Origin of the sequence: Chromobacterium violaceum ATCC 12472 (assembly GCF_000007705.1) — a bacterium.
Classification (GTDB): Bacteria; Pseudomonadota; Gammaproteobacteria; order Burkholderiales; family Chromobacteriaceae; genus Chromobacterium; species Chromobacterium violaceum.
Genome location: NC_005085.1, coordinates 1,350,338 through 1,581,023, shown reverse-complemented (window position 1 = coordinate 1,581,023; position 230,686 = coordinate 1,350,338). Strand labels below are relative to the sequence as shown.

Annotated in this window: 196 protein-coding genes, 12 tRNA genes, 2 pseudogenes and 2 CRISPR repeat arrays (2 of these 212 cut by a window edge); of the genes and pseudogenes, 94 read left to right on the top strand and 116 right to left on the bottom strand. The window is 64.0% G+C overall.

Annotated elements, in window-relative coordinates; all coding sequences use genetic code 11:
• The 3 genes from CV_RS07235 to CV_RS07225 all read left to right on the top strand — a co-directional run.
• Positions 1-528, top strand: partial view of an isochorismatase gene (locus tag CV_RS07235; RefSeq protein WP_011135035.1) — the 3' portion only. The gene continues 351 nt to the left of window position 1, outside the view; 528 of the gene's 879 nt are visible here — the last part of the coding sequence; the start codon falls outside the window, past its left edge; it ends in the stop codon at positions 526-528.
• A 2-nt stretch (positions 529-530) separates the two neighbouring features.
• The gene (gene dhbA, locus CV_RS07230; RefSeq protein ID WP_011135034.1) at positions 531-1,295 is read left to right on the top strand and encodes a 2,3-dihydro-2,3-dihydroxybenzoate dehydrogenase; all 765 of its coding nucleotides are present in this window, start codon (positions 531-533) and stop codon (positions 1,293-1,295) included.
• Positions 1,296-1,447: 152 nt separating this feature from the next.
• Complete coding sequence (locus tag CV_RS07225) at positions 1,448-2,554, top strand: 3-deoxy-7-phosphoheptulonate synthase (protein ID WP_011135033.1); 1,107 nt, start codon at positions 1,448-1,450, stop codon at positions 2,552-2,554.
• 159 nt (positions 2,555-2,713) lie between these two features.
• Here CV_RS07225 and CV_RS07220 read toward each other — a convergent pair whose 3' ends face one another.
• From CV_RS07220 to CV_RS07190, 8 genes are all read right to left on the bottom strand, one after another.
• Complete coding sequence (locus tag CV_RS07220) at positions 2,714-3,280, bottom strand: hypothetical protein (protein ID WP_011135032.1); 567 nt, start codon at positions 3,278-3,280, stop codon at positions 2,714-2,716.
• A 26-nt stretch (positions 3,281-3,306) separates the two neighbouring features.
• A complete protein-coding gene (locus CV_RS23440) occupies positions 3,307-3,915 on the bottom strand; it encodes a hypothetical protein (RefSeq protein ID WP_011135031.1) in 609 nt (202 codons plus the stop codon).
• Positions 3,912-4,343 (bottom strand): Mor transcription activator family protein, encoded by a 432-nt coding sequence (locus CV_RS07215; protein WP_011135030.1) that lies wholly within the window; start codon positions 4,341-4,343, stop codon positions 3,912-3,914. Before CV_RS07215 ends, CV_RS23440 begins: the two co-directional genes overlap by 4 nt.
• Positions 4,344-4,515: 172 nt before the next feature.
• Complete coding sequence (locus CV_RS07210) at positions 4,516-5,502, bottom strand: hypothetical protein (RefSeq protein ID WP_011135029.1); 987 nt, start codon at positions 5,500-5,502, stop codon at positions 4,516-4,518.
• 131 nt (positions 5,503-5,633) lie between these two features.
• Complete coding sequence (locus CV_RS07205; protein ID WP_011135028.1) at positions 5,634-6,299, bottom strand: hypothetical protein; 666 nt, start codon at positions 6,297-6,299, stop codon at positions 5,634-5,636.
• A gap of 427 nt (positions 6,300-6,726) precedes the next feature.
• The gene (locus CV_RS07200) at positions 6,727-6,978 is read right to left on the bottom strand and encodes a hypothetical protein (protein WP_011135027.1); all 252 of its coding nucleotides are present in this window, start codon (positions 6,976-6,978) and stop codon (positions 6,727-6,729) included.
• 189 nt (positions 6,979-7,167) lie between these two features.
• On the bottom strand, positions 7,168-9,894 hold the full coding sequence (locus tag CV_RS07195) for a phage tail tape measure protein (RefSeq protein ID WP_011135026.1): 2,727 nt from the start codon (positions 9,892-9,894) through the stop codon (positions 7,168-7,170).
• Between the two features lie 191 nt (positions 9,895-10,085).
• A complete protein-coding gene (locus CV_RS07190) occupies positions 10,086-10,352 on the bottom strand; it encodes a phage tail assembly protein (RefSeq protein WP_011135025.1) in 267 nt (88 codons plus the stop codon).
• A gap of 787 nt (positions 10,353-11,139) precedes the next feature.
• Between CV_RS07190 and CV_RS23430 the strand changes: the two genes are divergently transcribed.
• The 5 genes from CV_RS23430 to CV_RS22815 all read left to right on the top strand — a co-directional run bounded on the left by CV_RS23430 (position 11,140) and on the right by CV_RS22815 (position 21,711).
• A complete protein-coding gene (locus CV_RS23430; RefSeq protein WP_147296201.1) occupies positions 11,140-11,607 on the top strand; it encodes a hypothetical protein in 468 nt (155 codons plus the stop codon).
• Positions 11,608-11,902: 295 nt separating this feature from the next.
• A complete protein-coding gene (locus tag CV_RS07180) occupies positions 11,903-15,022 on the top strand; it encodes a GLUG motif-containing protein (protein ID WP_147296202.1) in 3,120 nt (1,039 codons plus the stop codon).
• Complete coding sequence (locus CV_RS24215) at positions 14,958-16,937, top strand: YDG domain-containing protein (RefSeq protein WP_043595751.1); 1,980 nt, start codon at positions 14,958-14,960, stop codon at positions 16,935-16,937. The genes CV_RS07180 and CV_RS24215 overlap by 65 nt, the downstream gene beginning before the upstream one ends.
• Entirely contained in the window at positions 16,859-19,966 is a 3,108-nt protein-coding gene (locus tag CV_RS07170) for a beta strand repeat-containing protein (RefSeq protein ID WP_227590084.1), read from the top strand. The genes CV_RS24215 and CV_RS07170 overlap by 79 nt, the downstream gene beginning before the upstream one ends.
• 2 nt (positions 19,967-19,968) lie before the next feature.
• A complete protein-coding gene (locus tag CV_RS22815) occupies positions 19,969-21,711 on the top strand; it encodes a ShlB/FhaC/HecB family hemolysin secretion/activation protein (RefSeq protein ID WP_011135020.1) in 1,743 nt (580 codons plus the stop codon).
• A 193-nt stretch (positions 21,712-21,904) separates the two neighbouring features.
• Here the strand turns inward: CV_RS22815 and CV_RS07165 are convergent, their stop codons facing one another.
• From CV_RS07165 to rimP, 8 genes are all read right to left on the bottom strand, one after another.
• Positions 21,905-22,735 carry an NAD(+)--protein-threonine ADP-ribosyltransferase gene (locus CV_RS07165; RefSeq protein WP_011135019.1) on the bottom strand — a complete coding sequence of 277 codons (831 nt, stop codon included), beginning with the start codon at positions 22,733-22,735 and terminating at the stop codon, positions 21,905-21,907.
• A gap of 195 nt (positions 22,736-22,930) precedes the next feature.
• Positions 22,931-25,075, bottom strand: coding sequence for a polyribonucleotide nucleotidyltransferase (gene pnp / locus CV_RS07160; protein ID WP_043595748.1), 2,145 nt, complete (start codon positions 25,073-25,075; stop codon positions 22,931-22,933).
• 194 nt (positions 25,076-25,269) lie between these two features.
• Entirely contained in the window at positions 25,270-25,539 is a 270-nt protein-coding gene (gene rpsO, locus CV_RS07155) for a 30S ribosomal protein S15 (RefSeq protein ID WP_011135017.1), read from the bottom strand.
• Between the two features lie 92 nt (positions 25,540-25,631).
• Positions 25,632-26,552, bottom strand: coding sequence for a tRNA pseudouridine(55) synthase TruB (gene truB / locus CV_RS07150; RefSeq protein ID WP_011135016.1), 921 nt, complete (start codon positions 26,550-26,552; stop codon positions 25,632-25,634).
• A complete protein-coding gene (rbfA, locus tag CV_RS07145) occupies positions 26,549-26,965 on the bottom strand; it encodes a 30S ribosome-binding factor RbfA (RefSeq protein WP_011135015.1) in 417 nt (138 codons plus the stop codon). Before rbfA ends, truB begins: the two co-directional genes overlap by 4 nt.
• 170 nt (positions 26,966-27,135) lie before the next feature.
• Positions 27,136-30,030: a translation initiation factor IF-2 gene (infB, locus tag CV_RS07140; RefSeq protein WP_011135014.1), complete on the bottom strand. Its 2,895-nt coding sequence runs from the start codon at positions 30,028-30,030 to the stop codon at positions 27,136-27,138.
• Positions 30,031-30,069: 39 nt separating this feature from the next.
• On the bottom strand, positions 30,070-31,548 hold the full coding sequence (gene nusA, locus CV_RS07135; protein ID WP_011135013.1) for a transcription termination factor NusA: 1,479 nt from the start codon (positions 31,546-31,548) through the stop codon (positions 30,070-30,072).
• A gap of 52 nt (positions 31,549-31,600) precedes the next feature.
• Complete coding sequence (gene rimP / locus CV_RS07130; RefSeq protein WP_011135012.1) at positions 31,601-32,026, bottom strand: ribosome maturation factor RimP; 426 nt, start codon at positions 32,024-32,026, stop codon at positions 31,601-31,603.
• A gap of 305 nt (positions 32,027-32,331) precedes the next feature.
• On the opposite strand from rimP, the gene CV_RS07125 reads away from it, so the two are divergent.
• From CV_RS07125 to CV_RS07100, 6 genes are all read left to right on the top strand, one after another.
• Positions 32,332-34,011 (top strand): long-chain-fatty-acid--CoA ligase, encoded by a 1,680-nt coding sequence (locus CV_RS07125; RefSeq protein ID WP_011135011.1) that lies wholly within the window; start codon positions 32,332-32,334, stop codon positions 34,009-34,011.
• A gap of 120 nt (positions 34,012-34,131) precedes the next feature.
• The gene (locus tag CV_RS07120) at positions 34,132-35,262 is read left to right on the top strand and encodes a PilT/PilU family type 4a pilus ATPase (protein WP_011135010.1); all 1,131 of its coding nucleotides are present in this window, start codon (positions 34,132-34,134) and stop codon (positions 35,260-35,262) included.
• Between the two features lie 9 nt (positions 35,263-35,271).
• Positions 35,272-35,622, top strand: a complete 351-nt coding sequence (locus CV_RS07115; RefSeq protein WP_043595744.1) for an arsenate reductase — start codon at positions 35,272-35,274, stop codon at positions 35,620-35,622.
• Positions 35,619-36,752: a succinyl-diaminopimelate desuccinylase gene (gene dapE / locus CV_RS07110; RefSeq protein WP_011135008.1), complete on the top strand. Its 1,134-nt coding sequence runs from the start codon at positions 35,619-35,621 to the stop codon at positions 36,750-36,752. Before CV_RS07115 ends, dapE begins: the two co-directional genes overlap by 4 nt.
• 138 nt (positions 36,753-36,890) lie before the next feature.
• Positions 36,891-37,520, top strand: a complete 630-nt coding sequence (locus tag CV_RS07105; RefSeq protein ID WP_011135007.1) for a MarC family protein — start codon at positions 36,891-36,893, stop codon at positions 37,518-37,520.
• A 259-nt stretch (positions 37,521-37,779) separates the two neighbouring features.
• The gene (locus tag CV_RS07100; protein WP_011135006.1) at positions 37,780-39,114 is read left to right on the top strand and encodes a methyl-accepting chemotaxis protein; all 1,335 of its coding nucleotides are present in this window, start codon (positions 37,780-37,782) and stop codon (positions 39,112-39,114) included.
• A gap of 38 nt (positions 39,115-39,152) precedes the next feature.
• Here CV_RS07100 and CV_RS07095 read toward each other — a convergent pair whose 3' ends face one another.
• On the bottom strand, positions 39,153-39,791 hold the full coding sequence (locus CV_RS07095) for a LysE family translocator (RefSeq protein ID WP_043595741.1): 639 nt from the start codon (positions 39,789-39,791) through the stop codon (positions 39,153-39,155).
• 201 nt (positions 39,792-39,992) lie between these two features.
• Here CV_RS07095 and ccoG point away from each other — a divergent pair, with 201 nt between their 5' ends.
• Both ccoG and CV_RS07085 read left to right on the top strand, forming a co-directional pair.
• Entirely contained in the window at positions 39,993-41,342 is a 1,350-nt protein-coding gene (gene ccoG / locus CV_RS07090; RefSeq protein WP_043595738.1) for a cytochrome c oxidase accessory protein CcoG, read from the top strand.
• A gap of 21 nt (positions 41,343-41,363) precedes the next feature.
• Positions 41,364-42,749, top strand: coding sequence for a PLP-dependent aminotransferase family protein (locus CV_RS07085; protein WP_011135003.1), 1,386 nt, complete (start codon positions 41,364-41,366; stop codon positions 42,747-42,749).
• Between the two features lie 74 nt (positions 42,750-42,823).
• Here CV_RS07085 and CV_RS07080 read toward each other — a convergent pair whose 3' ends face one another.
• The 4 genes and pseudogenes from CV_RS07080 to CV_RS23425 form a co-directional block, all read right to left on the bottom strand.
• Complete coding sequence (locus tag CV_RS07080; RefSeq protein ID WP_011135002.1) at positions 42,824-43,210, bottom strand: VOC family protein; 387 nt, start codon at positions 43,208-43,210, stop codon at positions 42,824-42,826.
• Positions 43,211-43,290: 80 nt separating this feature from the next.
• Positions 43,291-43,485, bottom strand: a pseudogene (locus CV_RS24040) (IS5/IS1182 family transposase); the annotation flags it as partial.
• A gap of 200 nt (positions 43,486-43,685) precedes the next feature.
• Positions 43,686-45,026, bottom strand: coding sequence for a glutamine synthetase family protein (locus CV_RS07075; protein ID WP_043595736.1), 1,341 nt, complete (start codon positions 45,024-45,026; stop codon positions 43,686-43,688).
• A 10-nt stretch (positions 45,027-45,036) separates the two neighbouring features.
• Complete coding sequence (locus CV_RS23425; protein WP_147296203.1) at positions 45,037-45,264, bottom strand: hypothetical protein; 228 nt, start codon at positions 45,262-45,264, stop codon at positions 45,037-45,039.
• 120 nt (positions 45,265-45,384) lie between these two features.
• Here CV_RS23425 and CV_RS07070 point away from each other — a divergent pair, with 120 nt between their 5' ends.
• A complete protein-coding gene (locus CV_RS07070; RefSeq protein ID WP_011134999.1) occupies positions 45,385-48,678 on the top strand; it encodes a DUF748 domain-containing protein in 3,294 nt (1,097 codons plus the stop codon).
• 165 nt (positions 48,679-48,843) lie between these two features.
• Entirely contained in the window at positions 48,844-51,696 is a 2,853-nt protein-coding gene (locus CV_RS07065; protein WP_011134998.1) for an adenosylcobalamin-dependent ribonucleoside-diphosphate reductase, read from the top strand.
• A gap of 179 nt (positions 51,697-51,875) precedes the next feature.
• Here the strand turns inward: CV_RS07065 and CV_RS07060 are convergent, their stop codons facing one another.
• On the bottom strand, positions 51,876-52,469 hold the full coding sequence (locus CV_RS07060; RefSeq protein WP_158303303.1) for a porin family protein: 594 nt from the start codon (positions 52,467-52,469) through the stop codon (positions 51,876-51,878).
• Between the two features lie 75 nt (positions 52,470-52,544).
• Between CV_RS07060 and CV_RS23420 the strand changes: the two genes are divergently transcribed.
• From CV_RS23420 to CV_RS22080, 3 genes are all read left to right on the top strand, one after another.
• On the top strand, positions 52,545-52,820 hold the full coding sequence (locus CV_RS23420; RefSeq protein ID WP_139791268.1) for a hypothetical protein: 276 nt from the start codon (positions 52,545-52,547) through the stop codon (positions 52,818-52,820).
• Between the two features lie 13 nt (positions 52,821-52,833).
• Positions 52,834-53,709: a hypothetical protein gene (locus CV_RS22085; protein WP_052278785.1), complete on the top strand. Its 876-nt coding sequence runs from the start codon at positions 52,834-52,836 to the stop codon at positions 53,707-53,709.
• Between the two features lie 447 nt (positions 53,710-54,156).
• Positions 54,157-54,597, top strand: a complete 441-nt coding sequence (locus CV_RS22080; RefSeq protein ID WP_011134995.1) for a hypothetical protein — start codon at positions 54,157-54,159, stop codon at positions 54,595-54,597.
• A 72-nt stretch (positions 54,598-54,669) separates the two neighbouring features.
• Here the strand turns inward: CV_RS22080 and CV_RS07040 are convergent, their stop codons facing one another.
• Entirely contained in the window at positions 54,670-55,224 is a 555-nt protein-coding gene (locus tag CV_RS07040) for a murein L,D-transpeptidase catalytic domain-containing protein (RefSeq protein ID WP_011134994.1), read from the bottom strand.
• Between the two features lie 265 nt (positions 55,225-55,489).
• Between CV_RS07040 and CV_RS07035 the strand changes: the two genes are divergently transcribed.
• Complete coding sequence (locus CV_RS07035; protein WP_043595731.1) at positions 55,490-56,620, top strand: MBL fold metallo-hydrolase; 1,131 nt, start codon at positions 55,490-55,492, stop codon at positions 56,618-56,620.
• 253 nt (positions 56,621-56,873) lie between these two features.
• On the top strand, positions 56,874-58,226 hold the full coding sequence (locus CV_RS07030) for a chitinase (protein ID WP_011134992.1): 1,353 nt from the start codon (positions 56,874-56,876) through the stop codon (positions 58,224-58,226).
• Positions 58,227-58,287: 61 nt separating this feature from the next.
• On the opposite strand, the gene CV_RS07025 is transcribed toward CV_RS07030, so the two are convergent.
• The 4 genes from CV_RS07025 to CV_RS07010 form a co-directional block, all read right to left on the bottom strand.
• A complete protein-coding gene (locus tag CV_RS07025) occupies positions 58,288-58,731 on the bottom strand; it encodes an SRPBCC family protein (protein WP_011134991.1) in 444 nt (147 codons plus the stop codon).
• Between the two features lie 60 nt (positions 58,732-58,791).
• Positions 58,792-59,361 (bottom strand): GNAT family N-acetyltransferase, encoded by a 570-nt coding sequence (locus CV_RS07020; RefSeq protein ID WP_080508942.1) that lies wholly within the window; start codon positions 59,359-59,361, stop codon positions 58,792-58,794.
• Positions 59,362-59,445: 84 nt separating this feature from the next.
• Positions 59,446-60,939 carry a CoA-acylating methylmalonate-semialdehyde dehydrogenase gene (locus CV_RS07015; RefSeq protein WP_011134989.1) on the bottom strand — a complete coding sequence of 498 codons (1,494 nt, stop codon included), beginning with the start codon at positions 60,937-60,939 and terminating at the stop codon, positions 59,446-59,448.
• A 31-nt stretch (positions 60,940-60,970) separates the two neighbouring features.
• Positions 60,971-62,311: an aspartate aminotransferase family protein gene (locus CV_RS07010; RefSeq protein WP_011134988.1), complete on the bottom strand. Its 1,341-nt coding sequence runs from the start codon at positions 62,309-62,311 to the stop codon at positions 60,971-60,973.
• A gap of 98 nt (positions 62,312-62,409) precedes the next feature.
• Here CV_RS07010 and CV_RS07005 point away from each other — a divergent pair, with 98 nt between their 5' ends.
• Complete coding sequence (locus CV_RS07005) at positions 62,410-63,324, top strand: LysR family transcriptional regulator (RefSeq protein ID WP_011134987.1); 915 nt, start codon at positions 62,410-62,412, stop codon at positions 63,322-63,324.
• A 3-nt stretch (positions 63,325-63,327) separates the two neighbouring features.
• Here the strand turns inward: CV_RS07005 and CV_RS07000 are convergent, their stop codons facing one another.
• Complete coding sequence (locus CV_RS07000) at positions 63,328-63,684, bottom strand: DUF1304 domain-containing protein (protein ID WP_011134986.1); 357 nt, start codon at positions 63,682-63,684, stop codon at positions 63,328-63,330.
• A 130-nt stretch (positions 63,685-63,814) separates the two neighbouring features.
• Positions 63,815-65,110 (bottom strand): hypothetical protein, encoded by a 1,296-nt coding sequence (locus CV_RS06995; RefSeq protein WP_011134985.1) that lies wholly within the window; start codon positions 65,108-65,110, stop codon positions 63,815-63,817.
• Between the two features lie 457 nt (positions 65,111-65,567).
• Here CV_RS06995 and CV_RS06990 point away from each other — a divergent pair, with 457 nt between their 5' ends.
• From CV_RS06990 to CV_RS23405, 5 genes are all read left to right on the top strand, one after another.
• Positions 65,568-68,600: a type VI secretion system Vgr family protein gene (locus CV_RS06990; protein ID WP_011134984.1), complete on the top strand. Its 3,033-nt coding sequence runs from the start codon at positions 65,568-65,570 to the stop codon at positions 68,598-68,600.
• Positions 68,601-68,635: 35 nt separating this feature from the next.
• A complete protein-coding gene (locus CV_RS06985) occupies positions 68,636-73,177 on the top strand; it encodes an RHS repeat-associated core domain-containing protein (protein ID WP_011134983.1) in 4,542 nt (1,513 codons plus the stop codon).
• 11 nt (positions 73,178-73,188) lie between these two features.
• The gene (locus CV_RS23415) at positions 73,189-73,503 is read left to right on the top strand and encodes a hypothetical protein (protein ID WP_011134982.1); all 315 of its coding nucleotides are present in this window, start codon (positions 73,189-73,191) and stop codon (positions 73,501-73,503) included.
• Between the two features lie 379 nt (positions 73,504-73,882).
• Entirely contained in the window at positions 73,883-75,076 is a 1,194-nt protein-coding gene (locus CV_RS22810) for an RHS repeat domain-containing protein (protein ID WP_147296204.1), read from the top strand.
• On the top strand, positions 75,077-75,355 hold the full coding sequence (locus CV_RS23405) for a hypothetical protein (protein ID WP_115610250.1): 279 nt from the start codon (positions 75,077-75,079) through the stop codon (positions 75,353-75,355).
• Positions 75,356-75,416: 61 nt separating this feature from the next.
• On the opposite strand, the pseudogene CV_RS22805 reads toward CV_RS23405, so the two are convergent.
• Positions 75,417-76,043 (bottom strand): annotated as a pseudogene (locus CV_RS22805) (IS5 family transposase); the annotation flags it as partial.
• 270 nt (positions 76,044-76,313) lie between these two features.
• On the opposite strand from CV_RS22805, the gene CV_RS06960 reads away from it, so the two are divergent.
• From CV_RS06960 to CV_RS06925, 8 genes are all read left to right on the top strand, one after another.
• Positions 76,314-77,705 (top strand): RtcB family protein, encoded by a 1,392-nt coding sequence (locus CV_RS06960; protein WP_043595721.1) that lies wholly within the window; start codon positions 76,314-76,316, stop codon positions 77,703-77,705.
• 168 nt (positions 77,706-77,873) lie between these two features.
• Positions 77,874-78,791, top strand: coding sequence for a carbohydrate kinase family protein (locus CV_RS06955; RefSeq protein ID WP_011134976.1), 918 nt, complete (start codon positions 77,874-77,876; stop codon positions 78,789-78,791).
• 68 nt (positions 78,792-78,859) lie between these two features.
• Positions 78,860-79,369: a methylated-DNA--[protein]-cysteine S-methyltransferase gene (locus CV_RS06950; protein ID WP_011134975.1), complete on the top strand. Its 510-nt coding sequence runs from the start codon at positions 78,860-78,862 to the stop codon at positions 79,367-79,369.
• Between the two features lie 92 nt (positions 79,370-79,461).
• Positions 79,462-80,460: a DUF1176 domain-containing protein gene (locus CV_RS06945; protein ID WP_011134974.1), complete on the top strand. Its 999-nt coding sequence runs from the start codon at positions 79,462-79,464 to the stop codon at positions 80,458-80,460.
• 389 nt (positions 80,461-80,849) lie between these two features.
• Positions 80,850-82,562, top strand: a complete 1,713-nt coding sequence (locus CV_RS06940; RefSeq protein ID WP_011134973.1) for an ABC-F family ATP-binding cassette domain-containing protein — start codon at positions 80,850-80,852, stop codon at positions 82,560-82,562.
• Positions 82,563-82,750: 188 nt separating this feature from the next.
• The gene (locus CV_RS06935; RefSeq protein WP_011134972.1) at positions 82,751-83,023 is read left to right on the top strand and encodes a hypothetical protein; all 273 of its coding nucleotides are present in this window, start codon (positions 82,751-82,753) and stop codon (positions 83,021-83,023) included.
• Positions 83,016-83,924 carry a sensor histidine kinase gene (locus CV_RS06930; protein ID WP_043595718.1) on the top strand — a complete coding sequence of 303 codons (909 nt, stop codon included), beginning with the start codon at positions 83,016-83,018 and terminating at the stop codon, positions 83,922-83,924. The genes CV_RS06935 and CV_RS06930 overlap by 8 nt, the downstream gene beginning before the upstream one ends.
• A 9-nt stretch (positions 83,925-83,933) precedes the next feature.
• Positions 83,934-84,683 (top strand): LytR/AlgR family response regulator transcription factor, encoded by a 750-nt coding sequence (locus CV_RS06925; RefSeq protein WP_011134970.1) that lies wholly within the window; start codon positions 83,934-83,936, stop codon positions 84,681-84,683.
• A gap of 127 nt (positions 84,684-84,810) precedes the next feature.
• Here CV_RS06925 and CV_RS06920 read toward each other — a convergent pair whose 3' ends face one another.
• The 7 genes from CV_RS06920 to CV_RS06890 form a co-directional block, all read right to left on the bottom strand.
• Positions 84,811-86,460: a methyl-accepting chemotaxis protein gene (locus CV_RS06920; RefSeq protein WP_011134969.1), complete on the bottom strand. Its 1,650-nt coding sequence runs from the start codon at positions 86,458-86,460 to the stop codon at positions 84,811-84,813.
• A gap of 126 nt (positions 86,461-86,586) precedes the next feature.
• On the bottom strand, positions 86,587-87,012 hold the full coding sequence (locus CV_RS06915; protein WP_011134968.1) for a GNAT family N-acetyltransferase: 426 nt from the start codon (positions 87,010-87,012) through the stop codon (positions 86,587-86,589).
• 33 nt (positions 87,013-87,045) lie between these two features.
• Positions 87,046-88,710 carry a gamma-glutamyltransferase gene (gene ggt, locus CV_RS06910; RefSeq protein WP_011134967.1) on the bottom strand — a complete coding sequence of 555 codons (1,665 nt, stop codon included), beginning with the start codon at positions 88,708-88,710 and terminating at the stop codon, positions 87,046-87,048.
• 124 nt (positions 88,711-88,834) lie between these two features.
• A complete protein-coding gene (locus CV_RS06905) occupies positions 88,835-89,578 on the bottom strand; it encodes a copper homeostasis protein CutC (protein ID WP_011134966.1) in 744 nt (247 codons plus the stop codon).
• 111 nt (positions 89,579-89,689) lie between these two features.
• Positions 89,690-90,469, bottom strand: a complete 780-nt coding sequence (pflA, locus tag CV_RS06900; RefSeq protein WP_011134965.1) for a pyruvate formate-lyase-activating protein — start codon at positions 90,467-90,469, stop codon at positions 89,690-89,692.
• 84 nt (positions 90,470-90,553) lie between these two features.
• Positions 90,554-92,881, bottom strand: a complete 2,328-nt coding sequence (gene pflB, locus CV_RS06895; RefSeq protein ID WP_011134964.1) for a formate C-acetyltransferase — start codon at positions 92,879-92,881, stop codon at positions 90,554-90,556.
• A gap of 271 nt (positions 92,882-93,152) precedes the next feature.
• The gene (locus CV_RS06890; RefSeq protein ID WP_011134963.1) at positions 93,153-93,935 is read right to left on the bottom strand and encodes a formate transporter FocA; all 783 of its coding nucleotides are present in this window, start codon (positions 93,933-93,935) and stop codon (positions 93,153-93,155) included.
• Between the two features lie 42 nt (positions 93,936-93,977).
• Between CV_RS06890 and CV_RS23400 the strand changes: the two genes are divergently transcribed.
• From CV_RS23400 to CV_RS06810, 17 genes are all read left to right on the top strand, one after another.
• On the top strand, positions 93,978-94,454 hold the full coding sequence (locus CV_RS23400; protein WP_011134962.1) for a hypothetical protein: 477 nt from the start codon (positions 93,978-93,980) through the stop codon (positions 94,452-94,454).
• Between the two features lie 578 nt (positions 94,455-95,032).
• Entirely contained in the window at positions 95,033-96,331 is a 1,299-nt protein-coding gene (locus tag CV_RS06885) for an HAAAP family serine/threonine permease (RefSeq protein ID WP_011134961.1), read from the top strand.
• A gap of 210 nt (positions 96,332-96,541) precedes the next feature.
• Positions 96,542-97,942: an L-serine ammonia-lyase gene (locus CV_RS06880; protein ID WP_011134960.1), complete on the top strand. Its 1,401-nt coding sequence runs from the start codon at positions 96,542-96,544 to the stop codon at positions 97,940-97,942.
• 433 nt (positions 97,943-98,375) lie between these two features.
• Entirely contained in the window at positions 98,376-99,428 is a 1,053-nt protein-coding gene (locus tag CV_RS06875) for a Gfo/Idh/MocA family protein (RefSeq protein WP_011134959.1), read from the top strand.
• 17 nt (positions 99,429-99,445) lie between these two features.
• Entirely contained in the window at positions 99,446-100,561 is a 1,116-nt protein-coding gene (locus CV_RS06870) for a DegT/DnrJ/EryC1/StrS family aminotransferase (RefSeq protein ID WP_011134958.1), read from the top strand.
• Positions 100,558-101,073: an NUDIX hydrolase gene (locus CV_RS06865; protein ID WP_011134957.1), complete on the top strand. Its 516-nt coding sequence runs from the start codon at positions 100,558-100,560 to the stop codon at positions 101,071-101,073. The genes CV_RS06870 and CV_RS06865 overlap by 4 nt, the downstream gene beginning before the upstream one ends.
• The gene (locus CV_RS06860) at positions 101,070-102,176 is read left to right on the top strand and encodes a DegT/DnrJ/EryC1/StrS family aminotransferase (RefSeq protein WP_043595714.1); all 1,107 of its coding nucleotides are present in this window, start codon (positions 101,070-101,072) and stop codon (positions 102,174-102,176) included. Before CV_RS06865 ends, CV_RS06860 begins: the two co-directional genes overlap by 4 nt.
• The gene (locus CV_RS06855; protein WP_011134955.1) at positions 102,157-103,515 is read left to right on the top strand and encodes an NAD(P)/FAD-dependent oxidoreductase; all 1,359 of its coding nucleotides are present in this window, start codon (positions 102,157-102,159) and stop codon (positions 103,513-103,515) included. Before CV_RS06860 ends, CV_RS06855 begins: the two co-directional genes overlap by 20 nt.
• Positions 103,512-104,183, top strand: a complete 672-nt coding sequence (locus tag CV_RS06850) for an HAD family hydrolase (RefSeq protein WP_011134954.1) — start codon at positions 103,512-103,514, stop codon at positions 104,181-104,183. The genes CV_RS06855 and CV_RS06850 overlap by 4 nt, the downstream gene beginning before the upstream one ends.
• Positions 104,183-105,292 (top strand): fatty acid desaturase family protein, encoded by a 1,110-nt coding sequence (locus CV_RS06845; RefSeq protein ID WP_011134953.1) that lies wholly within the window; start codon positions 104,183-104,185, stop codon positions 105,290-105,292. Before CV_RS06850 ends, CV_RS06845 begins: the two co-directional genes overlap by 1 nt.
• Positions 105,285-106,193 (top strand): S-methyl-5'-thioadenosine phosphorylase, encoded by a 909-nt coding sequence (gene mtnP, locus CV_RS06840; RefSeq protein WP_011134952.1) that lies wholly within the window; start codon positions 105,285-105,287, stop codon positions 106,191-106,193. Before CV_RS06845 ends, mtnP begins: the two co-directional genes overlap by 8 nt.
• Entirely contained in the window at positions 106,190-106,786 is a 597-nt protein-coding gene (locus CV_RS06835; RefSeq protein ID WP_011134951.1) for an NUDIX domain-containing protein, read from the top strand. Before mtnP ends, CV_RS06835 begins: the two co-directional genes overlap by 4 nt.
• A 183-nt stretch (positions 106,787-106,969) precedes the next feature.
• Positions 106,970-108,148 (top strand): MFS transporter, encoded by a 1,179-nt coding sequence (locus tag CV_RS06830; protein ID WP_011134950.1) that lies wholly within the window; start codon positions 106,970-106,972, stop codon positions 108,146-108,148.
• Positions 108,149-108,174: 26 nt separating this feature from the next.
• Entirely contained in the window at positions 108,175-108,867 is a 693-nt protein-coding gene (locus CV_RS06825; RefSeq protein ID WP_011134949.1) for an HAD family hydrolase, read from the top strand.
• Positions 108,864-109,838: an ABC transporter substrate-binding protein gene (locus CV_RS06820; protein WP_011134948.1), complete on the top strand. Its 975-nt coding sequence runs from the start codon at positions 108,864-108,866 to the stop codon at positions 109,836-109,838. Before CV_RS06825 ends, CV_RS06820 begins: the two co-directional genes overlap by 4 nt.
• Complete coding sequence (locus CV_RS06815; RefSeq protein ID WP_043595710.1) at positions 109,835-110,908, top strand: aldose epimerase family protein; 1,074 nt, start codon at positions 109,835-109,837, stop codon at positions 110,906-110,908. Before CV_RS06820 ends, CV_RS06815 begins: the two co-directional genes overlap by 4 nt.
• 78 nt (positions 110,909-110,986) lie before the next feature.
• Positions 110,987-111,703 (top strand): HAD family hydrolase, encoded by a 717-nt coding sequence (locus CV_RS06810; RefSeq protein WP_011134946.1) that lies wholly within the window; start codon positions 110,987-110,989, stop codon positions 111,701-111,703.
• Here CV_RS06810 and CV_RS06805 read toward each other — a convergent pair.
• Together CV_RS06805 and CV_RS06800 are read right to left on the bottom strand one after the other, a co-directional pair.
• Positions 111,700-112,278, bottom strand: a complete 579-nt coding sequence (locus tag CV_RS06805) for a LysE family translocator (protein WP_011134945.1) — start codon at positions 112,276-112,278, stop codon at positions 111,700-111,702. The two genes, CV_RS06810 and CV_RS06805, sit on opposite strands and share 4 nt — an antisense overlap.
• A gap of 9 nt (positions 112,279-112,287) precedes the next feature.
• Complete coding sequence (locus CV_RS06800; protein WP_011134944.1) at positions 112,288-112,695, bottom strand: DUF2000 domain-containing protein; 408 nt, start codon at positions 112,693-112,695, stop codon at positions 112,288-112,290.
• Positions 112,696-112,796: 101 nt separating this feature from the next.
• Here CV_RS06800 and CV_RS06795 point away from each other — a divergent pair, with 101 nt between their 5' ends.
• Positions 112,797-113,684 (top strand): LysR family transcriptional regulator, encoded by an 888-nt coding sequence (locus CV_RS06795; RefSeq protein ID WP_011134943.1) that lies wholly within the window; start codon positions 112,797-112,799, stop codon positions 113,682-113,684.
• 50 nt (positions 113,685-113,734) lie between these two features.
• Positions 113,735-114,073 (top strand): DUF1992 domain-containing protein, encoded by a 339-nt coding sequence (locus CV_RS06790; protein WP_011134942.1) that lies wholly within the window; start codon positions 113,735-113,737, stop codon positions 114,071-114,073.
• Positions 114,074-114,092: 19 nt separating this feature from the next.
• On the opposite strand, the gene CV_RS06785 is transcribed toward CV_RS06790, so the two are convergent.
• The 9 genes from CV_RS06785 to CV_RS06745 form a co-directional block, all read right to left on the bottom strand.
• Positions 114,093-114,401 (bottom strand): hypothetical protein, encoded by a 309-nt coding sequence (locus CV_RS06785; RefSeq protein WP_011134941.1) that lies wholly within the window; start codon positions 114,399-114,401, stop codon positions 114,093-114,095.
• Between the two features lie 2 nt (positions 114,402-114,403).
• Entirely contained in the window at positions 114,404-114,862 is a 459-nt protein-coding gene (locus CV_RS06780) for a hypothetical protein (RefSeq protein WP_011134940.1), read from the bottom strand.
• Between the two features lie 220 nt (positions 114,863-115,082).
• Positions 115,083-115,409 carry a RebB family R body protein gene (locus CV_RS06775; RefSeq protein WP_011134939.1) on the bottom strand — a complete coding sequence of 109 codons (327 nt, stop codon included), beginning with the start codon at positions 115,407-115,409 and terminating at the stop codon, positions 115,083-115,085.
• Positions 115,410-115,648: 239 nt separating this feature from the next.
• Positions 115,649-117,127, bottom strand: coding sequence for an acyl-CoA-binding protein (locus CV_RS22800; protein ID WP_011134938.1), 1,479 nt, complete (start codon positions 117,125-117,127; stop codon positions 115,649-115,651).
• The gene (locus tag CV_RS06765) at positions 117,120-118,379 is read right to left on the bottom strand and encodes an MASE1 domain-containing protein (protein WP_043595707.1); all 1,260 of its coding nucleotides are present in this window, start codon (positions 118,377-118,379) and stop codon (positions 117,120-117,122) included. The genes CV_RS22800 and CV_RS06765 overlap by 8 nt, the downstream gene beginning before the upstream one ends.
• Before the next feature lie 206 nt (positions 118,380-118,585).
• A CRISPR array of direct repeats spans positions 118,586-119,716; the repeat unit is 29 nt; unit sequence CGGTTCATCCCCACGCACGTGGGGAACAC.
• A 179-nt stretch (positions 119,717-119,895) separates the two neighbouring features.
• Positions 119,896-122,145, bottom strand: coding sequence for a glycoside hydrolase (locus CV_RS06760; protein WP_011134936.1), 2,250 nt, complete (start codon positions 122,143-122,145; stop codon positions 119,896-119,898).
• Positions 122,146-122,220: 75 nt separating this feature from the next.
• Positions 122,221-123,033 (bottom strand): DUF2861 family protein, encoded by an 813-nt coding sequence (locus CV_RS06755; RefSeq protein ID WP_011134935.1) that lies wholly within the window; start codon positions 123,031-123,033, stop codon positions 122,221-122,223.
• Positions 123,030-123,677, bottom strand: a complete 648-nt coding sequence (locus CV_RS06750; protein WP_043595705.1) for a response regulator transcription factor — start codon at positions 123,675-123,677, stop codon at positions 123,030-123,032. The genes CV_RS06755 and CV_RS06750 overlap by 4 nt, the downstream gene beginning before the upstream one ends.
• Positions 123,658-125,031, bottom strand: coding sequence for an ATP-binding protein (locus CV_RS06745; protein WP_052278781.1), 1,374 nt, complete (start codon positions 125,029-125,031; stop codon positions 123,658-123,660). Before CV_RS06745 ends, CV_RS06750 begins: the two co-directional genes overlap by 20 nt.
• 90 nt (positions 125,032-125,121) lie before the next feature.
• Between CV_RS06745 and earP the strand changes: the two genes are divergently transcribed.
• From earP to serS, 4 genes are all read left to right on the top strand, one after another.
• A complete protein-coding gene (earP, locus tag CV_RS06740) occupies positions 125,122-126,267 on the top strand; it encodes an elongation factor P maturation arginine rhamnosyltransferase EarP (RefSeq protein WP_043595702.1) in 1,146 nt (381 codons plus the stop codon).
• A 63-nt stretch (positions 126,268-126,330) separates the two neighbouring features.
• Positions 126,331-126,894 carry an elongation factor P gene (gene efp, locus CV_RS06735; RefSeq protein ID WP_011134931.1) on the top strand — a complete coding sequence of 188 codons (564 nt, stop codon included), beginning with the start codon at positions 126,331-126,333 and terminating at the stop codon, positions 126,892-126,894.
• 166 nt (positions 126,895-127,060) lie between these two features.
• A CRISPR array of direct repeats spans positions 127,061-128,249; the repeat unit is 29 nt; unit sequence CGGTTCATCCCCACGTACGTGGGGAACAC.
• Positions 128,250-128,635: 386 nt separating this feature from the next.
• Entirely contained in the window at positions 128,636-129,967 is a 1,332-nt protein-coding gene (locus tag CV_RS06730) for a replication-associated recombination protein A (protein ID WP_011134930.1), read from the top strand.
• Between the two features lie 2 nt (positions 129,968-129,969).
• On the top strand, positions 129,970-131,253 hold the full coding sequence (serS, locus tag CV_RS06725; protein WP_011134929.1) for a serine--tRNA ligase: 1,284 nt from the start codon (positions 129,970-129,972) through the stop codon (positions 131,251-131,253).
• 45 nt (positions 131,254-131,298) lie between these two features.
• On the opposite strand, the gene CV_RS06720 is transcribed toward serS, so the two are convergent.
• The 4 genes from CV_RS06720 to CV_RS06705 form a co-directional block, all read right to left on the bottom strand.
• On the bottom strand, positions 131,299-133,806 hold the full coding sequence (locus CV_RS06720) for an EAL domain-containing protein (protein ID WP_043595699.1): 2,508 nt from the start codon (positions 133,804-133,806) through the stop codon (positions 131,299-131,301).
• Positions 133,807-133,956: 150 nt separating this feature from the next.
• Positions 133,957-135,273, bottom strand: coding sequence for a 30S ribosomal protein S12 methylthiotransferase RimO (gene rimO, locus CV_RS06715; RefSeq protein WP_011134927.1), 1,317 nt, complete (start codon positions 135,271-135,273; stop codon positions 133,957-133,959).
• A gap of 179 nt (positions 135,274-135,452) precedes the next feature.
• Complete coding sequence (locus CV_RS06710) at positions 135,453-135,863, bottom strand: hypothetical protein (protein WP_011134926.1); 411 nt, start codon at positions 135,861-135,863, stop codon at positions 135,453-135,455.
• 74 nt (positions 135,864-135,937) lie between these two features.
• Complete coding sequence (locus CV_RS06705; protein WP_011134925.1) at positions 135,938-137,185, bottom strand: DUF3472 domain-containing protein; 1,248 nt, start codon at positions 137,183-137,185, stop codon at positions 135,938-135,940.
• Positions 137,186-137,523: 338 nt separating this feature from the next.
• Between CV_RS06705 and CV_RS06700 the strand changes: the two genes are divergently transcribed.
• The gene (locus CV_RS06700) at positions 137,524-138,627 is read left to right on the top strand and encodes a TRAP transporter substrate-binding protein (protein ID WP_011134924.1); all 1,104 of its coding nucleotides are present in this window, start codon (positions 137,524-137,526) and stop codon (positions 138,625-138,627) included.
• 66 nt (positions 138,628-138,693) lie between these two features.
• Here the strand turns inward: CV_RS06700 and CV_RS06695 are convergent, their stop codons facing one another.
• From CV_RS06695 to phaR, 3 genes are all read right to left on the bottom strand, one after another.
• Positions 138,694-139,779, bottom strand: coding sequence for an RICIN domain-containing protein (locus tag CV_RS06695; protein ID WP_011134923.1), 1,086 nt, complete (start codon positions 139,777-139,779; stop codon positions 138,694-138,696).
• A 163-nt stretch (positions 139,780-139,942) separates the two neighbouring features.
• On the bottom strand, positions 139,943-141,247 hold the full coding sequence (locus tag CV_RS06690) for a tetratricopeptide repeat protein (protein ID WP_011134922.1): 1,305 nt from the start codon (positions 141,245-141,247) through the stop codon (positions 139,943-139,945).
• An 88-nt stretch (positions 141,248-141,335) separates the two neighbouring features.
• A complete protein-coding gene (gene phaR, locus CV_RS06685) occupies positions 141,336-141,896 on the bottom strand; it encodes a polyhydroxyalkanoate synthesis repressor PhaR (protein ID WP_011134921.1) in 561 nt (186 codons plus the stop codon).
• A gap of 187 nt (positions 141,897-142,083) precedes the next feature.
• Here phaR and CV_RS06680 point away from each other — a divergent pair, with 187 nt between their 5' ends.
• Positions 142,084-142,638: a phasin family protein gene (locus CV_RS06680; protein ID WP_011134920.1), complete on the top strand. Its 555-nt coding sequence runs from the start codon at positions 142,084-142,086 to the stop codon at positions 142,636-142,638.
• Between the two features lie 125 nt (positions 142,639-142,763).
• Positions 142,764-143,900, top strand: a complete 1,137-nt coding sequence (locus tag CV_RS06675; protein WP_043595693.1) for a M14 family metallopeptidase — start codon at positions 142,764-142,766, stop codon at positions 143,898-143,900.
• A gap of 52 nt (positions 143,901-143,952) precedes the next feature.
• Here the strand turns inward: CV_RS06675 and CV_RS06670 are convergent, their stop codons facing one another.
• The 3 genes from CV_RS06670 to CV_RS06660 all read right to left on the bottom strand — a co-directional run bounded on the left by CV_RS06670 (position 143,953) and on the right by CV_RS06660 (position 147,278).
• The gene (locus tag CV_RS06670) at positions 143,953-145,677 is read right to left on the bottom strand and encodes a hypothetical protein (protein ID WP_011134918.1); all 1,725 of its coding nucleotides are present in this window, start codon (positions 145,675-145,677) and stop codon (positions 143,953-143,955) included.
• 162 nt (positions 145,678-145,839) lie between these two features.
• Positions 145,840-146,145: an H-NS family nucleoid-associated regulatory protein gene (locus CV_RS06665; RefSeq protein ID WP_011134917.1), complete on the bottom strand. Its 306-nt coding sequence runs from the start codon at positions 146,143-146,145 to the stop codon at positions 145,840-145,842.
• 98 nt (positions 146,146-146,243) lie between these two features.
• Positions 146,244-147,278 carry a YgfZ/GcvT domain-containing protein gene (locus CV_RS06660; protein WP_011134916.1) on the bottom strand — a complete coding sequence of 345 codons (1,035 nt, stop codon included), beginning with the start codon at positions 147,276-147,278 and terminating at the stop codon, positions 146,244-146,246.
• Positions 147,279-147,489: 211 nt separating this feature from the next.
• Here CV_RS06660 and CV_RS06655 point away from each other — a divergent pair.
• From CV_RS06655 to CV_RS06630, 6 genes are all read left to right on the top strand, one after another.
• A tRNA-Asn gene (locus tag CV_RS06655) sits at positions 147,490-147,565 on the top strand.
• Between the two features lie 31 nt (positions 147,566-147,596).
• A tRNA-Asn gene (locus CV_RS06650) sits at positions 147,597-147,672 on the top strand.
• A gap of 32 nt (positions 147,673-147,704) precedes the next feature.
• Positions 147,705-147,780, top strand: a tRNA-Asn gene (locus CV_RS06645).
• A gap of 83 nt (positions 147,781-147,863) precedes the next feature.
• Positions 147,864-148,721, top strand: a complete 858-nt coding sequence (locus tag CV_RS06640) for a DMT family transporter (RefSeq protein ID WP_011134915.1) — start codon at positions 147,864-147,866, stop codon at positions 148,719-148,721.
• Between the two features lie 59 nt (positions 148,722-148,780).
• Positions 148,781-149,242: a large conductance mechanosensitive channel protein MscL gene (gene mscL, locus CV_RS06635; RefSeq protein ID WP_011134914.1), complete on the top strand. Its 462-nt coding sequence runs from the start codon at positions 148,781-148,783 to the stop codon at positions 149,240-149,242.
• Positions 149,243-149,466: 224 nt separating this feature from the next.
• Positions 149,467-150,036: a TMEM165/GDT1 family protein gene (locus CV_RS06630; protein ID WP_043595692.1), complete on the top strand. Its 570-nt coding sequence runs from the start codon at positions 149,467-149,469 to the stop codon at positions 150,034-150,036.
• Between the two features lie 55 nt (positions 150,037-150,091).
• Here CV_RS06630 and CV_RS06625 read toward each other — a convergent pair whose 3' ends face one another.
• The 13 genes from CV_RS06625 to CV_RS06565 form a co-directional block, all read right to left on the bottom strand.
• The gene (locus tag CV_RS06625; RefSeq protein WP_011134912.1) at positions 150,092-151,891 is read right to left on the bottom strand and encodes a methyl-accepting chemotaxis protein; all 1,800 of its coding nucleotides are present in this window, start codon (positions 151,889-151,891) and stop codon (positions 150,092-150,094) included.
• A gap of 47 nt (positions 151,892-151,938) precedes the next feature.
• Entirely contained in the window at positions 151,939-152,580 is a 642-nt protein-coding gene (locus CV_RS06620; RefSeq protein WP_011134911.1) for a methyltransferase domain-containing protein, read from the bottom strand.
• A gap of 14 nt (positions 152,581-152,594) precedes the next feature.
• Positions 152,595-152,972: a DUF1289 domain-containing protein gene (locus tag CV_RS06615; RefSeq protein ID WP_043595690.1), complete on the bottom strand. Its 378-nt coding sequence runs from the start codon at positions 152,970-152,972 to the stop codon at positions 152,595-152,597.
• Between the two features lie 204 nt (positions 152,973-153,176).
• Positions 153,177-153,253: transfer RNA gene (locus CV_RS06610), tRNA-Pro, on the bottom strand.
• Between the two features lie 30 nt (positions 153,254-153,283).
• The gene (locus CV_RS06605) at positions 153,284-153,637 is read right to left on the bottom strand and encodes a MerR family transcriptional regulator (protein ID WP_043595687.1); all 354 of its coding nucleotides are present in this window, start codon (positions 153,635-153,637) and stop codon (positions 153,284-153,286) included.
• Positions 153,618-153,920 carry an integration host factor subunit alpha gene (locus CV_RS06600; RefSeq protein WP_011134908.1) on the bottom strand — a complete coding sequence of 101 codons (303 nt, stop codon included), beginning with the start codon at positions 153,918-153,920 and terminating at the stop codon, positions 153,618-153,620. Before CV_RS06600 ends, CV_RS06605 begins: the two co-directional genes overlap by 20 nt.
• Before the next feature lie 71 nt (positions 153,921-153,991).
• Entirely contained in the window at positions 153,992-156,349 is a 2,358-nt protein-coding gene (gene pheT / locus CV_RS06595; RefSeq protein WP_011134907.1) for a phenylalanine--tRNA ligase subunit beta, read from the bottom strand.
• Between the two features lie 18 nt (positions 156,350-156,367).
• Complete coding sequence (pheS, locus tag CV_RS06590) at positions 156,368-157,354, bottom strand: phenylalanine--tRNA ligase subunit alpha (RefSeq protein WP_011134906.1); 987 nt, start codon at positions 157,352-157,354, stop codon at positions 156,368-156,370.
• A gap of 139 nt (positions 157,355-157,493) precedes the next feature.
• A complete protein-coding gene (rplT, locus tag CV_RS06585) occupies positions 157,494-157,853 on the bottom strand; it encodes a 50S ribosomal protein L20 (protein ID WP_011134905.1) in 360 nt (119 codons plus the stop codon).
• A 13-nt stretch (positions 157,854-157,866) separates the two neighbouring features.
• Complete coding sequence (rpmI, locus tag CV_RS06580; RefSeq protein WP_011134904.1) at positions 157,867-158,064, bottom strand: 50S ribosomal protein L35; 198 nt, start codon at positions 158,062-158,064, stop codon at positions 157,867-157,869.
• Positions 158,065-158,217: 153 nt separating this feature from the next.
• The gene (gene infC / locus CV_RS06575; protein WP_080508936.1) at positions 158,218-158,745 is read right to left on the bottom strand and encodes a translation initiation factor IF-3; all 528 of its coding nucleotides are present in this window, start codon (positions 158,743-158,745) and stop codon (positions 158,218-158,220) included.
• Between the two features lie 33 nt (positions 158,746-158,778).
• The gene (gene thrS / locus CV_RS06570) at positions 158,779-160,680 is read right to left on the bottom strand and encodes a threonine--tRNA ligase (protein ID WP_011134902.1); all 1,902 of its coding nucleotides are present in this window, start codon (positions 160,678-160,680) and stop codon (positions 158,779-158,781) included.
• A gap of 182 nt (positions 160,681-160,862) precedes the next feature.
• Positions 160,863-160,939 (bottom strand) — tRNA-Val (locus CV_RS06565).
• 136 nt (positions 160,940-161,075) lie between these two features.
• Between CV_RS06565 and tgt the strand changes: the two genes are divergently transcribed.
• The 9 genes from tgt to CV_RS22795 all read left to right on the top strand — a co-directional run bounded on the left by tgt (position 161,076) and on the right by CV_RS22795 (position 171,476).
• Positions 161,076-162,191 carry a tRNA guanosine(34) transglycosylase Tgt gene (tgt, locus tag CV_RS06560; protein ID WP_011134901.1) on the top strand — a complete coding sequence of 372 codons (1,116 nt, stop codon included), beginning with the start codon at positions 161,076-161,078 and terminating at the stop codon, positions 162,189-162,191.
• Between the two features lie 138 nt (positions 162,192-162,329).
• Entirely contained in the window at positions 162,330-162,656 is a 327-nt protein-coding gene (gene yajC, locus CV_RS06555; protein ID WP_011134900.1) for a preprotein translocase subunit YajC, read from the top strand.
• Positions 162,657-162,721: 65 nt separating this feature from the next.
• The gene (gene secD, locus CV_RS06550) at positions 162,722-164,569 is read left to right on the top strand and encodes a protein translocase subunit SecD (protein ID WP_011134899.1); all 1,848 of its coding nucleotides are present in this window, start codon (positions 162,722-162,724) and stop codon (positions 164,567-164,569) included.
• 3 nt (positions 164,570-164,572) lie between these two features.
• Complete coding sequence (gene secF / locus CV_RS06545; RefSeq protein ID WP_011134898.1) at positions 164,573-165,508, top strand: protein translocase subunit SecF; 936 nt, start codon at positions 164,573-164,575, stop codon at positions 165,506-165,508.
• A gap of 74 nt (positions 165,509-165,582) precedes the next feature.
• The gene (locus CV_RS06540; RefSeq protein WP_011134897.1) at positions 165,583-166,227 is read left to right on the top strand and encodes a DedA family protein; all 645 of its coding nucleotides are present in this window, start codon (positions 165,583-165,585) and stop codon (positions 166,225-166,227) included.
• A 68-nt stretch (positions 166,228-166,295) separates the two neighbouring features.
• Positions 166,296-168,191: a DNA mismatch repair endonuclease MutL gene (mutL, locus tag CV_RS06535; protein WP_011134896.1), complete on the top strand. Its 1,896-nt coding sequence runs from the start codon at positions 166,296-166,298 to the stop codon at positions 168,189-168,191.
• Between the two features lie 110 nt (positions 168,192-168,301).
• A complete protein-coding gene (locus CV_RS06530; protein WP_011134895.1) occupies positions 168,302-169,114 on the top strand; it encodes an MBL fold metallo-hydrolase in 813 nt (270 codons plus the stop codon).
• Between the two features lie 137 nt (positions 169,115-169,251).
• Entirely contained in the window at positions 169,252-170,127 is an 876-nt protein-coding gene (locus CV_RS06525; protein ID WP_048405601.1) for a trypsin-like serine protease, read from the top strand.
• A gap of 545 nt (positions 170,128-170,672) precedes the next feature.
• On the top strand, positions 170,673-171,476 hold the full coding sequence (locus CV_RS22795) for a transporter substrate-binding domain-containing protein (RefSeq protein WP_011134893.1): 804 nt from the start codon (positions 170,673-170,675) through the stop codon (positions 171,474-171,476).
• A 1,977-nt stretch (positions 171,477-173,453) separates the two neighbouring features.
• Here CV_RS22795 and CV_RS23395 read toward each other — a convergent pair.
• The 4 genes from CV_RS23395 to CV_RS06505 all read right to left on the bottom strand — a co-directional run bounded on the left by CV_RS23395 (position 173,454) and on the right by CV_RS06505 (position 178,715).
• Positions 173,454-173,774, bottom strand: a complete 321-nt coding sequence (locus CV_RS23395) for a hypothetical protein (RefSeq protein WP_011134889.1) — start codon at positions 173,772-173,774, stop codon at positions 173,454-173,456.
• Between the two features lie 174 nt (positions 173,775-173,948).
• Entirely contained in the window at positions 173,949-175,238 is a 1,290-nt protein-coding gene (locus CV_RS06515) for an NAD(P)/FAD-dependent oxidoreductase (RefSeq protein ID WP_011134888.1), read from the bottom strand.
• Positions 175,239-175,293: 55 nt separating this feature from the next.
• Entirely contained in the window at positions 175,294-176,469 is a 1,176-nt protein-coding gene (locus CV_RS06510; RefSeq protein WP_011134887.1) for an ABC transporter ATP-binding protein, read from the bottom strand.
• A 437-nt stretch (positions 176,470-176,906) separates the two neighbouring features.
• Positions 176,907-178,715, bottom strand: coding sequence for an EAL domain-containing protein (locus tag CV_RS06505; RefSeq protein WP_011134886.1), 1,809 nt, complete (start codon positions 178,713-178,715; stop codon positions 176,907-176,909).
• 160 nt (positions 178,716-178,875) lie between these two features.
• Here CV_RS06505 and CV_RS06500 point away from each other — a divergent pair, with 160 nt between their 5' ends.
• The 5 genes from CV_RS06500 to CV_RS06480 all read left to right on the top strand — a co-directional run bounded on the left by CV_RS06500 (position 178,876) and on the right by CV_RS06480 (position 184,945).
• Positions 178,876-179,664: an alpha/beta fold hydrolase gene (locus tag CV_RS06500; protein ID WP_011134885.1), complete on the top strand. Its 789-nt coding sequence runs from the start codon at positions 178,876-178,878 to the stop codon at positions 179,662-179,664.
• Positions 179,665-179,698: 34 nt separating this feature from the next.
• The gene (locus CV_RS06495) at positions 179,699-180,490 is read left to right on the top strand and encodes an enoyl-CoA hydratase-related protein (RefSeq protein ID WP_225548005.1); all 792 of its coding nucleotides are present in this window, start codon (positions 179,699-179,701) and stop codon (positions 180,488-180,490) included.
• Positions 180,491-180,773: 283 nt separating this feature from the next.
• Complete coding sequence (sbcB, locus tag CV_RS06490; protein WP_011134883.1) at positions 180,774-182,192, top strand: exodeoxyribonuclease I; 1,419 nt, start codon at positions 180,774-180,776, stop codon at positions 182,190-182,192.
• Positions 182,193-182,332: 140 nt separating this feature from the next.
• Positions 182,333-183,961, top strand: a complete 1,629-nt coding sequence (locus CV_RS06485; protein WP_043595676.1) for a methyl-accepting chemotaxis protein — start codon at positions 182,333-182,335, stop codon at positions 183,959-183,961.
• Positions 183,962-184,120: 159 nt separating this feature from the next.
• Positions 184,121-184,945: an undecaprenyl-diphosphate phosphatase gene (locus tag CV_RS06480; protein ID WP_043595674.1), complete on the top strand. Its 825-nt coding sequence runs from the start codon at positions 184,121-184,123 to the stop codon at positions 184,943-184,945.
• A gap of 60 nt (positions 184,946-185,005) precedes the next feature.
• Here CV_RS06480 and CV_RS06475 read toward each other — a convergent pair whose 3' ends face one another.
• The 5 genes from CV_RS06475 to CV_RS06455 form a co-directional block, all read right to left on the bottom strand.
• On the bottom strand, positions 185,006-185,323 hold the full coding sequence (locus tag CV_RS06475) for a MazG nucleotide pyrophosphohydrolase domain-containing protein (protein WP_011134880.1): 318 nt from the start codon (positions 185,321-185,323) through the stop codon (positions 185,006-185,008).
• A 61-nt stretch (positions 185,324-185,384) separates the two neighbouring features.
• Positions 185,385-185,852: a thioredoxin family protein gene (locus CV_RS06470; protein ID WP_011134879.1), complete on the bottom strand. Its 468-nt coding sequence runs from the start codon at positions 185,850-185,852 to the stop codon at positions 185,385-185,387.
• Between the two features lie 15 nt (positions 185,853-185,867).
• Positions 185,868-186,335 carry an OsmC family protein gene (locus CV_RS06465; protein WP_011134878.1) on the bottom strand — a complete coding sequence of 156 codons (468 nt, stop codon included), beginning with the start codon at positions 186,333-186,335 and terminating at the stop codon, positions 185,868-185,870.
• A 69-nt stretch (positions 186,336-186,404) separates the two neighbouring features.
• A complete protein-coding gene (locus CV_RS06460) occupies positions 186,405-187,214 on the bottom strand; it encodes a carbon-nitrogen hydrolase family protein (RefSeq protein WP_043597506.1) in 810 nt (269 codons plus the stop codon).
• Positions 187,211-188,059: a segregation and condensation protein A gene (locus CV_RS06455; protein WP_043595672.1), complete on the bottom strand. Its 849-nt coding sequence runs from the start codon at positions 188,057-188,059 to the stop codon at positions 187,211-187,213. The genes CV_RS06460 and CV_RS06455 overlap by 4 nt, the downstream gene beginning before the upstream one ends.
• A 95-nt stretch (positions 188,060-188,154) precedes the next feature.
• Here CV_RS06455 and CV_RS06450 point away from each other — a divergent pair, with 95 nt between their 5' ends.
• Positions 188,155-188,565 carry a hypothetical protein gene (locus CV_RS06450; RefSeq protein ID WP_131825703.1) on the top strand — a complete coding sequence of 137 codons (411 nt, stop codon included), beginning with the start codon at positions 188,155-188,157 and terminating at the stop codon, positions 188,563-188,565.
• A 19-nt stretch (positions 188,566-188,584) separates the two neighbouring features.
• On the opposite strand, the gene CV_RS06445 is transcribed toward CV_RS06450, so the two are convergent.
• The 6 genes from CV_RS06445 to CV_RS06420 all read right to left on the bottom strand — a co-directional run bounded on the left by CV_RS06445 (position 188,585) and on the right by CV_RS06420 (position 194,014).
• Positions 188,585-190,042, bottom strand: a complete 1,458-nt coding sequence (locus CV_RS06445; RefSeq protein WP_147296206.1) for a hypothetical protein — start codon at positions 190,040-190,042, stop codon at positions 188,585-188,587.
• A 59-nt stretch (positions 190,043-190,101) separates the two neighbouring features.
• Positions 190,102-190,695 carry a cysteine hydrolase family protein gene (locus CV_RS06440; RefSeq protein WP_011134874.1) on the bottom strand — a complete coding sequence of 198 codons (594 nt, stop codon included), beginning with the start codon at positions 190,693-190,695 and terminating at the stop codon, positions 190,102-190,104.
• A gap of 62 nt (positions 190,696-190,757) precedes the next feature.
• Positions 190,758-191,174 carry a VOC family protein gene (locus tag CV_RS06435; RefSeq protein ID WP_011134873.1) on the bottom strand — a complete coding sequence of 139 codons (417 nt, stop codon included), beginning with the start codon at positions 191,172-191,174 and terminating at the stop codon, positions 190,758-190,760.
• 104 nt (positions 191,175-191,278) lie between these two features.
• A complete protein-coding gene (gene htpG, locus CV_RS06430) occupies positions 191,279-193,174 on the bottom strand; it encodes a molecular chaperone HtpG (RefSeq protein ID WP_043595664.1) in 1,896 nt (631 codons plus the stop codon).
• Between the two features lie 125 nt (positions 193,175-193,299).
• Positions 193,300-193,746, bottom strand: a complete 447-nt coding sequence (locus tag CV_RS06425) for a ProQ/FINO family protein (RefSeq protein ID WP_045051331.1) — start codon at positions 193,744-193,746, stop codon at positions 193,300-193,302.
• A gap of 183 nt (positions 193,747-193,929) precedes the next feature.
• A tRNA-Leu gene (locus tag CV_RS06420) sits at positions 193,930-194,014 on the bottom strand.
• 707 nt (positions 194,015-194,721) lie between these two features.
• Between CV_RS06420 and CV_RS06415 the strand changes: the two genes are divergently transcribed.
• Both CV_RS06415 and CV_RS06410 read left to right on the top strand, forming a co-directional pair.
• Complete coding sequence (locus CV_RS06415; protein WP_011134869.1) at positions 194,722-195,516, top strand: N-acetylmuramidase domain-containing protein; 795 nt, start codon at positions 194,722-194,724, stop codon at positions 195,514-195,516.
• The gene (locus CV_RS06410; RefSeq protein WP_043595661.1) at positions 195,513-195,776 is read left to right on the top strand and encodes a hypothetical protein; all 264 of its coding nucleotides are present in this window, start codon (positions 195,513-195,515) and stop codon (positions 195,774-195,776) included. Before CV_RS06415 ends, CV_RS06410 begins: the two co-directional genes overlap by 4 nt.
• Positions 195,777-195,899: 123 nt before the next feature.
• Here the strand turns inward: CV_RS06410 and CV_RS06405 are convergent, their stop codons facing one another.
• A complete protein-coding gene (locus tag CV_RS06405) occupies positions 195,900-196,832 on the bottom strand; it encodes a GlxA family transcriptional regulator (RefSeq protein WP_011134868.1) in 933 nt (310 codons plus the stop codon).
• Positions 196,833-196,915: 83 nt separating this feature from the next.
• Here CV_RS06405 and CV_RS06400 point away from each other — a divergent pair, with 83 nt between their 5' ends.
• Both CV_RS06400 and CV_RS06395 read left to right on the top strand, forming a co-directional pair.
• Complete coding sequence (locus tag CV_RS06400; protein WP_011134867.1) at positions 196,916-197,602, top strand: DJ-1/PfpI family protein; 687 nt, start codon at positions 196,916-196,918, stop codon at positions 197,600-197,602.
• A gap of 132 nt (positions 197,603-197,734) precedes the next feature.
• A complete protein-coding gene (locus CV_RS06395) occupies positions 197,735-198,091 on the top strand; it encodes a hypothetical protein (RefSeq protein ID WP_011134866.1) in 357 nt (118 codons plus the stop codon).
• A 46-nt stretch (positions 198,092-198,137) separates the two neighbouring features.
• On the opposite strand, the gene CV_RS06390 is transcribed toward CV_RS06395, so the two are convergent.
• The 13 genes from CV_RS06390 to CV_RS06325 all read right to left on the bottom strand — a co-directional run bounded on the left by CV_RS06390 (position 198,138) and on the right by CV_RS06325 (position 206,604).
• A complete protein-coding gene (locus tag CV_RS06390) occupies positions 198,138-198,839 on the bottom strand; it encodes a hypothetical protein (protein WP_011134865.1) in 702 nt (233 codons plus the stop codon).
• A 265-nt stretch (positions 198,840-199,104) separates the two neighbouring features.
• Positions 199,105-200,292 carry a class C beta-lactamase gene (ampC, locus tag CV_RS06385; protein WP_043597503.1) on the bottom strand — a complete coding sequence of 396 codons (1,188 nt, stop codon included), beginning with the start codon at positions 200,290-200,292 and terminating at the stop codon, positions 199,105-199,107.
• A 190-nt stretch (positions 200,293-200,482) separates the two neighbouring features.
• Positions 200,483-201,382: an N-acetylmuramoyl-L-alanine amidase gene (locus tag CV_RS06380; protein ID WP_011134863.1), complete on the bottom strand. Its 900-nt coding sequence runs from the start codon at positions 201,380-201,382 to the stop codon at positions 200,483-200,485.
• 221 nt (positions 201,383-201,603) lie between these two features.
• Positions 201,604-202,329, bottom strand: coding sequence for a type III secretion system effector phosphothreonine lyase (locus CV_RS06375; RefSeq protein WP_011134862.1), 726 nt, complete (start codon positions 202,327-202,329; stop codon positions 201,604-201,606).
• A gap of 663 nt (positions 202,330-202,992) precedes the next feature.
• Positions 202,993-203,066, bottom strand: a tRNA-Cys gene (locus CV_RS06365).
• A gap of 45 nt (positions 203,067-203,111) precedes the next feature.
• Positions 203,112-203,187, bottom strand: a tRNA-Gly gene (locus CV_RS06360).
• A gap of 29 nt (positions 203,188-203,216) precedes the next feature.
• Positions 203,217-203,292 (bottom strand) — tRNA-Gly (locus CV_RS06355).
• Between the two features lie 24 nt (positions 203,293-203,316).
• A tRNA-Gly gene (locus tag CV_RS06350) sits at positions 203,317-203,392 on the bottom strand.
• 22 nt (positions 203,393-203,414) lie between these two features.
• A tRNA-Gly gene (locus CV_RS06345) sits at positions 203,415-203,490 on the bottom strand.
• A gap of 23 nt (positions 203,491-203,513) precedes the next feature.
• Positions 203,514-203,589 (bottom strand) — tRNA-Gly (locus tag CV_RS06340).
• 101 nt (positions 203,590-203,690) lie between these two features.
• The gene (pgsA, locus tag CV_RS06335) at positions 203,691-204,272 is read right to left on the bottom strand and encodes a CDP-diacylglycerol--glycerol-3-phosphate 3-phosphatidyltransferase (RefSeq protein ID WP_011134860.1); all 582 of its coding nucleotides are present in this window, start codon (positions 204,270-204,272) and stop codon (positions 203,691-203,693) included.
• A gap of 98 nt (positions 204,273-204,370) precedes the next feature.
• Positions 204,371-206,176, bottom strand: coding sequence for an excinuclease ABC subunit UvrC (gene uvrC, locus CV_RS06330; protein ID WP_011134859.1), 1,806 nt, complete (start codon positions 206,174-206,176; stop codon positions 204,371-204,373).
• Positions 206,176-206,604, bottom strand: coding sequence for a DUF4124 domain-containing protein (locus tag CV_RS06325; protein ID WP_011134858.1), 429 nt, complete (start codon positions 206,602-206,604; stop codon positions 206,176-206,178). Before CV_RS06325 ends, uvrC begins: the two co-directional genes overlap by 1 nt.
• Before the next feature lie 142 nt (positions 206,605-206,746).
• Between CV_RS06325 and guaB the strand changes: the two genes are divergently transcribed.
• A complete protein-coding gene (gene guaB / locus CV_RS06320) occupies positions 206,747-208,210 on the top strand; it encodes an IMP dehydrogenase (protein WP_011134857.1) in 1,464 nt (487 codons plus the stop codon).
• Between the two features lie 66 nt (positions 208,211-208,276).
• On the opposite strand, the gene CV_RS06315 is transcribed toward guaB, so the two are convergent.
• Positions 208,277-209,131, bottom strand: coding sequence for an AraC family transcriptional regulator (locus tag CV_RS06315; RefSeq protein ID WP_011134856.1), 855 nt, complete (start codon positions 209,129-209,131; stop codon positions 208,277-208,279).
• Between the two features lie 9 nt (positions 209,132-209,140).
• A complete protein-coding gene (locus CV_RS06310; protein WP_011134855.1) occupies positions 209,141-210,058 on the bottom strand; it encodes a LysR family transcriptional regulator in 918 nt (305 codons plus the stop codon).
• Between the two features lie 147 nt (positions 210,059-210,205).
• Between CV_RS06310 and CV_RS06305 the strand changes: the two genes are divergently transcribed.
• The 3 genes from CV_RS06305 (at position 210,206) to CV_RS06295 (ending at position 214,191) form a co-directional block, all read left to right on the top strand.
• Positions 210,206-211,876, top strand: a complete 1,671-nt coding sequence (locus CV_RS06305) for a GMC family oxidoreductase (RefSeq protein WP_043595656.1) — start codon at positions 210,206-210,208, stop codon at positions 211,874-211,876.
• Positions 211,873-213,477 (top strand): MFS transporter, encoded by a 1,605-nt coding sequence (locus CV_RS06300; protein ID WP_011134853.1) that lies wholly within the window; start codon positions 211,873-211,875, stop codon positions 213,475-213,477. The genes CV_RS06305 and CV_RS06300 overlap by 4 nt, the downstream gene beginning before the upstream one ends.
• Positions 213,478-213,888: 411 nt before the next feature.
• Positions 213,889-214,191 (top strand): hypothetical protein, encoded by a 303-nt coding sequence (locus CV_RS06295; protein ID WP_011134852.1) that lies wholly within the window; start codon positions 213,889-213,891, stop codon positions 214,189-214,191.
• A 71-nt stretch (positions 214,192-214,262) separates the two neighbouring features.
• Here CV_RS06295 and CV_RS06290 read toward each other — a convergent pair whose 3' ends face one another.
• From CV_RS06290 to CV_RS06275, 4 genes are all read right to left on the bottom strand, one after another.
• Complete coding sequence (locus CV_RS06290; RefSeq protein WP_158303302.1) at positions 214,263-215,228, bottom strand: fimbrial protein; 966 nt, start codon at positions 215,226-215,228, stop codon at positions 214,263-214,265.
• Positions 215,229-215,272: 44 nt separating this feature from the next.
• Positions 215,273-217,819, bottom strand: a complete 2,547-nt coding sequence (locus tag CV_RS06285; RefSeq protein WP_043595654.1) for a fimbria/pilus outer membrane usher protein — start codon at positions 217,817-217,819, stop codon at positions 215,273-215,275.
• A gap of 62 nt (positions 217,820-217,881) precedes the next feature.
• The gene (locus CV_RS06280) at positions 217,882-218,631 is read right to left on the bottom strand and encodes a fimbrial biogenesis chaperone (protein WP_011134849.1); all 750 of its coding nucleotides are present in this window, start codon (positions 218,629-218,631) and stop codon (positions 217,882-217,884) included.
• 72 nt (positions 218,632-218,703) lie between these two features.
• The gene (locus CV_RS06275; RefSeq protein ID WP_011134848.1) at positions 218,704-219,228 is read right to left on the bottom strand and encodes a fimbrial protein; all 525 of its coding nucleotides are present in this window, start codon (positions 219,226-219,228) and stop codon (positions 218,704-218,706) included.
• Between the two features lie 742 nt (positions 219,229-219,970).
• On the opposite strand from CV_RS06275, the gene CV_RS06270 reads away from it, so the two are divergent.
• Together CV_RS06270 and CV_RS06265 are read left to right on the top strand one after the other, a co-directional pair.
• On the top strand, positions 219,971-220,846 hold the full coding sequence (locus tag CV_RS06270; RefSeq protein WP_043595652.1) for an alpha/beta fold hydrolase: 876 nt from the start codon (positions 219,971-219,973) through the stop codon (positions 220,844-220,846).
• Between the two features lie 85 nt (positions 220,847-220,931).
• Complete coding sequence (locus CV_RS06265; protein ID WP_147296207.1) at positions 220,932-221,150, top strand: hypothetical protein; 219 nt, start codon at positions 220,932-220,934, stop codon at positions 221,148-221,150.
• On the opposite strand, the gene CV_RS06260 is transcribed toward CV_RS06265, so the two are convergent.
• From CV_RS06260 to CV_RS06215, 10 genes are all read right to left on the bottom strand, one after another.
• Positions 221,147-222,634 carry a carboxypeptidase M32 gene (locus CV_RS06260; protein ID WP_011134846.1) on the bottom strand — a complete coding sequence of 496 codons (1,488 nt, stop codon included), beginning with the start codon at positions 222,632-222,634 and terminating at the stop codon, positions 221,147-221,149. The two genes, CV_RS06265 and CV_RS06260, sit on opposite strands and share 4 nt — an antisense overlap.
• Positions 222,635-222,782: 148 nt before the next feature.
• Entirely contained in the window at positions 222,783-223,424 is a 642-nt protein-coding gene (locus CV_RS06255; RefSeq protein ID WP_011134845.1) for a hypothetical protein, read from the bottom strand.
• 97 nt (positions 223,425-223,521) lie between these two features.
• A complete protein-coding gene (gene ribD / locus CV_RS06250) occupies positions 223,522-224,628 on the bottom strand; it encodes a bifunctional diaminohydroxyphosphoribosylaminopyrimidine deaminase/5-amino-6-(5-phosphoribosylamino)uracil reductase RibD (protein ID WP_011134844.1) in 1,107 nt (368 codons plus the stop codon).
• Positions 224,625-225,158, bottom strand: a complete 534-nt coding sequence (locus tag CV_RS06245; RefSeq protein ID WP_140411145.1) for a GNAT family N-acetyltransferase — start codon at positions 225,156-225,158, stop codon at positions 224,625-224,627. The genes ribD and CV_RS06245 overlap by 4 nt, the downstream gene beginning before the upstream one ends.
• Entirely contained in the window at positions 225,155-225,703 is a 549-nt protein-coding gene (locus CV_RS06240) for a GNAT family N-acetyltransferase (RefSeq protein WP_052278774.1), read from the bottom strand. The genes CV_RS06245 and CV_RS06240 overlap by 4 nt, the downstream gene beginning before the upstream one ends.
• 57 nt (positions 225,704-225,760) lie before the next feature.
• The gene (gene nrdR / locus CV_RS06235; protein ID WP_011134841.1) at positions 225,761-226,219 is read right to left on the bottom strand and encodes a transcriptional regulator NrdR; all 459 of its coding nucleotides are present in this window, start codon (positions 226,217-226,219) and stop codon (positions 225,761-225,763) included.
• Positions 226,220-226,361: 142 nt separating this feature from the next.
• On the bottom strand, positions 226,362-227,609 hold the full coding sequence (gene glyA / locus CV_RS06230; protein WP_011134840.1) for a serine hydroxymethyltransferase: 1,248 nt from the start codon (positions 227,607-227,609) through the stop codon (positions 226,362-226,364).
• Positions 227,610-227,713: 104 nt separating this feature from the next.
• A complete protein-coding gene (locus tag CV_RS06225) occupies positions 227,714-229,594 on the bottom strand; it encodes an amidohydrolase (RefSeq protein WP_011134839.1) in 1,881 nt (626 codons plus the stop codon).
• A gap of 63 nt (positions 229,595-229,657) precedes the next feature.
• Positions 229,658-230,311, bottom strand: coding sequence for a hydrolase (locus tag CV_RS06220; RefSeq protein WP_011134838.1), 654 nt, complete (start codon positions 230,309-230,311; stop codon positions 229,658-229,660).
• Between the two features lie 84 nt (positions 230,312-230,395).
• Positions 230,396-230,686: the 3' end of a pirin family protein gene (locus CV_RS06215; protein WP_011134837.1), read on the bottom strand. The gene runs 411 nt beyond the window's last position; 291 of the gene's 702 nt are visible here — the last part of the coding sequence; its start codon lies beyond the right edge, outside the window; it ends in the stop codon at positions 230,396-230,398.

Sequence of the window (230,686 nt, the reverse complement as noted above, 5' to 3'; positions counted from 1 at the left end):
CGGGACACCGTGCTGGTCAAATGGCGCTACAGCGCCTTCCAGCGCAGCGATCTGCAGGAAAAAATGAAAGCCTGGGGCCGCGACCAGCTGGTGATCTGCGGCGTCTACGCCCACATCGGCTGCATGATGACCGCCTGCGACGCCTTCATGCGCGACATCCAGGCCTTCATGGTCGGCGACGCGGTGGCGGATTTCAGCGAGGAAGAGCACAAGATGGCGTTGCGCTACGTGGCCACCCGCTGCGGCGCGGTGATCGCGCAATCCGACCTGGCGGCGGCCGGCGGCGACGCCGCGCTGACCCGCGAATGGCTGAAGGCCCAGGTGCTGACGGTGCTGGAAGACGGCGACGACAGCCTGGCCGGCGATGACAACCTGCTGGACTACGGCCTGGACTCCATCCGCGTGATGGAGCTGGTGGCGCAATGGCAGAAGCTGGGCCTGGAAATCGGCTTCGAAGATTTGGCCCAAGACCTGACGCTGGACGGCTGGTGGACCGCCATCCAGGCCAAGCTGCCGCAGGAGGCCTGATCATGGTCGGACTGGATTTCACCGGCCAATGCGTGTGGGTGACCGGCGCGGCCCAGGGCATAGGCCAGGAAGTGGCGCGCCGCTTCGTCGAGGCCGGCGCCCGGGTGATCGCGCTGGATCTGAAATTCAACAGCCCGGCCGCCCGCGGCGGCGTGCTGCGCGAGCTGCCGCTGGACATCCGCGACGCCGACGCCGTGGCCGCGCTGTGCCGCCGGCTGGCCGAGGAGGACGCGCTGCCCGACGTGCTGGTCAACGCCGCCGGCGTGCTGCGCCTGGGCGCGTTCGACGCGCTGTCGATCGACGACTGGCAGCAATGCCTGGCCGTCAACGTCAGCGGCCCGTTCTACTTGCTGCGCGCGCTGATGCCGCACTTCAAGGCGCGCCGCGCCGGGGCCATCGTCAACGTCGCCTCCAACGCCGCCCACGTGCCGCGCATCGACATGGCCGCCTACGGCGCGTCCAAGGCGGCGATGGCCAGCCTCAGCCACAACGCCGCGCTGGAGCTGGCGCCGTACGGCGTGCGCTGCAACGTGGTGTCTCCCGGCTCCACCGACACGCCGATGCTGCGCGGCATGTGGCAGGACGAGCACGGCGCCGCCCGCACCATCGCCGGCAAGCCGGAAGCGTTCCGCCTGGGCATCCCGCTGGGCAAGCTGGCCACCCCGGCCGACGTCGCCGGCGCGGTGCTGTACCTGGCTTCCGACCTGGCCGGCCACGTCACGATGCAGGACATCGTGGTGGACGGCGGCGCCACCCTGGCCGCCTGAACATGCGGCCGCCGCGATGGGAAGAAGGCCTGCGCGCCGGCGGCGCGCGGCCGCCCTGTCGCCGACATCGGGGCCAGGCCTTGACGCCGGCCCTGCCGCAAACGACGGGCTGAATCCGCTGCTCGTTTGCGGATCATCCTGTGGAGAACATCATGACAACGCTTGCCAGGCCGGAACACGGCCTACTCGCGCCCGAACACGGCCACGCGTCGCCGCCGTCCAGCCAGGCGGACTACCGCGCGATGGCCAGCCCCGCCGAACTATTGCGCAGCCTGCCGGCCGGCCCGCGCGCCAGCGCCTCGGTCCATTCCGGCCGCGAGGCGGTGAAACGCGTACTGAGCGGAGCAGATCCGCGCTGGCTGGTGGTGGTGGGCCCCTGCTCCATCCACGACCCGCGCGCCGGCCTGGACTACGCCGCCCGGCTGGCGGACCTCGCCTCCGAGCTGGACGACACGCTGCTGATCGTGATGCGCGCCTACTTCGAAAAGCCGCGCACCAGCGTGGGCTGGAAGGGCCTGATCAACGATCCCTACATGGACGACAGCTATTGCGTGGACGAGGGCATGCACATCGCCCGCCGCTTCCTTTTGGCCGCCGCCGAACTGGGCCTGCCGCTGGCCGGCGAGGCGCTGGACCCGATGTCGCCGCTGTATCTGGCCGACCTCTATAGCTGGATGGCGATCGGCGCGCGCACCACCGAATCGCAAATCCACCGCGAGCTGGCCTCGGCGCTGGACAGCGCCGTCGGATTCAAGAACAGCACCGACGGCTCGCTGGACGCGGCGCTCAACGCCATCGTCTCCGCCAGCGCGCCGCACGCCTACCTCGGCATGGGCAAGGACGGCCGGGTGGCGGTGGTGAACAGCCGCGGCAACCCGCACTGCCACCTGGTGCTGCGCGGCGGCGGCGGCCGGCCCAATTACGACTCGGTGAGCATCGCGCTGGCCGAGCAGGCAATGAAGAAGCACGACATTCCGCCCGCCATCATGGTGGACTGCGCGCACGCCAACTCATGGAAGCAGCACACGCTGCAGCCGCGCGTGCTGGCCGACGCGGTGTCCCAGATCCGCCACGGCAACCGCAGCATCCGCGCCTTCATGCTGGAGAGCTTCATCGAAGCCGGCAACCAGTCCATCCCGGCCGATCTGTCGCAGCTGCGCTACGGCTGCTCGGTGACCGATCCCTGCGTCGACTGGCACACCACCGCCGACATCCTGCGCGACGCGCGCGCCAAGCTGCGGCCGCTGCTGGAAAGCTGAGCCGCATCCGCAAGCCATGCCCTCCCGGCATGGTGAAGCGCGGCGCGAAAACTGAGCGCCATTGTGCGCGATAATTGGTGTTCGAGATTGTTTCACAAGCTGCAAAGGAATTGCAAAAAAGGCCGCATTGCGGCCTTTTTCGTTCCAACATGCAGCGACTCAGGATGACAGCATGCCCGATATTTCATCAATCTGGGCTTCCAGCTGGAGACGCTTTTGTTCCAACTCTTCCCGTTGAGCCTCTAAGTCGGCAATGATCTTGAACCGTTCCTCAACGGAAGGGAACTCCTCGTTCCCCCAACGATTTCCAAACTTCCCCTGCGCATGCTTCAAGAAACTCTCGTAAATTTGATCCCCAAAGAAAAAGCAGACGGCCTGAATAGATAGCGCATCCCCTCCAAACATTCCATTGGGGAACATGGCCGTCCCATTTTCAAAATCAAACCGAGAAAATGGTTCCTTATTTTTGGGCGTGCTGCCCAACGATGGAGCGTTGCGAAATAGTTCAAACTCCAAATGGTCAATATGTTCTTTGGCGCAGCGATTAATGCATGCCTTTAAGTATAGACTGTAGTCTCCCAGACTTATCGGCATGGCCTTGAACTCTGCAATGCGTGCATTGATGCTACCTATCTGGCCATTTGTATCAGCCAGATCGGTCTTCAACTGTGCCAACGTGCCATTGATGGTGGATAGGGCTGCTTTGAGCTTTTGGGCGATTTCCATACCAGATACCTATTTAGAGATAGTGATTAGAAGTTCAGCACTCGCTCGGCAAGTGTGGCTGCTTCCATGTAAGACAGCGCAGGACATGTTTGCTGATAATCCAGAGTTAGCTGATGATGTACAGCTCGCCCCTGCTCGAAAGATTGACTGGAGAATTCCGCAAAAGCTGCTGTTGCTGGTTTTGATAATTCAAAACCTTCACTGAAGCACAATGAGTTTGCCATCTCGGCAAATTCTGGGTTGGCCATTCCTTTGACGGCTGGCGGCATTGCCCCCAGAAAGCCAACATGCTTTAAGCTGTAAGCTCCCGGCGTAGGGTTGTTACTCGACCAAGGAGGAAAGAACGATGCGGATATTTTCCGGTAGCGGCCCGCTTTGACCAGTGTTTCCAAAGCCGAATCAGAAATGGCTTGGGCATATAGCCCGCCATCTTTGACAAATAACCCGGTTACCTTCCCATAGACGGGCTTATCATCTTGCGGGTGGCCTATAACCAACGGCGCGGCATAGCGCTGCGGATTGTAGGCGCTGGCAGTCATCTGCAAATCACCCTCGCTGAAAGATAGGGATGTGCCACCCATGCTACCGAATGTACCCGTCTTGAATATTTGAAATAGCCGATGCTGCTTATTCATTCCGAACCCCAGTTCTCACGCTTCCATCGCGTACGCTCCTTTTCTCGCTGGGCTTGTTTTTCCTCTTCTTGCTCTTGTTGTTGTTTGACTCTGACGGTGCGGATAATGTGATAAGCCCATTGCAAGCTGATGCTATATTCTAGGGCGATCTCTTGTACTGACAATTCCCCCTTGGTGTATCGTTGATATATTTCTGCATCACGCTCAGAAATCGATTGACCTTGCTCCAGAGGAAAGTACAAGTTTTGTCCACCATAGGTGCGGCGGACTTCTTGCATAACCTCAAGGGCAATATCGTCTGAATCGTGCTCGGTCAATCCGCGTTTTTGCAGGCTCTGCCCGATCACCGCTGCCAAACTCGCCGTAATTTCTGCTCCGCTCACAGTCGATTTCCATTTGCGGCCTGCTGTGAATTCCTTCGGTCTCATCGCCCCTCCTCCTGTCTGATCAAGTTTCCAAGCCTTTCGTAATGATCGTTAGGAATAGGGGTTGAGCGATACTTAATGTACGTTAGTGATGAAAAAATCCCCCGATAAACGGGGGACTGGTGCTTGAACAGATCAGCCTGATCTGGCGGCTCATATCGCAGGTCAAACCATCTCAAGCCTCTTCACGTAAAACATTGCTGCGAGCTGCTGCAATATCTCCGCCAAATCGCTTATCCAACTCGTTGCGCACTTCGGCCACCAGCATTGCGGAGCGGTTAACCGCATCATCCAAATGCAGCACGACGGCACGTACCGCAGGTGGCAATTCCCAAGGCGCTTCCGGATCATGGTCCAGAGACTGGGTAGCTTCTGCGGTGAACCATGCATCCAGTGCTTTGACGGCTTCTAGATGCTTGGCAAGCGCGGCATCAAGCAATGCTTGCCGCTGGGTAATTTCTTGCTGGAACGGTGCTACGCGCTCATCCCATGGGAGGGTTTGCAATGGATTAGCGAGCTTGGCCACTTCCTCGGTCAACCGATCAATTTTGCTGTTCTTGTCCTGCAACACCCGCGCTCGCGCGTCCAGATCGGCCTCAGCCTCCGTTACGCGTTGCGTTAGCACGTCTTTTTCCTTGGCATGCTTGGCGATAATCTCCTCTGCCAGTTCGACGAACGCCTCTTTGTCGCCGATCTTGGCCACTTCGATCAGCGCCGCCTTACTGTCATCCGGCAGCTTGCGGAACTGGCGCAGTTCGCGGTAACCAATGCCCATGCGGGACATGCTTTCCAGGGCTTCTTCACCGAAGGATTGAAGGTTGTTGATGTCCTCGTTGACCTTCGGAGCGGACGTGCCAAGCAACTTGCAAAACTCCTCCCACGTCCCACTCAGACCGCGACCGTCGCGGTCTTTCATCCCTGACAATGCTTGATAAAGCTTATTTTCCTTAACGTAAGCCATTTTGGAAACCGCGACCGTCGCGGTCAGTTTTGCAACTGCGTCGGCCATTTGTGCCTGGCCAAGTAACTGATTCAGTAGGTCGCGGTCTTCTCCGTAGCTGGCCTGGGCAATAGCCATCACGTTCACTGGAACGACATCATCATGATGCAACTCAACGGCGGGGGCGGCTTTCGGGGCTTTGGTGCTGGCGGTGCGTGCCATGGTTTTCTCCTTGCGCAGCATGTCGAGGGGTCATGGTTCTGGCCATGATCGCGTCAGTATCTCGAAGGTTTTAAACGGCGTTGTCCAAAACAGTTTAAAAACGAACGCCCCCGATATTCGGGGGCGTGCTGTCAGTTACCGGCATCCGGTGCTGAGGACTGGGCCATTTGATCCTGTATTGCTTTGAAGTATTGATTTTGCTTGTGTTCTACTCTGCGGCGGGCCTTCAGTGTGGCCTTGGTGTGGATTTCCGGGCGCGGCAGCGTGCCGTTGCCCCAGTCGATCCATAGCAGCTGAAAACCGCGCCCGTTCACCAAGGCGCAGAACGCCTGCCAATGGCGCTCGCCGTCGATCAGCAAGGCAGCGTTGTCGTAAATGGTCGTGGCCGCCTCTCTGATCTGTTCCAGGCCTGCTCCAGGCTTCGCCGCCGACTCCATGGCATTGAGCACGGCGGTCAATGCCTGCTGCTGAAGCAGTAGCTTGCGCATAGTTTGGCGGGCGTCGGTATCGAACTGGTCAATGTTGTCGAATACCTCGGACTCATAATCGGGCAGCGCACTCATGGCCAGTTCGACCAAGGCGGTCACATCCGCTAAACGGATGCTGTCATAGCCATTTTCCAGTTGGTAATGCAGGGTACGCAGCAAGGCTTTGCTGCGGTGGCAGGCCTCGGCCAAATCATGGCTGACATGAGGCAGATCAATCGAGCTTAAGCGCGTGGCGATCTCGGAATAACCGAAAGCATCGGGTTGATGAGAAGGGCAGGCAGATGCAGAGCGGGTGGATTGAGCAGCCATGATGGCCTCCTGACAGATATTTTGAATTTACCCTTTTTGAGAGGGTGGCCGGGGGCTCAAAACCGCTGTCAGACGGCGGGCGTATTCCCCCCTTGCGGGAGTCTTGTATTAGCCTCACACCCGGCCATAGGAAATCTATGGACGCAAAAAAACCGCATATCTTTCGGGCGCGGCGACCGCTGACAGTAGGTGTTTTGAGCACCGAGTTTCAGGATACCGGAATCTGCAACACCTTTGCAACCCGTGAAAATCCCTCCCGCAACGCTACCTGTCCCATTGGTGGGTGATGCCACGGCCCTTATCCTTGCCCCGGCTTGCCGCCCGTAAAGCTTTATAAAGCGGGCTTGGCGGCTTGGACGGGACATCGCCCATCCGAGCCATGCAAGCGCGGCGACATGCGCTTGCATGGCCTGCTGCTATTTCCGGCTCATGAGTGGCCCTGTACATATCTCACCTTACGGGCATCAGAGAGTTGACCACATAGCCAGCTCAAGGTGGCGCGTGCTTCTTGGTCAATGTCCGGGTGGCGCGGCCAGCGTGTTTCTTGTAGGCGCTGTTCCATTTGCTCCAGCGAGACGCCAACATCCTTTTCTACGGCAGAGGCCAGATACAACCATGCGCGGGCCATGGCGTTCACTTGGGCTTCGAGGGTCTGAATGCGGGCTTCAGTCGTCTTCATGGCGTAGTTCCTTGGTTGGGTTCGACGCTTTCCAGCCTAGGCGCTGCGGGTGCTGTGGCATAGATGCAAAACGGCTATTTGTTTGGAGGCGGCTGGAATGCGTGAATTCCAAAACGGCGGCGAGCCTGGAGGGGCGCAAGGAATGCGAAATGGCCGCCAAGCCGGCGGCCATCTGAAGGAGTGAAACGCTTAGTTGAATGCTCGCCGCTGCTGGCGGGCGTAGACCTGCTCCATCATTTTTTCCAGCTCCCGGACTGTTAGCTGTGTTGCCTGCAGAATCTGCTCTTTGACGTTCTTGCCTCCGCCGTCGATATGGAAGGTTTGATACAAGTTAACGGTGACATTGCCCGTTGCGGCGGGGCTGGCCATCTGGCGGGACGCATTGGGCGCTGACGCGCCTGCGCCAGCTTGTACGACGGCGGCCAGCTGGGCTTGCTGCGTGATGGCCGGGCGCTTGCCAACGGAAGGCGGCGGCAATGTGGGTTTGCCCCACGCGGTGGTGGTGGCCAACGCCATACCTGCCGTGGCCGTAGCGACGACACCCGCCGTGCGGGCGACACCGATTGCCGTGCCCTGAGCAATATTGTCACCGAACCCCATAAACACCCGCGAAGGGGACTTGATGCCCAGCGCAGACTTGAATTTGCCGATGGCGCTATTCCCCAGTTCCTCCACGACTTGGACGGCGCTGCCGATCCTGGCCCGAATACCGTTGACCAGGCCATCGACTAAATCCGTTCCCAGTTTGATGAACTTGGTTGGCAAATCAATCAGTCCCTTGACGATGCCACCCAGCACCACGCCGACCTTTTGGCCCATGTTCTGCGCTTTGCCCCCTACGTCGTCCACGGGTTCGAGCAGGTTGGCAAACCAGTTCCATACGGCTTTCACGCCGTTAACCAACATAGAGAACAGCGGGGCCGCGATGGTGCTGATTGCCCGGAAGGCAAAGCCTACGCCTGGAATGGAGAGGAGCAGCCGCCCAATGGATGTTCCAAACCCGATAACCGACTGGATGAGCGACTTGATGGCCGGCCCGGCCACGCTGGACAGACCTTGCCACAGTCCGACAAAGAAGCCTTTGATCGGCTTCCAATACTTGTACACCACCAGGCCCACGGTCGAGAGCACCAGGCCGATCGGCGACAACCGCAGCAGCATCATGCCCACCCTGCCAATCCAAGGCAGGACGGCTTGGAAGCCCACCAACAAGCGGGGCGCAAGGTTGGCGATGCCGCTTGTTGCCACACGAGGGAGCGCCAAGGGCAAACGCGGCATGCCGCCCGCCAGCAGCGCGCGGAGGGTGGTGATTCTGCTGGTCAGGCTCATCCAGCGGGTGAATATCGAATTACTGGGCGCCAAAAACATCAGGTTGCCCAGTAGTTTAAGGCTGAACATGGCCGTTCGTAAAAGTGTGAGCCCGCCGACCACGCCGATAATGCCCTTTAACAAGCCTGGATTCTGTTTGGCCCAGTCTCCAAATGCTTTGACGCCGGGTTTGATGGCGTCCACCGCGCTCACAAGGCTGGGGAGCAAGGCATCACCGATGGTAATGCCGATGTCCGTCAAGCCGATCTTGAGCTGTTTGAATTGCTCGCTGGCCCCTTGCATGCGCTTGGCAAAGTCTTCGTCAATCTGCGATTGACCGCTTTTACCTTTGCCGGTTTTAACCTCCTCTTGGATTTTCTTGAGGTCGCTGCGGTTTTGCACTTCGGCGAGCAGATAGCTCATGGCCTGCATGTCCTGGAACATGCTGCTCAGCCCTGCGCGATTGCCGATGGCTTCAATCATGGTGCGTCGCCGCGCCATTTCGGCGGCGCGCTCGGTAGGGTCTTTGATAGCGGCCAGCTCCGCCGATAATTTCTCCAACTCTTTTACCGCCTGGGGCGATGATTGGCGCATTTTATCCATGATCGCGCCCACCGCGCCCTCTACTGGGTCCAGCCCTTGACGTGCCAAGCGCAACAAACTGCCTTGCAGATCGATATTTACCTTTGCAAAATCATTCAGCGTATCTGGCGATGTGAGTTTAGAAAGGAAATTCTTAAAGTTATTTGCCGCTTCATCATTATTGCCTGCCGTTCGTCTGGCAATTTGCAGGCGGCTGGCCATGTTGACCACCGCCTCATTCCCCTCTACGCCAATAGACTTCATCATGCCGCCCAAATCGGGAAACCATTTCGCCATATCCCGAATTTCAAATGAACCCTGCTTCCCCGCCTTGGTGGCTTGATTGAATGCCAGCTCTTTGTCTTTCACCCCCAATTGATCAAATGCGACATTCATGCGCGCGGCATCTGCCATGGCCGCGCGAGTGGCAGTGGTGAATTTGGCCAGCAGGCCGATTTGACTGGAGGCTTTGTCCGGGCTCATGCCTTCCGCGATCAGGATGCCGACGCCCTTGGCGATTTCGAATTGAGATTGATTGAAACGCAGGGCCGCCGCTCGCACCGATTGGCCTAACGCCGCTTCAGCGGCTGGCGCGAGGTCACCGGTAATGGCAATATCCTTGATGGCGTCTTGATAGGATGCGGACAGCTGGACCGACTTTCCAACAGGCAAGGCGACAGCGGCGGCTGTCGCAGCACTTTCCCGAAGACCGGACCAATGCTCTTGACGGCGGCCCTTCAGCGTTTCACCGCGCGCCATGCTGGAGGCGAGTTTCTCTTGTTTCAGCCGCAAACTATCAATGGCACGGCCCAGCTTTTCATAATCATGGTTCATCGCGGCAAGGGTCTTTGGAGCCAGCGTTCCCATTTGCCGTTGAATGGCGCTTCCCAGCTCATTTTGCTTTGCCTTGAGCATGGATGTGGCTTGTCCTATGCCGGCCAAGCTTTGCTTGACGTTGCCAAATGCCGCAAGCGCCGATGCCGCATGCGCGCCAATGCTGATGGATACCGCGAGGTTTTTGTCCATGGTGCCGCCTATATGAAAAATGCCGCCAGCGATTAACGATGGCGGCAAAGTTGTGCGTGAACGATTTAGCCTATTCCTGGTTGTGGGCTTTCCAGACTCGCACCGCCATATCTGCCCATTGCATGTACTCTTCCATGTCGAGAGCGTCTATTTCAGACGGCTGAATCCGCAGCCAATACAGCAGGGCTTCGTCAGCTGCTTTCAGATTCGGTGCTTCCTTCAGCCATACGGCGAAAAAAGTCGGTCAGCGCCCTGGAGTCGGCAATGTCGAGTTGGCCGATGTCTTCCATGGTCAGGCCGGACAGGCGAGCCAGCAGGAAGTCTTCTTGATCGACATCATCCTTGCTGAACTGGACGGCGGCCTTGAGGTCACTGCGCTTGAGACGGCGCATTTCTATCGTCTCGATGTGCTGGCCACCGGCATTGGTGAATGGGAATTTGAGGGTATACTTGGACATGACTGGCTCCTTCGTTGGTGATGGAGCCAGTATTGAGGAGGCGTCCGAAAACGCCCTTGAAAGCGGATTAGCGAATGCAAGACGGGCAGCTTGAGGGGTGTTTCATATGCTGCAACAGTCTTTCAGTTTTCATCCCATTACATCCCAGGACCTCCCGGCGTATCCCGCAATTATCACGCACTTCCCCTGGGATTTATCTCACCTCACCTCAGCATGGCTTGCGCCTTGCTCCTCACCCCTCCCGCCATCCCCTCCCCCAGCCGCCAGCAAGCGCTGCCTCCGCCATTCAACACATGACCCGGCGCTACGCACTGTTCCACACCATCAGAGGCGTCCCCCTCCCTGCCCGCAGCGCCCCGTTCGAGTCCCATCCTCGCCTGGAAACCGCTGGCCAGCGGCACCAATTAAAAACATTTTGATTTATCAGTTGTAACAATTATATTAAAGACCAGGCGCTGAGCGCCGATATACAGGTCAGCCAGAGCAGCCGTTCGCCTTGCGTTTCGCACGCGTTGCAACCGTGTCCATGCCGCGATGTCAGCCGCGCCGGCTCAAACATTTTCTCCGGCACCATGAAGGAGGCCTTGCAGCTCGAAACCACTGGCGGGGCTGGCCGCAGGCTTGGCGAAGCCGAGCCATGCAGAACCGCCGGAGTAGACGCAGGCAGCGTCAGCAACCGCGTCCGCAGGTCCATCCATCGCAGGCACATGCCCGCTCAGGATCGTGCGGGAGCAGGTTCGCGATCGTTTCCAGCAACGCTCGTTTTCTACAGATCGGGAGCTAGACAATGCCTCACGGCAACATCATTCGCCGTCAGGATGGTTTGATACATCCATCGACTGACAGAAAACGGTTTCGAGGCACGCCCGGCAAATCGGGCGCAGCCGCCGGATGCTGGAGCGAACGCCCGAAAAGCCGCCTGCGTGGGATTGCATCGGATTGGGATACCCATGCCTTTATGATCGTCTCGGCTCAAGACCAGACGAATGGAGATAACGCGGGTTTCGAAGGACAAAATAACGCCAGGCAACCGGCGCAATCCCTCTCCCGCTATCGATACAAGCAATCGGCCTCTCGAAATTACAGCGCCGTTATGGCGGATACGCCGAATCGGAAAATCGTATTGCCGATTTTAGGGGCTACGCCCTTCCAATTGCCCGATTTAAAGATGAATAAATTGTTTTTGATATTACGACGCGTTCTCACTCGCACACTCATGGAGATTATATTCTCTCGCGCAAACCATGCCGATTGAATAATGAAATCATACCAAGACATATCGCATTGTAAAAAGAAAAATGTGCACTTATAAAGCGTCATTGCGTCAGGAAAAACCGCTCGAAATTGGTCAAGACAGCTACCTGTATTACTGCAACCAATTTGACTCGAACCGTTTTCCGCCACTCAACGCAATAGGCGAAATTGAAATACAGACATGAGAAGCCCGCATATCCAAAGCTTTTCAATTAAAACAGGTACAGCTTTCTTGACTGAATACCAAAATATTGGGGCCTTGGAAAATCCACGCAATAAGTTGATTGGAGCTGGCGATGAATCGCATTTATCATGTCATTTGGCACTATGCAACGCAACAATGGACCGTTGTATCCGAACATACTTGCGCCAAGAAGCGTCGGTCGTCTTCCAGCCAAAAAATCTCCCCTATCGCACTGAGCCTGTTAGCCTGCCTGACCAATGGGGCCACGGCAGCACCGATCGGCGGCCAAGTCGCGAATGGATATGGAAGCATCAGACAAACAGGCAGCACCACCACAGTTGTTCAAAACTCGCAAAACCTGTCTCTGAACTGGAACAGCTTCAATGTCTCACCCAATGAGACCGTCAATTTCATCCAGCCCAATCGCACGTCGCTAGCCGTAAACAACATCCTGGGAAATTCACCCAGCCAGATAATGGGCCATTTGAATGCCAATGGACAACTATGGCTCATCAACCCCAACGGGATGATATTTGGCCGCAACGCTCAAATCAATGTCGGCAGTTTAGTCGCCTCAACTTTATCGCCAAGCAGCAACTCGAGTAATGACACGATTCAGTTCAAAGGATCTGGAAGCGGAAGCATCATCAATCAGGGACATATCAGCGCCGCACAGGGAGGCTATGTCGCGCTATTGGGCAATGCCGTCAGCAATCAAGGAACGATTGAAGCGACTGCAGGCACGGTAGCGCTAGCCGGCGGCAGCGAGATCGCCGTAGGCTTCGCCGACAACCAGCTGGTCGGCATCCAAGTCAATAAAAGCACCTTGAACAACTTCGCCGAAAATCAGCAATTGATTCAGGCCGACGGCGGCCAGGTCATCATGACCGCAGGCGCCCACGACAGCATCTTGGGCAGCGCCGTCAACAATAGCGGGATCATCGAAGCCCGCACTCTGGAAAGCCATAATGGCAAAATCACCTTATTGGCAGGCATGGCCGCTGGCACGACCAGCGTGGCGGGCACGCTGGATGCGTCGGCTCCCGACGGCGGCGACGGCGGCCATATCGACACCTCCGGGGCCCACGTCAAGATCACGCCCGACGCAAACATTTCCACCAAGGCCTCAAATGGTTCGACCGGCTCCTGGACGATAGATCCGCAGAACTACACCATCGCCGCCAGCGGCGGCGATATCACCGGCTCGCAAGTCAGCAGCCTGCTGGGCAGCAACAACATCACCATTTCCTCCACCCAGGGCGCCGTCGCGGGAAGCGGCGATCTGAACGTCAACGACGCCATCAGCTGGAGCAATGCCAACTCATTGACGCTGACCGCGGTGCGCAACGTCAGTTTCAACAGCGGCGGCACCGTCACCAACACCGGCGGCGGCACCTTGTCGGCCCGTGCGGATGCCAATGCCAGCGGCACCGGCACCGTGGTCATGAATGGCGGCAGCATCAATGTCAGCGGCGCGGGCGGCGCGGTCAATTTCTATTACAACCCGGCAGTATTCGGAACGCCTTCCACTTTCAGCAATGTCACCGTCAGCGGCGGCAGCAAATTCACGCCATACATGCTGATCAACACTGCAAGCAAGCTGCAGTCGATGTCGACGAACGCCAGCGCGAATTATGCTTTGGCCACAAACATCGATGCCTCTTCCATCAGCAATTTCACACCCGTCGCGTTCAGCGGCAATTTCGATGGCCTGAACTATGCCATCAACAATTTGACGGTCAATGCCAGCGGCAATAACGCAGGCTTGTTCAGCACGACCAGCGGCACGGCGACGGTGCAAAACCTGTCGCTGGCCAATGCCTCGGTGACTGGACACGCGACCGTGGGCGCATTGGTCGGCAACAATGCCGGCACGATTAAAAACGTCACCGTCAGCGGCACCGTCAGCGGCACCAATACCGAGATCGGCGGGGTGGCAGGCTACAACACGGGATCTCTGGATCGCGTCACATCATCAGCCACGGTGAATGGCACGGGCATCAGCGGCGCCAGCGACTATGTCGGCGGCCTGGTCGGTTATAGCACGGGCGGTTCGATCAGCAATGCGTCGGTCAGCGGGGCGGTCAACGTGGCGGCTCACAATTACTATATCGGCGGTCTGATCGGATACAGCAACAGCACCATCAGCAACTCGGCCGCCACCGGCAATGTCAATGCGGTGTTTGGCGGGTATACCGGCGGCTTCATCGGCTATGCAGCCGGCGGAACGGTATCGGCCTCCTATGCCACCGGCTCGGTTACAGCCGGCGATTATGGCTATGACGATAACGCCGGATTCATTGGCGTGAATTATGCGCCGATCACTAATTCCTATTCCACCGGCACCGTGACGCTCGCACAGTCCTGGTATAGCGGCGGCCTGGTCGGGCAGAATCACGCCAACATCGGCAACTCTTACTCCAGCAGCAATATCACCGTCAGCAGCGGCCCCGCCGCCGGTGGAGACGGGTCCGCCACCTATACCAATAGCGTCGGCGGCTTGGTTGGCTACAATGTCGCCGGCAATCTGAGCAATGTCTACGCGACAGGCAATGTCATCTCGACTGGGCAAGGCGCGAACGGCACCTATTACGGCAGCTACTATATTGGCGGTCTGGTCGGCTATGTCGGCTCGGGCAACATCACCCATTCCTACGCCACCGGCAACGTCACGGCCACTGCGCTGATTCAGGGCGCAGGCGGGCTGGTCGGCGAAGCGGTCGCCGGCACGTATACCAACGATTACGCCAGCGGCAATGTGACAGCGACGCAAGCCGGCTACAGTTCCCCCCCCTACCTATGTCGGCGGCTTGATCGGCTATCCGGGCGCGACGCTGGTCAATACCTATTCCGTCGGCAACGTCAGCGTCTCCGCCGGCACCACCAACTACGGCGGTTTGACAGGCGCGGCGACCACCATCACCGGCAGCTCGTTCTGGGACACCACGACCAGCGGGCGGGCCACCGACCCATCCACTCACGCGGTCGGGATGAATACGGCCAATATGCAAACCCAGGCCAACTTCACCTCGGCCACGACAGCCAATGGCAATACCAACCCGGCCTGGGATTTTTCCACGGTCTGGAAAATGGGCACCGGCGCTTATCTGTACCCGGTATTCCAGACAGCCAATGGACCGACCAGCACGCCGGGGCCCACCACGCCTGTGGTCGCGGCAGTTTACTATCCACTGACGCTGTCCAATTTCTCCGCCAGCAACAAGGTCTATGACGGCACCGCCGCGGCCAGCGGCATCACCGCCAACCTGGCGGGGATCCTACCCGGACAAACCGTCGGCCTCTCTTCCTTGAGCGGTAATTTTGTCGACAAAAATGTCGGCAATGGCAAAACGATAACGCTGAATTCAACCCCGACGCTGGCAGGCGCCAACGCCGGCAACTATTTGCTGGCCCCCTATGTCGTCAACGCTTTCAGCGCCAACATCACCCCGCTGGCCATCACGGTTAGCGCCACCGGGCAGAACAAGACCTATGACGGCACCGTCCACGATACCGTGACGCTGTCCAGCAGCGGCGTGCTGGCCGGCGATACCGTCAACTTCTCCGACACCAGCGCCACCTTCGCCAACAAGAACGTCGGCAACGCCAAAACCGTCTCGGTATCGGGCATCTCCGCCAGCGGCGCCGACGCCGGCAACTACACCATCAATAGCACCACCACCACCAGCGCCAACATCACGCCGCTGGCCATTACTGTTAGCGCCACCGGACAGAACAAGACCTACGACGCGACCGTCAACGACGCCGTGACGCTGTCCAGCAGCGGCGTGCTGGCCGGCGATGCCGTCAACTTCTCCGACACCAGCGCCACCTTCGCCAACAAGAACGTCGGCAACGCCAAAACCGTCTCGGTATCGGGCATATCCGCCAGCGGCGCCGACGCCGGCAACTACACGCTCAACAACAGCACCGCCACCACCAGCGCCAACATCACCCCGCTGGCCATCACCGTTAACGCCACCGGGCAGAACAAGACTTATGACGCCACCGTCAACGCCAGCGTCACGCTGAGCAGCAGCGGCGTGCTGGCCGGCGATACCGTCAACTTCGCCGATACCAGCGCCGCCTTCAACAACAAGAACGTCGGCAATGCCAAGCCGGTATCGGTGGCCGGCATCTCCGCCAGCGGCGCCGACGCCGGCAACTACACGCTCAACAACAACACCGCCACCACCAGCGCCAACATCACCCCGCTGGCCATCACCGTTAACGCCGCCGGGCAGAACAAGACCTATGACGGCACCGTCAACGATACCGTGACGCTGTCCAGTAGCGGCGTGCTGGCCGGCGATACCGTCAACTTCTCCGACACCAGCGCCACCTTCGCCAACAAGAACGTCGGCAACGCCAAAACCGTCTCGGTATCGGGCATCTCCGCCAGCGGCGCCGACGCCGGCAACTACACCATCAATAGCACCGCCACCACCAGCGCCAACATCGCCCCGCTGGCCATTACCGTCTCTGCCACCGGGCAGAACAAGACTTATGACGCCACCGTCAACGGCGCCGTGACGCTGTCCAGCAGCGGCGTGCTGGCCGGCGATGCCGTCAGCTTCTCCGACACCAGCGCCACCTTCAACAACAAGAACATCGGCACCGCCAAGCCGGTGTCGGTAACTGGCATCTCCGCCAGCGGCGCCGACGCCGGCAACTACACGCTCAACAACAGCACCGCCACCACCAGCGCCAACATCACGCCTCTGGCGCTCAGCGTCAACGGCGCGGGCGCCTTCGACAAACTGTATGACGGCACCAATGCCGCCACCTTGTATGGCAGCATCGGCACCCTCGGCAGCGACGCCGTGACGTTGAGCGGCAATGGCACATTCGCCAGCGCCCACGTCGCCCATGACGGCAGCGGCAACGTCATCGCTCAGAGCGTCGCCGCCAACTACGCCATCAGCGGCGCGGATGCCGGCAATTACACATTGACGCAGCCTACCGGGCTGGCCGCCGCCATCAGGCCGGTTACCGTCACCGCCAATATCAGCGCCGCCAATAAAACCTATGACGGCACCACCAGCGCGACCCTGACCAGTCAGGCACCATCAACGGCGAAACCCTGGCCCTCAACGCCGCCGCCGCCAACTTCGACACCAAGGACGCCGGCACCGGCAAGACCGTGACAGCCAGCGGCCTGACGCTGAGCAATGGCACGGGCCTCGCCAGCGACTACGCGCTGCAAAGCAACACCGCAGCCACCACCGCCAACATCAATCAGGCGCACCTGACCATCAGCGGCCTGGCCGCCTCCGATAAAACCTATGACGGCACAACCGGCGTCACCATCACCAACTGGGGCAATCTGAACGGCCTGGTATCAGGCGAAACGCTCACCCTGAACCATGGCAATGCCACGTTCGGCAGCGCCGCCAGCAATGCAGGCACCCTCACCGTCACCGCCTCCGGGTACAGCCTGGCCAATGGCAGCGGCAAAGCCAGCAACTATATTCTCGACACGCCCACCGCCACCACCCAGGCGGCGATCAATAAGGCTTTGCTGACCATCACGGCCAATAACGACGCCAAAATCGTGACCCAGGCCGACAATGCAGGGAGCTACAACGGCGTCAGCTATTCCGGTTTCGTCAATGGCGAAACCGCCTCCGTGCTGACCGGCTCGCTGTCCGTCTCGCGCAGCGGCATGGGGGCCGGCAACGGCGTCGGCGATCCGGCAGGCAGCTATGCCAACAGCCTGGTCGCCAGCGGCTTGAGCGCCGCCAACTACGCCATCGCCTACCAGCCCGGCAACTACACCATCGTCCCCGCCAACGTGCTGCTGGTGAAGGCCGCCAATGTCAGCCAGGCCTATGGCTCGGCATTCAACCTGGCGCCGCCGACCGCGCAATATCTCGACGGCGCCAGCAATCTGATCAAGACGCTGACCGTGACCGCCAATGGCGGCAACAACTTCTCCGCCAGCGACGGCGCCGGCGGCTCGGTGACCTTTACCCTGGCCCCAAGCGGCGGCGCGTACAGCGGCAGCAACAACCTCAGCCTCGGCAATTACAACCTAGCCAGCAGCAACGCCCACATCACCGGCAGCAACTTCAACAGCCTGGTCTACACCGGCGTGGAAACCGTCACCCCCAAGGCGCTGACGCCCTCCGCCATCAGCGGCGTCAGCAAGACCTATGACGCCACCACCGCCATGAACGGCTTGAGCCTAGCAGGCGGCTCGGGACTCATCACCGGCGATGCGGTCACTATCAGCGGCAGCGGCGCGTTCGCCAGCGCCAACGCCGGCAGTGAAGGCTACACGGTGAACAATCTGACCCTCAGCGGACATGATGCGGCCGACTACTATGTCACCAACGCCGGCACCCTCACCGGCACCGGCACCATCAATGCGCGCCACATCACGCTGAACGCGCAGAGCGATGCCAAAACCTATGACGGAACGACAAGCTCCACCCAAAACGTCGCCATCGGCGGGAGCGGACTCGTTGGTTCCGACAGCATCAGCGGTCTGGCGGAACAGTTCAACAGCAAGAATGCGCTGGGCGCCAATGGCAGCACGCTGTCAGTCAAAGCCGGCTACGCGGTCAACGATGGCAATGGCGGCAACAACTACATCGTTGATGCCTTGAACACCGCCAGCGGCACCATTAACAAAGCGGCGCTGACTTTGAGCGCGCAGAAAGACGTCAAGACCTACGATGGCACAGCAAGCTCCTCCGGAACCGTTCTGCTCACCGGCGGCCTGGTCGGCGGCGACAGCTTCTCCACGCTGAGCCAAAGCTTCGATAGCAAAAACGCCGGCAGCCGGACGCTGAACGTCAACTACGCGATCAATGACGGCAATGGCGGCAATAACTATCAGGTCGCCACCCTGGCGGCCAGCGGCGCGATTGCGCAAAAAATCCTGACGGCGCCAAGCCTGAGCATCAACAACAAGGTCTATGACGGCACCACAAGCGCAAGCATCAACGCCTCTGGCGGCGCACTCAACGGCGTGCTTGGCGGCGATAGCGTAAATATCGACACCAGCCGCGGCGTGGCAAGTTTCTCCACCAAGAACGTCGGCGCCAATCTGGCGGTCACCATCGGCTCCGTGGGGCTGAGCGGCGCGGATGCCGGCAATTACACGATCAACAACATTGCCACCGCCAGGGCCAATATCACGCCACTGGCCATCACAGTCGGCGCCACCGGGCAGAACAAGATCTACGACGGCACCGTCAACGACACCGTGACGCTGTCCAGCAGCGGCGTTCTGGCCGGCGATGCCGTCAACTTCGCCGATACCAGCGCCACTTTCGCCAACAAGAACGTCGGCAATGGCAAAACCGTCACGGTCACCGGCATCACCGCCAGCGGCAGCGACGCAGGCAACTATACCCTCAACAACGGCACGGCCATCACCAGCGCCAGCATCACGCCGCGGACCCTCACCGTCAGCGCCACCGGGCAAAACAAGATCTACGACGGCACCGTCAACGACGCCGTCACGCTGGCCAGCAGCGGCGTGCTGCCAGGCGATATCGTCACCATCTCCGCTGCCGGCGCCAGCTTCCTCGATAAAAACGTCGGCAAAGACAAAATCGTCACCGTGGCCGGCATCTCCGCCAGCGGGGCCGACGCCGGCAATTACGCGATCGCCAATAGCGTAACGACAACCGCCTCGGTTACGCCGATCACCTTGTATTACTTCTCGCAAGCGCAGGGCATCAAGCAAGGCCAGACGCCCAACGGTCTTTCCGGTGAAATCAGAGGAAACTTCGCCAGTGGCGAGAACTTGAGCAATGCGACGGATGGCACATTACGTTGGACCACCAACGGCAATGCTTATAGCGCGGTTGGCCAGTATGCGATCATGGGCAGCGGATTGAGCGCGCAAAACTATATCTTCATACAAGATCCATCCAATGCAACTGCGCTTACCATTTCCCCCAATCAAGTCCCATTCATCACGCAAACCCAGAATGACGTTACCGCACAGATTCTTGCCCTGGCCGCCAATGGACAAGCCTCCTCAACGCCATACGGCTTGACTACCAAGCCATTTGCAACCGGCAATGTCGCCGCAAACAGAAAATACCATGGCGACAACAATACTGGCCTGTCAGGTTTTGAAACCGTATTGAACCTCGATGTAATTGACGGCGGCGTTAAATTGTCAACAGACCGTAAAACTCTTGGCGGGGGTAACTAGCCATGACATCACGCTCGAAACCATATTTCTTGGCAAAAACAAAATCCAGCAATATGCATCCCAGGAAATCAGGCACACTCCATTCTGTCCACATGATAAGTTATGCTCTATTGGCAATTTGGACGGTGCAGGCGGGTGCAGCCAATCCATCTGTCAATATCGACAGCGGTCAACTCTTGCAAGAACTGAAGCGTCCCAAGCCAACCACCCCGATCAAAGACACCCCGCTCACCACTGAGCTTCCTGTTGACGTTACAAAACAGAGTGGGGGCACATTGCTAGTACAAGACATCGTACTGGAAGGAAATACGGTTTTTGATAATAAAACTCTTCTTGAATTAGTGGCGGACGCCAAGGGCAAGGAATTAAATTTAGATCAGCTAAAAGAATTAGCCACGAGAATTACGCACTATTATCAACAACATGGCTACCCAATCTCATTAGCTTATATCCCAGCGCAAACACCAAGCGATGGTACGGTAAAAATCAATATCATTGAAACTCGCTTTGGGGAAATCACGATAAACAACCAAAGCAGCGTCAAAGACAAGGCTTTACTAGCTAATCTAAAGCCATTGCAAAGTGGTGACCTGGTCCGCGAAGACCCGTTGCAACGCAGCTTATTATTACTAAGCGACACCCCTGGCATTGCAGTGCACAGCGTATTGCGCCCGGGGGCAAACCCGGGAACCTCAGACCTGCAGGTCAGCGCGCAAGCCGGAGCGAAATTCGCCGGCAGCGTACTGCTTGACAACACCGGCAATACTTACACTGGCCGTCTTCGCCTCGGAGGGACGCTGCAGATCAACAACCCGCTCAACCAAGGCGATCAATTGGTGGTGAACGGTTTGACCAGCTCTGGACTAAGCTATGGGCGCGTCGATTATCAATTCCCACTGGCAGGACAAGCGACATTACTGGGTGGAGCCGCTTCTTACCTGGACTATAAATTGCAGAACGACTTTTCCAATCTAGGCGCACATGGAAATGCCAGCGAAGCTGATTTATGGCTTTCCCATTTTTTCGTTCGAAGCGTAAATGGCTCTCTCATCGGCCGCCTGACCGTCAATCAAAAAAACCTAGATGACAATATAGATTCGAATCAATCGAATAAAAACAGGCGGACAAATAATGTCATTGTAGAGCTTTCAGGCGATCGACTCGACAGCCATGGCATCAGCAACATGCGCCTAGCCCTTACCAGCGGCGAATTGAAATTCCGCAATGAAGCCGCCAATCTATTAGATACGGAAAGCGCCAAAACGGCTGGTCATTTTTTCAAAAGCACATTAAGCTTGGCTCGCCTGCAACGCCTGACCAACAGCAGCGCGCTTTATTTATCCATCACCGGACAGCTGGCCAATAAAAACCTCGACTCCTCAGAACAATTTGTTCTAGGTGGATTTAACAATATACGCGCCTATGAATCAGGGGCTGCCGCGGGAGCGGAAGGTTATGCCGCCACGGTAGAATTACGCCAAAATTTTTCTCTGCCGGCACCTGGCACATGGCAAGGCATTGCCTTCATCGACTCCGGCCGAGTTCAGCTATACAAGAATGCATTTGCCTCCGGTGAGAATTCCGCTACGCTATCCGGGGTAGGCATTGGCCTGAATTGGAGCGGAGGGCAAGGTTGGAACCTGTCATCGATACTGGCAAAGAAAATAGGCAGTTCCCCGCCAGCATCCATCGTCAGCAATCAAAAACGGGCATTATTCTGGCTACAGTTGAACAAACAGTTTTGAATCCGGCATGACAACGCCGAGTCCCCGCTACGGGACTCGGCGTTGCGTTTGATGCTTACTTTCGCGACAAAACCGTGATCCGCTCCTTAAGGCCACACCAATCAGAATGCGCGACGGCGGCTCAGCCCCTCCCTTGCGCGGCCTGCGATGCCACCGCCGACATCCTTCTCGACGCACGCGTCAAGCTGCGGCCTCAGACCGACGCCAACTCCTGCGCCGCGCCGCCTCGATACGCGATGAACGGCAGATCGAAGCCCTGCTCCCGCATCGCTTGCTGCAACTCCCTGGCTTTGGATTGGGAAGCCGGCGAATCGACATCGACATAGATGCCGAGCACGTCTTTCGGCTGGTAGCAGATTTTGGCCTCGGTCGGCTCCACCTCCCGGCCGGCCAGCCTGGGCTGCGCCATCTTTTCCTGTATCCGATCGAAGTCGAATACCGAACGATACTCGTCGGGAATGCCCAGCTCATCCATCTGCTGCTCGCTCACCGCAGTGGCGTCCACCGAGAAAATATCCTCGTTCCAGGTGGCCTGATAGGCGCCCATCATGTCGAACTTCGGGAATTGGCCCGGGAAATACTGGCTGGGCTCCAGGCCGGAAGGCACATTGGCGGTCGCCGCATCGAAAGTCGAAAAACCGCCCAGCCGCGCATCCGCGCTGATAATCAGCCCGGTACGGTCTGCGTGCGGGTCATGGACCTTGCCGTTCAGGCCCTGCTGGATGAAGGTGGCCGAAGACCAGTACCGCTCATCGCAACCGTGTCCCAGGCAGGCATCCAGCTTCGGCATGAACGTGTTCTCGAATTCGTCGCGATGGTCCGACACTGTTCTCAGATAAAGCCCGCCGCTCTCGAACTGCCGCATCAATTGCGCCAGTTTTTCCTGCCTGTTGCCGCCAGTGATTTCATGCGGGACGCCGCCGACGGACGCCGTGGAAACGGAAGCGGCGGCCACAGCGGAGGAAAGGGAAATATTCATGGCCTTATCAATCCATATCATTTGCAGACCGGTGAAAAATAGCATCGGGCAAATTTACGGACTTTCTATTTTCGCTCCAGGCCGCGCAGCCGGAAACCGATCGCGAGCGGACTCGCATCAACGGCAAGCGGCCAGGCTATCAGTCAATTAAACAGCCTCGCGATTTAAAACAAAACCCCCTGCCATGGCAGGGGGTTCTGGCTGGCGTCCGCTCCAGGCAGGAACGGCTATCAACCGGACTTACTGGGTCTTCAGGCCGAAGGCGTCAGCGGTCGCTTGGGCGGTTTTCGCTTCTTCTTCCAGCAGCGCCTTGATGGACAGGCGGATGCGGCCGCGGTCATCCATTTCGATGGCCTTGACCTTCACAACCTGGCCTTCCTTCAGGTAGTCGGACACATTCTTGATGCGCTCGTTGGCGATCTGCGAGATGTGGACCAGACCGTCCTTGCCCGGCAGGATGGAAACGATGGCGCCGACGTTGTTGTCGAGGATCTTGACCACGGTGCCTTCGTACACCTTGCCCACTTCGACTTCGACAGTGATCTCTTCGATGCGCTTCTTGGCCGCTTCCGCGCCCTCGCTGCTTACCGAGGCGATGGTGATGGTGCCGTCTTCTTCGATGTTGATCTCGCAGCCGGTATCCTTGGTGATGGAGCGGATGGTCTCGCCGCCCTTGCCGATCACTTCGCGGATCTTCTCCGGGTTGATCTTCATCACGTACAGGCGCGGAGCGTGGGCGGACAGCTCTTGCGGGCCGTCCACGGCTTCCTTCATCAGGCCCAGGATGTGCAGACGGCCTTCCTTGGCCTGCTCCAGCGCAACCTGCATGATTTCCTTGGTGATGCCCTGGATCTTGATGTCCATCTGCAGCGCGGTCACGCCTGCGGCGGTGCCGGCCACCTTGAAGTCCATGTCGCCCAGGTGATCTTCATCGCCCAGGATGTCGGTCAGCACGGCGAAGCGGTTGCCTTCCAGGATCAGGCCCATGGCGATGCCGGCCACGTGCGCCTTCAGCGGCACGCCGGCCGACAGCAGCGACAGGCAGCCGCCGCACACGGAAGCCATCGACGAGGAGCCGTTGGATTCGGTGATCTCGGACACCACGCGCATCGAGTAGCCGAACTCGTCTTCCGGCGGCAGCACGGCCACCAGCGCGCGCTTGGCCAGGCGGCCGTGGCCGATTTCGCGGCGCTTCGGCGGGCCCATGCGGCCGGCTTCGCCGGTGGAGTACGGCGGGAAGTTGTAGTGCAGCATGAAGCGCTCGGTGTACTCGCCGGCCAGCGCGTCGATGATCTGCTCGTCCTGCTTGGTGCCCAGCGTGGCCACGACCAGCGCCTGGGTTTCGCCGCGGGTGAACAGCGCGGAGCCGTGGGTGCGCGGCAGCACGTTGTTGCGGATGCTGATCGGACGCACGGTGCGGGTGTCGCGGCCGTCGATGCGCGCTTCGCCAGCCAGGATCTGGCCGCGGACGATTTCAGCTTCCAGGCTCTTGAAGATGCCCTTGATCTCGTTGGCCTTCAGGGTGTCGGTTTCTTCGTTGATCAGGCCGGCCTTGACCGCGTCCCAAGCTTCGTTGATGGCGACGGTGCGGGCTTGCTTCTGGCGCAGGCGGAAGGCTTCGGCCAGCTTCTCGCCGGCGATGCCGCGGATCTGGGCGATCAGCGCTTCGTCCTTGGCCGGAGCGGCCCAGTCGAACATCACCGGATTCACTTCGTCGGCCAGTTCGTTGATGGCCTTGATCGCAGCCTGCATCTGTTCGTGGCCGAACACCACAGCGCCCAGCATCACGGCTTCCGGCAGTTCCTTGGCTTCAGATTCCACCATCAGCACGGCGCGCGAGGTGCCGGCGACCACCAGATCCATCTGCGAGGTTTGCAGCTCGGTCTTGGTCGGGTTCAGGATGTATTCGCCGTTGGCGTAGCCGACGCGGGCGGCGCCGATCGGGCCGGCGAACGGCAGGCCGGAAATGGCCAGCGCGGCGGAAGCGCCGATCATCGCCGGGATGTCGGAATCCACTTCCGGATTCAGCGACAACACGGTGGCGACGATCTGCACGTCATGGTAGAAGCCTTCCGGGAACAGCGGGCGGATCGGACGGTCGATCAGGCGGCTGGTCAGCACTTCCTTCTCGGACTGCTTGCCTTCGCGCTTGAAGAAGCCGCCCGGGATCTTGCCGGCGGCGTAGGTACGCTCGAGGTAGTCGACGGTCAGCGGGAAGAAGTCCTGGCCCGGCTTGACGTTTTTGCCGCCCACCACGCTGACCATGACGACGGTGTCGTCAACGGAAACGACTACGGAACCGGATGCCTGGCGAGCGATTTCGCCGGTTTCCAAGGTGACGGTCTGGCGGCCGAACTGGAAGGTTTTGGTGATCTTGTTGAACACGAGGGTTTCCCTATCTTGGTTCACTGATGAAAATGCGCGAGCGGATAAAACAACGGGAACCCCTAAAAATTCGGACCTGGACGAAAGATCGGAATTTGTAGAGGCTCCCCCCGTTGTTACGACAATTTTACTCGCACAGCTGCCGGTGTGAAAAAGTCGCAGCAAGCTGCGACTTTTTCAGAACCGTATACCGATTACTTGCGCAGGCCCAGACGGGTGATCAGCGCGCGGTAGCCTTCAGCGTCGGTGCGCTTCAGGTAGTCCAGCAGACGACGACGACGGCTGACCAGCTTCAGCAGGCCACGACGGCTGTGGTGGTCCTTGGTGTTGGCCTTGAAGTGCGGGGTCAGGTCGTTGATGCGGGCGGTCAGCAGCGCGATTTGGACTTCGGAAGAACCGGTGTCGCCTTCAGCGCGTTGGAAGCCTTTAACGATTTCTGCTTTTTGAGCGGCGGTCATTGCCATTTGGATTGCTCCGTTTCAATAGGGGTTTGAAAACCCGACAAGTGCGGCGAGCCGGAAAACCCAACCCATTCCACACTCCGGTAAGTGGCGAATCAGGCCTGGGCCTGGTTCGCCAGGAGCCGGATCGGATGCAGGCGGCCATCGCCGCGAGCCTCGCCCAGCCCCACGAATCTCCGGGAAGACTGTTGGTAAACCCGGAAACGCTGCATTTTCTCACACTTTTGTTCAAAACGCACGGGCTGGCCGTGAAGAAACTTGCCGATCTCCTCATCCGCCAGCTCCAGCTGCGGAAAATGCATCACCAGCACATCCGCCGGCATCAACAAGGCTTCGCGCGCCGGCATGTCCAGCGATTCCAGATCGGCCAGCCGGTGCGATTCGTCCAGGCTGAAACCGCCGGTGGCGGTGCGGCGCAGCGCGGTCAGATGCGCGCCGCAGCCCAGCGCCTCGCCGATGTCGCAGCCCAGCGTGCGGATATACGTCCCCTTGGTGCACAGCACGTCGATCTCGGCCGACACGCCGTCGAACGACAGCAGCTCCAGCTTGCGGATGGTGACCTGGCGCGCCTCGCGCGGCACCTCGATGCCGGCGCGCGCGTATTCGTACAGCGGCTTGCCCTGATGCTTCAGCGCCGAATACATCGGCGGCACCTGGCTGATTTCGCCGCGAAAGCGCGCCAGCGCGGCTTCCAGCTGCTCGCGGCCGAATTCGACCGGCCGCTCGGACACCACTTCGCCCTCCACGTCGCCGGTCGTCGTCACTACGCCGAACCTGACCGTGGCGCGGTACCCCTTGTCCGCGTCCAGCAGATACGAGGAGAACTTGGTGGCTTCCCCCAGGCACACCGGCAGCAGGCCGGTCGCCAGCGGGTCCAGCACGCCGGTATGGCCGGCCTTGGCGGCATTGAGCAGCCAGCGCGCCTTCTGCAGCGCATTGTTGCTGGAAATGTCGTAAGGCTTGTCGATCAGCAGCACGCCATCGATGTGGCGGCGGTTGCTGCGCGGCTTGCTCATTCGGCCTTGCCCTCGCCTTCGGCTTCGCCAGCGGCCGCCTCGCCGAACTTCTCGGCATCCTCGCGCGCCACCTGATTGATCAGGCTGGTCAGGTGCATGCCGCGCTCGACGGAGTCGTCATAGACGAAATGCAGCTGCGGCATGCTGAACATCTTGATCGCGCGGCCCAGCTCGTTGCGCAGATAGCCGGCGGAGCTGTCCAGCGCCTCCTGGGTGGCTTCGCGCGTACTGTCCACCATCACCGTGTAGTAAACCTTGGCGTGCGAATAGTCGCGGGTCACTTCCACCGCGGTGATGGTGATCCAGCCGGCGCGCGGATCCTTCAGGCCCTTTCGGGTCAGCTCGGCCAGCTCGCGCTGGATCTGCTCGGCGACGCGGTCCGAGCGGGAAAAACCTTTTTTGGCTTTGGCCATATCACTTCCAATTCTGTTGCAAACGCGGCCCATGCGGCCGCTAAGCCACGGGGCCCGTCAAAACGCACGCTGAACGGCATGCGCTTGGACGGGCGTCGTGGCGGATACGAAAAAAGGGCGAGCGCCCGCCGGCCTTCCGGCCGACGCGACACCCGCCCCTGGCGTCCCGATTACAGGGAACGCGCGACTTCCACGATCTCGAACGCTTCCAGCTGGTCGCCTTCCTGGATGTCGTTGAAGTTCTTCAGCATCAGGCCGCATTCGTAGCCTTGCTTCACTTCCTTCACGTCGTCCTTGAAGCGCTTCAGCGATTCCAGTTCGCCGGTGTGGATCACCACGTGATTGCGGATCAGACGGATCGAAGCGGAGCGCTTGATCATGCCGTCGGTCACCATGCAGCCCGCGATGTTGCCCACCTTGGAAACCGTGATCACCTGACGGATCTCGACGGTGCCCAGGATCTGTTCCTTCTTCTCCGGCGCCAGCATGCCGGACAGCGCGGCCTTCACCTCGTCCACAGCATCGTAAATGATGTTGTAGTAACGGATGTCGACGCCCTCGTTTTCCGCCAGCTTGCGCGCCGCCGCGTCGGCTCGGGTGTTGAAGCCGATCACGATGGCCTTGGAAGCGATCGCCAGGTTGACGTCGGATTCGCTGATGCCGCCCACGCCGGAGTGCAGGATGGCCACGCGGACTTCTTCGGTGGACAGCTTCTGCAGACTGCCGGCCAGCGCTTCGTACGAACCTTGCACGTCGGCCTTGATGATGATGGACAGGGTTTGCACCTCGCCTTCGGCCATCTGGGCGAACATGTTCTCCAGCTTGGCGGCCTGCTGCTTGGCCAGACGCACGTCGCGGAACTTGCCGGCGCGGAACAGGGCGATTTCGCGCGCCTTCTTCTCGTCGGCCAGCGCCATCGCGTCTTCGCCGGCTTGCGGCACGTCGGACAGACCCAGGATTTCCACCGGGATGGCCGGACCAGCAGAGTCAATTGCCTTGCCGTTTTCGTCCATCATCGCGCGGACGCGGCCGAATGCCGTGCCGGCCAGCACCACATCGCCCTTCTTCAGCGTGCCGGACTGAACCAGCAGCGTGGCGACCGGACCGCGGCCCTTGTCGAGGCGGGCCTCGACGATGATGCCCTTGGCCAGGCTGTCGACCGGAGCCTTCAGTTCCAGCACTTCGGCTTGCAGCAGGATGGCCTCCAGCAGCGCGTCGATGTTCAGGCCCATCTTGGCCGACACTTCGACGAACTGGGTATCGCCACCCCAATCTTCCGGCACCACTTCATGCGCCACCAGCTCCTGGCGGATGCGCTCGACGTTGGCGCCCTGCTTGTCGATCTTGTTGACCGCCACCACCATCGGCACCTTGGCGGCCTTGGCGTGGTGGATCGCTTCGATCGTCTGCGGCATCACGCCGTCGTCGGCCGCCACCACCAGCACCACGATGTCGGTGGCCTTGGCGCCGCGGGCACGCATCGCGGTAAACGCTTCGTGGCCCGGGGTATCCAGGAAGGTGATCATGCCGCGCGGGGTTTCCACGTGGTAGGCGCCGATGTGCTGGGTAATGCCGCCGGCTTCGCCCGCGGCGACCTTGGCGCGGCGGATGTAGTCCAGCAGCGAGGTCTTGCCGTGGTCGACGTGGCCCATCACGGTCACCACCGGAGAACGCGGCTGCTCAACCACTTCCACGGTTTCGCCATCGGTCACGTCCAGATAGGCTTCCGGATCATCCGCCTGGGCGGCCTTGCCGATGTGGCCCATTTCTTCGACCACGATCAGCGCGGTTTCCTGGTCCAGCACTTGGTTGATGGTGACCATCATGCCCATCTTCATCAGGGTCTTGATCACTTCAACCGCCTTCACCGCCATCTTGTGCGCCAGTTCGGCCACGGTGATGGTTTCCGGCACCAGAACCTCATGCACGATGGGCTCGGTCGGCGCCTGGAAGGCGTGCTGGTTGTTCTGCTTGTTCCGGCCCTTGCCGCCGCGGGACTTCCAATCGTTGCCGGCGTCGCCGCCCTTGGTCTTCAGACCGCGGCCGCCCTTCTTGTTGTCGTCCCAGCTGCGTTCGCCGCCCTTCTTGCCCTTGCCCGGACGGCTGCCGCCCGGAGCCGGAGCCGGCGGTTGAGACGGGGCCGCGGCGGCCGGAGCCGGACGCGGGCCGCGATCGCCGGCGCCTGCCGGGCGCGGGCCGCGGTTGTCGCCGCCCGGACGCGGGCCGCGATCGCCGGCGCCTGCCGGACGCGGGCCGCGGTTGTCGCCGCCCGGACGCGGGCCGCGATCGCCGGCGCCTGCCGGACGCGGGCCGCGGTTGTCGTTGCCGCGCGGACCGCGATTGTCGCCGGACGGCGCGCCGCGGCGATCGTCGCGACGCTCTTCGCGCTGCGGCTCGACCACGGGAGCCGGCTCGGGCGCCGGTTGCGAGGCGGCCAGCTTGGCAGCCTGGCGGCGCTCTTCGCGTTCGATCTTTTCGCGCATCAGCGCTTCCTGGCGAGCGCGGAAAGCAGCCTGACGCTTCTCTTCCGCTTCGCGCGCGGCGATTTCTTCCGGCGACAGGATGGAGGCCACGGTGCGCGGCGCCGGCGCGGCGGCCGGCTTCGGCTCGGGCTTCGGTTCCGGCTTGGCTTCCACTTTCGGCTCCGGCTTCGGTTCCGGTTTCGGCTCAGGCTTCGCTTCGACCTTGGGCTCCGGCTTCGGCTCGGGCTTGGCTTCCGCAGGCGCGGCGGCCGGAGCGGGAGCCGGCTCGGCCGGCTTCGGTGCCTCGGCGCGCGGCGCGTCGTCCGGACGCACCACCACGCGCTTCTTGCGGGTTTCCACTGTCACGGTGCTGCCGTCGGCCTTCTTGACCTCGGAGGTGGACTTGCGAGTCAGCGTGATGCCGCTATCCTCGCGGGCGCCATGCGAACGCTTCAGGTAGTCCAGAAGCTGGGACTTGTCTTGCGCCGACAGGCTGTCTTCCGGCGAGCGCTTGCTCACGCCCGCGGCGCGCAGCTGCTCGAGCAGGCGTTCCGGCGTGAGATTCATCTCGCTGGCAAATTGTTTTACATTCGTCAAAACCATGCGTCTTCCCAAATTCCGTAAATACTTCCCGAGAAAGCCTTACTGGTTGAACCAGTGTTCGCGCGCCTTCATGATGATTGCGCGTGCAGCTTCCGCTTCCATGCCGGTCATGTCCACCAGATCGTCAACGGCCAGGTCGGCCAGATCGTCGCGGGTGGTCACGCCGCCTGCGGCCAGCTTGCGAACCAGCTCGGCATCCAGGCCTTCAACGTCCTTCAGGTCGTCGGCTACGTTCTCGACCTGCTCTTCGGACGCGATGGCCTGCGTCAGGAGCGCATCACGGGCGCGGCTGCGAAGCTCGCCCACCAGCTCCTCGTTGAAGCCTTCGATTTCCAGCATTTCTTCCAGCGGCACGTAGGCCACTTCCTCCAGCGCGGCGAAGCCCTCTTCCACCAGTTTGGCGGCGGTGTCTTCATCCACGCTCAGCGCGCTGACGAACAGCTGGCGCAGCGCGGCGTCTTCGGCCTGATGCTTCTCTTCCGCTTCGGCCACGGTCATGATGTTCAGGTACCAGCCGGTCAGCTCGGCGGCGAGCTTGACGTTCTGCCCGCTGCGGCCGATGGCCAGCGCCAGCTGCTCTTCCTCGACGATCACGTCCATGCTGTGATTGTCTTCGTCCACCATGATGCGGCTGACTTCGGCCGGCGACAGCGCGTTGATCACGAACTGGGCCGGTTCCGGCGCCCACAGCACGATGTCGACGCGCTCGCCCGCCAGTTCCTGGGTCACCGCCTGCACGCGCGAGCCGCGCATGCCGATGCAAGTGCCCTGCGGATCGATGCGGGCGTCGTTGGCCTTGACGGCGATCTTGGCGCGCATGCCCGGATCGCGCACGGCGGCGCGGATTTCCAGCATGCCTTCCTCGATCTCCGGCACTTCCAGCTCGAACAGCTTGACCAGGAATTCCGGCGCGGTGCGCGACAGGATCAGTTGCGGGCCGCGGCCCTGGCGGTCGATGCGCAGCAGATAGGCCTTCACGCGGTCGCCCACGCGCAGGTTTTCCTTCGGAATCATCTGGTCGCGCGGCAGCACGGCTTCCAGCTTGCCGCACTCGACGATGGCGTTGCCGCGCTCGATGCGCTTGATGGTGCCGATCACCAGGTGCTCGCGGCGCTGCAGGAATTCGTTCAGCAGCTGTTCGCGCTCGGCGTCGCGGATGCGCTGCAGGATCACCTGCTTGGCGGTCTGCGCGCCGATGCGGCCGAATTCGACGGCCTCCATCGGCTCTTCGATGAAGGCGCCCAACTCGATGCGCGGATCGCGGTCGCGCGCGTCGATCAGGCCGATTTCCTTGCTTTCGGATTCCAGCAGCTCGTCCTCCACCACCAGCCAGCGGCGGAAGGTCTGGTACTGACCGGTGTGGCGGTCGATCTCGACGCGCACATCCATCTCGTCATCGGTAAACTTCTTCTTGGTGGCCGAGGCAAGCGCCATCTCAAGGGCGGAAAACACCACATCCTTGCTGACATTCTTCTCGCTCGCCAGGGCATCCACCAGCAACAAAATCTCGCGACTCATGCATTCCTCTCCGAATTTTGTCCTTTAGCGTGGGCTAAAAGCCGTCCAGACATCAAAACTCAGGCTCGAGACGAGCCTTGTCGATGTTGGCGAACGGAATCTCCACGATGCGGCCATCCACATCCAGCTTCACGGAGCCATCCTCGACCCCGGCAAGACGACCGGTAAATTTCTTCTGCTGCTCGATCGGCATCCGCGTCTTGATCTTGGCGAGCTGACCGGAGAAGCGGACAAAATCGGCCTCCTTCTTCAACGGGCGATCCAGGCCCGGAGAAGACACTTCCAAACGCTCGTAATCCACGTTTTCGACCATGAACAGCCGCGTGAAGTGATTGCTCACCAGCACGCAGTCTTCCACGGTGATGCCACCGGGCTTGTCGATAAACACGCGGAAACCGCCACCGGGGGTCATTTCGAAATCGACGAGCTCATAGCCCAGACCCGGCAGGGTGTTTTCCAGCAGCAAACGAACATCCATTGCTTTTTCCACAAATAAAAAATGGGCGAAACGCCCATCCCTAACCGCTGCGATTGTAACCTATTTCCGCAAAAAAGAAAACCGGCCCGGCCGGACCTCCCGGCACCGGAAGCCGGCCTATGCCAGACAACTTTTGCGAGACGATTTCAGTTACGGTACATTACCGCGGATCAAACCGCGGTTTGATCGCAATGGCCTGACGGCCGACAACAACAACTATTAAATAGCGACTCGCAAAACCGTTCGCCGCCGCTCCCGCCGCGACGAAGCTCGCTAAAACCCGCACGACGGAGAAACCCGGATTTATGGATAAGGTGTGGCTCAAAAACTACCAGCCCGGCGTCGCCCACGAGATCGACATCAACCAGTTCCAGTCGGTAACCGAGGTGTTCGACCGCAGCGTCAAGAAATTCAGCGGCCGGCCCGCGATGGCCTGCATGGACAAGGTGCTCAGCTACGCTGAATTGGACGCGCTCAGCGGCCGCTTCGCCTCCTTCCTGCAGCATAGGCTGGGCCTGAAAAAAGGCGACCGCGTCGCTGTGATGATGCCCAATCTGCTGCAATACCCGATCGCCGTGTTCGGCACGCTGCGCGCGGGCGGCGCGGTGGTCAACGTGAACCCGCTGTACACGCCGCGCGAGCTGGAGCATCAGCTGAAGGATTCCGGCGCGGAAACCATCGTCATCCTGGAGAACTTCGCCGGCGTGCTGGAGCAGGTGCTGCCGCGCACCCAGGTGAAGAACGTGGTGGTCGCCTCCATCGGCGAAATGCTGGGCATCCTAAAGGGAACGCTGGTCAATTTCGTGGTGCGCAAGGTGAAGAAGATGGTGCCGCCCTGGCGCATCCCCGGCCACGTACGCTTCAGCGACGCGCTGTCCATCGGCGCGGCCAAGCCTTATGACAAGGTGGCGCTGACCCACGAGGACGTCGCCTTCCTGCAGTACACCGGCGGCACCACCGGCGTGGCCAAGGGCGCCGTGCTGCTGCACAAGAACATCGTCGCCAACATGCTGCAGGCCAGCGCATGGGTGGGCACGCTGGTGCGCGAGGGGCAGGAAGTGATCGTCACCGCGCTGCCGCTATACCACATCTTCTCGCTGACCGCGAACCTGATGGTGTTCACCGAGATCGGCGCGCTGAACGTGCTGATCACCAACCCGCGCGACATACCCGGCTTCGTCAAGGAGCTGCGCAAGTATCCGATCACCTGCATCACCGGGGTCAACACGCTGTTCAACGCGCTGCTGAACCATCCGGAATTCTCCAAGCTGAATTTTTCCACCTGGCGGTTGACGCTGGGCGGCGGCATGGCGGTGCAGAAAGCGGTGGCCGACAAGTGGAAGGCCGTCACCGGCGTGCCGCTGGTGGAGGCCTACGGCCTGACCGAGACCAGCCCGGCCGCCTGCATCAACCCGATGGACCTGAAGGAATACAACGGCACCATCGGCCTGCCGGTGCCGTCCACCGAGATCGAAATCCGCGACGCCGAAGGCCGCCCGGTGGCGCCGGGCGAACAGGGCGAGCTGTGCATCCGCGGCCCACAGGTGATGCGCGGCTACTGGAACCGCCCGGACGAAACCGCCAAGGTGCTGGGCGCCGACGGCTTCCTCGCCACCGGCGACATGGCCGTACTCACGCCGGAAGGCTACGTCAAGCTGGTGGACCGCAAGAAGGACATGATCCTGGTGTCCGGCTTCAACGTCTACCCGAACGAGATCGAGGACGTGGTGGCCGGCCATCCGGACGTGCTGGAAGTCGCCTGCATCGGCGTGCCGGACGACAAGTCCGGCGAAGTGGTCAAGGTGTTCGTGGTGAAGAAGAACCCCGCCCTCACCGACAAGGACATCATCCGCTACTGCCGCGAGAACCTGACCGGCTACAAGGTGCCCAAGCTGGTCGAGTTCCGCAGCGAGCTGCCCAAGACCAACGTCGGCAAGATCCTGCGCCGCGCGCTGCGCGACCAGGAAACCGCCAAGCAGGCCTGATCGCCGCCAGCATCCACGCGACGCCGCCCCCTTGGGCGGCGTTTTGTTTTACCCGGCGCAAACGCAAGCCCGCGCGGGACGGCTAAACTGAATCGATCCTCAGCCCCTTCGGAGCGCTCCATGCTGATGTTGCCGTTTTTCAAACTGATGGCCGAAAAAAAGGCCAGCGACCTGTTTCTGACCAGCTTCTCCCCGCCGATGCTGAAGCTGGGCGGCGAACTGACGCCGGTCAACGAGAAGCCGCTGACGCCGGACATGGTCAAGCAACTGGCCTACAGCCTGATGAGCGAGGAAGAAGCCGCCGTCTTCGAGCGCGAGCGCGAGATGAATCTGGGCCATCCGGTGCCGGGCCTGGGCAGCTTCCGCGTCAACGTGTTCTGGCAGCGCGGCTCGGTCGGCATGGTGGTGCGCTACATCCTGCCCAGCATCCCGACCGTGGAAGAGCTGCAGTTGCCGCCGCTGCTGGAAGAGCTGATCAAGCTGAAGCGCGGCCTGATCCTGGTGGTCGGCTCCACCGGCTCCGGCAAAAGCTCGACGGTGGCGGCGATGCTGCAATCGCGCAACCGCAGCATGAAGGGCCACATCCTCACCATCGAGGATCCGATCGAATTCCTGTTCCGCCACGACCAGTCCATAGTCAACCAGCGCGAGATCGGCTTCGACACGCTGTCCTACGCCCGCGCGCTGAAGAACGCGATGCGCGAGGCGCCGGACGTGCTGATGATAGGCGAGATCCGCGATCCGGAAACGCTGAGCCAGGCCATCGGCTACGCCCAATCCGGCCATCTGTGCATCTCCACGCTGCACGGCAACAACAGCTACCACATGCTGAACCGGGTGATGAATTTCTTTCCGGCAGAAGCGCGCGGCGCGCTGCTGATGGACCTGTCGGCCTCGCTGCGCGCCGTGATCTCGCAGCGGCTGGTGGCCACGCTGGACGGCGGCCGGGTGCCTGCGCTGGAGCTGCTGATCAACACGCCGCACATTTCGGAGTTGATTCGGGCCGGAGAGATGGACAAAATCAAGGAGGCCATCGAAAGCAGCATGAGCGATGGCGCGCAAACCTTCGAACAGGCGCTGTTCCAGCTCTACCAGGCCGGACGGATCAGCCTGGACGAAGCGTTGAAGAACGCCGACTCGCCCACCAATCTGTACTGGCTGATCAACCAGTCCCAGGAGGCGGGCAAAGGCAAAGACAAACCTGGCCCCGCCAGCGCGGCCAGCTTCGACAGCATCAAACTGGACTTGTAAACCCACCCGATGATTACCCTGTACGGCATTCCCAACTGCAATACCGTGAAGAAGGCCCGCCAATGGCTGGCCGACAACGGCATCGACTACCTCTTCCACGACTTCAAGAAACAAGGCATAGACGCCGGGCGCCTGCAAGCCTGGGCCGCGCAAGTGCCGCTGGCTAAACTGGTGAACCGCCAGGGCACCACCTGGCGCGCGCTGCCGGACGAGGCCAAGGCCGCCGCAGACACGCTGGACGGCGCCGTCGCGCTGATGCTGGACAAGCCGTCGGTGATCAAGCGCCCGGTGCTGGAATGGGACGGCAAGGTCGGCGTCGGCTTCGCCGAAGCCGACTGGGCGGAGCGATTCGGCAAATGAGCGCGACGCTGGATCTCGCCCGCGAGCTGATCCGCCGCGATTCCGTCACCCCGCGCGATGAAGGCTGCCAGGCGCTGATGATAGAACGCCTGGAAGCGATAGGCTTCAAGGTGGAAAAGATGCGCCACGGCGACGTGGACAACTTCTGGGCGCGCCGCGGCGACGCCGGCCCGCTGTTCTGCTTCGCCGGCCATACCGACGTGGTGCCCACCGGGCCGCTGGACAAATGGGACAGCCCGCCGTTCGAGCCGACCGTGCGCAACGGCCTCTTGTACGGCCGCGGCGCCGCCGACATGAAGGCGTCTCTGGCCGCCTTCGTCACCGCCTGCGAGCGCTTCGTCGCCGAACATCCTGATCACAAGGGCTCGCTGGCGCTGCTGATCACCTCGGACGAGGAAGGCGTGGCGGTCGACGGCACGGTCAAGGTGGTCGACGCGCTGGAAGCGCGCGGCGAGACGATAGACTACTGCATCGTCGGCGAGCCGACCTCCGAACAGCGGCTGGGCGACACCGTGAAAAACGGCCGCCGCGGCTCGTTGTCCGGCCGCCTGGTCGTGCACGGCATCCAGGGCCACATCGCCTACCCGCAGCTGGCGAAAAACCCCATCCACCTGATGGCGCCGGCCTTGGCGGAACTGGCCGCCACCCGCTGGGACGAGGGCAATGCCTTTTTCCCGCCCACCAGCTGGCAGGTGTCCAACATCCAGGCCGGCACCGGCGCCACCAACGTCATCCCAGGCCACTGCGAGCTGCTGTTCAACTTCCGCTTCTCGCCGGAAAGCACCGCGGAAAGCCTGAAAGAACGGGTGTATCAGATACTGGACAAGCACGGTCTGGGCTACGAGCTGCACTGGCAGCTGTCCGGCCAGCCCTTCATCACGCCGCCGGGCGCGCTGACCGACGCGCTCAGCGCGGCCATCGCCGAGGTGTCGGGCGCCAAGGCCGAACTGTCCACCACCGGCGGCACCTCGGACGGCCGCTTCATCAAGCGCATCGCGCGCGAGCTGGTGGAATTCGGCCCCATCAACGCCACCATCCACAAGCTGAACGAATGCGTGGAAGTGGCCGACGTGGAGCCGCTGGCCGCCATCTACCGCCGCACGCTGGAGGGGCTGCTGGCCAAGGCATGAGGGCCTGCGCTCCGCTATGCTGAAACCGGCGCCCGCGCCGGTTTTTTCACATCCACGCCGCGTCCCTGGCGCAACCATGGTTTTTCGCGTCTCCACGCCGAATGTTGCGGATCGAACTAACAGGTAAGCTCCATCATCATGGAAATCGAAATCGCAAAAATCTTCATCGCGCTGCTGGTGCTGGTCAATCCGCTTGGCGCCATCCCCATCTTCATCAGCTTGACGCCCAACGCCGGCCAGGAGGAAAGGCGGAAAATCGCCAAGACCACCGCCATCGCCGTCGCCATCGTGCTCAGCCTGTTCGCGGTGGTGGGCGAGACGCTGCTGCGCTTTCTGGGCATCAGCATAGGCTCGTTCCAAGTCGGCGGCGGCATCCTGGTGATGCTGATCGCCATCGCGCTGATGAACGCCAAGCCCGGTCCGACCAAGACCACCAAGCAGGAACGCGAGGAGGCGGGCCACAAGACCAATATCGCGGTGGTGCCGATGGCCATCCCGCTGATGACCGGCCCGGGCACCATCTCCACGGTGATCATCTACGCCAGCACCGCCCACTCCTGGATACAGGTGGTCTACCTGCTGATCAGCGGCCTCCTGGTGGCCGTCACCTGCTACGGCGCGCTGGTGCTGGCCTCGCCGCTGTCCCGGCTGCTGGGCCAGACCGGGATCAATATCGTCAACCGGGTGATGGGCATGCTGCTCGCCGCGGTATCGGTGGAAATCATCGTCGACGGCGTTTACCGGCTGTTTCCGCAACTGACTCGCTGAAGGCTCGCGGCGCCGCTGCGGGCCCTCCCCGGCCGGCGCGGCCGCCATTTCACGCCTCCTCCGAACAATCTGGACTGGCCATCGCCGCCCGAGCGTCTGCGCCGTCTCGCTTTCCCATCCAGCCGCCATGCATTTGCCGCCGGAAACCAGGCGGCCTTCCAGACTCTCCTTGACTAATCTCACCCATATTTCATACACCAAATAAGCGATATCGCGCGCCTTGCATTCCCGACCATCCCTATCCCGCGAGGATGAAACGATGTTCGATCAAAAGCTGAAATCCTCCTTGAATGACGCCCTGGCTCAACTGGAAAATCAAAAAAACGTGCTGGACGCGCTGAACCAATCGACCGCCATCATAGAATTCAGCCCGGACGGCATCATCCTCTCCGCCAACGCCAATTTCGAGCAGACCCTGGGCTACAGCGCCGAGGAAATCATCGGCCAGCACCATAGCATGTTTTGCCTGCCGCAATTCACGGCCAGCCAGGAATACAAGGCCTTTTGGCATGTGTTGCGGACCGGGGGCATCATCAAGGATCAGTTCCGGCGCATCGCCAAGGATGGTCGCACCGTATGGCTGGAGGCCAGCTACAACCCGGTCCACGACAAACAGGGCCAGGTGGTCAAAGTGATGGTGTTCGCGCTGGACGTCACCCAGGAGGTCAAGCTCGCCCATGAGGCGAGAAACATCATGAAAGCCGTTGAGCGCTCAATGGCCGTCATCGAGTTCACCCCGGAAGGCGTCATCCTGACCGCCAACGCCAATTTTCTCGGCGCCACCGGCTATACCGCCGAGGAAATCATCGGCAAGCACCACCGCATCTTCTGCCCAGCCGACTTTGTGCACAGCCCCGCCTATGAGCATCTGTGGCAACAGCTGAAACAGGGCGTGTTCGTCTCCGGCAGGTTCGAACGCCTGCATAAATCGGGCCGCCCGATTTGGCTGGAGGCCAGCTACAATCCGATCTTCGACGACGATGGCGTGGTGTTCAAGGTCATCAAGTTCGCCACCGACATCACCGACCAGGAAACCGCGCGCCAGCAAGATCTCCGCCTGGTGCAGGAAGCGCATCGGCTGTCGGCGGCGTCGGACAACGCCTCCAGCAACGGCCAGCAGGTGATCCGCGACACCATCCAGGCGATGAGCGTGATCGCCGACAGCGCGGGACAGTCGGCGCGGCTGATCGAAGACCTGGAACAGAAAACCAGCCGCATCACCACCATCGTCAACACCATCCATGAAATCGCCGATCAGACCAATCTGCTGGCGTTGAACGCGGCGATCGAAGCCGCCCGCGCCGGCGAGCAGGGCCGCGGCTTCGCCGTGGTGGCCGACGAGGTGCGCAAACTGGCGGAACGCACCAGCACCTCCACCAAGGAGGTGACCGAGATGATAGACGACATCAAGAACGGCACCGGCAGCGCCACCGAAAGCATCCACGAAATGCTGGTGAAGGCGCAGAAAGGCGAGGAACACGCCAGCGAGGCCAGCAGTTCGATCGAGCAGATACGCAACAGCACCTCGCGGCTGGCCGATGTGGTCAACCACTTCTCAGCCGTTCAAGCCGGCGCCAATCCCCCCAATCCCTGAGCGCCAGCGCGCTGGCTGGCGCGTTTTTCGGCAAAGGATCACGCCCCTCCCCTCAGCATCCTGACGCCCGCGTAAGCGAAAGCCAGCGCCAGCGCGCCATGCAGCCATCGCCTCAGCCGCAGATAGGCCCGCCGCGCGGCGGCGGTGGAGAACAGCAGCGCATAGGAAGCAAACACGCAGACAGCAATCAGCGCGCAGCCCGCCACCACCCGCGCGCCATGCTCTCCCCCGCCGGAGGCGGGAGAGGCCAGCGACACCAGCGACAGCCAAACCAAGATGGCCTTGGGGTTGCCCAGATGCATCAGCAGCCCCCGCCGCAGCGCCTGTCCATGCGACAGCCCGGCCAGCCGCCGCCCTTCCCCCGCGGCATCGGCGGCGCAAGCCGCCTGCCTGGCAGACTGCCAGGCCAGATACAGCAGGTAGGCGCCGCCCAACAGCTTCAAGCACCACGCCAACGCCAGGCTGCCCCGCATCAATTCCGCGAAGCCCAAAGCGGCGAACACGCCCCAGCAGACAGAGCCCAGCGCCACGCCCGCCGCCAGCGACAAGGCTCGGCTCCTCCCCTGCTCCATCGCCACGCCCATGATGGCCAGATTGCTGGGCCCCGGGCTCGCCGTCCCAACCAGATACACCGCGAACGCCGCGGCCATGTTGGCATCCACCCACACGCCCCCCATCTTTATCTCCAGATAATCTGTATGCGGCGCCTCTCGCCGCTTTCCGGCATTCTCCAGCAATCACGGGACATTATGCCAAAACGCTATCCATTCCTGTAAATATACAGCGGCATCTGTACTGATATTTTCATCATTGTCTGTTCATTGTTTGTACTGATCCCCAGCAGTAAAAATAGCCATCTTCATAGCGTGGTGGCAGCCATGTCCAAGCCTGAAATCAAACCCGTCCCCATCAAGATCCATCCCCGGCTCACCAGCGGCCGCTTCAACAATGTCCGCGTCGGCATGGTGGTGCTGACGCAGCTGGCGTTCTTCGGCATGCCCTGGCTGCTGTGGAACGGCCGCCAGGCGGTGCATTTCAATCTGGCGGAGCATCATTTCCTGATCTTCGGCATCAGCCTGTGGCCGCAGGATTTCATCTACCTGGCGGCGCTGCTGGTGGTATCGGCGCTGGGCCTGTTCCTGTGGACCACGCTGGCCGGCCGGCTGTGGTGCGGCTACAGCTGCCCGCAAACGGTGTATACCCAGATCATGATCTGGATCGAACGGGCGATTCAGGGCGACCACAACGCCCGCCGCAAGCTGGACGCCGCGCCGATGAGCGTCGGCAAGTTCGCCAAGAAAGGCGCCACCCAGGCGATCATGGCCGCGTTCTCCTTGTGGACCGGCCTCACCTTCGTCGGCTACTTCACGCCGATGCGCGAGCTGGCCACGCTGCAGATGGGGCCATGGGATCTGTTCTGGACGCTGTTCTACGGCGGCTTCACCTGGCTGATGGCCGGCGTGCTGCGCGAGAAGGTCTGTTTGCACATGTGCCCGTACGCGCGCTTCCAGGGTTCGATGTTCGACGACCACACCCTGGTCATTTCCTATGACGCCAAGCGCGGCGAGCCGCGCGGCAAGACCCAGGCCAAGAGCGACGCCCAGACCAAGGGTTGCATAGATTGCGGCATCTGCGTGCAGGTCTGCCCCACCGGCATCGACATCCGCAACGGCCTGCAGTACGAATGCATAGGCTGCGCCGCCTGTATCGACGCCTGCGACCAGGTGATGGACAAGCTGAAGTCGCCGCGCGGGCTGATCCGCTACACCAGCGCCCAGGCGCTGCAGGGCAAGCCGGCGCAGAGCGGCCCGTCCTTCCACCGCCCGCGCATCGTCATCTACTCCTGCCTCTTGGCCGGCATCATCACCATGTCCACCACCGCGCTGGTGTTGAAGAAGCCGTTCAAGGTGGACGTGCTGCGCGACCGCGCCAGCCTGGTGGAGCAATCCGACGACGGCCTGCTGCAGAACCGCTACAGCCTGCGGGTGATCAACACCACCGAGCAGGCGCAGCGCTACGTGGTATCGGTCGAGGGCCTGCCCGGCATCCGCATGGAGAAGCCGGGCCAGGTAATCGAGGTCAAGCCGGCCCAGACCGAAACCGTGCCGGTGCGCGTGCAGGTCGAGCCGGAAAGCGCGCCGCGCGGCTCGCATCGCATCCACTTCGTGATACGCTCGCTGAACGATGACGTTTCGATAAGGGAAAAATCCAGCTTCATCGGCGAGTAAGCCGGGTCAGGAAAACAATATATGAACAAAACCGGCCAATTGAGCCAACGCTTCCGCCATGCGATAGAACAGGGCCATCTGCGCGCCGGCGACCGCATGCCCTCGCTGCGCAAGGTGTGCCAGGACCACAAGATCAGCATCACCACCGCGCAGCGCGCCTACGCCGAACTGGAAAAACTGGGGCTGATCGAATCGCTGCCGCGCTCCGGCTTCCGCGTGCTGGCGCGCAGCAGCGCGCTGCCCAGCAACCTGCCGCTCAACAGCGACGGCAGCGGCATCCGCATCGAGCACCTGACCAGCGCGCTGCCCATGCCCTGGGGCTGCCCCTACATGAACCCGGCGCTGATCAACACCACGCCGCTGAACCGCGCCCTCACCCGCGCGCTGCGGGACTACCGCTACGCACTGTCCGGCAACGCCAGCACCGGCTACGAAGGCCTGCGCCGCGAGCTGACGCTGCGCTACCTGGCCCAGGGCGTGGAGCTGGACGGCGACGAGCTGCTGGTCACCTGCGGCGGCATGGAAGCGCTGAACCTGGCGATACGCGCGGTGACCAAGCTGTCCGGCAGCCAGGCGATGCTGGTGCTGACCCCGGCCTTCCCGGCGCTGTTCGACCAACTGGACCAGCTGGGCGTCACCGTGCACACGCTGGCCACGCCGCCCGGCCAGCCGCTGGACCTGGAGCGGATGGAGCAGTTGATCCTCCAGCACCAGCCGGCCGGCATCCTGGCGATGGCCAACTTCCAGCACCCCACCGGCCTGACGATGAGCGACCACGACAAGGCGTCGCTGCTGGCGCTGGCGGACCGGCACCGGCTGCCCATCATCGAGGACGACACCTACCGCGAACTGTATTTCGGCGAAAGCGCGCCCTTGCCGCTGAAGGCCTACGACCAGAAAGGCAGCGTGCTGTACTGTTCCTCGTTCAGCAAGTCGCTGGCGCCGGGCTACCGCGTCGGCTGGATCGCCGCCGGCCGCTACCGCGACAGCATCCTGGGCCTGAAGCTGTGCAGTTCGCTGTCCACGCCGCTGCCCAGCCAGATGGCGCTGGCCCGGTTGCTGTCCGGCGGACAGCACGAGGACATGCTCAGCCTGCTGCGCAGCCGGCTGCAGGCCAACTGGCTGGCAATGAGCCAGCAGCTGGCCGTCCAGATGCCGGCCGGCGCCCGCCAGATCACGCCGCAAGGCGGCTATTTCCTGTGGCTGGAGCTGCCGGAGGGCAGCGACTGCCGCGCCCGGCTGCCGGCCGCGATGCAGCGCGGCATGCACTTCGCGCCCGGCTCGCTGTTCTTCCGTGACGCCCAGCCCAGGCTGAACGCGATGCGGCTCAACTTCAGCTATTTTGACCCGCTGCAACAGCACAACGGCGTGGCGATGCTGGCGGAAAGCCTGGCCAAGCAGGACTGAAGCCCCTTCAGCCCACCGGTGGGCCGCATGGGACATGGTGTTCATGCGGCCTCAGTTTTGAGCTGGGCCAAGGGTTAGGCGTCGCCGCGCTGCCAAACATTGGCCCGTTCCTCAAAATCCGGCCGCTGCGGCCTCACGACACAAAAGCGTTGTCCCGTGGGCGCCTCCATAACCCACCACGTGTGGATTTTCTCGACCCGCTTTGCTCCAAGACTTTCGAGGCGCGCCACTTCCGCCTCGACGTCGTTGGTCTCGATGTCCAGATGGACGCGACTCGCGTGACCCACTGCCTGGACCAGAATCTTCATCTCATCCGGCGGTCCTTCGAGCAGGCGATAGGGGTCAGCGGCGTCTGCAGCGCGTGCAGTACGCCCGATCGCCGCGGACCAAAACCTGGCCGCGCCCTCTATGTCGTCGGTCCTGCAGTCGATGATGATGTTGCTCAGGCGGCTTTTGTGCATTGCGGCTCTCTCCCGTAGGCGGACGACGCTGGACAGATGGTGGGCAGCGGCAGCCGCGTTGTGGCGGCTGATAGATAAAAAATGATGGCAGCAGCGCCGCGCCCCACAAACGCAGCGTGACACAAGTATGAGTCGTACGCCCCGTCAGTCGTCACAGTTGCCAGCGCCTCTATTGCAGCCATCCGGGACAGCCGTGCCGGCAACATCGTGGCATCGCCAGTCACGTCCATAGCTCGGATTGTCAGCGCTTGCGCATCAATCCCCAGATGCAGCTTGCATCACTGGCGGAAGGCAAGGTGCGCGCAGCTCGCTGGATCGTTTGGAATAATATGTCCGCCCCTGAGCATCAACTGCGCGTGTCCGCTCTCCGTATGGCCGGATTGGACAACCCCCTGTCCCTGCCCCAGCCGGACACGCTGCCGACTTCTGGCACAGAGCCGCCTTCCAGCCCGCAGGGCGGGAAGGCCCGGTACGGCTAGACGTGCAGCAGCAGGAAGCGGCGCTCCCACGGGCTGATCACGTCGAAGTACTCGCGGTACTCCGCCTCCTTGATCGCGGCGTAGGTCTCGATGAAGTGCTCGCCGAACAGCTCGGATAGCGGCCGGCAGCGCAGCAGCATGTCGATGGCGTCGTCCAGGTGGCGCGGCAACTGATGGGGCTGCTCGTAGGCGCTGCCGGACAAAGGCTCGGACGGATCGATGCGGTCGCGCATGCCCAGGTAGCCGCAGGCCAGGCTGGCCGCCATCGCCAGGTAAGGATTGACGTCCACACCGGCCAGCCGGTTCTCCACCCGCCTCGCCTCCGGATCGGAGTGCGGCACCCTCAAACCGCAGGTACGGTTGTCGTAGCCCCAACTGAGATTGATCGGCGCCGAGGTGTAGCGGCTGAGGCGGCGGTAGGAATTGACGTAGGGCGCGAAGAACGGCATCGCCGCCGGCAGATAGCGCTGCAGGCCGCCGATGAAGTGCAGGAAGGCCTCAGACGGCTGGCCATCGTCCAGGCTGAAGATGTTGCCGCCGCTGGCGATGTCCACCACGCTCTGGTGCATGTGCATCGCGCTGCCGGGCTGGCCCTGCATCGGCTTGGCCATGAAGGTGGCGTACATATTGTTGCGGATCGCCACCTCGCGCACGGTGCGCTTGAACAGGAACACCTGGTCGGCCAGTTGCAGCGGATCGCCGTGGTCCAGGTTGATCTCCATCTGCGCGGTGCCCATCTCGTGGATCAGCGTGTCCAGCGCCAGGCCCTGGGCCTCGCACCAGTCGTACATCACGTCGAAGATGTCGTCGTATTCGTTGACCGCGTCGATGGAAAAGCTCTGCATCCCCGCCTCGGTGCGGCGGGTGCGGCCCACCGGCGGGCGCAGCGGCAAGTCCTCGTCCGGCTGGATCTCCACCAGGTAGAATTCCATCTCCGGCGCGATCACCGGCTTCCAACCCTGGTCCTCGTACAGTTTCAGGATGCGCTTGAGCACGTTGCGCGGCGCCAGGTCCACCGCGTCGCCGGCGAAGGAATAGCAATCATGGATGATCTGCGCGGTGGGCTCCTTGTTCCACGGCACCGGGCGCAAGGTGCTCAGATCGGGCAGCAGCTTCATGTCGGGGTCGGCGACGGAGGTGAAGTCGCGGTCGGGGTAGTCGCCGGTCACCGTCATCGACAGCACCGCCTCAGGCAGGCGCAATCCGACGGCGGGGTCGTACTTGTGGCGCGGCACGATCTTGCCGCGGGCGAGGCCGGTCATGTCCGGGATCAGACATTCCACCTCGGTGATATGGTGTTCGTCCAGCCATTGGTTGATGATAAGGGCACTGTCCATAAATCCTCTGTCAGCTGTGTTTGCCCGAGCTTCCCAGCCTGCGGGCATGATGGGTCAGGGTATGGCGGCGCGCGGCCTGCAATAAGAACAGGCTGCGGTCCGCGAGCAGCGGCCTGGCGGCCGCAGTGGAAAATGAGTGGATTGGCCGGCTTCGCCGGTGGTTTTGCTGCAAGATCATCGTCCTTTCGTGATAAAGATTTGGCAAAATCGTGTTCAATATTTTCAACGCTTCGTCCATCCTAGCCAGCGTCCGCGGCCATTCGCAACGGACGACGGCCATTGGCTGTCATTTTTAGTCAACAATAGGACAAACAACGCAACAGGACGGCAGCGTCAAAGTGCATTAGAATTAAGCGATATGGATACTCACTCTCCGGCAGACACCGCCCCCCTCGCTCCTTCTCCCCGCCGACCCCGCCGCTGGCTGCGCTGGCTTGCCATCGCCTGTGCGCTGGTGCTGGCCTTCTGGGCCTTTCTCGGCCTGGCCGCGCCCCACTTGCTGCAAAAGGCCGCCGCCGACTGGGCGCGCAAGCATGGCCGCCAGCTGGCCATTTCCGAAGTGCGCATCGTGCCGTGGAGCATGGAGCTGACGCTGGACGGCGTCTCCCTGCGAGAAGGCGACGGCAAGCCGCTATTCCAGGCTCGCCGCATCTACCTGAACGCCGCCCTGTACGCGGTGCTGATGGGCCGCTGGCAAGCCAGCGAATTCCTGCTGGATACGCCGCAGCTATGGTTGGAGCGAGACAAGGACGGCTTGTGGAATTGGGGCCGCTTCGTCGCCGACATCTCCGGCCCGCCCAAGCTGGAAGACGGCACCGCGCCGGAAAAGTTGCCGCGCCTCAAGCTGAACGCGATAGACCTGCGCAACGGCCAGATCCGCATCAGCGACCACCTGGCCGGCCATCACGGCAATTTCCGCCTGATGCCGATCAACCTCAGCCTGAACAACCTGAGCACGCTGGAAGAAAACGGCCGCTACACGCTGCACGCCGAAATGGAGGGCGGCGGCCGCTTCGACTGGCAGGGCAGCATGCGGCTGCAGCCGCTGCAGTCCAGCGGCGAAGCCAGCATGCAGGGCCTGCCGCTCGCCTCGGCCTGGGACTATGTCCGCCCCCATTTCGCCGCCGCCAAGCCGGATGGCGAACTGTCGGTCAATGCCCGCTACCAGTTCGACATGAGCGGCGCCTCGCCCGACCTGACCATCTCCTCGCTGAGCGCCAGCCTAAAGGGGCTGAAGCTGCGCGCGCCGGCGGGCGACGGCATGCTGGACTTGCCGGAGCTGCGGGTGGACGGCGGCGCGCTGGATCTGTCGCGCTCGCTGCTGACCGTGGCCAAGGTGGAACTGAATCACGGCAAGCTCGCGGCCAGCCGCGACGCAGCCGGCCAGCTGGACTGGCTGCGCGCGTTGCCGCCAACCAAGCCTGAAGCCAAACCGGCTCAGCCCGCCAAGCCCTCGCCGTGGATCGTCAAGATCGACAACCTGCGTTTCAACGACTGGCATGCCTCCTGGCGCGACCAGACCTTTGTCCGGCCGATGCAGCTGGAAACCGCGGTGCCGCTGCTGCAGGGCAAGCTGTCCATCGATCCCGACCACGGCCTGAAACTGGATGAGGCCGGGCTCACGCTCGCCGATCTCAAGCTCGCCGCCGCGGGCGGCATGCCCTGGCTGACCCTGGACAAGGCCGAACTGGCACCGACGCTGATCGATCTGAAGCAGCGCCGCGTCCAGCCCGGCGACATCTCGCTGAATGGCCTGAACCTGGCCCTGCAGCGCGAACGAAACGGCCAGCTGCAACTGCAGCAGCTGCTGGCCCAACGCCCGCGGCCCGCCGCGGCGCGCGCGCAAAAGGACGGCGGCCCCGGCTGGAAGCTGTCCTACCCGGCGGTGACGCTGGAGAACGGCGCGGTGGGCTGGCGCGACCTCAGCCTGGGCAAACCGCTGGAATACGGAGTGAAGCAACTGGACGGACGGCTGGAACTGAAGAGCGGCGACCTGCTGGCGCTGGACCTTGCCGGCCGCGCGGGCGCGGGCAAGCTCGCCGCCAAGCTGGACATCGACGCCGCCGCGCCCTCCGCCCGCGGCGCGGTCAAGCTCGACGCGCTGCCGGTGGCGCCGCTGGCGCCGTACGCGTTGGCCGGCACGCCGCTGAAGCTGTCCGGCGGCGCGCTCAGCGCCGATCTCAAGCTCAATGCCACCTCCGCCGGCCGCTGGAGCCTGGGCGGCCAGTTGAAGGTGGCGAAGATGGCGCTGCAGGAGCCCGGCGAGCCGCTGCCGCTGCTGGGCTGGAACACTCTTTCGCTCAGCCAGCTGCAGGCGCAAGGCATGCCGCTGAAAGTATCCATCAACGACGTGCGCCTGGACCAGCCGCGCGCCCGCCTGATCCTGGACCCGCAACGCAACCTGAACTGGCAGAAGATCTTCGCCAGGCAGCCGGCCAAGCCGGCTAGCGGCAACAGCGCGCCGCTGCCCCAGGTGGACGTGCACAGCATCCACGTGCAGAACGGCGCGGTGGAGTTCGCCGACCATGGCATGACCCCCGACTTCGCTACCCGCATGCACCACCTGCGCGGCAGCATCCAGAACCTGTCCACCCGCGCCGGCGGCCGCGGCCGCATCACGCTGGACGGCGCGGTGGACCAGTACGGCGAGGTCAAGGTGCGCGGCGCGCTGTCGCCGATGTCGCCCACCGACAGCACCGACATCCTGCTGGACTTCCACAACCTGGCGCTGAACAACCTGAATCCGTACTCGATGAACTTCGCCGGCTGGCAGGTGAAGGACGGCAAGCTGTCGCTGGAGCTGCGCTACCTGCTGGATCACCGCCAGTTGAAGGGCGAGAACCGCATCGTGATCGACTCCATCCAGCTGGGCGAAGAGCTGAAGGGCGACAAGTCGCCGCACCTGCCGCTGAAGCTGGCGGTGGCGCTGCTGGAAGACAGCGATGGCCGCATCGACCTGGACCTGCCGGTGGCCGGCAGCCTGGACGATCCGCAGTTCAGCTACGGCCAGCTGGTATGGAAGGCCATCGTCAACGTGGTCACCAAGGTGGTCACCGCGCCGTTCCGCGCGCTGGGCGCGCTGCTGGGCGGCGACGGCTTCGACGACATCCGCTTCGTCGCCGGCGAGGCCCACGTCAGCCCGCCGGAGCGCGAGAAGCTGGACAAGGTGGCGGCGGTGATGGCCAAGCGGCCCAAGATGCAATTGTCCATCGCCGGCGGCTACGCCGCCGAGGACGCCAAGCAGCTGGCGCGCGCCCGCGTCGACTCGGCGGTGCTGGCCGCCGCCGGCCACCCGCCGATGGACGACGAGCCGCTGCCGTCGCTGGACCTGAAGGATGCGCAGACCCAGTCGGCGATCAAGTCGGTCTACGGCCAGCGCATCGGCCGGCTGAAGCTGCTGGGCCACACGCTGAAGCCGGGCGGCCCGTCCGGCGAGGCGCTGGCCAAGCTGCTGCGCGACGAGATGCTGGCGGCGGAAAAAGTGGGCGACGCCGACCTCGTCAAACTCGCCAAGTTGCGCGGAGACAACGCCCGCAAGGTGATGCTGCGCCACCAGCCCGAGCTGGCGGACCGCATCGCGCTGGACCAGCCGAAACAGACCTCCGCCAACCGCGACGGCGTGGAGCTGGCGGTGAAAATCAGCGCGAAATAGCCCGCCGGCGCCGCTTACGGAGTACAATCGGAAACGGCGCCGGAACACAACAACTTGCGTTTCACCCCATAACGGCGTAACAACATATAGTGTGCTACGCCGTTTTTCATGCGCAGCCGGCCATGCCATCGTCGTTGAACACCGTTTCAGAAGGATGAGCGTTCCATGCAGCAGGAAAACATCGCCGCCATGGCGGAACAAGACATCTCCCGCGAGGTGTTGCTGGAGAAATACGCCAAGAACGGCGAGCAGAGCGTCAGCGAAGTCCGCCACCGCGTCGCCCGCGCGCTGGCGGAGCTGGAAAAGGATCCGGCCCGTTTCGAGCCGCTGTTCTTCGAGGCGCTGGACCACGGCTTCATTCCCGGCGGCCGCATCAACTCCGCCGCCGGCACCGACCTTAGGGCCACGCTGATCAACTGCTTCGTCCAGCCGGTGGGCGACTCGGTATCCGAGACCGAGCACGGCAAGGTCGGCATCTACCAGGCGCTGCTGCAGGCGGCCGAAACCATGCGCCGCGGCGGCGGCGTCGGCTACAACTTCTCGCGCATCCGCCCGCGCGGCGCCCGGGTCAAGGGCACCAACAGCCGCGCCTCCGGCCCCGTCTCCTACATGCGCGTGTTCGACCGCAGCTGCGAAACGGTGGAATCCGCCGGCGCGCGCCGCGGCGCGCAGATGGGCGTGCTGGACGTCAGCCACCCGGACGTGGAGGACTTCATCCACGCCAAGGACCAGGGCGACCTGCGCAACTTCAACATCTCGGTCGGCGTGTCCGACGACTTCATGCGCGCGGTGGAGGCGGACGCCGACTGGCAGCTGACCCACGCGGTGGAGCCGATGTCCGACGCCTTCCCCGACAGCTTCCGCCGCGCAGACGGGCTGTGGGTGTACCGCACCGTGCGCGCCCGCGATCTGTGGCGGCAGATCATGGAATCCACCTACGACCACGCCGAGCCGGGCGTGCTGTTCATGACCCGCATCAACCAGGACAACAACCTGTCCTACTGCGAGGTGATCGAGTCCACCAACCCCTGCGGCGAACAGCCGCTGCCGGACTACGGCTGCTGCGACCTGGGCTCGGTCAACCTGACCCGCCACGTGCGCGCGCCGTTCGGCGACAAGGCCCACTTCGACTTCAAGTCCTTCGAGAAGGTGGTGCGGATGTCCGTCCGCATGCTGGACAATGTGCTGGACCTGACCGTGTGGCCGCTGCCCGAACAGCAGCGCGAGGCGATGAACAAGCGCCGCGTCGGACTCGGCTTCACCGGCCTGGGCGACGCGCTGATCATGCTGAAGATACGCTACGACAGCGAGGAGGGCCGCCGCTTCGCCGCCCGCATCTCGGAGAGCATGCGCGACGCCGCCTACGACGCGTCGGTGGATCTGGCGATCGAAAAAGGCGCCTTCCCGCTGTTCGACGCCGAAAAATACCTGGCCGCGCCGCACTGCGCCAGCCGGCTGCCGGCCAAGATCCAGGCCCGGATACGCAAGCACGGCATCCGCAACTCGCACCTCTTGTCCATCGCCCCCACCGGCACCATCTCGCTGGCCTTCGCCGACAACGCGTCCAATGGCATCGAGCCGCCGTTCTCGTGGTTCTACACCCGCAAGAAGCGGATGGCGGACAACTCGCAGCAGGAATACCTGGTGGAAGACCACGCCTACCGCGTGTGGCGGATGCAGGGCGGCGACACCGCCAAGCTGCCGGACTACTTCGTCTCCGCGCTGGAAATGAGCGCGCTGGACCACATGCGCATGGTCGCCGCCGTCGCGCCCTATGTCGACACCGCCATCTCCAAGACTGTCAACGTGCCGGCCGACTATCCGTTCGAAGACTTCGAAAGCCTGTACCTGGAAGCCTGGCGCAACGGCCTGAAGGGCATCACCACCTACCGCCCCAACAATGTGCTGGGCTCGGTATTGTCGGTGGAGCCGGCCCAGCGCGCCGCCGCGCCGGAAGACCTGTCCGGCGCCGCCAGCGACCCGGACCGCCGCGTGACGCTGAACACCGCCCCGACGCCGGCCTTGTCCAGCCTGAAATGGCCGAACCGGCCCAAGCTGAAGGAAGGCAACCCGTCGTGGACCTTCATGGTGGAAGGCGACGCCGGCGATTTCGCCGTGGTGGTCGGCCACATGGAAAACGGCCGCGCCCAGCCCTTCGAATGCTGGGTCAACGCGACGGATGAGCAACGCGGCCTGTCCGCCATCGCCAAGACGCTGTCGATGGACATGCGCTGCCGCGATCGCGCCTGGCTGGCCGCCAAGCTGGACGCGCTGTCGCGCGCCAACGGCGACAAGCGCTACCGCTTCACGCTGGGCGACAGGACCATACACGCCACCTCGGCCGCCGCCGCGCTGGGCCAGGTGGTGCGCCACCGCGTCGAGCAACTGGGCGCGCTGCGGCTGGAGGAAGGCGAAGCCACCCCGGTGATGGACGCGCTGTTCGCGCGCAAGGAGCCCAAGTCCGGCAGCGACGGCACCATGAGCTGGTCGGTGGACGTGGTCAATCCGCAGACCGGCGACGACTTCGTGCTGTTCGTCAAGGAGCTGGTGCTGCCCAACGGCCAGCGCCGGCCGTACTCGGTGTGGCTGGCCGGCGCCTACCCGCGCGAACTGGACGGCCTGTGCAAGATGCTGTCGCTGGACATGCGGGTGATCGACCCGGCCTGGATCGGCCTGAAGCTGCGCAAGCTGCTGAACTACGCCGAGCCGCAGGGCGACTTCTTCGCCCGCATCCCCGGCATGGAGAAATCGCAAAGCTGGCCATCCACCGTCGCCTACCTGGCGCGGCTGATCATCCACCGCTACGCGATGCTGGGCGTGCTGACCGAGGAAGGCGTGCCGGTGGAGGAAATGGGCGTGATGGCGCCGGAGCAGAGCGACCTGTTCGCCCAGGAAGCCCCCGCCATGCTCAAACCGCTGGCCGGCAAGGCCTGCCCCGAGTGCGGCAACCACGCGCTGATCAAGAAGGACGGCTGCGAGTTCTGCACCGCCTGCGGGCATGTGGGGGCCTGCGGCTGAGCCCGAGAGCACGAAACGCCGGCCGCGCGTCGGCGGCATGAAAAAGAGAGCGGCCGCGGCCGCTCTCTTCGCTCCCTGTATTTATCGCCTGCGGATGCCGCTTCTAAGCACCCGGTACGGAATCGCCGCCCGTTTTCTCAGGCTGCCGCCCAGGCTAGCCGCCGGGCGGGGCCCCGCCGTCACAAGCGGTAGCTTGCGCCCAGCTTGAAACTGCCCAGCCTCGACTTGTCGGTCACACCCTTCACCTTGACCTGGCCGATGCCATCCAGCTCGGCGCGCAGGCTGAGCGACTTGTTCAGATGGTAGGCCGCGCCCAGTCCCAAACCGATGCCCCAGCCCTTGTCCTTGACGCTGGCGTAGCCCGGGTTGGCGCTGCGGAAGTCGCTGTAGATGTAGTTTGCCGACACTTTGCCGTACAGATCGAAAGAATCGCTCAGCGGCAGCAGGCCCAGCACCGCGAAACGCAACGCTTGGTTGCGCATCGCGCCGGCCTTGTCGATCCTGGTTTCGCCCAAGCCCTTCATGAAGCTGGCCTCGGCGGCCAGATGGTCGCCGAAACGGTAGCCGGCGCCCAGCTCCCAGGCCCCGGCAGCCGCATTGCCATCCTTGTTGGAAGTCAGGTCCCTGACACCGTATTGCTGGGCCTTTCTGGCGTCCAGATCCCATATATTGGCCATGCTGGCGATATTGCCGAACACATAGCCCCCCGCATCGGCAGCGTGGGCCAGCAGCGGGGAAATCATCATCACGGAAGCACAAATTATCTTTTTCATGTCTGCTCTTGGGCAAAAGTTGCTTGGAGCAGACATTCTATTTGCGAATCATTGTCACTCCGTTCCGCTTCCTCGATGAAACGTGATGCAATTTGTACAGTTTACGTAAAGCGCGGAACTTTCCATTTCATGCCAACACAACCGGCCGGCGCCGCCCCCGCCGATCTCGGGAAGCGTTGCGAAATGCTTGAAAAGCCGTGGAGACGCCATCGCCTGCCCTCAAGCACCTGGCGCAAGCGCCCGCGGCGGATGGCTGCCGCGCATGTCATCCTTCAGGCTGCGGAAAAATACCATTATCTTGATTTGCTTGACCGCAAGCCTTATAGCTGGCATATCCCATTTGCCCCCTAACCTTGGACCTTCGATGAAAACCTCAATCCCCATCCGCCTGGCTCTCCTCCTGTCGGCCATCACGCTGCCCTGCCAGGCGCTGCGCGCGGAAACCTTCAACCTGAATCTGGGCGCGGTCATCAAGGACGGCATCCACAAAGCGCTGCAGGGCGACCACCCCGATGCAGGAAATCCCGCTGCCGGCTATCCCGCCCCCGGCAAATACGACGGTTCCGACGCCTCGTTCGAGCGCACCATCGTCGTGCAAGCCGATGGCCGATTCGAGCTGGAAGTCCTGCAGAAAGGCAACACCCTCCCGCGACATGCCGGATCGGGAGCAGGCAAGCTGAGCTCGACGGATGGCAAGCAATGGACCTATCGCGAGGACCGCTGCTCGCTGACCGTCGTCCCGCAGGCATCCGCCTTGCAGCTCAAAACCGAGCGCTGCGCCGGCGCCTTCGGCGATGTGCCCTTCGACGGGCTGTACCGGGCGGGCGCCAAACAGGCGCAGGCCGCGGCCAGGGACAAGCGTCTGGCGGCTCAGCTCAACTGCCAGCGGCTGAACTTCGGAGAAAACGGCATCGCCTCCCTGCTGGGCAAGGCGACGCGTTTGCCGGAAAACACGGTATGGGACCAGGAGCTGCCCTTGCCTGACGGCTATGCATTCGGCGGACTGCCGATCCGCTCGGTCAAGCTCTCCGAAACCGATGGCGGCTTCCTGGCCCTGTTCGTCGACGGCGACGCCGCCGCGATCCAGGCGGCGATCAGGAAAGCCCGCGTCAAGGGCGACTACAGCGTGGCGATGCTGCGCAAGATTGGGGAAGCGGGCGGCTATGCTTTCCCTGGCAAGCGTCCGGGACAACCCTATGTGCACTGCCAGAGCAAACAAACGCTGAATGGCGAGTATTGAGCATCCTCCAAGCGCGCGCGGCGTCCTTTGCCATGCCGCCGCGCCCCAGCCTTCCCCTGCGCGCGCTTTCCCTTTCTGATCCATGCCCTCCCGGCTTGGCGCCGCGCCAAACTACAAAACTGTTCTTAAGGACAGATGCAATCGCCAATTTGGCTTCTATATTAACGGCTACCCCAACTAATAGCTGTTAAAACTATCTCAAATAGAATAGACAGCCGGCATTAAATTAAAGACGGGCCGCGCATTCCCGACCGAAGCGCTCGCTCCGTCCCTCCGCGTTCCCGGACAGCCGTTTGCCGTCCCGCCTCCATTGATGGCTCTGCCACACCCCCTCATCGTCCGATTGCGGCGCGCCCAGCGCCATCTCCATGGCCTGTCCCAGCCAGGGACGGAGCTTGCCAGACAAGCAGATGAACACGTTTCCAATAGTCAATCAGGAGCAAAGTCATGAACACTCGTCGCATCTCGCGCTACGCGCTGCTCGCAGCGTTCACCATGGCCGCCGGTTTCTGGGGTATCGCCGCCCAGGCGGCAAGCCAACCCGCCAGCCGTGCCGTGAGGGCGGCCGCCACGGCCGCAGTCGCCCCCGTCGTCACCAAGACCTACAGCGTGATCGTCAATGCAGACGGATCGCTGGCCGCCGGTCCCGCCGGCGCCAGCTCCAACAATTTCGGCGGCAATTACGGCTACTTCGAGGTGATCTTCCCGAGCGATGTCTCGAAGTGCGTGTACACCGCGACTCTGGGCGACCCTACGCCGACCTTCCCGGCATTGGGCTTCATCAGCGTGACGCTGCGCAGCGGCAACCCCAACGGCATCTTCGTTCGGACAGCCGACACCAACGGCACGGCCAACGACCACGCCTTCCATTTGCAGGTGCAATGCTGAGCGCCGCTTCCCGCCGCCTAGCGACGGCATAGCGTAACCGGGCGCCGGGCCGCTCCGCGGCTCGGCGCCGCGTCAGCGGCGGCTGCGGATGCAGTTGATGTAGGAACCGCCCTGCAGCATGTTGATCAGGCCGACGCTGTATTGCGGCTCCACGGCCAGGCTGCCGTCGGACCGCCAGAGGATGCCGTGTTCGGCCATGTATTGCGGCGTCACCTGGGGAGAGCCGTACATCACCAGATTGCGCCGGCGCATATTGGAATTGCTGCGCTCCAGCCCATCCAGCCACAAGGACAGGCCCTGGCTGCCGAAATAGGTCTCGGACGCGCGGCACACGCCCAGGCTGGAGGCATCGGAGCCCGGCTCGTTGGAAAAGGTGCCGGCCCGCAGCAGATTGGCGTCGGCGTCGCGCCCATGCGCGACCAGGAAGCGCTGCACGCTGGCCTCCAGCGTGTCGAACACGAACAGCCGCCCCTCGGTGGACGGACGGCCGTAATCGACCACCGCCCAGTACAGCAGGCTGGCGCGCGGGTGCAGGCTGCGCTGCACCGCGATCATGTCCAGCACCGCCGAATCCGGCAAGCCCTCGCCGCGGCTCAGCTCCAGCAGAATCTCTTCCAGCGTTCCCACATCCCATCCTTGCCTGCGGTTGCGCGGGCCGCATCTTGTCCCTGCCCGCCCCAGCCGAATGCGAGCCGGCGGACAGTTCATCCTAGGCAGGCCCGAATGAGGTGGCAAGCGGCGCGGTGTCTTGAATCCCGCCGGGCGGCACCCATCTTGTCGATGCTCGGCGGCGGAATACCGCGCCCGGGCTCCGGACTGCGCTCGCAGTCGCTATCATCCAATACCGGCCGCCGATGCCATCCCGGGCGGCAATGACCAGGAAAGCATCCCGATGAAGTCTCTCGGCAGGAAAGCGTCCGGCCTCAGGCTGGAAAGAATGCAGGCGTCGTCCCTCTGGTCCGGCAGCGGTTTCCGCAACATCTACCCGATAGAACCCGGCCTGCGCGACCCATCGGCGACCATGCCCTCGCTGCGCGACTTCCTGTGCGGCGGCGAGCGCAGAGTGCCGGGCGCGCCGCTGCCGGCGGACAATCCGCTGGACGCCTGGCGCAAGCCAGCCCAATCCGGCCTGCGCGCCACTTGGCTGGGACACTCCACGGTGCTGATCGAGATCGACGGCTTGCGCCTGCTGACCGATCCGGTATGGGGTTCCCGCGCGTCTCCCACCCGCCTGGCCGGCCCCAAGCGCTTCCAGCCGGTGCCGATCAAACTCAAGCAGCTGCCGCCGCTGGATCTGGTGCTGGTCTCGCATGATCACTACGACCACCTCGACTACCCCACCATCCGCGAGCTGGCCAAGACCGACGTCCCTTTCGTCACCGCGCTGGGCGTGGGCGCGCATCTGGAAGCCTTCGGCGTGAGGCCGGAGCGGATCACCGAGCTGGACTGGTGGGAGAGCTACCAGCACCCGAAAGCCGATCTCACCATCACCGCCACGCCGTCCCAGCACTTCTCCGGCCGGGGCCTGAAAGACCGCAACGCCACGCTGTGGTCGTCGCTGTCCATCCGCAGCGCCCGGCACTCGGTGTTCTTCAGCGGCGATACCGGCTTGTCCGGACAGTTCGCCGAAATCCGCGAACGCATGGGGCCCTTCGATCTGGTGATGCTGGAAGTCGGCGCCCACCATCCCGCCTGGGGCGACATCCACCTGGGGCCTGACAATGCGCTGAAGGCGCTGGAGCTGCTGGGCGGCGGCGCCTTCCTGCCGGTGCACTGGGGCACCTTCAACCTGGCCATGCATGCCTGGGACGCGCCGGCCGAATCCCTGCTGGCCAGCGGCGAAAAAGAGAACGTCCGACTGATGATGCCGCGGCTGGGTCAAGCGATGGAGCCGGCCCACGCCGAACGCGCCCATCCCTGGTGGCGCGAGGTGGACAGCGTGGCGGCGCCCGCCGCGCCAAGCGAGCCGGAAGCGGAAGCGGACGCCCCGCTGCCGAAATCGATGCCCTGGCCTCTGGACTGATCCGCCCAGGCCGCCGCGCGGCGGCCCCCTCTCCACTCCGCGGTTCCAGGTTTCCGGCTCTTTCCGACCAGCCCGTCAGCGGGCAATCCAATGCCTTTGCTCAAAATCAAAAGCGAGCAACCATTTTCTATTGAGTTTTTACTCCAGCTGGGTATATTTAGCAATTGCTGACAAATGTTGGCGTTTTTATAAACCATTTAATATGCTCAGCCATTCGCGACACCAGAATGCTGCGCAGCCCGGGAGTCCGCTCATGATGAAAAGGTTTGCCGCCCTCTCCGCTCTAGCCGCCGCCGCGGCCGGTCTCGCCAGTCCCGCCGCCCAGGCCGGCGCCTTCGCGCCCTATGTCGACATGACCTTGTGGCCGACGCCCCAAATCGACAAGCTGGGCGTCAATCAAGGCATCCAGCAATTCACCCTCGCCTTCGTCGTCGCCAAGGGAGGCTGCGCGCCCTCCTGGGGCGGCGTGCTGGCCATCCCGGGCAGCGGTTCCGACCAGCAACTGAGCGCCATCCGCAACGGCATCAATAATTTCCGCGGCAAAGGCGGCGAAGTGATGGTGTCCTTCGGCGGCGCCAACGGCACGCCGCTGCAACAGGCCTGCACCACCAACGCCAGCCTGCAGGCCGCCTACCAGACCGTGCTGGACACTTACAACCTGTCGCGCATCGATTTCGACATCGAAGGCGGCGCGCAAACCGATACCGCCGCCAACAACCGCAACTTCGCGGTGGTGGCCGCGCTGCAGAAGAACTACAAGGCAAAGGGCAAGACGCTGCATGTATCGCTGACCCTGCCGGCCATGCCTTTCGGCCTGACCCAGGATGGCCAGCGCGTGCTCGCGTCCGCGCTCGCCAACGGCGTGGCGCTGGACACCGTCAACATCATGGCGATGGACTACGGCCAGTCCAATCCGAACATGGGCGCCGCCGCCAAGCAGGCCGCCCAGGCGCTGTACAGCCAGATCGATGCCGCCTACAAGGCCCATGGCCAGACGCTGACCGACGCCCAGCTGTGGCAAAAGGTGGGCGTCACGCCCATGGTGGGCCTGAACGACACCCAGCCGGAAACCTTCACCGTGGACAACGCCAAGGACCTGTACGGCATGGCCAACAGCAATCGCTTCGGGCTGTTGTCGATGTGGTCGATCAGCCGCGACAAGTCTTGCCCCAATAACGGCCATTACGTCGACGCGCAATGCTCCGGCATCGTGCAAACGCCTTACGCCTTCAGCAATGTGTTCAAGGGCTTCAAGGACCACTGGGGCAGCGGCGTCACCCAGGACCCGAATTACGGCGGCGGCGACAACGGCAATGGCGGCGGGCCGGTCAACGGCCAGCCATGGTCGTCGGGCCAGGTCTACAACACCGGCAACACCGTCACCTACTCCGGCGCCACCTGGAAAGCCCAGTGGTGGACCCAGGGCGATGTGCCCGGCCAGGCTTCGGTGTGGCAGCAGCAGGGCGGCGGCTTGCAGCAATGGTCGGCGACCGCCGCCTATTCCGCCAAGGACTGCGCGCTGTACCAAGGCAAGAAGTACTGCGCCAAATGGTGGACCCAGGGCAATCTGCCCGCCGCCGGCGACCCGTGGGTGCTGTCCAACTGAGCGGACGCTCTCCGCAAAAGCCAAGCCGGGCATGCGCCCGGCTTTTTTGAATCCTGCCGATCTAGCCCGGCATATCGGGCTCCACCAGCGCCGCCAGCTGCTTCAGCGACTGCTGCCAGCCCAGATAGCAGTTTTCCGGCGGGATCGCGTCCGGAATGCCTTCCTGAACGATGGAAAGATCGGCGCCGCAGGACAGCGGCGCCAGCGTGATGGTGGTGATCATGTCGCCGGGCAGGCCGGCATCGTCGAAACGGTCGGTGTAGCGGATGCGCTCGCCCGGAACCAGCTCCAGGTAACGGCCGCCGAACGCGTGTTTCTGGCCACTGGCGAAGGCGAGGAATTCCATCTTGTAAGCGCCGCCGACGCGGGCATCATGCTCCAGCACCTTGCAGACGAACCCTTCCGGCGGCAGCCACTTGGCCAGGGCCAGCGGGTCGAGAAAAGCGCGGTAGACGCGCTCCGGCGGCGCGCTCAGCACGCGGTGCAGGCGTATCGTGTTCGGCATGGCTGACTCCTTGTCGGCGAGGAAACAGGCTTTGCGACACGATAGCACACCAGCATGGCGCTATGGTTCCAGATCCCGTTCCATCTGCCAATCGAAAGGCTCCAGCGCAAGCTGCGGGCCATTCAGCCAGCGCGCCGGCACGCAGCCGCAGCGCTCGTAGAACGATACCGTCTCGACGGCCGAGTGCGAGGAAATGTACAGCCGGCGCGCGCCCATCGCCTTGCCGCCGGCCATGCACTGCCGCATCAGCTCGCGGCCCAAGCCGCGGCCCCGACAGCGGGCGTCCACCTGCAGCTCCTTCAATTGCCGATATTCGCCATCCGGCCCCAGCGGCTCCGGCGAGATGGCGGCGAAGGCGGCCAGGCTTTCTCCCTTCATCGCCGCCCACACCCGCCCCGCGTCCGCCATCGCGGCCAGCTCGCGGCACAGCGCCCGCCGCTCGTCCGGCGACCAGTCGTCGATGAAGGGCTCGGCCGCGACGCGCCTGTCGCCGGGCGCGCCGCGATACACCAGCGTCACCTCCTGCCGGCGCTGGAAATCGGCAAGCCAGCGCTCGTCGATGTCGCGCGCGCTCAGGCGGCGGATGGACCAAGGAGAAGAAACGACGATGTCGGAAGCGGGCTGTTTCATCACGGGCAAACAGGATCAGGACATTGCCATTATGCCAGCGAAACGGGCCGCCCTTGCGAGCGGCCCGACTGTCGCGGCGGATATTTACAGGCTGGGGAAAGCGAACTGCGAGGCCTCGTGGCTGGCGCGCTGCGGCCAGCGCTGGGTCACCGCCTTGCGCCGGGTGTAGAAGCGCACGCCGTCCGGGCCGTAGGCGTGCAGGTCGCCGAACAGCGAGCGCTTCCAGCCGCCGAAGCTGTGGTAGGCCACCGGCACCGGCAGCGGCACGTTGATGCCCACCATGCCCACCTCCACCGTGTCGGCGAACAGCCGCGCCGCCTCGCCGTCGCGGGTGAAGATGCAGGTGCCGTTGCCGTATTCGTGCGCGTTGATCAGCGCGATCGCCTCCTCCAGGCTGTTCACCCGCACCACGCACAGCACCGGGCCGAAGATTTCTTCTTTATAAATCCGCATGTCCGGCCTCACGCGGTCAAACAGGCAGCCGCCCAGGAAGAAGCCGCCCTCGTGGCCCGGCACCGTGATGCCGCGGCCGTCCACCACCAGTTCCGCGCCGGCCGCCACGCCGTCGGCGATATAGCCGCTGACCTTGTCCAGATGGGCGCGCGTCACCAGCGGGCCCATGTCCAGACCCGGCGAGGTGCCCGGTCCCACTTTCAAGGCCTGGATCTGCGGCGTCAGTTTGGCGATCAGCGCGTCGGCGGCCTGATCGCCGACGCAGACGGCGACGGAGATCGCCATGCAGCGCTCTCCGCAGGAGCCGTAGGCCGCGCCCATCAGCGCGCTGACGGTATTGTCGAGATCGGCGTCCGGCAGCACCACCGCGTGGTTCTTGGCGCCGCCCAGCGCCTGCACCCGCTTGCCGCGGCGGCTGCCCTCGGCGTAGATGTACTCGGCGATGGGCGTCGAGCCGACGAAGCTGACGGCCTTAACCTCGGGCGCGGCCAACAGCGCGTCCACCGCCTCCTTGTCGCCATGCACCACGTTGAGCACGCCACGGGGCAGGCCGGCCTCGTGCAGCAGGCGGGCGATCAGCAGCGTGGAGCTGGGATCGCGCTCCGACGGTTTGAGGATAAAGGTGTTGCCGCAGGCGATGGCCAGCGGATACATCCACAGCGGCACCATGGCCGGGAAGTTGAACGGCGTGATCCCGGCCACCACGCCCAGCGGCTGGAAATCGCTCCAGGCGTCGATGGCCGGGCCGGCGTTGCGGCTGTACTCGCCCTTCAGCAGCTCCGGCGCGGCGCAGGCGTATTCGACATTCTCGATGCCGCGCTTCAACTCGCCGGCGGCGTCTTCCAGCGTTTTGCCATGCTCGCGGCTGATCAGCGGCACGATCTCCGCCTCATGCTGCTCCAGCAGTTGCTTGAAACGGAACAGCACTTGCGCCCGCTTGGCCGGCGGCGTGTCGCGCCAGGCCGGAAACGCCGCCTGGGCGGCGGCCACCGCCTGCGCCACGGTGGCGGCGTCGGCCAATTGCACCTCGGCGATGGCCTCGCCGGTGGACGGGTTGAAAACCGGCGCGCGGCGGCTGCCGCCGTCGCAAGCCTCGCCGTGGATCAGATGCTGCAAAGTCGTCATTTCAGTTTCTCTTTTATTGGTGACAATCGTTTCAGGCCAGCTTGGCCAGCGTCTCGCCGACAGCGTCGAACAGGCTGTCCAGCTCCTGCGGCGTGGCGGTGAACGGCGGGCCGAACTGCAGCGCGTCGCCGCCGTAGCGGACGTAGAAGCCCTTGCGCCACAGCGCCATCGCCGCCTCGTAGGGCCGCACGATGGCGTCGCCGCCGCTCGGCGCGATCTGCACCGCGCCGGCCAGACCGCAGTTGCGGATGTCGATCACATGCGGCAAGCCTTTCAGGCCGTGAATGCCGCGCTCGAAGTGGGGTGCCAGCTCCGCGGCTCTCGCCACCAGGTTTTCCTGCTCCAGCACATCCAGCGCCGCCAGCGCCGCCGCGCAGGCCACCGGGTGTGCCGAATAGGTATAACCATGAGCGAATTCCACCGCGTACTCCGGCGTGGCCTGTGCCATGAAAGCGTCGTAGATCTCCGAGCTCGCCACCACCGCGCCCATCGGCACCGCGCCATTGGTCAGCTGCTTGGCCAGATTCATGATGTCCGGCGTCACGCCGAAGTGGTCGGCGCCGAACAGCGAGCCGGTGCGGCCGAAACCGGTGATCACCTCGTCGAAGATCAGCAGGATGCCGTGCTGCGTGCAAATCTCCCGCAAGCGCTGCAGATAGCCCTGCGGCGGCACGATCACGCCGGCGGAGCCGGCCATCGGCTCCACAATCACCGCGGCGATATTGGACGCGTCGTGCAGCTCGATCAGCCGCAGCAGATCGTCCGCCAGCTCCGCGCCCTGCTCCGGCAGGCCGCGGCTGAAGGCGTTGGCCGGCAGCAAGGTGTGCGGCAGATGGTCCGCGTCCATCAGCGGGCCGAATAATTTGCGGTTGCCGTTCATGCCGCCCAGGCTGGTGCCGGCGATGTTGACGCCGTGGTAGCCGCGGGCGCGGCCGATCAGCTTGGTCTTGGACGCCTGGCCCTTCAGCCGCCAGTAGGCGCGCGCCATCTTCACCGCGGTGTCCGCGCATTCGGAGCCGGAGTTGGTGAAGAACACGTGGTTCAGCGCGCCCGGCGCCATCGCCGCCACGCGCTCGGCCAGCCGGAACGACAACGGGTGGCCGAACTGGAAGCCGGGCGAATAATCCAGCGTCGACAGCTGGCGATAGGCCGCCTCGGCGATCTCCTTGCGGCTGTGGCCGGCGCCGCAACACCACAGGCCGGACAGGCTGTCGAAGATGCGGCGGCCGTCGGCGTCGGTCAGATAGTTGCCCTCGCCGGACACGATCAACCGCGGATCGCGCTGGAAATTGCGGTTGGCGCTGAACGGCATCCAGTGCGCGCGCAGGTCTAGATGGTCGAATTCGGAACGGGTGGTGAGCGGGTGGTTCATCGCAAGCCTCGCTGGCAGGAATATAGACACAGCATGCCGCGGACATTGCGTGAGTTAAATGCTATCTTTCTTACGTTCAGATTAGTGAATATCAAACCATGAACCGCAAACCGGCGCTGGGCCAGGTCAGCGATTTCGATATCCGGCTGCTGCGGCTGTTCCGCGCGGTGGCGGAGTGCGGCGGCTTCTCCGCCGCCGAGGGCGTGCTGGGCATCAGCCGCTCCGCCATCAGCCTGCAGATGGGCGATCTGGAAAAACGCCTGGGCATCCGGCTGTGCCAGCGCGGCCGCGCCGGCTTCGCCCTCACCGACGAGGGACGCGAGGTGCTGCGCGCCAGCCAGACGCTGCTGGCGGCGCTGGAGGATTTCCGCAGCGAGGTGAATCTGCTGCACCGCCAGCTGCGCGGCGAATTGAACATCGGGATCATCAACAACCTGGTGACGCTGCCCAAGATGCGCATCACCCAGGCGCTGCGCGCGCTGGCCAAGCAGGGACCGGACGTGCGCATCAATATCGGCATGATGACGCCCAGCGACATCGAAACCGGGCTGATGGACGGCCAGCTGCACGCCGGCGTGGTGCCGCTGATCCAGCCCTTGTCCGGGCTCGACTACCTGCCGCTGTACGACGAGCGCTCGCAGCTCTACTGCAGCCGCGAGCATCCGCTGTTCAGCCGGCCGGACGACGCCTTGACGGAAGCGGACCTCGCCGCCGCCGACGCCGTCGCGCCCGGCTACCGCTTGCCGCCGCAGGCGCAGGCGCTGCAACAGCGGCTCACGCCCGCCGCCACCGCCTCCGACCGCGAAGGCATCGCCTTTTTGATCCTCAGCGGCCGCTACATCGGCTACCTGCCGGATCATTTCGCCGCCGGCTGGGTGGCGCAGGGCATGATGCGGCCGCTGCTGCCGGACGTCTGTTCCTACGACGCGCCGCTGGCGCTGGCGGTGCGCAAGGGCCGACGGGCCAACCTGGTGCTGGAACGGTTTCTGCAGGAGCTGGAGCGCAGCGCCTGAGCCTCAAGCCAACAACAGCAATGCGATGCCCAGCGCCGCCGGCAGCCCCTGCACCAACAAGATGCGTCGGTTGGCGGTGGCGGCGCCGAACACGCCGGCCGCCAGCACGCAGGCCAGGAAGAACAGCTTGATCTGGAATCCGGCGGTGCCCAGCCACAGGCCCCACAGCAGGCCGGCGGCAAGGAAGCCGTTGTACAAGCCCTGGTTAGCGGCCAGCACCTTGGTGTCCCGCGCCCGCTCAGGCGTCAGCCGGAAGGTCTTCATGCCCAGCGGCTTGTCCCACAGAAACATTTCCAGGATCAGGAAATAGACGTGCAGCAGCGCCACCAGGGCGATCACGATGCCGGCGGCCAGACTCATCGCTCGTCTCCCGCCAGATTGCGTCGAAAACAGATATCGGACATGAATCCCCCTTGGAAATAGCCCGGGCCAGTTTCGAGCCTGGGCTATCCCGCATATTGCGCCAACGAGGAAACCATGCCAACCGGATTCACGCAGCTTTGGGCGGCTCTTCCGGCGGCGTCCCGGCCGGCTTGGGGTTCACCAGCTTCGGGCGGCGATAGCCGTTCTTTTGCTTCAGCGTGGCCAGCAGAAAGCGGGTATAGGGCTGACAGCCTATCTCGTGGAAATGGAAGCGTATGGTATCGGCGTCAGGCGCCACGCCGCCGCCCGCCTGCAGACAGGCGGCCGCGTTGGCCACCACCTTGTCCGCCTGCTGCCGGCGCGGGTCGTCCGCCGGCAGCGCCAGCTTTTCGTTCAGGCTGGCGATGGCGGCCACGTCAGCCAGGCCCAGGCGGGCCAGCGACGCGCAGTGGTCGCTGAAATGCCGCCAGACGATGGCCTGGCTGCTCAAGCGCAGCACAAACTTGAACGGGAAGCCGGTGCGGATGGACAGCAGCACCGGGTCGGTGCCGATCAGCTGTTCGATGGAATTGACGCCCTCGGCCGACATGCCTGCCGCGATGTCGGCGGTCACGCCCTCCAGCTTGATCAACTGGTCGCTGTTCTGATCCTGCTCGCTGGCGCCGAAACTGCGCGCGGCCAAACGCCGCAGCAATTTCATCAGCACATCCATGGGGAAGGCGCCGATGGCGAAAGCCGTCACCGTCTGCCAGGCCGACACGGCGCCCTCAGTCTGGCTGGAGGCCGCGCTCACCGCCGCGCCTATCGGAATGGCCAGCGTCATGCGCAGCGCGTACCAGTAGACGTCCGCCACATTGAGGCTGCGCCGCCGCACCGCCATCACCATGTCGCTGACCACGAACAAGTAGGCCCCGGCGATGGACGCCGCGACGATCAGGTTGTTCACCGGCAGCGCCAGCCTGCCCATTTCGGCGAACACGAACAGGGTGGTCATGAAAACAATGGCCGCCTGCAACAGAATCAGCGGCGTGATGAAGACCGAACGGCCGTAATGTTCGCGATAAATCCGCTCGAACAGGCTCTCCGCAGCCGCGTCCACCTCCGGCGAATCCGCCGGCGGCGGCCAGTCTTTCAGCAACGACTCCCTATCGGTGCGCGGCTGCCAGAACTGGCGCAGGTAAAAGGCCAACGCGCCATTGTTCAAGCGATTGCGGAACTCCTCGTAGCGCGCGCCCCAGCCTGTGACCAGGAAGCGGACCAAGGGCGCGGCCGCCAAACTACTAGTCAACAACAACAACGTGACATAACCACTTAGGTAGAGCTGAGAAAACTCGCCGGACGCCAGTTGGTGGACGATGCCCAGGCCGGCGGCGTCCAGCGCCAGCACGCACGGCCAGATGCCGTAGTATTTCGGGTCTCTCATGATCTTGCCCTCCGCCGTACGGACTGGCTTTCAGGTTAGACCCTGATAAAAAAATCTCAGCTAGTACAAATAACTAGCGTGGCATCCTCAAGCATGGCTGCCGACGGATGCGGGCAGCCCCGTGAACGGGACGGCTATCGCTTCACGGCGAAAGACGATTCCGCCCTTCGGCCCCGTCGCATCGATAACTCGCCCCATGCTCTGATGGCCTAACAAAGCAGTGGATTTCCAACGCCGCTTGCCGTCATAATCGCAAGCCTGACGCCTGTTTTTCTCCCCGCCTCCAGCCCTGACGCCCGCCCCTGTCCTGCAGTCATACCTGTCCTTTAGTTCAGGTTCGTTAGCGAATGAGAATGTTCGCCTTGTTGACGCGATGCCTCCCACATAAAATGCTGGTTCTTTTCGGTTTTCTCACTTTCAAGTCCTGCTTCAAGGGCGTTTTCGTTTTGGACAATCGATGGACCTTGACACCCTCCTAGCCAGCTTCGCCTCCGCCTTCAATCAAGACCAGCGCCTGCTCACCCTGGAACTGGGCAGCGGACAGGTCGCCGCCGAGCAGCTGCTGCCGCAAAGCCTCAATGGCGAAGAGGGCGTGTCCCAGGCCTACCGCTATCAACTCACCTGCCTCTCCCCCGACGGCGCCATCGAACTCAAGACCCTGCTCGGCCAGGCCGCCCGCATCGGCATCGCCGACGCCCAGGGCCAGGAGACCATCCGCTGCGGCGTGGTCAGCCAGGCCCGGCTGATGGGTTCCGACGGCGGCTTCGCCCAGTACGGCCTCACCATCGAGCCGCCGATCGCGCTGTTGCGCCACCGCAAGACTTCGCGCGTGTTCCAGGACTTGAGCGTGCCGGACATCGTCCAGCAGATCGTCCACGAGCATCAGGCGGCCAACCCGGTGTTCGCCCGCGCGCAGAGCATCGAGTTCAAGGTCGGCCCGGCGCAGCCGCGCAGCTATTGCCTGCAGTACCGCGAGGACGACTTCAGCTTCATCGTCCGCCTGCTGCACGAGGAGGGTTACGCCTGGCGCTTCGAGCACGTGGACGGAGACAGCCCCCAGGTCAAGCTGGTGGTGTTCGACGACGCCTACAGCCTGCCGCCGGCCGAGGTGGAGCGGGTGCGCTTCCACCGCAGCGACGCGACGGAAGAGGAAGACGGCCTCACCGACTGGAGCGCCGCGCGCCAGATCGTGCCCGGCAACGTGGCGCTGGCCACCTTCGACTACCAGCCGGTGTCCACCCAGCACACCGGCGACAGCAGCCAGATCGACCAGGGCCCGGGCGGCCAGGCGCTGCAGTCCAGCCTGCAGGACTACGATCCGCAGGGCCTGTACTACGCCGGCGACGCCGAGCAGTTGAGCCACTACGCCCGGCTGCGCCAGCAGGCGCACGACCTGCAGGCCAAGACCTTCGAAGGCGCCGGCTCCATCCGCGGCCTGACCGCCGGCCAGTGGTTCCGCCTGGACGACCACCCGGCGCACGAGGCCGACAGCCACGAACAGCGCGAATTCGTCGTCACCGGCCAGACGCTGCAGGTGCGCAACAACCTGCCGACCGATCTGCAGTCCATCCTGCCGACGGGCGACAAAGCCGACGCCCCGTTCCGCACCCGCATCCAGGCCCAGCGCCGCGGCATCCCGCTGACCCCGGCCTATGCCGGCACAGAACACGCCAAACCGAAATCGCGCGGCGTCCAGACCGCCACCGTGGTCGGCCCGGCCGGCGAGGAAGTCCACACCGATCAACACGGCCGCATCAAGGTGCAATTCCACTGGCAGCGGCCGGACGAACACCCGACCATCGGCGCCGCGCTGGACGACAAATCCTCCTGCTGGCTGCGCGTGGCGATGCCGTCGGCCGGCGCCGGCTGGGGCCACCAGTTCATCCCGCGCATCGGCCAGGAAGTGCTGGTCGATTTCATCGAAGGCGACATCGACCGGCCGGTGATCACCGGCGTCTTGTACAACGGCAGCCACCCCACGCCCGACTTCAGCGGCGCCGGCAGCCTGCCGGCCAACAAGACCCTGTCCGGCATCAAGTCGAAAGAACACCAGGGCGGCGGCTACAACGAGCTGCTGTTCGACGACACCCCCGGCGAAGTGCGCGCCAAGCTGTCCAGCGAGCCGGGCAAGACCCAGCTCAACCAGGGCTACCTCGCCCACCCGCGCAGCAACGGCAAGGCCCAGCCGCGCGGCGACGGCTTCGAGCTCAGAACCGACCACCACGGCGCCATCCGCGCCGCCCACGGCCTGCTGCTCACCACCGAAGCGCAGAACGGCGCGTCCGGCAAACAACTGGCGCGCGAGCACGCGCAAAGCCAGCTCGACGCCGCCTTGAGCCTATCGCAAGCCTTGGCCGAAACCGCCAGCGGCCAGTTGGCCGACACCATGGAAACCGGGCCCGACGAAATCGGCCCGGACAACGCCAAGGCCGGCAAGAAAACCGACGGCCACCTGCAACACCACGCCGACGCGCTGAAGGCTTGGGAAGCCGGCAGCAACACCGATAAGGACGGCAAAACCGCCAAGGACCAAGCCGGCCAGCAGCCGCTGCTGGTGCTGTCCGCCCCAGCCGGCATCGCCAGCCTGACCGAACAAAGCCAGACCGTCTCCGCCGGCCAGAACCTGAACCTGATCGCCCAGCGCGACGCCAACCACACGACGGGTCGGCGCTGGCTGCACAACGTCGGCCAGCACATCAGCCTGTTTGTGGCCGGGGTGAAGGACAAGGTGGCGCTAAAGCTGATCGCGGCCAAGGGCAAGGTGCAGGTGCAGGCGCAAAGCGACGCGATGGAGCTGACGGCGGATAAGGAGCTGACCATCACCTCCGCCAAGGGCAAGGTGCAGATCGCCGCCAGCCAGGAAGTGCTGCTCACCAGCGGCGGCGGCTACATCCGCATCGCCGGCGGCAATATCGAAATCCACTGCCCCAGCGAAGTGAGCGTCAAGGGCGCCAGCCATAGCCTGAGCGGCCCGGCCAGCCTCAGCACCCCCACCCCGGCATTCGCCAAGCCCGGCACCGGCAATCTGCAGGTGATCCACGAATTCGCCAATGGTTTCTCGATGAACCAGGGCAAGTTCGTCGTCACCGACGCGCTGGGCGTCAAACACAAGGGCGTGCTGGACGAGGCCGGCAAGGCGATGGTGCACGGCTTGCCGGTGGGCCCCGCCCAGGTCGATTTCCTGGGCCGGCCGCACAAGGACAAGGCCGACATCTTCCCCTTCGTAGAGCAGCCCGAAGCCGCCTTGCAACAAATGGGCGAAACGGTAAAAGGCAAAGCCATGCAAGAACTGGGCAGCACGCTAGGCAAAACCAGCCCGCAATTGGCAAATGCGATGGGCCAAGCCAGCGCCATGGCCGGCCAGGCGCAGCAAGCCCTCGCCCTTGCGCGCAACCCGCAAAGCGCTATTCCCGCCTTGGCCGCCAAAGCCAAGGAAGTGCTTGCGTCAAAAGCGCAAGGCGCGCTGCCCAGCCTGCCCAAACTGTTCTGACATCACAAAATTAAAATCCATAAAGTTGAATTGCCATGACCGCACCCATAGCCGTACTTGATGGTACCCCGGCCAATGCTTCCAAAGCGTTGGCACAAACTGGACAATCCTTCGACCAATGGCTGCAGGACATCAGTGGCGGCTATTTGAATGTAGAGTCGCTCAAGACAATCGGCGGTGCGATTCCGGTTGTCGGCAACCTTATATCCGTGGGCGACGTAGTCGTCGACATCATGGACATGAGCGAAAAGAGCCGCCAAAAACAGGAAGTTGACATCTTTGACTGGATGTTTCTAGGAATAGACCTGATTGGCGTCGTTCCTGCCGCAGGCAGCCTGTTCAAAATCAGCACCCGCCCCACGCTGAAAATATGCGCCAACGCCATGCGGCGGGCAGGTAAAGACGTAATCGAAAATGCCATTGCACCACAATTGGTTGCTCAACTGATCAACATGCTGCCTGGCAATTTCCGCGGCAAACCCGTGCAATGGGTAAATTATGTTGAAGGAAAGATAGATACTTGCCTGGATCAATGCACCAAGGACGGCACAAAATACCTGCTGGATTTGGCTGACCTGCTGCGCAGCACTGGCACAGGCACTTTCGGGAAATTCGCCGCCAAGAACATATCCGTCAAACCGGTGCCCTACCATCTGGAAAAGACCAATGGTGGTTTCTGGGCAACCATAGGCGCGCATATGGATGCCATCAACAAAGCTGCAGATGGCAAGAAAAAGCAAGTTGCAGCAGGCATGATGATTTCCGCAGCCGAAACCGTGGACCGCATGACCGCCAAGTCGCCAGCGCTGCGTAAAACCTTGCTGGAGATGGCCGCGATGCTGGCCCGCTGGGCCGCGGAATTACCGGCAAAACTAATGAAAGTGTTGAAAGAAAAGCTCAAGCCCTTGCTGGCAAGAATGAGAGACGCTTTCATTTACTTTCTGGAGAAAAAAGCCGGTGCAGTCAAAAGCAGCCTAAGTAAAGTCACACAGAATACAAAACAACTTACCAAAGAGGTCTTTAGCTCATTAAAAGGTAATGGCTTAGGCCCCAAATGCGGCTGTCCTGTGCCCAAGCCGGCATCACGGCGCTCAATCGACTACTTGAACGGGGTGGAGACCCTGATTCACACCGATTTTGCCCTGCCAGGCGTTTTGCCCATTGTCTGGCAACGCGTATATCGCTCCGACTTCGACGCCAACGATAGCGATGGCTCTCTCGGCGCGCGCTGGATGGCGCCGTTTGCCTCTCGCTTCGAGGAGCACGGCGAAGAACTGGCTTACTACGACGATGCCGGCCGCAAACTGAACTACCCGCTGCTGCCGATTGGTGAATCGCTGAAAGACGAGTTGGAAGGCCATACCCTGACTCGCCTGGACGACAAGCTGATTTCTCTCAGCTTCGGCCATGAGCTGGTTCACCTTTATGAGAAACACGGCTCGCGCTACCAATTGGCGCTGGTAAAGGACCGCGCCGGCAACACGCTGGCCATCAATTTCCGCGATGGCCGCATCAGCCAATTGGTCAGCAGCGCCGGTTATGTGGTGGCCTTGTCTTACGACAAAGCCGGGCGCATTGTCCGCATCGAGCAACATGACCCGGAAACCGGCTTAGCGATGCGCAAACTCGCCGAGTATCGCTATACCGACATCCCGCAGCTGGACGGCGACGCCGGCGACCTGTTGTCGGCGACCGACGAGAACGGACAAAGCTGGAGCTACCAGTACCAGCACCACCTGATCACCCGCTATACCGACCGCACCGGCCGCGGCACCACGCTGGAGTGGGATGGCAGCCATGCCAAGGCGCGCGCGATACGCGAATACGCCGACGACGGCAGCCTGGACATTCGCCTGGCGTGGGACGCACGCATAGACCTCACCTACGTCACCGATGCTTATGGCCGCACCACCGAATATTACTTCGATGAAAAAGGCTACCACTACCGCACAGTCTTCCCGGATAAAAGCGAGGAATGGCTGAATTACGACGCCAACAAGCGCCTGATCATCCATATCCATCCGGATGCCACCCAGGAAAACTACAGCTACGACGACAGAGGCAATCTGGTCCTGCACGAACGCGCCGACGGCAGCGAAGTGCACTTCGTCTACGACGAGCAGGACAATCTAGTCGAAATCATTGACCCGATGGGCGAGAAATGGCTGCGCGCCTACGACGACAAGGGCCAGCTGATAGAGGAAACCGACCCGCTCGGCCACAAGACCAAGTACGCGTACAACGAGCAAGGCTTGCCGGTGGCCATCACCGACGCCAAGGGCGGCGCCAAGAAGATCGCCTATCGTCCGGACGGCCTGCTGGAAAGCTATACCGACTGTTCCGGCAGCGCCACCCAGTGGCAGTACGATGAACGCGGCCGCCCGCTGCTGATCGTAGACGCGATGGGCAATGCCACCCGCTATCAGTACGCCGCCAACGGCACGCTGCAGGCCATCGTCCAGCCGGACGGCCAGGCCACCCAGCTGGAGCATGACGCCGAAGCCCGCCTGCTGAAAATCACCGACCCGCTGGGCCGCGGCACCCACTACGAATACGACAAGGCCGGCCGGCTGCAAAAGCGCACCGACGCCAACGGCCACAGCCTGGGCTACCAGTACGACAAGCTGGGCCGCCTCACCGCGCTGCGCAACGAGAACCACCGCTACTACCGCTTCGACTACGACGACGGCGGCCGCCTGACGGCCGAAACCGGCTTCGACGGCAGCGCCACCCGCTATGTCTACGACAATGCCGGCCGCCTGGCGCAGCAAGTGGAAGGCGACGTCGCCACCGATTACCGCTACGACCGCGCCGGCCGCCTGATCGAGCGCAGCGCGCCGAACAGCAAGGAAAGCTTCGGCTACGACCCGGCCGGCCGCCTGTTCCAGGCCAAGAACCGCTATGCCAGCCTGCGCTGGGTGTACGACCCTGTCGGCAACGTCGTCGAGGAGCATCACGGCTACCACGTCGCCGGCGTCAAGGAAACCTATCGCTGGCAACACGAATACGACAAGCTGGGCAACCGCATCGCCACCATCCGCCCGGACGGCCACCGCGTGGACGTGCTCAATTACGGCAGCGGCCACGTGCATGGCCTGCTGTTCGGCCAGCGCGACATCTTCAACCTGGAGCGCGACAAGCTGCACCGCGAAACCCAGCGCGTGCTGGGCAATGCGCTGCAACAGACTCTGGCCTACGACAAGGCCGGCCGCCTGTCCAGCCAGCGGCTGATGGGCGCCACGCAGTGGAGCCGCCAATACCAGTACGACGCCGCCGGCCAACTGGTCGGCATCGCCGACAATCGCCACGGCCAGCTGAGTTACCGCTATGACCCGGTCGGCCGCCTGCTGGAGGCCGCCACCCCCAAGGGCGTGGAAAGCTTCCGCTTCGACCCCGCCGGCAACCTGCTGGACAACGCCCCGGCCGCCGACGGCCATCAGGACTACAGCCTGCTCGGCAACCTGCTCAGCCAATACGCCGGCCGCCACTACCGCTACGACAGCCGCGGCAATCTGGTGGAGAAACGCGTCAACGGCAGCCTCACCCGGCTGGAATGGGACAGCCACAACCGCCTGTCCCGCCTCATCGCCCCGGACGGCCAGCGCACCGACTACCACTACGACCCGCTGGGCCGCCGCATCGCCAAGATCAGCCAGGGTGAGGCTACGCTGTACGGCTGGGACGGCGACGTGCTGGCCTTTGAAACCCGCGACGAGGCAGCGGTGCACTACCTGTTCGAGCCGGACAGCTTCGTGCCGCTGGCCCAGGTGCACACCGACGCCATCCGCGGCGTCAAAGTGCCGGCCTGGAGCCAGCACCACCCCTACGACCCGGACAAGGACCCGCTGCGCCAGCCCGCACCGGAACCCGAGGCCCCCAAGGCGGTGTACTACTACCACACCGACCACCTGGGCACCCCGCAAGCGCTGACCGACGAGCATGGCGCGCTGGCGCTGGAAATGGACTACCAGGCCTGGGGCCAGGCGCGCGAAGTCATCGCCGACGCCGCAGGCAAAGCCGGTATCCGCAACCCCTTCCGCTTCCAGGGGCAGTATCATGACGACGAGTCCGGGCTGCACTACAACCGCCACCGCTACTATGATCCGGAGATCGGGCGGTTTATTTCGCGGGATCCGATTGGGCTAAAAGGCGGAATCAATATCTATGGTTATGCACTAAATCCCATAGTCTGGATGGACCCGTTAGGTTTGACGGGGAAACAGTTCACAGGGACGGTTTACCGGGCACTTACACCGAAGCAAAAGCAATGTGCATTAAAAAATCAAGATATATCCCCAAAGGACCCTAGCGCTAGTTATAGCCCTCAGGAACATGTGGAAAATGGAAAACTGCAAACACAGTTTATTTCAACAACTAAAAGTGAAAAAACAAGCGACTTTTATAATAAATGCAATTGTAAAATAAAAGTAGATCTGTCAAAGATACCTGATTGCGACATCATTGATGTTAGCAAGGGCCAAGGATTGACAGGAAAAGCTAAGCGGTTTGCCACTAAAGACCAAGAAGTATTAATAAGAAATGGCATTCCTAAGGGTTCGTACGAGGTTATAGAGTAAGGAGTATTTTTATGAGTGAACGACTTGAGGCGATAAAAAAGAATTTAGATGATTTTTATGATAAATCTTTTGATTCGGATGATATAGAGAGAGCTGAAAATAAAAGTATCAAAGAAGAGATAGTGGACCTGATAATTCATGCACATAAAAATAGGGATTATCAGCTTGTGAAGGAAAGTATTGATGTTTTGATTGAAAACACAGGATGCCAAGAGGATTTTGAAATTCTTGAAGAAATAGTTTCTCCTCTTCAATCTGCTGGGATTTTGTCGGACCCTGAACTGAATGACTTGGTTATAGGCTCGCCATTATCTAGATGGGCTTAGCTAGTATTATTTTTGATCAACATGTAAAGCCTACCAAGTCAGTATGGATTGGTAGGCTTTTATTTGGTCTGAGACGGAGTTTAATTTTACCGCCAGGCTGCCGTGGCCGCACACTATCTCCAACCGCAGGTTCAAGCTGACCTGACAGACCAAGCAGACCCTGGCATACGACAAGGCCGGCCGCCTGTCCAGCCAGCGGCTGATGGGCGCCACGCAGTGGAGCCGCTAGTACCAGTACGACGCCGCCGGCCAACTCGTCGGCATCGCCGACAATCGCCACGGCCAGCTGAGTTACCGCTATGACCCGGTCGGCCGCCTGCTGGAGGCCGCCACCCCCAAAGGCGTGGAAAGCTTCCGCTTCGACCCGGCCGGCAACCTGTTGGACAACGCCCCAGCCCCCGACGGCCATCAAAACGACAGCCTGCTCGGCAACCTGTTGAGCCAGTACGCCGGCCGCCACTACCGCTACGACAGCCGCGGCAATCTGGTGGAGAAACGGGTCAACGGCAGCCTCACCCGGCTGGAATGGGACAGCCACAGCCGCCTGTCCCGCCTCATCGCGCCGGACGGCCAACGCACCGACTACCACTACGACCCGCTTGGCCGCCGCATCGCCAAGATCAGCCAGGGCCAGGCCACGCTGTACGGCTGGGACGGCGACGTGCTGGCCTTTGAAACCCGCGATGAGGAAGCGGTGCACTATCTGTTCGAGCCGGACAGCTTCGTGCCGCTGGCCCAGGTGCACACCGACGCCATCCGCGGCGTCAAGGTGCCGGCCTGGAGCCAGCACCACCCCTACGACCCGGACAAGGATCCGCTACGCCAGCCCGCGCCGGAACCCGAAGCCCCTAAGGCGGTGTACTACTATCACACCGACCACCTGGGCACCCCGCAAGCGCTGACCGACGAACAAGGCCTGCTCGCGCTGGAAATGGACTACCAGGCCTGGGGCCAGGCGCGCGAAGTCATCGCCGACGCCGCAGGCAAAGCCGGCATCCGCAACCCCTTCCGCTTCCAGGGGCAGTATCATGACGACGAGTCCGGGCTGCACTACAACCGCCATCGCTACTATGATCCGGAGATCGGGCGATTTATTTCGCGGGATCCGATTGGGCTAAAAGGGGGATATAATTTATTTGCATATGCGCCCAATACCATAGAATGGGTCGACCCATTCGGCTTAACCAAGTTACGAGAAACAGACCCGAAAGCAAGATCGCTATCGAATGTACAAACACGTTGTTGGTATTTACGAGAAGAAAGTAAAATTGGGTATCAAATAGATTGTACAAAACCAATTAAGCAGCAGGCCCGCCAAGCAGCAAGACTTAGAAATGAGGCTAGAATTCGTGCACGATTACTTATGGCCGATCGTGAGAAAGCAATAGCGCTGCATCAATCCGATCCAAATTTAACATTCAAAGAGCTTATGGCCCTGAAAGAAAACAAAAAGGGCCTCACAGGAAAAGATGCTTACCAAGATATTGTTGACTCAGCATCCAAATCAAGGCAAAGCGTTAATAAAGCACTCCTTGAAGGAGTGGATTGTGATAAAGTATTGGAAGGAATATAAATGCAAGCGAAATTTAAAAAAATCGGCAACCGATGGTATGCTTTTCCCAAGTCCGACGCTCACCCCGAAGAGTTAAAGAGAATGATTCTAGAGACTGGTATTATAAATTCTATTGAGGATCTTGAGTCTCCTGACAAATTAGTACTTAATGCTCAAACTGATGCCGGCGTCGTCACTATCGTAATGGATGATGATGGCCTCGAGATTCGAATTCAGTCTGAAAATACACTTCCATCTGGTGAGAAAATTTTAGAAAAACTTGAAAAGAAACCGAACTAAATCACTTGGCGCTGTTGCATAAATCCTGAACAGGGTGAGGCTCCCCATTCCCCAAACGGATTTACGCCACCGCCACCGTACAAGGACGGCCCAGCATGCTGAAGCGGTTCAAGATTGCTGCGCGCACTAGCAGCTCTGCCACTTGACCATCGAAGCATCTGGCCGTCACCCTTTCACCCAACCGTTTGAAGCAATGCATCTTGGTTTCCACCAGACTGCGTCGATGATAGCCACTCCAATGCTTCCAGATCTCTCTGCCTAATCGCTTGGTGGCCCGCAGAATCTCGTTCTGAGCCAGCACCCCAGCTTAATGCCTTTCCATGGCCTCGCATTCTTGCGAGTCGGAATACACCCGATTGTGCCGCGCGCGGCAATCGCCTAAAGTACCATCCCCACTCACGAAGACTATCGGCTCATCGACCGGAATTTGCGTCAATAGCAAAGGCAACATTTGCGCATCACTCGGGCGATTGTCGGTCACCTCAATAGCGTGGATTTGCAGAGTTTCCACATCGATGCCTAGGTGTACCTTGCGCGATTGCCATCGATATTCCGCGCCGTGCTTCTTGGTTTTCCACTCGCCTTCGCCAAGCATCTTGATGCCTGTGCTATCGACCAGCAGATGCAGCGCGCCTGAGCTTTTCTGGTAGGGAATCCTGACCTGCAGCGTCTGCTGCCGCCTGGATAGACCAATCATAAGGCAGGAATGCCTACAGGAGCCGGGTCAGTCCAATCAGCCTATAGCAGACTAAAATATTATCTGACCAAGTATATCTGGAAGCGTACCCAAACCAACGAGAGCCTGGGTACGCTACTGAAACATCCTACTCTATGCCATTTCCACCAGCACATCCTCGTGCTATGATCCCCACCCCACCCCTCCTGGCGCTGCTGCTGGAGGTACCTGCCCATCCGGATGACCGGAGGGGTAACTGTACCTATTGCATCAGATGCCATCATGACCTCTATTTCCCGCTTGAAAGCCGCCCTGCAACGCCAGGGCATTCATGTTGAACGTACCAACAATATTTACCGGCTGCGCACTGCCGACTCCGAAGCCGCCGTGCTGCTGCCGGATAGCCTCCCTTTGGAAGAAAAGGCTGTCAAACAGCTACTCGGTTTCGCAGCCACCCGCTCTGCCGATGGCCACCACGGCGTATGCAAGGCCTGCGCCACACCGGATTTCCACCCAGGAGGCATCGCGCCAGTTGGCGCCGTAGTGGCCACCGATCCGGAATTCGTCATTCCCGCCGCTATAGGCACCGATATCAACTGCGGCTTGCGCCTGGTGAGCACAGGCCTCCAGTATGAGACCATCGCGCCACACAAAGACGCGCTGGAATCTCGGCTAACCCATGTGCTGCTGGATAACGGCCGCAACCTGCCGGTATTCAGCCGCGGCTTTGCCGCGCTATTCGACGCAGGACCCGATGCCTTCATCGACCTGCTGCCACGCGAAGGCCTGTGGGCCGGCGTAAACAGAACCCGCCTGCTGAATGAGCTGGCGGCCTGCGTCAGCCTGGATAGCTTTGACTCCGCAGCACGCTACGCGCCAGAGGCGCTGGTAGGCACACGCGAACTGATACGCGACCCTAGCCTGGGAACCCAAGGCGCGGGCAATCACTTCGTTGAGCTCCAAGTCGTGGACCAAGTGCTGGACCGCCACGCGGCTTACGCCGCCGGCTTGGCCAAAGACGATGTGGTGTTCATGATCCATACCGGATCCCGCGATGTCGGCTTCTATGTCGGCAAGCGCTGGATGAACAAGGCGCGTGCGGCTTGGCCTCGCCAGATGAAGTATCCGGAGCATGGCTTGTTTGGCCTATCCGGTGCGCTGGCGGATGAATATTTGATCGCCATGGGCACCGCTGCCCGCTATGCCTGGGCCAACCGCATGGCACTGACCGAAATGGTGCGCTCAGCCATTGAGGCAACGCTGGGCCAGTCCAATAGCCGCTTGGTGGTTGACGTGCCGCATAACGTGGTACTGCGAGAACAGGGCCTCAACATCCACCGCAAGGGTGCCACACCGGCGCGCGAAGGCGAGCTGGCGTTGATACCCGGATCCATGGGCGATTTCAGCTATGTCGCAGCCGGTCTTGGCCATCCCGACTGGCTATGGTCCTGCAGCCATGGCGCGGGCCGCAGCATGCGCCGCCAGGCGATGAGGCGACTGGCGACGGAGGTCGCGCCCGGCAGTTGGCAATGCGTGACCTTGCGCGAGGAAAGGCGCATAGAAGAAGCACCGCATGCCTACAAGCCCGTCGGCCCCGTGATCGCCGCGCAAGAAGAAGCCGGACTGATCAAGGCCGCGGTCCGACTGCGCCCCTGGCTGACGTTCAAAGCCTGACTCAGAACAATGCGATATGCCGAATACAAGCTGGACAATAATGCTTCAAGCATTCACCATCGTGCCCGGTACGATTTGGACTAGCCATTTGACTATTCACCCGCGCGAGCGGCGCAACCGCCTGCTTTTGCCGCCGCGTCGCGCATCCGCCCTGGAGAAGCATAGAAGATGACTCCCCCACAGTTCGTCGCCTTCGGCGAGGCCCTGACCGACTTCATCCGCGTGGATGGCGATGCCTGGCAGTCCCGCCCCGGCGGAGCGGGATGGAATGTGGCGCGGGTGGTGGGCAGGCTGGGGGTGGGCGCCGCCTTCGCCGGCGCGGTCAGCGACGATCTGCTGGGCCGACAGTTGCTGGAAGCCTCCGCCGCCGCCGGCCTGGATACCCGCTTCCTCCAGCCCCTGCCCTATCCGCCGCTGCTGGCGATGGTGCCCTCCAGCCAGCCGCCATCGTATTTTTTCGTCGGCGACAATAGCGCCGACCTGCATTTCGACCCGGCCCGGCTGCCGCCGGACGGACTGGACGCGCTGCGCATCGCCTACTTCGGCAGCATCAGCCTGGCCAGGCCGCCGCTGGCCGACCGGCTGCTGGAGCTGGCGCACGAGTTGGCCGCGCGCGGCGTGGCCATCGCCTTCGATCCCAATATGCGCAGCGCGATGAGCGAGGCCGGCTACCGCCGCCGCTTCGAAGCGCTGGCCGGCCTGGCCAGTTACATCAAGGTGTCAGACGAGGATCTGCAGCTGCTGTTTCCCGCGCGGGATCAAGACCGTGCGCTGGAAGCGCTGCGCCGCCTCGCGCCCCGGGCGGCCATCCTGTATACCCGCGGCGCGGACGGGATGAGCTTGCTGGGCTCGGGCGGCGCGCTGGAGCAAGCGGCCCTGCCCGCCGCCGTGGCGGACACCATAGGCTGCGGCGACGCCTCCATCGGCGGCCTGATCGCCAGCCTGCTGAAATATCCGGCCCGGACCATGGCGGAGCACCTGCGCTTCGCCGCCGCCACCGCCGCCTGCACCGCCGGCCATGCTGGCGCTTACGCGCCGGATGAGGCGATGGTGAACGCCAAGCTGACGCTGCCGTCGGCGGCCTGATCCATATCGAATCCCCGCCGGGATGGCGCTACAATCGCGTCATCCCGCTTCGTTTCAAGGCATACCCGATGACAACCGCCGCCCGCCATGGCCTGATCGATACCCGTTTCGGCCCGGTGGCCGCCTGGCTGGACGCGCGCGGCGCGCTGCTGCGCTTGTTGTTCAACCCCACGCCCGAACAGCTGGCCGCCCACGCTTGCCCGCGCGACGACGCGGCGCTGGCCGAGGTGGCGCGCCAGCTGGCCGAATACCAGGCAGGAGATCGCCAAACCTTCGACATGCCGCTGGCGCCGCAAGGCACGCCGTTCCAGCAGAAGGTATGGGCGGCGCTGCGCGAAATCCCCTATGGCCGCACCGTCAGCTACGGCGAGCTGGCGCTGGCGCTGGACTGCCCGGACGGCGCGCGGGCGGTGGGCCGTGCCAACGCCACCAATCCCATCGCGCTGATCGTGCCCTGCCACCGGGTACTGGGCGCCGATGGCAGCCTCACCGGCTATGCCGGCGGCCTGCCGCTGAAGGCCGCGCTGCTGCGTTTCGAGCTGGAGCGCAGCGCGCCGCCGGGCTTGTTCGGCGGATAGGCCCGCTCGACCGCGTCTCTGCTGCAAACGGGTTTGCACACCGTCACCGCGCCTTCGTTCATCTTCCAGGCCATGCCAAACAAGGAATCATCATGCAACGCATCCTGCTCGCCTCCGCCCTGCTGGCGCTGGCCCTGCCCGCCTCGGCCAAAGTTTTCCAGTTCAAGGACTGGGCCGTGGCCTGCGACAACATCCGCCACTGCGAGGCCAACGGCACCCAGGCCGGGGACGGCGACAATCCGGTCAGCCTGTTGCTGTCGCGGGACGCCGGCCCCGGCAGCCGCTTGAGCGCCCAGCTCGATGTCGACGACCCGGATGGGGACAAGGTCGGCAAGCTCACGTTGAAGGTAGGCAGGATCAAATGGACCGGCATCGACGCCGAACAGGCGTTCAGCGATGCGCAGACCACGCAGCTGCTGGCCGCCATGCTGGATGCCGACGAGGTGGCGCTGGCCGACGGCAAGCGGGAATGGACGCTGTCATTGGCCGGCCTGAAAGCCGCGCTGCTGAAGATGGACGATGTGCAGGGGCGGGTAGGCACCGTCGGCGCGCTGGTGAAGAAAGGCGGCAAGCCGGAATCCGCGGCGCCCGCCGCCCAGCCCGCGCCGCTGCTGGTTCCGCTTGCGCCTCCCGCCGCCAGGCCCGGCGACCAGAAACTGCTGCCGGCCATCCTGAAGCAGCTGCGCGCCGTCGACAAGGCATGCTGGGACGAGCTGCCGGACGCGGAGCATCCCGATGTCCAGCTGTACCGCTTGAGCGCCAGCCAAGTGCTGGTGCTGCGCGAATGCGGCCGCGGCGCCTATCAGGGCAGCTACAAGGCTTGGACCAGCGGCGACGCGCCGCCCTTCCATCCGCGCGAAGTCCCGCTGCGCGGCAGCGACGGCAAGGAGACTTTCCTGATGAATGCCTCCTTCGACAAGGGCGAGCTGTCCAGCTACGCCAAGGGCCGCGGCATCGGCGATTGCGGCAGCGGCGCCAGCTGGGCCTGGACCGGCAAGGACTTCAAGCTGATGTCGGCCCAAGAGGCGCCGCAATGCCGCGGCATCGCAGGCGGCGTCTCGCTGCGCACCTGGGTCACCCGGCAGAAATAAGCGCCGGCCGGTTGCCACGCAAGCGAGAAACCGGGCAGACGCGGCCAGGAGCGCCATCCACCGCCGCGCGGAGATAGGCCAGGACCATGGCTCGCGCGCCGGGATCCCGCACTGGCAGCCGCCCCCCGGGCTGGCTTATACTGCGCAATCTTCCACCCTCATTGAAAAAGAAAGGAGGTAAATATGGTTCTTTCTGCGCGCCCAATCATGCTGGCTCGCTTGTTCAGCGCATTTGAAAGCTCTTGCCTGCCATCCATCGCGCTGCGATAAGCGGGTTCGAGCAAAGCCACACTCCCATCTTTCCAGAGTCCTTTCTCGACTCATCCCCGTTGTCGCCAGCGCTCCTGTTGACAGGGACCGTCACGTCCCCAGCAAGCGAGAGCACAAGCATGACAACCCTGATTTCCGCATTGTCCGTACAACTGGACGCCGGCCGCGGCCCGCTGTTCCAGGACCTTTCCTTTACCGTAAAACTGGGCGACCGCATCGGCCTGATCGGCCACAACGGCTGCGGCAAGAGCACGCTGCTGAAACTGCTGTCCGGCCAGCTGGAGCCCAATAGCGGGGAAATTCAATACGCGTCCGCCTGCCGGCTGCAGCATGTCGAACAGCATCTGCCCGAACGCCTGTACGCGTTATCCGCCCGCCAGGCGCTGCAGGAGACGGTGGAGGCGGACCAGCATTGGCGCGTCGACAGCCTGCTGGCCGAACTGGAGCTGGCGGCCCAGGCCGACACGCCGGTCTCCGGCCTCAGCGGCGGCCAGCACACCCGGCTGCTGCTGGGCCGCGCGGTGCTGCGCCAGCCCAATCTGCTGCTGCTGGACGAACCCAGCAACCATCTGGACCTGCCGTCCCTGCTGTGGCTGGAGGACTTCCTCACCCGCTGGCCAGGCGGCTACATCCTGGTATCGCACGACGCGCGGCTGCTGGACCGCGCCACCCGCCACAGCTGGGTGATGCGCGACGCGCGGCTGTACCGTTTCGAGCTGCCGTGCAGCCAGGCGCTGGCAGAGCTGGCCGAGGCCGACCAAGCCGCCCGCGCCCGCCGCGCCGGCGAGCAGAAGGAGATAGACCGGCTCGCCGCCAGCAGCAAGCGGCTGGCGATCTGGGGCCGCGAGCACGACAACGAGAAGCTGGTGCGCAAGGCCAAGTCCATGGAGAAGCGCGTCGACAGGCTGAAGGACGAGCAGACCTTCGTCAGCCGCGGCAGCCCATGGCGGCTCAGCCTGCAAGGCCAGGCGCTGTCGGCCGACAGCCTGCTGGCTTTCGCGTCGCTGCCGGTGTCGGCCGCGCCCGGCCTGCCGCCGTTGTTCACCGCCGCCGGGCTGTGGCTGCGTCCCGGCGACCGGGTGGCGCTGCTGGGCGCCAACGGCGCCGGCAAATCCTCGCTGCTGCGCCAGTGCTGGGCCGACCTTCAGGCAGGAGAGCCGCGCGCCGGCTGGCGCTGGCATCCGGCGGCCAGCGTCGCCTATTACGACCAGTCGCTGCGGCAGCTGGCCGACGGGGCGACGCTGATCGACGCGCTCTATCCGCTGGCGCCGTTGCCGGAGGCCGCGCGCCGGCAGGCCTTGATCGCCGCCGGCTTCGCCTATGCCCGGCACGAGCAGAAAGTGGGCTCGCTCAGCGGCGGCGAGCGCGCGCGCCTGCTGTTCCTGGCGCTGTCGCTGGCCAGCCACCACCTGCTGTGGCTGGACGAACCGACCAACCACCTGGATCTGGACGGCAAGCGCGAGCTGGCCGAGGCGCTGGCCGCCTTCCCCGGCGGCGCGCTGCTGGTCTCCCATGACCGCGAACTGATCGAGGCCGCCTGCAACCGCTTCTGGGCGCTGAACGATGGCCTGCTGCAAGAATGGCCGGACGCGGACAGCGCCTACGCCGCGCTGTTCACCGCGCCCGCCTCCCCGCCTGAGCGGACGGTCCCGGCATCCGGCGCGCCCGCGCCGGCGGAGCCGGGCGGCGAGGAGGCGCAATGGCAGCGGCTATGCGAGCTGGAGGCGCTGCTGGCGGCCGACCTGGCGCGCAAGCCCAGACACCAGAAGCCGCAGCTGCAGCAGGCTTGGCGCAATGAAATGCGGGCGCTGGCGCGCGCGCTAGGCCTGTAAACCCCGCCCCGGAAGCCGCGCGGCGACGCTGGCTTCCGGGGCGTTTTCTTTTCTCCCAGCGAAACCGGCTGCATTTCATCCTCGCCAAACGCGTTTCATCCCACGCTTTCGGCAATCCGTCGCATGTCGATATCATCCCCTGAGGCGCTCTCCTACAGTCACATCACAAACCAAACAGGAGAAACGCCATGAGCAGCTTAGACACCGCCTCGCTGTTGGACGCTCTGATCCAGCTCTGCCATCATATGCCCACGTACTGGACGCAGTTGACGGACTGGGCGGGCAATATGGACTGGGGACATCTGGTCTCGTCCGCGCTGCTGACCATCCTGGCCGTCAATGCCGTGATGGTGCCCGCGGCGCTGGTCTGGCTGTCGCTGGACTTTTCCCTGCCCAAGCGGCTGATCCGCCGGGCCCGCTTCAAGCTGCCGTCCGTACACAAAGAGGTCAAGCATGGATAATGAAAACCGCTCGGCGATGAGCCAGGACCACGTCGGCATGATTCTGAAAACCGTGGAAAAGTGCTGGTGGCGCTTCGTAGACAAGGTGGCGCGGCTGGGCTGGGGCCGGCTGGCGCTGGCCTCCCTGCTGGCGATGATCCTCGGCGGCATCCTGCAACTGCACATGCTGGCATTGACGCTGGTGCTGGTGTCGATCCTGGTGAAGATACTCGCCGGCGGCAAATACCAGGCCGAGCAAGCCGCCGACCAGGCCATCGCCCGCAGCGAGGAAGCCGAACAGCAGGCGGAGCTGGAAGCGCTGCAGCGCCAGCTGGCGGAAGCGCGGATGGGCGCGCTGCAGGCGCAGATCGAGCCGCACTTCCTGTTCAACACCCTGTCGTCGGTGTGCCAGCTGATGGAGGAGTCGCCGGTCAAGGCGCTGTCCATGCAAAAGGCGCTGATCCGCTACCTGCGCTCCTCGCTGCCGGAATGGCGCGACTCCCCCGGCGAAACCAGCCTGAGCCAGCAATTGGAGCTGTCCCGCGCCTATCTGGAAATCATGCAACTGCGGATGGAGGACCGGCTGCAGGTGAGAATTCTGGTGCCGGAATCCTTGCTGCCCGCGCGCTTCCCGGTGATGATGCTGCAGACGCTGGTGGAGAATGCCATCAAGCACGGCCTGGAGCCCAAAGCGGAAGGCGGCTCGATCGAGGTCCACGCCAAGGTGCTGGACGGCAAGCTCAGGCTGGAAGTGCGGGACGACGGCGCCGGTTTTCCGGAGCAGCCCGGCCAGGGCATGGGCCTGGCCAACATCCGCGAACGGCTGGCCCTGCTGTACGGACAACAGGCGGAGCTGACGCTGGAAGCGCCGGCGTCCGGCGGCACCCGCGCCACCATCGCCCTGCCCTTCGCCCTGACTTGAGAGAAAACCATGAGCACGCTGACCGCCCTGATCGCCGACGACGAACGCCTGATGCGCGAGCAGCTGCGCGCGGCGCTGGAACGGGTTTGGCCGGAGCTGGAAATCGTCGCCGAAGCCCGCGACGGCGGCCAGGCGGTGGAGCTGGCGCGCGCGCATCGGCCCGATCTGGCCTTCCTGGACATCACCATGCCGGTGCAAAGCGGCATCGCCGCCGCGATGGAGCTGGACGGCCTGTGCCCGGTGGTGTTCGTCACCGCCTACGACCAGTACGCGATCCAGGCTTTCGAGGAAGGCGCCATCGACTACCTGCTCAAGCCGGTGGAGGACGACAGGCTGGCGCGCACCCGCCAGCGCTGGCAGCAACGCGCGCCGGAAGCCGCCGCGCCCGACTGGCAGTCCGCGCTGAAGCAACTGAGCCGGCAGCTGGAGAAACCCGCCTACCTGCGCTGGATACGCGCGTCGGTGGGCAGCGCGATGCGGATGATCGCCACCGAGGAAGTGCTGTTCTTCCAATCCGACGAGAAATACACCCGGGTGCAGACCGCGGGCGGCGAGGCGCTGATCCGCATGCCGATCAAGGAGCTGCTGCCGCAGCTGGACCCGGACCAATTCTGGCAGGTGCACCGCTCCACCCTGGTGCGGGTGTCCGCCATCGAGCAGGTGCGGCGCGACGAGCGCGGCATGCAGCTGCAGCTGCGCGGCTATCCGCAGCCGCTGGAGGTGAGCCGCAGCTACGCCCACCTGTTCCAGCGAATGTAGCCTTGCCGGCACGCGCCGATCGCTATCCAGTAAGAAGGGGATGACGGCCATGCCGGCATCCCCTTCTTGCGCTTCCCGCCCCGGCGCGGCACAGCGTCAGCCGCGCGGCGGAAACTAAGCCGCGTCCTCACTCCATCCGGAACGCCAGCGTGGTCTGCTGCAGCTTCTCCGCCACCATCGCCAGCTCGCGCGTGGCCTGCGAAAACACGTCCACCGCGATGCCGTTTTCCTTGGACATCTGGGCGATGGCTTCCACCCGCCCCGCCAGCTCGGTGCTGGCCTGGCGCTGCTCGCCCACCGCCAGCGCGATCTCGTTGATCACCGACACCACGCCGGCGGCGCGCTCCTCCACCGTGCTGATGGTGGCCGACGCGTTCTCGGCCGCCACCACCACGTCGGCCACGATCTGGCGGCTGCTGCGCATGCCGTCCACCGCCTCGCGCGCACCGTCCTGGATCTTGCCTATCATATTGGTGATTTCCTGCGCCGAACTGGTGGTGCGCTCCGCCAGCTTGCGCACCTCGTCCGCCACCACCGCGAAGCCGCGGCCCTGTTCGCCGGCCCGCGCCGCCTCGATCGCCGCGTTCAGCGCCAAGAGGTTGGTCTGATCGGCCACGTCCTTGATCACGGTGGCGATGCTGCCGATCTGCTGCGCCTGGTCGGACAGCGACTCCAGGCTGTCGGCCGAGCTGGTCACGCTCTCGTTGACGCGCTTCACCCGGGTGGTGGAATCCTGCACGTCCTTGTTGCCGGCCTTGGCCTGCTGGCCGGCTTCCGCCGCCTGCTCGTTGGCCTGGCCGGCATTGCTGGCGCACAGGTCTATGCTGACCGTCAGCTCCTCGATCGACGCCGCGGCGCTGGAGGTGGCGTTCACCTGCTGGCCGATGCTGGCGCTGACCTGCTCGGTGGAGGCGGCCAGTTGCTCGGAGGTGGCCGCCACGCTGGCCGCCGAACGGATGATCTCGCCCACGGTGTTGCGCAGCCGGATCTGGGTATCGGACAGAGAGCGCATCATGTCCGCCACCTCGTCCCTGCCCTGCGCCTTGATGTCCCCGGTCAGGTCGCCGCCGCCCATTTTCTCCATCGCCCGGCAGGCCTCCTTCAGGCTGCCGATGATGCCGTTCTGGATCGCCAGGCCCAGCGCGGTCAGCACCACCAGGCCAACCACCAACACCGTGATCGACATGGTGCGCAGCGCCTGGTACTTGCCCTGCGCATCCTCCAGAGACTTGTCAGCCAGCTTGATGTTGATATTGGACAGCTCGGTCAGCACATCATCGGCCGCCTGAAACAAAGGCCGGCACTGCTTGGACATGATGGCCAGCGCCTTCTTGTTATTCTCGCCGTTGCCGGTATCGGTGTAGCTGAGGTCGCGCACCTGCTTGCACGGCCCCTCCATCGCCGCCCAGGCGGCGTCGAAGCGCTTCAGGCCGTCTACCTCCGGCGGCGTCAGCTGGGTCTGGCGGTATTGGTCGAGAAAACCTTTCATCGCGGCGGAGAACTTGTCGCGATTGACCTGCACCTGGTCCATCTCCTTCTTCTCGCTCTCGGCGATGTAGCGGTAATCGGCGCGGTTGACGTAAGCCGCCTGCTTGGCGGCCTGCCCCAGCAGGTAGACCGGCTTGAGCGCGTTGTCGTGCATGTCGCGGGTCAGATCGAACATGCTGGAAGCGCCGGAAATGCCGTTGAAGCCTATGATCAGCGCCGCCAGCACGCCAAGCACGATCAGGCCGAAGATCTTGGCGCGGATGCTGAATTGGGCGAGAAATGAGATCACGCTATGCTCCCTACTGCTTAGGTAGTTACACATAGCGTTTTAGTTCAGACTAAAACCAATCACCAGACATGATTCGATAAAATTGTCAACATAGGCGCCGAGCGCCGAAGCGCCCGGCTTCTGGAGTCAGACTCTCAGCGATTTTTGGTAGAAAATGCGGCTGTGCCCGGGCGGATAATCGTCCAATTCGCCGAAACGCCGGTAACCCAGGCTTTCGTAAAAGCGCGGCGCCTGGAAGCTGTGGGTGTCGACCCAGGCGCCGACGCAGCCGCGCGTCCTGGCCTCGGCCTCGGCCGCCTCCATCAGCCGGCGGCCCAGGCCCAGGCCGCGCGCGCCGGACGGCGCGGCCAGCAGCTCGGTGTACAGCCAGCCGTAACGGGTATAGCCCCACAGGCCGCCGACCACCCGGCCCGCCTCGTCCTCCACCCGGATCACCAGCGGCCGGTGGTCGCCAGGCCCGACTTGCGCGTCGTTATAAGCCACCAGGGGGGCGGCGATGGCCGCCCGGGTGTCGGCCTCCGCCGCATCGCTCAACACGGTTCTGTACTGCATGTTTTCTCGTTTTATCGTGGTTGGGAAAACCGTTCATTCGACGACGATGCCGACGCCGCGGCCGCGCGGATCGGACGCGGTTTCAGTCTTGCCGCCGACCACCCTCACCGCCTGGATGTCGCCCATGCGCCAGCCCTGGTCCTTCAGCGTGTAGCCCATCGCTTTCAATTCCTGGGCGGCCTGGCCGGCCAGCGGCGCGTACTGGTCGTAGAAAATGGTGTCCTTGGGCAGCAGCTGGTGATGCACGCGCTGCGCCGCCACCGCCTCCTTCAGCGGCAGCTTGTAGTCGTACAGATTGTTCAGCACCTGGAAGATGGAGGTGAAGATGCGCGAGCCGCCGGGCGTGCCGATCACCAGCTCCACCTTGCCGTCGCGGGTGACGATGGTGGGCGACATCGACGACAGCATGCGCTTGCCCGGGGCGATGGCGTTGGCGTCCTTGCCCACCACGCCGAAGGCGTTGGCCACGCCGGGTTTGGCGCTGAAATCGTCCATCTCGTCGTTGAGCAGGAAGCCGGCGCCCTTGACCACCACGCCGCTGCCGAAGTCGAAATTCAGGGTGTAAGTATTGGCCACCGCGTTGCCCCACTGGTCGACGATGGAGAAGTGGGTGGTCTGGCGCGGATCCAGGCCGGGCTTGATGTCCGGCGTCGGCGAGATGGCCGTCGGGTTGATCTCGGCCGCGCGCCGCGCCAGGTAGTCCGGATCGATCAGCTGCGCCACCGGCGTCTTGACGAAGTCGGGATCGCCCAGATAGTCGGCGCGGTCGGCGAACACCCGCTTCTCGATTTCCGCGAGCAAATGGATGTAGCGGGCGGAATTCAGCGCCACGCCGGTGAAGTCCGACGCCCGCTCCTGCTTGATGGTCAGCAGCTGGGCCAGCGCGACGCCGCCGGAGCTGGGCGGCGGCGCGGTGTAGACCGTACGGTCATGCCAGCTGATCCGGACCGGCTCCCGCCACTTGGCGCGGTAGTCGTTGAGGTCGTCGGCGGTGATCAGGCCCTTGTCGCGCTTCATCTGCGCCACCAGAAGCTTGGCGGTCTCGCCCTGGTAGAACTCGGCCGCGCCGTAGCGGGCGATGCGTTTCAGCGTGGCGGCCAGTTCGGGCTGGCGGAAGGTTTCGCCGCCCTTCATCTTGCCGAAGTACTGGGCGAAATTGGTCTTGCCGTCGAACAGCTTCACCGCCTCGTCGCGGTACTGGTATTGGCGGGCGGCCACGGTGAAGCCCTGCTCGGCGTAGCCTATCGCCGGATCCAGCAGCTGCTTCCATTGCAGCTTGCCGAAGCGCTGGTGCGCCTGCCACAAGCCCATCACCGTGCCCGGCACGCCGGCGGCGCGCGCGCCGACCAGGCTCATGTCCGGCACCACCTTGCCGTCCTTGTCCAGGTACATGTCGCGGCTGGCCGCCTTGGGCGCCACTTCGCGGTAGTCGAGAAAATACGGTTTGCCGCCCTGGTAGATGGTCATGAAGCCGCCGCCGCCGATATTGCCGGCCTCGGGATACGTGACGGCCAGGGCGAAGGCGGTGGCCACCGCGGCGTCCACCGCGTTGCCGCCCGACTTCAGGATACGGGCGGCGACTTCGGCGCCGTACTGGTCCGGCGCAGCCACCGCGCCCTGCCCCGCCAGCGCCGGCAGCGCGATCAGCAACAGGCCGCCGCCGGCCAAGGCCTTGCGGGACATGGAAACCCAATTCATAACGCACCTCCTTTGTAAGCAGACACATGATGCTTATGCCATTTATTAAGAAAGTGCGCCACATATTTAACGTAAATTCAGACTGCGGAACATTTCATGCCGAGATGATGGCAAACGGCCGCGTCTATGCCTTGTCCAGCGCCTCCCGCAACGCCCTCACCTGCGACGCAGAGGTTTCCTGCCGCGCATATTCGTCGACGCCGGACGCGCCCATGCCGACGCCGCCGCGCCGGTAGCGCATCGCGCTCGCCACCTGGCCGCGCGCCGACGCGTGGAACTCGATGCAGCCGCTCGCCGCCGCCAGCCCGGCGATATTGCCGGGGCGCACGCCGGCGCCGGGCATCACCGTCAGCCGCCCGCCCGCCTGCTCGCGCAGTCTCGCCAACAGGGCCGCGCCTTCGGGCGCGCTGGCCGCCTGGCCGGAACTGAGCAAGCGGCTGCAGCCGGCGGCGATCACATCCTCCAGCGCCTGCTCCGGCTCGCGCGCCAGGTCGAAGGCGCGATGGAAAGTCACCGCCATCGGCCCGGCCAGCGCGGCCAACTGGCGGGTTCTGGCCACATCGACATCGCCGTCCGCGGTCAGCAGGCCCAGCACCACGCCGTCCAGGCCCAAGCTGCGGCAGACCTCGACGTCGTGCGCCATCGCGTCGAACTCCAGCGCGGAGTACAGGAAGTCGCCCCCGCGGGGACGGATGATCGCGTGCAGGGCGATGTTCAGCCGTCCGCGCGCCATCGCCAGCGCGCCGTAGGACGGCGTGGTGCCGCCTTCGCCCAGGTTGTCGCACAACTCCACTCTTTGCGCGCCGCCCTCCTGAGCGGCGATGCAGGATGCCAGCGAGCCGGCGCAAATCTCCAGAATCTTGTCCATTTCCCTTCCTCTCCATTCTGCAGACCATGCCCAGCGGCCAAGGTGCCCCAAAAACGCGAAAACCGCCGGCGCAAGGCGCGCGGCGGTTTGGGAGCATGGATCAACCGAAACTCAGGTAACTTTCAGCCCGCGGCTGGCGAACAGCGCGCGCGCATGCGCGGCCTGCTCCGCGGTGGGAATCGGGGTGTCGTTCAACTGGTACTCCATGCCCAGCTGCGCCCACTTGTCCTTGCCCAGTTGATGGAAAGGCAGCACCTCCACCCGCTCCACCACGTCGCCAAGCGAAGCGGCGAAATCCGCCAGCTTCTCGATGTCGGCGTCGCCGTCGGTCAGGCCGGGCACCAGCACGTAGCGTATCCACATCTTTTTCCGCAGCCGCTTCAGGCGCAGGGCGAAATCCAGCGTCGGCTGCAGCGGCTGGCCGGTCAGCGCCTGGTACTTTTCCGGATCGGAATGCTTGATGTCCAGCATCACCAGATCGACGTCGTCGAACCACGCATCAGACACGCGCTCGTGCAGGAAACCCTGGGTGTCCAGCGCGGTGTGCAGGCCGAAGCGCTGCTTGATCTCGTGGAAGAGCTCGCCGACGAATTCGTGCTGCATCAGCGGCTCGCCGCCGGAAATGGTGACGCCGCCGGCGAACTTGAGGAAACGGGCGTAAGGCGCCACTTCGGACAAGGCCTGCTCGACGCTGACCTGGCGGCCATTGTGCAGCTTCCAGGTGTCCGGGTTGTGGCAGTACAGGCAGCGGAATTGACAGCCCGAAACGAAAAACACGAAGCGCATGCCGGGGCCGTCGACGCCGGCGCCGCTCTCGGTGGAATGCAAATAGCCTATGGTGTCGGTGCTGACGGCCTGGGCGGTGTAGTCTGCGGCGATGGGTGGGGTCATTGCCGTATCTCCGGTATATCCATGAAAAAGGCGGGGCGTTCCGGAAGGAAGCCCCGCCCATTGCTGCTTGAGGCCAGTATCAGCTTACATCTTGCCGTGGAAGGTGCGGTTGATCACGTCCAGTTGCTGTTCGCGGGTCAGCTTGATGAAGTTCACGGCGTAGCCCGACACGCGGATGGTCAGCTGCGGGTACAGTTCCGGATGCTCCATCGCGTCCAGCAGGGTTTCGCGCTTGAACACGTTCACGTTGACGTGGAAGCCGCCGCCGGCGATGTGGCGCTCGCCTTCGCAGTCGAACGGCGTGCAGTTGGCGCTGCTGAACTCGGTCGGGTGCGCGGAGCAGAAGCCATCCAGGCAGTTGGCCAGGTTCAGGATGCGCTCTTCAGCGGTGTGGCCCAGCGCGTCCGGCGTGGCCGAAGCGGTCCAGCTGATGCCGTCCAGCGCGGAGTCGTACGGCAGCTTGGCCACCGAGGCGCCCGCGGCGACGAAGCCCTTCACGTCGCGGCCGTTCATCGGGTTGGCGCCCGGGGAGAACGGTTCGCCGGCGCGGCGGCCGTCCGGCGTGTTGCCGGTCTTCTTGCCGTACACCACGTTGGAGGTGATGGTCAGCACCGACTGGGTCGGCTTGGAGTCGCGGTAGAAGTACGGCTGGGCCTTGATGCGATCCATGAAGGTCTGGGTCAGCCACACGGCGATGTCGTCGACGCGGTCGTCGTTGTTGCCGTAAGCCGGGTAGTCGCCTTCGATCTTGTAGTCGACGGCCAGGCCTTCCTCATTGCGGATGATGTGCACCTTGGCGAACTTGACGGCGGACAGCGAGTCGGCGGCCACGGACAGGCCGGCGATGCCGCAAGCCATGGTGCGGACGATGTCGCGGTCGTGCAGCGCCATTTCGATGCGCTCGTAGGCGTACTTGTCGTGCATGTAGTGGATGCAGTTCAGCGCCTTGACGTAGGTGGCGGCCAGCCAGTCCATCATCTTCTCGAACTTGGGCATCAGCTCGTCGTAGGTCAGCACGTCGCTGGTGATCGGCTCGAAACCCTTGGCCACCAGCGCGCCGGACTTCTCGTCGCGGCCGCCGTTGATCGCGTACAGCAGGGCCTTGGCCAGGTTGGCGCGGGCGCCGAAGAACTGCATCTGCTTGCCGATCTTCATCGCCGACACGCAGCAGGCGATGCCGTAGTCGTCGCCCCAGTAAGGCAGCATCAGATCGTCGTTTTCGTACTGGATGGCGCTGGTATCGATGGACACCTTGGCGCAGAAGTTCTTGAAGCCCTGCGGGAAGCGGGTGGACCACAGCACGGTCAGGTTCGGCTCCGGCGCCGGGCCCAGGTTGTACAGGGTGTTCAGGAAGCGGAAGCTGTTCTTGGTCACCAGGGTGCGGCCGTCCTGGCCCATGCCGCCGATGGATTCGGTCACCCAGGTCGGGTCGCCGGAGAACAGCTGATCGTATTCCGGCGTGCGCAGGAAGCGGACGATGCGCAGCTTGATCACCAGGTCGTCGATCATTTCCTGGGCTTGCTCTTCGGTCAGCACGCCGGCGGCGATGTCGCGCTCGATGTAGATGTCCAGGAAGGTGGACACGCGGCCGAAGGACATGGCGGCGCCATTCTGTTCCTTGACGGCGGCCAGGTAGGCGAAGTACACCCATTGCACCGCTTCGCGGGCGTTGGCGGCCGGACGGCTGATGTCGTAGCCGTACTTGGCGGCCATCTGCTTCAGTTCGTCCAGCGCGCGGAATTGTTCGGACAGCTCTTCGCGCAGACGCATCACGTCGTCGGTGAAGGTAGCGTTGTCCAGTTCATGGAACACTTGCTGGCGCTCGGCGCGCAGGAAGTCGGTGCCGTACAGGGCCACGCGGCGGTAGTCGCCGATGATGCGGCCGCGGCCGTAGGCGTCGGGCAGGCCGGTGATCACGCCGGACTTGCGGCAAGCCATGATTTCCGGGGTGTAGACGTCGAACACGCCCTGGTTGTGGCTCTTGCGATACTTTTCCCACACTTCCTTGATCATCGGGTCCAGCTTGAAGCCGAAGGCTTCCAGGCCGTTCTCGACCATGCGCAGGCCGCCGTTCGGCATGATGGCGCGCTTCAGCGGGGCGTCGGTTTGCAGGCCGACGATCACTTCGTTGGCCTGGTCTATGTAGCCGGCGTCATGCGCGGTGATGGAGGAGCCGCGGTCGGCGGACACGTCCAGCACGCCCTTGGCGCGTTCCTGCTTCAGCAGTTCGCCCAGGGTATCCCACAGCTTCTTGGTGCGCTCGGTGGCGCCAGCCAGGAAGCTGTCGTCGCCTTCGTACGGCTGATAGTTCAGCTGGATGAAGTTGCGGACATCGACCTTGCTCTGCCAGTCGCCGGCGACGAAATCGCGCCACGGGTTGGCTTGGGTAGCATTCTGAGTGATGGCGTCCATCTGGGTGCCTCCTTCTTGGCTGATCCAGTAAGTGTTAGATATTGAACACATCGTACATTCGGATTCGAAAATTTCGCTTGATCTTAGTCAAGTAGCCCGCCGCTTCCGGCTCGCTTTCGATCCCGCGCCGCAACATGCCGGATGCGTCCAATCTCCTTATTTTCTCAATGGTTTATAGCAAAATCGGCGCGGTACGCCATGTACCGCGCCGACTACATTCGAAATCGAACATTTACATGCCGTTCACCGGCGCAAACGCCTTGCTGCCTTATCAGACCGCCTGCAGCGTGTGGCGTTCCAGCCGGAACACCACCAGGCCGACGCCCACGGCGCCGCCGACGATGTTGCCCAGCGTGGCCGGCAGCATATTGTGCAGGATGTCGCCCCACTCCAGCGCGGCCATGCCCTGCAGCTTGGCCAGCGCGAAGAAAGCCATGTTGGCGATGCTGTGCTCGAAACCGGAGAAGAAGAACACGAACACCAGCAGCATGATGATCAGCAGGCGCGCCGCCTCGTTGGCCAGCCGCATCGGCACCCACACCGCCAGGCAGATCACCCAGTTGCACAGCACGCCCTTCCAGAAGATTTCCATCGTGGACGCGTGCACCTTGTGCTCCACCACATTGAACAGCAGGTGGTTGGCCGGCAGCGCGCCCATGCCGCCGGCGCCGGCCAGCACCGCGACGAACAGCAGCACGCCGATCAGGTTGCCTATATATACCATCGCCCAGCTGCGCAGCAGATTGCAGGTGCGGCAGCGGCCGCTCAGTCGGCCGACAGTGAAATACATCACATTGCTGGTGAACAGCTCCACCTTGCAAACGATGATGCTGACCAGGGCCACGCCGAAGAAACCCGACGTGGCGATGTAATAGCCGGCGTCGCCGGCGGCGAAGAACACCTGGCCCAGTTTCAGGCTGACCGCGAGCACCACGGCGATCAGCGCGCCGGCCATGGCGGCGCTGAGCAGGTAGCGGCCCGGCTCGGACAGCAGCACCTTTTGCTTGCTGGCTGCCTCGTCGACCACGTAGGCGAGTGTAGAGGAGTGGCTCATTTCGTTTCGTCTCTTCAATAGTGGGTAAGCTGGCGCAGATCGGTGCCGGCCCAGCCGTTCGCATCCGATGCGACTTCACGAAAATTTTATGTTCGTTTTAGTAAATTTGTGTTTGATAACAATCAAGCCAATAGTCCATACCCTGCCGAACCCTTGCCGCAGGCGCGTGATCCCCCGCCCTGCTCCCGGCACGCCGATGCAAGAAATACCAAGACGCTGATTTGCAAACCGATTCAGTCAAAGCCGACGCTTTCCGCGCTCGACGGTCCGTCGCGCACGCGGCATGGCGGCCCCGCCACCCGCGCCGCCGCGATGGGATGGCCTGCCTTGGTCGGCGTGAGTCATTCAATTCGAAAAACAAATGTTCATTTTGTTATTATTTATTTTCGAATTCGAACATTTAGCTATCGATTACTCATCGCAACAAGTACTGTTTCGAACAATTCTATTAGAAATCGAACACTCGCCCATAAATGCCAAAAACATACCAGCGCCGCAATCCAGATCACCCACCCGTAAATTCAAACACCTTTAAATTCAATACATTAAAAAAACAGCACCAAGGAGTCCTATTGGAAAACACCTTCAGGAATCGGGACGTCTCTCCATCGCCGCCCCAAGGATCCGCCTCCATCCTCACCGAAATTCAGCGCAAGGGTGTTGCAGAGCAATTACTCCAGAAAACAGTTGGCGCCAAGCAAGGCCTTCATCAAATGCGAAACCTGAAAATTGGCATTTAATTTGAAATTTAAAATAAAACCAAAATTAAAAACCAATAAATGCCATGAAAAAATCAATTAGCTGCAACAAAATGCCGTAAACATTCCAAAAAGCAGGGAATTTACACCTGGCAACCATGTTCATTTGTTCATTTGATGACAAATTTATCTTGATTAGAATCAACTGATGTTCTTAAATGTGTACCTTCCAAACTACAAAGCACTTACGATGAGCGGCAAGTCAACCGGCTAAGCGTCCACCGCTCGGGATCGCACCGGTCAGAACAGCTTTCTCCCGATGGCCTGTTTCCAACGACAAAGGCGCAGGGCATCGGACCCAGTAATTGCGAATATTTCGTTTTGTAAAAGGCACCTATCATGTCTCAAGCAATCGCCTCCACCGCTTCCCGCTCCGGTTCATCCGGCTGGTCCAAGCACGACACCACCTGGATGCTCGGCCTGTACGGCACCGCCATCGGCGCCGGCGTCCTGTTCCTCCCGATCAACGCCGGCATCGGCGGCCTGTGGCCGCTGATGCTGATGGCCATCCTGGCCCTGCCGCTGACCTTCTTCGCCCACCGCGGCCTGACCCGCTTCGTGCTGTCCGGCAGCAAGGAAGGCGCGGACATCACCGAGGTGGTGGAAGAGCACTTCGGTCTCGGCGCCGGCAAGATCATCACCCTGCTGTACTTCTTCGCCATCTACCCGATCCTGCTGATGTACAGCGTGGCCATCACCAACACGGTGCTGTCCTTCCTGAACAACCAGCTGCACATCGAAGTGGGCACCGGCATCGCCACCCGCGCCGTGTTCTCGCTGGCGCTGATCCTGGGCCTGATGTCCATCGTGCGCCTGGGCGGCCAGATGATCGTCAAGGCGATGAGCATCCTGGTGTACCCGTTCGTGGTGGTGCTGATGCTGCTGGCGCTGTACCTGATCCCGCAATGGAGCGATACCGCCATCCGCCACGCCGGCAGCCTGGGCGACGCGCTGTCCAGCGGCGCCTTCTACAAGACGCTGTGGCTGGCCATCCCGGTGATGGTGTTCTCGTTCAACCACTCGCCGATCATCTCGTCCTTCTCCGTCGACCAGCGCAAGCTTCACGGCGATGACGCCGAGCCGGCCTCCAGCCGCGTGCTGATTCGCGCCCACACCATGATGGTGCTGACCGTGATGTTCTTCGTGTTCAGCTGCGTGTTCAGCCTGAGCCCGGCCGACCTGGCCGCCGCCAAGGCCCAGAACATCTCCATCCTGTCCTACCTGGCCAACCACTTCCAAAACCCGGTGATGGAATGGGTTGCCCCGATCATCGCCATGGTCGCCATCAGCAAGTCCTTCCTGGGCCACTACCTGGGCGCCAAGGAAGGCTTCAACGGCCTGGTGATCAAGCAGCTGCGCCAGAACGGCAAGAGCATCGAATCGTCCAAGCTGGACCGCTACACCGCCATCTTCATGATCGTCACCTGCTGGATCATCGCCACCATCAACCCGTCCATCCTGGGCATGATCGAAACCCTGGGCGGCCCGGTGATCGCGATGCTGCTGTTCCTGATGCCGATGTACGCGATCCAGAAAGTGCCGGCGATGAAGAAGTACTCCGGCGCCGCCAGCAACATCTTCGTGACGCTGATCGGCCTGATCGCCATCTCCGCCATCTTCTACGATCTGATCGCCTGATCGTAAGCCAGCGGACCGCGCCTGCTCTCCCTCCCGTCCGGCGAGACCGTCTTGCCGGACAAGCAGGGACTCCCGCGGCCCCGAACACAGCCATGAGGAGGCCCGGCCGCGCCGGGCCCTCCGGAATCGCCCCCACTCACGTGTCGGCAGCCTGACAGGCCGCGGATCGCGCCTGTCTTCCCGCCGCACCCGCTTCAAAGAGGCAGCATCATGTTCAGCATGAGCGACATCTACAAAATCGGCGTAGGCCCCTCCAGCTCCCACACCGTCGGCCCGATGAAGGCCGGCCACCAGTTCCTCGGCGCGCTCAAGGAAACCGGCAAGTTCAACCAGGTCAACCGCGTCCATGTCGACTGCTACGGCTCGCTCGCCCTCACCGGCAAGGGCCACTGCACCGACCAGGCCATCATCCTCGGCCTCGCCGGCAATCTGCCCGACACCGTGGACCCGGACGCCAGCGCCAGCCTGATCGCAGACGTGGAGCAAACCAGCCAGCTGACGCTGGGCCGCACCCACCAGCGCGTGGCCTTCGGCATGGACTTCCACACCGCCAATCTGCCGCTGCACGAAAACGGCATGCAGATCCACGCCTTCGTCGACGACGAAAAAGTCCTGACCAAGACCTACTATTCGATCGGCGGCGGCTTCATCGTCGACGAAGAGCACTTCAACCAGTCCAGCTGCAGCGACACCCCGGTGCCCTACCATTTCGTCACCGCCCAGCAGCTGATCGACATGTGCGAGGAAACCGGCCTGTCCATCGCCGCGCTGGTGATGGAAAACGAGAAAGCCTTCCACGACGTCAAGGACACCCAGGCCCACTTCCGCCGCGTGTGGGAAGTGATGAAGAGCAGCATCGAGCGCGGCATGCGCACCGAAGGCAACCTGCCCGGCCCGATGCGCATCCCCCGCCGCGCGCCCGCGCTGCACCGGATGCTGACCAGCTCGCTCACCGTGGCCAAGGACCCGATGAGCGTGATGGACTGGGTCAATATGTACGCGATGGCGATGTCCGAGGAAAACGCGGCCGGCGGCCGCGTGGTCACCGCGCCGACCAACGGCGCCTGCGGCATCGTGCCGGCCGTGCTCGCCTACTACAACCACTTCATCCAGCCGCTGGACGACGACAGCTGCCTGCGCTTCTTCCTGTCCTCCGGCGCCATCGGCTGCCTGTTCAAGCTGAACGCGTCGATCTCCGGCGCCGAAGTCGGCTGCCAGGGCGAGGTGGGCGTCGCCTGTTCGATGGCGGCCGCCGGCCTGACCGAACTGATGGGCGGCAGCCCGTCCCAGGTATGCATGGCGGCCGAGATCGCCATGGAGCACAACCTGGGCCTGACTTGCGACCCGGTGGGCGGCCAGGTGCAGATCCCCTGCATCGAGCGCAACGCCATCGCCGCGGTCAAGGCCATCAACGCCGCCCGCATGGCCATGCACCGCGTCAGCAGCCCCAAGGTGTCGCTGGACAAGGTGATCGCCGCGATGTACGAAACCGGCAAGGACATGGACGCCAAGTACCGCGAAACCTCCTGCGGCGGCCTCGCGCTGCAGATCAAGGCGGAAAACAAGGTGGTGCCGACCCAGGCCATCCGCTGGATCGACGACGCGGCCTGAGCCCGCGAGTTCCCATCGACGCCGCCGGATTTCCGGCGGCGTTTTTGCATGTGGCGCGAATGGCCACACGGCGCAAGCTCCGCCCAGTCTAACTCTCCAGACATGGAGACCATTCCGGCCTGACAGTTTGAACAAAAACAGACCTGTCTTTTCTATCAGTATTCGCCTATCCCCAGCCCCCCGCGGCACATACTCGCCGCATGAACGGCCCACAACCGTCTCCCGCAAAGCCGCCAGAGCCTACCCGCCCGCACCGGCGTCGCGTCCCGCGAATCCGATGCCAACGATAAAAACCGCTTGCTGCTGTGTCGTTTTCCTCATTGGGGCATGACTCGGCCATGCGCTGATCCTTGCGCAGGGCTGAGGCTTTTCATCAATCCAGAGCAACACGGGCACGCCGCGCCTGGCGCGGGGCCGGTCATGGAGATTCACGATGAGCTTGATCAAGGTTGGCCTTGTCGGCATCGGCGCGCAGATGCAGGAAAACCTGCTGCCGTCTCTTCTGCAGATGCAGGACATACGGATCGTCGCCGCGTGCGACAGCGATCTGGAACGGGCGCGGCGCGTCCACCGCTTCATTTCCGACATCCCGGTGCTCGACAACGTGCCGGCCATGCTGAACCAGGTCCCGCTGGACGCGGTGGTGATGGCGGGCCCGCCGCAGCTGCACTTCGAAATGGGGCTGCTGGCGATGAGCAAGGGCGTCAACGTGTTCGTCGAAAAACCGCCGTGCGCGACGCTGGAGGAGCTGGAAACGCTGATCGATGCCGCGCGCCGCAGCGACGTGGTATCCGGCGTGGGCATGAACTTCAAGTTCGCCCGCCCGGTGCGCCAACTGCGCGAGATGACCCAGGTGGACGAATTCGGCGAGACCCTGCACATCCAGCTCAACCACTACGCCAACAAACCGCGCGCCCCGCTGTGGGGGCTGGACTCCACGCTGCGCTCCTTCCTGCTGGCGCAGGCCATCCACACGATAGACCTGGCCATCACCTTCGGCGACGGCGAGCTGCGCCGCGTGCAATCCAGCGTGCAGCGCCACGACGACGCGCTGATCGTCAAGGCAGACATGGCCTTCTCATCCGGCGCCACCGCCAGTCTGCTGGCCGGAACCAGCTTCCCTTATTTCGAGTTCGACATGAAGCTGGTCAGTTCCAGCTCCACGCTGGTGGAGCTCGACAACCTGTGGAACATCACGCTGCACGAACCCGAACACGCGACCCGCCCCACCGGCGCGGCCAAGCGCTGGCGCGGCGCCTGGCAGCCTGGGCCGCTGGACTCCGGCTACGAGCGCAGCGGCTACCACGGCGAGTTGCACCAGTTCTTCCAGGCGATACGCGAGCACCGCCGCTTCGAGGCGGACTTCGCCAGCCTGCTGCCCACCTACCGCGTGATCGAGGAAATCTGCTCGGCCGACGCCGTGGCCCAGGGCCTGCAAAACGCCCATAGCCGGATACGCACCGGCATCGAATCTCTGTCGCTGTAACCGAACGGGAGTCCTCCATGACCGCAACCATCGCCGCGGCCCAGACCGCCGGCCGCGTGATCTCCGACAAATACCGTCCGCAATACCCGGACGATCTCCCCGCGCTGGAGCGGGCGCTGCGCGGCGCGCTGTCCGGCACCAGCGACACCGTCGTCGCCTACGAGCAAGCGCTGGCCGCCTGGTTCGGCGCCGCCGAGGCCATCGCCGTGTCTTCCGGCGGCGCGGCCGTGAGCGTGGCGCTGTTCGCCGCCGGCGTGCAGCCCGGCGATGACGTGTTGCTGACGCCCAGCTGCCCGCTGTGCACGGTCTACCCCATCATCGCCGCCGGCGCCAATCCCGTGTTTGTGGACACCCGCGAACACGGTTTCGGCGCCGATCCGGACTCGGTGAGGGAACGCGTCACCCCCCGAGCCTCGGCGCTGATCGACATCCCGATGTGGGGCTACCCCACTGAAGTGGACGAATTGCGGGGACTGGCCGACTCGCTGGACTTGAAGCTGATTCTGGACCTGGCCCACTCGCACGGCAGCACGCTGCACGGCCGGCACCTGTCGTCCTACGGCCACCTGTCCTGCTTCAGCACCCACGAGCGCAAGCCGCTGGCCACCGGCGAGGGCGGCTTCCTGCTGACCGACGACGCCGAGCTCGCCGAGCGCTGCCGCTCCTACAGCCGCTTCGGCAACCTCAACGGCGCGGACTTCGGCCTCAACTACAAGCTGGCCGCGCTGCCGGCGGCGCTGGGCCACAGCCGGCTGGACAAGCTCGCCGGGCAGATAGACCGCCGGCGCACCCATGCCCGCCATCTGCTGCAACGGCTGCGCCACCCCCAGGTTCGGGAAAAGCGGATCATAGAAGGCGGCAACCCCAACTACTACTTTCTCAACCTGGAACTGGGGTTCGCCGACAACCGCGCCTTCATCGACTACCTGGACGCGCGCGGCATTCCATCCGACATCAAGCGCTACGGCTGCCAGGCGCTGTACCGCTTCCCGGCGCTGGAGCAGTACCGCCGCGACTGCCCGAATGCCGAAGCGCTGCTCTCCGGCATGACCACGCTGCCGGTACACCCGGCGCTGGGCGAGGAAGAGTTGGACTACATGGCGGACGTCATCAACGGGTACCAGGCGCCATGATCACCGACCGCGCGATGCAGCGCGCCGGGTTGGAACGGCACTTCACCGCTTCCGCCTTCGTGCTCAACCCCCACCATGAGGTGCTGCTGCTGCGGCACCGCAAGCTCGGCGTCTGGCTGTACCCCGGCGGCCACGTCGAACGGCACGAAACGCCGGATGAGGCGGCGCTGCGCGAAGTGCGCGAGGAAACCGGGATCCACGCTCGGCTGCTTGGCGAACGGGATCTCGCGCTGGAGGATGAAGAGGCCGATGTCTCCGCGCTGCACCGCCCGTACCGGGTGCTGTGCGAGTACATCGCCGATCCCAAGACCCCGCACTACCACCTGGACCTGATCTACCTGTGCGCGACGCCGGAACGGCGCTGTCCACCAGGCCGCGAAGCCGTGGAAGTCGGCTTCTTCCCGCGCGAACGGCTGGACGCGTTGCCGATGTTCGCCAATTTCCGCCGCATGCTGGAGGGCCTGTACGACGACCAGGCGGTATGGCAGGCGGTGCAGCAGGGAGTCCGATGATGAGCACGATCGCGCTTGAAACACGCCACATCGCCGAAACCTGCGCCCACGACACGCCGGACGATGCCGCCGAACTCGCCCGCGCGCTGCGCGGCGGCCTGTCCGGCACCGCCGACGTCGTCGCGGAATACGAAGCGGCGCTGGGAAGCCTGTACGGTTTCCCGCACGTGATCGCCGTTTCCTCCGGCGCCGCCTCGGTCCACGCCGCGCTGGCCGGCATCGACTTCTCCCCCGGCGACGAAGTGGTGCTCGCGCCCACCTGCCCGATCTGCACCGTGCTGCCCATTCTGGCGCAGGGCCTGGTGCCGGTGTTCTGCGACACGGCGCCCGACAGCTTCGGCCTGGACCCGGACGACCTGCAACGCTGCCTTGGACCGCGCACCCGCGCGGCGATCGAAGTGCCGATGTGGGGCTATCCCGTCCCCTCGGACCGGACCTGGGCCTTGCTGCGCGCGCGCGGCATTCCGCTGATCCAGGATCTGGCCCACTGCCACATGACCCGGCTGAACGGCGACTGGCTGGCGCGCATCGGCGAGATCTGCTGCTTCAGCACCCACGACTGCAAATTCATGTCCACCGGCGAGGGCGGCTTCGTCATGACCGCCGATCCGGAGCGAGCCGAGCGCATCCGCGCCTACACCCGCTTCGGCAACCTCACCGGCCGGAGCGTGGGCATCAACCTGAAGCTGGGCGGCCTGCAAGCGGCGCTGGGCCTGGCGCGCAGCCGGCAGTTGGCGCGGCACTTGGATATCCGTCTGAGCAACCGCGAGCGGCTGCTGGCCGCGCTGGGCAACCCGGCGCTGCGCGAATTGCCGCTGCCCGAGCATGGCCAAGCCAACGGCTATGCGCTGCTGCTGCAGGCGGTCGGCCATGACGGCCGGCAACTGGTGCGCTACCAGATGGCGCGCGGCATCCCGTCCGACATCGGCAAGTACGACAACCAGCCGCTGTACCAGCTGCCGCTGCTGGCGCGCTACCGCCGGGAGTGCCCCAACGCCGCCCGGCTGCTGCGCTCGCTGACCACGGTGCCGCTGCACCCGGACCTGGGCAACGCGGACCTCGACTACATCGCGAGGACATTGAATGACTACGTCCCCAACTGAAAACGCCCACGCGGTGGTGCTGGGCGGCAGCGTCGCCGGCTGCCTGGCGGCGGCCGTGCTGGCCCGCCGCTATCCGCGCGTGACCATCGTGGAAAAAAGCGACTTCCACAACGAAACCGGCGCGCGCCAGAGCGTGCCGCAGGAACACCACGTCCACCTGCTGCTGCAGCGCGGCAAGGACATCATGGAAGCCATCTTCCCTGGCTTCCTGTCCGAACTGGAGCAGGCCGGCGCGCTGGTGGCCGACCTGGGCCACGACGTCAAGTGGTACCAGGCCGGCCGCTGGAAAAACCGTTATCGCTGCGGCATCCACGCCCACTACTGCAGCCGCCGGCTGATCGACACCCATCTGCGCCGCCGCGTCGCGCGGCTGCCGCAGGTGACGGTGCTGTCGCGCACCCAGATGGAAGGCCTGGACTTCCGCCGAGACGGCGACAGGCTGGCGGTCGGCGGCGTCCGGCTGCGCAACGACGACCATGCCTGGACGCTGGACGCCGACGCGCTGGTGGACGCCAGCGGCCGCGGCACCCGCCTGCCCGGCTGGCTGGAAACCGCCGGCCTCGGCGCGGTGGACAAGAGCATGGTCAAGACCGACCTCGGCTACGCTTCGCGCATCTACCGGCGCCGGCCCGAGTTCGCCAACCAGTGGAAAGTGCTGCTGGTGCTGGCCACGCCTCCCCATCAACGGGCGATGGGCGTGATCAGTCCGATAGAGGGCGACCGCTGGATGGTGACCACCGGAGGCTGGTTCGGCCATTACCCTGACCGCGATCCGAACGCCTTCCTCAAAGCGCTAGCCGCGCTGCCGATGCCGGACATCCACCAAGTGATACGGGATGCCGAACCGCTGTCCGACGTGTCGGTGTTCCGCATGCCGGGCAGCCTGCGCCGCCATTACGACCGACTGCCGCGCTGGCCGGACGGCCTGCTGGTGGTCGGCGACGCCTTGGCCAGCATGAACCCGCTGTACAGCCAGGGCATGACGCTGTGCGCGCTGGAGGCCGAATGCCTGGACGAGAATCTGGACGCGCTGCTCGCCGGCGGATTGCGTTGCCAGGAACTGCAGGAAAAGCTGTGCCGCGCGCTGGATCCGGCCTGGCAGATGGCGGTCACCGAGGATCTGCGCTTCCCGGAAACCGAAGGCGAACGAGGCTGGCGCACCCGCTTCCTGCACTGGTACGGCGCCGGCCTGACCCGGCTGTCCGCCTATCACCGCGGCGCGCTGGAGGCGCAGATCGGCGTCAGCAACCTGATCGTCAATCCGTCCCGGCTGTACGCGCCGCCGATCGCCGCGCGCATCGTGCTCGGCTCGCTGCTGCCCGGAGAGGCGCGAACATGAGCGCGGCCTGGCTGGCAGGTGTCCGCCACCTGGTATTCGACTGGAACGGCACCCTGATAGACGACATCGATCTGGCGGTGGCCTCGGTAAACCGCTGCTGCGCGCGCTTCGACGCGGAACCGGTCACGCGCGAGCGCTACCGGCGCGAATTCGGCTTTCCGATCGCCGGCTTCTATTCCCGGCTGGGCTTCGACTTCAACCGCCACCCATTCGCCGACATCGTCGCCGTCTATCTGGAGCACTTCGACGCCCATGTCGCGCGCTGTCCGATTCACGACGGCGTGCACGAACTGCTGGAACTCGCCGCCGCGCGCGGCATCGCCGTCTCGGTGTTGTCGGCGTCCCAGCGCGACGTGCTGGTGCGCACGCTGGAAGCCAAGCGCCTGCTTGACCGCTTCCAGCACGTGGTCGGACTGGGCCACACCCACGCCTCGGGAAAGCTGGAGGAAGCGCGGGAACTGCAATGCCGGCTAAGCCTGCCGCCGGAAGACACGCTGTTCATCGGCGACACGCTGCACGACTGCGAAGTGGCGCGCCAGGTAGGCTGGCGCGCGCTGCTGGTGGAAACCGGCCACCAGGACCGGAAGCGGCTGGATGAAGGCGACGCGCCCGTCTGCGCCAGCCTGTCGCAATTGCTGCCGGCCCTGGCCGCCGCGGGAGAACCCTGATGCATACCCTCTATCCGCTGCTGGCGGTACTGGCCGCCTCGCTGACGATGCGCGGCGTCGTCTACTTCTATTACCGCGACAGCGGACCGGTGATGCGCAGGCTCAGGCTGCTGCCGCGCATCGACGACAATCCGGAAACCTATTACCGCCCGCTGGACGGCTGGCTGGCGCCGCTGCCCTTCGTCTGGACCTGGCTGGACATCGTCGCCGCGGTGATGGCGGCCGCGCTGGCCGACTCCGTGCTGGGCTGGATGCTAGTGGTGCTGTGGAGCGGCGGCCGCATGCGCGCGCTGCAGGAGTTCGGCCACAACGCCGTCCACTTCGCGCTGTGCCCGTCCCATGCCTGGCAATGGTGGCTGAGCGATATTTTCTACCAGTTCCCGGTGTTCAAGCGCGACATGCACAGCCGCCACAAGACCCACGGCGACCATCACCGCAAGCCCAACCACCCGGAGCTGGACCCCAACCGCGCCCGGGTGTTCGCCGGCGGCTACGCGGCCGGGCTGTCCGATCTCTCCTTCCTCTCCCGGCTGTTTTACCCGTTGAGCCCGGCAGGCTTCTGGAACAATCTCGCCACCATGGCCCGAAACAGCATGCTCAACCACTCGCGCGCGACGGCGTTCGCCCGCTGCGCGACGCTGCTGGCCACCGGCGCGCTGCTGTACTGGGTCGGCGGCTGGGCAGGCGTGGTTTTCGGCTGGCTGCTGCCGCTGCTCACTTCCTACCCGGTGTTCGCCTGGGTATCGCTGCTGGCCGAGCACCGCTGGTTCATGCCCGGCTTCCCGCTGGAGCGGCTGGAGCTGGAGTACCTGATGGGCCGTCCCACCGATTATTTCGGCGTCGCCGGCTGGCTGGTGCGGGTGTTCATCGCCCCCACCTCGGACGCCTACCACCTCGTCCACTCGCTGTACCCGGGCGTGCGCTGGAACTACCTGCCGGCGATAGATCGCCATCTGAAGATTCACGACCCGCGCTACACCGAGCATGCCAGCGAGGGCCTGCTGTTCCGCCGCGGCAACGCGCCGTCGGCGCTGTCCGAGCTGCGCGAGCGGCTGGTCGCACAGCCCTTGTCCGGCCGCCTCTCCACCCAAGGAAGCCACCATGACTGAATCCCATCCGGCCCGCATCGGCATCATAGGCGGCAGCGGTTTCCAGCGCCTGCTGGGCCTGACCGACTCCCGCGTCCACCATTGCGCCACCGCCTTCGGCGCGCCGTCGTCGCCGGTGACCACCGGCTATCTCGGCGGCGTGCCGGTCGCTTTCCTGCAGCGGCACGGCCCCGGCCATACCATCCCGCCCGCCTCCATCAACGCCAGGGCCAACATCGCCGCGCTGCGCCGCGTCGGCTGCACCCAGATCCTGTCGCTGAGCGCGGTGGGCAGCCTGCGCGAGGATGTGCCCCCCGGCCGCTTCGTGTTGGTCGACCAGTTCATCGACCGCACGCTGATGCGGGACAAGACCTTCTTCGGTCCCGGCCTGGTCGGCCACGTGCCTTTCGGCGACCCGGTCTGCGGACGGATGCGCGAAACGCTGGCCGACAGCGTCGGCGCAACGGGCGTGCCGGCCCGCGACGGCGGCACCTACGTGGTGATGGAAGGTCCGCAATTCTCCACCCGCGCCGAATCCCTGCTCTATCGCCAGTGGGGAGGCACCGTGATAGGCATGACCGCAATGCCGGAAGCCAAGCTCGCCCGCGAAGCCGAGCTGTGCTACGCGCTGGTGGCCATCCCCACCGATTACGACTGCTGGTTCGAATCGCAGGAACCGGTCAATGCCGCGCTGGTGGCGGAGCGGATGGCCGAAGTCGGCGACAGCGCGCGCCGCCTGGTGGAAGAAGCGGTGCAACGCCTGGGACGCCACGCCGGCGCCTGCCGCTGCGGCTGCGACCGCGCGCTGGACACCGCGATCATGACCGCGCCGGAACAACGCGATCCGGCCATGCTCGCGAAACTGTTGACCGTGGCGCCAAACGCCAACCGATTGATGAACAAGCAAAAGGAAAATTCATGAGCGATGTCGCCGCCACTCGGGAACGGGTGCGCATCCAGAAAGTGGAAGTGTTGTCCGATGACTGGTACGTGCTGCGCAAGACCACTTTCGACTACCGGCGCCGCGACGGCAGCTGGCAGACGCTGTCGCGCGAAACCTACGACCGCGGCAACGGCGCGGTGATCCTGCTGTACAACCGCGCGCGCCGCTCGGTGATCCTCACCCGCCAGTTCCGCTTTCCAGCCTTCGTCAACGGACACGACGGCATGTTGATCGAAGCTTGCGCCGGCCTGCTCGACCAGGACGACGCGGAAACCTGCATCCGCCGCGAAACCGAGGAGGAGACCGGCTACCGGATAGACAATGTGCGCAAGATATTCGAGGCCTTCATGAGCCCGGGATCGGTCACCGAAAAGCTGTTCTTCTTCGTCGGCGAATACCACGCCCGCGACAAGGTGGGCGACGGCGGCGGCGTAGCGGCGGACGGCGAGGAGCTGGAGGTGCTGGAGCTGCCGCTGCAGCAGGCGCTGGCGATGGTGGACTGCGGCGACATCGCCGACGGCAAGACCATCATGCTGCTGCAGTACGCGCAACTGCACCGGCTGCTGGACTAGCGCGTCCGGCTGCCAGGCTGCGCCGGCTTCAGCCGGCGCGGATGCCCCTCTCAAAACCTCCGGTCGCCCAGAGCCGCAGACCACAAAACACCCGGCAGCCGCCGGCAGCGGAATCGGCGCAGCCCCTCCACCTGACAAGGCGCGGCCCGACAAGCCGCCCCATTCGACACAGAAGGAACCGCGATGACAGACAGCATCCGCGCCCCCCGGCCCTTCCGCCGCGACGGCCCCACCTGGTTCCTGTACCTGGTGCTGGCGGTATTCGGTTTTCAGCAGTCGGTGCTGGGTTCCACCCTGCCCTTCCTGCGCGCCGAGTTCGGCTACGACCCCATCGAGGTCGGCTGGCACTTTACCAGCTATGCCGGCGGCCTGGTCGCGTCCGGCCTGCTGGGCGGCTGGCTGCTGCCCAGGCTGGGCCTGGGTCCGCTGGTGCGCGGCGCGGCCGTGGCCATGGTGCTGGCCGTGCTGTCCATCACGCAGGCGCGCGGTTTCGCCGGCACCCTGGCCGCGGCGATCGCCATGGGACTGACCGGCGGCGTGCTCCAGTCCGCGGTGCAGGCCGCCCTGGCCTGGCACCAGACCGAGCACCGCGACATGGCGATGGTGGAGGCCTTCATCTTCGCCGGCGCCGGCGTGTTCTCCGGCCCGCTGCTGGTCGGCCAGCTGGCCGCCTTGGGCCTGCCTTGGCGCTGGACGCTGCTGGCGGCGGCGCTGGCGTTGGCGTTGATCCTGCCGCTGCCGGCCCCTGCCGGCCGGCCGGAACAGGCGGATGAAACCCGAAGCGCCGCGCGCGGCGGCGTGCCGCTGGCGGTGGCGCTGTGCTGGATCTCGGTGCTGCTGGGCATAGGCGCGGAATGGGGCATAGGCTTCTGGGGCGCCCAGTTCCTGGAAAGCCGGCTGGGCCTGGGGCCCGCCCAGGCGGTCAGCCTGATGTCGGTCTTCTTCGGCGGCACCGTGTTCGGACGCCTCGTTTCCAGCCGGCTGCTGGCGCGCTTCGACGGCCGCAACATGCTGATGGCGGTCATTCTGCTGGGCGGCGTCGCCATCCTCGGCCTTTGGGCCAGCGCCCTGCCCGCCGTCACCATCGCCGCGCTGGCGCTGGCCGGCATGTGCCTGGGCAATTTCTTCCCGCTGTTGATCAGCAACGCGATCCGGCTCGAACCCGGCCATGTCGGCCTGATTTCCGTGGGCGCCACCCAGGCCGTCGGCATTTCCCTGTTGGTGGTCCCCATCGTATTGGGCTATATCGGCCAAATGGCGGGCCTCGTCAATGCGATCGGCATGCTTGTCGTCCTGCCGCTGCTGATGGCGGCGGCCTGCCTGGCCGCTGGGCAACGCCACGCGCTGCCGCACAAGGCCTGAGACTTGCGCAAACAAGGAGAACAACGATGAGCCAAGCCGATTTTTCCCTGCTGTTCGACCTGGACGGCACGCTGGTGGACACCGACATCCTGCATTTCGGCGCCTACCAGACCTTGCTGGCCGACCATAAACGCAGCATCACCATGCAGATCTACAAGGAACGCATCATGGGCGCGCCCAACGACGCGATCATGCGCGAACTGTTTCCCGACCTGTCCAAGGACTCGCACCGCCGCCTGGCCGAACGCAAGGAAGAACTGTTCCGCGCCGCCATCGGCAAGCTGGAGCCGACGCCCGGCGCGCTGGCGCTGTTCGAATGGGCGGAGGCGCGCCGGGTGCCGATCGCGGTGGTGACCAACGCGCCGCGCACCAACGCCGAGCGCATGCTGGCCGGACTGGATCTGCTGGGACGGATAGACGCGCTGGTGATAGGCGAGGAGCTGCCGCGCGGCAAGCCGGATCCGCTGCCCTACCTGACCGGCCTGCAGCGGCTGAACGGCCGCCCCGAGCGCGCGCTGGCCTTCGAGGACTCGCTGTCCGGCGTGCGAGCGGCCAGCGCCGCCGGCATCCACACCTTCGGCGTCGGCGCCGCGCTGCCTGCCGAATCGCTGCGCGGCGCCGGCGCCGACGAAGTGATCGCCGACTTCACCGCCGCCGAGCTGTGGCGGCGGCTGGATGCGCTGGAATTGAGCGCCGCGGCCGAGGAGTCCGGAGCATGAGCCCGTCCGCGCCTCCCCCCGGCCTGCCCGCCGACGCGGTCCGCATCGAGGCCGCCACCGGCAGCGGCGCAGGCGGCCATCTGATCGCCTACAGCGCCTTCGAACCCTACGAACTGGCCGACTATCTGGAAGCGCTGAGCCGGCTGATGCCCGATGTCGCCATCACCGTGTGGAGAATGCCCACCTCCAGCCTGACCGCCTTTCTGCTGTCCGGTCCGGAGGGCGACCTGGTGCTGGGCTGGGCCGACACCGCCGCGCAAAGCCCCGGCATCGCCACCCGGATCGCGCCGCCGGCCCCAGGCGGCGGCTGCGACGCCGACGGCTTCTGCCGGCCCACCGGCTTTTCCCTCGCCTTCGTCGCCGACCCCGCCCTGTTGCAGGCGCGCGGCGCGGTCCTTCCTGCACGCTGGTCCGATCTGGCCTCGCCGACGCTCCGCCAATCCCTGCTGTTCCCCGACCCGCGCCGCTCCGGCGCCGGCTACCTGGCGCTGACCACCATCCTCCAGTATTACGGGCCGGAAGACGGCTGGCGCCTGATGGTGGAGATAGACCGCAACGTGATCGACTACCCCGGCTCGGCCTGGGAACCGGCCGCGCGCGTCGGCGATGGCGGCGCGGCGCTGGGCGTCACCGTGCGCGTAGCGGCGCGGCGCCGGCTGAGCGACAACCCTGCGCTGGTCCAGGCGCTGCCGCAGGATGCGATAGGCGCGGAGGCCGAGGTCTACGGCATTTTGGCCGGCAGCCGCCAGCAGGCGCTGGCGCGCCGGGCGCTGGACTGGGTGATGTCCGAAGAGGCCGCCGACCTGTTCCGCCACCACGCCAAGCTCTTGCTGCGCGGCGAACGCGAGCCGGCCTTGTTCCCCATCAATCCGGAGCGGGCCAGCCGCGAGCGGCCCGCCGTCCTGCAACGCTTCGACGCGCTGATGCGGCTGCGCGCCGCGCGCGCGCCCAAACCGGAGAAAACCCCATGATCACCCGTTCCGCATTCGGCACCCTGCCAGGCGGCGAAACCGTCGAGAAAGTGGAGCTGACGCTGAGCAACGGCGTCAGCGCCGCCATCCTGGCCTGGGGTGCCACCTTGCAGTCGCTGCGCAGCCCCGACCGCCACGGCCACTTCGACTCGGTGGTGCTGGGCTACACCCGGCTGGACGACTACCGCCAGGCCGGCGGCCGCCTGGGCGCCACCATGGGCCGCTACGCCAACCGGATAGAAAACGGCCGCTTCCAGCTGGACGGCCGCTGGCACCAGGTGGACCTGAACGAGGGCAGCCACGCCATACACGGCGGGCCGGAAGGCTTCGACCGCCGGCTGTGGCAGGTGGCCGCCGTGGCCGATGCGCCCGACCATCCAGAAGTGCTGTTGCGGCTGGAAAGCCCGGATGGCGACCAGGGCTTCCCCGGGCGGCTGACCCTGACCGTCAGCTACGCGCTGAAGCCGCCCGGCGACCTGGTGATCAGCTGCGAGGCCAGCTGCGACCGCCCCACCGTGTTCAACACCACCAACCACGCCTATTTCAACCTGGCGGGAGAAGGCAGCGGCAGCGCGCTGGACCACAGGCTGGCCATTTTGGCCGACCACTTCCTGCCGGTGACGGAAGCGCTGATCCCCACCGGCGAAATCCGCAGCGTGCAGGGTACGGTATTCGATTTCCGCGAACCCAAGCCGCTGGGCCGGGACATACGGGCCGACGACCCGCAAATCCGGCTGGGACGCGGCTACGACCATTGCTACGCGTTATCGCGCGACGGCGCCGAGCCCTACCCGCGGCTGGCCGCGCGCGTGGTGGAAGATAGCCGCGGTCGCCTGCTGGACGTGCTCACCACCGAACCCGGCCTCCAGCTGCACAGCGGCAACGTGCTCACCGGTCGCTACAACGGCGCGTCCGGACGCGCCTACCGGCAATCCGATGGCTTCTGCCTGGAAGCCCAGCACTTTCCCAACGCGCCCAACGTCCCCCACTTCCCCAGCTCGGTATTGCGGCCAGAGCAGCCTTACCGCAGCACCACCATCTACCGCTTGGGCATCGCCCCGCCCCGCTGAGCGCAAACCGCCGGGCGGCTTGCCCGGCGGCGGCAAGCCGCCTACCATGGGCGCGAAACCCGAACACAACTCTCCGCCATGCCCCAAGCCGATTTCACCCTGCTGTTCGATCTGGACGGCACCCTGACCGATACCGACGAACTGCATTTCCGCGCCTTCCGCGCGTTGCTGGCCGAGCACGGCCGGGAACTGGACCATGACGGCTATCTGCGGCATGTCCACGGCTCCACCAACGAAGCCATCATGCGCGCGCTGCTGCCGGGCATTCCCGAGCGGCACCGGGAGCTGGCCGAGCGCAAGGAGCAACTGTTCCGCGCCTCGGTCGGCCAATTGCGCCCCACCCCGGGCGCGCTGCGGCTGTTCGATTGGGCCCAGGCCAAAGGCGCGGCCGTCGCCGTCGTCACCAACGCGCCGCGCGCCAACGCCGAGCTGATGCTGGACGGCCTGGGCCTGGCTTCCCGGGTGGACGCGCTGGTGATAGGCGACGAGCTGGCTTACGGCAAACCTCACCCGCTGCCCTATCTCGCCGGACTCGCCCGAGTGGGAGGGCGGGCCGAACGCGCGTGCGCGTTCGAAGACTCTCCATCCGGCATCCGCGCGGCCAAGCAGGCCGGCCTGCGCACCTTCGCCATCGCCGGCATGCTGCCCGAGGTCGCGCTGCGCGAAGCCGGCGCCGACTCGGTCATCGCCGATTTCAACTCCCCCGAACTATGGCAATGGCTGGAAAGGGCCTCCGCCACCGCATCCTTGAATGGAAGGCTTGGCCATGTCCTGAATGCGAATCGCCGCCTCTAGCCGACAGCGGAATACAGGCCGCAGGCGATCAAGCAGCAAGCGCTGCCCCGCTCCAGCCAAACGCCGCCCCTCCCCGACGCGATGCCGCGCAATCCTCGCGCGGCGGCCGCGCACAGCAGGAACACAGCCAGCACCGTCAGCAGGAACAGCGGTCCCAGCAGCAGCATCTGCCGCCCAGCATCCTCACCCGGCCGGATGAACTGCGGGAAATACAGCGCCAGGAAAACGATGATCTTGGGGTTGAGCAGCGTGGTGGCCAGTCCGCGGCGGAAACCGCCGGTCCCGTCGCTTGCCGGCGCCAGTCCCGCCGAGCGCCACTGCGCCGCTCCCAGATACAACAAGTAAGCCGCCCCCAGCCATTTCAAGCATGACAGCGCGACAGGAGCCGCTCTCGCCAACGTCCCCAACCCGCCCAGCACCGCCAATAACAGAACGGCGTCAGCCAGAACCACGCCCAGCGTGACAGCCGCGCCGGCGCGCCACCCTCTCCGCATCGAAGCCCCGACGATCAGCAGCAGCGACGGCCCTGGCATCAGGGTGACCAGCGCGGTGGCCGCGATGAAGTTCCAGATCATGCCGCCTCCTCAGCGCAACAGGCCCAGGCTGCCGGTCAGTTGCCGCACCCGCTTGCCCGGTCCGCACAATGCCAGGCCCTGATACTCGACCATCTCTTCCGGCGTGGCCGCCAGCGCGGCCGCGTATTCCTGGTAGCTGCGGGTGAAGCGGGTGGCGCTGGTCAGCTCCACCAGGGTCAGTCCGGTTTCGCTAGCAGCCGCGCGCAGCGCGCGCAACTGGTCCGCGCCGCCTTTGAGCACCGGAATCGGCACCGTCGTGATGCCCTGCCGAGGCTGGCCGCGCGCGTCCGGCAAATCCTGCCCCACCAGTTCCGGGTGGCGTTTGCCCAGCGACATCGCCAGCACGGCGGCGGTATTGGCAATGACGCCGGGCGGCAGATCGGGATCAATGATGATGGCGCAGCGGATGTCGTCCATGAATGGCTCCTGAACACGAAAAGAACCGGTCCACTATGCGCCGCCGCCAAATGATCCACAATTAAGTACAATTGAAATTCAATAATCGAAAAAACCGAACAATGATAGACGAACTACGCGCGTTGGCCGTATTCGCCAAGACCACCGAAACCGGCTCTTTCCGCGCCGCCGCCCGCGCGCTGGGCCTGGCGCCATCGGTGGTCAGCCATCACGTCTCGCAGCTGGAAAGCCGGCTGGGGGTCGCCTTGCTGTACCGCTCCACCCGGCGGCTGTCGCTGACGCCGGATGGCCAGGCGCTTTACGGCCACGCCCAGGCGATGCTGCAAGCGGCCGAAACCGGACTCAACGAGCTGGCGGGACGCGCGGCCGAGCCCGCCGGCACGCTCAGGCTGAGCCTGCCCGCCTTCTTCGCCCGCGGCCCGCTCACCACCAGCCTGGCGGCGTTCTCCCGATGCCATCCCAAGGTGGAGCTGGAATTGGATTACAGCGACGAGAAACGCGATCTGATCCGGGATGGCATCGACCTGGCCATCCGCATCGGCGAACTGCAGGACAGCGCGCTGAAATCGCGCCGCCTGTTCGACATGCCGCGCCTGCTGGTGGCCGCGCCCAGCTTGCTGGACGCGCGCGGCGAGCCCGCCTCTCCCGCAGAACTGGCAGACTGGCCTTGGCTGGGCATACGGATGCGAGCCAAACGCAAAACCCTGATCGACGCCGCCGGCCGACGCCACGACTTCGCCATCCAGCCGCGCATCACCGCCAACAGCGTCGATGCCGCCTGCCAGCTAGCCATCGCGGGCTGTGGCCTGGCCACGCCGCCAGCGTTCTTGGTGGAAAACGAATTGGCCGCGGGACAGCTGCGCGTCGTCCTCCCCGACTGCCAGGTGGAAGCGCTGGGCGTCTACGCCGTCTGGCCCGCCAACGCCGCGCGGGAAAGCCTGACGCTGCGCCTGGTCCGTTTCCTGGCCGAGCTCCCGCCACATCAATGATATTTATTGCAATGTCATAATTCAGCATTCAATGCCCTGGGAGGCAAACCATGCAGAATCCACGCGACCTCGACGCGGCGATCGCCGCCGGCATTCGCGCCAGCGAACAAAGCGGCGAGCTGCAACGCGCGAAGGGATGGGGCAAGCCGCTGGCGCTGGACGACGGCTATGCCGCCACGCCGGCGGAGCTGAGGATGTCATACAAGATATTGAAGGACGCCGGCTGCGTGCCGGCCGAGGTGGAAGCGATGCGGGAACTCGCCGCCCTGCGGGCGGAGCTTGCCGCGCTGGAGCCGGATACCCCGGCCTGGCGCGCAAAACAGGCCCAGGTCCAGCAAAAAGGGCTGGACCTGGCCTTGCAGCTGGAGCGGCTGCGCGGCGGCGCCTGACGCCGCGCCGCTGGCCGGACTAAACGAACAAAAACCACAGCAGCAGGCCCAGGCCCGCCGCCACGGTACAGCCCGCCAGCAGCTTCATCGGCGCGTCGCCGCCCAGCCGGTCCGCCGCGCCGCCTCGGGCGAAGGCCAGGCCCAGCAGGAAAAACACCGCCAGGTCGAACAAGCCGTGCGTGGTCCAGTGGTGCCCGGTCAGCGACGCCATCCAGCCGTTCAGCGCCGGCAGGCTGTCCTTCAGCCAGGCCAATAGGGTGTTGAACAAAATGGCGGTGCTGGCCGAGAGCGCGAAACCGCCGGCGTATCGGTTCAGGGTGTTGTCCATCGCTAGCCTCCGTGCTGCAGCAGCGCCGCCTTGACGCCGTAGCTGATGATGGCTCCGCCGCCCTCCACCGCGAACGCGGTCAGCGCCAGCAAGGCCGCCGTCGCCGCCGTCATCCGCCGCGCGGCGGGGTTCTCGTGCAGCCTGTCGGCCGCGACGATGGGCAGGTAAAACGCCAGGATCAGCACGATGAAGAACAGATGCTCCTTGGTCTCCATCACCAGGTTGTGGGCGTAGGGCAGCGGGCCTTTCAGGATCAGCGCCTTGTCGTGTCCGTAAAAATGGACATACCAGTAGCCCCCCAGCATCCAGGACAGGCCCATGCACAGCGCCGTCGCCCGCGACGCCAGCCTGATCCGCGCGGCATTGCCCGCCGACGCGTTCAGGGTCTCCACCAGCACCCACACCGCCGCGATGATGCCCAGCGCGCCGAAAGTCGGGTGCGACAACAACAGATAGTCCATGCTCCACCTCCTCCGCATGCGTCGAGCCATTTCGGAACGGCATCCGCTCCCAACATAGGCGAATGCGGCGCCCGTCGCCCGGGCAGAACAGACCGGGCTTGATCGAGAACAATAAATCGGACCCAACTCCATTTTCATCCATCAAAACAAAGAGCTGATCCTATAAAACTGGAGCGGACGGCGATCGAGCAGAATGGACAGGCGGCGGGCCGAGAGGGGGCTATTGGCCGCGCAAGCTCCGCAGCGCCGCCAACAAGCTGGACAGATCCTCTCCGGCGCCGCCCTGGGACACCTTCGCGCCGGCTGTCGCCGCAGCGATGGTGTCCAGGCTGTAGACCTGCATCACGCCCATGTTCGCCACCGCCTGCGCCAACGCGGTTTGCTGCTGCTGGGCCGAAACGGCGTTCTCGAACAGGATGCCGGTGGAATGGGCCAGGCTCTGATAGATGGAACCCATCGCCATGGCGGGCGCCTCTCCCACCACTTTGACGTTGGACTGAGTGACGGCGTCGGTGATCTGGCTGTTGACTGCGGTGGGGAAGGCCATGCGTCTCTCCTGATGGTCTGACGCTTCAGACTGGCAGCCAGGGAAAAGCGCTTCAATATGTGACATTACTTAGGCGAACGGCTCACACTAAGAGCGGCTAACAAAAATCAGTTTCACGGCTGAGGCAAGGCGCGCCGACGCAGGCAGTACTTGAGTACGACAAGTCGGCGCAACGCCGCATCAGGAATTTTGTTAGCCACTCCAAGGCCGCCAACCCGTGCGCCGGCCATCGATGGCGCTCACGCCTCCAGGCTCTCCTCGGCTTTCAGCCGATTCACCAAGGCCACGTAATCCGCCATCGCCTGCTCCCGGCTCATGCCTCGCCTGGCCATCCAGGCATCGTGCTTGGCGCGCCCCACCATGTCCATCACGCTTGGACGCTCGCCTGTGGCATCGCCCATCGCCCCTTGCTTGTACAAGGCGTACAAGTTCAGCAGCGTGGCGTTGTCCGGCGCCTTGCGCAACGTGCGCGACAACGCGGCGGCGGCTTCGAAAGCCTTTTCCTGCTCGCTGGGTCCGTCCGGCAGCGGCTCGCCGCCGAAGTGGGCATCCTCGGCGTCCAGATCGTCCGGAAACCATCGGGCCTCCAGCAGCTTGCCCCTGCGCAGCTGCAGCGCCAGCACGCCTGGGGAAGCCAGGCCGCGATGCAGCAGCGTGGCGGGCTGCACCGCCATGCCGGCGTTGATCACGGCGGCGCCGAAAGCGGCGAAGCTCGCTCCCTCACCCGCCCAGCCCTGCAGCCGCCGCAGCCCCTTGCGTCCCGGAAACGCGCCGCTGCTGCGGTTGCGGCCCGGCTGCAGCCAGACGAAATCCGGTATCCCCAGCCGGTACAGGGCGGCGAAGTCGCCCTGCTCCAGCGCGCGCCGCGCCGCGGCCAGCAGCGCCGCCATTTCCGCCGGCGCCATCGCCGGATCGACCATGCCCATGCCGAAACCGCCTGCGACGTTGGCGTTGAAAAACTCCAGCACGTGCTTGCCGACGATTTCCCTGTCGTTGTCCACGCACACCATGTGATAGCTGTCTTCCAGCACCACCATGCGCGCCAGGCCGGCGCGCTTGCCGCTGCCGATGCGCTCAACCAGAAAGTGCGCGGAGCGCAGGCTGGTCAGCTCGTCCTCGCGCGCATGCACCACCAGGGTGGGGCAGGCGATCCTGTCCAGCCCGCGCATCACCGCCGCGCGCAGCCGGTCCACTTCGCGGATGCAGGCCAATGGCACCCAGCCATAGTGGAAATTCTCGCCACGCTCGAACTTGGCCTTGACGATGGCGCGCAGCTGCTCGTTCTTGATGCCGTAAGGCTCCTCTTCCTCCACCTTCATCCGCTCGGGCAAACCCGGCACCCGGTATAGCAAGGGGCGCAGGCCCCGGTACCAGGGCGTGGCCCAGCCGTCTATGTACACCGGCGGCGCCAGCGCCACCAGCCGGCCCTTGTCATGGCGCTCGAGCTTGACCAGTTCCAGCGCCAACAGAGCGCCCATGCACATGCCCATCACGTGCAGCACCTCGTGCTGGCCGACGATCTCGCGGTACTTGGCGCGCGCCGCGTCCAGCCAGTCTTCCATCCTGACGCCGGCCAGATCCTCCGGCCGCGTGCCGTGGCCCGGCAGCGTCAGCGCATGGGTGACGAAGCCCGCGTTTTTCAGACGTTTGTGCATGGAGCCCAGATCGTACTGGGTGCCGCCCAATCCATGGATCAGGAACACCCCGGGCTCAGCCATCGCCGCTCTCCAGAGGCTCCGGCCGCAACATGCCCACCACCATTTCCACCGAATCGTCCGCGCCGCGCACGCAAGCCAGCCGCTCCCGCACCCGCAAGGGCTCGCCATCGGTCCGCATCAAGGTATAGCTTTGCTCGCTGGCCCAGGTCTCGCCGCTGGCCACGCTGCTCCACGTCGCCTCCACCAGGCCGCGTTCGTCCGGCGCGATATGCTCGAGCCATTCGTCCAGGCTGGAAATGCGGGCGACGTCCTCCCCCAGCACCTTGCCCGCCCCCATGCCCCAGGTGGCCCGCCCGCTGGCCGCTTCGTACTCCACCGTCGCCACGCCTACTTCGCGCATGATGCGCTCGTAACGCAGGCGCCAGGACTGGGCGTCGATCAATGCCTGACGCCGCGCGCCGGACAGCGCCCGCACCGCGATCATCACCGCGGCCCATATCGTGACGAAGCCCTGAACCTCGATCACCGCCTCGCCGGAGAAGCCCTCGTCCACCGCAAACGGCCCCCCGCCCTGCGCGGTCCGGCCGATGATCAGCAAGCCGCCCAGCAGCAACGCCAGCGCGCCGCCGCGCGGCCCCCACAGCGCCGCGGCGATCAACAGGAAAGGCATGGGAAGATAAGCCAGGGTCGCGGCCACGTGGCCGTAACGCGCGGCGCTGTGATCGATGAAAACCAGCGCCACCGCGCCCAGGAACAACAGGAAGGCCGCGCCGCCGCCCAGGAACTGGGCCATCGTCATCCCGCCGGACCGTTTCAGCCGGAACCCCCGGAACGCGGTGGCCACCGGCGTCACCAGCAGAATGCCGACCATGGTGGACAACACCCAGGCCACGCCCTCCAGCGTCACATCCAGGCTGGGCCGCTGCCACTGCCACAGCGCCATGGCCATTGCGCCGCCCAGGCAGGACGCCAGCGCCGCGCCGCAAAGAAGCAAGGCCATGCCGATCGGGGAATCCGGATCGTTGCGCCCCAGTCCGGCCACCCAGCAGCCGACGGCTCCGCTGACCACCTCTATCCCCGCGAACGCTGCCGCGCCGGCCAGCCCCAGGCCATGCGCGGACATCCCCCATATCGCCGACGCCAGCCACACACCGGCGAGAATGGCCGGCCAGCGCCAGCGCGGAGAAATCAGCAACGCGGAAAAAGTCACCCCGCTGCCCAGCCACACCGGCACGGTCTCCGTGACGGAGCTGGCCAGCGTCTTGGACACCACGGCGACGACGAGAAACAGCGCGGCAACCAGAACACTCACTCTTAACTGCTGCATGGCGATTCCTCTGACATCGATTCTTGCAGCATAGGAAGCGCCCTCCTCGGACGGCAAGCCGCGGCGCGTCGATCGCAAGCGCATCGGGCAACGCGACGGCCGTGGATTAAGCAAGCGATAGACGGGCAGAAGCACATTCCCACGGGCGTGGGGAACACGCGCCGGCTGTCGATGCGAAATCCGGTCATGCCCGGTTCATCCCCACGGGCGTGGGGAACACTCTTGTTCCCAGAGCACCAGATGGCCATTACTACGGTTCATCCCCACGGGCGTGGGGAACACGCCGACGTTCGCGCCGCCGTGGATGGTGATGTACGGTTCATCCCCACGGGCGTGGGGAACACGTCAGGCCCGAATTGCCGTATCGAACCAGCTGCGGTTCATCCCCACGGGCGTGGGGAACACCCCTCCCGCTGTTTGTTCCACGGCAGCGCGTACGGTTCATCCCCACGGGCGTGGGGAACACCTCTGCTACATACAGTCTATGTAGAAATAGGTCGGTTCATCCCCACGGGCGTGGGGAACACATCGCAACGACCGACAAGATCGACGCTTCCACCGGTTCATCCCCACGCACGTGGGGAACACAGCAGAGTAGGCCAAGGTTTTTCAGCCTCAGTGCGGTTCATCCCCACGCACGTGGGGAACACATGCCTGCCACCAGCTGACCAAGATCTGTAACCGGTTCATCCCCACGCACGTGGGGAACACGGAACCGGGCTGGCGGCCAGGTGGTGGCCGGTCGGTTCATCCCCACGCACGTGGGGAACACCTGGTCTCGTTGATGATGGTGCAGGCCGGGTTCCGGTTCATCCCCACGCACGTGGGGAACACAAGACACTAACGCCTAGGCTCTCCAACCGGCCCGGTTCATCCCCACGCACGTGGGGAACACTAGGTAACGCCTCGGCGGGGACGGTCCTCTCGCGGTTCATCCCCACGCACGTGGGGAACACACTTGATGCGGCGGCGGCAAACTCGGATCAGCCGGTTCATCCCCACGCACGTGGGGAACACGAAGCGACAAAGATGCGATACGGCGCACATGGCGGTTCATCCCCACGCACGTGGGGAACACAAGCGCCAGGGCTGGCCGACTAGGTCTTTAGGCGGTTCATCCCCACGCACGTGGGGAACACTTTGCGGAACTGGGCCTGCCAGGCAATAACGTCGGTTCATCCCCACGCACGTGGGGAACACCTGGTGTTCGATTTCCTGGGCGACTATCCCATCGGTTCATCCCCACGCACGTGGGGAACACGCTTTGGCCATGTCGATGGCCCTGAGGCCAGACGGTTCATCCCCACGCATGTGGGGAACACACCAATTTCAAGATGCTGATTTTTAAAGACAAAAACCCACCCCAAAAATCTACCGATTTTTCCGCTCAAAAAATCACCATCTCGATCGCTCGGCAATGCCGCTCGGCAATGCCGCTCGCCGGCCATGGGAAACCGCCGCGCCACGACCGGCAAAACGACATCGGCATTATCGCCGCCGCTTACTTGCCAGCGCAATCCGCCACTGGCAGCAGCCTGGGCGGCTGGCCGGCCAGCTCGGCCAGCAGGCTTTGCGGCGGCAGGGTTTGCTTATCGTAGCGGACCGGCGCGGGGCCGAAGTTGGCGGTGAGCCGGCTGCCGTCGGCGAAACGGGTTTGCTGCAGCGTATGCTCGGCGTTCAACCAGGCAAAGCCGGTGAGCGCCTGGGTGGCCAGTTGCTCGTGCAAGGGGCGGAAGGCGCGGTCGGCGCATTGCAGCTGCGGCAGGCGGGCCCTGAGGCTGGCGGCGGACAGGTGGAACAGCGGCGGCACGTTGTACAGCCATTGCGCCAGCAGGTTGTCGGCGTAGGCATTGCTGAATTTCAGGTTGTCGTACAGCCAGTGGTTGGTGGTGATCACCGATCCATGGAAGGCCGCCTGGTACAGCGGCAAGCGGTATGGCGCGCTGAAGTAAAGATCGCGGTACGGCTGCTTCAGCGGCACTTTCTTGAAGAAAGTTTCCGGCTGGTCTGACGGATACCAGCGGCCCAGAAAGTACGGCGACTGCTTGTTTTTCTGCAGATCGGCGTCGCCCCAGCCCATCACCGGCGCCTGCATGCCGTGGGCGAAGGCGATGCCTCGGCTGGTGGCGGCATTTCCCATTTCCGACCCCACGGGCAGCCGATAGGCGTCCGCCACCCATTGCATAGACTTTTCATAGCCGGCCGCCATCTCCGCCTTGCCGGTCTGGCGGCCAGGCGTGTAGTCGTCGAACACCATGCCGGTGGCGTAGGCGTCCAGAAACCAGCTGTTGAAGCCGGTGGCGGCATGCAAGGCGCGGGTGCGCTGTTTCAGGGTGTCGCGCACGCAGTCCGGGTTGGTGTAGTAGCCGGACTGCTGGAAGCCCGCCTTTTTCTTGCCGCTGGCCAGCGTGACGCCGCATTGGCGGTAGATAGCCTCGCCCTGCTGGGCGGTGAGCCAGTCTTCGCGGTAACCCAGCTGCAGCGCGGTCTCGTAGGAGTCGTAGGCGGTCATCAGATAACCGGCATCCACGCCGGCCTTCACCGCCTGCGGCTGCCACAGCCCGCCCTCCCAGTTGTCCGCGCCCAGCCACAGCCGCTTGAGTCCGGCCGCCTGCAAGGCGGTGATGGTCTTGCGCGACAGCCCGCCGCCCCAGCGCGACGCGTCCGGCCGCAATGCCGGGCCGAACAGCCGCTCCGCCAGCGCGCGCAGCCGCTGATAAGGCGCGGCCATCCGCTCCCAGTCCGGCTTCTTGCTCAGCCAGCCGGCGCGGGCCTCGGCGGTCAGCGCCTGGTTGACGGCCTCCATCAGCGCGCGCTGCTGGTAATGGTCCGGCTTGGCGCCGGCCTGGCGCAAAACCTTGCCGCCCTCGGCGTCGAAACGGCCGCGCAGCTTGGCCGCCAGCGGGTCCGGGCCACGCAGCAGCTTGATAAAGGCGGGCCAATCGCGCACGTCGGACACATCCAGCAGATTATTGCCCCACAGGTAGACGTGGCTGGCGCCGATCAGCTTGGCGGTGTCAGGCTGCGCCTGGATCTTGTCGGCCAGCGTTTGATAACGGCCTTGCTCGATCAGCCATTGCCGATAGCGTTGCGCGCCGGCCAGCAGATTGTCGTCGGCCAGCCGCAGCAGCAGCGTCATCGGCCGCTGCTGATTCAGCGGGTTGAATTCGTGGCTCAGGCCAAGTGCCAGATTCGAACCGTCGGCGCGGATGGTCAATTGATTGTTGAACGGCTCCAGCAGCAGCCAGTGCAGGCTGCGGCGGCCATAGTCCATGCCCCACAGCGGCAGGCTGAGGTTTTCCGAGGTGTCCAGGCCGTCGCCGGCGAAGCCGGGCAGGAAATCGCGCCACAGCTTGCTGCCCGCCGGGATGTAGCTGCCCTCGGCCAGGGGCAGCAGCAGGCCCTTGCCCATCGCGGCCGCCGGCTGGCGCAGCAGCTCCACCCTGCCCGGCGCTTTGGCGTTCAGGATCAGCGTCAGGTCCCGGCCTTGCAGCCTGGCCTGCCAGCGGTAACGGCCGTCGTCCCATTGCCAGTCGGCTGACTGATCGTCCTGGCGCAGCGCGGACACCTTACGCGCCGGCACGCCGTCGGACACCCGCCGCGCCGGCTCGCCCGCCGGCGTCACCTTCAGCGCCAGCGTGGCCGGTTCCAGCTCCACTTTCCATTCAGGGTTCTGCAACACCAGCCCAGCCCAGGCCGGCAGGGATATCCCCCACGCCGCCAGCGGCAATATTTTGATCAGACGCGTCATGCCCTCTCCTGCAAATCGGTCATTTCGATAGACCGCATTGCAGCGCAAAAGGAACAGGCAATTGTCAGGATAATGTCAGAACTGGCTCAAGGGCGCGGCCACGCGGTGGATCTGGCGGACGGCGATGGGCCCTCTGAACTCGGCGCGCAACAGCGACACGCTGGCCCACAGCTTCTCGCCGGGGTTGGCCGGCCAGCGCAGCGTCTGGCCCAGCTCGCGCCGCTGCCACCAGCGCAGTTCGAAATCCGGCTGCGACAGCAGCGCCTGTTCCAGCCAGGGCCGCGGGCAGGCGGATGGCTGGGTAGGTGGACGCGGCGCCAGCTTGCGCCCGTCGCGCCGCAGCCAGTCCTGCGCGGCCATGCCCGGCAGCGACAGGTCCTGCCGCCAGGTTTCGCCGCCGCTTTGCGCGGTCAGCCGGTAGACGCCCGGCGGCAGCGCGGCGGCCTGGTCCTCGCTTTCCAGCTCGAACTGGCGGCCGTCGTAGCGCGTCTTCGCGCCGGCGAAGAGTTCGCGGCCGTCCGGCAGCCGCAGCGACCAGCGCAGGTCGCGCCGCGGGCTGACGCCGTTCAGCCTGACGTTGTAGACGCGGCTGAGCGGGATGTCGCGCTGGATCAGGTCCAGCTCCAGGTCGCCCAGCCAGGCGGGCGGCGCCGCCGGCGCGTCGCGGCCGCACTGGCCGGACGCCAGCTCGCGCTGCAGCGTGAGCCAGGCTTGGCGCTGCGCGGCGCTGGACATCGCGGCGCCCAGCGCGTCCAACTGGCGCCAGGCGCCGGCGCGGTCGCCGGAAAGCAAGGCGTGATAGGCCGGCTCCAGCGGCGTGGCCGGAAGCAGCGGCGCGGCGGCCGCCTGCGCCGCCCAGGCCAGGGCCAGCCAGAATGGCGGCCTCACGCCCCGCCCCCGCTCAGCCGGTAGCCGACGCCGCGCACGGTTTCTATCGGGATGTCGGGCAGCTTCTGCCGCAGCTGCAGCACATGGGTGTCCACGGTGCGGGTGGACGGGAAATGCTGGTAGCCCCATACCTGGTTCAGCAGCTCGTCGCGGGTGAACACCCGGCCCGGCATCCGCGCCAGCATCGCCAGCAGGTCGAACTCGGTGCGGGTGAGCGCCACCTCGCCGCCGCGCCAGGCCGCAGCCTGCCTGGCCGGAAACAACTGCAGCTCGCCGCAGGCCAAGGCGCCCTCGCCCAGCGGTCGCAATTGGGCGCGCACGCGGGCCAGCAGCTCGACATGGGCGAAGGGCTTGGTCAGGTAGTCGCGCGCGCCGGCCTCCAGCCCGGCCACCCGGTCATCGAGCTCCACCCGGGCGGTAAGCACGATCACCGGCAGCGCCTTCAGCGCCAGCCACTGCGGCAACAGGCGCAGCGAATCGCCGTCCGGCAGCTGGCGGTCCAGGATCGCCAGCTCGGCCTGCCGCCAGTGGGCGGCCACTTCGCCGCCGTCGCGCAGCCACAGGCAGTCGTAGCCCTGCTGCTGCAGGAATTGGCGCAGGCCCGCGCCCAGTTCGGCGTCGTCTTCAATCAGCAATATCGTCACACGGCAACTCCAGCGCGAATGTGGTCGGCGGCCCTTCCAGCGTCAGCCGGCCGCCCAGCCTGGCCATCACCCGCCGCACGATGGCCAGGCCCAGCCCCATGCCGGCGCTGGCGCCCAGCTCGCGCCGCAACAGCGACAAGCGGTAGCGCGGCAGCGCGCCGCCGTCGCTGACCGCCAGCCGCAGCCGGCCGTTTTTCCAGCTGGCCAGGATGCGCACCGGCGGCCGGCCGTGCTGGCGCGCGTTGCGCAGCAGATTGTCCAGGCACAGGCCCAGCCAGTAGACCGGCAGGTTCAGCTTTCTATCCTGATCCAGACAGTAAGCCGCACCGTGGCGTTCCGCGACGCTATCCAGCCAAGCAGCCAAAGGCAGCGGCTGCGGCGCTTCCAGCCGGCTGTCCGCCGCCAGATAATGCCGGCTGGCATCGGCCAGCTGGCGCAGCCGCAGCACGCCGTCGGCCAGCCGGCCGAAGCCTTGCTGCGCGCCGGCCGGCAATTGATCGAAACCGGCGCGGAAGTCTTCCACCACATTGCCCAGCCCGGCGATGGGCGTGCGCAGCTCGTGGGTGAGCATCTGCAGCACAAAGCGCCGCTCCCGCTCCAGCCGGCGGCGCTGCAGCCAGCCGTAAGCCAGCATGCCGGCCGCCGCCAGCAGCGAAACGCCGGCCAGCGACCGCCACCAACGCGGCGACGGCGGCAGCGGCCGCGCGCAGATCCGGCCCAACGGTTGCGGGCAGGCGTCGCCGTCGGCCAATGGGCTCAGCGCCAGCCCGGCCGCCTCCGCCAGCGGCCGCCATTGTTCCGCGCCATAGCGTCGCCAGGACGCGCCGTCGCGCCACCACAGATCGCCGCCATCCAGCAGCCAGCGCTCGCCGGACAGCAGCGCGGCCAGGTTGTCGTCGCCCAGCTTGCCGATGCCGGCAAAAGCCGCCGGCCGTTCCCGGAGGTGCAGATAAGGCTGCAGCGCGGGTGCCGATTCCGGATGGCGCTGTAGATAATGCCAGGCATAGCTGCCGCCCAGCGGATGGATGGGATGGGCGGCGAACCAGGCCGGCGGCAGCGCCTCGCCATCGCACAGCGCGCGCTCGAAACGCAATACATCGGCCGGCAGCGCCGGCCACGGCGCGCGGCACTGGCCGCGGTGGCGATACAGCGCCTGCAATTGGACAAGGGGAAGCTGGCCCAGCGCCGGGTACAGCGAATCCGGCCGCAGCAGCGCGGCGTCCAGCTGCTGCAAGGCGGCCACCGTCGTCTCCGCCTGCGGGCGCGCGGCGCGCAGCGCGGCCTGCAGCGCGGCGACGTCGGCGCGGGCGTGCAGGCTCAGGGCGATCAAAAACAGGGCGAGAAGGCGCGGCATGGCTGGATTATAAGGCCGGCGGGCCCAAGACCGCAGCGCGCGGCTTCCGTGGTAAGCTGCCGGCGTTCGTCCATTCATCCGTTTCGCCTCATGCCACCTCGCAGCTGGGATATCTTCTGTACCGTCATCGACAACTACGGCGACATCGGCGTCGCCTGGCGCCTGGCGCGCCGGCTGGCGCGCGACTGCGGCCACGCCGTGCGGCTGTGGGTGGATGATCTGGCCAGCTTCGCCCGCATCGCGCCGGGACTGGACCCTGCGCTGCCGCAACAGACGCTGGCCGGCATCGACATCCGCCATTGGCCCCAGGCGGGCTTTCCCGCTGACGTCATCCCCGCCGACGCGGTGATCGAGGCCTTCGGCTGCCGGCTGCCGGACAGCTTCGAGGCGGCGATGGCGGCGCGGGCCGTCAAGCCGGCGTGGATCAACCTGGAATACCTGTCCGCCGAGGACTGGACCCTCAGCCATCACAAGCTGCCCTCGCCCCATCCCAGGCTGCCGCTGACCAAGCATTTCTTCTTTCCCGGCTTCAACGCCGCCAGCGGCGGGCTCATCTGCGAGGACGGGCTGATAGACGCGCGCGCCGCCTGGCAAGCGGACGAAGCCGCGCAAAACGCCTACTGGCTGCGCCGCGGCCTGCCGCCGCGCAGCCCGGGCGAGCTGCGCGTCAGCCTGTTCGCCTACCACAACCCGGCCGCCGTACGGCTGGTGCAAGCCTGGGCCGACGGCCCGCTGCCGGTGCGCTGCCTGGTGCCGGAGGGCAAGGTGCTGCCCGATGTCGCCGGCCTGTTCAGCCGCGCGCTGCGCGCCGGCGACCATGTCCGGCTCGGCAACCTGGAGCTGCACATCCTGCCGATGAGCGATCAGGACGATTACGACCGCCTGCTATGGGGCTGCGATTTCAACTGCGTGCGCGGCGAAGACAGCCTGGTGCGCTCGCAATGGGCGGCGCGGCCCATGCTGTGGCACATCTACCCGCAGGAAGACGACGCCCACCTCGCCAAGCTGGAGGCCTTCCTCGATCAATACTGCGCCGGCCTGCCGGCCGAGATGGCGGCCGCGCTGCGCGCGCTGAGCCTGGCCTGGAACCGAGACGGCGACATCGCCGCCGCCTGGCGCGACGCCGCGTGCTGGCTGCCGGCCTGGCGCGAACATGCGACAAACTGGCAACAGCGGCTGCTGAAAGACGGCGATCTGGCGGCCAGACTGCTGCACTTCATCGCCGAAATCAGCTAGAATACCGCGTTTTGTCGGGAATCTTTCCCGGCTTCAATTCAAGAGTTTGGGAATTAGACAAGCATGAAAACCGCACAAGAACTGCGCGCAGGCAACGTATTCATGGTCGGCAGCGACCCGATGGTTGTTCAAAAGGCTGAATTCAGCAAGTCCGGCCGCAACGCCTCCGTCGTCAAGATGAAGATGAAGAACCTGCTGACCGGCGCCGGCAGCGAAGCCGTATACCGCGCGGACGACAAGTTCGACGTAGTGGTGCTGGATCGCAAGGACTGCACCTACTCCTACTTCGCCGACCCGATGTACGTGTTCATGGACACCGAATTCAACCAGTACGAAGTGGAAGCCGACAACCTGGGCGACACCATCAACTACATCGTCGACGGCATGGAAGACGTGTGCCAGGTAACCTTCTACGACGGCAAGGCCATCTCCGTGGAACTGCCGACCACCGTGATCCGCGAAGTGGAATACACCGAGCCGGCCGTGCGCGGCGACACCTCGGGCAAAGTGCTGAAGCCGGCCCGCCTGGTAGGCACCACCTTCGAAGTTCAGGTTCCGGCCTTCGTCAACACCGGCGAAAAGATCGAAATCGACACCCGCACCAACGAATTCAAGAAGCGCGCCTAAGCCTTCTTACTCGTTGTGCAGAAAAAAAGCGCCCCACGGGGCGCTTTTTTGTTGCCGGACGCGGCCGGACTGGCAGCGCCGCGACGCCACTCCAGCCGTCCCCCGTCACTCATCCCCACAACCGTGGGGAATATTCTCGAACCCTCAAGCCTTGAGGCACTGGCTTTGGCTCATCCCCACGTGCGTGGGGAACACTGATGTTGTCGGCCGACGCCTTGGTGCGATTGCGGTTCATCCCCACGTGCGTGGGGAACACGCCACGGCGACCGGTGTGATAGAGATCGACGACGGTTCATCCCCACGTGCGTGGGGAACACCACGAGCCGGCGGGCCCTGCTGAGTGGGAGGCCGGTTCATCCCCACGTGCGTGGGGAACACTTCCGCGCCGTTGCGGCAAGATGATCGTCTCGCCGGTTCATCCCCACGTGCGTGGGGAACACGACCGGTTTGTCGGTCGGCTTGGTCTGCCGCACGGTTCATCCCCACGTGCGTGGGGAACACTGATGCTGTTTTGCCTCCGTTGCAGTAACGACCGGTTCATCCCCACGTACGTGGGGAACACTTCTTCACAATCGCGCCAAGCGTCGTGCCAGCCGGTTCATCCCCACGTACGTGGGGAACACTACGAGGATGAGGCGGAACAGCTCAGCGAGCTCGGTTCATCCCCACGTACGTGGGGAACACATATCCGTCAGGTGTATACGACCAGTCTGGAGCGGTTCATCCCCACGTACGTGGGGAACACCCGGCCGTGGTGGTTGTATTCCGCCCGGATCACGGTTCATCCCCACGTACGTGGGGAACACCTGATTACCTGCGAGGGCGTGCTCACCGTGAACGGTTCATCCCCACGTACGTGGGGAACACCGGGTGGCGCTATCGGTCGCGGTGGTGGATTTCGGTTCATCCCCACGTACGTGGGGAACACTCAATGCCATCGATTACGGCCAGGCCATGGAGCGGTTCATCCCCACGTACGTGGGGAACACATCGGTTTCCAGGTCAACGGATTGCTCTCAAGCGGTTCATCCCCACGTACGTGGGGAACACACGCCCACAATCGCGCCCGGCTGATTCCCACCCGGTTCATCCCCACGTACGTGGGGAACACGACTCGGCGGTTTGCCGGCTGCGAGGCCGGCGCGGTTCATCCCCACGTGCGTGGGGAGCACGGCAAGAAGCATCGCCGCGAGGAGATGGGCGACGGTTCATCCCCACGTGCGTGGGGAGCACCTCGATTCAGACGCCGCGCGGGATCCGGTCGGCGGTTCATCCCCACGTGCGTGGGGAGCACTGCGTCGACCGGCGAGCAGCCTCGTACTCCTCCGGTTCATCCCCACGTGCGTGGGGGAGCACGCGGCGGGCGCTGCCTTGTCGGCTTTCTTCTGCTGGTTCATCCCCACGTGCGTGGGGGAGCACACCATTTTCAAGCTACTGATTTTTAAAGACAAAAACCCGATCTAAAATTCTACCGATTTTCCCAGTCATGAAGCGGCGTTCAAATCAGCACGGCAAACCCCGCCAGGCCTTGGCAAATCGTCCCATGCACAAGGGTCCGACACTGCTCGCCCCTGATGCTGAACGCCAAGCTTCCTCAACAGCAAGGCTTAGGCTAGGTCAGCAGCCATAGCGTACCTTCATTCCATCGACATGCAAGCAAAAAGCGCCTGGCCGGCGCTTTTTTCATGCCTGTCCCCAACTGGTATACTGTTTCTCCGCCCCATCCCGCCGAAATCGCGCCATGTCCGATCTTTTTTCCGTCGAACCGCAAAAACCGCTGGCCGAGGCCTTGCGTCCTCAGGCGCTCGATCAGGTGATCGGCCAGCAGCACCTGATCGGCCCGGGCAAGCCGCTGAGCCTGGCGGTGGCATCCGGCAAGCCGCACTCGATGATATTGTGGGGCCCGCCCGGCGTGGGCAAGACCACGCTGGCGCGCATTCTGGCCGCCAGCTTCGACGCCGAGTTCATCCCGATCTCGGCGGTGTTCGCCGGCGTCAAGGACATCCGCGAGGCGGTGGAAAAGGCGCATGCCGTGCTGCAGCGTTCCGGCCGGCGCACCATCCTGTTCGTCGACGAGGTCCACCGCTTCAACAAGAGCCAGCAGGACGCCTTCCTGCCCTTCGTCGAATCCGGCCTGATCACCTTCATCGGCGCCACCACCGAAAACCCGTCGTTCGAAGTCAATTCCGCGCTGCTGTCGCGCGCCCAGGTCTATGTGCTGAACAGCCTGAGCGAGGACGAGCTGAAGCAGTTGTTCGCGCGCGCGCGGACCGAAGGCGCGCTGGACGGGCTGAATTTCGACGATGCGGCCGTCTCCACGCTGACCGGCTACGCCGACGGCGACGCGCGCCGCTTCCTGAACCTGCTGGAGCAAACCCGCACCGCGGCGCAGGCGCGCGGCGTCGCCGACATCGATCCCGGCTTCCTGGAAGAGGTGCTGACGCTGAACGCGCGCCGCTTCGACAAGGGCGGCGACGCTTTCTACGACCAGATCTCGGCGCTGCACAAATCGGTGCGCGGCTCCAACCCGGACGCGGCGCTGTACTGGCTCAGCCGGATGCTGGACGGCGGCGCCGACCCGCGCTACCTGGCGCGCCGCATCGTGCGCATGGCCTGGGAGGACATCGGCCTGGCCGACCCGCGCGCGATGCAGATCGCCAACGACGCCGCCCTCACCTACGAAAGGCTGGGCAGCCCGGAAGGCGAGCTTGCGCTGGGACAAGCGGTGATTTATCTGGCGGTGGCCGCCAAGAGCAATGCCGGATACAAGGCGTATAATGAGGCCCGCGCCTTCGTCAAACAGGACAAATCCCGCCCGGTGCCGGTACACTTGCGGAACGCGCCGACCCGCCTGATGAAGGAACTGGGCTACGGCCACGCCTACCGCTACGCGCACGATGAACCCCACGGCTACGCCGCCGGGGAAACCTATCTTCCGGAGGGGCTGGAAGACATCGAGTGGTACCGTCCGGTGCCGCGCGGGCTGGAAAGCAAGATTCAGGATAAACTGGCCTTTTTGCGTCAGCTGGATGCAGACGCCCAGCAAGATCCCGATAGTGAAAAACAGGAATAATCATGCTCGACATCAATCTACTTCGTAATGACATCGAAGCGGTCGCCGCCCGTCTGGCCGGCCGCGGCTACACCCTGGACACCGCAGCGTTCAATCAGCTGGAATCCGAGCGCAAGTCCCTGCAATCCCGGATGCAGGAACTGCAAGCCAAGCGCAACGCCACTTCCAAGCAGATCGGCATCGCCAAGGGCAAGGGTGAAGATGTCTCCGCCATTCTGGCCGAAGTAGCCACCCTGGGTGACGAGCTGAAAGCCGCGGAACAGGCGTTCGACGGCGTGCAGGGCCAGCTGGACGCCTGGCTGATGTCCATCCCCAACCTGCCGCACGAATCGGTGCCGGTGGGCAAGGATGAAAACGACAACGTGGAAGTGCGCCGCGTCGGCGTGCCGCGCCAGTTCGACTTCGAAGTGAAAGACCACGTCGACGTCGGCGCCCCGCTGGGCCTGGATTTCGACACCGGCGCCAAGCTGTCCGGCGCGCGCTTCACCGTGCTGAAGGGCGACATCGCCCGCCTGCACCGCGCCATCGCGCAGTTCATGCTGAACACCCACACCGGCAGCCACGGCTACCAGGAGCACTACACCCCGTACATCGTCAACGACACCGCGCTTTTGGGCACCGGCCAACTGCCGAAATTCGCCGACGACATGTTCAAGGTGACCCGCGGCGGCGACGAGTCCGCCGTGCCGCAATACCTGATTTCCACCTCGGAAGTGACGCTGACCAATACCGTCGCCGACACCATCCTGCAAGAGAGCGAGCTGCCGAAGAAGATGACCGCGCACTCGCCGTGCTTCCGCTCCGAGGCCGGCAGCTACGGCCGCGACACCCGCGGCATGATCCGCCAGCACCAGTTCGACAAGGTGGAGATGGTGCGCGTGGAGAAGCCGGAACACTCCTACGCCGCGCTGGAGGAAATGGTGGGCCACGCCGAGAACATCCTGAAGGCGCTGGAACTGCCCTACCGCGTGATCACGCTGTGCACCGGCGACATGGGTTTCGGCTCCGCCAAAACCTACGACCTGGAAGTGTGGCTGCCGGCGCAGAACACCTACCGCGAGATCTCCAGCTGCTCCAACTGCGAGGCCTTCCAGGCCCGCCGCATGAAGGCGCGCTACAAGGACGAAAACGGCAAGAACCAGCTGGTGCACACGCTGAACGGCTCCGGCCTGGCGGTGGGCCGCACCCTGGTGGCCATCCTGGAAAACTACCAGAACGCCGACGGCAGCGTCACCGTGCCGACCGTGCTGCGCCCCTTCATGGGCAAGGACAGGATAGGCGGCTGAGCTTGGCCCTGCCGATGAAACCGGCGCCGAAAGGCGCCGGTTTTTTTACGCCTCCGCGCCCACCTCGCTGCGGCTCAGCAGCGCCTCGTAGGCGTCGCGCGGCAGCGGCTTGCTGAACAGATAGCCCTGCGCGCAGTTGCAGCCCTGCTCCAGCAGAAAGCGCCGCTGCGCCTCCTCCTCCACCCCCTCCGCCACCACGTCCAGCCCCAGGCTGCGGGCGATGGAGATGATGGCGCGGGTGATGGCGGCGTCGTCGCCGTCGCAGTGCAGGTCGTCGATGAAGGAGCGGTCTATCTTCAGTCCGCGCACCGGCAGGCGCTTCAGGTAAGACAACGATGAATAGCCGGTGCCGAAGTCGTCGATGGACAAATACATGCCCAGCTTCTGCAGCCGGAACAACGTGTCCACCATGCCGCCGGCGTCCTCCATCACCACGCTTTCGGTGATCTCCAGCTCCAGCGCGTCGCTGTCCAGGCCATGCCGCGCCAGCGCCTGCTCCAGCTCGGCGACGAAATCGCCGTGCTTGAGCTGGCGGCCGGACACGTTCACCGCCAGCCGGCCCGGCGCCAGGCCGGCGTTGCGCCAGCGGCGCGCGTCGGCGCAGGCGGTCTCCAGCACCCAGGCGCCGATCTGCGCGATCAGCGCGCTCTCCTCGGCGATGGGAATGAAACGGTCCGGCGGCACCAGGCCCAGTTCGGGATGCCGCCAGCGCAGCAGCGCTTCCGCGCCGATCAGCTGTCCGCTGTCCAGCGCCACCTTGGGCTGGTACCACAGCTCCAGCTCCTGCTGCGCCAGCGCGCGGTGCAGGCTGTACTCCAGCTTCAGCCGCTCCAGCGCGCGCGCGTTCATGTCCGGGGTGTAGAACTGGAAACCGTTCTTGCCGCCGTCCTTGGCGCGGTACATCGCGGTGTCGGCGTGCACCAGCAGCGTGTCGGCGTCGCGGCCGTCCAGCGGGAACATGCTGATGCCTATGCTGGCGGAGATGAACATCTGCTGGCCGGCCACGCCGGACAGCTCGGTGATCGCGTCCAGCATCGCCTGCGCCCGCGCCGCCACCTGGGCCTCGCCGCCCACGCCTTCCAGCAGCAGCGTGAATTCGTCGCCGCCCAGCCTGGCCACGGTCTCGCCCGGCAGCAGCCGCGACTGCAGCTGGCGCGCGATGTGGATCAGCAGCTGGTCGCCGGCGTAATGGCCCAGCGTGTCGTTGACCAGCTTGAAGCGGTCCAGATCGATGAACAGCAGCGCCAGCCGCTGGCCGCCCAGCCCGGCCCGCTCCACCGCGCCCTGCAGCTTTTCCAGGAACAGCGTGCGGTTGGGCAGGCTGGTCAAGGCGTCGTGGTTGGCCAGGAAGTGCAGCCTTTCCTCGGCCTGCTTGCGCTGGGTGATGTCGGAGAATACCGCCACGTAATGCAGGCATTCGCCGGCCGCGTCGCGGATGGCGGTGATGCTCAGATGCTCGGTGTACAGCAGTCCGCCCTTGCGCCGGTTCACCACCTCGCCCTGCCAGCGGCCGTCGCGCAGCAGGCTGCGCCACAGTTGCTGGTAGAACTCGGGCGGCTGCTTGCCGGACTTCAGCAGGGCCGGCGTCTGGCCCAGCGCCTCCTCGCGGCTGTAGCCGGTGATGCGGGCGAAAGCGGGATTCACCGACTGGATCACGCCGTTGCGGTCGGTGATGATGATGCCTTCCATCGTCGACTCGAATACCTTATCAGCCAGCAGCAGGCTGTGCCGCGACTGCTGCAGCGCTTCGTCGCGCTGGCGCAGCGCCTCGTTCAGCTCGTGCAGGTATTCGTGCTCGATGCCCTGCACGATGTCGTCGAAGCCCAGCAGCCTGAGCAGGCCGCCGTCGTCGCCGAACACCGCCAGGTGGCGGATATTGTGCTGCTGCAGCAGGCGCCGCGCCTGCAAGAGGCTGGAGTATTCCGACACGCCGATCAACGGCCGGCGGCATCCCTCGCCCAGCGTGGGGGGCAACTGGTCGGAAGCCAGCCAGCGCAGCACGTCGCGCTGGGTGACGATGCCGTGCCCGCCGTCGTCCAGCGCCACGGCCAGCGCCGACAGGCCCTGCTCGCGCATCAGGCTCATCGCCTCGCGCGGCCCGGCCGCGGCCGGCAGCGCGCGCGCCGGCGGCCCGGGCAGATCGCGGATGCGCTTGACCAGCAGGAAAGATTCCAGACCCTGATTGCGGACGATGTCGGTCAGGGTGACGATCCCCAGCGGCTGGCCGCCTTTCCACACCAGCGCGTGGCGCAGCTGGCGGCGGCGGAATGCTTCCACCGCGTCCTGCAGCGGCATGTCGTGCGGCAGGCTGGCCAGCTGCGCGCTGACCGCCTGTCCCACCGGCAGGTCGGGGTCGCGCCGCCCCAGCGAGGCCTCCAGCGCGTCGGACTCGGTCCACAGCCCCAGCACCGCGCCCTTCTCGTCCCGCACCACGATGGAGCTGCAGGCGGCCGCCATCATCCGGCTGGCGGCTTCGCGGATGGGCAGAGACGGGGGGCAGCACAGGAGATCGCAAGAGGCGATGCCGGCCAGGGTTTGAATCGGATAGGACATTGACAAACATGGCCTCGTCATAAGCTGTCGGCCATTATACCGTCAACCCTTCCGCGACAAGGGCTGGAATGTCAAAAAATCTACCGCATCCGAAATAAAAAAAAGCGCCGGGTCGAAACCCGGCGCCTTGGCCTGCCAGCGAGCCGCGCCTCAGCGGCGCTCGCCCCACAGGTCGTGCTCGCTGCAGTCGACGATTTCCACCTGGTAGAACTCGCCCGGCTGCATGCCGGCGGCGTCCTCGACGAACACCAGGCCGTCGATCTCCGGCGCGTCGGCATAGCTGCGGCAAACGGCGGTGCCTTCGTCGTCGATCTCGTCCACCAGCACTTGCAGGGTCTGGCCGACGCGGCGCTCCAGGCGGCGCGCGCTGATTTCGGCCTGCACGGCCATGAAGCGCTCCTTGCGCGCTTCCTTCACGTCTTCCGGCACCGGGTTCGGCAACTCGTTGGCGGTGGCGCCTTCGACCGGGGAGTAAGTGAAGCAGCCGACGCGGTCCAGCTCCGCTTCGCGGATGAACGCCAGCAATTCTTCGAAGTCTTCCTCGGTCTCGCCGGGGAAGCCGACGATGAAGGTGGAGCGGATCACCAGTTCCGGGCAGATCTCGCGCCACTTCTTGATGCGGGCCAGCACGTTGTCGCTGTTGGCCGGCCGCTTCATCAGCTTCAGCACTTTCTGGCTGGCGTGCTGGAACGGGATGTCGAGATACGGCAGGATCTTGCCGTCGCGCATCAGCGGAATCACCTCGTCCACGTGCGGGTACGGGTAAACGTAATGCAGGCGCACCCAGATGCCGTGGCGGCCCAGCTCCTCGCACAGCTCGGTCATGCGGGTCTTCACCGGGCGGCCGTTGTGGAAGCCCAGCTTGTACTTGGTGTCCACGCCGTAGGCCGAGGTGTCCTGCGAAATCACCAGGATCTCTTTCACGCCGGCCTTGGCCAGGCTTTCGGCCTCGCGCAGCACGTCATGGATGGGGCGGCTTTCCAGATCGCCGCGCATCGACGGGATGATGCAGAAGGTGCAGCGGTGGTTGCAGCCCTCGGAAATCTTCAGGTAGGCGTAATGCTTGGGCGTCAGGCGCACGCCGATGTCCGGCACCAGGTCGACGAAGGGGTCGTGCGGCTTGGGCAGGTGGGTATGCACCGCGCTCATCACTTCCTCGGTGGCATGCGGTCCGGTCACGGCCAAGACCGACGGATGCACGTCGCGCACCACGTCGCCCTTGGCCCCCAGACAGCCGGTGACGATCACTTTGCCGTTCTCGTTCAGCGCTTCGCCGATGGCGTCCAGCGACTCCTCGACGGCGGAATCGATGAAGCCGCAGGTGTTCACCACCACCAGGTCGGCGCCATCGTAGGAGGGCGCGATTTCATAGCCTTCGGCGCGAAGGCGGGTCAGGATCTGCTCGGAATCGCTGGCGGCCTTGGGACAGCCAAGCGAAACGAATCCGACGCGGGGAGTCTTGTTCATGTTCAACATCTTGGGGCGAAAACAAAATCGCGCGATTATACAACGGTTTGCCTCGCGATACGCATCTGTCTTCGGCGCGCATCGATCAGGCGTCGCCCGCGGCATCGGCGAATTATCCCGTCTGCCCGCATCCAGCCGCCGGCCGGCGGCTGGCATCGCCCATGCCGCGCTCGGGTCCGTTATTGTTCTATCGTGTAGCGCACCGTGTTCTGGCGGTTGTCCGGTGGAACGGCGCCCTGCGTTTGGGTAAACACCGCGGTGCCGGAATAGTCGTTCAAGCAGGTCAACACCAGCGTGTAGCGGGTGGGCTGCCCGCCATAGTTTTCGCTGGCCTCAACGAAACCGACCGTGTCATGAAGCCTGCGATACCGGTACTGCCCGTGGACGACCAGGTTTCGGGTCAGGATCTTGTTCTCATAGTCGTCTTTCGAAAATCTCAGCTTCATGATGGTCCCCGCGTTGGGATTGCCGGGCGAGAACGCCGGGTCCGCCACATTGATGAACGTTTTGCCGTCCAACTGCTGGGGAAGGCTGCACGCGGCGGCGGGAAGGCTCAGGATGGCCAGCAGGCTGGCGATCGGTGTTTTCATTGATGGACTCCATGGCGTTGGCAAAAGGGAGCGCGCCGGCTCGGCGCGCCACGGGCGGCTTGATGCCGAAGGTTTTAGTACTGGAAACTCTTGCCCGGCACGGTCCACAAGACATCCTTGTCCGTGCACGCGCTCATGCCGGCCAGCCCACTGCCCTCCCGCCCCAGGCACAAACCGGACAGGCCGGAAACGAGGCGGACGCTTTGCCCGTCGCCGTCCGTCGACCCGGCAACCCGCCAGCGCTGCGCGGCCTGGCCCGGCGCGCAAGCGCTGACGACGATCGCCCGGCTTCCGGTCTTCGCGGTCAGACATTGACTGGATTTCTGCTGGATGGAGCCATCGGCGGCCAGCACCCAGAAGTACTGGCTGAAATAGCGGCCGCCTTTCTGCTCCACCATTCGTTTCGTCGGGCAGGCGCCGATCGATACGGTCTGATCGACTCCCCCCTGCGGCAGCGAAGAAATCAGGCAGCCGCCGGCAGAACGGATGAATCCTTCGGCAGTCTGGCTCGTCGCACCTTCCATTCTGACGCCGCTGCCGTCTCTGGCGATGCGGGTAAAGGTCGGCCTGATCGCCATCGGCTGGTCCTGGCAGCTGTTTTGCCCGCTCATCGCGTATGCCGGCAGATAGATCGGACGGCCTTGAGCGTCGAAAGCCTCGGCCGACATCCTCACATCGCTGCGGGCGACGGACAGGCAAGTGGTCCGAGGGTTGCCCCAGTCGAAATACTCCACCCATTGCTTGATGTCGCCGCTTGGTATGTCGGCGGGAAACGCAGGCTTGTAGATGCTGCCGATGTCGAAGCTGGCGCCGTCGCCGTCAGGCGTGACATCGGTGACATTGCTCTTGTACCAGCCCTTGCCCAGTTTCTCGTCGGGCGTGACGCGGAAGCGGTAGGTATGCCCGACCTGCCATTCGTAGCGATAACGGCATTGCGCGCCCTTGTCCCCGTCGGTGGCGGTCTTGCTGACGGTGCAATAGCTGCCCGCGCCGACCCCGGCGCTCGCCGGCGTGCCCGGCCTCGCGTCGGTCGCCCCCCACAGGCTGAACAGGAACTGCCTGCCATGGCCTTCGGCATCGGACAGCTCGGTGGTCTGCATGCCGGTGTACCCGCCCAGGCTGTCGAGCTGGTTCGACCAGAAAACATTGGAAGCGGGCCCCGGATCCGCTCCCGGGGTGATGAACATATCCAAGCGATGGGCAGCCGTCGGCAGCGTGGTGCCGCTCGTCATGCCCGGGGTTTGCCCCACCGCTCCCGCAGCGGCCATCTGGGACAAGCTGGTGAATCCAAGGAAAAGCATCCAGTATGAAGTGTTCCGCATACGCGTCTCCGACGATCTGAAAATGAATACCGCCGCGTTGGACTCTAAGCGCCATCGTGCGGCCGCACTGATCCGGCGGGGTCAAATTCGGTCAACTCTTATGCCAGACTGGGGCGTAGCTGGCGGTGGCTCATGCCAGCCGTCTTCCTCCGGGCGGCCGACGCTCCGCGTGCGAACCATTTGTGCATCCGCACAAAACGGGCTATCAACAATAAGCCGAATGCGCGCCGGGCGCCGCGACCTGTCGTCGCCCCCCGCGAACCGAGCCAGGCTGCCTCGATGGCCCAGTCCCGCCTCAAACTGGCCGACGGCATCCGCGCAATGGACAGATAGACATCATGGACAAGCTCAGCAGGCGAACGCTGTTGAAAGCCTCCCTAGCCGCAGGCGCGGGCTTGTGCGTGCCCAATCTGATGCAAACATCGCGGGCGGAAGAAGCCCTGCCCGCCCCGGAAGAGATCGCGAAAGAACGAGCGGCCAAATATGTATTCAACTTCGGCTCCGTCTATGCGACGGAAAACTACCTGACCACTCCCCACGTCCATTTGCAGATCAAGCAGATCGTCGAGAAAAGCACCAATAACAAGGTGTATGTGAAAATCCATGACAAAGGCGCCAGGGGTTCCGAGTCCCAGCTGGCCAACGCCGTCAAATATCAGGCTATGCAGGGCGGCCTGCTGTCGATTGCCAACCTGTCCCCGCTGGTGAACGAGTTCGACATCATCAACATCCCGTTCTGGGCCGCCGATGACGCCAGCTATCTGCGCCTGGTAGGCTCCCATGCCTGGAACAAATACATCCTGTCCAAAACCGCCCCCCACAGGATAAAAATCCTGTTTCACTACGTGATCGGCGCCAGAACCGCGACGACGGTCAGGCATTACGGAAAATTGATACGGTCCCCCGAAGACTTTGCCGGCGTGCAGTACCGGATTCCGAATTCGAAAACGCTGGGCACGTTCTACAAGCTGGCCAAGGCCATTCCGCGCGCCATTCCCTGGAACCTCACCGCGGCGACGGCGCGCGCCGGCCGGTTCGACGCGCTGGATCCCGCGATCGTCGGGCTTTATTCAGGACCGGACAATCTCAAGAACGAAATCGGCGTCATTTCGGACATCGGCCTGGTTCACGACGGCTGGGTGGCCATTTCCAGCACCGACTTCATCGAGTCGCTCGACGCCTCGACCCGCACCCAGTTTCTCGACGCCTTCCTGGCCATTCAGGCGGCGCAATTCGACGCCTATCAGAACGCCAGGAAATATTGCGAACAGGAGTTCGCCAAACTTGGCGTGAAGATCTATGCGCCGTCGAAACAGGAGCACGCCGCGCTGGTCCATGCGTTCGGACACGCCAACGAAGTGTGGACGCCGGTGAAGATCGCGTTGCTGGGTCCCAATGGTCCGGCCGTATTCGACCAGCTTTACAAGGCCGCCAAGGGCTGAGCGCCCTTCCGGCCCGAATTGGGCCTCCCGCCTCTGCCATCCAGGCGCGGCCGAGGCCCGGCGGCATCAGCGCGGCGGCAGGCTCCAGCGCTGGCTGGCCGAGCCGCTGCATTGCAGCAGGCTGACGGACTGGCCTGAACGATTGGCGCTCAGGCACAAGCCGCTCTTGGCGCTGCGTATCGCATCGCCGCTGCGGGTCCAGGCGGATGCGCCGCTGCAAGTGCGGACGTCCGCGCCGCCTGCGTGCTCCTCCAGGCAATAGTTGTCCTTCAGTTGCAGCGAGCCATCCTGCGCATGCACCCAGGCCTGGTTGCCGCCGCCATGGCAGCCGTAGGTGATGGCGGCCGCGCCTTCGCCGACCCCGCCGCTGGCGTCCAGGCACTGGCCGCCATTGGCGATCGGGCCGCGCGCGCAGTTGCCGATGCCGTTCTCCTGCACGCTGCTCAGGCTATAGGCGGCGACCTTGGAAAAAGCCGGGCAGGCCTTGCTGACGGAAGTGCCGCTGATGCTGGCCGGCACCCGCTTGCCGCCGACGCTGCCGGCCGGCACGCCGAAGGTCGCCTTGCTGTAGGGTTGGCCCAGGCAGCTTGCCCGGTCGCTGTTCCATTCGAAGTACTCGGCCCAGTTGACCATATTGTGCGGCGAGATCTTGCTGGCCGCGGTCTTGATGCTGCCCAGCTTGAACGCTGCGCCGCTGGTCTGATCGGTGACGGTCACGCCCAGCCAGCCGCCGGCCTCGTAGGCGACGTGGAAGCGGTAGCTGTGCCCCTCCGTCCAATCCACGTGGATGCGGCAGCTGCGGCCGGTGCCCTCGCCGGAGAAGGTGGTGCAATAGCTGCCTGCGCTGCCGGCCCTGGCATCGGTGGTGTCCCAGGCGGAAAAAAGGAAAGTGCGCTTGCCGCCGCCATTGCTCTGCATGCCGGTATAGGCGCCGGACGTGCCGACCAGGTCGAACTGGTTGGCCCAGTAGACATTGGCGGAATAACCCGGATCGCGGTTCACCGTGATGGTGAAGTCGACGGCGTCCAGCCCCGCGGATGCCGATGCGGGAAAGCGGTAGTGGGTATAGGTGCCCGGCGTCTTGCCCATGGAATGGGCCAACGGGGATAGGGAAAGCAGCAACAACAGGGGAAGCGTGTTTTTGGCGGTCATCGCGGTCATCCTTGCCTAGATTGACGGAAAGCGCGCGCGGGCGATGCCGCTCGCCGGCGCATGGCGATGACTTTATGAATATCCAAAATAGAGCAATTAATCAATATAAATTAATTACAAATAACAGTTAAATACAATAGAAATTCATTTTAAATAGTGGCAACTAAGCGGCAAAAACCTTTCTCGCGCAGACGAAATCGCCCCATACCGGACAGCCCGCCTCGTCCCGGACCGGCATGCGCGCTCTTTCCAGCACATCCCAGCCGACCGCCAGCAGACGGTCCAGGTAGCGGGAATGATGGCGGTAGCGCCCGCTGTGATGCAGCCGGCCATCCCCGGCCTCGCCATCCTCCAGGCTCTCGGTGCAGAACAGCAGCAGGCCGCCGGGCGCCATCCTCTCGGCCAGCAACATGAACAGCGCATCCAGTTCGCCCAGGTAAGGCAGCGTGTCCATGCAGGCGATCAACTGGTATGTCCTGTCCGTCTGGCGGAGAAAGGCGCGCAGTTCCGCCTGCTCCAGGCTATCGTATATTCCCTTGGCCCCGGCGCGCGCCAGCATGCCTGCGCTCAGGTCCACGCCGTCCAGCCTGCTCGCCCAAGGTTGCAGAACCTCGCCGATCAAGCCCGTGCCGCAGCCCAGGTCCAGCGCGGACAACGACTTCGGCGCAAGGGAGAGCCCGGCCAGACAGGCCGCCGTCCACGACGGCCCCTGGTAGCGCAGGCGGGACAGATCCTGGTCGAAGCTGGCCGCCGCCGCATCGAAGGCGCAGCCCACGTATTCGTCGTCGCCGTCAGCAGGCGCATCGCCGCCGCCGAACGCCGCCAGCATATGCCGCGCGACTGGGTGGCCGGGCTGCGCCAGCAGCCAGCTTTGGGCGAGCGACCTGGCCTCTTCTGACCGGCCCAATTCGCACAACGCCTGCCCCACCGCGATCGGCGCCATCTTCCCCGGCGGCTCCGCCAGCACGCCTTGCGCGTTGCAGCGCCGGGCTTCGGCATGCCGTCCCTGCCTCAGCAGCATTTCAGTCAGCAGGTAAAAGGCATCCGGACAGTGCGGGTCCAGGGACGCCGCGCGGCGCAATGCCTGCTCGGCCTCGGCATCCTGTCCGCCGCGCATCAGCTGCGCGCCCAGATTGGTCCAGTAGAAATAGCGTGACGGGTCGCGCCGCGCGGCTTCCCGCAATGCGAAGACCGCCTCCTCCGAACGCCCAAGCCTGGCGCGGACGAGGCCCAGGTTGAAATGCCACTCCGCATGGCCGTCATCCGCCGCCACCACCCGTTCCAGCCAGGCCAGCGCCTCGTCCAGCCGGCCTTGCTGCATCAGCAGGAAGCCCAGCCAATGCGCGGCAGGCGCGCCAAGCGCCGCGTCGTCCAGCAAGGCGCGGTAGGCCCGCTCCGCGCCGTCGGCATCGCCGGACAGGTGCAGCCGCTGGGCGCGGCGCAGGCCTTCGTCGTGATCCGCGCTCATGCGCGCCTCCCTACCCATTCTGCCCGCGGGAAAAAACAAGGCCGGGGAATGGCATCCCCGGCCCTATCGCATCCCGAACGCGCGCCGCTCAGGATTTGTCCTTGTCTTCCGCCCCCGGATAGCCGGGAAAACCGAAACCGCCGAACAGCTGCTTGGTTTGCTCCTGCATGCGGTTCTGCATTTCCAGGAACATGCCGGTGCTCTGCTCCATGTAGTTGGCCATCATGTTCTGGATCGCCGGCCCCTGCAGCTTCATGAACTCGCCCCACAGCGTGGTGTTCAGCATCGCGTTGTCGCCGTACATCGCGCGGGTCTGCTCCTGCATTTTCTGCTGCAGCTGCGAGAACAGCTGGAGATTCTTTTCCAGGAAAGGCCCCATCATGCCCTGCATGGCCTGGCCATAGTAGCGGATGAACTGGGTCAGCACTTCATAGCTGAACATCGGCATGCCGCCGTTTTCCTCTTCCAGAATGATCTGCAGCAGCACGCTGCGGGTGATGTCTTCCTGGGTCTTGGCGTCCAGCACCTGGATGTCAACATTGTCCAGAACCAACTGTTTGACATCCCCCAAAGTAATGTAGGAACTGGTGGCGGTATCGTACAGACGGCGGTTCGGGTACTTCTTGATGACCCGTTTCTCAACACTCATTTAACGCTCCTGGTTTATCTTCGTGGTGTTGTGCGCTGGCAATCTAACATAAATACAACAGACTAGAGCAAATCTTCTACCCCCCCTCAGCGCCCTGTGCTACATTTACGCGTCATTGTGCGGCGCACAATACCCCTCAACGGAACACAGTCGGACCCCATTTTCCACGTAATGGAGGTTTTACACCATGTCCTACAACAACGAACAGCTGAATAAGCTTTCCCTGACCGGCATCGAGTCCACGCTGCGCTTCGCCCAGATCGCGCTGGACAGCACCGAGCGCCTGATCAAGCTGCAACTGGAAGCGTCCAAGCAGTCGCTGGAAGACCATACCAAGGCCGCCAAGCAACTGACCGAGTTCAAGGACTCCCAGGAAGCGATCAACCACCTGAACAAGCTGGCCACCCAGTCGGTCGACAAGCTCGTCAGCCACTCCCGCAATCTGTACGAGGTGGTGTCCGGCGCGCAGAGCGAACTGAGCAAGCTGGTCGAAGACAGCGTGGGCCAGTTCAACAAGTCGCTGATCAGCTCGATCGAGTCCGTGGCGAAGAACGCCCCCGCCGGCTCCGACGCCACGCTGAACGCGGTGAAAACCTCGGTCGCCGCCGCCGCCGCCGCGGTCAACACCTTCAGCAAGGCCGCCCAGCAAGTGGCCGAATTCACCGACAGCAGCGTCAAGGCCGCCACCAGCGCCACCGCCGACGCGGTGAAGAACTCCGCCAAGCGCGGCGCCACCGTCTGAACGGCCCGCGCCCGTCGCCGCAACCCCGCCACGAGGCGGGGTTTTCGCATTAACGGGTGCGCGTCCCCGGCTGCGGCGGTACAATCCCGTTTTACCAGATTGAGCAAGCACCACAGGTTTCCCGCATGAAAATCAGCAGCAACTTCGACGCAGGCAGCATCGAGATCGTCTCCGCCGACAGCCTTGAAGACATCCAACTGCGCATCCGCCGCGACAACGCGGCCGAATTCGCGCAGTGGTTCTACTTCCGCGTGCAAGGGGCTGCCTACCAACACTGCACCTTCCGCTTCCTCAATGCGGCAGAATGCGCGTACCCGCAAGGCTGGGTCGACTACCAAGCGATGGCCTCCTACGACCGCGTCAACTGGTTCCGCGTCCCGACCCGCTACGAAGACGGCGTGATGGTGATCGAACACGTGCCGTTGTCCGGCAGCATCTACTACGCCTACTTCGAGCCGTATTCCTACGATCAGCACCTCAACCTGATCGGCCAGGCCCAGGGCTCCGGCCTGTGCCAGGTGTCCGACCTCGGCTCCACGGTGCAAGGCCGCGACATGAACCTGCTGACCATAGGCCATGAGGTGGAGTCGGACCTGAAGATCTGGATCACCGCACGCCAGCACCCCGGCGAAACGATGGCGGAGTGGTTCATCGAGGGCCTCCTCAATCGCCTGCTGGATCCGCAAGATCCGACCAGCCGCGCGCTGCTGGACCGCGCGACCTTCTACGTGGTGCCGAACATGAATCCCGACGGCTCGGTGCTCGGCAACCTGCGCACCAACGCGGCCGGCGCCAACCTCAATCGGGAATGGGCCAACCCCAGCGCGGAAACCAGTCCGGAAGTGCTGGTGGTGCGCCAGAAGATGCTGGAAACCGGGGTGGACCTGTTCCTGGACATCCACGGCGACGAGAACATCCCTTACGTATTCCTGGCCGGAACCGAAGGCGTGCCGTCCTGGAACGCAAGGCTGGAAAAGCTGGCCGACAGTTTCCGCCACCATTTCCTGCTGGCCAGCCCCGACTTCCAGACCGAGCACGGCTACCCGCGCAACGAACCGGGCAAGGCCAATCCCGGCATCGCCACCAACTGGGTCTGCGAACAGTTCGGCTGCCTGGCCTTCACGCTGGAGATGCCGTTCAAGGACAACCACAACCTGCCGGACGACGACTTCGGCTGGAACGGCCAACGCAGCCTGCGCCTCGGCGAATCCGCGCTTAGCCCGATCTACGCGGTGCTGAACGACCTGGCCCGCGGCGAATAATCGCCTCGATCAAAAAAGCCGGCATTCGCCGGCTTTTTTCATGCCACTCGACTCACATCGCCACGGGAAGCTTGTCCAGCGTCTTGACCAGCTCCACCTCGGCCATGCACCAGTCGCTGCCCTTTTCCATCACCTTGCCCAGCGCAATCTGGAAATGCTTGCCGCGCGCGGTCATGTAGAACTGCTTACCCAGCATATACAGCGACAGCGGCAGGATGAGCGCGTTGATCAGCTTGCCCGCCTTCCGGTACGGCATGAACAGGCTGATGTGCCCGGCCAGCCACACTTGGTCAGGCGGCAGCGTGGGATCGATCAGGCGGGCGTCGGTCGGCCGCAACGAAGCCGCCAAAGGCCGCGTGCTCAGCGTCTCCACCCCCAGATAGATGCGCTCCCTGCTGGTGCGCTTGACGCGGCGTATGATGCCGAGGCTCCAACCCTCCTGCTCCGGCTCGCGAAAACCGATCAGGCTGCCCAGACCCACCCACTCGTTGCCCATCACGTCCAGCGTCACGCCCAGGCCCGTCTGGCTGACATTCTCCAGCGACCACTTCTGGAACTCCTGCGGCAACGCAGCCTCTGCGGTTTCACCCGACAAGGACAACGAACTGGTCGCCGGCAGCGGCGATGACGTCTTGTCCCGCTTGCGGCTGGTGACAAAGCCATAGATGCGGATATTGGCCGCATCCTCGTAACTGTCCTTGTCCACGCCGCGCTGGCTCTGCATCTGCTCCTCGTCCGGCTTGCGGATCAATTTGTGCAGAAGATGCAAGCGGTGCGCGACCTCCACCTGGCGGTTGCTGACCGCCACCCGCTCGGCGCGCTCGAACAGCACCGGCTTGGCCGCCCACTCCCGCGTCAACACGCGCAGCAGAGACGCGTCTATGCCCGGCTCGATCAGCCGCTTCAATTCGGGAGGGATTCGTCCCGCCTCCATCACGACCGCCCAGCCGTGCAGAATTTCCACCAGTTCCGCCGTGCTCCAGTAACGCGCGCTTTCGCTGGCCACCTCGCCCTTTGCCCGCGACGCCGGCTTGGGGTCGACCAGGGAAACGTAAAAACTGGCATCGGCGAAGTGGGATTTGCTGATCGTCATCCGATTGCTGAGCAAGGCCAGCAACTCATAGGAAAAATTGACCTGGCGCGCATTGAGATTGCCATTGCTCAGCACCGACATCATTTGCAATGCCAGATACAAATCCTGCACCGTGGTCGCGGCGCTCTTCTCGCCAAACAGAAAAACCGGATGGCTATCCCAGCCGCGCTGCTCGGCGAATCGATACAGCTGATTCACATTCAGCCAAAATACCTCATCCGGTTGATAATTTCTTATATATTGCCACTTGGCATACTCAGCCAGGTAATGGAACATCCGCGCCAGAACCAATGGCAAATGCGCCTGCACCTTGACCCCATTGGGATTATCGGCGGTTATGGGCAAGGCGTACTGGTAGAAATCGGTAAAATGCTTGCCGTAATTCAGAATCTGCGCGCGCAGCTGCGTCTCCAGCACCTTGGGCATGCGGGAATTCATCAAATATTGCACGCACAGCGCGTCATGCAGCGGCTGCGTTTCCTGATTCAGCGTCAGAACCGCTTCCAGCTGGTCTGCGGATAGTTCCAGGGAAGGCGAACTCAGCCCATCCAGCAACTCGGCCACCTTGTCGTGAGCGCCGGCGCCGAACTCCTGTTTGAGCTTTTCCGCATAGGCTTTCGCCGAGGATGAGTTGGCCAAGGGATCCTGTTTGCCCTTGGAACCCCTTGCGAAGAAATCCAGCATGCTCTTGTCCAGTATCGTTTGACACCCGAGCCGGGCGGAGCGCCGCCTGCTCAGCTTGCCATCACTATTTATAGCAAGCAGCGGAGACCGCTGCTGCCGGGCAAGAAAACCAAATTGAAAAAAAAAGCGCCGAGTCGGCGCTTTTTTTATATGGATTCAAGCTCAGATAGCCAGAGCTTCCAGCTTTTTGCCGCTGTCGATCCAGGCTTGCACCCAAGCCGGCTTGCGGCCGCGGCCGGTCCAGGTCAGGTTGCTGTCGCTCGGATGGCGGTACTTGGCTTCCACCGGCTTGCGAACCGCGACAGCCTTGCTCAGGACGTCTTCCACGCTCAGACCATAGGCACGGGCCAGTTCGATAATCTGCTTTTTGGCCTTGGACTTTTCTTCGACTTCGCGACGTTTGATTTCGTTTTCTACGTCAGCCTTCAGCGCGACCAGCTCGGTGAATTCCAGCTTGGACAGATCCATAACATGTTCCCTTGATTATTGGTTTAACGATTTACAGGATGTAATGTAGCCAATCGAAATAGCACAAGTCAAGGATTAAAAAGAAAACGGATTACCCATTATTCCGTTACGGATTCGATTGGATACGGCAATTCCAGTCGGCGCAACGCAATAGTATGCCCCTCATCGGCAAATATGCCAGCCTCCCAGGTTTGTGATTGCGCAACCGCCAGCCCCAGATAAGCGTTCTCTCCCACTCGGCATTCCGATGCCAGCATGCCTATAGACTGGTCCGGCAATTGCGGACTATAAAGTTTCGCTCCGACAGGCAGAGCCGCATCAAAAGATACTTTGAACATCCGGCGCTTCATCTTGCCCAAGTACTGGCTGCGCGCGACGATTTCCTGGCCCGGATAGCAGCCCTTCTTGAAGTTGACCGCTCCAATCAATTCCATATTCGCCATTTGCGGCACAAACTGTTCCTGCGTAGCCTGTGTCACCCAGGCGATTCCCGCCTGAATATCCTTCCATGCCCAAGCCTCAGGCAGCGCGGCCTCCAGGCCCTCCATTTGCGCGAGATCCTTTCCTATGCCGCCGCCATCGCGCTCAGCCAGCAGATAGCCCCCACTCGGCAAGGCGAGCAGAATGCCCTCGGATTGGAACGCAACCCGCATTTCCTCCGCCCCGGCCGCCCCCGGGAAATGTTTGTGCAACGCCTGCTCGATCGCAATACCGGACACGCCCAATAAAGACCATTCGCGGTCCAACACCACCTTCACCTTGGAGCGCAGCACAAACATCGTCAGCCTTTTGGCTACGGTTTCGGCGATATCCGCGGAAACCATCAGATAATAGGCTCCGTCACGCAGCCAGATCAGGAAACTGGCCAGCATGCGTCCCTTGGCAGTGGAGTAGGTGCTGTACTGCGCGCGCTCCGTCGTCACCTCGCGGATATCATTCGACAACTGCCCCTGCAGAAAAGCGGCCGCGTCCTCGCCCTCGACGCGGATCAGGGCGAAGTTATCCAGGGGCGCCAATACCGATCCATTTTCCAGGGCCGCGATCTGTTTAAGATGCGATGCCAGCGGAGCTTGGCCGTTTGCGTTCCGGACCACGCCTTTTTGTCTCAGCCATTCATCCCAGAATACATTCATGTTTCGTCGACTCCGCATTGATTTCGATGGCCGATCTTACCGCCAACGGCCGCTTCGTCGCCAGCGCCGCCCGGCATGCGGAATGAAATACCATTGCATAACAAACACCTAAGACCGCGCGCGGCCGCCCCGCCGGCCGCGCCCGCGTTTTTTATCGCGCCGGGCATTGACAGCGGCGGCGGGCACCGTATATAGTTCGCCCTCACTCAATTCCCCGATAGCTCAGTCGGTAGAGCGACGGACTGTTAATCCGCAGGTCGCAGGTTCGAGCCCTGCTCGGGGAGCCAGCCAACGCTGGCAAGTTTGAGTGTCATGTGTTCCCTGATAGCTCAGTCGGTAGAGCGACGGACTGTTAATCCGCAGGTCGCAGGTTCGAGCCCTGCTCGGGGAGCCACACCGCCTCAGGCGCCCAATTCAAAGCTTTGTTCCCTGATAGCTCAGTCGGTAGAGCGACGGACTGTTAATCCGCAGGTCGCAGGTTCGAGCCCTGCTCGGGGAGCCAGAATACGATAAGCCGCAGCCCTCGCTGCGGCTTTTTCGTTTGGCATTTACCCCATACAATCGTCTCCATCCACCGGAGAAACGATGTTGAACAATCCCATGCCCCTTGCCCTCGGCGCCATCCTGCTGTGGGCCTCGCTGGCCACGCTGGGCGCGCTGACCCGAACCTTGCCGCCCTTTTTCGTCGTCGGCGTCAGCCTCTGCGTCGGCAGCCTGCTATCCGCGCATCGCATTCGGGACTGGAAAGTGCCGCCGCTGACGCTGCTCACCGGCATCTACGGCCTGTTCGGCTACCACTTCCTGCTGTTCTTCGCCTTCCGGCAAGCCCCGGCGCTGGAAGCCAATCTGCTGAACTACCTGTGGCCGCTGCTGATCGTGATGCTGTCGCCGCTGCTGCGTCCAGGCACCCGCCTGACCCGGCGGCACATCATCGGCGGCGTGATGGGCTTCATCGGCGCCGGATTGATCGTCACCGGCGGCAAGCTGGCCCTGTCTCAGCAATATCTGACCGGCTATTTGCTGGCGATATCAGCCGCCATGGTCTGGTCCACCTTCAGCCTGCTGCTGGGCCGCCTGCCTGCCTTTTCCGGCAGCGCGATGGGCGGCTTCTGCCTCGCGTCCGGCCTGCTGTCGCTATTGTGCCACGCCTTGTTCGAATCCCCGGCACACCCCAGCGCCTCGCAGTGGGCGACGCTGGCCCTGCTGGGACTTGGACCGATGGGCGGCGCCTTCTTCCTGTGGGAGCGCGCGCTCAGGCTGGGAGACCCGCGCCAGATCGGCTCGCTATCCTATTCGACGCCGCTGCTGTCCACCTTGCTGCTGAGCGCCAGCGGACAGGGCCAGCTCAACTCGCTGGCCGCCGTCGCCATCCTGCTGATCCTGGGCGGCGCGCTGCTGGGCACGCTGCCCGGCCGCCGCCACGCGCAAACGCAAGCCACCTAGCTTTGCCAAAAACATAACAAAACAGTTACAATAATCACTATCAAATAAAAGGAAAAACCATGTCCGTTCTGAAGGAATTCAAGGAGTTCGCCGTCAAAGGCAATGTGATCGACCTCGCGGTCGGCGTCGTGATCGGCGGCGCCTTCGGCTCCATCGTCAAATCGCTGGTCGACGACGTGATCATGCCGCCCATCGGCCTGCTGATCGGCAACGTGGACTTCTCCAACCTGTTCTTCGTGCTGAAGGACGGCGCCAAGCAGGCCGGCCCCTACGTCTCCGTGGCCGCCGCCAAGCAGGCCGGCGCCACCACGCTGAACCTGGGCCTGTTCATCAACGCCCTGGTCAGCTTCACCATCGTCGCCTTCGCCATCTTCATGCTGGTCAAGGCCATCAACCGGCTGAAGCGCGAAGAAGCCGCGCCGGCGCCCGCCGCCCCCGCCACCAAGGAATGCCGCTATTGCCTGTCCGCCATTCCCGAAAAGGCGACCCGCTGCCCCTGCTGCACCTCCCAGCTGGATTAGGCGCGCGCCCTTTGCGCTTGCCCGCGTCCGGCTATTCCCCTACAATCGCTTCCGTTCTGGGGGAGTAGCCTCGGCGCGCGACAGCGCCGGCACCGGTCAACATGCTTGGCGTTCGCCATGGCCGCTGCGACGATCTTCCGTTTGGCAAGACCCATGACATGTTTGCGCACAGCGGGGCCGCGGCGCAGGCTTGTCATGGCGTATGCGCGGCCCCTGGAGTGTTCATGCAAGCCTTCCTGATCTCCACCGGCGTGGTGGCTCTGGCCGAAATCGGCGACAAAACCCAATTGCTGGCTCTGTTGCTGGCCTCCCGCTTCAAGAAACCCGCCCCCATCATCCTCGGCATTTTCGTGGCGACGCTGGTCAACCATTTCGCCGCCGCCGCCGTCGGCCAATGGCTGATGGCCAAAGTCGGACCCGACATCATGCGCTGGGGTCTGGGCTTGTCCTTCGTCGCGATGGCCGCCTGGATGCTGATACCCGACAAGCTGGACGACGGCGAGGCGCTGCGCGAACGCTTCGGCATTTTCGGCACCACCGTAATCGCCTTCTTCATCGCAGAAATGGGCGACAAGACCCAGATCGCCACCGTGGCGCTGTCCGCGCGCTTCCCCGAACAGCTTTACATGGTGGTGGCCGGCACCACGCTGGGCATGATGATCGCCAACGTGCCGGCAGTGCTGCTGGGCGAGGTGGCCGCCAAGAAACTGCCGCAGAAGCTGATGCACGGCATCGCGGCCGCGCTGTTCGTCGGCCTGGGCATCGCCACGCTGATGACGCCGCTCTCCCTGTAAGCCCGCATGGAAAAGGGAGGCCGCGGCCTCCCTTTTTCTTTTCATTCCACCGAACTCAATCCCGCGCCAGCAACGCGTGCGGGTCGAAACCCACGCGCAATGCGCCCCAATGCCGGCCGCGCAGCTCCAGCGGCAGCACCACCTCGGACAATACCTCGCCGGTATCGCGGCTATACGTCTGCAACAGGAAGGGCTGCACATTGCGCGCCGCTCTCAAGCCGGCGGCGTCGTTGAAAATGCGCTTGTCCCGGCTCTCCACCAGGTCCTTGGCCGGATCGCCGGACGGAGGCTTGCTGTACCAGCTGTTGTGCGTGGGGGCGTAGCCATTGCCGTCCACCGCCACGCAGAACTTGCCGCCGGGAATCTGCCCTACCACGCCGTCCAGCATCGGCTGCAGCAGCTTCTCCAGCTTGGCGTCGTAAGCGGTGCGGTATTTCGCCGGGGCGGTGCCCGCGATCTGCTGGTAGCGCTGATCGAACAGATCCAGGCCGCCCTGCTGCGCGTCCTGCAGCAGTTGCTGCACCTGGTCGCGGACATCGCGCGCCCGGTTCACCGCCTGGTCGAAGGCGCCGTCGCCGATGATGAACTTGGAAACCAGCTCCTGCACCTGCTCCGCCGCCGCCGTCAGCTCCGTCGCCGCCTTTTCGGTCTGTCCCAGGCGGCCGTTCACCAGCTGCCCCAGCTGATGGATCTCGGCGACATTGCGGTTGACCTGCTGGTTGCTGTCGGCAAAGCCGTGCATGGTGGCAGCGATCTGGCTCAGGCTGCTGGACGTCGCCTCGAAATCGCCCATCATCTTGCTGAAATGCTCGGACGCGCGCGAGATCACATCCCGCGCCTGGTTGGTGTCGGCGGTGATGGCCTCGGTTTCCTGCTGCGTGTTCGCCACCAGGCCCAGCATGCCGTCGATATTGTGCGAGATCTCGTCAGTCGCGGTCTTCACCCGCTCCGCCAGCTTGCGCACCTCGTCCGCCACCACGGCGAAGCCGCGGCCGCTTTCGCCGGCGCGCGCCGCCTCGATCGCCGCGTTAAGCGCCAGCAGATTGGTCTGCTCGGACACGTCCTTGATCAGGTCGACGATGGTCTTGATGCTGGCCGAGCGCTGGCTCAGGTCCTCCACCGTGTGGTTGAAATGGCCGACTTTGCGGCTGATGTCGTGGATGCTGTCGGTGACCGAGCGCAGCTCCTGGTAGGAGTCTCGCGCCACCTGCAGGTTCTCGGCGGTGGTGGCGGAGATGGCCTCGGTCTGCTCGGTGACCAGGCCTACTCCGCGCGTCGAATCGTCGCTGGCCTGACGCACCTGTTTGGCCAGATCATCCTGCTGGCGCGCGCTGCCCAGCGACTCGGTGACATTGCGCCGCGTCACCGCCGAATCCATCGCGATGCGCACCGTCATCAGCCTCACATTGCTGATGATCTCCCGCATCTTCAGCAGGAAGCGGTTATAGGACAGCGACAGGTCGCGGATCTCGTCGTAGGTGATGGTGGGAATCTCGCGCGACAGGTCGCCGGCGCCGGCGCCGATCTCGTTGAAGATCTGGATGATCATGCGCAGCGGCCGCACGATCAGGTAGCGCAGATACCAGACCATGAAGGCGATGAAAACGAAGCTCAGCAGCCACAAGCCCAGCGTCCAGTAGAGCGCGCTGTCTATGCTGGCCTCGACGCCGGCCATCACCTGCGGCGACACCCCCGCGCCGCGCAGGCTGGAACGGATGTCGGACAAGGCATGGTAGCTGTAGGCCACCATCAGCAGCTGGAACAGGCTGATGAAGAAGAAACTGCACAGTTTCTTGCTCAGCGTGTTCCAGAAAGTCTTTTCCGAGACCGTGTACAACCGCCAGAACCACTCCATTTGCTCTCCTCTTGCCGGCTGTTCCGCCGCTATTTTTTATTAGGACGTTATTCTTTCCGATGCGCGCCGCAATTTCCAGTCGATTCATGCTCGGAAACTTGACCCAAATCAAACCCTCGCCGCCGCCAGACCATCCAGCGCTCGCGATTGCGGAAGACCGCCACGCTCTCGTCCAGCGCCAGATCCTCCTCCAGCTCGAACCATGGCGACAGCAGCTCGCGCAAAGCCTCGGCCTGCATCCCGAACGGCGGCCCCCGCTCGGTGTCCGCCACGAAAAACACCCCGGCCAGCGCGCCGCCGGGGGCAATCAGCGCAGCCACGCGTTCAGCATATTGCGATCGCATCCCAACAGGCAAGGCGCACAGGAAGGCCCGCTCGAACAGGCAATCGAACGCGGGCATCTGCAATTGGAAAAAATCGGCCAGCAACAGCCGGCCGGCCGCTTCCGGCCACTGTCTGGCCGCCAGTTCTATCGCCGCTTCGCTGAAGTCCACCGCCAGCACATCATGCCCCATCGCCAGCAGCGGCGGCAGGTCGGCCGCGCTGCCGCAGCCTGGCATCAATACCCGCAATGGCCGTTGCGCGGCGAAAAACGCGCGCGCGCGCGGCGGCAACTGTCCGCCCTCCCACGGCGTCACGCCCTCGCGGTAACGCTGCTCCCAGAAATCCGCCCTGGAACTGTCCGCCATATCATCCCCTCGTTTCACTGTCCCCGCAGCCAGGCCGCCGCCGCTTCCAGCGACAGGCCGGCGCAATCGCATGCGTTTTCGCGCGCCGACGCGGCATCGCGCCAACGCAGCCAACCCGCCTCATCCAGCCGGTAGCGGCTGCCGTCAGGCAGCCTCCCCCACTCCAGGCCGTCTATCTCGTCCAGCTCCAGCAAGGCGCCGCAAGCCGCCGCCAACTGCAGCAAACGCTGCCTGGCAGGCAAGCGCAGCCACACTGCCTCGCGCTCATCCGCCGACATGAAGCACCATTGGCTGACTTCGGCGAAGGTGCGCGCGCAGCCGCGGCAGACATTGTCGCCCAATGCGGTGGAACACAAGGCGATGCAGGGAGAATCGGGACGGGTAGCGCTCATGGGATGCTCGGCTCGGAAAAACAATGGCTTGAAAACGGTTTATTGCATGCAATAAAACCAAAACGAGTATATCAGCAAGAGAACGGCGAGCCAGAATCGGATAAAACCGAATAAAGGCAGGCGAAACAAACAGGCGGGAAATGGAAGGAAAAAACAAAAAAGCCAGCTTGCGCTGGCGTTTCAATTTGATAAGACTAGTTTTAATGGTCGGGGTGAGAAGATTCGAACTTCCGACCCTCTGCACCCCATGCAGATGCGCTACCAGGCTGCGCTACACCCCGACTCGAGAGAAACGTAGTCTAACCGATTTATTATTTTTTGCCAATACCCGAATCCAACCATTCCAGGATGGATTCCAATTCGGCGCGCACTTCCTGCGCGGTAACCGGACGCTCGCCCTCATCGCCCATTCCCAATCGCTGGCGAGCCCCCTGGATGGTAAAGCCGTCGTCGTACAGCAATTCGCGGATGCGCCGGACCAGCAAAACTTCATGATGCTGGTAATAACGACGGTTGCCGCGCCGTTTCACCTGGCGCAGCTGGGAGAATTCCTGCTCCCAATAGCGCAGCACATGGGGCTTCACCCCAGCGAGTTCGCCGACTTCGCTGATGGTGAAGTAACGCTTGGACGGAATCGACGGCAGATCAGCCTTGCTTGTTAGCATGGTATTGCTCAACCATTCCCTTGAGTTTCTGGCTTGCGTGGAACGTTACCACACGACGCGCGGTAATGGGAATCTCTTCCCCGGTCTTGGGATTGCGGCCCGGACGCTGCGGCTTGTCGCGCAACTGGAAGTTGCCGAAACCGGACAGCTTAACCGAATCCCCGGACTCCAGCGCCAGCCGGATCTCTTCGAAAAACGACTCGACCATGTCCTTGGCTTCGCGTTTGTTCAGACCAACCTGGTCAAACAGCAAATCGGCCAGTTCAGCCTTCGTCAAAGTCATGACATTCCCCTCAAACTTCTGAACCACAATCGACGGGCGGACCCGTTCGAATCCGCCCGCCCACATCTCGATCACACGCGCAGCTGCGCGCCCAGTTCCGACGCCGCTTCGAGCAAGGCCTGCATCGCCGGCTCCACGTCCTCGTCGGTCAAGGTCCGGCTATTGTCCTGCATCAGCACGCTAAAGGCCAGACTCTTCTTGCCTTCGGCCACGCCCTTGCCGCGATAAACGTCGAACAACGCGATATCGGCGACGATTTCCGCGCGTTTGGCCGCGAAGGCGGACAACAGTTGCGCCACAGTCACCGCTTCGTCCACCAGCAACGCCAGGTCGCGGCGCACCGGTTGGAACTTGCTGACCGGCTGCGCCTTGATCCGGCCGCGCGCGATGGCGGCCGCCAGATCCAGCTCGAACAACACCGGCGCATTGATCAGGCCATAGGCCTGCACCCACTGCGGGTGCAGCTCGCCGATCACGCCGACCGCCTTGCCGTCCACCCGCACCTCGGCGCAGCGGCCGGGGTGGAAGGCGGGATGCGCGGCCTTGCGGTACTCGGCCTTGATCGGATGCAGCAGCGCCTCGACATCGGCCTTCACGTCGAAGAAGTCGACGCGCTCGGACTTGGCCGCCCATTGCTCCGCCAGACGCGGGCCCCATACCAGGCCGGCCACCTTTTCAGGCTGGTCGAAACCATTCCCGCCGCGCAGGAACACGCGCGCCACTTCGAACAGCCGCACGCGCGGCTGCTTGCGGTTGATGTTGCCGGCCAACACGTCGACCAGGCCGCCGATCAGCGTCGAGCGCATCACGCTCATCTGGCTGGCGATCGGGTTCTGCAGACGGATCGGGTTGTCGTTGCCGGCGAAATCGCGCTCCCAGCGTTCGTCGACGAAGGCATAGCTGACGACTTCCTGGTAGTCGCGGCCGGCCAGCAGGTGGCGCAGCTGATCCACCGGGCGCTTATCCTCCGGCTGCGCCAGCATGCGCATGCCGGAGCGCGGCGCGTCGGCCGGGATGTTGTTATAACCGTAGACACGCGCCACTTCCTCGATCAGGTCTTCCTCGATCTCGATGTCGAAGCGGAACGACGGCGCCTGCACGGTGAAGACCTCATCGGCCAGCGTATAGGATAGGCTCAGGCGGGACAGGATGTCGCCGATCCGCTCGGCGGACATCGCCACGCCCAGCACCTTGGCCACGCGCGCGGCGCGCAGCTGGACAGCCTGGCGCTTCGGCAGCTCTGCCACTTCCTCCACCACCGGGCCGGCCTGGCCGCCGCAGATTTCCAGCACCAGCCGGGTGGCGCGCTCGATCGCGTCGCGCTGCAGCGCGAAATCGACGCCGCGCTCGTAACGGTAGGACGAGTCCGAGCCGAAGCCGAGCTCGCGCGCCTTGCCGGCGATGGCCTCAGGCGCGAAGAACGCCGACTCCAGGAAAATATCGTGGCTCGCGACAGTGACGCCGCTGTGCTCGCCGCCCATGATGCCGCCCATGGCCAGCGGCTTGGCGTCGTCGGCGATCACCAGGTGCTTGGGCTGCAGCTCGACGGTTTTTTCGTTCAGGCACAGCAGGCTCTCGCCGGCGCGGGCCTGGCGGACGGTGATGCCGCCGTCGATCTTGGCCAGATCGAAAGCATGCATCGGCTGGCCCTGCTCCAGCAGAATGTAGTTGGTGATGTCGACGATGGCGGAGATCGAACGCAGGCCGGAGCGCTCCAGGCGCCGGCGCATCCAGGCAGGCGTCGGCGCGGCGGCATTGACGCCCTTGACCACGCGTCCCAGGTAGCGGCCGCAAGCCTGGCGCGACTCGATCTTCACCGGACGGACGTCGTCGATGGACGGCGCCACCGGCTCGATCGCCACCGGCTTCAACTCGGCGCCGGTCAGGGCCGCCACTTCGCGGGCGATGCCGCGGATCGACAGGCTGTCGGCGCGGTTCGGCGTGATCTTCAGCGTGAACAGCTGGTCGTCCAGGCCCAGATAGTCGCGGATGCTCTGGCCCACCGGCGCGTCGGCCGGCAGCAGCATCAGGCCGTCCACGTCCTCCGGCACGCCCAGCTCCTTGCCGGAGCACAGCATGCCGTTGGATTCCACGCCGCGCATCTTGGTCGGCTTGATCTTGAATTCGCCCGGCAGCACCGCGCCCGGCAGCGCGCACGGCACGCGCACGCCGACGGCGACATTGGGCGCGCCGCAGACGATCTGGATCAGCTCGCCGGTACCGGCGTCAACCTTGGTCACGCGCAGGCGGTCGGCGTTCTCGTGCTTGACGCACTCCTTCACCTCGGCGATCACCACGCCGCTGAAGGCCGGCGCGGCGGCGACGGTTTCTTCCACTTCCAGTCCCGCCATGGTCAGCAGGTCGGACAATTGTTCGGTGTTCAGCGCCGGATTGACCCAGCTTCTCAGCCATTGTTCGGAAAATTGCATAGTCGGCTCCGTGCGCGATCAGTTGAATTGCTTCAGGAAGTTGAGATCGTTCTCGAAGAACAGGCGCAGGTCGTTGACGCCGTAGCGCAGCATGGCGAAACGATCCAGGCCGATGCCGAAGGCGAAGCCGGTGTATTTTTCCGGGTCGATGTTGGCGATGCTCAGCACTTTCGGGTGCACCATGCCGCAACCGCCCACTTCCAGCCATTTGCCCTGCTCGTCCAGCACGTCGATCTCGGCCGAAGTCTCGGTGAACGGGAAGAAGGACGGGCGGAAGCGCACCTGCAGATCGTCGCGCTCGAAGAAGCGGCGCAGGAAATCGGTGACCACGGCCTTCAGATCGGCGAAGGACACGCCCTCCTCCACCCACAGGCCCTCCATCTGATGGAACATCGGCGAATGGGTGGCGTCGGAGTCGACGCGATACACGCGGCCCGGCGCGACGATCTTGATCGGCGGCTGGTGGCTTTCCATGAAGCGCGCCTGGATCGGGCTGGTATGGGTGCGCAGCACGTCGCAGTTTTCCACGTAGAACGTGTCCTGCATCGCGCGCGCCGGATGATTTTCCGGAATGTTCAGCGCCTGGAAGTTGTAGAAATCGCTTTCGATTTCCGGGCCGTCGGCCACTTCGAAGCCCATGGTGCGGAACAGGCCGGCGATGCGCTCCAGCGTCAGCGCCACCGGATGCAGGCCGCCGCCGACCGAACCGCGGCCCGGCAGCGTGACGTCCAGCGCCTCGGCGGCCAGTTGGGCTTCCAGCTTGGCGGCGTTGAGCTGGTCGCGCTTGTCGTTGTGCGCGGCTTCGAACGCCTGCTTGGCCTGGTTGATGGTGGCGCCGGCGGCCTTGCGCTCTTCCGGCGCCAGCTTGCCCAGCTGCTTCAGGAGTTCGGTCAGCTCGCCGCTCTTGCCAAGGAAGCGCGCCTTGACCTGCTCGAGCTCGATCAGATCGGCCGCGGCGGCAACTGCCGCCTGGCCGGCTTGGAGAATCGCGTCAACGTTGTTCATCGTGTCCCACACCGTATGCGAATAGAAGGCTGATCACATCGGGCATTGCGCATACCCGCTCTGATCAACGCTCTGGAAAGGCGGCCTGAATAGAAAAAAAGGGAGGCAATCTTGCCTCCCTTCAGATCCGTCTCGGCGATTAAGCAGCGAGGCTTGCTTTCGCCTTTTCGACGATCTGCGCAAAAGCCGGCTTGTCGAACACGGCCAGATCGGCCAGGACCTTGCGGTCGATTTCGATAGCGGCTTTCTTCAGGCCGTTCATGAACTTGCTGTACGGCAGGCCGTTTTCACGGGCAGCTGCGTTGATACGGGCAATCCACAGTTGACGGAACTGACGCTTTTTCTGACGACGGTCGCGGTAGGCGTATTGACCCGCCTTCATCACCGCCTGTTTGGCGATGCGATAGACGTTCTTCCGGCGGCCGCGATAGCCTTTCGCCAGGGCGAGGATTTTCTTGTGACGAGCACGGGCGGTTACACCGCGTTTTACGCGTGGCATATTTCAGGTCTCCTTAAGCGTAGGGCATCATGGCGCGAACAGAGGCCACGTTGGTCGCGTCCACCATGGAGGTGCCGCGCAGCTGGCGCTTGTTCTTGGTGGTCTTCTTGGTCAGGATGTGACGCTTGAAGGCGTGTGCACGCTTGAAACCACCGCCACCCAGTACTTTGAGACGCTTTTTCGCGCTCGACTTGGTCTTCATTTTCGGCATGGAAATGCTCCTGCTGAATTTTGTTTAGATTAGACACAGGGTGGCCCGAAGGCTCTTGAAACCGCTGCGTCACGCTTTTGAGCAGATCGTTGCCGACCTACAAAACCAACACGGCAGAGCGCACCCTGCCGTGTCGAACGATGATTATACCGATTATTTCTTCTTCGGCGCAATCATCATGACCATCTGACGGCCTTCCAGTCGCGGGAACTGTTCCACAGTGCCCACTTCCGCCAGGTCGGCCTCCACGCGCTTGAGCAGCGCGAGGCCGATGTCCTGGTGAGCCATCTCACGACCGCGGAAGCGCAGGGTGACCTTGGCCTTGTCGCCTTCAGTCAGGAAACGAACCAGGTTGCGCAGCTTGACGTTGTAGTCGCCATCGTCGGTACCCGGACGGAACTTGATTTCCTTGATCTGAACCTGCTTCTGCTTCTGCTTGGCTTCGTGGCGCTTCTTGGACTGCTCGTACTTGTACTTGCCGTAGTCCATCAGCTTGCACACCGGAGGCTGAGCGGTCGGGGAAATCTCCACCAGATCCACATCGTTCTCTTCGGCAAGAGCCATCGCTTCACGCAGACTGACGATGCCAATCTGCTCACCTTCCTTACCTACCAGACGGATCTCGCGAGCGGTAATCTCGCCGTTGATCCGTGCTTCGCGTTCCTGAGCTATAGCTGAAATCTCCTAATGAATGTTTAGTCTGCCGCCGCTGGATCAGGCCTCGGGCATCTCAGCCTTGAGGCGGGCCGCGAAGGCCTCCAGCGTGAGCTGACCCAGGTCTTCGCCCCGGGCGCGCACGGCAACCAGTCCGTCTGCCTTTTCCTTGTCGCCGACAATGATCTGGTACGGCAACTTTTGCAGACTGTGTTCGCGAATTTTATAGCCGATCTTCTCGTTTCTCAAGTCGAGCTCGACGCGGAAGCCTTGTTTCTCAAGCTCTTTGGCAATTTCCGCCGCATATTCGGCCTGCGCTTCGGTGATGTTCATCACCACCATCTGCACCGGAGCCAGCCACAAGGGGAAGGCGCCGGCGTGGTTTTCGATCAGGATGCCGAGGAAACGCTCCAGCGAGCCCAGCGCCGCGCGGTGCAGCATGACCGGGCGCTTGCGGCTGTTGTCGTCGGCCACGTATTCGGCGTCCAGGCGCTCCGGCAGCATGAAATCCAGCTGCAGCGTGCCGCATTGCCAGGAACGGCCCAGCGCGTCCTTGATGTGGTATTCGATCTTCGGACCGTAGAAGGCGCCCTCGCCCGGCAGCTCCTCCCACTCCACGCCGCAGGCGCGCAGCGCCTCGCGCATGCCCTCCTCGGCCTTGTCCCAAGTGGACTCTTCGCCGATGCGCTTTTCCGGACGCAGGGCCAGTTTGATCGCCACCTTGTCGAAGCCGAAGCGGTCGTACACCTCCATCACCAGGCGGTGGAAATCCTTGGCCTCCTGGTTGATCTGGTCCTCGGTACAGAAGATATGGCCGTCATCCTGCACGAAGCCGCGCACGCGCATGATGCCGTGCAGCGCGCCGGACGGCTCGTTGCGGTGGCAGGAGCCGAACTCGGCGTAGCGCAACGGCAGGTCGCGATAGGAGCGCAGGCCGCTGTTGAAAATCTGCACATGGCCCGGGCAGTTCATCGGCTTGACCGCGTAATCGCGCTTTTCCGACTCGGTGATGAACATGTTCTCGCGGTAGTTGGCGGCGTGGCCGGAACGCTCCCACAGATTGGCGTCCATCATCATCGGCGTACGCACTTCCTTGTAGCCTTCATGATTCAGCTTGGCGCGCATGTATTGCTCGACGTTCTGCCACAGCTGCCAGCCCTTGGGATGCCAGAACACCATGCCCGGTGCCTCGTCCTGCAGGTGGAACAGGTCCAGCTGCACGCCCAGCTTGCGGTGGTCGCGCTTTTCCGCCTCTTCCAGCATGTAGAGATAGGCGTCCAGATCTTCCTTCTTGGCCCAGGCCGTGCCGTACACGCGCTGCAGCATCTCGTTCTTGCTGTCGCCGCGCCAGTAGGCGCCGGCCACCTTCATCAGCTTGAACACTTTCAGCTTGCCGGTGGAAGGCACGTGGGGACCACGGCACAAGTCGGTGAACTCGCCCTCACGATACAGGCTCAGCACCTCGCCTTGCGGGATCGACTCGATGATCTCCGCCTTGTAGGCCTCGCCGATGCTCTTGAAGTAAGCGATGGCCTCGTCGCGCGGCAGCTCGTAACGCTCGACCGGAATGTCCTTCTTCGCCAGCTCGGCCATCTTCTTTTCGATGGCGGCCAAATCTTCCGGCGTGAACGGACGCTTGTAGGCGAAGTCGTAGTAGAAGCCGTTTTCGATTTCCGGCCCGATGGTCACCTGCGCCTCGGGGAACAGCTCCTTGACGGCATAGGCCAGCAAGTGGGCGGTGGAGTGGCGGATGACGGACAGGCCGTCCGCGTCCTTGTCGGTGACGATGGCCAGATCCGCGTTGCGGTCGATCAGGTAGCTGGTATCCACCAGCTGGCCGTCGACGCGGCCGGCGAGCGCGGCGCGGGCCAGGCCGGCGCCGATGGATGCGGCCACTTCATGAACCGTTACCGGTTTGTCGAAAGAACGGACCGAGCCGTCCGGCAAGCGAATGTCTGGCATGTCAACTCCAACGAGGGCGAGAGATTTTTGTGATCGAGTCTAAAGCAAAAGGGTAAAAAAAAAGTGCGGCCTGAGCCGCACTTCTTTTTCGCATGGTCCAACCCGCAAGGCTCAGCTTTCGTGAGTATGTCGGGTTGTGGTAGTTCGCAAGGATTTCACTTGGCAACTCCATGCATTTAATTTGGTAGGCACGATTGGATTCGAACCAACGACCCCCACCATGTCAAGGTGGTGCTCTAACCAACTGAGCTACGTGCCTGTCGTCGAGGTGTGCATAGTATAAGACCCGCCCCATCTTGGCAAGCACTTTTTTGCGATTCCGGCGCAGCCCGCGCGCTTGCTGTATACTAGCGGACTGATTTTGCTAAACAAACCCTGAAGCGATACTTCGAATAATGTTGAAGTTTACCGTACACAAGACCTCCGGCGGCGCGCGTCGCGGCACGCTGGAGCTGAACCACGGCACCGTGGAGACCCCGGTCTTCCAGCCGGTGGGCACTTACGGCTCGGTCAAGGCGATGAGCCCGGTCGAGCTGAACGACATCGGCGCCCAGATCATCCTGGGCAACACCTTCCACCTGTGGCTGCGCCCGGGCCTGGAGATCGTCGAGCAGTTCGGCGGCCTGCACGAATTCATCGGCTGGGACAAGCCCATCCTCACCGACTCCGGCGGCTTCCAGGTGTTCAGCCTGTCCGACATGCGCAAGCTGACCGAGGAAGGCTGCACCTTCCAGAGCCCGATCAACGGCGACAAGCTGTTCCTCTCGCCTGAGATCTCGATGAAGATCCAGACGGTGCTCAACTCGGACATCGTGATGCAGCTGGACGAGTGCACGCCGGGCCAGGTGGACCACGCCACCGCGCAGAAGTCGCTGCAGATGAGCCTGCGCTGGGCCGAGCGCTCGCGCCGCGCCTTCGACGACCTGAAAAACCCCAACGCGCTGTTCGGCATCGTGCAAGGCAACCTTTATACCGATTTGCGCCAGGAGTCGCTGGAAGGCCTGATGCAGGTCGGCTTCGACGGCATCGCCATCGGCGGCCTGTCGGTGGGCGAGCCCAAGCCGGAAATGTACCGGATGCTGACCGAGCTGAAGGACATGCTGCCGGCCGACAAGCCGCACTACCTGATGGGCGTCGGCACGCCGGAAGACCTGGTGCACGGCGTGGCCAACGGCGTGGACATGTTCGACTGCGTGATGCCGACCCGCAACGCGCGCAACGGCTGGATCTTCACCCAGTGGGGCGACGTCAAGATCAAGAACGCGCGCTACAAGGACGACAAGAAGCCGCTGGACGAGGAATGCGCCTGCTACGCCTGCCGCAACTTCAGCCGCGCCTACCTGCACCACCTGCACCGCGTCGGCGAAATCCTGGGCGCGCGGCTGAACACCATACACAATCTGTTCTACTACCAGGAACTGATGCGCGAGATGCGCAAGGCGATCGAGGAAGACCGCTTCGAGGACTTCCGCCTGGAATTCGCCGCCAAGCGCGCCCGCAGCGTCAACTGAGGCGCGCCGGGCGGGGAACCGCGGCCCGGCGCCGACGGTCCCACGCCCTTGCCGCGCTCCGTGGTTGGAAAAGCCATGGAGCATGGCTACAATGCCCTGTTCGAATTCAAGTCATAACGAAATTTAGGAGTTTCCCTGATGTCCTTCATTACTCCCGCCTTCGCTTCCGGCGGCGCTGCCCCCGCAGGTTTCGACCTGATGGGCTTCCTGCCGATGATCGTGATCTTCGTGCTGTTCTGGTTCCTGATGGTCCGCCCGCAGCAGAAGCGCATGAAGGAAACCCAGAAGATGCTGTCCGAGCTGCAGAAGGGCGACGAAGTGGTCACCCAGGGCGGCATCGTCGGCCGCGTGTCCAAGGTCAGCGAACAGTACCTGAGCCTGGAAATCGCCGACAACGTGGAAATCCACGTGCAGCGCGGCGCCGTCAGCGCCAAGCTGGAAAAGGGTACCCTGAAGTCCCTGTAATGCCGTCACGGCCGCCCCGGAAGCTTTCGCGGCGGCCTGTTCATTTCCCACTCCAGAACTAGAACATGAACCGCTACCCTCTCTGGAAATACCTCGTCATCGTGGTGGCGCTGATCATCTCGGCGATTTACACGCTGCCCAATTTCTACGGCGAGACCCCCGCGGTGCAGGTCTCCAGCTCGCGCCAATCCATTCCGGTGGACTCCGCCGTGATGGCGCGCGTGGAAGACGCGCTCAAATCGCAGAACCTCAGCCCCGACGGCGTCTTCCTCGACGCCAACAGCCTGAAGGTCCGCTTCAAGGATACCGACACCCAGCTGAAGGCGCGCGACGCCATCCAGCACGCGCTGGGCGACAACTACATCATCGCGCTGAACCTGCTGCCGGCCTCGCCGTCCTGGCTGGCCTCGCTGCACGCCAACCCGATGTTCCTCGGCCTGGACCTGCGCGGCGGCGTGCACTTCCTGCTGGAAGTGGACATGAAGGCGGCCACCGACAAGGCGATGGAACGCTACGCCGGCGACCTGCGCCGCGAGCTGAAGAACAAGCAGGTGCGCTACGGCAGCATCAAGCGCAACGGCAACACGCTGGAAGTGCAGCTGCGCGACGAGGACACGCTGAAGTCGGCCCAGGACGTGGTTTACCGCATGCTGCCCAGCCTGGCGGTCCGCAGCGACGACGCCAGCAACAAGCTGCTGCTGACGCTGAAGCCTGAAGAAATCACCAAGATTCAGAACGACGCGGTCAAGCAGAACATCACCACCCTGCACAACCGCGTCAACGAGCTGGGCACCACCGAGCCCATCATCCAGCAGAACGGCCCCAACCGCATCGTGGTGCAGCTGCCCGGCATCCAGGACACCGCCCGCGCCAAGGACATCATCGGCCGCACCGCCACGCTGGAAGTGCACATGGTCGAGGACGACCAGGGCAAGGTGGCCGAGGCGCTGGCCGGCAACGTGCCGGCAGGCTACGAGCTGCTGGACGAAGCCACCTCCCGCGGCCAGAGCAAGATTCTGCTCAAGAGCGACGTGGAGCTGACCGGCGACAATATCAACGACGCCCAGCCCAGCTTCGACCAGTTCGGCGCGCCCGCCGTCAGCATCAATCTGGACAGCACCGGCGCCGCCATTTTCCGCCAGCTGACCGCCGAGAACGTCGGCAAGCGCATGGCGATGGTGCTGGTGGAAAAAGGCCGCAAGGAAGTGGTCACCGCGCCGGTGATCCGCACCGAAATCGGCGGCGGCCGCGTGGAAATCTCCGGCAGCATGAACAGCGCCGAGGCCAACGACACCGCCCTCTTGCTGCGCGCAGGCTCCCTGGCCGCCCCGATGAACATCATCGAAGAGCGCACCATCGGCCCCAGCCTGGGCAAGGAAAACATCGAGAAGGGCTTCCACGCCACGTTGTGGGGCTTCGCCGCCATCGCCGTGTTCATGGTGATCTACTACGGCCTGTTCGGCGTATTCTCCTCGCTGTCGCTGGCGATCAACGTGTTCCTGCTGATCGCGCTGCTGTCCATGCTGCAGGCCACGCTGACCCTGCCCGGCATCGCCGCCATCGCGCTGGCGCTGGGCATGGCCATCGACGCCAACGTGCTGATCAACGAGCGCATCCGCGAGGAGCTGCGCAACGGCATGCCGCCTCACTCGGCCATCCACGCCGGCTACGACCACGCCTGGCACACCATCCTGGACTCCAACGTCACCACGCTGATCGCCGGCCTGGCGCTGATGATCTTCGGCTCCGGCCCGGTGCGCGGCTTCGCCATCGTCCACTGCCTGGGCATCCTGACCTCGATGTTCTCGGCGGTGCTGGTGTCGCGCGGCTTGGTGCACCTGTGGTACGGCCGTCGCCGCAAACTGACCTCGCTGGCCATCGGCCAGGTGTGGAAACCGGAAAACAAGGGCTAAACCATGGAGCTTTTCCGCATCAAACGGGACATCCCGTTCATGAGCTACGGCAGGCTCACCACGGCCATTTCGCTGGTGACCTTCATCCTCGCCGTGTTTTTCCTGGCCACCCGCGGCCTGAACTTCAGCGTGGAGTTCACCGGCGGCACCGTGCTGGAAGTGCAGTACCAGCAATCGGCCAACCTGGACCAGGTGCGCGAGAAGGTGGACGCGCTGAAGCTGGGCGAGTCCACCGTGCAGAATCTGGGCACCAGCCGCGACGTGATGATCCGCCTGCCCAACAAGCCGGGCACCAGCACCGCCCAGCTGTCCGACAAGGTGATGGGCCAGCTCAAGGCCGCCGACCCGACCGTGCAGCTGCGCAAGGTGGACTTCGTCGGCCCCAGCGTCGGCGAGGAGCTGGTCACCCACGGCCTGACCGCGGTGATCCTGGTGTGCGTGGGCATCATGCTCTACCTGGCCATCCGCTTCGAGTGGCGTTTCGCCGTGGCGGCCATCATCGCCAACATGCACGACGTGGTGATCATCCTCGGCTGCTTCGCCTTCTTCCGCTGGGAGTTCTCGCTGACCGTGCTGGCCGGCATCCTGGCGGTGCTGGGCTACTCGGTGAACGAGTCGGTGGTGGTGTTCGACCGGATCCGCGAAAACTTCCGCAAGCCGGGCATGCGCGGCCACGCGGTGGCCGAAGTGATCGACAACGCCATCACCTCCACCATGAGCCGCACCATCATCACCCACTTCTCCACCGAGATGATGGTGGTGTCGATGCTGGTGTTCGGCGGCCCGGCTCTGCACGGCTTCGCGATGGCGCTGACCATCGGCATCGTGTTCGGCATCTACTCATCGGTGCTGGTGGCCAGCCCGATCGCGCTGTGGCTGGGCGTGAAGCGCGAGCACATGATCAAGCCGGTGAAACAAAAAGAGGAAGCGGTGGTCTGATCATCGCCTTCTGAACGACTGGCCGGCTCGTCCGGCCAGTTTCGCGTCTGCCCACCTAGCTCATAACGGAAATCATGGAAGCCATCACCTTTCTGATCGACTTCATCCTGCACATCGACGCCCACCTGACCCAGCTGGTGGCCGCCTACGGCCCCTGGGTCTACGCCATCCTGTTCCTGATCGTGTTCTGCGAGACCGGCCTGGTGGTCACCCCCTTCCTGCCCGGCGACTCGCTGCTGTTCGTCGCCGGCGCGCTGGCGGCGATGGGCCAGATGAACCCGCACCTGCTGGTCATCCTGCTGATCGTCGCCGCCATCCTGGGCGATGCCACCAACTACGCGATCGGCCGCAACGTCGGCATGCGGCTGTTCGACATGTTCCCGCGCATCCTGAAGCCGCAGTACCTGGAGAAGACCCACGCCTTCTACGAGCGCCACGGCGGCAAGACCATCATCTTCGCCCGCTTCGTGCCCATCGTGCGCACCTTCGCGCCGTTCGTGGCCGGCATCGGCAAGATGCACTACCCGCAGTTCCTGCGGTACAACGTGGTGGGCGCCGTCGCCTGGGTGGTCGGCTTCACTTACGCCGGCTACTTCTTCGGCAACCTGCCCTTCGTGCGCAAGAACCTGGAGCTGCTGATCTTCGGCATCATCTTCGTCTCCTTCCTGCCGGGGCTGATCGAAATCTGGCGCCACAAGCGCGCGGCCACCCGCGGCTGATCCGTAGTAGAATCGACAAGGCCGCCGCAGCGCGGCCTTTCGTTTTTGATATTTCCGCGACGCCGCCCATGACACGCATCCAACGCCTGCCCGACCACCTCGTCAACCAGATCGCCGCCGGCGAGGTGGTGGAACGCCCCGCCTCCGCGCTGAAGGAAATGCTGGAAAACAGCCTGGACGCCGGCGCGACGCGGATCAGCGTGGACCTGGCCCAGGGCGGCATCAAGCTGATCCGGGTGACGGACAACGGCGCCGGCATCGCCGCCGACGACCTGCCGCTGGCGCTGGACCGCCACGCCACCAGCAAGATCGCGTCGCTGGACGACCTGGAATCGGTCTCCACGCTGGGCTTCCGCGGCGAGGGTCTGGCCAGCGTGGCGTCCGTGTCGCGGCTGACGCTGACGAGCCGCCCGCACGATGCCGACCACGCCCACCAGATCATCGCGATAGACGGCACCCTGCATCCGGTGGAGCCGGCCGCCCATCCGCACGGCACCAGCGTGGAAGTGGTGGACCTGTATTTCAACACCCCGGCGCGGCGCAAATTCCTGAAGAGCGAAAACACCGAGTACGCGCACTGCGCGGCCACTTTCGAGCGCATCGCGCTGGCGCATCCGGAGGTGGAGTTCCTGCTGCGCCACAACGGCAAGGTGGCGTGGCGGCTGCCGTCGCAAAGCGCCGAGGACCGCGTGGCCGCGCTGTTGGGCAAGGACTTCGTCGCCGCCGCCATCCCGCTGGACAGCCAGGCCGGCCCGCTGGCGCTGAGCGGCTTCGTCGCCTCGCCCACATACTCCAAGGCCAGTCGCGACGCCCAGTACTTCTACGTAAACGGCCGCTTCGTGCGCGACAAGACCGCGCAGCACGCGCTGCGCCAGGCCTATCGCGACGTGCTGCACCACGACCGCCATCCGGCCTACGCGCTGTTCTTCACGCTTGAGCCGTCCGGCGTGGACGTCAACGTGCACCCGACCAAGATCGAAGTCCGCTTCCGCGAAAGCCAGGCGGTGCACCAGTTCCTGTTCCACAGCGTGCACAAGGCATTGGCCGGCACCAGCGCCGGCGCCGCGCCGACGGTCCAGGTGGAAGGCGCGGAAACGGCCGCGCCGCAGCTGCCCCGCGGCGAATCGGCGCCGCTGTTCGCCAGCGCCTCGCCCCAGCCGGCCTCGTCCGGCGCGCCGGCGCCGCAGCCTTTCCAGTATCAACAGCAGTCCATCCCCCTGAACGTCGCGCGCGAGGCGGTGGGCGTCTACGACAAGCTGTTCGGCGGCCTGCGCGAGGAAGAGCGGGCGCTGTCGCGCCCCGAGCCGGCGATGCCCTCCCCCGCCGCGCCGCTGCTGCATCCGGCGGTGCTGGCCATGCCCGCCCACGACGAGAACGGCATCCCGCCGCTGGGCTTCGCGCTGGCGCAGCTGCACGGCGTCTACATCCTCAGCCAATGCGCAGAAGGCCTGATCCTGGTGGACATGCACGCGGCGCACGAACGCATCGTCTACGAACGGCTGAAAGCCGCGCTGGAGTCCGACGCCATCCCGCTGCAACCGCTGCTGCTGCCGGTGTCCTTCGCCGCCGACCGCATGGAGGTGGCCACCGCGCACGAGCATGGCGAGGAAATGAAGCGGCTGGGCGTGGAGCTGGCGCCGCTGTCCCCAACCCAGATCGCCGTGCGCGGCGTGCCGGTGTGGCTGAAGGACGGCGACCCGGTGGAGCTGGCCCGCGCGGTGCTGAAGGACGTGCGCGAGTTCGGCCTGACCCAGGTGCTGACCGAGCGCCGCAACGAGCTCTTGGCCACCATGGCCTGCCATGGCGCGGTGCGCGCCAACCGCCAGCTGACCTTGCCGGAAATGAACGCGCTGCTGCGCGACATGGAAGCCACCGAGCGTTCCGGCCAATGCAACCACGGCCGCCCCACCTGGACCCGGCTGACCATGCGCGACCTGGACAAGCTGTTCATGCGCGGCCAGTAAATCCGTCCCGCCAGATAACAAGAAAGACAAGCATTGTTGCGGATACGGTTAGCCTTCCCCCTCGATACGCCATCCGGTCGACATCCGCGCGAAGAAAGCGCAGGACGGCGATGAGAGTCAGCGTATTGGTGGAAAACCATAGCCACCGGCCCGCGCTGCGGGCCGAGGCCGGGCTGGCGCTGTGGATAGAGCACAACGGCCATCGCGTGCTGTTCGACACCGGCCGCGGCGGCCTGCTGCTGGAGAACGCGGCGAAGATGGGCGTCGATCTGTCCGCGCTCAGCCACCTGGTGCTGTCCCACGGCCACTACGACCACAGCGGCGGCCTCGCCGCGCTGTCCCCCATCCTGCACAAGCGGCCGCAGCTGATCGCCCACCCGCACGCCTTGCTGCCGCGCGCCGCCATGCTGGGACCGTGGCGGCTGCGGCGGCTGGGCATTCCCGCTATTCCGGCCGATCTGGAAAGCCGCTTCGACCTTCAGCTGCACCGCGAGCCTTACCATTTCGCCGACGATTTCGTGTTTCTCGGCCGCATTCCACGCCGCACTTACCGCGAAGGCCAGGGCGCCATGGGCCGGCTATGGCCGAACACCGGCCGCAGCGCGCCGGACCGGGTGGAGGACGACTCCGCGCTGGTCTGCCGCACGGAAAAGGGCCTGATCATCTTCAGCGGCTGCGCCCACGCCGGCATCCGCCACACCGTCGATTACGCGATGGAAGTCTGCGGCGACAGCCGGGTGCGGGCGGTGATAGGCGGCTTCCACCTGCGCAGCGCCGGGCCGCTGCGGCTGCTGAATGTCCGCCGCTACTTCCAGTCCCGGGCCGGCGCCCTGCTCTTCGCCTGCCATTGCAGCGGCTACGCCCGCCACTTCCTGCCCAGGCAGACGAACATCGCCGTCGGCAATCGGCTGGTCTTCGACTAACCCCCGCCCCGGCATGCCGGATGGAATGGCATGGATCCGCCAGCGCCCCATGCCGGCCTCCCTTCACAAACCGCTCCCCGCCTCGTCCCGACGATTGAGCGCCTGGCTCCCCGCCGGCACCTGACAGAAGGAGCGGAATGATGCAATTCAACGACACCGCCAAACGAGACGCGCTGAACGCCTTTTCCCGGTTGCCGCAAGCGCTCAGGGAACAAATACAGTTCAGCACCGTCAGGCTGAGCAATGACCGCTTCACCGGCTCCGGCGTGCTGGTCATCGACGCCAACCAGATCCCGGGCATCGTCACCGCCAAACACAATCTGTGCGTGCGCGCCGGCATCGCCACGCCGACAGCGTGGAACGAAGACCAAGTCGCCGGCCTGATCACCGGCTTTCTGGACGGCTTGAAAGTGGGCTACGACTTCCCCGCCGCCGCGCCGGACAACATCCGACAGCCCTTGCCGGCGAAGGAACAGATTCTGGCGCCGGACAACAGCGACATCGAATTCCGCAACGGCTACGGCCGCTGGGACTACGACCTGATGTTCATCTCCTTCAAGGCCAGGCTGCCGCTACGCGATTACATCGCCGCTAGCCCCAGCCACCGCGTGCCCTACGGCAGCGGCGACCTGGCCTTCTACCGCCAGGACCCGGCCGGCAAGGGCGTGTTCGTCACCGGCTTCGGCGACGTGCGGAACGCCCAGGGCGGGCAGCTCAACCTGTCCCACCCTTTCCAGGTCCGCAACGCCGTCATCTCGTCCCGCCAGGCCCAGGCGCTGCGCCACAGCCGTCCCGACCTCTACTTCACCGACGCGCTGATCGTGGAGGCATCCAACAACAGCAGCACCGCCACCGGCGACTCCGGCGGCCCCATGCTCCATGTCAGCGGCAGCCGGGTCTACCTGATGGGCGCGACGCTGGGCGCCAACTTTCTGCCCGACCGGCTGCCGCCGGACGCGCCCATCCTCAACAACGCGGCGACGGCGCTGTATGCAGGAGGGTATCTGTTCTGATCAAGACAAGCCTCACCGCTTGTCGCTCCAAATATTACCCAGGTAGGGCGCGCAAGTCCTAATTTGCCGTTGTCGCCATTGCGTAAAACGTCAAATAAGCATGGGATTACTGTCCGTGCCATAAATGATTGGAGCGCCCCCATCCGACCAAGACAATCAACTGGTCCTGAATACTCATAGAGGAACGTCACATGACTTGCCTTTTCAATCTTCCATTCGGCCCAAAGCGACACGCGGCTTCAGATACTTCCATGAGTCAAAAGATCGAATTGGGCATACTCCTCACAAATCCAAAGACATGTTTTACACCTATCATCATAAACGAATTAATTAAACCCAAATCAACATGAGCCCATGAGATATTTTACCGAATAGACTTTGCAAAAACGCTTCACATGCACTAATTTAAAAACCAACAAAACAGCCAAAAACCTCACCACTACAGTCAAGAAAATATTGCAGGACAGCGGAGAATATACCATTTAGATCTAAAAACCGCCCTCCACAAGCATTACAGATCAACTTATGACTTTTAGGTGAGAATTATGTTTTCCTGGAAAAGCACTTTATTTATTTTACATAGCGCCTCTCGTTATATCTTATTCTTCCCTCTGGCATTTATCCATCACTCCGCTCATGCTCAAACCGAAGTCATTGTGGCTTCTGAAACATGGGCTCAATTGATTTATTCAGGAGAAAATGGAAAGCCGGCAGGACCCATTGTCGACTTTGTTAATAAAATGAATAAAGTCCAGAACCGTTATAATTTTAAATTCATCATCATTCCCAAGCTAAGATTGAATAAATTTTTCATAGAGAAACGGGCTGACGTTTATCCATTTCGAACGACAAAATGGACAGAAAACGAATTAAAATTACAATCCACCAAAACAATTGCCACGAGTGGCGATGTTTACATTGCAAAAAAAGAAAATAAATATGGTGGAGAAGCGGTGTTTTCAAACATAAAATCAAAGAAAATCGCTGGAGTGCTTGGCTATCACTATAATATTTTCAAAAACAATCCAGACGAGAGGTGCATTAAAGAAAATTTTCAAGTCGAATTACTATCCTCAAATGAAGCCGTTGTCAAATTCATACTATCCGGACGAGCAGAAGTTGGCATTGTCCCAGAAACCATTATTGGAGAATACATGGAAAGCAAAACAATAAAAAATCAATTAATCGTATCAAAAACATTTGATTCGAGAGTGGGGCTATCAAACCTAGTGCGTGAAAATGGTCCCATTTCAGCAGAAGAGATGAACATTATCATCGATAAAATGGAGTCAAATGGTGACATTAAAAAATTCAAAGTGATATTGCACATTGGAGAATTCGTTCATTAAAGACGCCTCTTCAATCGGCATATGTGGCAGGCTGCAAGCTGGCGACGTCCCCCCGGCATTGACTTCAAGTTCCCCACGATTCCGTGAAGAACCAAAGAAAACGGCGCATCGCCATTAAAGGGATGCGCCGTTTATGTAATAGATCCTGCCAGTGCCGTTGCGCCGATTACGTTGCGCCAGACCGTAGCTTGGGCTGAATGAAATGAAGCCCAAAGTTTACCGAGATGAAATATAGAAGGTCACTTATTTTAAAACAGCACACCAACCTTACCAACCATACAAGTAAGACCTTTTCCAAGTCAGCACAAGAAAATTAACCTCCTCGACACCCTTCATGAATATAGTTTCCAGAACATATGGGGCACCCAGCAGGGCGATGATACAGCTTATGCTCTTCACAATAACTGACTTTGTACTCAGGACTACAATCCACCTTGGCAAAAGCAGCAGTCCCTGACAAAACAAACGGTGGCAAATTTTCCAATAACTTTGGCAACTCACTCCAACCATACCCAGAATATATCTGTATATATTGACTAGCCTTCATTGCTGGCGATATCGCACGAAAAGCATCTATTTTCGATATGGCTAAGTTTTTAGCAAGCCACTCTGCCACAGCTAAAGATGCTCCCACATCCACTCGCGCCCAAATATCAAAATCTGAAGGATCCACCATTAAACAATTCATTCTGCATTATCTTTTCTTAGGAACAGGGCCGTAGGTTGGGCTGAATGAAATGAAGCCCAACGTTTACCGAGAAAATTCACGAACCCATAAATATAAATCACCATATATCGCACCGAGCGTTGGGCTTCGCAAGCTCAGCCGAACCTACGACCTTCTTCCACCCGACCTCGACATTTCAGATTACAACAATCATCCCGGCACAATCACTTCAACTCCAGCCACAAGCATTCTCTACTTTACTCTTCGATACACATCATCATCCTCGATAGACAATAATAAAACCCAACGTTTACCAATAAATACGGCCCCATAAATATTGATCGAAATGTATCGAGGTGATACATTGGGCTTATCAAGCCCAGCCCAACTTACGATCCTAAAAAAGATCAAGCCTTGAAAATCAGCATAATACAACAAAAAAACCAGGCCGTAGGTTGGGCTGAATGAAATGAAGCCCAACGTTCACCGAGAAAATGCATGACCCCCTAAATATTGATAGCCATATGTCGCGGTGAACGTTGGGCTTTGCAAGCTCAGCCCAACCTACGGCCCTGATTCAGCACGTAGGCATGACCTCTGGTCAGCCTGCCCTACCTAGCTGCCGGGCAACGTCCCGCCCCGTGGCGGCACTTGGCCGCGATGCGACCCACGTCAAACTCACAACATCCATCAATTATCCGGGGAACGCGATCACCGGTTTACCATTCGCACAGACAGGTGGTGCGGCGCCCGGCAATTAAACCGTAACGTCGTTCATGTACAGGCCGGGTGTCGCACCCTACGATTGCACCGTACGGCCGTGAAAACACGCCAACCTTACCGGGCCGACTACGCAAGAGCCGCTTGACGTGAAAGACGGTATCTACGGCCCTAACCACTTTGGCTATCAACAATGAAACCGACCTCTCGAGAAGAGCCTGCAAATCTTCCCTCAACACTCTCCAATGTTATAACCGCCGCATTTTAAACACCGAACCTTCCCACGAAAGGCTTGGTCCGATTAAACTATGCGATCAGGTTAATTTCTGAGTGCTGATTGAGAAACTGCTCTTGGTCCTCGTCAGCAATAAGAGGCTGTGCCTCAGCAGGAACTCTCGTCCTGGAAATTCGAATACCATTCATGCACGATCGACACCAAATCAATTTCCAGCCGAATTCACTATCAGTAAAGCCAAAGTACTGATAAGAAAGGCCGATGGAATTACAAACCGGGCATGAACACTGAGCATATCCAGCATCGCTAGCCGGCAAGTATTTCACCCAATCTAGGTAAGTAAAGTTATTGACCATTATTCACCCCCCTCAAGTCGCCCTGTTTTGTTCTTCTGATAGCACTGCCAAAAACTGTCTTCAATGCCATGTGCAGCATTTTCATTTAGCCGAAGCTCTTGATTCAAACGTAAAGGATCGTCTGCAAATCGATTCGGATGGCCATACAAATCAATTTGCATCGTGTGGGTCCGTTCATGACCAATCGTTTTCACAAGCTGTTCTGTATTTGTGAATGTATCCGGATAAAGATCAATCGCCCCATTCGGATGTGTATATCCGTATAGATCTTTACCGACAAGTTCAGGGCCGTAGGTTGGGCTGAATGAAATGAAGCCCAACGTTTACCGAGAAAGCAGGACCACACAAGCGGAGAAAAGCCTTAGATCTATAAAATCAACATGATACAGCAAATAAGCCCGCAATTATTTCCCGGTAAACGACCAATAAAATAAATAGCCCGAGCACGCTATCACATGCTCGGGCTTCAGACATAACGCCTACGCCGGCGCTGTCTACAGATAATCCCTGATCCGGTAGTAAGCCATCCCCAACACCAGCGCCGGGGTGCGCAGCAGCTTGCCGCCGGGAAAGTCGCGGTGGCGGATCTTGGAAAACAGGTCCAACCGCGACGAGGTGCCGGCGATCGCTTCGGCCACCACCTTGCCGGCCAGGCCGGTGATGTTGACGCCGTGTCCGGAAAAGCCTTGCAGGTAGTAGACGCTGCCGGACAGGCGGCCGAAGTCCGGCGCGCGGTTGACGGTGATGTCGCAGAAGCCGCCCCAGGCATAGGCAATGCCGACATCGGCCAACTGCGGGAACACGCGCAGCATGTCGGCGCGCATGGCGCCGGCCAGATCGCGCGGCTCGTGGCCGGAATAGCTGACCTTGCCGCCGAACAGCAGACGGTGGTCGGCGGACAGCCGGTAGTAGTCGAGCACGAAGTTGGTGTCGCACACCGCCATATTGTCGGCGATCAGCGCGCGCGCCCTCTCCTCGCCCAACGGCTCGGTGGCGATCACATAGGTGCCGGCCGGCATGATGCGCCGCTCCAACTGCGGCGCCAGCGCGCCGATGTAGGAATTGCAGGCCAGCACCAAGTGGCGGCAACGCACGACGCCATGCTCGGTGAATGCCTTGGGCGCGTCGCCCTGTTCGATGCGTAAAACCGGCGTCTGCTCGTGGATGGCCACGCCGGCAGCCAGCGCCGCGCGGGCCAGGCCCAGCGTGTAGTTGAGCGGGTGCAGATGGCCGGAGCGGGGATCGAACAGGCCGCCCTGGTAGCGCTCGCTGGCCAGCTTGCCGCGCAGCGCCGCCCGGTCCCACAGCCGCATGCCGCCGTAGCCGTAGCGCTCTTCGGCCTCGCGCTGCCAGGCTTCCAGCTCCCGCAGATGGCGCGGCTTGACCGCCGCGCTGACATAGCCGCGCTGCCAGTCGCACTGGATGCCGTGGCGGCGCACGCGCTCGTCTATGATCTCCACCGCCTCCACCGACATGTCCCACAGCGCCTTGGCCGCCTCGTCGCCCACCTGGGCGCGGATGCTTTCGATGTCGCCGGCGTAGCCGGCGATCACCTGGCCGCCGTTGCGGCCGGAGGCGCCGAAGCCGACATGCGAGCCCTCCAGCAGGATGACGGAGAAGCCCTTCTCCCGCAGGTTCAACGCCGCCGACAGCCCGGCCAGTCCGCCGCCCACCACGCACACGTCGCAGCCGGCCTCGCCGCGCAGCGGAGGCTGCGGGTCCCAGGCGTGGGCGGTGGCGGCGTAATAGGATGGCGGATGGGGCTGATGGGCGAAACGCAGCATAAAGTCCTCAGGGCGGATCGGAAAGAAAGCCCCCGGCGGGCCGGGGACGCGGATGTCACTGGGTCAGCACCACCGGCGAATCGGCGCGCCAGCTGAGGTAGACCGTCTCGTCCCAGGTGGGGGCGGTCTCGTTGGCGTCGCACCAGCGCGACGATGGCACCACGGCTTTGACGATCTTGCCGCCCGCCAGTTGCACGTGATAGACGGAGTAGCTCCCCAGATAGGCGATGTCGCGCACCGTGCCGGCGGCGCGGTTGGCGCCCGGCGGCAGCGGCTGCTTGTCCAGCCGCACGTCCTCCGGCCGCACGCTGGCCCACACGTGCATGCCCTTGGGGCCGGTGATGCCGTGGTCGATGTGGATGACGCCGCCCAGCTCCCGGGAATTGATCTCCACCCGGTCCGGCTCGTCCACCACCACCGCGCCTTCGAACATATTGGTCTCGCCGATGAATTCGGCGGTGAAGCGGCAGCTTGGGTATTCGTAGATCTCGGTCGGCGTGCCCACCTGCAGCAGTTTGCCTTCGCTCATGATGCCGATGCGGCTGGACATGGTCATCGCCTCTTCCTGGTCGTGGGTGACCATGATGCAGGTGACGCCCACCGCCTCGATGGTGTTGACCAGCTCCAGCTGGGTCTGCTGCCTGAGCTTCTTGTCCAGCGCGCCCAGCGGCTCGTCCAGCAGCAGCAGCTTGGGCCGCTTCACCAGGCTGCGCGCCAGCGCCACCCGCTGCTGCTGGCCGCCGGACAGCTGGTGCGGCTTGCGGCCGGCGTATTTGCGCATCTGCACCAGGTCCAGCATTTTCGCCACCCGCTCGGCGATCTCGTCGCGCGGCGCGCCGTCCTGCTTCAGGCCGAAGGCGACGTTCTGCTCCACCGTCATGTGCGGGAACAGCGCGTAATTCTGGAACATCATGTTGACCGGCCGCTCGTACGGCCGCAGTCCCTGCATGTCCTGCCCGTCCAGGATGATGCGCCCGGCGGTGGGCGTCTCCATGCCCGCCAGCATGCGCAGCAGCGTGGACTTGCCGCAGCCGGAGCTGCCCAGCAAGGCGAAGATCTCGTTGCGGCGGATGTCGAGGTCGATATGATCCACCGCCAGGTGGTCGCCGAACTTCTTCACCACGCCGCTGATCCGCAGATACGGCGGTTCGTTCCCGGCGACGGCATGCGCCGGGGCGGCGCTGGCGATGGGGCTGGCTGCTTGCTTGCTGGCCGCGATGGCTTCCGACATGTTCCCACTCCCTCCGACTGCGGCGCCCTGCCGGCGCCGCTTGCTGTTTTGGACGCTTGAGACACGCGGTGGACATAACATCCACCGTCTTGACGCTGCCGGCACGCTTACAGCATGGCAAAGCGCGGCCGGCATTGCCGGGAAAGATGAAGCGATGGGGAGAGCGGGCCCGATGCCGCGGCGCGGGTCTGCGGCAAGAAGTCCTCACACTCCCCTGCCGCGGTGCGGGCGGCAGCCGGCGTCTGGCGCGCCGGTGGTGGACACAGCCTATGCCATGTTTAAGAAATTTGACAAGCGACGATCAATAGATTGACCGCACTAGAACGATAGTCTGTGGCTTGCGCGCCTCAGCAAGGAAAATGCCGCGCCGCGGCATTATTGCGTTTAAGACATCAAACACTTGTGGATAGGCTCGCGGAGCAGCGCGAAGCTGAGAATCAGCGTCCGCAGGCGCAGCAGGACGGCGCGCCGGGCTGGCGCCGTTCGACGAACAAGCTGTTTCCAGGCAGCTTCTTCGCCTGCTTCTTGGCCTCCGCCGTCGCCGCGCCGATCTCGTGGTGGCTCAGATACTGGCCCGGCCCCACCCTCACCACGCCCAGCGACAAGGTAGTCAGCGGCAGGAACACCGGTTCGCCGTTGCGCGAGGCCACCTCGAAACCGCCGGCCAGGCGATGGGCGTCGGAAAAGTGCCGCGCCGCCTGTTCGCCGAAGCGCGCCAGCATGGCCCTGAGCCGCGCCTCCCAGTCTTCCGATTGCATCAGCGCCACGAAGTCGTCGCCGCCGACGTGGCCGACGAAGTCGCGCTCCTGGTCCACGCATTCCAGCAGCAGGCGGGCGAGCAGCTCGATCAAGTCGTCGCCGGCGGCGTAGCCGTACAGATCGTTGAAGGGCTTGAAGTGGTCGAGATCGGCGTACACCGCCACGAAGGGCGTCCGCATTTCCAGCAAGCGGTCTATGGTTTCGCTGATCGGCACGTTGCCGGGCAGGCCGGTCAGCGGGTTGGCGTAGCGCGCGGCGGACAGCTGCAGCTCGGTGATCTTGCGCATCAGCGCGAAGCCGGTGCCCATGCCCAGGTAGCGGCCGTTTTCGGCGATGATGAAGCCATCCACCAGGTAGCGCTGCTCGGCCGCCACCACCAGGCTGGACAGCTCGTGCACGGTCAGGTCGGCGCTGACCACCAGCGGCTGCTTGTCCATCATCAGCTGGCAGGGCTTCTTGCCGTACAGCTCGCGGTTGAAGGGCTTGGCGAAGCTTTCCAGCAGATGATGGCGGCGCAGCAGGCCCACCGGCACGCCGTCCTGCACCACCGGGATGGCGAAGCAGGCCGGGTCGTCTGCGAAGCGGCGATAGGCGGTCTCGTTCGGCACGCCGGCCTCCAGCGGCGCCACCTCCCGCAACAGATCGCGCGCCAACGGCTGCTTGCGCAGCCCGTGGCGGCGGCCGCCGAACCACGGCAGCGACGCGGCGGGCAGCGGCATTTCGCGCGCCGGCGCCGCCTTCGGCCTGGCCAGCAGGTAGCCCTGGCCGTAGCCCACGCCCAGGCGGCACAAGGTTCTCAACTCGGCCGCGGACTCTATCCCCTCGGCGACCAGCAGCGCGCCGGACTGGCGGGCGATGTCGGCGATCGAGCGCACGAACTGCTCTTTCAGCGGATCGAGGTGGATGTTCTGCACGAAGTGCTTGTCCAGCTTGACGAAGTCCGGCCGAAGCTCCGACCACAGCCGGAGATTGGAAAAGCCCTCGCCCAGGTCGTCCAGCGCGATGCGCAGCCCATGTCCGCGATGCCCGGCGGTCACCTCGCGCAAGGCCAGGTAGCCGCCGTTGGGCCGGGTTTCGGTCAGCTCCAGTATCACCCGCTTGGGGTCCAGCCCGATGCGGGCCAGGAAGGACTGCAGCGCGCCGGGGCGGGACTCCTCGGCCAGCAGCGTTTCCGGGTGGATGTTGACGAACAGCAGGCCGGGCAGGTCCAGTTCGGCGAAACGCTCGGCGCAGGCGCGCAGGCAGGCCAGGTCCAGCGACAGCAGCATCCGGCAGCGCTCCGCCGCCTCGAACAGCATCATCGGCGAGTGCAGCGTGCTGTCGGACGGGCCCCGTATCAGTCCCTCGTAGCCCAGTATGCCGCCCGCCTCCAGATCGACGATGGGCTGGAACACCGGCTGCAGCCGGCGCTGGCCTATGATCTGCCCCAGTTCCCGGCTCCACCCCGCCATCCCCGCCGGCAGGGATGGCTCGACGCAAGTTTGCATATTTCTCGACCGACTGCCCGAATTCCGCTCAACCCGGGCAATCTACGCCCTGAAAATGTCATCGACATTACAAATGGGATTTACGCCCGCCACCTGTTCAGCCTAAGGCCGCCGGTTCTAGAATGAATGTGACGATACCGCCAGGACAGGAGCGCCCGCCATGCCGCACGCCCAGCTAGCCGGATACCAGGTCTACTACGAGGAAAGCGGCCACGGCAGCCAGCCCCTGCTGCTGCTGAACGGCATCACCATGTCCACCGTGGGCTGGACGCTGATGATGCCCTTGCTGGAACCGCACTTCCGGGTGATCCGCATGGATTTCCTCGGCCAGGGGCAGAGCGAACACCCGCCGGGCGAACTCTACGCGCTGGCCGACCAGGCCGACCTGGCCGCCGCGCTGCTGGACTGGCTGCAGCTGCCTCAGGCTTACGTGGCCGGCCTGTCGTACGGCGGCATGGTGGCCCAGCACCTGGCGCACCGCCATCCCGGCCGGCTGAGCCGCCTGCTGCTGGCCGGCACGCTGGCCTGGGCCGATACCGTCAACCATCACATCGGCGACAGCTGGATCGCCGCCAACAACCAGGGCGGGCTCGATCTGCGCTACCAGGTCAGCGTGCCCTGGCTGTTCTCCAGCCGCTTCCTGGCCGGCAACGCCGCGATGCTGGACGATCTGAAGCTGCTGGCGGGCATGGTGGACTGGGATGCGGTGATCCGGCTGATCAACGGCGTCCGCCAACACGACGCGCGGACCTGGCTGCCGCAATTGCAACTCCCGGTGCATATACTGGTCGGAGACGAAGACCGGCTGACGCCGCTGTACCAGGCGCGGCTGCTGCAGGAACTGATACCGGGCGCGGAGCTGGAAGTGCTGCCCGGCGCCGCCCACGTGCTGCACATCGAAGCCGTGGAAGCCTTCGCCCGCGCCATCGTCCGCTTCCGCCAGGACTGAGGCGGCCAACCATTCTTTCAAGACAGGGGGAAACATGATGAGCACCGACGCCGTAACGCTGAGCGTGGACAACCGTGGCATCGCCACCGTCGCGCTGAACCGCCCGGGCCTGCACAATGCGCTGGACGACGAAACCATCAGCCTCTTGGCCGCCACGCTGGAAACGCTGGCGGAAGACGCCACGGTGCGCATGGTGGTATTGACCGGCAGCGGCATCAGCTTCTCCGCCGGCCATGATCCGGAGTGGCTGCGCCGGCTGGCGGAATTCTCCGCCAACGAGCTGAACCGCTACGCGCAACAGATCGCGCGGCTGCTGCATACGCTGGACACGCTGCCCAAGCCGACGCTGGCCAAGGTCCAGGGCTCGGCCTTCGGCCTGGGCGTGGCCATGGTCGCCTGTTGCGACATCACCATCAGCGCGTCCGAAGCGCTGTACAGCCTCGCCGACGTCAGGTTCGGCCAGATTCCCGCGCTCACCGCCCCCTACCTGATCCGCGCGATAGGCGAACGCGCCACCCGGCGCTACAGCATCACCGCCGAGCGCTTCAACGCCGGCAAGGCCAAGCGGCTGGGCCTGATCCATCAGGTGGTGGAAAACGACGAGCTGAACGCCGCGGTGGAGCATATGGTGGGCCAACTGCTGCTGAACAGCCCGGCGGCGATGCGCGCCACCAAGCATCTGATAGGCGAGATCGGCAAGCAGGAGATCACGCCCCAGGTGATGCAGCGCTGCATCGAACACAGCCTGACGGTGCGAATGAGCGACGAAGGGCGCGAAGGCATGCGCGCGCTGATCGAGATGCGCAAGCCGGGCTGGATGGAATAAGAGCCGCTCACAAAACCTCGTAGCGCATCTGAGCCAAGGCGCGCCGACGCAGACAGTACGCACAGTACGGCAAGGAGGCGCAACGCAGGATCAGGGGTGTTGTTAGCGGCTACAAGCATGATGGCCGGTCGCCCGGCAAGACCACGCCATCCCTGTAGCGCGCCGGAACTGTCCTTAAGAGCCGGGCGCCGCGTCGGAATCCCCCCGCATGAGGCGCGGAGGCTGGCCCGACCTGCGGCGACGGTGCGACAATAGCGTCGTTTACCGTTTGCCGCCTCCATCCATGTCCAATCACACGTTCTTCTGGCACGACTACGAAACCTTCGGCGCCGTGCCGCGCCAGGACCGCCCGTCGCAGTTCGCCGGCATCCGCACCGACGCCGAGCTGAACGAGATCGGCGAGCCGGTGATGCTGTACTGCCGCCCCGCGCCCGATTACCTGCCCACGCTGCAGGCCTGCCTGCTGACCGGCATCACGCCGCAGCTGTGCCGGCAGCAGGGCGTGGCGGAACACGAGTTCGCCGGCGTGATCGAGCGCGAGCTGGCCACGCCCGCCACCATAGGCGTCGGCTACAACTCGCTGCGCTTCGACGACGAGGTCACCCGCTTCCTGTTCTGGCGCAACCTGATCGACCCCTACGCCCGCGAATGGCAGAACCACTGCGGCCGCTGGGACCTGCTGGACCTGGTCCGCGCCACCTACGCGCTGCGCCCCGACGGCATCGTCTGGCCCAAGCACGAGGACGGCCGGACCAGCTTCAAGCTGGAGCACCTGTCCGCCGCCAACGGGCTGGCGCATGCGTCGGCCCACGACGCGTTGTCCGACGTGCGCGCCACCATCGCGCTGGCGCGGCTGATCCGCCAGCGCCAGCCCAAGCTGTTCGACTACTACCTGACGCTGCGCAAGAAGGACGCGGTCAAGGTGCAGCTGTCGCTGCACGACCCCAAGCCGGTGCTGCACGTCTCCGGCATGTACGGCGTGGAGCGCGGCAATCTGGCCGTGGTCTGGCCGCTGGCCGCCCACCCGACCAATGCCAACGAGGTCATCGTCTGGGACCTGGCCCACGACCCGGCCGAACTGCGCGGCCTCTCCGCCGACGACATCCGCCAGCGCATGTTCACGCGCGCCGACGAACTGCCCGAAGGCGTGGCGCGGCTGCCGGTCAAGACCATCCACATCAACAAGTCGCCGTTCGTGGTGGCCAATCTGAAGGCGCTGGGCGACGACAACGCCGCGCGCTGGGGCATGGACCTGGCCGCCATCCACCGCCACGCCGAGGCCGCCCGCGCGCTGCCAGACCTGTCGGCGCTGTGGCGCCGCGTTTATCAACGCGAAGCCGGCGAGCCGCAAGATGTGGATCAAAACCTCTACGGCGGCTTCGTCTCCAACAACGACCGCAAGGCGCTGCAGAAAATGCGCCGGCTGTCCGCCGCCCAGTTGGCCGGCGAGATGGCGCTGTTCGAGGACCCGCAGCTGGCCGAGCTGCTGTTCCGCTACCGCGCCCGCAACTTCCCGGACACCTTGTCCGGCGACGAGCAAAAGCGCTGGAAAGCCTGGTGCCAGGCCAGGCTGGCCCAATCCTGGCCGGCGTTCCAGCAGGAGCTGGCCGAACTGCGGGCCGGCGAACTGACCGATGGCCAGCGCAACCTGCTGCAACAAGTGGCCGACTACGCCGCCAGTCTTCAGGCCAGTCTGGCCTGACCCTCCGGCCGGCGGCCTCGCCGGCCGCCTCCGCCTTCCCTCATCCTGACCAGATACGCGTTTATGCGTATGAATTTCTACTAGCCGATGAACTAGAACGAATTGATACGCAAATTCGACATACCTGCCGGGAGGCGCGCATGCTCCACCAATTCACCGTCCGACAGAAGCTGCTGGGGGGCTTCTCGCTGCTGATCCTTCTGCTCTGCGCCGTGGTCCTGATCGCCTACAACAAGCTGCAGACCATCCAGAACAACATCACCGAGATCAAGGAAGACCGCTATCCCAAGATCGTGCTGTCGCAGCGCATCGCGCTGAATCTGCTCTACATCAGCCGCGGCGTGCGCGACGGCGTGCTCGCCCGCGATCCGCAGAAAGTGGAGCAGCAGATCCGCAATGTGGAAGTCCTGCGCGCCAACAACCGGGCCGATCTGGACAAGATGGAGCCCATGCTGTCCACTCCGGAAGGCCGCGCGCTGTTCGCCAAGATACGCGCGGCGCAGGACAGCCAGCGCCCGCTGTTCGAACCGCTGTACGGCCTGATGCGCAGCCACCAGACCGACGCCGCGCGCGACATGCTGGAAAACCAGTTCGCGCCGACCAACAACGCCTTCATCTCCGCCCTGCTGTCGCTGCGCGACCGCCAGCAGAGCCGCCTGGACAAGTCGATGCAAGAGGCGATGGACTCCAGCCAACAGGCGGTGGCCATCCTGCTGGGCACCGCGCTGGCCTCGCTGCTGCTGGCGATGGCGGTGGCGCTGATCATCTCCAACCTGATCACCTCGCCGCTGCGCCGCTCGGCCGACCTGGTGCACCAGATCAAGCAGGGCGACCTGTCAGGCCTCAGCGAGCCGATTCCTCCGGCGCGGGACGAGGCGATGCTGATCGCGCGCGACATCCAGGAAATGCGCGAGGGCCTGCGGCAGATGGTGCAGAGCATCCAGGACAACGCCCACCAGGTGTCGGACTCCGCGCGCGCGCTGTCCGGCATGGCGCAGCAGGTGGCCAACGGCGCCCAGACCCAGGCCGAGGCCACCACCTCCGCCGCCGCGTCCATCGAGCAGCTGACGGTCAGCATCAACCAGGTGGCGGACAATTCGAGCGAGGCGTCGGAACAGGCCCAGGCGGCCGGCCAACTGGCCAACCGCGGCGGCCACGAAGTGCTGGAATCGGTGGGCAAGATACGCTTCGTCACCACGTCCGTCGACGAAACCGCCAGGCAGATGAATAGCCTGACCAAGGAAGTGCAGCAGATCGGCAATATCGTCACCGTGATCCGGGACGTCGCGGACCAGACCAACCTCCTGGCGCTGAACGCGGCGATCGAGGCGGCGCGCGCCGGCGAAACCGGCCGCGGCTTCGCCGTGGTGGCCGACGAGGTGAGGAAGCTGGCCGAGCGCACCACCACCTCGGCCCAGGAAATCACCAAGATGATAGGGTCGATCCAGCAGGGCGTCGGCCAGGTGGTGAGCAGCATGGGCCAAAGCCTGGACTGCGTGGAGGGCGTGTCCGGCACCGCCGAGCAGGCCTCCAACTCGATGCGGGAGATAGAAACCAGCGCCGACACCATCATGCGCACGATACACAGCATCACCGGCGCGCTGACCGAACAGCGCAGCACCAGCCTGAGCCTGGCGCAGGACATGGAGAAGGTGTCGCGGATGGCGGAGGAGAACAACGCCACCGTGCAGGAGCTGGCCACCACCTCCAGCCAGCTGAACGCGCTGTCGGCCAATCTGCAGAGCGTGGCCACCCGCTTCCGGCTGTGACGGCCAGCCTGGCCGCCCCGGCCGCGCCCCTTGCCGGCGCGGCCGTTTTCTTGCGCGTCCGGACGCCATGAGCGGACGCGCGACAAGCGGCCAACAACATGCATGCTTCTCGCTTATAATCGCGTCCATTCTTCCCAACTCACCCAAACCGAGCGTTCAATGGATCCGATCCTGCTGTTCCACTCCCTGATCATGGGCCTGGTCGAGGGCATCACCGAATTCCTCCCGATCTCCTCCACCGGCCACCTGATCCTGACCGGCGACCTGCTGGGCTTTCTCGACAAGGAAAAGCGCGACGTCTACGAAATTTTCATCCAGCTGGGCGCAATGCTGGCGGTGGTGTGGGAGTACCGCCGCAAGATAGGCCATACCGTGGCCGGCGCCGTCCGTCCCGGCGGCGAGCGCAATCTGCTGCTCGGCATCGTCATCGCCTTCATCCCCGCCGCCGTCGCCGGCCTGCTGTTTTCCAAGCAGATCAAAGCCGTGCTGTTCAATCCGGTATGCGTGGCCATCGCCTTCATCGTCGGCGGCCTGATCATCCTGTGGGCGGAAAAGCGCGAGCATAAAGTCGCGGTGGAGACCGTCGACGATCTGAGCCTGAAGGACGCGCTGAAAGTGGGACTGTGCCAGTGCCTGGCCCTGATCCCCGGCACCAGCCGCTCCGGCGCCACCATCATCGGCGGCCTGTTCCTGGGCCTGTCGCGCAAGGCGGCCACCGAGTTCTCGTTCTTTCTCGGCATCCCGACGCTGGGCGCCGCCTCGCTGTACAGCCTCATCAAGCACCGCGACGCGCTGAGCGCGGACGACATCGGCGTGTTCGCCGTCGGCTTTATCGCGTCCTTCGTCTTCGCCTTCCTCGCCATCCGCGCGCTGCTGCGCTTCATCTCCACGCACAGCTTCGCGGTGTTCGCCTGGTATCGCATCGCCTTCGGCCTGATCGTGCTGGGGACCTGGTGGAGCGGCCTGGTGAACTGGAGCGCCTGAAACAGAGGAACCAAAGGCAGGGCAGGCCTATAGGCCTTGCCCTGCCTCAGCCAACAAAAGTTATACCCAGCTGCGAGTGTGATTGATTGCTTCTTTCCGTCGAAATGCCATGCCTAAGTCGATGTCAAAACGGTTGGCTATCGCGCATAAGTAAATGAAAACGTCAGCCAGCTCGCCCTCCAACTCCGCTACTTTCTCATTGGCATCAATCCCCATGCCTTCCGCCTTGCGCACGGCCTTGAATAACTCGCGGATCTCCTCGCCCAGCAACAGGCATTTATCTCGGGCATTCTGCTGGCTGAAACCTCGCTCCTCTTCTAATTCAGACACATAACGCTGGTAATCGCCCAGCACCGCGTTTTCCGGCAAAACTGGCATACCGCCACCTCGATTCAATATGGTTGACTCCGACTGAGTCGCCCCTTTCGGACAGCAAGGTCTACTGACTTGTCAGGCCCAGTCGACTCACGCGCTCGAAGAACTCGTAGATGCCGGTTTCGCTCATCCGCCGCGCGTCGGCCAGTTCTCCTGCGCGGGTCGCGTAGACCACCTTGTTGTCCGGCGACAGCACCACCGCCGCCGGAATGCCCTTGGCTATCGGATGGCCGTACTCGGCGTCGATGTCGAGGTTATGGTCGAAATTGCCGACATCCACCTTCACCACCTTGAACTCGCGCGCCAGCAGCTCAGCGCTCTTGCCGCTGTTCAGCGCCGCATCCAGCGCGCGGCAATCCGGGCACCAGTTGGCCCCCAAAATCAGCAGCACCGGCTGACGGCCTTGCTTGGCCGCGTCCAGCGTCCGGCTCAACTCGGCCTTGGCGTCGGCCAGCTCGTCATACGGCAGGTCGCCCGCCAACGCGGCGGCGCTCGCCAGCCACAGCGACAATAGAATCAGCAGTTTTTTCATGGGAATTCTCCAGGGTCAGCCCAGGCTGGGCCGGCACAGCACTTCGGTTTTCACGGAATGGGCGATGAAGCATTCTGCGTGGGCGGCATGGTGCAGTTGATCCAGCTGCTCGGGCGTGGGCAGCCTGTCGCCGGAAAACACGGTCCTGGGCTGCAGCGTCACCCGGGACACCCAGGCTTTGCCAGCCTCGTTCTTGCCCATCTCGCCGACGGCGACGTCGTGGTATTCGTCGACGCGGAAACCGGCGCGCGCGGCGATATCCAGAAACCACAGCATATGGCAACTGGACAAGGAGGAGATGAAGGCCTCTTCCGGATCCACCGCCGCGGGATCGGAGTACGGCGGCGGCACCACCTGCGGCGCCGAGGAGCCGGCCACTTCCGCCCCGCCGTCAAATTTCAACAGATGCTTGCGGCTGTAGCGGCGGTCGAGAAAATCCTGATCGCCGCGCCGCCAGATCACTTCCGCCTGATGCTGCGCCATCGCGTCCGCTCCTTGTCCGATTGATCGACCATCGATGATAGCACGGCGATGACAATAACATTTTCGCGTTCAGCGGTAGCAAGACGGCCTCAAGGCGGCTTCGCCCCACACCTCGTCCTGCTCAGCGCGCCAACGCCGCAGCTCGGCAAGGTCGAGCTCCGCCAACAACAGGCCCGGCCGCCTGTCCCCCGCCGCCAGCAAACGGCCGCGGGCGTCGACCAGGCAGCTGGCGCCGTCGTATTGCGGCGCCGGGTAATTGCACAGCGCGACGGCGAAGCGGTTTTCCAGCGCCCGTCCGCGCAGCTGCTGCAAGCGGACATCGCCCAGCTCCGCATCCTCGCGCATCGGGCAGGCATTCGGGACCAGCGCCAGTTCGGCGCCCTGCCGCATCAGCGCGCGGCCGGCTTCGGGAAACTCGCGGTCGAAGCAAATCATGGCGCCGACGCGCACCGTCTCGCCGCCAAGCGCGACGTCGGCGCAAGCGAAACCGTCGCCGCCTTGCAGCGCGGTCTCGGTGCCGTCGGTGAAATCGCAGATGTGAACCTTGTCGTACTGCAGAACGATCGAGCCGTCTGCGCCGTGCAGACGCAACCGGTTGCGCAGCGCGCCGTCGCGGCGGGCGAGATAAGTGAGGCCGATGGCCAAGCCAAGCTCGGCCGCCAGCCGGGCGACCTCGGCCAAAACCGGCGCGTCGTCGCTCCAGGCGTGGGCGGCACTCATTTTTGCCGGCGCGTAGCCGGTGGACCACATCTCGGGCAACAGCAGCAGATGCGCGCCATCCGCCGCCGCCTCCTCGCAGCGCTGGCGCAGCAGCGGCAGCAGGCGGGACGGAGCTTCAGGCGCGGGCAGCTGCGCCAAGGCCAGGCGGATCCTGCTCACACCAGCGCGATCCGCACGTAGATGGGCTGGTACGGCGCGTCCTGGCTGACCTTGACCATGCCTTCCTTCACCAGCTCCAGCACGGCGATGAAATTGACTACCAGATGGGCGACGCCCTTGTCGACGTCGAACAGTTCCTCGAACGGCACATACTCCTTGCCGTCCAGGTAGCGCAGGATCCAGCTCATCTGCTCGCGCACCGACAATTCATCCTTTTCCACCTTATGGTGGCGGCGGTGCTTGGCGCGGGACAGGATGGCCATCCAGGCCTGGCGCAGATCCGCGGCGCCGACATCCGGCAGCCGCTGCTCGGCCGATTGCTCGATCAGCACCGCCAGCCAGGCGAAATCGCGGTCGGCCTGCGGAATCTTGTCCAGCTCCAGCGCCGCCAGCTTCATCTGCTCGTATTCCAGCAGCCGTCGCACCAGCTCGGCGCGCGGATCGTCCGGCTCGCCGTCTTCGTCCAGCTGCGGCCGCGGCAGCAACAGCCGCGACTTGATCTCGATCAGCAGCGCCGCCATCAGCAGGTATTCCGCGGCCAGCTCCAGCCGTCCATGCTTCATCGCGTCGATATAGGACATGTACTGAGCGGTGATCTCGGCCATCGGGATGTTGAGCACGTCCAGGTTCTGTTTGCGGATCAGGTAGAGCAGCAGGTCCAGCGGGCCTTCAAAGCTCTCCAGGATCACCTGCAGCGCGTCTGGCGGGATGAACAAGTCCTGCGGCACTTCCAGCACCGGCTGGCCGAATACGTGGGCGATGGGCACGCTGGGCGGCAGCTCGGGCGCGGTGAGCTGGAAATCGGGCGTGGGGGAATCGGTGGCATTCTCGGGTACGGCGCTCATGGCGACAAGGATACCAGTAAGCCGTCTCCCGCGGCGGTTGAACTTTTGCCCGTTGCGGCGCACCAACCGGTTTCGACAACAGGAGTCACGCCAGCGTGCCGCTACCGCCATTGCCCGTCATCCTCGGCCTGCTCTGCCTGCCGCTTGCCGCCTGCGGACTGGACGGCGACGGCGCTTCCCACGCATCCGAGCCGCGCCGCCTGTCGGCCAGTTCCGACCACTTCTGGCGCAAGCGCGAGATCGAGGAAGTCAGCCGACGCATCATAGAAAAGGAGCTGGGCTACCCGGAGACCACCCATCTGATCGCGCAGGAGGATGGCACCGGCGCCGGCCAGTACCGTTTCCGCCTGTCCGGCACCGCCCGCAGCGGCTGGAAAACCCAACCCGTCACTTTTTCCGTGGCCGGCGACCTGTCCAGCGGACGCGTGCTCAGCATCCACTGCCATGCCGGCAACGGCAACCGCCAGGCCTGCTATCCGCCCAAGCCCCTCGCGACCCGATCCTGAACAGGCTCTCCCCCGGCGTTCAGACCGGTTTCGGCTCCAGCTCGTCTTCCAGCCTGATCTCCATCAATTGGCAGCTGCCGGTCTGCTGCAGCAAACGTTGCGCCCGGACCAGCCACTCGCCGCCGTCGGCCTGCAAGCGGAACGGCCGCAGCGCCTGGTACTGCCTTCCCGGCAGCACCAGCACGCCGCGCTGGCGGAAACGCCGCTCCGCCTGCAGCAGCAGGCCGGGGTCCAGCGGCGCGTCCGGATGGCTGGTCACGGCGGAGGCGCCGACCGCCTGCGGCCGCTTGCCGACGAACTCCACCCCGCACTCCGCCGGCGCCTCTCCGCCGGGCAGGCTGATCCAGCGCACCAGTCCAAGCTGCCATTCGAAACCGCGCCGCTTCAGCATCACCAGCGCGCCCGCCTGCAGCAAATCCGGCGGACAATCTCCATACAGCCTCATGCCCGACGGGCTGAGGTTGCCGAGCAGCAATTCGCCGGCTTCCACCCCCTCCGGCAGGCTGCCCTCCCGGGCCAGCCGCCAGCAGGCGTCGAAACCGCCGACCACGGTCACCCGCTGGCCATTGCGCTGATTGCGCCGCAGGTGGCGGCGCTGCGGGGGACGGCTCCACTCCACCTCCAGCCGGCCCAGCAACTGCCACTGCGCGGCGGAGAACTCGTCGGCCTGCGCTTTGGCGGCGCTCCGCAGGCGCCGGATCACGTCGGAGGCATCCGCCCGCCAGTAGCCGCCAGCCTCCTCAGCCGCGGCGATGGCGGCGAAGCGCCCCGGGCTGTCCGCCTCGGACGACACCAGCCAGCCCTCCACCTCGACGCCGCTTTTCGGCGGCCCCTCCAGGCGCAATGCCGGCCCATGCGCCGCGGCCCAGTCCAGCAGCCACGATTGGCGGCGCGGGTCCAGCCGGTTGCTCGACGTGATGCCCAACAGCAGCATCTGCCGGTAGCAGGCCCCAAGCGGCGGCTGGCCGTCGAGGGCGATCCTGCCCTCCCAGCCCCGCCGGCGCGCTTCGGCGAACAAGCGGTGACAGTCCTGCCAGAAGCCGGGAAACAGCGGCGCGTATCCCAAAGCGTGGCCGCGCTGCAGCCGCCAGCCGCTGCACAGCGCCAATCCCAGCGCCTGGCGCAGCAGGCCGCCGTCGCCGAAACGCCCGGCGCGGCGCGCGGCGCAGGCCTGGGCCAACAGCTTGCAGGCTTCGTGAAGCTCGCGCCATAGGCCGCGCAAGGCGCGGTCGCTCTCGATCCCGGCGCCGCGCCAGAGCAGCGGCAGACAGGCCTCGAACAACTCCTTCAGCGCGTAAAGCCGGTCAGACAGGCTCAGCGGCTGCGCGTCCAGCCGCCTCAACGGGCGGCGCAGCCGTTCGATGCGGGCCTCCGCGTCCAGGCCGGGCTGCCACTGCAAGGCTTGCTGCAGCGCCTGTCGGTCGAGTGGCTGCGGCTCGCCTGCCGGCAAGGAATGCGATACGGTGAGTCTCAACATGATGACGATGACAAAACCTCCGGGACCGGCATCTTAGCCTTCGCGCCGCCGGACCGCGATCACGCGGCGCCGGCAATATTGCCAAGCGCGGCCAGGATGTCCGCGCTGCCGCAGACGCGGCAATACTCGCCGTCCAGATTGGCCAGGCTCATTGCGTGCACCTCGTCCGCGGAACGGCGGCGGCCATGCCAGTCGGTCTTGTCGAAGGTGAAACAGCCATCCTCCGCCAAGCAGACAGCGAAACCCAGATTGCCGGCCATCCGCACCGTGGCCTCGACCGAATTGCTGGTGCTGACGCCGGCCACGACCAGCTCCAGCCAGCCGTTGGCGCGCAACAAGGCCTCAAGCCCGGTGCCGATGAAGGCGCTATTGGTCTGCTTGGCGATCACGGTTTCCCCGGGCCGCGGCTCAACCTCCGGCTTGAACGCGTGGCCGGGCTGGCCCGGCCGATAGGTGGAGTTCGGCTCGACGGAATCGTGGCGGATGTGGATCAATGGCAAGCCGCGCGCGCGCCACGCCTGCAGCAGGCCGGCGCACGCCTGTTCGGCCTGCGGATGATTGCGCGGCCCCCAGCTGGGGTCGTCAACCGCCTGCTGCATGTCGATCAACAGCAGCAAGGGTTTGTCGGAGGAGAATCGCAGCGGCGCGGGCATCTGGCGGCCTTGAAAATGAAAACAGCATGATGCCACGCGCGGGGCGACTGCGCACTACCGGGTCAAGACTCCCAGTATTCTCCGGGCAGATAATCGCTGAAATACCATTGCTGGCCTTCCGGATCGCGCGCCAGATAGCCGCTGGCGCCATAATCCTCGCGCGCCAGCGGCTGGACGATGTTCGCGCCCTGCGCCTTGGCGCGCTCGTAATGCGCGGCCGGATCAGGCACATGGACGCACAAGGCCTGCGCCAGCCCCGGCAGGCCGCGCGCGCTGACCCACTGTTGTTCCGGCTTGGGGCTGGACACCATGATCACGGTGTTGCCCAGGCTCAGCTCGGAGTGATGCACCCTGCCGTCCTCGATCACGGCGAAGCGGCGTTTGAAGCCGAACGCCCGCTCCAGCCATTCCATCGCCGCCACCGCGTTGTCGTAGCACAGGCACGGATACACGCCCGGCAGCGCTCTCGTTTCGCTCATCGCCGTCTCCTGGTTCGCTTGCAGGGACTTTCATTTTAGGACAACGGCAATAAAAAACCGCCCAGGGAAAGGGCGGTTCATTTGCGGAATCTGCGCCTGCAGGCTCAGACCGACAACTCCAGCATCAGCTTGTTGATGCGCTTGACGAAGGAGGCAGGGTCTTCCAGCTTGCCGCCTTCGGCCAGCAAGGCCTGATCGTAGAGCACGGCGGCCAGGTCGCCGGCGCGGGCCTCGTCGGACTCCTCGGCCAAACGCTTGACCAGCACATGCTCCGGATTGATTTCCAGCGTCGGCTTGCTGCCTTCTATCTTCTGGCCGGCAGCCTTCAGCATGCGCTCCAGGTGGGCGCTCATGTCATGCTCGCCGGCCACCAGGCAAGCCGGGCTTTCCACCAGGCGGGCGGTGGCGCGCACCTCCTTCACCTTGTCGCCCAACGCCTTCTGCACTTTTTCCACCACCGGCTTGGACGCTTCCTCGACCTGCTTCTGCGCTTCCTTGTCGGCCTCGTCTTCCAGCGCGCCCAGATCGAGGGCGCCCTTGGCGACGGATTGCAGCGCCTTGCCGTCGAATTCGAACAGCGAGCCTGTCACCCATTCGTCGACGCGGTCGGTCAACAGCAGCACCTCCACGCCCTTCTTCTTGAACACTTCCAGATGCGGACTGTTCTTGGCGGCGGCCAGCGTGTCGGCGGTGATGTAGTAGATCTTGTCCTGGCCTTCCTTCATCCGGCCGATGTAATCAGCCAGCGATACGGTGGGCTCGGCGTCTTCGGACGCGGTGGAGACGAAACGCAGCAGCTTGGCGATGCGCTCCTTGTTGGCGAAGTCCTCGCCCACGCCTTCCTTCAGCACCTGGCCGAATTCCTTCCAGAACTCGGCGTACTTCTCCGGCTGGTTGGCCGACAAGTCTTCCAGCAGGCCCAGCACCTTCTTCACGCAGCCGGCGCGGATGGCGTCGATGTCCTTGGACTCCTGCAAGATTTCGCGCGACACGTTCAGCGGCAGATCGTTGCTGTCGATCACGCCGCGCACGAAGCGCAGGTAGTGCGGCATCAGCTTCTCGGTGTCTTCCATGATGAAGACGCGGCGCACGTACAGCTTCACGCCCTGCTTGCGCTCGCGGTCATACAGGTCGAACGGCGCGCGCGACGGGATATACAGCAGCTCGGTGTATTCCTGGCGGCCCTCGACGCGGGCGTGGCTCCAGGCCAGCGGGGCGGTGAAGTCGTGGGCGACGTGCTTGTAGAATTCCTGGTACTGCTCTTCGCTGATGTCGTTCTTGGAGCGGGTCCACAGCGCGGACGCGGAGTTGACCGCCTCCATTTCGTCGCTGACGATCACTTCGCCGTTCTCGCCGTAGCTGTTGCCCTTCTTCATCTCGATCGGGATGGAGATGTGGTCGGAATACTTGCGGATGATGCCCTTCAGCTTCCAGTCGTTCAGCAGCTCGTCCTCGCCCTCCTTCAGGTGCAGGACGATCTCGGTGCCGCGCTCGGCCTTCTCCACGCTCTCCAGCGTGTACTCGCCCTCGCCGTGCGACTCCCAGCGCACGGCCTCGGCCTCGCCGGCGCGACGGGTGGTCAGCGTCACCTTGTCGGCGACGATGAAGGCGGAATAGAAGCCTACGCCAAACTGGCCGATCAGGTGGGCATCCTTTTTCTCGTCGCCGGACAGCTGCTCGAAGAAGGACTTGGTGCCCGACTTGGCGATGGTGCCGATATGGGACACCACTTCGTCGCGGCTCATGCCGATGCCGTTGTCGGCGATAGTGATGGTGCGGGCGTCTTTATCGAAGGCGATGCGGATCTTCAGCTCCGGATCGTTCTCGAACAGCTCCGGCTTGGCCAGGCCCTCGAAGCGCAGCTTGTCGGCCGCGTCGGACGCATTGGAGATCAATTCACGCAAGAAGATTTCCTTGTTGGAATACAAGGAATGGATCATCAGCTTGAGCAGCTGTTTGACTTCGGTCTGAAAACCCAGGGTTTCTTTCTGTGCACTCATGGTCGTCAATGTTATTGAGGTTGGCGATAGCCGGCAGATGGCGGCTGTTGCCGGCATTTCAAGTGGCAGGAATGCAAAAAGCCCTGTCAGGCGACAGGGCTTTTGTCCTCAACGGAAAGCGCGGCTCAGGATTCGGCCTGGCCGTCCTGCGGCTGCGCGGCCGCTTCGACGGCAACCGGGCCGGCGGCGTCGACCGGGGCGGTTTCCGGCTCGGCGGCCGGGGCGTTCTTCGGCTGCATCTGCAGCTCGGCGGCGCGCTTCTCCTCGGCGCTGACCTCGCCCTGCGGCTTGCCGTTCAGGTCGAAGCGCTTGCCGCCGCGGGCCAGCGACTTCAGGTAGCGCGGCTTGCGGCAGTGGTTGGCCACCACGCGGGAGATCAGGGCCGGATCGAACTGCGACAGCGCTGCGATCAGGCTCTCGTGAATGCCCAGCGCCAACGGCCGGAACTGGCGAAACACGTCGAACTTGCCGTAGATGTGGTCCGCGATCATCTCGGTCTGCTTTTTCTTGGACAAGCTTTGGACTGCAGACTTGAGAGCAGCACCGAGTGCCGTTTCAGTATTTGGCTTCATGAACTTCAATCTAGATCCGTTGATGCAAAGACAGCGCATGCTGCCCAACCAAGAGGCTTGGTGCAACCGGCCACTTGTCCAGTTAGGCGACGGCGTCGCCAGGATGTGAATTTTAATCCAGCGGAATGGATGTCGCCATCCGTTCGTCCCGGACCAAAACGGCCTTCGCAGCCAGGTTGCTGATGGTGCCCCGGGCCGGGGTCGAACCGGCACAGCCGAAGCCGAGGGATTTTAAGTCCCTTGTGTCTACCAATTTCACCACCGGGGCCGCAACAAAGCGGGCAATTGTAGCCCAGCCGAGCGCTGGCTGACAATGCAATTTAAATATCGAGTCCCTGGCAGTGCAGGAAGACCGCGCGCCGCGGGCAAATTGGCCATTTGCCGGAACATTCCGCTTTAGCCAGATTGGCGGCGCGTTTCCGCAGGGGCAACAATTTGATTTTAAAGCGTTGCCGGCCAACAGAACGCTGCACTTTAGCGGCAAAGGGCAGAACTGTCAACGCTGCGGCGGACAAACACGAGCCCTCTCAATGCGCCGCGCATAAAATCGATGCATTAACGAGAAGTAATATTCGAATGACGCATTAATGCTTTTTTCTCTGAATCAATATCCGGGATATATGGCCTTTATCGATAAAGGCCTGATAAAAACTGCCGCGCCATGACTATCGGATATTAAGATTAAAACGATATTCGCTACCCGCGAATCATTCTCAATATATTTCCCTCCCCGCCTCGCCGTCACGGCATCAGAAGAATGCCCCCCATTCTTGCCACGCCCCATCGCGGAGGAACCAGGCCCCCGGCCTCGCGCGCGGGCGGAAGCCGGAGAGGCGCGGCCAGGCGCCTGGATAGCGCCCGCCTGCGCCGGCCTCTGACATGCTTCCGCTGCCGCTGCCGCCCGACGGCGCTTAAGCTGGCTGTCATTCAGGCAGCGCGCCGGCCGAAGCCGGGGCACAGCGGAGGGAGAACGGCATGCAAGCGTTGAACAAGGGCTCGTGCGGCCAGGAAGTGCGGGAATTGCAGACCCGCCTCAACTGCCAGGGCGCCAGGCTGCTGGTGGACGGATGGTATGGATCGGCCACCGAGCAAGCGGTGGCCAAGCTGCAGCGCCGAGCCGGCCTGGTGGTAAGCGGCGTGGCCGGCAGCGCCACGCTGGCGGCGCTTCGCGGCCAGCGCGATCCGCGCCGGCTGGGCGAAACCGATCTGATCGCCGCCGCCGAAAGCCTGCGCTTGCCTCTCCCCTGCCTGAAGGCCTTTTGCGAGACAGAGGCTCAGGACGGCGGGTTTCTTCCCGATGGACGGGCGCGCATCCTGCTGGAGCGCCACATCGCCTACCGCCAGGCCTTGAAAGCCGGCCTGGACGCCAATCGTCTCGCCAGCCGCCATCCCGAGCTGTGCGGCCCCTCGCGCGGAGGCTATCAGAGCGCGCCCGCGGAGTGGGAACGCTTCCGGCAGCTGGCGGCGGCGGCCGGCGAAGCCGTGGCGGTGGAGTCCTGCCTTTGGGGCCTGTTCCGGCTGCCCGGTTTCTATTGGCGGGAACTGGCTTATGCCGATGCCGGGGAGTTCCGTCTGGCAATGGAACGGGACGAAGCCAGCCAGCTAGAGGGCCTGGTCCGCCTGCTGCGCGCGCGCCCGGACTTGCTGCAAACCTTGCGCGAGCGCCGCTGGCGCGCGGCGGCCCGCATCCGGCAGGGCTCCGCCAGCCTGGAAAGCCTGTACGAGGCCCGCCTGGCCGCGGCCCACGACCGCGCAAGGAGGCTGGCATGACGCTGCGCGCCCCCTTCAAGCTCGCCGCCGCCGCGCTGGCGCTGCTGCTTCCCCTGCAACTGCTGGACCTGCAGTTCGGCCGCGCCGCGGCGCTCGAGACCCAGGTCGAGCAACTGAGGCTGCGGGAACAGCAACTGCTGGCCGTCAATCAACAGCAAGCCCAGCAGCTGGCGATCCAGGACCTGGACCTGAAGCTGCTGGCGTCGGCGCAGCGCGAGCTTGCCGGTGAAACCCGCCGCCTGCTGCGCGCGCGCCGCTGACGCAAATCGCCCCCCTCGTTGCGCCAGAGCCAAGGCGCGTCGGCGCAGGCGGCACAAGCCGCACCGCCAGCAAGCGCAACGCAGGATCAGGCGTGTTGCCAGCGGCGCCAAGCCCGCCGCGAATCAGCGCAGCAGGCTGGACGGCTGGCGCCCCAGCACGCGCAGGAAGCTGCGGCGCATCCGTTCCGCGTCGCCGAAGCCGCACTGGCGCGCCACCCTTTGCATCGAGCGCTCGCCGCTTTCCAGCGCGGAACGCGCGGCTTCCACCCGCAGTTGCTCCACCGCCTTGGCCGGCGGCATGCCCACCTCGGCCTGGAACAGGCGCGAGAAGTGGCGCGGGCTCAGGCAACAGAATCCAGCCAATGCCTCAACATCCCACGGCGCGTCCAGGCTGCGCCGCACCTGATCGAGCAAGGCCGCGAAGCGCCCGTCCGGCCGCTGCATTTCCAGCAGCGACGAGAACTGCGACTGTCCGCCTGGACGACGGTAATACACCACCAACCGCTGCGCGCAGCGCCGGGCGATGTCCTCTCCCATGTCTTCCGCCACCAGCGCCAGCGCCACGTCGATGCCGGCGCTGACGCCGGCCGCCGTCCACACGCTATCCTGGCGGATGAAGATGCGGTCGGCGTCCAATTCCACCTTCGGATAGCGGCGGACGAACTCGCCGCCATGCGCCCAGTGGGTAGTGGCTCGCCGACCGTCCAGCAAGCCTGCCTCCGCCAGCAGGAAAGCGCCCGTGCATACGCTGACCACCCGACGCGAGTCTTGCGCGCAACGCCGGATATAGGCCTGGGTCTCTGCGCAATCCAAAACGGCAGGCGCGCCCTCGCCGCCGGCCACCAGCAAGGTATCCGGCGCCGGCAGCGAGGACAGCGGCCGGCTGTCGATGACAACGCCGGAAGAGCTGCGCGCCGCGCCGCCGTTCCGCGTCAACGGCGTCAGCCTGTACGCGCCGGGGCGGTAGCGCAGCGCGCACTCGAAAACGGAGATCGGCCCCGCCGCATCCAGCAGCTGGAAACCGTCGAACAACAGAATGGCGATGTCCCGGATCATGGCATGAAAAGCTGCAATCTTGTCATTTACGCCAAATCATAGCCATTCGATGATGGCAGGGTCAATCACGGCCCGGAGGCATCATGAACCCACCCTATACCATCGTTTTCGCCCTGTATCCCGGCGTCACCCAGCTCGACTTCACCGGCCCGCTGGAGTTTCTGAGCAAGCTGCCCCATGCCCGCTGCGTACTGGCATCCAGCCGGGGGGAAGATATCCGCGCCGACGGCGGCATCGTCTTCGCCGACATCGCCCGGCTTGGCGCTATCGAGCGCTGCGATCTGCTGCTGGTGCCGGGCGGCCTGGGCACCATAGAAGCGATGGAGGATGCCGAATTGCTGGCGCAGTTGCGCCGTCTCGCCGCCAGCGCCGACTATGTCAGCTCGGTCTGCACCGGCTCGCTGCTGCTCGGCGCGGCCGGCCTGCTCAAGGGTCGCCGCGCCGCCTGCCACTGGGCCTGGCTGGACAGCCTGGCGGCCTTCGGCGCCCAGCCCTGCCCGGATCGGGTGGTGGTGGACGGCAAGCTGATCAGCGGCGGCGGCGTCACCGCCGGCATAGACATGGCGCTGACGCTGATGGCGGAAATCGCCGGGCCGCAATTCGCGCAAACGGCGCAGCTGACGCTGGAATACGCGCCGGCTCCGCCATTCGCATCCGGCCGGCCGGAGTTGGCCAGCCCGGAAGTGCTGGCCGCGGCCCGGCAGGGGATCGACCAGGTCAGAGACCGGCGCGAGGCGGCGGTGATACGCGCCGCCGCCGCATGCTTGTGAATGGGGAAAACCTGTCCAAGCGGCTGACCTGCGCCGCTGCTGCAGCGGCTAAACCTAAAGCATGACACTCCATCCCTGCGCGCGCCGCTCCGGCCCTCCGGACGGCCCGCTCCCTCCCGCCCGAGGTGAAAGATGAGCCTGTATGCCGAACTGGTCAGACACGCCGCGGATCAATACCGCTCCCAGCTGGACGCGCTCTACGCGCGGCAGCATGCCATCCAGCAAGCCGACCGGATCGCCGGGCTGCTGAGCAAGGCCGGCCTCCCGGCGCGGGCCCAGGCCGACGAGCAATTCATGCCCTATGTCGAGCTGCCGCTGGCCGAGGAATTGCAGGCCATGCGGCAGGCGGTGCTGAGCTATGTCTGCAATGTGCTGGAGTGCCGGCTGGAAGGCGGCGCTATTGCCGGCGGGCATCGCTGTTACCGGATCTTGCCCGACGGCGCGCCGGAACAGGGCGCCGGCCTGCTGTTGCTGGTGACGGGCCCATGACGGAGGCGCGCGCGGCGGGCGCCTGTCCGCCGCGCCGCCGTTCGCGTCAGAGCGTCTGGAAGTACAAGCGGTAATCGCCCTGCCCGAACAGCATCGCCATACTGGTCAGATTGCTGTTGGCCGGGATATCCACCAGGCTCAGCACCGGAATCGAATCGAAGCCGTACTCGTACTGATTCGTCTGCCGATTGTAGGCGAACTGATAGAAGGTATCGGTGCTGCCGACCTTGAACGCGTACAGACGGTAAGCGCTGCCGTCGAACAGCATCGACCAGCGGTGCCAGTCGGTGTCGCCGGGCGCCTTCACCACATTCAGCGTGGGAATCGAGTTGTAGCCGTACTCGTAGCGGCTGGTTTCCCGATTGAAGCCGAACTGGTACAGCACCGTCGGCGCGCCCAACCGGCGCAGATACAGCCGATAGGTCTTGGTGCTGCCGTCGTAGAGCATCGCCAGGCTGCTGGCGTCGGCGTCGGCCGGCGCGCCGGTGATTTGCAGCTCCTTGATCGAGTTGTAGCCGAACTCGTAAGCGCCGGTCGCGGGATTGAACGCCGCCTGGTACAGCGTGTTGGCGGTGCTGCCCTTGAAGAAGTACATCCGGTAATACTCGCCGTCGTTCAGCATCGCCCAGCGCAGCCAGTTGGTGTCGGCAGGCATGTTGACGACGGGCATGTTGGGAATGGATCCGCCGTAGGCGAACTTGTAGGTGTTGGTGCCGGGAACATAAGCGAACTGGTTGACCGAAGCCATGGCGTTTTCCTCCTGAGCTTGTACTGGCGCGGGCCCGCAGAAACTGCCGGCCCCGGACTCCCCCTCGGCGCGATAAAGCCATTCGGCGCGACATGCCGGACAAGGGGCCGGCGATGCTGGAACATGCCGGACTCCATTGCCCAGAAAGTATGACTATCCTTATGTGAAAAAAATTATAAGCGCATCAAGCAGCGCAAAACCTGTTCCAAAGGCCAGCCAAAATCGCGCAGTCCCGGACGAGGTCCCGCCCGGGCCCCGCGCCGCATCAATCGCCGCGCCTGCGCACCAGCGACGGATCCACCGCCGACAATATCCGGTATGCCGCGCGGACCCGCTCGGCATTCGGGTAATTGCGGTTGGCCAGCATCACGATGCCCACCTTGCGCGCTGGCACGAACAGCACATAGGCGCCGAAACCGCTGGTGGAGCCGGTCTTGTTCAGCAGGACATCGCCCTCGGCCAGACGCGGCGGATTCAGCCACTCAACCTTCTGCGGCTGAAACGCGATCTCGTTGGAATTCCCGGCCAGCAAGCGCTCCAGGCTGATCGGATAGCGATACCCCTCCCAGCCCAACCCCTGGCGCATGTCGCCTACGCGGTAATAAGCGGCGTGGCTGGCGTCGAGCGCCCTCTGCAGGGCGGGATCCGCGGGAGGCGACATATTAATCGCCAGGTATTTCAGCAGATCCGCCGCGCTGGACTTGATGCCGTAGGCTTCGGCGTCCAGAACGCCAGCCCCCACCCGGATCGGCTTGCCTGCCTTGGCATAACCCCAGGCATAACGGGACTGCTCAGCTTCCGGCACATGAATGAAGGTGTGGCTCAGGCCCAGCTTCGGCAACAGCCCCCGTTCCATCGCCTGGTCGAATGGCTGGCCCAGGCTGCGCGCCGCCAGGTGTCCGAACAGGCCGATGCTGGGATTCGAGTACAAGCGCCGCTCGCCTGGCGCGTAATCCGGCTTCCAGCCGCGGTAATAGGCCAGCATCGAGGCTTGGCCGGCAACCGCGTCCGGAAACTGCAACGGCAGGCCGCCGGCGCTGTAGGTGGCCAGTTGCAGCAGCGAGACGCGGTCGAAGACGCTGCCCTTGAGCTCCGGCTGGTAGCGGCTGGCCTTGTCGGCCAGCGACAGCTTGCCCTGCGCCAGCGCGTAGCCGCCCAGGATGCCGGTGAAGGTTTTGCTGATCGACCCCAGTTCGAACAAGGTATCCTGCGTCACCGGCTGGCCGGTCTCCCGGGAAGCGACGCCGTAATTGAAGTAATGCGCCTTGCCGTCGGCCAGCACCGCCACCGCCATGCCGGGAATGTCCTTGGCCTTCATCAGCGGCGGGATCGTCGCCTCGACCGCCGCATCGAGATCGGACTTGCCGGCATCATTGGCGGCCTGGGCCGCGAGCGGAAGAAAGGTCAGGCAGCCAAGCATGCCCGCCAAGGTTCGAAACTTCAGGGATTGCATCATCGCGGAACTCCGGTGCGGGGGACATCGCGGCCTGCGCGGCTCTTCCGCGCGGCGCCAGGTCCCGATTGGGAAAGCCCCGCCAAGTTACAAACCGCCGCCGCCGCCGTAAACGGCGCTACGCGTCACATCCGTAACCGTCAATGAACTGTAAACAACAGGCGATGAATGCCCGCGCCGCGGTCCCTTCTCAGGGATGCTCTCCCTCTTCGCCGCCCGGGACCGGGCCGAGATACTTGTCCAGCAGCGCATCCAGAATCGCCGACGATTCCGCGTCCGGCACGCCGTCGTAACGCGCCGGGCGAAAATGCATCTGGAACGCCTGGATGGCGTGCCTGGTTTTCTCGTCCCATTCGCCGCTCCGCGGCGCATCGTAGCCATAGGCGGCCAGCCGCCGCTGCCAGCTCGCCGCATCCGGCGTTCCCGGTTGCAGCGCCAGGAAACGGCGGACATCGTCAGGATCCGGCCAGGCGCCGACGCCGAACTCCCGGTGCAATCGCTCCCAGGGAAACTTCGGCCCCGGGTCCATCTTCCGCCCCGGCGCGATATCGGCGTGTCCGACGACATCGCAGGGCTGTATCCGGTGGCGGGCGACGATGCCGGCCGCCAGCTTGCCGACCTGCGCGATCTGCGCATCGTCGAACGCTTGCCAATCCCGCCGCATCGGCGGCCAATCGTCCTGCAACGGCGACGGATAGCCTCGATTGACGATTTCCACGCCTATCGAGGCGCCATTCAGATAACGCTGCCCCCGCCAATAACTGTCGCCGGCGTGCCAGGCCCGCCGCTCCTCCTCCACCAAGCGCAGAATGGCGGGCCGCCTGGACAGCGTCGCGGCATCCGGCACCAAGTAATGCGCGCTGGTCCGGTATTGCGGTTCGGTCAGCAGCTTGAGCGAGGTTGCGAAGTCTTCCGCGGTGTAGTGGAACACCAGCGTGCGGATCCGGGAATCCTGGTTGGCCGACGAACGGGATTCGTCTATCCAGTACTCAATCATCTCGCCCTGCGCCCGGGCGGCCGGCGCCGCCAGCAGCGCGCCGCCAGCGACGATCATTCCCGTCCGGCGCAGAAATTGCCTACGGCTCGCCATGACTTTTCACCTTTCCACACGATGCGATATATCCAGTTGCAATCAGACCAAGCGTTCAAGATGAAGATCCCGAAGCAGGCCCGCCGCACGATGAAGGATGACTTCGGAAAAATAAAATGCATGAATATGAATCTGTGACGCTCAGCTGAGCGGCTTCCCTTATGTTCAATCCAGGAAAAGCCAAACCCAGCCACGTCGCCACGACAGAATCCGCGCGGCACTCACTCCGCCATCAAACGATAAAACGGTTCCTCTCGTAAAGCTTGGCTCTGCATCTCGCCACCGTCACGCCCGCTTCGTAGCTCATTACGGTAACTGACATATTTCCAATTTTCAGGATGAACGTCCGACTCGGGATACTGTCCAGGCATAAGCCCACTTTCAGATAATCTGGACTCCAGACACTCGATGAATTGCCGTGTATTGTGGAGCGACGACGCACTGTACTGCGAATTTTCCTGATCGGGTTTTACATACAAGGTGAATTGAGCGCCCACGGCCACACGGGATTGCTGATCAACCCGCTCCATATCGGTCACCTTCCACTTATCGATTGGACTGTCCACTGAAAACAACAATCCCGACAGCGCCTGAAATGCTTGCGGCACCTGCTCCCGCTGCACACTGATGTGGAATTTGTCCCCGGCAAAATCGCCCTTGCACTGAGGATTTTCTCGATGCGCATGCATGAAAACATCGCCGCCATGGCTCTCCAGCTGAAAACCTTGGCTCATGGCGAAGAAGCCACTTTGACGCATTCCTGAGTAGTCGGGCGCATCCAGCGCCTCTCTGAAGTGCGACATCGGCATCTGGCGCATTTGATTGTGCAAGCTGTGGAAATTGGTTTTCAAATCCTCATTCGTAGCAGACATCTGCGGCCTCTCAGAAACCGGCCCAACGTTCAAAGAGGGGAGGCTTAGTTTTAGACCGGCTCGATTGATGGGCATGGGAGGCGTCCTTTGCAAGATGGGAAATTGTCCTTATCACATATGGATCACCAGTTTTCTTTTAGGAAACGATCACCTCTCCAAAAACCTTGCATTTTCAACACCCAGAACGGGCCTGACCCGTGAATGGCACCCACCGACTCAAGGCGAGCAATGCATCGCGTTCAGCCCCGGCAGCCCGCCGGTGGCCGGCATCGTGTGGGTGGGTCTGCTAAGCGCCAATCGGCCGGTGCCCTAGGCCCGCCAGGATGGCCCGCGCAGTGCCTCGCACCTGGTGGCGTTGACCTTCCCTGCAGAGCGGGGACGATGACCATGAATGTTTCCCATGCCGTGATTTGCTGCTTGAGCGCACGCAGTCGGGCGTTGAGCGGACCCGGGCGGATGGCAAGGCGCCGGGCCGTCCGGCCTCTCTTCGCGCAGCGCAGCAACGGGAAATGTACGATGAACTAGCGGCCGGGGCCGGTGTTTCGGTCATGGCCCGCAAGTTTGGCGTCAGTCCGCAGGCCGTGGGGCACGTCCGTGCAGCCAAGCTCTGATACTGCGTGTAATTGTCTTGTGAAATTGACGGGCGTAAATGGACGGGGAAAGCGCCGTCTCTGGGGGGCAATTGGCAAAACAGCCAAACAAAAACCCCGTAAATCCTTGGATTTACGGGGTTATATTTGGAGGCGGGGGTCGGAATCGAACCGGCGTAGACGGATTTGCAATCCGCTGCATAACCACTTTGCTACCCCGCCGTTAACCGGCGCATCAACCAGATTATATCTGATCGATCTGAATTTTGGAGCGGGAAACGAGGCTCGAACTCGCGACCTCAACCTTGGCAAGGTTGCGCTCTACCAACTGAGCTATTCCCGCGTGGCAAATCTATTGTTCAAGTTTGATGCTGGAGCGGGAAACGAGGCTCGAACTCGCGACCTCAACCTTGGCAAGGTTGCGCTCTACCAACTGAGCTATTCCCGCATTGCAGATTGTTTCAAACTTTTTTGGAGCGGGAAACGAGGCTCGAACTCGCGACCTCAACCTTGGCAAGGTTGCGCTCTACCAACTGAGCTATTCCCGCATCACAAATTTTTCAAGCATACTGGAGCGGGAAACGAGGCTCGAACTCGCGACCTCAACCTTGGCAAGGTTGCGCTCTACCAACTGAGCTATTCCCGCATCGCAAATTGTTTCAAGCTTACTGGAGCGGGAGACGAGGCTCGAACTCGCGACCTCAACCTTGGCAAGGTTGCGCTCTACCAACTGAGCTATTCCCGCGCTGCGTAACTTGCTACAACGCTTTGCTTGATCTCGCTGCTGCTTCGTCAGCGGCGGCGAGAGACTGCGAATTATAGAGATTTGTTCGTTCTGTCAACACCTCAAACGTCTATTTTTTTACCCGCGAACTCCTTGGCCGCCATTTGCAGGTAATAAATCATTGACCACAAAGTCAATATGACAGCAACGTACATCGAAAAATTTCCCAACCCGCGCGCATCCAGGCCCGGGACAAGCGCGCCGTCGTACAGCAGCAGCGTGATCGCCAACATCTGGGCAGCGGTCTTCAACTTGCCGATATAGGCGACGGCGACGCTGCTGCGGCTGCCCATGCCCGCCATCCATTCGCGCAGCGCCGAAATGGTGATCTCGCGGCCGATGATGATCATCGCCATCCAACCCTCGGTGCGGCCCAATTGCACCAGCAGGATCAGCGCCGCGGCCACGATCAGCTTGTCCGCCACCGGGTCGAGAAAGGCGCCGAAGGCCGAGGTCTGCCCCAGCTTGCGCGCCAGGTAGCCGTCCAGCCAGTCGGTGGCGGCCGCCAATGCGAAAATGCCGGCCCCCACAGCGTTGCGGCTATGCAGCAGCAGAATGGAGTCCGGCAGGAAGAATACCGCCACGCAGATCGGGATCAGGGCGACCCTGAGCCAGGTCAGTAATATCGGCAAATTGAAGGGCATTGGTCTTGGTCTTGTCGCTTCAGGCTCGTCAACAACGCCGGCCGGCGCCCCGAGCCTGGATCAGGGGCACCCGCCGCTTTCATGTATCAATGCAACGATCAATGCAGCGCATTGTAAATCTTTTCCGCCAAGGTACGGCTGATGCCCTCCACCTGCGCCAGATCGTCGACGCTGGCCGTCGCCACGCCGCGCAAGCCGCCGAAGCGGGTCAAGAGCTGCTGGCGGCGCTTGGCGCCGATGCCTGGAATATCTTCCAGCGTCGACGAGGTGCGCGCCTTGGCCCGCCGCGCGCGGTGGCCGGTGATGGCGAAGCGGTGGGCCTCGTCGCGCACGGTCTGGATCAGGTGCAGCGCCGGATGGTCCTGGCGCAATTGTAGCGTCTTTTCCAAATAAGGCAGGATCAGCGTTTCCAGACCGGGTTTGCGCTCCTCGCCCTTGGCGATGCCGACGATGGGCAGATTCAGCCCCAGCTCGCCCAGCACCTCCAGCGCCACGCCCACCTGGCCCTTGCCGCCGTCGATGAACACCGCGTCCGGCAGCCTGCCCTCGCCTTCCGCCAGTTTGCCGTAGCGGCGTGACAGGACTTCGCGCATCGCCGCGTAATCGTCCCCCGGCGCGGCGGTGGTGATGTTGAAACGGCGGTACTCGGTCGGCTGCATCGCGCCCTTGTCGTACACCACGCAGGACGCCACCGTGGCCTCGCCCATGGTGTGGCTGATGTCGAAGCACTCGAAACGGCCGGCGTCTTCCAATTCCAGCACCTCGTTCAGCTGCGCCAGCCGCTGCGCCTGCGTCGCCTTGCTGCCCAGACGCTGCAGGATGGCCAGTTCGGCGTTCTTCTCCGCCATTTCCAGCCAGACCCGGCGCTCGCCTATCGGATTGCCGACGATGTAAACCTTGCGGCCGGCCCTCTCTTGCAAGAACTGCTGCAGCGCATCGTCCACCACGCCATTCACAACCAGCGCCGCCGGCACGCCGGCATGCTGATAATGCTGGCCGATGAAGGCTTCCAGGATTTCCTGCTCGGTATCGGCCTCGCCGCCGATCGGGAAATGGCTCTTGTCGCCCAGGTGCCGGCCGCCGCGTATCATCACCAGGTTCACGCAGGGCACGCCGTCGCGCACCCGCGCCGCCACCACGTCGCAGTCCTGCTGGCTTTGGTTGCTGGCGACGAACTGTTTTTCCTGCACCCGCGCCAGCGCCTGGATCTGGTCGCGCAGCTCGGCAGCCTGCTCGAACGCCATCGCCTCGGCCGCCGCCGTCATCCGCCGGGTCAGCTCGTTGATCAGCTCGCTCTGGCGGCCATTGAGAAAGGCCACCGCGCTGGCGACATCGGCCGCGTACTCTTCCTTGGAAATATGATCGACGCAGGGGCCGGAGCAACGCTTGATCTGGTACAGCAGGCAGGGACGGGAGCGGTTGGCAAACACCGCGTCCTCGCAGGTGCGCAGCCGGAACACTTTCTGCAGGATCTGGATGCTTTCCCGCACCGCGTAGCCGTTGGGATAAGGGCCGAAGTACTGGTTGGGCTTCTTCGGCTCGCCGCGGTAATAGGCCATCTGCGGAAACGCGTGGCCGCTGAACATCAGGTAGGGATAGGACTTGTCGTCGCGGAACAGGATGTTGTAGCGCGGCGCCAGCGCCTTGATCAGGTTGTTCTCCAGGATCAGCGCCTCGGCTTCGGAGCGGGTGACCGTGGTCTCGATGCTGGCGATCTGCCTGACCATCAGCTGGATGCGCGGACTGAGATCGTTTTTCTGGAAATAGGAGCTGACGCGGCGCTTCAGGTCTATCGCCTTGCCGACGTAGAGCACCTTGCCCGCCGCGTCGAGCATGCGGTAGACGCCGGGCAGCGTGGGCAGGTTCTGCAATACGTTCCGGTAATCGAATGCGGGCTTGGACACTATTTGCTGCACCAGGTCTGGACGTCTTTCTGAGCCTGGCGGATCAATTCGTTGCGCTGCGCGTCGGTCGCCAGCGCGGTGGAGCCCGGCATGCGGATGCGGCCGTTCAGCTGCAGCGTGGACAGATTGGTCTGCGCGGCCTTGCAGTTCTGCTCCTTGATCTTGGCGTTGGCCGCGGCGATGGCGGCGTTGCCGGACGCCACCGCCTTGTTTTCGGTTTTCTTCTCAGCCTTCTTGTCGGCCAGGGGCGCAGACGCGGGCGCCGCCTGGGGGGCGCGCACGCTCATCCGGCGCGCGTTGACGCTTGGCGGCGGCTGGTCGGAATATACTTTGTTGCCGTTGGCGTCGGTCCAGGTGTAGACCTCGGCCGCGGCCAGGGTCGGCGCCAGCAGCGCCGCCGAAATCATCCATACTGCAAAAGGCTTCATGTTCCCGTCCCGACGCTGTGGTCGCTGTGTATATCCGGATTGTAAAGCCTGCCCTCCAGCCGCGCAAAAAGCCGCGTCACGCCGCTTTTGCAGAAAAGTCGACGGTTCGGTATAATGCGGCTTTGCCGCCTAAGGAAATGCGATGCGCATCATCGAGAAAGCCTACACCTTCGACGACGTCCTCCTCGTCCCGGCCCATTCTGAAGTTCTGCCGCGCGATGTAGCGCTCAGCACCAAACTCACCCGCAACATCACGCTCAATCTGCCGCTGGTTTCCGCCGCCATGGACACCGTGACCGAAGCCCGCCTCGCCATCGCCATGGCCCAGGAAGGCGGCATCGGCATCGTGCACAAGAACATGAGCGTGGAAAAGCAGGCGGCCGAGGTTTCCAAGGTGAAGCGCCATGAAAGCGGCGTGGTGAAAGACCCGATCACCATCGCGCCGGACATGCTGGTGCGCGACCTGGTCCTGCTGACCCGCCAGTACAAGATTTCCGGCCTACCGGTGATCGAAGCCGGCAAGGTGGTGGGCATCGTCACCAACCGCGACCTGCGCTTTGAAACCCGCCTCGACCAGACCGTCGGCTCCATCATGACCCCGCGCGAGCGCCTGATCACCGTCAAGGAAGGCGCCAGCATCGACGAAGCCCGCGAGCTGATGCACACCCACCGCCTCGAGCGCGTGCTGGTGATCAACGACGCCTGGGAGCTAAAGGGCCTGATCACGGTCAAGGACATCATCAAGACCAGCGAACATCCGAACGCCAATAAGGACAGCCAGGGCCGCCTGCGCGTCGGCGCGGCGGTCGGCACCGGCGCCGACACCGAAGAGCGCGTCAAGGCGCTGGTTGCCGCCGGCGTAGACGTGATCGTGGTCGACACCGCCCACGGCCACAGCCAGGGCGTGCTGGAACGCGTGCGCTGGGTCAAGCAGAACTTCCCGCAAGTGGACGTGATCGGCGGCAACATCGCCACCGCCCAGGCGGCGCTGGATCTGGTCAAGGCCGGCGCCGACGGCGTCAAGGTCGGCATCGGCCCCGGCTCGATCTGCACCACCCGCATCGTCGCCGGCGTGGGCGTGCCGCAACTGACCGCCATCCACAATGTGTCCGAAGCGCTGAAGGGCACCGGCGTGCCGATGATCGCCGACGGCGGCATCCGCTTCTCCGGCGACATCGCCAAGGCGCTGGCGGCCGGCGGCAACGCGGTAATGCTGGGCGGCATGTTCGCCGGCACCGAGGAAGCCCCGGGCGAGGTGGAACTGTTCCAGGGCCGTTCGTACAAGTCCTACCGCGGCATGGGTTCGCTGGGCGCGATGAGCCAGGGTTCGGCCGACCGCTACTTCCAGGAAAGCTCCAACGCCGCCGACAAGTTCGTGCCGGAAGGCATCGAAGGCCGCGTGCCGTACAAGGGCCCGATCGCCCAAGTGATCCACCAGCTGGTGGGCGGCCTGCGCTCGTCGATGGGCTACCTCGGCTGCCCGAGCATCGACCAACTGCACCAGAAGGCCCAATTCGTCGAGATCACCTCGGCCGGCATCCGCGAATCCCACGTCCACGACGTGCAGATCACCAAGGAAGCGCCGAACTACCACGTGGAGCGCTAAGGCGCCTTCCGCTGGAAGCGAAAAAGCCCGCGTTGCGCAACGCGGGCTTTTTTTCGCGCCGGCCGATCAGGCCAGCGACAGCAGCAACAAGGTTTTCAGCTCGGCCGGAGGAGTATCGTAAGGCGCGTTCAGATATTCCTCCACGCACGGCGTGTCGCCCGGCATCTCGCCGCTGGCAGGCAGCCAGTGGCGGTAAAGCCAGTCCCAGCATTCCCCCAGCTCGGAATAAGGCCCAGTATGCAGCACGGCGGCGTAGCGTCCAGCCGGGATGCTCCCCCACTCGAAACCGTCCATCGCCTTGCCCTCCATGAACGCCGGCACCGTCGCGCAGGCGATGGACCGGCAATCGGCGGCAGGCGTCTGCGCCTGATCGTCCAGGTACAAGCCGAAGCTCCTCGACGGCGCGCCGACGCCTTGCTGCGGCCCCTGCACGGCGCGCAACGCGTCGAAGGCCTTGCCTATCTCCATATACGGTCCGCGATGATGGCGCATCAGCACCTTGACGGCATCCCTTTCCACAATCTCTACCTGACGCATGGTCCTCTCCCTTTGATTGAGAAACATGAGACGCCGCTGGCGATAGCGGCCCGGCGTTTCGCCGTAGCGGCCGGCGAAGGCCCGGATGAAGGCGGCGCTGCTGGAGAAGCCGGCTCGGACAGCCACCGAAGCCAGCGGTCGGTCCGCCCGCCCCAGCTCCCCCGCCGCGCGGTGCAGCAGCATCCGCTGCCGGCTCTCCATCACGGTTTCGCCCATCAGGTTGCGGTACAGCCGATGGAAGTGAAAACGCGAGAAGCAGGCCTCCTCCGCCAGCCGGTCCAGCAGCAGCGGCTCGTCCAAATGGCGCCACAGGTAGTCCAGCGCGCGCAGCAAGCGGACCGTGTACAAGGTGCCGGGGCCGAATTGCCGATATGCGTGTCTCATGGGGATAGCCTAGGCGGTTTCGATTGATCGATTTTGCTCTTCTTGCAACAACAGCCACTGCATGTTCTGGCACAGCTCCACCACGTAATCCCACACCACGCGGTAGCGCAGCGTGCGGCGGATATTGCTGCGCGCGCTGATCCAGTAGGAACGGATGATGCGCAACTCCGGCAGGATCTGCGTCAGCCGCGGATCATCGTAAGTCGTGTAATAAGGCAGCACTGCGATGCCGCCATCGGCCAGCGCCGCCTCCCGCTGCGCCACCACGCTGGTGCTGCGCAAGGGCATGCTGGGGTGGCGACACAAGCCATGGTGGTACATCAGTTCGCGGGTGAACAGCAGGTCGTCGACATAGGCGAGGATGGCATGGCCGTTCAGATCCTCGCGCTCGCGTATCGGCGGATGCGCGGCCAGGTAGGCCTGAGTCGCGTACAGGCCCAGACAGTAATCAGTCAGCTTGCGCGTCACCACCATATTGGCTTGCGGCCGCTCCAGCGCGATGGCGATGTCCACCTCGCGGCTGGTGACGCTGACGAAGCGCGGCACCGCCACCAGGTCGATCTCCAGTTCCGGATAGCGCGCCATCAAGGCCGGCATGTGGCGGGCCAGAAACAGCGCGCCCAGCCCTTCCGGCGCGCCCAGCCTCACCACGCCGCTAACCTCGGCATGCCCCTTGCTGCCACTGTCCAGCATCTGCGAGGCGGTGTTTTCCAGCGATTCGGCCAGCGGCAGCAGCTGGCGGCCGGCCGCGGTGAGGGAGTAACCGTCCGCCTGCTGAACGAACAAGGGCTGGCCCAGCACCTTTTCCAGCGCGGCGATGTGGCGCGCCACCGTGGCGTGGGTGGTGCCCATCTGGCGCGCCGCGCCCAGCAGCTTGCCATTGCGCTGCAGCGCCAGGAAAAAACGGACATCGTTCCAGTCGAACATGGTTTACTCCGCGACAGTTCTTGTGCATTTGCACACGAAAAAAGCAGTTAACTTGCCGTCCATTGTTAAAAAATTAACATAGGTTGTTTTCCGCTGGCTATTCCCAGCCGGGCGCGCTTCGGTTTAGATACCGGTTAAGACAACGACATGAGCAGACCACGCACCATGCTCAGCGGAGAATTCGACTACATCATCGTCGGCGCCGGCAGCGCCGGCTGCCTGCTGGCCAACCGCCTGTCCGCGGATCCGGACAAGCGCGTGCTGCTGCTGGAAGCCGGCGGCAAGGACGACTACCCGTGGATACACATCCCGGTCGGCTACCTGTTCTGCATCGGCAACCCGCGCACCGACTGGTGCTACCGCACCGCGCCGGAAAATGGGCTGGGCGGCCGCTCGCTCGGCTATCCGCGCGGCCGGGTGCTGGGCGGCTCATCCTCGATCAACGGCATGATCTACATGCGCGGCCAGGCGGCCGATTACGACGGCTGGGAGGCGCTCGGCAACGCCGGCTGGGGCTGGCGCGACGTGCTGCCGCACTTCGTCTCGATGGAAGACCATTACGACGCGGACCGCCCTCTGCACGGGCACGGCGGCGAATGGCGGGTGGAGAAGCAGCGGCTGTCTTGGGAAATCCTGGACGCCTTCCGCGCCGCCGCCGCCGAACAGGGCATCGCGCCGGTGGAGGACTTCAATACCGGCGACAACGCCGGCTGCGGCTATTTCGAAGTCAATCAAAAGGGCGGCTGGCGCTGGAGCAGCGCCCGCGCCTTCCTGCATCCCGTCCGCCGTCGCGGCAACCTGACGGTGCTGACCGGCGCGGAAGCCGACAGGCTGATCCTGGAGCGCGGCCGCGCCGCCGCCATCGCATTTATGCAACACGGCCGCCGGCGGCAGGCGCGCTGCCGCGGCGAGATCATCCTCGCCGCCGGCGCGATCGGCTCGCCGCTGTTGCTGCAGCGCAGCGGCATCGGTCCGGCGCCCTTGCTGGCAAGCCACGGCATCGAACCGCTGCGCATCCTGCCCGGCGTGGGCGCCAATCTGCAGGACCACCTGCAGCTGAGAATGATATTCAAGGTGCAGGGCGCGGCCACGCTGAACCGGCGCGCGGCGAGCTGGAGCGGCAAGCTGGCGATGGCCTGGGAGTATCTGTGGAAGCGCAGCGGCCCGCTGTCTATGGCGCCCAGCCAGCTCGGCGTCTTCGCTCGCAGCGGGCCGGACGCCGCCCATCCTGACCTGGAATACCACGTGCAGCCGCTGTCGCTTGAACGCTTCGGCGAACCGCTGCACCCCTTCCCCGCCTTCACCGCCTCGGTATGCCAGCTGAGGCCGGCCAGCCGCGGCCAGGTGGCGATAGGCGGCGCCGATCCGTCCGCCGCGCCGCTTATCCAGCCCAACTACCTCAGCGCCCCGGAAGACCTGCGCGCCGCAGCGGCGGCCATCCGGCTGACCCGTCGCATCGCCGCGTCTCCGGCGCTCTCGCGCTACCTTCCGGAAGAATACCGGCCCGGCCTGCAGTACCAGAGCGACAGCGAGCTGGCGGAAGCCGCCGCCCTGATCGGCACCACCATCTTCCACCCAGTCGGCACCTGCAAGATGGGACGCGACGCGCTGGCGGTGGTCGACGACAGGCTGCGGGTGCATGGCGTCGCCGGCCTCAGGGTGGCCGACGCGTCCATCATGCCCGCCATCACCTCCGGCAACACCAACAGCCCCACGCTGATGATCGCCGCCAAGGCGGCGCAGATGATCGCGCAGGACAACAAGCAAGCGGGACCGATACGAACGCCCGCTCCACCCGAAAAGGAGACCTGGACATGAGCAACAGCATCGCATCGACGACGACGTCGGCCGGCATCAGCCGCGCCGAACGCAAGGTGATACTCGCCTCGTCGCTCGGCACGGTATTCGAGTGGTACGACTTCTTCCTGTACGGCGCGCTGGCCGCCATCATCGGCAAGCAGTTCTTCGCCGGCGTCAACGAGACCACCGCCTTCATCTTCGCGCTGATGACCTTCGCCGCCGGCTTCGTGGTGAGGCCGTTCGGCGCGCTGGTGTTCGGCCGTCTGGGCGACATGGTGGGCCGCAAGTACACCTTCCTCGCCACCATCGTCATCATGGGCCTGTCCACCTTTCTCGTCGGCGTGCTGCCGGGCTACGCGACGCTGGGCATCGCCGCTCCGCTGATCCTGGTATCCCTGCGCATGCTGCAGGGCCTGGCCATCGGCGGCGAATACGGCGGCGCGGCCATCTACGTGGCCGAGCACGCGCCGGATCACAAGCGCGGCGGCTACACCAGCTGGATCCAGGTGACCGCCGGCGCCGGCCTGCTGCTGGTGATCCTGGCCTGCCGCAAGCTGACCGGCGAGGCGTTCAACGAATGGGGATGGCGGCTGCCCTTCCTACTGTCCATCTTCCTGCTGGCCATCTCCACCTGGATCCGGCTGTCGATGCAGGAGTCTCCGGCCTTCCTGAAGATGAAGGCGGAAGGCAAGCACTCCAAGGCGCCGATCAGCGAGGCCTTCGGCAACTGGCGCAACCTGAAGATTGTGCTGATCTCGCTGTTCGGCTTCAATGGCGGCCAGGCCGTCACCTTCTACTGCGCGCAGTTCTACTCGCTGTTCTTCCTGACGCAGATCTTGAAGGTGGACCCGCAGACCGCCAACCTGATGCTGATCGCGTCGCTGATCCTCACCACGCCGCTGTTCCTGTATTTCGGCCACCTGTCGGACCGCATCGGCCGCAAACCGGTGCTGATCGCCGGCTTGGCGCTAGGCCTGGCGCTGACCTTCCCCGCCTTCCGCTGGCTGACCGACTACGCCAATCCGGACGTCGCCGCCGCCGAGGCCAGCTCTCCGGTGACCGTGGTCGCGGATCCGGCCAGTTGCCATTTCCAGTTCGACCCCATCGGCAAAGCCAAGCTGAACACCCCATGCGACCAGGCCAAGGCGCTGCTGGCGAAGAACGGCGTGCCCTACCGGCAAAAGGCCGCGCCGGCCGGCGTGACCGAAGTCCACATCGGCGCAACCGTTCAGCAGGGGTTCGACAAGAAAGCGCTGCAAGACGCGCTGAAAACCGCCGGCTATCCGGAAAAGGCCGACCCCGGCAAGATCAACCACGCCATGGTGATCCTGGTGCTGGTGCTGCTGTCGGTGATCTCCGCGCTCACTTACGGACCGCTGGCCGCGATGATGGTGGAACTGTTTCCCACCCGCATCCGCTATACCTCGATGTCGCTGCCCTATCACCTGGGCAACGGCTGGATAGGCGGGCTGATGCCCACCGTCGCCTTCTCGCTGGTGGTGTACACCGGCGACATACTGTACGGACTGTGGTACCCGATCGTGGTCTACGCCGTCAGCCTCGCTGTAAGCCTGCTGTTCCTGAAGGAAACCTTCCGCAACGATATCCATCGCCACTGAACCTTGCCCCCGCGGCGGCCCCCGTTATCCGCGGGGGCTTTTTCATTCCTTCCGCGCGCGCCTCCCGCGAACGGTCCGCCCGACCACGCCTCTCCTCCAGGCCTTTTCGCCACAAAAGCATGCAATCTTCCCCAAATGCAATAAGTTGAAATGATCCCCGCCCGACGATGCGCGCCCGACGCCCGGCAGCCTCTCTCAAACGCAGATCCGCTCAGGCTGACGCTGCGCACGCCTCAATTTTTCAATTTTTATTACTAATAATTCAATAAAAAACCGTATTGATGTTTACAATCTCGCTGTCTATACTTGTCTTAACAAAACAAGTTAAATATAAGCAAAGCAATTTAAATGCTTTGTTTAAGATTCCGCCCAGTCCTACTGCCAAGCGGAGTCGCCAACAGGGAGACTCAAATGAAAAAAGCCATTCTGACTCTGGCAGCGCTGGCCGCTCTGCAATCCGGCTTTGCTCTGGCCTCCAACGGCGGCACCGTCAGCTTCAGCGGCTCCATCGTCAAGGAGCCCTGCGCCCAGAGCAGCAGCGCCCTGCTGAGCTATGCGCAGAATCCCCGCCAATACCAGGCCGCGCGCAAAGTGGCGTCCGGCCAAAGCTGCTCCGGCATGGACAATACCCAATCGCTGAGCATTGCCGCCGTCAACATGACCGGCGCCGCCACTCAAAGCAGCGGACAACTGGTCACCATCGTTTACAACTGACCTGGCGCAACGCAAAAAAGCCTTCGGCGCGAACAGCCGAAGGCTTTTTTCATTGCCGGCGGAGGGGCCGCCTACTGGTACAGCATGTCTATCGTCACCGCCGTCTGCAAGCTTCCCGGCACGATGTTCGCCGTCCGCATGTATTCCACGAACAAGCCCAGCTGCGCTTGCTGAGACTGCACGTTCACCACCCGGGTATTGTTGGTGGTGTTGGCGCCGATGTTGGCGCCGTCGGCCGAGCTGCCCAGATTGATGGCCACGCCCCGCGCCGTACCGCCGGTGTTGGCGAACAACACCGGGTTGTTGGAATCGGCCGTTCCCGAGAAGCGGAAAGTCGCCGTCCTGACGCCGGTGGAGCAATTGACGGCGCTGATGGTGAAAGCATTGCGCGACATCGCGCTGCCCACCGCCGGAAACTGTCCGCTGGCGACAGTCGGCAGATTGATCGTGTACTGGCCGTTGGCGCTCAGATCGCAGGTGCCGCCGGGCGTGAAAGTCACGCTGCCGTTGATCAGCTGGTTGAAGTTGATGCCCGGCGCGGCGTTGATGCCGCCGATGCCGTCCAGCTGGAACACCGAGTACTGGTTGATCGAGGAAGAGCCGCTGGACGGCGCGCCCGCGGTCTTCAGCAGCACGATGGAGTATTGCAGGACGGTATTGACGTAGCCTCCCCGCGGCACGTAAATGCCGGTGTCGATGGCGCCGCTGCTCTGGGTATAGGTCTGGCCATTGAAAATAATGCCGATCTGCAGCCCAGGCGCCAGCGTCGCCCTCTTCGGATTCACCCAGAAATACACGTTTTCGCCTATGCTCTGCGAGCAATACAGGCTGAGATTCTGCAATGACGATTGCCAGATGATGGTTCCGACCGGCGCGTTGGCAGAGACGAACAAGTTGCCGGGCAGGTTGAAAGTGGACGTGACGTTGCCGGAGCTGTTGCTTCCATTCCAGCAGCCCAGCGCGTGGCTGGTCAGCGGCATGGCCAACAGCAAGGCCAACAGCCATCCCCGCAATCCTCGGCAAATCAGTTTTTTCATATTCCTATCGCTTTCCCGGTATCTCTGGCTGCCCTTTCCGGGCCTCATTGCGGCGCGCAGACGGCATCCGCCTGCTTCTGCGGCAATTGGTAGCTGAAGCGGCATTGCTGGCCCGCTTCGCTGCCCCAGCTGGCCATCAGCTGCTTGCCTTCCATGCCGCGCAGGAAAGCGCGCCCGCCTTGCCCCACCATGGTGAGGAAGTCCTCGCCATTGCCGCCGCTGACAGTCGCGCCCACCGGCAGATGGCTGCCGTCCGGCCGCTTCAGCGCCACGATCACCGGCTTGCCCTGCTGGGTATTGAACTTCAGCATCACGATGGCGCCGGCGCGCGGCGCGTCCTGCACGCTGGTTTCCTGCAGCTCCACATCCTGGCTCATGCCCTTGGGATCGAGCGTGATTTCATTCTGGCGATACGGCATCAGCGACGACACCACCGCATAACCGCTCTTGTTGACGCGAACGCCGTTGGTGTTGCTCACCGCGGCGCCTTCCGCGCCCGGCGCCTCGACTACGGCGAAGGATTCGCCCAGCGATTGAGCCGCGGTCACGCCGCCCGGGTGGAACACCAGCGCGCCGCTGATGCCCGCGTTGGCCTGCGAGGTGCTGCCGCTGGCGCTGGCGCCGGCGGTGAGCGTGGCCACCGAGGTCGCGTACTGCACGCTGCCGCCGCCGCCGCTGCTGTTGGCGCCCGCGCGGTCGCGGTTGGCATTGGCGTAGACGTTGTAGCTGAGGTTGCGCAGCTCGCCGGTGGTGCCGCTCAGGTTGACTTGGGCGCTGCCGCTGCGGTCGCTGCTGCCGCTGACGCTGCTGCTCAGCAGCGGAGACGACGGCTCGCGGCCCAAGGGCATGGACAGGCTCAGCATGTACTGGTTGACGATGCGGCCGGTCGAATCCTGGGTGCGGCCGGCGGACAGATTCAGGCTCACCGACTTGAAGCTGTTGCTGTAACCCAACTGGTAAGTCAGGTCGCGGCCCTTCTGGTTCCAGTAATCCTGCGTGGATCCTGTCAGGAACACGTGCCCGCGGCCGTCGCCCAAGGGCTGGTCGGCATTCAGCTGAAACTTGTTCTTGGCGCGGTAGACCACGCCGACCTGGTTGATCAGGCTGGCATAGTCGCGCAGCTCAAGGAAGCCCGCGGTGGAAAAGCGATAGGCGGCGACCGTGAAGTTGGTGCGCGTCGCCTCCATCAGCTTGCTATAGGTCACCCGGTAACTCTGGCCCTGCATCGTGCTGCTGCTGGCATTGAACGGCAGATCGCTGGCCCAGGACTGGGTCACGTCCAGCGCCAGCGCGCCCCACGGGGTATTCACGCCGGAGCCGAACAGCGCCGACTGGTAGCGGTCGGCTGCGATCAGGCCACCATACAGGGTCAGGCTGTTGCTGATGCCGCGCTGATAGGTCGCCTGCACGAAGTTCGGCCGCTTGTTCAGCGTGCTGTCTCGCCATTGGCCGGCGGTGACCGCGTAACGGGACTGCCCTTCGCGCAGCAGCTGGGGCACGGAGGCATAGGGCACGACGAATTTGCGCACGCGGCCATCCGCCTCGGTGACCGTCACTTCCAGGTCGCCCGAAAAGCCGGTGTTGTAGAGGTCGTCGATGCTGAATTCGCCCGGCGGCACCACGTTTTCATAAATCAGGTTGCCATTCTGCCGAACGGACACTTTGGCATTGGTCTCGGCCACGCCGCGCACCACCGGCGCATAACCCTGCAGCGATTCGGGCAGCATCCGGTCATCGGAGCTCAGCTGCACGCCGCGGAATGGCGCGCTGCTGAACATGTCGGACGGCGTGAAGTAATCGCCCAGGGTCAGCACGGAGCTCCAGGCAGTCACATCGCGCTGGGTGTAGGCCGAAGCGCTTTGATAGCTGCGCTGGCGCTGGCCCTTGCCGTTATCCTGCTGGGTCAGCGAACCGTTATAGCGGAAACGCCACAAGCCCATGTTGAGGCCCGCGTTGGCGCCGAGATAATACTGGGTAGATTTGCCGGCACCGCCGTTATCGTAACGGTAGCTATTGGCGTTGTAATTGAGGAAGCCGGCGAACGGGGCGCCCGCGTCCCAGTATTCCGGCGCGACGTAGCCGCGCGCCTTGGCCCGCAGGTATTTCTGGGGAATGCTGACATCCAACCGCAGATCGCCGCTGTTGAAGCTGGAAAACGCGCCCGGCACCACGGCAGCGATATCCACGCAGCGGCTCGGCTCATCTCGGCCCGGCACCGCGGCGGACTGCGGCAGCCGGGAAAAATCCACGCCCAGGTCGTCCAGCATCGCTCGGTTGAAGCAGGCCAGCACCCTGCCCTCGTCCTGCTCCTTCATCTGCACGTCGCGGCGGCCGATCCAGGCCGCGTTGGCGAAGACATCGGCCCGGTAATTGCCGGGAAACGCGCCGCCCATCTGGTTGAAACGGCTGAGATCCACCTTTTTCCCATTGGCGTTCTGATTGATGAACACCGGGTTGAACTGCACCTCATCCTGCGCTGCGGCGACCGCCGCAGGCCCGTCCGCCCAGGTAGCCTGGCCGCCAAACAGCCCGAAAATCAGCAGGCTGAGCGGGCTGAGATCCCACCGTCGAGCGGGCTGTCGTGTCGTCATGTGCGTCATGGCTGGTTGAGTCCTGCGGGTGCGCGCGGGCCAGGCTGGCTCGAGCGGGATGATCAGTGAGCGAGGGATATGCTGTGCGCGACCGGGGCACCGTAATCATTGATGCTCTCGTAGTTGAGCTTCAAAGCGCCTTCCGGCTTGAGTTTCAGATCCTTCAGCGCGAAATCGTGGCTGCCGCCCGGCGGAACCATGCCGCCGTCGGTTTCATATTCATGTTTGCCCACCAGCAGAACCGCCCGGTTCAGCGAAACGTGGTACGCGGCCTGATTGGAGGCTCGCAGCATGTAGCCCTTGCCGCCGGCCTGCGGCAGCAAAGACCAGGAAAGCTTGTCGGCCGCTTCGTCCGGCGTGCCCGGCAGGCCGACGGGGCGATAGAACAGCTTGATGCGAGAACGGAAAGCGACTTGCATGAAATTGCGCTGCTCGCTCGCGGCCTTGGGCAGCGGCGGCACATCCAGCACGTTCAGCCAGAACACCGACTCGCGTTCCTTGGGCAGATCCGCGCCGGTGAAGGTCAGTCTCAGGGTCTGGCCCTTGGCAGGATCGACACGGAAAATCGGCGGCATGATCAGGAAAGGCGCATCGGCGGTATCGGGCACGGACTTCTCATTGCCCTTGTCGGCCCACACCTGCACCAAGGAAGGCTCCTTGCCGGGATTGTTGACCTTGACGGTCACCTCGCGGTCCTCGGCCTTGTACACGACGCGGGTGCCGGACACCACCACGCCGGCCGAAGCCGCGCCGGTCCATGCCGATCCCGCAATCGCAAGAGCAAGCGCTCCTCGCCATACTGCCTGTTTCATTTCCAACCCCGCCTCCATGCAAAAAAGATCGGCAGGCGGCTCACGCTGAGCCGCCTGCCGCATGACGCCGTTTTATTGGTAGGTCATCGAGTACTGAACGCTGGTGTTCACCGAACCCGCGCCGGCGGCGCCAGTGGCGATGTACTGGGCGTAGTAACCCATGGTGGCGGAGCCGCCGCTGATCGGCACCACTTGGGAATTGGCGTTGGTGCTCAGATTGATGGCGTTGAAATTGTTGTTCAGCAGTTGAACTTCAACGTTGGTGGCGGAGCCCGCGCCGGTGCTGTTCAGCAGGTTGCCGGAGGTCGGGTTGACGGTCGGGCCCACTTCAAAGCGGGTTTGCGCGTTCTTCAGACCACTCGGGCAGTTGCTCAGGTTGATCGCGAACGGCGTGGCGCCGGCGGTCTGGCCGGAGCTGGCCAGAGCGGAAGCGCCGACGGTCGGCAGGGTCACGGTTACGTTCTGACCGGAAGTGCCCGCGATGTTGCAGGTCTGAGCCACGATGTTTCCAGTGACGGTGATTTTGCCATCGGCGGCCATGGCGCCGGAAGAGTACACGCCCAGGCCGATCAGCGCAGCAGTTACGATCTGTTTCATTTAAAAGTCTCCGTTGAATTTGCAGGCAGTGCGTTTGCCCGATTGTCTGCCCCAGGGGCAGAAGTTGAAGAGCGGTCCGACACGTCAAGGCATCTTCGACAATCTTGCGATTCCTGCCCGCGCTTGAGATGCTCCCTCGCCGCGTCCATCTGACACCCCGGTTGCACGCCCCTATCTGTTAGCAAACAGATGATCAGATTTCACAAAATACATCAAATCTTATCAACATAATCTGAAGACCATTCGTCATCAGATTGAAAAAAAGGGAGGGTGCGGTACCAGAAGATAGGAAATCGGGCCCGCTTCAGCGGCATCCTGATCCCACGTCATGACTGGACAATGCTCAGCTCTCATCACGCCTGGCGAGCCGGTGAGGAAGTCCTCTGCAGCGCGGAGTAGGTGTGATGGAGACGCTAGGTTAAACCAAACCGGACAGAACTTTCAACACACGCTTACGCTAAAACTCAGGCGAAGTTTAAACTCAAATCATTGATATATAAGTGTTTTTATTGGAAATCGCCGATCCGGAATCGAAAGGTCAAGCTGTAGTATTCTTGCATCAATCTGACAAGATCTTAAATATATAATTTAAAAATATCACCAAATTCCACCTGAAATATAAACATTGATGACATCTTCATTTCAAGCGGCTTGAGATTGGCTCCGTGCCGATCCGCCTCACTACCCGCCAGGCCGGCATGCGTTTACACTGGGCGGCTCCACCTCATCGGGAATGCCAGGCATGACCCCTTCCTCCAGCCAGTATCTGACGCTCAACCGGCGCCGCCATCACCTGCGCCGATGGGGCCCCGAGCACGCGCCGCTTCTGATATTGCTTCATGGCTGGATGGATAGCTCAGCCACCTTTCAATTCATGGTGGACGCGCTCTCCAGCGAATGGCAGGTGGTGGCGCCGGACTGGCGCGGTTTCGGCGACAGCCAGTGGAACGATGGCAGTTACTATTTTCCCGATTACCTCGCCGATCTGGACGACTTGCTGCGCCAGCTGTCGCCCGGGCGTCCGGTGAATCTGCTGGGCCACAGCATGGGCGCGATGATCGCCGGCATCTACGCCGGCGTCTGTCCGCAGAGGATAGAAAAGCTGGTGCTGGCGGAAGGTTTCGGCCTCAATCCGACCCGACCGTCCGAGGCCCCCGGCCGCTATGGCCGTTGGCTGAGGGAAACCAGCCAATCCATCGGCTTCGAGCCGATGGCAAGCCTGGAACAGGCGGCGAACAAGCTGGTCGCGCGCAACCCGATGCTGACGCCCGAACGGGCACGCTGGCTGGCCGCCGAGCTGACCCGCCCTGTCGATGGCGGCTTCGTCTACCGCGCCGATCCCCGCCACAAGATGGTCAATCCGGTCTTGTACCGGCTGGAGGAAGCGATGGCCTGCTGGCGCCGCATCACCGCGCCGGTGCTATGGCTGCTGGGCGAGCACCCGTTCGACCACCCCATCGTCAACGACGTGCTGGCCACGCTGGACCAGCGCCGCGCCTGCTTCTCCCGTCTCAGCGAGGCGACGGTGGCCGGCGCCGGACACATGCTGCAATGGGAGCAGCCAGAAAGCATGGCAGCCATGCTGGAATCATTCCTGCTGGACGATGAAACACCATAATCGTCTGATTTCATTGACAATCCAAAGCGCCATGACATGGCCTGCCGCTAGTCTGCCACGGCGCCCACCACGACAGGCCACAGCCATGGCCATCGAACTGGACCATGTTCAGCGCGAGCAACTGCTGCAAAACCTGGCCATTCCATCCTGTCCCGGCATCCTTGATCGCCTGCGGGCGCTGCGCGACGACAGCGCGCCGCCAGGTGGTGCCGGCCTACCCGGGGCGGGAAGAGGTCCAGTTCGCGGATTGGCGCGGCCATCTGCAATCGCAGATGGCATGCGCCTGAGCGCCAACAGCCCTTAACCCAGATAGCGCGCCTCAAGGTGGGCGCGGTAGTGGGCCGGGTTCAGCGCCTCGCCGGTGGCGCGCCGAACCAGTTCGTCGGTGCTCCAGCGGCTGCCCTGGCTCCAGATGTGGTCGCGCAGCCAGCCGAACACCGGCTCCAGTTCGCCGCTGCCGATTTTCCCGTCCAGCGCGGGATCCAGCCGGCGCATCGTCGCGAAGTATTGCGCCGCGTACATCGCGCCCAGCGTGTAGCTGGGGAAGTAACCGAAGGTGTCGGTCCAGTGGATGTCCTGCAGGCAGCCTTCGCGGTAGTTGCCGCGCGTGTCCACGCCCAGGTAGGCCATCATCTTCTGGTCCCACAGCGCCGGCACGTCCTCGGCCTCGATCTCGCCGTCGATCAGCGCGCGCTCGATCTCGAAGCGCAGGATCACGTGCGCCGGGTAGCACAGCTCGTCGGCGTCGACGCGGATGTAGCCGGGCTCCACCCGGGTGAACAGCCGGGCCAGATTGCCGGCCTCGAAGGCGGGCTGGTCGCCGAAATGGCGGCGCAGCATCGGCGCGAGCAATTGCAGGAAGCCCTGGCTGCGGCCCAGTTGCATTTCGAACGACAGGCTCTGGCTCTCGTGTATGCCCATCGAGCGGGCGCGGCCGACCGGCAGCGCCAACAGATCGCGCGGCAGGCCCTGCTCGTAACGGGCGTGACCGGTCTCGTGGATGATGCCCATCAGGCTCTGCGCGAAGTCGTCGTCGCGGTAGCGCGTGGTGATGCGCACATCCTCCGGCACCCCGCCGCAGAACGGATGGGTGCTGACATCCAGCCTGCCGCCGTCGAAATCGAAGCCCAGCAGTTTCATCGCCTCCAGCCCCAGCTCGCGCTGCCGCTCGACCGGGAACGGCCCTTGCGGGCGGATCACGGCCTCGCCGGCCTGTTTGGCGCGGACCCGCTCGATCAGGCTCGGCAACCAGGACTTCACGTCGTCGAAAATGCGCGCGATCTCCGCGCTCTTCATGTCCGGCTCGTACTTGTCCAGCAAGGCGTCGTAGCGGCTGACGCCGTTCGCCTCTGCCAGCAGCGCGGCCTCCTCGCGCGCCAGCCTCAGCACCTCGCGGAAATTCGGCAAGAAGCCTTGCCAGTCGTTGTGCTTGCGCTGCTCGCGCCAGGCATGCTCGCAGCGGGAGGCGGCCAGCGTCTTGGCTTCCACCAGCTCGGCGGGCAGCAGATTGGCCTGTTGCCATTCGCGGCGCATCTCGCGCAGGCTGGCGCGCTGCGCGTCGTTCAGATTCTCCTGCTCGGCTTGCTGCAGCTGCCGCTCCAGTTCCGGAGAGGTGATCAACTGGTGCATCAGCACCTGCAGCTCGGCCTGGGCGGCGGCGCGCGCCTCGTTGCCCTTGGCCGGCATCATCGCCGCCTGATCCCAGCTGGCGATCGCGCCCAGGTGGCCGAAGCGGTGCAGCCGCTCAAACGTGCGGGTCAGGCTCTGATAGGCCGTCTGATTTCCCATCGCATTCTCCTTTGTGTAGAAAATGCATGTTCACATCGTCTGCCTGGTCGGTCAATCGCGGGGACTCATCCCAATGGACAAAGCGTAGAAGCGCCGCGCGACGGCTGGCGAATGAAGGAAAATGAATGAGTTTTGCTCATCAAATACTTCAGCGCGCTCCGCTGTTGCGATGATGGGAAAAGGGAAAGGATTGCCAGTAGCCGAAATACTCGCGGACCAGGGTCAGCAGCTGCTGGCGGGGCGCGCCCTCGGGCAGGTGCTGCAAAAGCGCGTCCACCCCCATGCGGTAATGGCTGGATGTCGGCGGATGGGGATCGAGCAGGAACAGCAGCGCCTTCAGCTGGCGCTCGCGCTGGCGGATGTCGGCCTCCCCGGCGCCGTCCTCGAACGACTTGCCCAGATACAGCCCCAGCGACGGCGGGAAGCGCGAAAATCCCGACTCGCGCATCGCGCCCAGCAGCGTGTCGAAATCCCCATGCCAAGGAAAGGCGGGATTGTGGATGGAAAAACCGGCGCGGGCGGTCATCTCCACCATTTTCTTCATGTCGTCCAGCCAGAAGTAATAGAACTCGCGGGCGCAGGTGACCGCCAGCACCCGCTCCGCCGGCTCGCAAGACGCGACGAAGCCGTCGACATGCGCGTGGTAATCGTCGGCGGTGCGCTTCGCGCCGGCCAGCCTGGCCAGCAGGCGACGCAGCATGGACCGCCGCGCGGCCACCACTTCGTCCGACGCGCCCAGCCTGGCGATCAATTTCAGATAAGCGTCCAGCGACGCTTCGCGGGGATTCATGCCCAAGCCCTTGCAACCATCGCGTCCTCCCATTGCGGCGAAAACCATCCGCCCCGATAGCGATAACGCAGCCGGAGCCGGCGGGAGGACAAGCGCGCTAAGCGCCGCGCGGGCGCAGCGTCAGCCTCAGGTCCCGCCCCACCATGCCGACGTCGGCGACATCCAGTTCGACCTTGTCGGCCAGATCGTCCAGCGCCGGCCAGGCGAACAGCCCGCGCGCGGCGTCGCCGGCCAGGGACGGCGCCAGGTACAGCACGATCTCGTCCACCAGCCCGGCCCGCAGCATGGCGCCGTTGAGGCCGGCGCCGGCTTCCACCATCAGTTCGTTGACGCCACGCCCGGCCAGCTGCGCCAGCAGATCAGCCAGATCCGCCTTGCCACCCAGGCGCGCCAGCGTCAAAACCTCCACCCCTCGCCCGCGGAACGCCGCCAAGCGGCCCGCGTCCGCCGCGCAACTGGCCAGCCAGGCGCCGCCGCCCTGGTAGACGCGCGCGGCCGGATCAGTGCGCAAATCGCCGTCCAGCACCACCCGCCAGGGCTGCGAGGCCACCTGCAGTTCCCGCACGGTCAGCTGCGGATCGTCGGCCAACACGGTGCCGCTGCCGGTGAGGATCGCGCAATGCGCGGCGCGCAGCCGCTGCACGTCCATCCGCGCCTCCGGCCCGGTGATCCATTTGCTGCGGCCGTTCAGCAGCGCGGTCTTGCCGTCCAGCGTGGCGGCGGCCTTCAACGTGACCCAGGGCCTGCCGCGCTCGACGCGCGACAGGAAGCCGCGGTGCGCCCGCCGCGCCTGGGCTTCCATCAGCCCGGCAGACGCCTCGACGCCGGCGGCGCGCAGCATGGCGATGCCGCGGCCCGACACTTCATGATAGGGGTCCACCATCGCCGCCACCACCCGCGCGACGCCCTCCTTGACCAGCCTCTCCGCGCAGGGCGGCGTGCGCCCGTGGTGGCTGCAGGGTTCCAGCGTCACGTAGGCGGTGGCGCCGCGCGGGCTTTCGCCGCGCGCCAGGCAGTCCTTGATCGCCTGGACTTCGGCGTGGTCGGAACCCAGCGCCAGCGTCGCGCCCTCGCCCACCACCCGGCCATGATTGACCAGCACGCAGCCGACGCCGGGATTGGGCGCGGCCCGGCGCGTCGCGCCCTCGGCCAGGCGCAGCGCGCGCTGCATGTACAGGTAGTCGTCGGCGCTGTAGTCCGTCATCTTCGATTCTTCCACTCATCGGCCAGCAGGCCGTAACAACGCATATTCCAGAAACGTCCATTGAGGAACTGCGCGTCGCGCAGCTCGCCCTCCAGCCGGAAGCCCAGGCGCTCGGCGACGCGGCAGCTGCGCAGGTTTTCCGGCGCGCAGCCCAGCTCCAGCCGGTGCAGTCCCAGCTCCTCGAAAGCGTAGCGCATCAGCAGCGCCAGCGCGCGCGACATCACCCCCCGGCCGACATGGCTGTCGGCCAGCCAGTAGCCCAAGCGCGCGTAGCGGTGCGCGGCATTGATGCCGTGCAGCGAACAGATGCCTGCGATTTTGCCGTCCACCAGTATTACCCGGTGCGCGCAGCGCCCTTCCTCATTGCCTTCCGCTTGCGACCAAAGAAAGGCTTCGGTATCCGCCGCCGATCGCGGCCTGACGATGCCGGCCATCCATTGCGACAAGGTGGCGCGGTGGCGCTCGATCAGCGCGTAGACCCGCGCGGCGTCGCGCGCCGGCTCGGGCGGGCGGATCTCCACCAGGCTCATCGCCGCGCCCGCCACTCGCCGGCCAGCATGCTGTACTGGCAGGCATCATGATAACGGCCGTCCAGATGCAGCCCCTCGCGCTGCACGCCCTCGCGGACGAAGCCCAGGCGTTCGGCCACCGCGCGGCTGCGGTCGTTCTCCACGCCGGCCACGATGACGATCCGGTTCAGCTCCAGCGCGCCGAAACCGATGTCCAGCGCCTGCGCCGCGGCCTCGCTCATCACGCCCTTGCCGACGAAGCGATCGGCCAGCCAGTAGCCCAGGAAGCCGGAGCGATGCAGCTTGCTGATGCCGTGGATGTCGATGCAGCCGGCCAGTTCGCCATCCCGCTCGATCAGCCAGCTCGCGCAAACCGAGCCATTGCGCGCGCCTTCGGCGACGCCGGCCAGGAACTGCCGGCTGTCCTCCTCGTTGCGGGTGGCATCCACCCAGGGCAGCCAGGCGCGCAGCGTGTCGCGGCTCTGATCTATCAATGCGAACAGCCGCCCGGCGTGAATGATGTCGGGCGGCAGCAGGACGATGCGTTTCTGGACGATGGCGCTCATGGTGTCTCGCAAAATGACAATTGAATCACCAAGGCTAATCAAGCGGCCATGCCGCCGTCAATGCGAGGACTTCTGGATTTCCTTGATCGCGTCGGTGAACTCGGAAATATCCTGGAAGCTGCGGTAAACCGACGCGAAACGCACATAAGCCACCTTGTCCAGCCGCGCCAGCTCGTTCATCACCATCTCGCCGATCTGGCGGCTGCTGACCTCGCGCTCGCCCAGCTGCAGCAGCTTGTGGCAGATGCGGTCTATCGCCTCGTCCACCAGCGTGGTGGACACCGGCCGCTTGTGCAGCGCGCGCAGGAAGCTGGTGCGCACTTTCTCGATGTCGAACTCGGAACGGTGTCCGGCGGTCTTCACCACCTGCGGCATGCGCACATCGGCGGTTTCGAAGGTCGTGAAACGCTTGTCGCAGGCCGGGCAGCGGCGGCGGCGGCGGATGCTGCTGCCGTCCTCGCTGACGCGGGAATCGATCACCTGGGTGTCCGGGTTGCCACAAAACGCGCATTTCATGACAATAATCCTGTGGGTTGCAATAGTTGGATGTTATCAGCAATGCCGCCCGCCCGCACCGCCGGCCATGGACGAAGCCTGGCCTGGCGCAAAGAAAAAGCCGCCCCTGGGGCGGCTGTTCTGCATCCGGCGAACCGGTCGATTACTTGGCGTACACCGGGAAGCGGTGGCACAGCGCGGTGGCCTTCTCGGCGATGCGGGCGATCAGCGCGTCGTCGTTCGGGTTGTCCAGCACGTCGGCGACCATATTGGCCACTTCGATGGCCTCGGCTTCCTTGAAGCCGCGGGTGGTGATGGCCGGGGAGCCGATGCGGATGCCGGAGGTGACGAACGGGGTTTCCGGATCGTTCGGGATCGCGTTCTTGTTGACGGTGATGTGGGCGCGGCCCAGCAGCGCGTCGGCTTGCTTGCCGGTCAGGCCCTTGGCGCGCAGGTCCACCAGGAACACGTGGCTCTCGGTGCGGCCGGACACGATGCGCAAACCGCGCTCGGCCAGGGTCTTGGCCATGATGGCGGCGTTCTTCAGCACCTGCTGCTGGTATTCCTTGAATGCCGGCTGCAGCGCTTCCTTGAAGGCGACGGCCTTGGCGGCGATCACATGCTCCAGCGGACCGCCCTGCAGCGTCGGGAACACGTTGCTGTTGATGCTCTTCTCGAACTCTGCCTTGGCCAGGATGATGCCGCCGCGCGGACCGCGCAGGGTCTTGTGGGTGGTGGAGGTCACGAAGTCGGCGTGCGGCACCGGGTTCGGGTACAGGCCCGCGGCCACCAGGCCGGCGTAGTGGGCCATGTCGACCATGAAGTAGGCGCCGACTTTCTTGGCGATCTGGCCCATGCGCTCGAAGTCGAAGCGCAGCGCGTAGGCGGACGCGCCGCCGATGATCAGCTTCGGCTTGGTTTCCATCGCCACGCGCTCCATGTCGTCGTAGTCGATTTCTTCCTTGTCGTTCAGGCCGTAGGCGACGATGTTGAACATCTTGCCGGACAGGTTAGCCGGGGAGCCGTGGGTCAGGTGGCCGCCGTGGCCCAGGTTCATGCCCATCACGGTGTCGCCCGGCTTCAGGATGGAGAAGTACACCGCCTGGTTGGCCTGGGAGCCGGAGTGCGGCTGCACGTTGGCGTATTCGGCGCCGAACAGCTGCTTGACGCGGTCGATGGCCAGTTGCTCGACGACATCCACATGCTCGCAACCGCCGTAGAAGCGCTTGCCCGGATAGCCTTCGGCGTACTTGTTGGTCAGCTGGGAGCCTTGGGCTTCCATGACGGCCGGGCTGGTGTAGTTTTCCGAGGCGATCAGCTCGATGTGATCTTCCTGGCGTTGGCATTCAGCCGCGATGGCGGCGGCGAGTTCTGGGTCGAATTTGGCGATCGTCTGGTCAGCAGCGAACATCTTTGACTCATCCATCAAAGGGTTAACGATCCGGGCATTCTACACCAAATGCCCGGAACGAAACCTTAACGTGAAGCAAGCTCGCCGAGGCCTTGCCGCGCCTCTCACACCGCCCAGCAGGAGCAGCCGAGCGCGCCGAAAAAACCCTTGGCGTCCGATACCGGCAACGCCGTCCCCCAGGCCCGCGCATGCTGGTGGCCGTGCAGGCCGCAGGCATTGGCGCAGCCGCAAGCGGCCACGGCCCGGCGCTGCAGCGAATGGCGGCCGGCGCCGTCTGGATCGCCCCAGGCGGCGTATCCCTTGAAGGTCCGCGCCGGCGACCAGTCCGGCATCGCCGGCGGCAAAGGATTGTCGTCCAGCGCGGCGAAACCGCCCGCGGCGTAGACGATGCGGCCGCCCACCATGGTCAGCTCCGACACCAGAAAGGAGATGTCATCCTCCGGGCAGGAGAAGAAGTCTTTGTCCGGCACGACCAGGTCGGCCAGCTGGCCGGCCTCGATGCGGCCGCGCCCGCCCTCCTCGTCGGTGAACCAGGCCACGTGCTCGGTCCACATCCGCAGCGCGGTTTCGCGGTCCAGGCAGTTGCGCTGCGGGTAGAGCCGCAGGCCGCCTACGGTCTTGCCGGTGATCATCCACGCCAGCGACACCCAGGGATTGTAGGAGGCGACGCGGGTGGCGTCGGTGCCGGCCGACACTTTCAGTCCCTTTTCCAGCATGCGGGCGATCGGCGGCGTGGCCTCGGCCGCCGCCGCGCCGTAGCGCTCGACGAAGTACTCGCCCTGGTAGGCCATCCGGTGCTGCACCGCGATGCCGCCGCCCAGCGCGGCGATGCGGTCCATCGAGCGCTCGGAGATGGTCTCGGCGTGGTCGAAGAACCAGTTCAGCCCTTGCAAGGGGATGTCGCGGTCCACCTTCTCGAACACGTCCAGCGCGCGGGAGATGGTTTCGTCGTAGGTGGCGTGCAGCCGCCACGGCCAGCGGTTCTGCGCCAGGACGCGCACCACCTCTTCCAGCTCGCCCTCCATTTCCGCCGGCATCTCGGGCCGCGGCTGGCGGAAGTCTTCGAAATCGGCGGCGGAAAACACCAGCATCTCGCCAGCGCCGTTGTGGCGGAAATAGTCGTCGCCCTGTTTGTAGCGGACGCCGGCGGTCCAGGCCAGGAAATCCTCCTTTTCCGCCTTCGGCTTCTGGGTGAACAGATTGTAGGCCAGCCGCACCGTCATCTGTCCGGCGTCGGCCAGTTGCCGGATCACCTGGTAATCGTCCGGGTAGTTCTGGAAGCCGCCGCCGGCGTCGATGACGCCGGTCACGCCCAGGCGGTTCAGTTCGCGCATGAAGTGGCGGGTGGAGTTGAGCTGGTAGTCGAACGGCAGCTTGGGCCCCTTGGCCAGCGTCGCATACAGGATGGCGGCATTGGGCTTGGCCAACAGCAGACCGGTAGGGTTGCCGCCGCCGTCGCGGACGATCTCCCCGCCCGGCGGCGCCGGCGTGTCGAGGCCGTAGCCGACGGCGCGCAACGCGGCGCCGTTGAGCAGGGCGCGGTCATACAGGTGCAGCAGGAAGACCGGCGTGTCCGGCGCGACGGCGTTGATCTCGTCCAGCGTGGGCAGCCGCTTTTCGACGAACTGGTGCTCGGTGAAGCCGCCCACCACCCGCACCCATTGCGGGGCGGGCGTGACGGCCACCTGCCGCCGCAGCATGTCCATCGCGTCGGCCAGCGAGCGCACGCCGTCCCAGCGCAGCTCCATATTGAAGTTGAGCCCGCCGCGCACCAGATGGGTGTGGTTGTCGATCAGGCCGGGCAGCGCGCGGCGGCCCTTGAGATCGACGACGCGGGTGGTAGGCCCGGCCAGCGCCATGATCTCCGCCTCCTCCCCCACCGCGAGGAAGCGGCCGTCCTTGACGGCGACGGCGCTCGCCTGCGGCCGCCGCCGGTCCAGCGTGGCGATGCGGCCATTGCGCAGAATCACATCAGCTATAGCCATGGTGGCTTCTCCCCTGGATATCGGCCGCCGCCGGCGGACGCGCGGCCGGCGGCGGCGCGGCAATCAGCCTTCGTGGCCGCCGAACATGGTTTTCGCGTAGCGGATGCCCAGGCCGTAGCCGCCGCCCAGCTTGGCGGCGATGCCGGTGGTCAGCTCATAGGTGTCCGTGCGCGCCCAGTCGCGCTGCAGTTCCAGCAGATACTGCAGCGAAGTGATGGGCCGCGCCCCGGCCTGCACCATGCGCTGCATCGCGCGCTCGTGCGCCTCGGCCGAAATGTCGCCGCAGGCGTCGGCGATCACGTAAACCTCGAAGCCCTGGTCCAGCGCGGACAGCGCCGGCCCGACGATGCAGACGCTGGTCCACAGGCCGGCCAGCACGATGCGGCCCTTGCCGATCTGGTTGACGCGGTCGATCACCGCGGCGTCTTCCCAGGTGTTCATCGACGTGCGGTCCAGCATGCGCAAGTCCGGGAACGGCGCGGTCACCTCGTCGAACATCGGGCCGGAAAAGCTTTTCTCGGCCACGGTGGTGAGGATGGCGGACACGCCGAATCCGGCGGCGGCGCTGGCGACCAGGCCGGCGTTGTTGCGCAGCGTCGGGATATCGATGGAATGGGTGGCGAAGGCCATCTGCGACTGGTAGTCGATCAGGATCAAGGTGTGATCGCGCGGGGTCAGCAGCAACGGGCTGGGGGCGGCGCTAGCGGTGGGTTTCATCACGGTTTCTCCATTGTGTGCATGGCGGCGGCCGATTCGATGAGCCGGCGCCAGAGGGGCCGCCGCCCCTGCGCGCCAGGCGTGTCATTCCCGGGTGTCCACCAGGATCAGTTCGGCATCCTCGCCGGCCTCGACGCGGACCAGGTCTTCATGGCGGATGGCCGCGCCGTCGCCGGTCTCCAGCGCCACGCCGTTCACCCGGGCCGATCCGGCCGACAGCACCAGATAGCCGCGGCGGCCGGCGCCCAGCCGGTAGTCGGCGCTTTCGCCTGCCTTCAGCGTGGCGCCCAGCACCCGGGCGTCGGCGCGTATCGGCAGCGCGCCGTCGTCACCATCCATGCCGCTGGCCAGCGCGACGAAGGCGCCGGAGCGGTC

Excerpts from the sequence above, each read along its gene's own strand:
- phaR (WP_011134921.1), bottom strand. The coding sequence starts at position 141,896 with ATGAGTGTTGAGAAACGGGTCATCAAGAAGTACCCGAACCGCCGTCTG.
- CV_RS07105 (WP_011135007.1), top strand. The coding sequence starts at position 36,891 with ATGGAAATCGAAATCGCAAAAATCTTCATCGCGCTGCTGGTGCTGGTC.
- CV_RS06415 (WP_011134869.1), top strand. The coding sequence starts at position 194,722 with ATGCAAGCGTTGAACAAGGGCTCGTGCGGCCAGGAAGTGCGGGAATTG.
- CV_RS07030 (WP_011134992.1), top strand. The coding sequence starts at position 56,874 with ATGATGAAAAGGTTTGCCGCCCTCTCCGCTCTAGCCGCCGCCGCGGCC.
- rbfA (WP_011135015.1), bottom strand. The coding sequence starts at position 26,965 with ATGGCCAAAGCCAAAAAAGGTTTTTCCCGCTCGGACCGCGTCGCCGAG.
- CV_RS06600 (WP_011134908.1), bottom strand. The coding sequence starts at position 153,920 with ATGACTTTGACGAAGGCTGAACTGGCCGATTTGCTGTTTGACCAGGTT.
- CV_RS06820 (WP_011134948.1), top strand. The coding sequence starts at position 108,864 with ATGAGCCCGTCCGCGCCTCCCCCCGGCCTGCCCGCCGACGCGGTCCGC.
- CV_RS22085 (WP_052278785.1), top strand. The coding sequence starts at position 52,834 with ATGAAAACCTCAATCCCCATCCGCCTGGCTCTCCTCCTGTCGGCCATC.
- ggt (WP_011134967.1), bottom strand. The coding sequence starts at position 88,710 with ATGAATTGGGTTTCCATGTCCCGCAAGGCCTTGGCCGGCGGCGGCCTG.
- rimP (WP_011135012.1), bottom strand. The coding sequence starts at position 32,026 with ATGGATGTTCGTTTGCTGCTGGAAAACACCCTGCCGGGTCTGGGCTAT.
- CV_RS06690 (WP_011134922.1), bottom strand. The coding sequence starts at position 141,247 with ATGAGCGCGGATCACGACGAAGGCCTGCGCCGCGCCCAGCGGCTGCAC.
- CV_RS06830 (WP_011134950.1), top strand. The coding sequence starts at position 106,970 with ATGACAGACAGCATCCGCGCCCCCCGGCCCTTCCGCCGCGACGGCCCC.
- CV_RS06845 (WP_011134953.1), top strand. The coding sequence starts at position 104,183 with ATGCATACCCTCTATCCGCTGCTGGCGGTACTGGCCGCCTCGCTGACG.
- thrS (WP_011134902.1), bottom strand. The coding sequence starts at position 160,680 with ATGCCAGACATTCGCTTGCCGGACGGCTCGGTCCGTTCTTTCGACAAA.
- ccoG (WP_043595738.1), top strand. The coding sequence starts at position 39,993 with ATGTCCAAGCCTGAAATCAAACCCGTCCCCATCAAGATCCATCCCCGG.
- CV_RS06300 (WP_011134853.1), top strand. The coding sequence starts at position 211,873 with ATGAGCAACAGCATCGCATCGACGACGACGTCGGCCGGCATCAGCCGC.
- CV_RS06270 (WP_043595652.1), top strand. The coding sequence starts at position 219,971 with ATGACCCCTTCCTCCAGCCAGTATCTGACGCTCAACCGGCGCCGCCAT.
- CV_RS06480 (WP_043595674.1), top strand. The coding sequence starts at position 184,121 with ATGGATCCGATCCTGCTGTTCCACTCCCTGATCATGGGCCTGGTCGAG.
- CV_RS23405 (WP_115610250.1), top strand. The coding sequence starts at position 75,077 with ATGCAAGCGAAATTTAAAAAAATCGGCAACCGATGGTATGCTTTTCCC.
- CV_RS07025 (WP_011134991.1), bottom strand. The coding sequence starts at position 58,731 with ATGCCGAACACGATACGCCTGCACCGCGTGCTGAGCGCGCCGCCGGAG.
- CV_RS06785 (WP_011134941.1), bottom strand. The coding sequence starts at position 114,401 with ATGGACAACACCCTGAACCGATACGCCGGCGGTTTCGCGCTCTCGGCC.
- guaB (WP_011134857.1), top strand. The coding sequence starts at position 206,747 with ATGCGCATCATCGAGAAAGCCTACACCTTCGACGACGTCCTCCTCGTC.
- CV_RS06605 (WP_043595687.1), bottom strand. The coding sequence starts at position 153,637 with ATGCTAACAAGCAAGGCTGATCTGCCGTCGATTCCGTCCAAGCGTTAC.
- CV_RS06530 (WP_011134895.1), top strand. The coding sequence starts at position 168,302 with ATGAGAGTCAGCGTATTGGTGGAAAACCATAGCCACCGGCCCGCGCTG.
- CV_RS06670 (WP_011134918.1), bottom strand. The coding sequence starts at position 145,677 with ATGCTGGATTTCTTCGCAAGGGGTTCCAAGGGCAAACAGGATCCCTTG.
- CV_RS07085 (WP_011135003.1), top strand. The coding sequence starts at position 41,364 with ATGAACAAAACCGGCCAATTGAGCCAACGCTTCCGCCATGCGATAGAA.
- secD (WP_011134899.1), top strand. The coding sequence starts at position 162,722 with ATGAACCGCTACCCTCTCTGGAAATACCTCGTCATCGTGGTGGCGCTG.
- mscL (WP_011134914.1), top strand. The coding sequence starts at position 148,781 with ATGTCCGTTCTGAAGGAATTCAAGGAGTTCGCCGTCAAAGGCAATGTG.
- CV_RS06805 (WP_011134945.1), bottom strand. The coding sequence starts at position 112,278 with ATGATCTGGAACTTCATCGCGGCCACCGCGCTGGTCACCCTGATGCCA.
- CV_RS06680 (WP_011134920.1), top strand. The coding sequence starts at position 142,084 with ATGTCCTACAACAACGAACAGCTGAATAAGCTTTCCCTGACCGGCATC.
- CV_RS23415 (WP_011134982.1), top strand. The coding sequence starts at position 73,189 with ATGAGTGAACGACTTGAGGCGATAAAAAAGAATTTAGATGATTTTTAT.
- CV_RS06495 (WP_225548005.1), top strand. The coding sequence starts at position 179,699 with ATGATGAGCACCGACGCCGTAACGCTGAGCGTGGACAACCGTGGCATC.
- CV_RS07065 (WP_011134998.1), top strand. The coding sequence starts at position 48,844 with ATGCAGCAGGAAAACATCGCCGCCATGGCGGAACAAGACATCTCCCGC.
- CV_RS06675 (WP_043595693.1), top strand. The coding sequence starts at position 142,764 with ATGAAAATCAGCAGCAACTTCGACGCAGGCAGCATCGAGATCGTCTCC.
- CV_RS06465 (WP_011134878.1), bottom strand. The coding sequence starts at position 186,335 with ATGGCGCAGCATCAGGCGGAAGTGATCTGGCGGCGCGGCGATCAGGAT.
- CV_RS06470 (WP_011134879.1), bottom strand. The coding sequence starts at position 185,852 with ATGAAAAAACTGCTGATTCTATTGTCGCTGTGGCTGGCGAGCGCCGCC.
- CV_RS06705 (WP_011134925.1), bottom strand. The coding sequence starts at position 137,185 with ATGCGGAACACTTCATACTGGATGCTTTTCCTTGGATTCACCAGCTTG.
- CV_RS06255 (WP_011134845.1), bottom strand. The coding sequence starts at position 223,424 with ATGAATCCCCGCGAAGCGTCGCTGGACGCTTATCTGAAATTGATCGCC.
- CV_RS06525 (WP_048405601.1), top strand. The coding sequence starts at position 169,252 with ATGATGCAATTCAACGACACCGCCAAACGAGACGCGCTGAACGCCTTT.
- CV_RS06515 (WP_011134888.1), bottom strand. The coding sequence starts at position 175,238 with ATGCTGCGTTTCGCCCATCAGCCCCATCCGCCATCCTATTACGCCGCC.
- CV_RS06695 (WP_011134923.1), bottom strand. The coding sequence starts at position 139,779 with ATGACCGCCAAAAACACGCTTCCCCTGTTGTTGCTGCTTTCCCTATCC.
- glyA (WP_011134840.1), bottom strand. The coding sequence starts at position 227,609 with ATGTTCGCTGCTGACCAGACGATCGCCAAATTCGACCCAGAACTCGCC.
- CV_RS06870 (WP_011134958.1), top strand. The coding sequence starts at position 99,446 with ATGACCGCAACCATCGCCGCGGCCCAGACCGCCGGCCGCGTGATCTCC.
- CV_RS06780 (WP_011134940.1), bottom strand. The coding sequence starts at position 114,862 with ATGGACTATCTGTTGTTGTCGCACCCGACTTTCGGCGCGCTGGGCATC.
- CV_RS06835 (WP_011134951.1), top strand. The coding sequence starts at position 106,190 with ATGAGCGATGTCGCCGCCACTCGGGAACGGGTGCGCATCCAGAAAGTG.
- CV_RS06325 (WP_011134858.1), bottom strand. The coding sequence starts at position 206,604 with ATGAAGCCTTTTGCAGTATGGATGATTTCGGCGGCGCTGCTGGCGCCG.
- CV_RS06880 (WP_011134960.1), top strand. The coding sequence starts at position 96,542 with ATGTTCAGCATGAGCGACATCTACAAAATCGGCGTAGGCCCCTCCAGC.
- CV_RS06280 (WP_011134849.1), bottom strand. The coding sequence starts at position 218,631 with ATGAAACAGGCAGTATGGCGAGGAGCGCTTGCTCTTGCGATTGCGGGA.
- CV_RS06760 (WP_011134936.1), bottom strand. The coding sequence starts at position 122,145 with ATGACGCGTCTGATCAAAATATTGCCGCTGGCGGCGTGGGGGATATCC.
- tgt (WP_011134901.1), top strand. The coding sequence starts at position 161,076 with ATGTTGAAGTTTACCGTACACAAGACCTCCGGCGGCGCGCGTCGCGGC.
- CV_RS06950 (WP_011134975.1), top strand. The coding sequence starts at position 78,860 with ATGACAACCGCCGCCCGCCATGGCCTGATCGATACCCGTTTCGGCCCG.
- CV_RS06425 (WP_045051331.1), bottom strand. The coding sequence starts at position 193,746 with ATGAAGCCAAATACTGAAACGGCACTCGGTGCTGCTCTCAAGTCTGCA.
- pheT (WP_011134907.1), bottom strand. The coding sequence starts at position 156,349 with ATGCAATTTTCCGAACAATGGCTGAGAAGCTGGGTCAATCCGGCGCTG.
- CV_RS07180 (WP_147296202.1), top strand. The coding sequence starts at position 11,903 with ATGAATCGCATTTATCATGTCATTTGGCACTATGCAACGCAACAATGG.
- CV_RS06475 (WP_011134880.1), bottom strand. The coding sequence starts at position 185,323 with ATGCCAGTTTTGCCGGAAAACGCGGTGCTGGGCGATTACCAGCGTTAT.
- CV_RS06925 (WP_011134970.1), top strand. The coding sequence starts at position 83,934 with ATGAGCACGCTGACCGCCCTGATCGCCGACGACGAACGCCTGATGCGC.
- CV_RS06510 (WP_011134887.1), bottom strand. The coding sequence starts at position 176,469 with ATGTCGGAAGCCATCGCGGCCAGCAAGCAAGCAGCCAGCCCCATCGCC.
- CV_RS06850 (WP_011134954.1), top strand. The coding sequence starts at position 103,512 with ATGAGCGCGGCCTGGCTGGCAGGTGTCCGCCACCTGGTATTCGACTGG.
- CV_RS06995 (WP_011134985.1), bottom strand. The coding sequence starts at position 65,110 with ATGAGAGACCCGAAATACTACGGCATCTGGCCGTGCGTGCTGGCGCTG.
- CV_RS06435 (WP_011134873.1), bottom strand. The coding sequence starts at position 191,174 with ATGAGCGAAACGAGAGCGCTGCCGGGCGTGTATCCGTGCCTGTGCTAC.
- CV_RS06730 (WP_011134930.1), top strand. The coding sequence starts at position 128,636 with ATGTCCGATCTTTTTTCCGTCGAACCGCAAAAACCGCTGGCCGAGGCC.
- CV_RS06265 (WP_147296207.1), top strand. The coding sequence starts at position 220,932 with ATGGCCATCGAACTGGACCATGTTCAGCGCGAGCAACTGCTGCAAAAC.
- CV_RS07210 (WP_011135029.1), bottom strand. The coding sequence starts at position 5,502 with ATGGCACGCACCGCCAGCACCAAAGCCCCGAAAGCCGCCCCCGCCGTT.
- CV_RS06240 (WP_052278774.1), bottom strand. The coding sequence starts at position 225,703 with ATGAGCGCCATCGTCCAGAAACGCATCGTCCTGCTGCCGCCCGACATC.
- CV_RS06800 (WP_011134944.1), bottom strand. The coding sequence starts at position 112,695 with ATGGACGACATCCGCTGCGCCATCATCATTGATCCCGATCTGCCGCCC.
- dapE (WP_011135008.1), top strand. The coding sequence starts at position 35,619 with ATGAGCGCGACGCTGGATCTCGCCCGCGAGCTGATCCGCCGCGATTCC.
- CV_RS06795 (WP_011134943.1), top strand. The coding sequence starts at position 112,797 with ATGATAGACGAACTACGCGCGTTGGCCGTATTCGCCAAGACCACCGAA.
- truB (WP_011135016.1), bottom strand. The coding sequence starts at position 26,552 with ATGAGCAAGCCGCGCAGCAACCGCCGCCACATCGATGGCGTGCTGCTG.
- CV_RS07000 (WP_011134986.1), bottom strand. The coding sequence starts at position 63,684 with ATGAGTCTGGCCGCCGGCATCGTGATCGCCCTGGTGGCGCTGCTGCAC.
- CV_RS06315 (WP_011134856.1), bottom strand. The coding sequence starts at position 209,131 with ATGAGACACGCATATCGGCAATTCGGCCCCGGCACCTTGTACACGGTC.
- CV_RS06985 (WP_011134983.1), top strand. The coding sequence starts at position 68,636 with ATGACCGCACCCATAGCCGTACTTGATGGTACCCCGGCCAATGCTTCC.
- CV_RS06405 (WP_011134868.1), bottom strand. The coding sequence starts at position 196,832 with ATGATCCGGGACATCGCCATTCTGTTGTTCGACGGTTTCCAGCTGCTG.
- CV_RS22815 (WP_011135020.1), top strand. The coding sequence starts at position 19,969 with ATGACATCACGCTCGAAACCATATTTCTTGGCAAAAACAAAATCCAGC.
- CV_RS07015 (WP_011134989.1), bottom strand. The coding sequence starts at position 60,939 with ATGACGACTTTGCAGCATCTGATCCACGGCGAGGCTTGCGACGGCGGC.
- CV_RS07010 (WP_011134988.1), bottom strand. The coding sequence starts at position 62,311 with ATGAACCACCCGCTCACCACCCGTTCCGAATTCGACCATCTAGACCTG.
- CV_RS06720 (WP_043595699.1), bottom strand. The coding sequence starts at position 133,806 with ATGTCCTATCCGATTCAAACCCTGGCCGGCATCGCCTCTTGCGATCTC.
- CV_RS06905 (WP_011134966.1), bottom strand. The coding sequence starts at position 89,578 with ATGGACAAGATTCTGGAGATTTGCGCCGGCTCGCTGGCATCCTGCATC.
- CV_RS06890 (WP_011134963.1), bottom strand. The coding sequence starts at position 93,935 with ATGAGCCACTCCTCTACACTCGCCTACGTGGTCGACGAGGCAGCCAGC.
- CV_RS06955 (WP_011134976.1), top strand. The coding sequence starts at position 77,874 with ATGACTCCCCCACAGTTCGTCGCCTTCGGCGAGGCCCTGACCGACTTC.
- CV_RS22795 (WP_011134893.1), top strand. The coding sequence starts at position 170,673 with ATGTTTTCCTGGAAAAGCACTTTATTTATTTTACATAGCGCCTCTCGT.
- nrdR (WP_011134841.1), bottom strand. The coding sequence starts at position 226,219 with ATGAAATGCGCGTTTTGTGGCAACCCGGACACCCAGGTGATCGATTCC.
- CV_RS07125 (WP_011135011.1), top strand. The coding sequence starts at position 32,332 with ATGGATAAGGTGTGGCTCAAAAACTACCAGCCCGGCGTCGCCCACGAG.
- CV_RS06225 (WP_011134839.1), bottom strand. The coding sequence starts at position 229,594 with ATGGCTATAGCTGATGTGATTCTGCGCAATGGCCGCATCGCCACGCTG.
- CV_RS07100 (WP_011135006.1), top strand. The coding sequence starts at position 37,780 with ATGTTCGATCAAAAGCTGAAATCCTCCTTGAATGACGCCCTGGCTCAA.
- CV_RS06380 (WP_011134863.1), bottom strand. The coding sequence starts at position 201,382 with ATGGCGAGCCGTAGGCAATTTCTGCGCCGGACGGGAATGATCGTCGCT.
- mutL (WP_011134896.1), top strand. The coding sequence starts at position 166,296 with ATGACACGCATCCAACGCCTGCCCGACCACCTCGTCAACCAGATCGCC.
- CV_RS07225 (WP_011135033.1), top strand. The coding sequence starts at position 1,448 with ATGACAACGCTTGCCAGGCCGGAACACGGCCTACTCGCGCCCGAACAC.
- rimO (WP_011134927.1), bottom strand. The coding sequence starts at position 135,273 with ATGAACAAGACTCCCCGCGTCGGATTCGTTTCGCTTGGCTGTCCCAAG.
- CV_RS23440 (WP_011135031.1), bottom strand. The coding sequence starts at position 3,915 with ATGAATAAGCAGCATCGGCTATTTCAAATATTCAAGACGGGTACATTC.
- dhbA (WP_011135034.1), top strand. The coding sequence starts at position 531 with ATGGTCGGACTGGATTTCACCGGCCAATGCGTGTGGGTGACCGGCGCG.
- earP (WP_043595702.1), top strand. The coding sequence starts at position 125,122 with ATGCCACCTCGCAGCTGGGATATCTTCTGTACCGTCATCGACAACTAC.
- CV_RS06310 (WP_011134855.1), bottom strand. The coding sequence starts at position 210,058 with ATGTTCGACTGGAACGATGTCCGTTTTTTCCTGGCGCTGCAGCGCAAT.
- CV_RS06445 (WP_147296206.1), bottom strand. The coding sequence starts at position 190,042 with ATGTTGAGACTCACCGTATCGCATTCCTTGCCGGCAGGCGAGCCGCAG.
- CV_RS06400 (WP_011134867.1), top strand. The coding sequence starts at position 196,916 with ATGAACCCACCCTATACCATCGTTTTCGCCCTGTATCCCGGCGTCACC.
- htpG (WP_043595664.1), bottom strand. The coding sequence starts at position 193,174 with ATGAGTGCACAGAAAGAAACCCTGGGTTTTCAGACCGAAGTCAAACAG.
- CV_RS06395 (WP_011134866.1), top strand. The coding sequence starts at position 197,735 with ATGAGCCTGTATGCCGAACTGGTCAGACACGCCGCGGATCAATACCGC.
- CV_RS06620 (WP_011134911.1), bottom strand. The coding sequence starts at position 152,580 with ATGGCGGACAGTTCCAGGGCGGATTTCTGGGAGCAGCGTTACCGCGAG.
- CV_RS06500 (WP_011134885.1), top strand. The coding sequence starts at position 178,876 with ATGCCGCACGCCCAGCTAGCCGGATACCAGGTCTACTACGAGGAAAGC.
- CV_RS07190 (WP_011135025.1), bottom strand. The coding sequence starts at position 10,352 with ATGTCCAAGTATACCCTCAAATTCCCATTCACCAATGCCGGTGGCCAG.
- CV_RS06875 (WP_011134959.1), top strand. The coding sequence starts at position 98,376 with ATGAGCTTGATCAAGGTTGGCCTTGTCGGCATCGGCGCGCAGATGCAG.
- pgsA (WP_011134860.1), bottom strand. The coding sequence starts at position 204,272 with ATGCCCTTCAATTTGCCGATATTACTGACCTGGCTCAGGGTCGCCCTG.
- secF (WP_011134898.1), top strand. The coding sequence starts at position 164,573 with ATGGAGCTTTTCCGCATCAAACGGGACATCCCGTTCATGAGCTACGGC.
- CV_RS06260 (WP_011134846.1), bottom strand. The coding sequence starts at position 222,634 with ATGGGAAATCAGACGGCCTATCAGAGCCTGACCCGCACGTTTGAGCGG.
- CV_RS07080 (WP_011135002.1), bottom strand. The coding sequence starts at position 43,210 with ATGCACAAAAGCCGCCTGAGCAACATCATCATCGACTGCAGGACCGAC.
- CV_RS06540 (WP_011134897.1), top strand. The coding sequence starts at position 165,583 with ATGGAAGCCATCACCTTTCTGATCGACTTCATCCTGCACATCGACGCC.
- CV_RS06485 (WP_043595676.1), top strand. The coding sequence starts at position 182,333 with ATGCTCCACCAATTCACCGTCCGACAGAAGCTGCTGGGGGGCTTCTCG.
- CV_RS06825 (WP_011134949.1), top strand. The coding sequence starts at position 108,175 with ATGAGCCAAGCCGATTTTTCCCTGCTGTTCGACCTGGACGGCACGCTG.
- CV_RS06630 (WP_043595692.1), top strand. The coding sequence starts at position 149,467 with ATGCAAGCCTTCCTGATCTCCACCGGCGTGGTGGCTCTGGCCGAAATC.
- pflB (WP_011134964.1), bottom strand. The coding sequence starts at position 92,881 with ATGGACGCCATCACTCAGAATGCTACCCAAGCCAACCCGTGGCGCGAT.
- CV_RS06930 (WP_043595718.1), top strand. The coding sequence starts at position 83,016 with ATGGATAATGAAAACCGCTCGGCGATGAGCCAGGACCACGTCGGCATG.
- nusA (WP_011135013.1), bottom strand. The coding sequence starts at position 31,548 with ATGAGTCGCGAGATTTTGTTGCTGGTGGATGCCCTGGCGAGCGAGAAG.
- CV_RS07200 (WP_011135027.1), bottom strand. The coding sequence starts at position 6,978 with ATGAAGACGACTGAAGCCCGCATTCAGACCCTCGAAGCCCAAGTGAAC.
- CV_RS06940 (WP_011134973.1), top strand. The coding sequence starts at position 80,850 with ATGACAACCCTGATTTCCGCATTGTCCGTACAACTGGACGCCGGCCGC.
- serS (WP_011134929.1), top strand. The coding sequence starts at position 129,970 with ATGCTCGACATCAATCTACTTCGTAATGACATCGAAGCGGTCGCCGCC.
- ribD (WP_011134844.1), bottom strand. The coding sequence starts at position 224,628 with ATGACGGACTACAGCGCCGACGACTACCTGTACATGCAGCGCGCGCTG.
- CV_RS07220 (WP_011135032.1), bottom strand. The coding sequence starts at position 3,280 with ATGGAAATCGCCCAAAAGCTCAAAGCAGCCCTATCCACCATCAATGGC.
- CV_RS06745 (WP_052278781.1), bottom strand. The coding sequence starts at position 125,031 with ATGCCGCGCCTTCTCGCCCTGTTTTTGATCGCCCTGAGCCTGCACGCC.
- CV_RS06410 (WP_043595661.1), top strand. The coding sequence starts at position 195,513 with ATGACGCTGCGCGCCCCCTTCAAGCTCGCCGCCGCCGCGCTGGCGCTG.
- CV_RS06625 (WP_011134912.1), bottom strand. The coding sequence starts at position 151,891 with ATGGAGTGGTTCTGGCGGTTGTACACGGTCTCGGAAAAGACTTTCTGG.
- CV_RS07195 (WP_011135026.1), bottom strand. The coding sequence starts at position 9,894 with ATGGACAAAAACCTCGCGGTATCCATCAGCATTGGCGCGCATGCGGCA.
- CV_RS06220 (WP_011134838.1), bottom strand. The coding sequence starts at position 230,311 with ATGAAACCCACCGCTAGCGCCGCCCCCAGCCCGTTGCTGCTGACCCCG.
- CV_RS07005 (WP_011134987.1), top strand. The coding sequence starts at position 62,410 with ATGAACCGCAAACCGGCGCTGGGCCAGGTCAGCGATTTCGATATCCGG.
- CV_RS06935 (WP_011134972.1), top strand. The coding sequence starts at position 82,751 with ATGAGCAGCTTAGACACCGCCTCGCTGTTGGACGCTCTGATCCAGCTC.
- CV_RS06790 (WP_011134942.1), top strand. The coding sequence starts at position 113,735 with ATGCAGAATCCACGCGACCTCGACGCGGCGATCGCCGCCGGCATTCGC.
- rpmI (WP_011134904.1), bottom strand. The coding sequence starts at position 158,064 with ATGCCGAAAATGAAGACCAAGTCGAGCGCGAAAAAGCGTCTCAAAGTA.
- sbcB (WP_011134883.1), top strand. The coding sequence starts at position 180,774 with ATGTCCAATCACACGTTCTTCTGGCACGACTACGAAACCTTCGGCGCC.
- CV_RS07165 (WP_011135019.1), bottom strand. The coding sequence starts at position 22,735 with ATGCTATTTTTCACCGGTCTGCAAATGATATGGATTGATAAGGCCATG.
- CV_RS06640 (WP_011134915.1), top strand. The coding sequence starts at position 147,864 with ATGTTGAACAATCCCATGCCCCTTGCCCTCGGCGCCATCCTGCTGTGG.
- efp (WP_011134931.1), top strand. The coding sequence starts at position 126,331 with ATGAAAACCGCACAAGAACTGCGCGCAGGCAACGTATTCATGGTCGGC.
- rplT (WP_011134905.1), bottom strand. The coding sequence starts at position 157,853 with ATGCCACGCGTAAAACGCGGTGTAACCGCCCGTGCTCGTCACAAGAAA.
- CV_RS06885 (WP_011134961.1), top strand. The coding sequence starts at position 95,033 with ATGTCTCAAGCAATCGCCTCCACCGCTTCCCGCTCCGGTTCATCCGGC.
- CV_RS07095 (WP_043595741.1), bottom strand. The coding sequence starts at position 39,791 with ATGGGGGGCGTGTGGGTGGATGCCAACATGGCCGCGGCGTTCGCGGTG.
- CV_RS06285 (WP_043595654.1), bottom strand. The coding sequence starts at position 217,819 with ATGACGACACGACAGCCCGCTCGACGGTGGGATCTCAGCCCGCTCAGC.
- CV_RS06960 (WP_043595721.1), top strand. The coding sequence starts at position 76,314 with ATGACCTCTATTTCCCGCTTGAAAGCCGCCCTGCAACGCCAGGGCATT.
- CV_RS06245 (WP_140411145.1), bottom strand. The coding sequence starts at position 225,158 with ATGAGCCTGGTGGAGATCCGCCCGCCCGAGCCGGCGCGCGACGCCGCG.
- CV_RS06375 (WP_011134862.1), bottom strand. The coding sequence starts at position 202,329 with ATGCCCATCAATCGAGCCGGTCTAAAACTAAGCCTCCCCTCTTTGAAC.
- CV_RS06665 (WP_011134917.1), bottom strand. The coding sequence starts at position 146,145 with ATGGATCTGTCCAAGCTGGAATTCACCGAGCTGGTCGCGCTGAAGGCT.
- infB (WP_011135014.1), bottom strand. The coding sequence starts at position 30,030 with ATGGTTTTGACGAATGTAAAACAATTTGCCAGCGAGATGAATCTCACG.
- CV_RS06990 (WP_011134984.1), top strand. The coding sequence starts at position 65,568 with ATGGACCTTGACACCCTCCTAGCCAGCTTCGCCTCCGCCTTCAATCAA.
- CV_RS07205 (WP_011135028.1), bottom strand. The coding sequence starts at position 6,299 with ATGGCTGCTCAATCCACCCGCTCTGCATCTGCCTGCCCTTCTCATCAA.
- CV_RS06855 (WP_011134955.1), top strand. The coding sequence starts at position 102,157 with ATGACTACGTCCCCAACTGAAAACGCCCACGCGGTGGTGCTGGGCGGC.
- CV_RS06810 (WP_011134946.1), top strand. The coding sequence starts at position 110,987 with ATGCCCCAAGCCGATTTCACCCTGCTGTTCGATCTGGACGGCACCCTG.
- CV_RS07070 (WP_011134999.1), top strand. The coding sequence starts at position 45,385 with ATGGATACTCACTCTCCGGCAGACACCGCCCCCCTCGCTCCTTCTCCC.
- CV_RS07115 (WP_043595744.1), top strand. The coding sequence starts at position 35,272 with ATGATTACCCTGTACGGCATTCCCAACTGCAATACCGTGAAGAAGGCC.
- CV_RS06710 (WP_011134926.1), bottom strand. The coding sequence starts at position 135,863 with ATGAAAACACCGATCGCCAGCCTGCTGGCCATCCTGAGCCTTCCCGCC.
- CV_RS06660 (WP_011134916.1), bottom strand. The coding sequence starts at position 147,278 with ATGAATGTATTCTGGGATGAATGGCTGAGACAAAAAGGCGTGGTCCGG.
- CV_RS06290 (WP_158303302.1), bottom strand. The coding sequence starts at position 215,228 with ATGAAAAAACTGATTTGCCGAGGATTGCGGGGATGGCTGTTGGCCTTG.
- rpsO (WP_011135017.1), bottom strand. The coding sequence starts at position 25,539 with ATGGCAATGACCGCCGCTCAAAAAGCAGAAATCGTTAAAGGCTTCCAA.
- CV_RS22080 (WP_011134995.1), top strand. The coding sequence starts at position 54,157 with ATGAACACTCGTCGCATCTCGCGCTACGCGCTGCTCGCAGCGTTCACC.
- CV_RS06815 (WP_043595710.1), top strand. The coding sequence starts at position 109,835 with ATGATCACCCGTTCCGCATTCGGCACCCTGCCAGGCGGCGAAACCGTC.
- pflA (WP_011134965.1), bottom strand. The coding sequence starts at position 90,469 with ATGACCCCACCCATCGCCGCAGACTACACCGCCCAGGCCGTCAGCACC.
- CV_RS07075 (WP_043595736.1), bottom strand. The coding sequence starts at position 45,026 with ATGGACAGTGCCCTTATCATCAACCAATGGCTGGACGAACACCATATC.
- CV_RS06700 (WP_011134924.1), top strand. The coding sequence starts at position 137,524 with ATGGACAAGCTCAGCAGGCGAACGCTGTTGAAAGCCTCCCTAGCCGCA.
- CV_RS07035 (WP_043595731.1), top strand. The coding sequence starts at position 55,490 with ATGAAGTCTCTCGGCAGGAAAGCGTCCGGCCTCAGGCTGGAAAGAATG.
- CV_RS07020 (WP_080508942.1), bottom strand. The coding sequence starts at position 59,361 with ATGAAACAGCCCGCTTCCGACATCGTCGTTTCTTCTCCTTGGTCCATC.
- CV_RS06945 (WP_011134974.1), top strand. The coding sequence starts at position 79,462 with ATGCAACGCATCCTGCTCGCCTCCGCCCTGCTGGCGCTGGCCCTGCCC.
- CV_RS06275 (WP_011134848.1), bottom strand. The coding sequence starts at position 219,228 with ATGAAACAGATCGTAACTGCTGCGCTGATCGGCCTGGGCGTGTACTCT.
- CV_RS06915 (WP_011134968.1), bottom strand. The coding sequence starts at position 87,012 with ATGCAGTACAGAACCGTGTTGAGCGATGCGGCGGAGGCCGACACCCGG.
- CV_RS06615 (WP_043595690.1), bottom strand. The coding sequence starts at position 152,972 with ATGAGCGCTACCCGTCCCGATTCTCCCTGCATCGCCTTGTGTTCCACC.
- CV_RS06865 (WP_011134957.1), top strand. The coding sequence starts at position 100,558 with ATGATCACCGACCGCGCGATGCAGCGCGCCGGGTTGGAACGGCACTTC.
- CV_RS06305 (WP_043595656.1), top strand. The coding sequence starts at position 210,206 with ATGAGCAGACCACGCACCATGCTCAGCGGAGAATTCGACTACATCATC.
- CV_RS06860 (WP_043595714.1), top strand. The coding sequence starts at position 101,070 with ATGATGAGCACGATCGCGCTTGAAACACGCCACATCGCCGAAACCTGC.
- CV_RS06455 (WP_043595672.1), bottom strand. The coding sequence starts at position 188,059 with ATGAGCGCCGTACCCGAGAATGCCACCGATTCCCCCACGCCCGATTTC.
- CV_RS07120 (WP_011135010.1), top strand. The coding sequence starts at position 34,132 with ATGCTGATGTTGCCGTTTTTCAAACTGATGGCCGAAAAAAAGGCCAGC.
- ampC (WP_043597503.1), bottom strand. The coding sequence starts at position 200,292 with ATGCAATCCCTGAAGTTTCGAACCTTGGCGGGCATGCTTGGCTGCCTG.
- CV_RS07060 (WP_158303303.1), bottom strand. The coding sequence starts at position 52,469 with ATGAAAAAGATAATTTGTGCTTCCGTGATGATGATTTCCCCGCTGCTG.
- CV_RS06390 (WP_011134865.1), bottom strand. The coding sequence starts at position 198,839 with ATGGCTTCGGTCAACCAGTTCGCTTATGTTCCCGGCACCAACACCTAC.
- CV_RS23430 (WP_147296201.1), top strand. The coding sequence starts at position 11,140 with ATGCCTCACGGCAACATCATTCGCCGTCAGGATGGTTTGATACATCCA.
- CV_RS06440 (WP_011134874.1), bottom strand. The coding sequence starts at position 190,695 with ATGCCCGCGCCGCTGCGATTCTCCTCCGACAAACCCTTGCTGCTGTTG.
- CV_RS23420 (WP_139791268.1), top strand. The coding sequence starts at position 52,545 with ATGAAACGTGATGCAATTTGTACAGTTTACGTAAAGCGCGGAACTTTC.
- CV_RS06775 (WP_011134939.1), bottom strand. The coding sequence starts at position 115,409 with ATGGCCTTCCCCACCGCAGTCAACAGCCAGATCACCGACGCCGTCACT.
- CV_RS07215 (WP_011135030.1), bottom strand. The coding sequence starts at position 4,343 with ATGAGACCGAAGGAATTCACAGCAGGCCGCAAATGGAAATCGACTGTG.
- CV_RS06295 (WP_011134852.1), top strand. The coding sequence starts at position 213,889 with ATGAAAAAAGCCATTCTGACTCTGGCAGCGCTGGCCGCTCTGCAATCC.
- yajC (WP_011134900.1), top strand. The coding sequence starts at position 162,330 with ATGTCCTTCATTACTCCCGCCTTCGCTTCCGGCGGCGCTGCCCCCGCA.
- CV_RS22800 (WP_011134938.1), bottom strand. The coding sequence starts at position 117,127 with ATGGCTGAGCCCGGGGTGTTCCTGATCCATGGATTGGGCGGCACCCAG.
- mtnP (WP_011134952.1), top strand. The coding sequence starts at position 105,285 with ATGACTGAATCCCATCCGGCCCGCATCGGCATCATAGGCGGCAGCGGT.
- CV_RS06505 (WP_011134886.1), bottom strand. The coding sequence starts at position 178,715 with ATGCAAACTTGCGTCGAGCCATCCCTGCCGGCGGGGATGGCGGGGTGG.
- pheS (WP_011134906.1), bottom strand. The coding sequence starts at position 157,354 with ATGAACAACGTTGACGCGATTCTCCAAGCCGGCCAGGCGGCAGTTGCC.
- CV_RS23425 (WP_147296203.1), bottom strand. The coding sequence starts at position 45,264 with ATGGACGAAGCGTTGAAAATATTGAACACGATTTTGCCAAATCTTTAT.